At 29.5% G+C, this 230,686-nt stretch carries 185 protein-coding genes and 1 tRNA gene (2 of these 186 only partly in view); 157 read left to right on the top strand and 29 right to left on the bottom strand.

Annotated elements, in window-relative coordinates:
• Positions 1 to 1,168, bottom strand: the start of a protein-coding gene (locus VJY38_RS01175) for a two-component regulator propeller domain-containing protein (RefSeq protein WP_353678840.1). The gene continues 2,168 nt to the left of window position 1, outside the view; the window shows 1,168 of its 3,336 coding nt (coding positions 1-1,168); the start codon lies at positions 1,166 to 1,168; its stop codon lies off the left edge, out of view.
• Between the two features lie 216 nt (positions 1,169 to 1,384).
• Here VJY38_RS01175 and VJY38_RS01170 point away from each other — a divergent pair, with 216 nt between their 5' ends.
• From VJY38_RS01170 to VJY38_RS01160, 3 genes are read left to right on the top strand one after another with little or no spacing between them, the layout of a single operon-like run.
• Entirely contained in the window at positions 1,385 to 2,533 is a 1,149-nt protein-coding gene (locus VJY38_RS01170) for a Re/Si-specific NAD(P)(+) transhydrogenase subunit alpha (RefSeq protein ID WP_353678839.1), read from the top strand.
• A gap of 20 nt (positions 2,534 to 2,553) precedes the next feature.
• Positions 2,554 to 2,838, top strand: a complete 285-nt coding sequence (locus VJY38_RS01165; RefSeq protein WP_353678838.1) for an NAD(P) transhydrogenase subunit alpha part 2 — start codon at positions 2,554 to 2,556, stop codon at positions 2,836 to 2,838.
• 8 nt (positions 2,839 to 2,846) lie between these two features.
• Positions 2,847 to 4,241, top strand: coding sequence for an NAD(P)(+) transhydrogenase (Re/Si-specific) subunit beta (locus VJY38_RS01160; RefSeq protein ID WP_353678837.1), 1,395 nt, complete (start codon positions 2,847 to 2,849; stop codon positions 4,239 to 4,241).
• Positions 4,242 to 4,351: 110 nt separating this feature from the next.
• On the opposite strand, the gene VJY38_RS01155 is transcribed toward VJY38_RS01160, so the two are convergent.
• On the bottom strand, positions 4,352 to 5,152 hold the full coding sequence (locus VJY38_RS01155) for a phosphatase PAP2 family protein (RefSeq protein WP_353678836.1): 801 nt from the start codon (positions 5,150 to 5,152) through the stop codon (positions 4,352 to 4,354).
• A gap of 95 nt (positions 5,153 to 5,247) precedes the next feature.
• Here VJY38_RS01155 and VJY38_RS01150 point away from each other — a divergent pair, with 95 nt between their 5' ends.
• The 10 genes from VJY38_RS01150 to VJY38_RS01105 all read left to right on the top strand — a co-directional run bounded on the left by VJY38_RS01150 (position 5,248) and on the right by VJY38_RS01105 (position 16,240).
• Positions 5,248 to 6,165, top strand: a complete 918-nt coding sequence (locus VJY38_RS01150) for a DUF4097 family beta strand repeat-containing protein (RefSeq protein ID WP_353678835.1) — start codon at positions 5,248 to 5,250, stop codon at positions 6,163 to 6,165.
• Positions 6,166 to 6,299: 134 nt separating this feature from the next.
• Positions 6,300 to 6,539: a hypothetical protein gene (locus VJY38_RS01145; protein WP_353678834.1), complete on the top strand. Its 240-nt coding sequence runs from the start codon at positions 6,300 to 6,302 to the stop codon at positions 6,537 to 6,539.
• Positions 6,521 to 7,765, top strand: a complete 1,245-nt coding sequence (locus VJY38_RS01140; protein WP_353678833.1) for a type IX secretion system plug protein — start codon at positions 6,521 to 6,523, stop codon at positions 7,763 to 7,765. The genes VJY38_RS01145 and VJY38_RS01140 overlap by 19 nt, the downstream gene beginning before the upstream one ends.
• Positions 7,753 to 8,757 carry a Gfo/Idh/MocA family protein gene (locus tag VJY38_RS01135; protein WP_353678832.1) on the top strand — a complete coding sequence of 335 codons (1,005 nt, stop codon included), beginning with the start codon at positions 7,753 to 7,755 and terminating at the stop codon, positions 8,755 to 8,757. Before VJY38_RS01140 ends, VJY38_RS01135 begins: the two co-directional genes overlap by 13 nt.
• Before the next feature lie 65 nt (positions 8,758 to 8,822).
• Positions 8,823 to 11,387 (top strand): putative LPS assembly protein LptD, encoded by a 2,565-nt coding sequence (locus VJY38_RS01130; RefSeq protein ID WP_353678831.1) that lies wholly within the window; start codon positions 8,823 to 8,825, stop codon positions 11,385 to 11,387.
• 416 nt (positions 11,388 to 11,803) lie between these two features.
• Positions 11,804 to 13,096, top strand: a complete 1,293-nt coding sequence (locus VJY38_RS01125) for an ammonium transporter (protein WP_353678830.1) — start codon at positions 11,804 to 11,806, stop codon at positions 13,094 to 13,096.
• Positions 13,097 to 13,119: 23 nt separating this feature from the next.
• A complete protein-coding gene (locus VJY38_RS01120) occupies positions 13,120 to 13,833 on the top strand; it encodes a TorF family putative porin (protein ID WP_353678829.1) in 714 nt (237 codons plus the stop codon).
• Between the two features lie 25 nt (positions 13,834 to 13,858).
• Entirely contained in the window at positions 13,859 to 14,197 is a 339-nt protein-coding gene (locus VJY38_RS01115) for a P-II family nitrogen regulator (RefSeq protein WP_353678828.1), read from the top strand.
• Positions 14,197 to 14,919: a glutamine amidotransferase gene (locus VJY38_RS01110; RefSeq protein ID WP_353678827.1), complete on the top strand. Its 723-nt coding sequence runs from the start codon at positions 14,197 to 14,199 to the stop codon at positions 14,917 to 14,919. Before VJY38_RS01115 ends, VJY38_RS01110 begins: the two co-directional genes overlap by 1 nt.
• 52 nt (positions 14,920 to 14,971) lie before the next feature.
• The gene (locus VJY38_RS01105; protein ID WP_353678826.1) at positions 14,972 to 16,240 is read left to right on the top strand and encodes an NAD(P)/FAD-dependent oxidoreductase; all 1,269 of its coding nucleotides are present in this window, start codon (positions 14,972 to 14,974) and stop codon (positions 16,238 to 16,240) included.
• On the opposite strand, the gene VJY38_RS01100 is transcribed toward VJY38_RS01105, so the two are convergent.
• Entirely contained in the window at positions 16,227 to 16,988 is a 762-nt protein-coding gene (locus VJY38_RS01100) for a carbon-nitrogen family hydrolase (protein WP_353678825.1), read from the bottom strand. The genes VJY38_RS01105 and VJY38_RS01100 overlap by 14 nt on opposite strands.
• A gap of 140 nt (positions 16,989 to 17,128) precedes the next feature.
• Between VJY38_RS01100 and VJY38_RS01095 the strand changes: the two genes are divergently transcribed.
• The 18 genes from VJY38_RS01095 to fucP all read left to right on the top strand — a co-directional run bounded on the left by VJY38_RS01095 (position 17,129) and on the right by fucP (position 47,987).
• On the top strand, positions 17,129 to 18,742 hold the full coding sequence (locus tag VJY38_RS01095; RefSeq protein ID WP_353678824.1) for a nucleoside recognition domain-containing protein: 1,614 nt from the start codon (positions 17,129 to 17,131) through the stop codon (positions 18,740 to 18,742).
• Positions 18,743 to 18,745: 3 nt separating this feature from the next.
• Positions 18,746 to 19,702 carry a 2-hydroxyacid dehydrogenase gene (locus VJY38_RS01090; RefSeq protein ID WP_353678823.1) on the top strand — a complete coding sequence of 319 codons (957 nt, stop codon included), beginning with the start codon at positions 18,746 to 18,748 and terminating at the stop codon, positions 19,700 to 19,702.
• Between the two features lie 87 nt (positions 19,703 to 19,789).
• Positions 19,790 to 20,911 (top strand): alanine dehydrogenase, encoded by a 1,122-nt coding sequence (locus tag VJY38_RS01085; RefSeq protein WP_353678822.1) that lies wholly within the window; start codon positions 19,790 to 19,792, stop codon positions 20,909 to 20,911.
• A gap of 21 nt (positions 20,912 to 20,932) precedes the next feature.
• Positions 20,933 to 22,285, top strand: coding sequence for an acetyl-CoA hydrolase/transferase family protein (locus tag VJY38_RS01080; protein WP_353678821.1), 1,353 nt, complete (start codon positions 20,933 to 20,935; stop codon positions 22,283 to 22,285).
• Positions 22,286 to 22,287: 2 nt separating this feature from the next.
• On the top strand, positions 22,288 to 22,977 hold the full coding sequence (locus VJY38_RS01075) for a metallophosphoesterase (RefSeq protein ID WP_353678820.1): 690 nt from the start codon (positions 22,288 to 22,290) through the stop codon (positions 22,975 to 22,977).
• A gap of 296 nt (positions 22,978 to 23,273) precedes the next feature.
• Positions 23,274 to 25,646, top strand: a complete 2,373-nt coding sequence (locus tag VJY38_RS01070) for a GH36-type glycosyl hydrolase domain-containing protein (protein WP_353678819.1) — start codon at positions 23,274 to 23,276, stop codon at positions 25,644 to 25,646.
• A 12-nt stretch (positions 25,647 to 25,658) separates the two neighbouring features.
• On the top strand, positions 25,659 to 26,621 hold the full coding sequence (locus VJY38_RS01065) for a glycoside hydrolase family 130 protein (RefSeq protein WP_353678818.1): 963 nt from the start codon (positions 25,659 to 25,661) through the stop codon (positions 26,619 to 26,621).
• Positions 26,605 to 27,711 carry a carbohydrate-binding family 9-like protein gene (locus tag VJY38_RS01060; protein ID WP_353678817.1) on the top strand — a complete coding sequence of 369 codons (1,107 nt, stop codon included), beginning with the start codon at positions 26,605 to 26,607 and terminating at the stop codon, positions 27,709 to 27,711. The genes VJY38_RS01065 and VJY38_RS01060 overlap by 17 nt, the downstream gene beginning before the upstream one ends.
• Before the next feature lie 8 nt (positions 27,712 to 27,719).
• On the top strand, positions 27,720 to 29,051 hold the full coding sequence (locus VJY38_RS01055) for a glycoside hydrolase family 125 protein (RefSeq protein WP_353678816.1): 1,332 nt from the start codon (positions 27,720 to 27,722) through the stop codon (positions 29,049 to 29,051).
• Between the two features lie 13 nt (positions 29,052 to 29,064).
• Positions 29,065 to 31,638, top strand: a complete 2,574-nt coding sequence (locus VJY38_RS01050; RefSeq protein ID WP_353678815.1) for a glycoside hydrolase family 3 C-terminal domain-containing protein — start codon at positions 29,065 to 29,067, stop codon at positions 31,636 to 31,638.
• 166 nt (positions 31,639 to 31,804) lie between these two features.
• Complete coding sequence (locus tag VJY38_RS01045) at positions 31,805 to 34,771, top strand: TonB-dependent receptor (protein ID WP_353678814.1); 2,967 nt, start codon at positions 31,805 to 31,807, stop codon at positions 34,769 to 34,771.
• A 92-nt stretch (positions 34,772 to 34,863) separates the two neighbouring features.
• Positions 34,864 to 36,639, top strand: coding sequence for a T9SS type A sorting domain-containing protein (locus VJY38_RS01040; RefSeq protein ID WP_353678813.1), 1,776 nt, complete (start codon positions 34,864 to 34,866; stop codon positions 36,637 to 36,639).
• 115 nt (positions 36,640 to 36,754) lie between these two features.
• Positions 36,755 to 37,930 carry an MFS transporter gene (locus tag VJY38_RS01035; protein WP_353678812.1) on the top strand — a complete coding sequence of 392 codons (1,176 nt, stop codon included), beginning with the start codon at positions 36,755 to 36,757 and terminating at the stop codon, positions 37,928 to 37,930.
• Positions 37,931 to 37,949: 19 nt separating this feature from the next.
• Positions 37,950 to 39,059: an ROK family protein gene (locus tag VJY38_RS01030; RefSeq protein ID WP_353678811.1), complete on the top strand. Its 1,110-nt coding sequence runs from the start codon at positions 37,950 to 37,952 to the stop codon at positions 39,057 to 39,059.
• Positions 39,060 to 39,074: 15 nt separating this feature from the next.
• On the top strand, positions 39,075 to 41,426 hold the full coding sequence (locus VJY38_RS01025; RefSeq protein ID WP_353678810.1) for a glucosamine-6-phosphate deaminase: 2,352 nt from the start codon (positions 39,075 to 39,077) through the stop codon (positions 41,424 to 41,426).
• Positions 41,427 to 41,543: 117 nt separating this feature from the next.
• Complete coding sequence (locus VJY38_RS01020; protein ID WP_353678809.1) at positions 41,544 to 43,334, top strand: L-fucose isomerase; 1,791 nt, start codon at positions 41,544 to 41,546, stop codon at positions 43,332 to 43,334.
• 28 nt (positions 43,335 to 43,362) lie between these two features.
• A complete protein-coding gene (locus VJY38_RS01015) occupies positions 43,363 to 46,692 on the top strand; it encodes a glycoside hydrolase family 38 N-terminal domain-containing protein (RefSeq protein WP_353678808.1) in 3,330 nt (1,109 codons plus the stop codon).
• A gap of 17 nt (positions 46,693 to 46,709) precedes the next feature.
• Positions 46,710 to 47,987, top strand: a complete 1,278-nt coding sequence (gene fucP, locus VJY38_RS01010; protein ID WP_353678807.1) for an L-fucose:H+ symporter permease — start codon at positions 46,710 to 46,712, stop codon at positions 47,985 to 47,987.
• Between the two features lie 3 nt (positions 47,988 to 47,990).
• Here fucP and VJY38_RS01005 read toward each other — a convergent pair whose 3' ends face one another.
• The 4 genes from VJY38_RS01005 to VJY38_RS00990 are packed head-to-tail and all read right to left on the bottom strand — an operon-like array spanning position 47,991 to position 56,194.
• Positions 47,991 to 50,201, bottom strand: coding sequence for an alpha-L-fucosidase (locus VJY38_RS01005; protein ID WP_353678806.1), 2,211 nt, complete (start codon positions 50,199 to 50,201; stop codon positions 47,991 to 47,993).
• 6 nt (positions 50,202 to 50,207) lie between these two features.
• Entirely contained in the window at positions 50,208 to 51,638 is a 1,431-nt protein-coding gene (locus VJY38_RS01000; protein WP_353678805.1) for an alpha-L-fucosidase, read from the bottom strand.
• 18 nt (positions 51,639 to 51,656) lie between these two features.
• On the bottom strand, positions 51,657 to 53,939 hold the full coding sequence (locus tag VJY38_RS00995; protein ID WP_353678804.1) for a glycoside hydrolase family 20 protein: 2,283 nt from the start codon (positions 53,937 to 53,939) through the stop codon (positions 51,657 to 51,659).
• A 14-nt stretch (positions 53,940 to 53,953) separates the two neighbouring features.
• Positions 53,954 to 56,194 carry a glycoside hydrolase family 20 protein gene (locus VJY38_RS00990; protein ID WP_353678803.1) on the bottom strand — a complete coding sequence of 747 codons (2,241 nt, stop codon included), beginning with the start codon at positions 56,192 to 56,194 and terminating at the stop codon, positions 53,954 to 53,956.
• Positions 56,195 to 56,457: 263 nt separating this feature from the next.
• On the opposite strand from VJY38_RS00990, the gene VJY38_RS00985 reads away from it, so the two are divergent.
• The 5 genes from VJY38_RS00985 to VJY38_RS00965 are packed head-to-tail and all read left to right on the top strand — an operon-like array spanning position 56,458 to position 66,992.
• On the top strand, positions 56,458 to 58,392 hold the full coding sequence (locus VJY38_RS00985; RefSeq protein ID WP_353678802.1) for a sodium:solute symporter family protein: 1,935 nt from the start codon (positions 56,458 to 56,460) through the stop codon (positions 58,390 to 58,392).
• 16 nt (positions 58,393 to 58,408) lie between these two features.
• Positions 58,409 to 60,916: a carboxylesterase family protein gene (locus VJY38_RS00980; protein ID WP_353678801.1), complete on the top strand. Its 2,508-nt coding sequence runs from the start codon at positions 58,409 to 58,411 to the stop codon at positions 60,914 to 60,916.
• 1 nt (position 60,917) lies between these two features.
• Entirely contained in the window at positions 60,918 to 63,854 is a 2,937-nt protein-coding gene (locus VJY38_RS00975) for a GH92 family glycosyl hydrolase (RefSeq protein ID WP_353678800.1), read from the top strand.
• An 18-nt stretch (positions 63,855 to 63,872) separates the two neighbouring features.
• Entirely contained in the window at positions 63,873 to 65,054 is a 1,182-nt protein-coding gene (locus VJY38_RS00970; RefSeq protein WP_353678799.1) for an ROK family protein, read from the top strand.
• Positions 65,055 to 65,105: 51 nt separating this feature from the next.
• Positions 65,106 to 66,992, top strand: a complete 1,887-nt coding sequence (locus VJY38_RS00965) for a sodium:solute symporter family protein (RefSeq protein ID WP_353678798.1) — start codon at positions 65,106 to 65,108, stop codon at positions 66,990 to 66,992.
• 134 nt (positions 66,993 to 67,126) lie between these two features.
• Here the strand turns inward: VJY38_RS00965 and VJY38_RS00960 are convergent, their stop codons facing one another.
• From VJY38_RS00960 to VJY38_RS00910, 11 genes are read right to left on the bottom strand one after another with little or no spacing between them, the layout of a single operon-like run.
• A complete protein-coding gene (locus VJY38_RS00960) occupies positions 67,127 to 68,641 on the bottom strand; it encodes an NADH-quinone oxidoreductase subunit N (RefSeq protein WP_353678797.1) in 1,515 nt (504 codons plus the stop codon).
• 23 nt (positions 68,642 to 68,664) lie between these two features.
• Positions 68,665 to 70,248 carry a complex I subunit 4 family protein gene (locus tag VJY38_RS00955; protein ID WP_353678796.1) on the bottom strand — a complete coding sequence of 528 codons (1,584 nt, stop codon included), beginning with the start codon at positions 70,246 to 70,248 and terminating at the stop codon, positions 68,665 to 68,667.
• A gap of 52 nt (positions 70,249 to 70,300) precedes the next feature.
• Entirely contained in the window at positions 70,301 to 72,382 is a 2,082-nt protein-coding gene (gene nuoL, locus VJY38_RS00950; RefSeq protein WP_353678795.1) for an NADH-quinone oxidoreductase subunit L, read from the bottom strand.
• Between the two features lie 4 nt (positions 72,383 to 72,386).
• Positions 72,387 to 72,695, bottom strand: a complete 309-nt coding sequence (nuoK, locus tag VJY38_RS00945; protein WP_353678794.1) for an NADH-quinone oxidoreductase subunit NuoK — start codon at positions 72,693 to 72,695, stop codon at positions 72,387 to 72,389.
• A gap of 21 nt (positions 72,696 to 72,716) precedes the next feature.
• On the bottom strand, positions 72,717 to 73,226 hold the full coding sequence (locus VJY38_RS00940) for an NADH-quinone oxidoreductase subunit J family protein (protein WP_353678793.1): 510 nt from the start codon (positions 73,224 to 73,226) through the stop codon (positions 72,717 to 72,719).
• A 13-nt stretch (positions 73,227 to 73,239) separates the two neighbouring features.
• Entirely contained in the window at positions 73,240 to 73,773 is a 534-nt protein-coding gene (locus VJY38_RS00935; protein WP_353678792.1) for a NuoI/complex I 23 kDa subunit family protein, read from the bottom strand.
• A gap of 8 nt (positions 73,774 to 73,781) precedes the next feature.
• On the bottom strand, positions 73,782 to 74,849 hold the full coding sequence (nuoH, locus tag VJY38_RS00930) for an NADH-quinone oxidoreductase subunit NuoH (RefSeq protein WP_353678791.1): 1,068 nt from the start codon (positions 74,847 to 74,849) through the stop codon (positions 73,782 to 73,784).
• Positions 74,849 to 75,964, bottom strand: coding sequence for an NADH-quinone oxidoreductase subunit D (locus VJY38_RS00925; protein ID WP_353678790.1), 1,116 nt, complete (start codon positions 75,962 to 75,964; stop codon positions 74,849 to 74,851). Before VJY38_RS00925 ends, nuoH begins: the two co-directional genes overlap by 1 nt.
• A 14-nt stretch (positions 75,965 to 75,978) precedes the next feature.
• Positions 75,979 to 76,509, bottom strand: a complete 531-nt coding sequence (locus VJY38_RS00920) for an NADH-quinone oxidoreductase subunit C (protein WP_353678789.1) — start codon at positions 76,507 to 76,509, stop codon at positions 75,979 to 75,981.
• Complete coding sequence (locus tag VJY38_RS00915) at positions 76,506 to 76,997, bottom strand: NADH-quinone oxidoreductase subunit B (RefSeq protein ID WP_353678788.1); 492 nt, start codon at positions 76,995 to 76,997, stop codon at positions 76,506 to 76,508. The genes VJY38_RS00920 and VJY38_RS00915 overlap by 4 nt, the downstream gene beginning before the upstream one ends.
• 2 nt (positions 76,998 to 76,999) lie before the next feature.
• Positions 77,000 to 77,410, bottom strand: a complete 411-nt coding sequence (locus VJY38_RS00910; RefSeq protein ID WP_353678787.1) for an NADH-quinone oxidoreductase subunit A — start codon at positions 77,408 to 77,410, stop codon at positions 77,000 to 77,002.
• A gap of 186 nt (positions 77,411 to 77,596) precedes the next feature.
• On the opposite strand from VJY38_RS00910, the gene VJY38_RS00905 reads away from it, so the two are divergent.
• The 18 genes from VJY38_RS00905 (at position 77,597) to VJY38_RS00820 (ending at position 104,118) form a co-directional block, all read left to right on the top strand.
• Positions 77,597 to 78,406 (top strand): SPOR domain-containing protein, encoded by an 810-nt coding sequence (locus VJY38_RS00905; protein ID WP_353678786.1) that lies wholly within the window; start codon positions 77,597 to 77,599, stop codon positions 78,404 to 78,406.
• Positions 78,407 to 78,871: 465 nt separating this feature from the next.
• Entirely contained in the window at positions 78,872 to 82,258 is a 3,387-nt protein-coding gene (locus VJY38_RS00900) for a helicase-related protein (protein ID WP_353678785.1), read from the top strand.
• 288 nt (positions 82,259 to 82,546) lie between these two features.
• Entirely contained in the window at positions 82,547 to 85,966 is a 3,420-nt protein-coding gene (locus VJY38_RS00895) for an Eco57I restriction-modification methylase domain-containing protein (protein WP_353678784.1), read from the top strand.
• Between the two features lie 11 nt (positions 85,967 to 85,977).
• Entirely contained in the window at positions 85,978 to 86,484 is a 507-nt protein-coding gene (locus tag VJY38_RS00890) for a KwaA family protein (protein WP_353678783.1), read from the top strand.
• Positions 86,485 to 86,599: 115 nt separating this feature from the next.
• Complete coding sequence (locus VJY38_RS00885; RefSeq protein ID WP_353678782.1) at positions 86,600 to 87,337, top strand: Kiwa anti-phage protein KwaB-like domain-containing protein; 738 nt, start codon at positions 86,600 to 86,602, stop codon at positions 87,335 to 87,337.
• A 275-nt stretch (positions 87,338 to 87,612) separates the two neighbouring features.
• Entirely contained in the window at positions 87,613 to 89,673 is a 2,061-nt protein-coding gene (locus VJY38_RS00880) for a hypothetical protein (protein ID WP_353678781.1), read from the top strand.
• 395 nt (positions 89,674 to 90,068) lie between these two features.
• Positions 90,069 to 91,199, top strand: coding sequence for an ImmA/IrrE family metallo-endopeptidase (locus tag VJY38_RS00875; protein ID WP_353678780.1), 1,131 nt, complete (start codon positions 90,069 to 90,071; stop codon positions 91,197 to 91,199).
• On the top strand, positions 91,199 to 91,705 hold the full coding sequence (locus VJY38_RS00870; RefSeq protein ID WP_353678779.1) for a DUF4411 family protein: 507 nt from the start codon (positions 91,199 to 91,201) through the stop codon (positions 91,703 to 91,705). The genes VJY38_RS00875 and VJY38_RS00870 overlap by 1 nt, the downstream gene beginning before the upstream one ends.
• Positions 91,706 to 91,913: 208 nt before the next feature.
• Positions 91,914 to 92,897: an SIR2 family protein gene (locus tag VJY38_RS00865; RefSeq protein ID WP_353678778.1), complete on the top strand. Its 984-nt coding sequence runs from the start codon at positions 91,914 to 91,916 to the stop codon at positions 92,895 to 92,897.
• Entirely contained in the window at positions 92,894 to 95,746 is a 2,853-nt protein-coding gene (locus tag VJY38_RS00860; protein ID WP_353678777.1) for a hypothetical protein, read from the top strand. Before VJY38_RS00865 ends, VJY38_RS00860 begins: the two co-directional genes overlap by 4 nt.
• Positions 95,747 to 96,539: 793 nt before the next feature.
• Positions 96,540 to 97,607 (top strand): porin family protein, encoded by a 1,068-nt coding sequence (locus tag VJY38_RS00855; protein WP_353678776.1) that lies wholly within the window; start codon positions 96,540 to 96,542, stop codon positions 97,605 to 97,607.
• 19 nt (positions 97,608 to 97,626) lie between these two features.
• Positions 97,627 to 98,145: an FMN-binding protein gene (locus tag VJY38_RS00850; protein ID WP_353678775.1), complete on the top strand. Its 519-nt coding sequence runs from the start codon at positions 97,627 to 97,629 to the stop codon at positions 98,143 to 98,145.
• Positions 98,142 to 98,633, top strand: coding sequence for an Aq_1264-related membrane protein (locus VJY38_RS00845; protein ID WP_353678774.1), 492 nt, complete (start codon positions 98,142 to 98,144; stop codon positions 98,631 to 98,633). The genes VJY38_RS00850 and VJY38_RS00845 overlap by 4 nt, the downstream gene beginning before the upstream one ends.
• Before the next feature lie 57 nt (positions 98,634 to 98,690).
• Positions 98,691 to 98,855 (top strand): twin-arginine translocase TatA/TatE family subunit, encoded by a 165-nt coding sequence (locus VJY38_RS00840; RefSeq protein ID WP_353678773.1) that lies wholly within the window; start codon positions 98,691 to 98,693, stop codon positions 98,853 to 98,855.
• Between the two features lie 176 nt (positions 98,856 to 99,031).
• A complete protein-coding gene (gene htpG / locus VJY38_RS00835) occupies positions 99,032 to 100,939 on the top strand; it encodes a molecular chaperone HtpG (RefSeq protein WP_353678772.1) in 1,908 nt (635 codons plus the stop codon).
• A gap of 11 nt (positions 100,940 to 100,950) precedes the next feature.
• On the top strand, positions 100,951 to 101,889 hold the full coding sequence (locus VJY38_RS00830) for an SDR family oxidoreductase (RefSeq protein WP_353678771.1): 939 nt from the start codon (positions 100,951 to 100,953) through the stop codon (positions 101,887 to 101,889).
• A 116-nt stretch (positions 101,890 to 102,005) separates the two neighbouring features.
• Positions 102,006 to 102,710 (top strand): two-component system sensor histidine kinase NtrB, encoded by a 705-nt coding sequence (locus VJY38_RS00825; protein WP_353678770.1) that lies wholly within the window; start codon positions 102,006 to 102,008, stop codon positions 102,708 to 102,710.
• Positions 102,711 to 102,720: 10 nt separating this feature from the next.
• Positions 102,721 to 104,118 carry a sigma-54-dependent transcriptional regulator gene (locus tag VJY38_RS00820; RefSeq protein WP_353678769.1) on the top strand — a complete coding sequence of 466 codons (1,398 nt, stop codon included), beginning with the start codon at positions 102,721 to 102,723 and terminating at the stop codon, positions 104,116 to 104,118.
• A gap of 86 nt (positions 104,119 to 104,204) precedes the next feature.
• On the opposite strand, the gene VJY38_RS00815 is transcribed toward VJY38_RS00820, so the two are convergent.
• Complete coding sequence (locus tag VJY38_RS00815) at positions 104,205 to 106,169, bottom strand: PAS domain S-box protein (protein ID WP_353678768.1); 1,965 nt, start codon at positions 106,167 to 106,169, stop codon at positions 104,205 to 104,207.
• 11 nt (positions 106,170 to 106,180) lie between these two features.
• Positions 106,181 to 107,410, bottom strand: a complete 1,230-nt coding sequence (locus VJY38_RS00810; RefSeq protein WP_353678767.1) for a sensor histidine kinase — start codon at positions 107,408 to 107,410, stop codon at positions 106,181 to 106,183.
• 308 nt (positions 107,411 to 107,718) lie between these two features.
• Here VJY38_RS00810 and VJY38_RS00805 point away from each other — a divergent pair, with 308 nt between their 5' ends.
• From VJY38_RS00805 to VJY38_RS00425, 77 genes are all read left to right on the top strand, one after another.
• On the top strand, positions 107,719 to 109,113 hold the full coding sequence (locus tag VJY38_RS00805) for a HEAT repeat domain-containing protein (RefSeq protein ID WP_353678766.1): 1,395 nt from the start codon (positions 107,719 to 107,721) through the stop codon (positions 109,111 to 109,113).
• Between the two features lie 8 nt (positions 109,114 to 109,121).
• The gene (locus tag VJY38_RS00800; protein ID WP_353678765.1) at positions 109,122 to 110,021 is read left to right on the top strand and encodes a CheR family methyltransferase; all 900 of its coding nucleotides are present in this window, start codon (positions 109,122 to 109,124) and stop codon (positions 110,019 to 110,021) included.
• A 7-nt stretch (positions 110,022 to 110,028) separates the two neighbouring features.
• Entirely contained in the window at positions 110,029 to 110,394 is a 366-nt protein-coding gene (locus tag VJY38_RS00795; protein WP_353678764.1) for a response regulator, read from the top strand.
• A gap of 10 nt (positions 110,395 to 110,404) precedes the next feature.
• A complete protein-coding gene (locus VJY38_RS00790) occupies positions 110,405 to 110,782 on the top strand; it encodes a response regulator (protein WP_353678763.1) in 378 nt (125 codons plus the stop codon).
• 13 nt (positions 110,783 to 110,795) lie between these two features.
• Positions 110,796 to 111,548 carry a protein phosphatase CheZ gene (locus tag VJY38_RS00785; protein ID WP_353678762.1) on the top strand — a complete coding sequence of 251 codons (753 nt, stop codon included), beginning with the start codon at positions 110,796 to 110,798 and terminating at the stop codon, positions 111,546 to 111,548.
• Positions 111,548 to 113,317: a chemotaxis protein CheA gene (locus VJY38_RS00780; protein WP_353678761.1), complete on the top strand. Its 1,770-nt coding sequence runs from the start codon at positions 111,548 to 111,550 to the stop codon at positions 113,315 to 113,317. Before VJY38_RS00785 ends, VJY38_RS00780 begins: the two co-directional genes overlap by 1 nt.
• The gene (locus tag VJY38_RS00775; RefSeq protein ID WP_353678760.1) at positions 113,310 to 114,380 is read left to right on the top strand and encodes a protein-glutamate methylesterase/protein-glutamine glutaminase; all 1,071 of its coding nucleotides are present in this window, start codon (positions 113,310 to 113,312) and stop codon (positions 114,378 to 114,380) included. Before VJY38_RS00780 ends, VJY38_RS00775 begins: the two co-directional genes overlap by 8 nt.
• Complete coding sequence (locus VJY38_RS00770; protein WP_353678759.1) at positions 114,373 to 114,618, top strand: hypothetical protein; 246 nt, start codon at positions 114,373 to 114,375, stop codon at positions 114,616 to 114,618. The genes VJY38_RS00775 and VJY38_RS00770 overlap by 8 nt, the downstream gene beginning before the upstream one ends.
• A gap of 121 nt (positions 114,619 to 114,739) precedes the next feature.
• Positions 114,740 to 115,135 carry a flagellar basal body rod protein FlgB gene (gene flgB / locus VJY38_RS00765; RefSeq protein WP_353678758.1) on the top strand — a complete coding sequence of 132 codons (396 nt, stop codon included), beginning with the start codon at positions 114,740 to 114,742 and terminating at the stop codon, positions 115,133 to 115,135.
• Positions 115,132 to 115,632: a flagellar basal body rod protein FlgC gene (gene flgC / locus VJY38_RS00760; RefSeq protein WP_353678757.1), complete on the top strand. Its 501-nt coding sequence runs from the start codon at positions 115,132 to 115,134 to the stop codon at positions 115,630 to 115,632. Before flgB ends, flgC begins: the two co-directional genes overlap by 4 nt.
• Before the next feature lies 1 nt (position 115,633).
• Entirely contained in the window at positions 115,634 to 115,855 is a 222-nt protein-coding gene (locus VJY38_RS00755; RefSeq protein ID WP_353678756.1) for a hypothetical protein, read from the top strand.
• A 1-nt stretch (position 115,856) separates the two neighbouring features.
• Entirely contained in the window at positions 115,857 to 116,147 is a 291-nt protein-coding gene (gene fliE, locus VJY38_RS00750) for a flagellar hook-basal body complex protein FliE (RefSeq protein WP_353678755.1), read from the top strand.
• A gap of 1 nt (position 116,148) precedes the next feature.
• Positions 116,149 to 117,756, top strand: coding sequence for a flagellar basal-body MS-ring/collar protein FliF (gene fliF / locus VJY38_RS00745; protein ID WP_353678754.1), 1,608 nt, complete (start codon positions 116,149 to 116,151; stop codon positions 117,754 to 117,756).
• Complete coding sequence (fliG, locus tag VJY38_RS00740; protein WP_353678753.1) at positions 117,746 to 118,798, top strand: flagellar motor switch protein FliG; 1,053 nt, start codon at positions 117,746 to 117,748, stop codon at positions 118,796 to 118,798. The genes fliF and fliG overlap by 11 nt, the downstream gene beginning before the upstream one ends.
• Positions 118,791 to 119,414 carry a FliH/SctL family protein gene (locus VJY38_RS00735; protein WP_353678752.1) on the top strand — a complete coding sequence of 208 codons (624 nt, stop codon included), beginning with the start codon at positions 118,791 to 118,793 and terminating at the stop codon, positions 119,412 to 119,414. The genes fliG and VJY38_RS00735 overlap by 8 nt, the downstream gene beginning before the upstream one ends.
• The gene (gene fliI, locus VJY38_RS00730; RefSeq protein ID WP_353678751.1) at positions 119,411 to 120,733 is read left to right on the top strand and encodes a flagellar protein export ATPase FliI; all 1,323 of its coding nucleotides are present in this window, start codon (positions 119,411 to 119,413) and stop codon (positions 120,731 to 120,733) included. The genes VJY38_RS00735 and fliI overlap by 4 nt, the downstream gene beginning before the upstream one ends.
• On the top strand, positions 120,733 to 121,170 hold the full coding sequence (locus tag VJY38_RS00725; RefSeq protein WP_353678750.1) for a flagellar export protein FliJ: 438 nt from the start codon (positions 120,733 to 120,735) through the stop codon (positions 121,168 to 121,170). The genes fliI and VJY38_RS00725 overlap by 1 nt, the downstream gene beginning before the upstream one ends.
• Entirely contained in the window at positions 121,167 to 121,766 is a 600-nt protein-coding gene (locus VJY38_RS00720; protein ID WP_353678749.1) for a MotE family protein, read from the top strand. Before VJY38_RS00725 ends, VJY38_RS00720 begins: the two co-directional genes overlap by 4 nt.
• Complete coding sequence (locus VJY38_RS00715) at positions 121,763 to 124,129, top strand: flagellar hook-length control protein FliK (protein ID WP_353678748.1); 2,367 nt, start codon at positions 121,763 to 121,765, stop codon at positions 124,127 to 124,129. The genes VJY38_RS00720 and VJY38_RS00715 overlap by 4 nt, the downstream gene beginning before the upstream one ends.
• A 10-nt stretch (positions 124,130 to 124,139) precedes the next feature.
• Positions 124,140 to 124,811: a flagellar hook assembly protein FlgD gene (locus VJY38_RS00710; RefSeq protein ID WP_353678747.1), complete on the top strand. Its 672-nt coding sequence runs from the start codon at positions 124,140 to 124,142 to the stop codon at positions 124,809 to 124,811.
• 5 nt (positions 124,812 to 124,816) lie between these two features.
• Positions 124,817 to 125,194, top strand: a complete 378-nt coding sequence (locus tag VJY38_RS00705) for a TIGR02530 family flagellar biosynthesis protein (protein WP_353678746.1) — start codon at positions 124,817 to 124,819, stop codon at positions 125,192 to 125,194.
• Positions 125,195 to 125,293: 99 nt separating this feature from the next.
• Positions 125,294 to 127,411, top strand: a complete 2,118-nt coding sequence (locus tag VJY38_RS00700) for a flagellar hook-basal body complex protein (RefSeq protein ID WP_353678745.1) — start codon at positions 125,294 to 125,296, stop codon at positions 127,409 to 127,411.
• A gap of 178 nt (positions 127,412 to 127,589) precedes the next feature.
• Positions 127,590 to 128,144 (top strand): flagellar basal body-associated FliL family protein, encoded by a 555-nt coding sequence (locus VJY38_RS00695; protein ID WP_353678744.1) that lies wholly within the window; start codon positions 127,590 to 127,592, stop codon positions 128,142 to 128,144.
• A gap of 2 nt (positions 128,145 to 128,146) precedes the next feature.
• The gene (gene fliM, locus VJY38_RS00690) at positions 128,147 to 129,130 is read left to right on the top strand and encodes a flagellar motor switch protein FliM (protein ID WP_353678743.1); all 984 of its coding nucleotides are present in this window, start codon (positions 128,147 to 128,149) and stop codon (positions 129,128 to 129,130) included.
• A 7-nt stretch (positions 129,131 to 129,137) separates the two neighbouring features.
• Positions 129,138 to 129,521: a flagellar motor switch protein FliN gene (gene fliN / locus VJY38_RS00685; RefSeq protein ID WP_434968556.1), complete on the top strand. Its 384-nt coding sequence runs from the start codon at positions 129,138 to 129,140 to the stop codon at positions 129,519 to 129,521.
• Complete coding sequence (locus VJY38_RS00680) at positions 129,521 to 129,862, top strand: flagellar biosynthetic protein FliO (protein ID WP_353678742.1); 342 nt, start codon at positions 129,521 to 129,523, stop codon at positions 129,860 to 129,862. The genes fliN and VJY38_RS00680 overlap by 1 nt, the downstream gene beginning before the upstream one ends.
• Positions 129,859 to 130,617, top strand: coding sequence for a flagellar type III secretion system pore protein FliP (gene fliP, locus VJY38_RS00675; RefSeq protein WP_353678741.1), 759 nt, complete (start codon positions 129,859 to 129,861; stop codon positions 130,615 to 130,617). Before VJY38_RS00680 ends, fliP begins: the two co-directional genes overlap by 4 nt.
• Complete coding sequence (gene fliQ / locus VJY38_RS00670; RefSeq protein ID WP_353678740.1) at positions 130,617 to 130,886, top strand: flagellar biosynthesis protein FliQ; 270 nt, start codon at positions 130,617 to 130,619, stop codon at positions 130,884 to 130,886. The genes fliP and fliQ overlap by 1 nt, the downstream gene beginning before the upstream one ends.
• Positions 130,883 to 131,659: a flagellar biosynthetic protein FliR gene (fliR, locus tag VJY38_RS00665; protein WP_353678739.1), complete on the top strand. Its 777-nt coding sequence runs from the start codon at positions 130,883 to 130,885 to the stop codon at positions 131,657 to 131,659. The genes fliQ and fliR overlap by 4 nt, the downstream gene beginning before the upstream one ends.
• A gap of 1 nt (position 131,660) precedes the next feature.
• Entirely contained in the window at positions 131,661 to 132,746 is a 1,086-nt protein-coding gene (gene flhB, locus VJY38_RS00660) for a flagellar biosynthesis protein FlhB (RefSeq protein WP_353678738.1), read from the top strand.
• Position 132,747: 1 nt separating this feature from the next.
• Complete coding sequence (flhA, locus tag VJY38_RS00655) at positions 132,748 to 134,805, top strand: flagellar biosynthesis protein FlhA (RefSeq protein WP_353678737.1); 2,058 nt, start codon at positions 132,748 to 132,750, stop codon at positions 134,803 to 134,805.
• Entirely contained in the window at positions 134,795 to 135,904 is a 1,110-nt protein-coding gene (gene flhF, locus VJY38_RS00650; protein ID WP_353678736.1) for a flagellar biosynthesis GTPase FlhF, read from the top strand. The genes flhA and flhF overlap by 11 nt, the downstream gene beginning before the upstream one ends.
• Complete coding sequence (locus VJY38_RS00645; RefSeq protein WP_353678735.1) at positions 135,904 to 136,752, top strand: AAA family ATPase; 849 nt, start codon at positions 135,904 to 135,906, stop codon at positions 136,750 to 136,752. Before flhF ends, VJY38_RS00645 begins: the two co-directional genes overlap by 1 nt.
• Positions 136,753 to 136,840: 88 nt before the next feature.
• The gene (locus tag VJY38_RS00640) at positions 136,841 to 137,077 is read left to right on the top strand and encodes a hypothetical protein (protein ID WP_353678734.1); all 237 of its coding nucleotides are present in this window, start codon (positions 136,841 to 136,843) and stop codon (positions 137,075 to 137,077) included.
• Entirely contained in the window at positions 137,070 to 137,696 is a 627-nt protein-coding gene (locus VJY38_RS00635; protein ID WP_353678733.1) for a sigma-70 family RNA polymerase sigma factor, read from the top strand. Before VJY38_RS00640 ends, VJY38_RS00635 begins: the two co-directional genes overlap by 8 nt.
• A complete protein-coding gene (locus VJY38_RS00630) occupies positions 137,689 to 138,558 on the top strand; it encodes an HDOD domain-containing protein (RefSeq protein WP_353678732.1) in 870 nt (289 codons plus the stop codon). The genes VJY38_RS00635 and VJY38_RS00630 overlap by 8 nt, the downstream gene beginning before the upstream one ends.
• Before the next feature lie 9 nt (positions 138,559 to 138,567).
• Entirely contained in the window at positions 138,568 to 139,449 is an 882-nt protein-coding gene (locus VJY38_RS00625; protein ID WP_353678731.1) for an HDOD domain-containing protein, read from the top strand.
• Positions 139,446 to 140,753, top strand: coding sequence for a sensor histidine kinase (locus VJY38_RS00620; RefSeq protein ID WP_353678730.1), 1,308 nt, complete (start codon positions 139,446 to 139,448; stop codon positions 140,751 to 140,753). Before VJY38_RS00625 ends, VJY38_RS00620 begins: the two co-directional genes overlap by 4 nt.
• Positions 140,750 to 141,361, top strand: coding sequence for a hypothetical protein (locus tag VJY38_RS00615; protein ID WP_353678729.1), 612 nt, complete (start codon positions 140,750 to 140,752; stop codon positions 141,359 to 141,361). Before VJY38_RS00620 ends, VJY38_RS00615 begins: the two co-directional genes overlap by 4 nt.
• Before the next feature lie 11 nt (positions 141,362 to 141,372).
• The gene (locus VJY38_RS00610; RefSeq protein WP_353678728.1) at positions 141,373 to 142,083 is read left to right on the top strand and encodes a flagellar hook-basal body protein; all 711 of its coding nucleotides are present in this window, start codon (positions 141,373 to 141,375) and stop codon (positions 142,081 to 142,083) included.
• A gap of 15 nt (positions 142,084 to 142,098) precedes the next feature.
• The gene (gene flgG / locus VJY38_RS00605) at positions 142,099 to 142,899 is read left to right on the top strand and encodes a flagellar basal-body rod protein FlgG (protein ID WP_353678727.1); all 801 of its coding nucleotides are present in this window, start codon (positions 142,099 to 142,101) and stop codon (positions 142,897 to 142,899) included.
• Positions 142,900 to 142,901: 2 nt separating this feature from the next.
• On the top strand, positions 142,902 to 143,552 hold the full coding sequence (gene flgA, locus VJY38_RS00600; RefSeq protein WP_353678726.1) for a flagellar basal body P-ring formation chaperone FlgA: 651 nt from the start codon (positions 142,902 to 142,904) through the stop codon (positions 143,550 to 143,552).
• 4 nt (positions 143,553 to 143,556) lie between these two features.
• On the top strand, positions 143,557 to 144,126 hold the full coding sequence (locus VJY38_RS00595) for a flagellar basal body L-ring protein FlgH (RefSeq protein WP_353678725.1): 570 nt from the start codon (positions 143,557 to 143,559) through the stop codon (positions 144,124 to 144,126).
• A 9-nt stretch (positions 144,127 to 144,135) separates the two neighbouring features.
• Positions 144,136 to 145,239 carry a flagellar basal body P-ring protein FlgI gene (locus tag VJY38_RS00590; protein WP_353678724.1) on the top strand — a complete coding sequence of 368 codons (1,104 nt, stop codon included), beginning with the start codon at positions 144,136 to 144,138 and terminating at the stop codon, positions 145,237 to 145,239.
• Position 145,240: 1 nt separating this feature from the next.
• Positions 145,241 to 146,053: a transglycosylase SLT domain-containing protein gene (locus tag VJY38_RS00585; protein WP_353678723.1), complete on the top strand. Its 813-nt coding sequence runs from the start codon at positions 145,241 to 145,243 to the stop codon at positions 146,051 to 146,053.
• Entirely contained in the window at positions 146,050 to 146,493 is a 444-nt protein-coding gene (locus VJY38_RS00580) for a flagellar protein FlgN (protein ID WP_353678722.1), read from the top strand. Before VJY38_RS00585 ends, VJY38_RS00580 begins: the two co-directional genes overlap by 4 nt.
• A gap of 2 nt (positions 146,494 to 146,495) precedes the next feature.
• Complete coding sequence (gene flgK / locus VJY38_RS00575; RefSeq protein WP_353678721.1) at positions 146,496 to 147,887, top strand: flagellar hook-associated protein FlgK; 1,392 nt, start codon at positions 146,496 to 146,498, stop codon at positions 147,885 to 147,887.
• Between the two features lie 3 nt (positions 147,888 to 147,890).
• Positions 147,891 to 148,766, top strand: a complete 876-nt coding sequence (locus VJY38_RS00570) for a flagellin N-terminal helical domain-containing protein (RefSeq protein ID WP_353678720.1) — start codon at positions 147,891 to 147,893, stop codon at positions 148,764 to 148,766.
• Positions 148,763 to 149,542, top strand: a complete 780-nt coding sequence (locus VJY38_RS00565; protein ID WP_353678719.1) for a motility protein A — start codon at positions 148,763 to 148,765, stop codon at positions 149,540 to 149,542. Before VJY38_RS00570 ends, VJY38_RS00565 begins: the two co-directional genes overlap by 4 nt.
• Positions 149,431 to 150,204: an OmpA/MotB family protein gene (locus VJY38_RS00560; RefSeq protein ID WP_353679926.1), complete on the top strand. Its 774-nt coding sequence runs from the start codon at positions 149,431 to 149,433 to the stop codon at positions 150,202 to 150,204. The genes VJY38_RS00565 and VJY38_RS00560 overlap by 112 nt, the downstream gene beginning before the upstream one ends.
• Positions 150,205 to 150,209: 5 nt before the next feature.
• Positions 150,210 to 150,593: a flagellar assembly protein FliW gene (gene fliW, locus VJY38_RS00555; RefSeq protein ID WP_353678718.1), complete on the top strand. Its 384-nt coding sequence runs from the start codon at positions 150,210 to 150,212 to the stop codon at positions 150,591 to 150,593.
• Position 150,594: 1 nt separating this feature from the next.
• The gene (gene csrA, locus VJY38_RS00550; protein ID WP_353678717.1) at positions 150,595 to 150,831 is read left to right on the top strand and encodes a carbon storage regulator CsrA; all 237 of its coding nucleotides are present in this window, start codon (positions 150,595 to 150,597) and stop codon (positions 150,829 to 150,831) included.
• Positions 150,831 to 151,550 (top strand): Hpt domain-containing response regulator, encoded by a 720-nt coding sequence (locus VJY38_RS00545; protein WP_353678716.1) that lies wholly within the window; start codon positions 150,831 to 150,833, stop codon positions 151,548 to 151,550. Before csrA ends, VJY38_RS00545 begins: the two co-directional genes overlap by 1 nt.
• 10 nt (positions 151,551 to 151,560) lie before the next feature.
• Positions 151,561 to 152,415 (top strand): flagellar motor stator protein MotA, encoded by an 855-nt coding sequence (gene motA / locus VJY38_RS00540; RefSeq protein ID WP_353678715.1) that lies wholly within the window; start codon positions 151,561 to 151,563, stop codon positions 152,413 to 152,415.
• On the top strand, positions 152,415 to 153,233 hold the full coding sequence (locus VJY38_RS00535) for a flagellar motor protein MotB (RefSeq protein WP_353678714.1): 819 nt from the start codon (positions 152,415 to 152,417) through the stop codon (positions 153,231 to 153,233). The genes motA and VJY38_RS00535 overlap by 1 nt, the downstream gene beginning before the upstream one ends.
• A gap of 3 nt (positions 153,234 to 153,236) precedes the next feature.
• A complete protein-coding gene (locus VJY38_RS00530; protein WP_353678713.1) occupies positions 153,237 to 153,641 on the top strand; it encodes a response regulator in 405 nt (134 codons plus the stop codon).
• Complete coding sequence (locus VJY38_RS00525) at positions 153,631 to 154,284, top strand: ATP-binding response regulator (protein WP_353678712.1); 654 nt, start codon at positions 153,631 to 153,633, stop codon at positions 154,282 to 154,284. Before VJY38_RS00530 ends, VJY38_RS00525 begins: the two co-directional genes overlap by 11 nt.
• Before the next feature lie 49 nt (positions 154,285 to 154,333).
• Positions 154,334 to 154,984 carry a hypothetical protein gene (locus VJY38_RS00520; protein ID WP_353678711.1) on the top strand — a complete coding sequence of 217 codons (651 nt, stop codon included), beginning with the start codon at positions 154,334 to 154,336 and terminating at the stop codon, positions 154,982 to 154,984.
• An 8-nt stretch (positions 154,985 to 154,992) separates the two neighbouring features.
• Positions 154,993 to 156,846, top strand: coding sequence for a PAS domain-containing sensor histidine kinase (locus tag VJY38_RS00515; protein ID WP_353678710.1), 1,854 nt, complete (start codon positions 154,993 to 154,995; stop codon positions 156,844 to 156,846).
• A 12-nt stretch (positions 156,847 to 156,858) separates the two neighbouring features.
• Positions 156,859 to 158,691 carry a hypothetical protein gene (locus VJY38_RS00510; RefSeq protein WP_353678709.1) on the top strand — a complete coding sequence of 611 codons (1,833 nt, stop codon included), beginning with the start codon at positions 156,859 to 156,861 and terminating at the stop codon, positions 158,689 to 158,691.
• Between the two features lie 126 nt (positions 158,692 to 158,817).
• Complete coding sequence (gene wecB, locus VJY38_RS00505; RefSeq protein ID WP_353678708.1) at positions 158,818 to 159,897, top strand: non-hydrolyzing UDP-N-acetylglucosamine 2-epimerase; 1,080 nt, start codon at positions 158,818 to 158,820, stop codon at positions 159,895 to 159,897.
• Positions 159,894 to 160,868: an NAD-dependent epimerase/dehydratase family protein gene (locus tag VJY38_RS00500; protein WP_353678707.1), complete on the top strand. Its 975-nt coding sequence runs from the start codon at positions 159,894 to 159,896 to the stop codon at positions 160,866 to 160,868. Before wecB ends, VJY38_RS00500 begins: the two co-directional genes overlap by 4 nt.
• A complete protein-coding gene (locus tag VJY38_RS00495) occupies positions 160,865 to 161,320 on the top strand; it encodes a WxcM-like domain-containing protein (RefSeq protein ID WP_353678706.1) in 456 nt (151 codons plus the stop codon). The genes VJY38_RS00500 and VJY38_RS00495 overlap by 4 nt, the downstream gene beginning before the upstream one ends.
• A complete protein-coding gene (locus tag VJY38_RS00490; RefSeq protein ID WP_353678705.1) occupies positions 161,320 to 162,150 on the top strand; it encodes a dTDP-4-dehydrorhamnose reductase family protein in 831 nt (276 codons plus the stop codon). Before VJY38_RS00495 ends, VJY38_RS00490 begins: the two co-directional genes overlap by 1 nt.
• Complete coding sequence (locus VJY38_RS00485; RefSeq protein WP_353678704.1) at positions 162,143 to 163,390, top strand: FkbM family methyltransferase; 1,248 nt, start codon at positions 162,143 to 162,145, stop codon at positions 163,388 to 163,390. Before VJY38_RS00490 ends, VJY38_RS00485 begins: the two co-directional genes overlap by 8 nt.
• Before the next feature lie 2 nt (positions 163,391 to 163,392).
• A complete protein-coding gene (locus VJY38_RS00480; protein WP_353678703.1) occupies positions 163,393 to 169,731 on the top strand; it encodes a glycosyltransferase in 6,339 nt (2,112 codons plus the stop codon).
• A 2-nt stretch (positions 169,732 to 169,733) separates the two neighbouring features.
• Positions 169,734 to 171,266, top strand: a complete 1,533-nt coding sequence (locus tag VJY38_RS00475; RefSeq protein ID WP_353678702.1) for a TPR domain-containing glycosyltransferase — start codon at positions 169,734 to 169,736, stop codon at positions 171,264 to 171,266.
• 214 nt (positions 171,267 to 171,480) lie between these two features.
• Positions 171,481 to 172,305: a flagellin gene (locus VJY38_RS00470; RefSeq protein ID WP_353678701.1), complete on the top strand. Its 825-nt coding sequence runs from the start codon at positions 171,481 to 171,483 to the stop codon at positions 172,303 to 172,305.
• Positions 172,306 to 172,371: 66 nt separating this feature from the next.
• On the top strand, positions 172,372 to 172,704 hold the full coding sequence (locus VJY38_RS00465; protein WP_353678700.1) for a flagellar export chaperone FliS: 333 nt from the start codon (positions 172,372 to 172,374) through the stop codon (positions 172,702 to 172,704).
• Between the two features lie 4 nt (positions 172,705 to 172,708).
• Positions 172,709 to 174,490, top strand: coding sequence for a flagellar filament capping protein FliD (gene fliD / locus VJY38_RS00460; RefSeq protein WP_353678699.1), 1,782 nt, complete (start codon positions 172,709 to 172,711; stop codon positions 174,488 to 174,490).
• A 2-nt stretch (positions 174,491 to 174,492) separates the two neighbouring features.
• Complete coding sequence (locus VJY38_RS00455; protein WP_353678698.1) at positions 174,493 to 174,828, top strand: hypothetical protein; 336 nt, start codon at positions 174,493 to 174,495, stop codon at positions 174,826 to 174,828.
• Between the two features lie 4 nt (positions 174,829 to 174,832).
• On the top strand, positions 174,833 to 175,096 hold the full coding sequence (locus VJY38_RS00450) for a hypothetical protein (RefSeq protein ID WP_353678697.1): 264 nt from the start codon (positions 174,833 to 174,835) through the stop codon (positions 175,094 to 175,096).
• Positions 175,097 to 175,242: 146 nt separating this feature from the next.
• Positions 175,243 to 175,743, top strand: a complete 501-nt coding sequence (locus VJY38_RS00445; protein ID WP_353678696.1) for a chemotaxis protein CheW — start codon at positions 175,243 to 175,245, stop codon at positions 175,741 to 175,743.
• Between the two features lie 69 nt (positions 175,744 to 175,812).
• Positions 175,813 to 176,220, top strand: a complete 408-nt coding sequence (locus VJY38_RS00440) for a bacteriohemerythrin (RefSeq protein ID WP_353678695.1) — start codon at positions 175,813 to 175,815, stop codon at positions 176,218 to 176,220.
• A 22-nt stretch (positions 176,221 to 176,242) separates the two neighbouring features.
• The gene (locus tag VJY38_RS00435) at positions 176,243 to 176,638 is read left to right on the top strand and encodes an energy transducer TonB (RefSeq protein ID WP_353678694.1); all 396 of its coding nucleotides are present in this window, start codon (positions 176,243 to 176,245) and stop codon (positions 176,636 to 176,638) included.
• Between the two features lie 25 nt (positions 176,639 to 176,663).
• Complete coding sequence (locus VJY38_RS00430; RefSeq protein WP_353678693.1) at positions 176,664 to 178,748, top strand: HAMP domain-containing methyl-accepting chemotaxis protein; 2,085 nt, start codon at positions 176,664 to 176,666, stop codon at positions 178,746 to 178,748.
• Positions 178,749 to 178,830: 82 nt separating this feature from the next.
• A complete protein-coding gene (locus tag VJY38_RS00425) occupies positions 178,831 to 179,820 on the top strand; it encodes a Gfo/Idh/MocA family protein (protein ID WP_353678692.1) in 990 nt (329 codons plus the stop codon).
• A gap of 2 nt (positions 179,821 to 179,822) precedes the next feature.
• Here VJY38_RS00425 and typA read toward each other — a convergent pair whose 3' ends face one another.
• From typA to VJY38_RS00395, 6 genes are all read right to left on the bottom strand, one after another.
• Positions 179,823 to 181,637: a translational GTPase TypA gene (gene typA / locus VJY38_RS00420; RefSeq protein ID WP_353678691.1), complete on the bottom strand. Its 1,815-nt coding sequence runs from the start codon at positions 181,635 to 181,637 to the stop codon at positions 179,823 to 179,825.
• A gap of 170 nt (positions 181,638 to 181,807) precedes the next feature.
• Positions 181,808 to 181,978: a GIY-YIG nuclease family protein gene (locus tag VJY38_RS00415; RefSeq protein ID WP_353678690.1), complete on the bottom strand. Its 171-nt coding sequence runs from the start codon at positions 181,976 to 181,978 to the stop codon at positions 181,808 to 181,810.
• A 120-nt stretch (positions 181,979 to 182,098) separates the two neighbouring features.
• Positions 182,099 to 182,365, bottom strand: coding sequence for a GIY-YIG nuclease family protein (locus VJY38_RS00410; RefSeq protein ID WP_353678689.1), 267 nt, complete (start codon positions 182,363 to 182,365; stop codon positions 182,099 to 182,101).
• A gap of 20 nt (positions 182,366 to 182,385) precedes the next feature.
• Positions 182,386 to 182,476: transfer RNA gene (locus VJY38_RS00405), tRNA-Ser, on the bottom strand.
• A gap of 339 nt (positions 182,477 to 182,815) precedes the next feature.
• Positions 182,816 to 185,038: a TonB-dependent receptor gene (locus VJY38_RS00400; protein WP_353678688.1), complete on the bottom strand. Its 2,223-nt coding sequence runs from the start codon at positions 185,036 to 185,038 to the stop codon at positions 182,816 to 182,818.
• Positions 185,039 to 185,117: 79 nt separating this feature from the next.
• The gene (locus VJY38_RS00395; protein WP_353678687.1) at positions 185,118 to 185,498 is read right to left on the bottom strand and encodes a hypothetical protein; all 381 of its coding nucleotides are present in this window, start codon (positions 185,496 to 185,498) and stop codon (positions 185,118 to 185,120) included.
• Positions 185,499 to 185,555: 57 nt separating this feature from the next.
• Between VJY38_RS00395 and acs the strand changes: the two genes are divergently transcribed.
• The 6 genes from acs (at position 185,556) to VJY38_RS00365 (ending at position 195,835) form a co-directional block, all read left to right on the top strand.
• Positions 185,556 to 187,451 (top strand): acetate--CoA ligase, encoded by a 1,896-nt coding sequence (acs, locus tag VJY38_RS00390; RefSeq protein ID WP_353678686.1) that lies wholly within the window; start codon positions 185,556 to 185,558, stop codon positions 187,449 to 187,451.
• Between the two features lie 366 nt (positions 187,452 to 187,817).
• A complete protein-coding gene (locus VJY38_RS00385) occupies positions 187,818 to 190,049 on the top strand; it encodes a TonB-dependent receptor (RefSeq protein ID WP_353678685.1) in 2,232 nt (743 codons plus the stop codon).
• The gene (locus tag VJY38_RS00380) at positions 190,049 to 191,011 is read left to right on the top strand and encodes a DUF4249 domain-containing protein (RefSeq protein ID WP_353678684.1); all 963 of its coding nucleotides are present in this window, start codon (positions 190,049 to 190,051) and stop codon (positions 191,009 to 191,011) included. The genes VJY38_RS00385 and VJY38_RS00380 overlap by 1 nt, the downstream gene beginning before the upstream one ends.
• Complete coding sequence (locus tag VJY38_RS00375) at positions 191,008 to 192,471, top strand: two-component regulator propeller domain-containing protein (RefSeq protein ID WP_353678683.1); 1,464 nt, start codon at positions 191,008 to 191,010, stop codon at positions 192,469 to 192,471. Before VJY38_RS00380 ends, VJY38_RS00375 begins: the two co-directional genes overlap by 4 nt.
• 89 nt (positions 192,472 to 192,560) lie before the next feature.
• A complete protein-coding gene (locus VJY38_RS00370) occupies positions 192,561 to 194,747 on the top strand; it encodes an ATP-dependent helicase (protein WP_353678682.1) in 2,187 nt (728 codons plus the stop codon).
• 41 nt (positions 194,748 to 194,788) lie between these two features.
• The gene (locus tag VJY38_RS00365; RefSeq protein ID WP_353678681.1) at positions 194,789 to 195,835 is read left to right on the top strand and encodes a 6-phosphofructokinase; all 1,047 of its coding nucleotides are present in this window, start codon (positions 194,789 to 194,791) and stop codon (positions 195,833 to 195,835) included.
• 47 nt (positions 195,836 to 195,882) lie between these two features.
• On the opposite strand, the gene VJY38_RS00360 is transcribed toward VJY38_RS00365, so the two are convergent.
• Positions 195,883 to 197,430: a sodium-dependent transporter gene (locus VJY38_RS00360; RefSeq protein ID WP_353678680.1), complete on the bottom strand. Its 1,548-nt coding sequence runs from the start codon at positions 197,428 to 197,430 to the stop codon at positions 195,883 to 195,885.
• Between the two features lie 365 nt (positions 197,431 to 197,795).
• Between VJY38_RS00360 and VJY38_RS00355 the strand changes: the two genes are divergently transcribed.
• The 13 genes from VJY38_RS00355 to VJY38_RS00295 all read left to right on the top strand — a co-directional run bounded on the left by VJY38_RS00355 (position 197,796) and on the right by VJY38_RS00295 (position 220,015).
• A complete protein-coding gene (locus VJY38_RS00355) occupies positions 197,796 to 199,994 on the top strand; it encodes a glycoside hydrolase family 78 protein (protein WP_353678679.1) in 2,199 nt (732 codons plus the stop codon).
• Between the two features lie 177 nt (positions 199,995 to 200,171).
• Complete coding sequence (locus tag VJY38_RS00350; protein WP_353678678.1) at positions 200,172 to 202,667, top strand: glycoside hydrolase family 78 protein; 2,496 nt, start codon at positions 200,172 to 200,174, stop codon at positions 202,665 to 202,667.
• 157 nt (positions 202,668 to 202,824) lie between these two features.
• Entirely contained in the window at positions 202,825 to 203,457 is a 633-nt protein-coding gene (locus tag VJY38_RS00345) for a sterol desaturase family protein (RefSeq protein WP_353678677.1), read from the top strand.
• An 85-nt stretch (positions 203,458 to 203,542) separates the two neighbouring features.
• Positions 203,543 to 205,201, top strand: coding sequence for a glycoside hydrolase family 9 protein (locus tag VJY38_RS00340; RefSeq protein ID WP_353678676.1), 1,659 nt, complete (start codon positions 203,543 to 203,545; stop codon positions 205,199 to 205,201).
• 133 nt (positions 205,202 to 205,334) lie between these two features.
• Positions 205,335 to 206,594 (top strand): RAD55 family ATPase, encoded by a 1,260-nt coding sequence (locus tag VJY38_RS00335; protein ID WP_353678675.1) that lies wholly within the window; start codon positions 205,335 to 205,337, stop codon positions 206,592 to 206,594.
• A complete protein-coding gene (locus tag VJY38_RS00330; RefSeq protein ID WP_353678674.1) occupies positions 206,594 to 209,689 on the top strand; it encodes a tetratricopeptide repeat protein in 3,096 nt (1,031 codons plus the stop codon). The genes VJY38_RS00335 and VJY38_RS00330 overlap by 1 nt, the downstream gene beginning before the upstream one ends.
• A 36-nt stretch (positions 209,690 to 209,725) precedes the next feature.
• Positions 209,726 to 210,991, top strand: coding sequence for an SGNH/GDSL hydrolase family protein (locus VJY38_RS00325; protein WP_353678673.1), 1,266 nt, complete (start codon positions 209,726 to 209,728; stop codon positions 210,989 to 210,991).
• A 260-nt stretch (positions 210,992 to 211,251) separates the two neighbouring features.
• Entirely contained in the window at positions 211,252 to 212,670 is a 1,419-nt protein-coding gene (locus VJY38_RS00320) for a glycosyltransferase family 2 protein (protein WP_353678672.1), read from the top strand.
• Positions 212,671 to 212,685: 15 nt separating this feature from the next.
• Positions 212,686 to 213,177 carry a hypothetical protein gene (locus VJY38_RS00315; RefSeq protein WP_353678671.1) on the top strand — a complete coding sequence of 164 codons (492 nt, stop codon included), beginning with the start codon at positions 212,686 to 212,688 and terminating at the stop codon, positions 213,175 to 213,177.
• Positions 213,168 to 215,066, top strand: coding sequence for a hypothetical protein (locus tag VJY38_RS00310; RefSeq protein ID WP_353678670.1), 1,899 nt, complete (start codon positions 213,168 to 213,170; stop codon positions 215,064 to 215,066). The genes VJY38_RS00315 and VJY38_RS00310 overlap by 10 nt, the downstream gene beginning before the upstream one ends.
• 35 nt (positions 215,067 to 215,101) lie before the next feature.
• Complete coding sequence (locus VJY38_RS00305) at positions 215,102 to 216,364, top strand: fibronectin type III domain-containing protein (RefSeq protein WP_353678669.1); 1,263 nt, start codon at positions 215,102 to 215,104, stop codon at positions 216,362 to 216,364.
• 9 nt (positions 216,365 to 216,373) lie between these two features.
• Positions 216,374 to 219,463, top strand: a complete 3,090-nt coding sequence (locus tag VJY38_RS00300; protein ID WP_353678668.1) for a PAS domain S-box protein — start codon at positions 216,374 to 216,376, stop codon at positions 219,461 to 219,463.
• Positions 219,464 to 219,511: 48 nt separating this feature from the next.
• The gene (locus tag VJY38_RS00295; protein ID WP_353678667.1) at positions 219,512 to 220,015 is read left to right on the top strand and encodes a methylated-DNA--[protein]-cysteine S-methyltransferase; all 504 of its coding nucleotides are present in this window, start codon (positions 219,512 to 219,514) and stop codon (positions 220,013 to 220,015) included.
• An 11-nt stretch (positions 220,016 to 220,026) separates the two neighbouring features.
• On the opposite strand, the gene VJY38_RS00290 is transcribed toward VJY38_RS00295, so the two are convergent.
• On the bottom strand, positions 220,027 to 221,331 hold the full coding sequence (locus VJY38_RS00290; protein WP_353678666.1) for an MFS transporter: 1,305 nt from the start codon (positions 221,329 to 221,331) through the stop codon (positions 220,027 to 220,029).
• A 164-nt stretch (positions 221,332 to 221,495) separates the two neighbouring features.
• Between VJY38_RS00290 and VJY38_RS00285 the strand changes: the two genes are divergently transcribed.
• Together VJY38_RS00285 and VJY38_RS00280 are read left to right on the top strand one after the other, a co-directional pair.
• On the top strand, positions 221,496 to 222,077 hold the full coding sequence (locus tag VJY38_RS00285; RefSeq protein WP_353678665.1) for an acyltransferase: 582 nt from the start codon (positions 221,496 to 221,498) through the stop codon (positions 222,075 to 222,077).
• Positions 222,074 to 223,246: a DegT/DnrJ/EryC1/StrS family aminotransferase gene (locus VJY38_RS00280; RefSeq protein WP_353678664.1), complete on the top strand. Its 1,173-nt coding sequence runs from the start codon at positions 222,074 to 222,076 to the stop codon at positions 223,244 to 223,246. Before VJY38_RS00285 ends, VJY38_RS00280 begins: the two co-directional genes overlap by 4 nt.
• Positions 223,247 to 223,313: 67 nt before the next feature.
• Here VJY38_RS00280 and glmM read toward each other — a convergent pair whose 3' ends face one another.
• The gene (gene glmM, locus VJY38_RS00275) at positions 223,314 to 224,663 is read right to left on the bottom strand and encodes a phosphoglucosamine mutase (RefSeq protein ID WP_353678663.1); all 1,350 of its coding nucleotides are present in this window, start codon (positions 224,661 to 224,663) and stop codon (positions 223,314 to 223,316) included.
• A gap of 115 nt (positions 224,664 to 224,778) precedes the next feature.
• On the opposite strand from glmM, the gene VJY38_RS00270 reads away from it, so the two are divergent.
• From VJY38_RS00270 to lipA, 5 genes are all read left to right on the top strand, one after another.
• Positions 224,779 to 226,398, top strand: a complete 1,620-nt coding sequence (locus VJY38_RS00270; RefSeq protein ID WP_353678662.1) for a sensor histidine kinase — start codon at positions 224,779 to 224,781, stop codon at positions 226,396 to 226,398.
• Positions 226,399 to 226,527: 129 nt separating this feature from the next.
• Positions 226,528 to 227,223 (top strand): lipoyl(octanoyl) transferase LipB, encoded by a 696-nt coding sequence (gene lipB, locus VJY38_RS00265; protein WP_353678661.1) that lies wholly within the window; start codon positions 226,528 to 226,530, stop codon positions 227,221 to 227,223.
• Positions 227,224 to 227,274: 51 nt separating this feature from the next.
• Positions 227,275 to 229,344, top strand: coding sequence for an alpha-ketoacid dehydrogenase subunit alpha/beta (locus VJY38_RS00260; protein WP_353678660.1), 2,070 nt, complete (start codon positions 227,275 to 227,277; stop codon positions 229,342 to 229,344).
• A 21-nt stretch (positions 229,345 to 229,365) separates the two neighbouring features.
• Positions 229,366 to 230,595, top strand: coding sequence for a dihydrolipoamide acetyltransferase family protein (locus VJY38_RS00255; RefSeq protein WP_353678659.1), 1,230 nt, complete (start codon positions 229,366 to 229,368; stop codon positions 230,593 to 230,595).
• A 74-nt stretch (positions 230,596 to 230,669) separates the two neighbouring features.
• A protein-coding gene (gene lipA / locus VJY38_RS00250) for a lipoyl synthase (protein ID WP_353678658.1) crosses the window boundary here: on the top strand, positions 230,670 to 230,686 show its 5' end (the start). It continues 883 nt past the right edge of the window; the window shows 17 of its 900 coding nt (coding positions 1-17); it begins with the start codon at positions 230,670 to 230,672; the stop codon falls past the right edge of the window.

Genomic DNA, 230,686 nt, shown 5'->3' with positions numbered 1-230,686 from the left:
GTCCACCACCAAATGTACCAATCCATATTATTCCTGATTTATCTTCGATAATAGAATAGACTTTGTTATTACTTAAACTTTCTTTATTGAATGGTATATTGCAGTAATAAATAAATTTAGATCTGTTCCTATTTAATTTATTTACACCAGCTCCTTCAGTTCCTATCCATAATATTCCAGTTCTATCTTCATATAATGAAAATAAAATATTACTGCCAATGCTTTCTGGATTTGATGAATCGTGTTTATAAACAGAAAATTTTTCCTTTTTTCTATCAAATTTTTGTAGCCCGTCTAATAAAGTTGTAATCCATAAATCTCCGTATCTATCTTCAAGAATGTCAGTTATTGTTTTATCTTTGCTATTAATTATTAATGGATTTTCATACCTGATAAATCGATCATTTTTTCTATCGTATTTATGTAAGCAGACAGCAGTACCAACCCATAATGTGTTACTCTTATCAACATAAACTTTACCTATGTAACTTCCACTTATGCTGAAAGGATCGTTGGGAACATTATTATAATATTTATAATTATTTGTTTCTGGATTGAATTTAATTAAACCATTTATAGTACCAATCCATAAAAATCCTGATGAATCTTCACAGATTGATGTTATATATTTTGAGTTACTTAAATTCTCGTTATTAAAAATATCTGTATAAGAGATAAAAATATTTTTTTTGAAATCATATCTACATAAACCTTCTTCTGTTCCTATCCAGAATCTATTTTTTTTATCTATGTGTAAAACTCTTACTCTGTTTGATATAATGGAATTTTTATTTTTAGGATCGTGACGAAAGTTAGTAAAATCGTCTGTTAGTCTATTATATCTATTTAGTCCTTCACCAAGTGATGTAATCCATAAGTTACCATCTCGATCTTCGATAATAGATCGAAAAGATTGTCCTTTTATACTTCTTGGATTATTTTCTATTGGCTTATAAACTTTAAAGGAGTAACCATCGTAACGATTTAATCCATCATATGTGCCAAACCAGAGGAAATCTCTACTATCTTGATAAATAGAAAGTACGGTGTTTTGAGATAGTCCCTTATCTGAATTAATTATTTCAAATCTAAGTTCCTGTGAATAGTTGTTTATAAAAAAACTAAGATATATTATGATTATAAGGTGTGCTCTATTTAAATTTTTCATAATTCTTAGAATAAATTTGTTTAAAAGTAAATTATTTATTAAAAAAATCATACTCAATGTATAATCGTTATAAAAATAGATAATTTTAATATCAGGTGGATAATATTTTAAGTGCTTTATAAAATTATAACTATGTGATTATTAAAATTAATTAGTAAATAAAAATGATAATTCTTAAGTTTTATAACTGAAAATAAAAATTAATAGGAGATAGTAGTGATAATAGCAGTTCCAAAAGAAATTATGGAAGGGGAAAATAGAGTTGCAATTGTCCCCGATGTTGTATCAAAATTAATAAAAAAGGGTTTTGAAGTACGAGTAGAAAAAAATGCTGGTCTTAAAGCAGGTTTCCCAGATGAAAAATATTTAAATGCAGGAGCAAAAATCATAAATGATGTTGAAGAACTGTATCAAAATGCTAATATAGTTTTGAAAGTTCAAAGACCAATAATTCATCCTGCTAAAGGGAAACATGAACTTGAATTAATTGGTAAAGGTAAATTATTAATTTCATTTTTCTATTCACTTCATTATCCCGATGTTGCAAAAAAAGCAGCTGATTTAGGAGTTGATGTTATATCGATGGATGCAATTCCCAGAACTACACTTGCACAAAGAATGGATGCTTTAAGTTCACAGGCAAATATAGCAGGTTATAAAAGTGTAATATTAGCTGCAAATTACCTTCATAAAATTTTCCCGATGATGATGACTGCTGCAGGCACAATTTCGCCAGCTAAAGTTGTCATTATGGGAGCAGGGGTGGCTGGACTTTCTGCACTTGGTACTGCAAAAAGATTAGGGGCTGTTGTTGAAGTATCTGATGTTCGTCCTCAAGTAAAAGAAGAAGTACAAAGTTTGGGTGGTAAATTTATTGAAGTCCCAACTGATGAATCGATGCAGGATGCATCTGGTTATGCTAAAGAACAATCAGAAGAATTTTTAAGAAAACAAAAAGAATTGATTTTCAAACATATTACAGAAGCAGATATTGTAATTACTACTGCTTTAATTCCAGGTAAAAAAGCTCCAATTCTTGTTACTGAAGAAATGGTTAAAAATATGAGACCAGGTTCAGTAATTCTTGATATGGCAGTGGAGTTTGGTGGTAATTGTGAGTTGAGTGAAAAAGGTAAAGTTGTAGAAAAATATAATGTAACAATTATTGGAGAACCTAATTTGCCCAGTTTAGTTCCATATCATGCAAGTGAAATGTATGCAAGAAATTTATTGAATCTGATTGATTATTCAAGTAAAGATGGAAATTTTATTCACAACATGGATGATGAGATAATAGGTGGTGCAACAATAGTGAAAGATGGAAAAGTAGTCCACGAAAAAACAAAAGCACTTTTACAAAATTGAAAAATAAAAAGAGGTAATAAATGGAAGGTATAGGAATCTTAATGTTAATCTATGTATTTGTACTTGCCATTTTTGTTGGTTTTGAATTAATAACAAAAGTACCCCCAACATTACATACTCCATTAATGTCTGGTTCAAATGCAATTTCTGGAATTACTATTGTTGGTGCTATTTTAAGTGCAGGTTTGCACGAATTTACTATAAGCACAATTCTTGGATTAATAGCAATGATTTTTGCTACAATAAATGTTGTCGGTGGTTTTTTAGTTACCGACAGAATGTTAAAAATGTTCAAAAAAAAGTGAGTTGAAAAATGAAGTTTGTAATAGAAATTTCTTATTTAATTTCCTCTGTACTATTCATATTTGGTATTAAAAATTTAGCATCACCAAAAACAGCCAGGAAGGGAAATCTTCTTGCTGCTCTTGGAATGTTTATCGCAATTGTTGTAACATTACTTGATCAACATGTTTTAACTTACGAATGGATTATTATTGGATTTATTATTGGTGCTTTTGTTGGTGCTGTACTGGCATTAAAAGTACCAATGACTGGTATGCCACAAATGGTTGGATTATTAAACGGATTTGGTGGTGGAGCTTCAATGCTCGTTGCATATTCTGAATATTATAAAATAGTTAACTTCCCACAATTTAATTATGATTATCAAACAAGCATTACAATTGTTTTAAGTATCTTGATTGGAGCGGTTACATTTACTGGTTCATTAATTGCTTTTGGTAAACTTCAAGGTATTGTAACTGGTAGAGTAGTGCGTTATCCATTCCAGCATCCAATAAATGCTTTATTGTTGTTAGGAGTTTTATTAGGTGGAATTTATTTTGTACTTAATCCTTCTTTACAGTGGTTAATTATTTCGATAGGAATTATCTCACTTATACTTGGTGTTTTGTTAGTACTTCCAATTGGTGGAGCTGATATGCCAGTTGCAATTTCTCTTTTGAATTCATATTCTGGATTAGCTGCATCGGCAACTGGATTTGTATTACAGAATAATGAATTAATTATTGCAGGTGCATTAGTTGGAGCTTCTGGAATTATTTTAACCAATATTATGTGTAAAGGAATGAATCGTTCTTTAATGAATGTTGTTCTTGGGGGATGGGAATCCGCAGGTTCTACTGGTGTAGCTACTTCAACTACTTCACAAAAAGGACAGGTAAAATCTGTTGATGCAGAAGAACTTGCAATGTTGTTCGATGCTGCAAGCAGTGTAATAATTGTACCAGGCTATGGAATGGCTGTTGCACAGGCTCAACATGCTGTAAGAGATTTAGTAAATGTACTTGAAGCTAAAGGTAAAAAAGTTAGGTTTGCTATTCATCCAGTTGCTGGTAGAATGCCTGGACATATGAATGTTCTTCTTGCAGAAGCTCAAATACCTTATGATAAAATGCTATCTATGGAAGAAATAAATGATGATTTCCCAAATACCGACATTGCTTTTGTTGTTGGTGCAAATGATGTTGTTAATCCAGCAGCAAGACACGATAAAAATAGTCCAATTTATGGAATGCCAATCTTAAATGTTGATTATGCTAAAACAGTTGTAATTAATAAAAGATCTTTAAATGTTGGTTATGCAGGAATTGAGAATGAATTATTCTTCTATCCAAATGCTTTGATGTACTTTGGAGATGCAAAAGATGCAATTACAAAATTGGTACACGAGATAAAGAATTATTAATATAAGTGATTAATAAGTTATCAAAGAAGACTGCCTCTGGCAGTCTTTTTTATTTTAAGAGAATTGTAAATATTATAAACACTTTTTACAAATAGAAATTTCTATCGGGATTAAAAATTTATTTTAATAATTATCCAGTTAGAATTATCACTTCTTAATTCTAAAATTTGATTAGAATTGTTACTCTCTTTATGAATTGAATGAACCCATTCACCTACAAAATATCCAATAGCAGCTCCAAGAAAAACATCTGATGCCCAGTGATTATCCTGATAAACTCTCGAAGTTGCAGTAAGTACTGCAGGAATATAAAAAATTACTTTTAATATTTTTGAATCAGTATTATTTGATAATATTGTTGATAATGAAAAAGCAAGTGTTGCATGACCTGAAGGTAATGAGTGAAAATCATCATTAAATAAAGTAAAAGGTTTATAAAATTTAGAGCCATTATTTGTAAATGGTCTTGCACGTCCCAACGATATCTTTAGTATTTGTGTAATAATTCCTGAATAAAACGCAGATTGAAATATCTCAAATCCAATCCTTTTTGTTGAATTGTTATTTCCTATAATACCGTGTAATCCAAAAGCACTTCCAATTATTGCTGTTGTATAAATTTCTCCCCATTGTTTCCCAAAGTTAATTGGAAAGCTTTTGTTATAACTCCTATCCTTTAAATATTCATTTCTAATCTGTTGATCAATCTGCATAGTTACAAATGTTCCTGCACCTATAATACTGAGTTTTAAAAAATCGTTTTTATCCCAGTTAATAGGTAATTTGAAAAAATTTATTGTTTCATTCTTTAGTTGATATAAATCGTATTTGTTTTGTGAAAACAAAAGTGAGTTTGAAATCAAAATTATGATCAAACTTACTTTAAAGTATTGGCTAAGTTTATTTTTCATATGAATTGATATAAAATTTATTAATTATTCAGGTGTAAATGTAACTTTTATTATTTCATTTAGTCTAAAGATATGAATAAAAAGGAGAATATGAAATGAAAGATTTAAAAATGAAAATTGGATTAATATTTTTATTAATAATTGCTTCTTTATTATTGCTAAGAACCAGTACAGTTGCACAGGAGAAAAAATTAATTTCAGAAAAATCATTTGAAGTTAAATCTGGTGAATCTTTACATGTTGAAACTTCTGGAGCTGATGTAAAAGTTTTATCGTGGGATAAAAACGAAGCACTTATTAAAATATTCGGTAACAAAAAAGCTGAAAACGAGATTTATTTCGAGATCGAAAAAGTTGAAGATGGAATAAAAGTAATCGCAAAAAAGAAAAAGAGATTACTTTTTGATTTCGGAGTTGCATTAAATTTGAGAATTGATGCATACGTACCTAAAAATTATAATTGTGAAATAAATACTTCAGGCGGAGATATAAGATTAAATGATATTCAGGGAGAACATAAATTAAATACTTCGGGAGGCGATATTGAACTTGAAAAATTATCTGGTAATATAAAAGCAAAAACTTCTGGTGGCGATATAAAGTTGAAAAATGTAACTGGTAAACTTGATGTATCAACTTCTGGTGGAGATATTAATTGTAAAGATGTTGTTGGTGAATTATATGCATCAACATCTGGTGGCAATATAGTGGTTGATTATATTTCTGGAATGATAGAAGCTTTTACATCTGGTGGCGATATTAAAATAACAATTCAAGATGAATTTAAAGGATTACAGGCAAAAACCACAGGTGGCGATATATTTATTAACTTACCAGCTTTTGCTAAAGCATCTGTTGAACTTGAAACTACTGGTGGCGAAATTGAATGTGATTTCTCAAATTCAAAAACATATAAGGTAACAAGGAAAAGACTGCTGGCAGAATTTAATGGCGGTGGTAATAAGCTCAGAGCATATACAACAGGAGGTGATATAATATTAAAAGAAAAATAATTTAAAACTGTATATCTGTGGAAATTTAATAGAACTTTTCAGGACAATCTTTTTTAAAGAAGTAATACCTTCCTAATTGGAAAAAAAATCTTTTTTCCATACTTTTTGTTCAAGTAATTTTAAAGGTATTTAATATGAAATTAGATTGGTCACAATTTTTAGGAAAAATTCTGAATATTACCATGTACGAAAATTATGGAGTAGTATATGGTAGATCTGAAAATGAGCATCCAACATTTTATGAAATAGTTTTTAAAACAGGAAAGCTTATAGCAGCATATGATGATGGACTTTTACTCGAAGCTCAAAGGGAAGAACAAGCATACAATATTTTCGTACCATTTACTTCTATAAAATGTGTAGAAATATTTTAATAGTTACTTTCTTATTTTGTTTATTTCTAAATCTATCCGCAGAAGATATATACATTAAAAGCCTACGTGTTTATTCCTCAAATAATCAAACATCATTTCCTGTGATTGATAATTCAGACCAGTCAAAAAAATTTATTACAATTGAATTTGATGTTCAATGTAATTATGCTCCGAATCTAAGTATTGTTTTTAAATTTTGTGATAAAAACTGGGAGCCATATAACACAGCTTTTTTAAAAAATTATGGCTTTGACACAGAGTATAATCTCTGGTTAGAAAAATTACCTCTTCGAATAACTGATGCTCGCTATCATTACACAGGTATATTCCCAAATAAAAATGTAACATTCCCATTTTCTGGCAAATGGAAATTTTACATCGTTGATTCACAAAATCATGACAGAGTTTATGCAGAAGGAAAATTTTTTGTTGTATATCCCGAAGTGGAATTGAAAGTTTTACTCGAAAAAAAAAGATTGGAAAATTTAATACCTGAAATTGCAGCACTCGGTAGAGTATTTTACATAAAAGTTTATTTTAATTTACCTGATACATTATTTAATTCATATATTGATCTTGTTGAGATAATCGAAAATAAAAAAATTGCTTATCCAATTCGTATTGAAAAAGAGAAACCAACAGATAAAACTTATTATGAGTGGAATGGTTCTAATGAATTTTTATTTATTGCCAAAGACATAAAACCAGGGAATGAATATCGGCAAACTGATTTAAGAGATACAAATAGATATTATCTCAAAAATGTCAATGCTCAATACGATGGAATTGAAGTATCTGACTTTTTTAGAAAAAGAAAAAAAGATTTTAATGGTGGCTCTATAATAATTGATTATAAAAACGAATATGCTGAGTATATGAATGTTACTTTCAGATTGCGACCACCTGAAAATATAAAATCTTCTGTTTTTCTTATTGGTGATTTTAATAATTGGGAGTTATTGCCACAATATAAAATGTTAGATATTGATGGATTATTAAACCTCACAATAGAATTAAAAAGAGGTATTTATGACTATCAATATGTTGTTGTAAACAATAGTGACGAAAATATTAATGAAATAGACTGGTACATTCTCGAAGGAAATTTCTGGGAAACAGAAAATGATTATCACATATTTCTTTACTACAAAACCCAGGAAAAAGGTGGATATGATAAAATTATTGGTTATAAAAAAATAAATAGTGGTGAAATATGGAAAAATTAAAAGTTGGAGTAATTGGCACAGGACATCTTGGTAAAGTACATGTGAAATTATTAAAAGGTATTGAAAATTGTGAGTTGATTGGAGTTTATGATAAAGATTTTAAGAAATCAGAAAGTGTCTCAAAAGAATTTAATGTAAAACAATATCTCGAACTTGAAAATCTTTTAAATGATTGTGAAGCTGTAATAATTGTTGCTACAACAAGTGCTCACTATGAACTTGTTAAACAGGCATTTGAATTCAATAAACATGTATTTGTCGAAAAACCAATTACTGTTCACATATGGGAAGCCGAAGAACTTGTTAAAATCTCTAATGAAAAAAATCTGAAATTACAGGTTGGTCATATAGAAAGATTTAATCCAGCTCTTATTGCACTTGAAAAGTATGATTTAAATCCTATGTTTATTCAATCAGATCGACTTTCTCAGTTTAATATGCGTGGAACAGATGTTGCAGTTGTCCTTGATTTAATGATTCATGATATTGATATAATACTCAGCCTTGTTAAAAGTGAAGTTAAAGATATTAAAGCGAGTGGTATTTCTGTTGTATCAAATAATATTGATATCGCAAATGCAAGAATTGAATTTGAAAATTTTGCTGTAGCTAATGTTACTGCAAGTAGAATATCACAAAAACGTATGAGAAAGATGAGACTTTTTCAGCGTGATACTTATTTTTCCATTGATTTTATTGAAGGGAATACTGAAATAATTAGATTATTGTCGCCTCAAAATTTACCAAAAGGAAATTATTTAAATCTTGGTGAAATTGGAGTTGGAGATAAAAAGAGAACAGTAGTTTATGAAAATCCATCTCAAGTAAATATAAACCCATTGCAATATGAACTACAACTTTTTATTAATTCTGTTTTGAACAATACACAACCGCCTATAACAGGAGCAGATGGACTTAAAGCTTTAAAAGTTGCAGACATGATAATTAAAAAGATAGAAAATTCGATTCAGCAAGCAAAGATTGATATTTAATAATCTTTATCTCATCAAAAATAAATAATTTCGTATTCAGTGTATTTTTTATTTATAAAAATTAGATGAAAAAAATATTTTCAATATTGTTTTTAATTAATGTTACCTTAATTGCAAAGGGGATTGATTTTTATTTTAGTAAAGCTGATACAATTAACTCATCTATTGATACAACTTTTAAAGATACTTCAAAAACTAAAAGAAAATTTGATGTTGATGCTGTTGTTTATGCTTCTTCATCTGATTCAATAGTATTCGATATACAAAGTAAAAAAATGTTTATATATGGCAATGGTCAATTAAAATATAAAGATACTGATTTAAAAAGCGGTAAGATTTTTATTGATTACAACTCAAATGAACTCGAAGCTTTTGGTATCCCTGATACATCAGATACAGCAAAAATAAAAATAAAGCAAACCCCTGTTCTTAAAGAGGGAACAGAAACTTACGAAGGGACACAATTAAAATATAATTTCAAAACTCAACGTGGATTTATTTCTCTTGCAAAGAATGAAATGCAAGGTTCACGATATGAAGGAGAAAAGGTTAAAAAGGTAGACAAAAATATTTATTTTATTGAGCATGGTATGTTTACTACATGTGAAAAAGATACTCCACATACATACTTCACAGCAAGTAAAATGAAAGTAATTCAGAAAGATAAAGTTTTTGCAAAATGGATATTGATGCACATAGAAGGAGTTCCACTTCCAGTTCCATTACCTTTTGCTGTTTTTCCAAGCGAAGGAGGAAGAAGAAGTGGTATTATTGTACCAAGTTATGGAAGAGATATTAGAAGAGGACAATATTTTTATAATTTCGGTTATTTCTGGGCAATCAATGATTATTTTGATTTAGCATTTAATGGTGATTATTATACTAAAGGTGGATATGGCTTACGTTCGAGATTGCGTTATGCTAAAAGATATAGCTTTAATGGAAATTTTAATGCAGGTTATTCAAAAATTAAAGTTGGAGAAGAAAACGATCCAGTTGCTTTTAGACAGAATGTTGATGATTGGAATTTATCCTGGTATCATACACAACAAATAAATCCAACCACACAACTAAATATGAATCTCCAATTTTATTCTTCAAGTTATTTGAGAAATAATAGTATTGATTATAATGATATTCTCTCACAAAATATTGTATCAAATGCTACATTTAGTAAAATATGGGATGAATCAGGTAATAATCTTGTAATTAATTATAGTAGAACACAAAATTTAATTAATGGTGATATTTACGAAAGTCTTCCAAATATTACTTTTACAAAAAATATTTCATACCCTTTTAGAAAAGAAAATTCAATTGGAAAACAGAAATGGTATGAACAATTAGGATATTCTTATACTGGACAATTTATAAATAATCGTAATAAAGTTTCTGGTAATCTATCAATTCGTGGAGGCATTCAACATAATTTATCAATTAATGCTTCTCCCAAAATTGGATATTTCAGTATAACTCCAAGAATTAATTACACAGAAAAATGGTATAATAAAAGAATAAAGAAGGAGAATGTTGTAGTTAAAAAAACGAATGTATTTACAGGTGAAATTACAGAAGAAGATTCTATAATCACAAAGGATGTTAATGAAATTAATTTTGTACGTACGTTTGATTTAAGTGTTTCAGCAAACACAAAATTCTATGGAATATTTCAACCAAATATTCTGGGAATAGAAGCTTTCAGACACACAGTTACACCTTCAATATCTTATGTATATAAACCAGATTTTTCTACCGATTTCTGGGGATATTATGATTATTACACTACATCTAAAGGGGAAAGAATTAAGTATGATAAATTTACAAGCGAAGTATTTCGTGGAGCAGAATCAGGTGAACAACAGGCTATAAATTTTTCTATAGGAAATGTATTCGAAATAAAAACTTCCAGACGAAGTAGCGATACTCTGAAAAAAAGTTCTGAGAGTAATAAAATTCAATTATTAAATTTATCTGCAAGTTTAGGTTACAATTTTGCAAGAACAGAATTTAAGCTATCGGATCTAAATCTTTCTTATAGAACACAGGTAGGAAACTTATTAAGTTTTTATGGTTCTTCAAGTTACACATTTTATGATTATGAAAATAAAACAAGAGTTAATAAATATTTAATCTCTGCAGGGAAAGGATTATTTCGTTTAAATAATCTTAATTTTTCAATATCAGCAAACTTAAGTGATGAACTATTCAGTAATAAAAATAAATCTGAATCAAGAAATGAGGAAAGGACTGATATAAAAAGTGGAATTCAACAACAGGATAATTCAACAAGTATATTTAAACCCTGGAGTTTGAGTTTAAATTATAATTTTAATCTGAGTAAAATTGATCCAGCAACTGTATCAAAGTATTCTAATATTGGAATAAATTTGAGTTTTAGTCTTACAAAGAACTGGAAATTTACTGTTCGAGGTAATTACGATTTTGAACTAAAGCAAATTACAACACCACAGATTACTATTTATCGAGATCTACATTGCTGGGAAATGAATTTTATCTGGAATCCACTTGGTTATTATAGAGGCTTTAGATTCGAACTCAGAATGAAAGCTCCTGAACTACAGGATATAAAAATTACAAAATCTCGTGGCTTATATTCTGGAAGAAGATAATATCTAAACAGTCTATATTATTCAATCAATATTCCTGCGCATTTAAAGTCATTCCATTAATATAAACTTACCAGTACAACAAATAACCATATCATATAAAATTCACCATCATTGTATTAACGGCAAATAAATAATAAGGCATACTTGACATTTAACAATACTTTTTAATATATTTAAAATAAAATTCCTAACTTATTTAGGAATTTATAAATATTTGCCATAATTATTATTTATTAATAATCCCTTGTAATTATAAAATAAAAAGGAGGAGGTAAAATGAAGCCAATTAATTGTTACAAAGTCAGGAAGAGAAATAAGGTTTATTACACAGGATTTATATGGCTTAGGTGATAAGTTTAGTTTATTCAATATGCATTAAATAATATTAAATAAAAAAAAATAGGAGGAAAAATTACATGGAGTATAAAATAATACTTGATACAATCTGGGTTTTATTTACTGCCTGTTTGGTATTTTTTATGAATCTTGGTTTTGCTCTTGTGGAATCTGGTTTCACACAAAGTAAAAATACTGTAAATATTTTGTCGAAGAATTTTATAGTATTTGCAATATCATCTTTAGCATTCTGGCTTATTGGTTGGGGTTTAATGTTTGGTGATGGTAATGATTTTATTGGTCTAAAAGGATTGGTAGGATTAAGTGGTGCAGATAATAGTCCTGCAACAGGAGATTCTTATCAAGGTGTTTATTCTGCAATTAGCTGGACTTCAGTTCCATTACTTGCAAAATTTTTCTTCCAATTAGTGTTTGCTGGTACAGCTGCAACAATAGTATCTGGAGCTGTTGCAGAAAGAATTAAATATGTAGACTTTATAATTTTTTCATTTTTCCTTGTTGCAATTATGTATCCAATAACTGGACACTGGATTTGGGGTGGTGGATGGCTTGCTAAACTTGGATTCTGGGACTTTGCTGGTTCAACTGTAGTGCACTCTGTAGGTGGTTGGGCAGCTTTAACAGGTGCAATTATTCTCGGCCCTCGTTTGAATAAGTATCGTGATAATAAAATTTATCCTATACCCGGTCATAATATGACATCTGCAACAATAGGAGTTTTTGTACTATGGCTCGGTTGGTTTGGATTTAATCCCGGTAGCACTATGGCAGCAGATATCGAAAATATATCCAGAATTGTAATAACAACAAATAGTGCCGCCATAGCTGGAATTTTATCTTCAACAATAGTTGCATGGATAGTTCTTGGTAAACCTGATTTAAGTATGACAATAAATGGTTGTCTTGCTGGACTTGTTGCCATCACTGCAGGATGTGCTTACGTGGGTGTTTGGAGTTCACTTATTATAGGAGCAATCGCAGGTATTCTTGTTGTTTATGCTGTAATCTTTTTTGATAAAATTAAAATTGATGATCCTGTTGGAGCTTTAGCAGTTCATTTAGTAAATGGAATATTTGGAACTCTTGCAGTCGGTTTATTCGCAGAGGATAAGTACATGCCAGGAACCACAGGAAATGGTTTATTCTTTGGTGGTGGATTTAAATTATTTTTCAATCAATTAATTGGTGTTGTGGCTGTTGGCATTTTTACTTTTGTTATTTCTTATATCATTTGGATTATACTTAAGAAATTAATCGGATTAAGAGTTTCTCCTACTGAAGAAATCGAAGGTCTTGATATTGGAGAACATGGTATGGAAGCTTATCCGGAATTTGAAAAAGTAGCTAAATAATTTTAATAAATTTTGGAGGGAATATGAAAACCATGAATAAACTACTTTTATGTATTTTATTAATGCTTTTTACATCGAAAAACTTTGCACAAGAATTTTCTTTGAATACTGATTTTGTCAACAGATATATCTGGCGTGGTTTAGATTTAGGAGGAGATGCGCCAAGCATTCAACCAAATATTAAATTAACTATAAGTAACTTTACTATTGGATTCTGGGGAGCGTATCCAATTTTCAAAGATGCCGCATTGAACGAGATTGATATCTATGCTACTTATTCATTTTCTTTATCTAATGCAGGTAGCATTAGTTTTGGTTTAACAGATTATACAAATCCAGATAATGGTGTTAAATTTTTTAACTTTGCTAATCATGATTCGCACAATGGTCCAGGAGCGCACAGTATTGAATTTAATGCGAATTACACTGGACCAGAAAATTTTCCTTTAACATTATCTGCTAATATTTTCGTTCACAATGTTGCAAATAATCCTATTTATCTCCAGTTAGGATATGCTACTAATCTTAATGGTGTTGGAATTAATTTATTTATTGGAGCAACTCCAGGGGATGAAAATAGTTATTACTTAACTAACAAATTTAATATTATCAATGCAGGTTTTACTGTTTCTAAAACATTAAGCATTACAAGTGAATTTAATTTACCTATTTTTGGTTCAATTATTCTGAATCCTTCTCAGGAAAATATTTTTTATGTAATTGGAATAACTTTATAACCTTCAACAATAAGAGGAATAAATTATGAAAAAAATTGAAGCTATTATTCGCCCACATAAATTAGATGAAGTTCAAGAAGCATTAAGTGAGGCCGGATTTATGGGATTAACAGTATCCGAGGTCAGAGGTTATGGGAGACAAAAAGGTCATAAAGAAGTTTATCGTGGTACCGAATATAACATTAACTTTGTACCTAAAGTAAAAATCGAACTTATTTGTACTGATGATCGACTCGAAAAAGCTCTTCAAATTATTATTGATGTAGGAAAAACTGGTCAGGTAGGAGATGGTAAAATTTTTATTTATGATGTTAAAGATGCAATTCGTATTCGAACAGGTGAATCAGGAGAAGCTGCCCTGTAATGTCTTTTAAAAAGATATACATATTCAAACTGGGATCCACTTATCAATCTATTAAAAGAAAATTTGGTGATTTTGATGATTGGATTGTTAAAACAATTGGTATTGATATTAAAAAAGTAAAAGTAATTAAAATAAATGAGGGCGAAGATATAAATGATATAAAGAATTGTGCCGGTGTTATTTTAACAGGGTCTCATTCTATGGTTACTCAAAATAAAGAATGGAGCCTGAAAGTTGAAAAGTGGATCCCTAAACTTATTGAAAAAGAAATTCCTGTACTTGGAATTTGTTATGGACATCAATTAATTGCTAAAGCTTTAAATGGAATTGTTGATTATAATTCTGATGGTGAAAAATCCGGCAGTATAAAAATTAAATTAACTGAGGAATCAAAAAACGATATATTATTTTCTAAATTACCTCAGAAATTTTTTGTGAATGTTTCTCATGCTCAATCAGTATTTTCATTACCACAGGAAGCAAAAATTTTAGCATATGATTCCAGAAACTCAATCTATGCTTTTCGTATCGGAAAGTGTACCTGGGGGGTTCAATTTCATCCAGAATTTGATAAAAATATTATGATGGAATATATGCTTAAATCACATGATAAGAAGAAAAATCTAATCACAAAAAAACTACCTATAGAAAAAATAAAAAATACACCTTATTCAAAAAAAGTATTGAAATTATTTTACGATTTTGTAATTGCTAATATGTGAATTAACCGGGATTTATTTTTGTTATAATAGGAAAGAATTATAGAAAGATACAATGAAGAAAGTTATTATTGTGGGAGCTGGTTTTGGAGGGCTTACATTAGCTCGTGAATTAAGAAATTCTAATTGTGATATTTTATTGATTGATAAAAATAATCATCACTTATTTCAACCATTGTTATATCAGGTTGCAACTGCTGCTTTATCGCCTGGGGACATTGCAGCTCCAATCCGTGAAATTATGAGGAAACAAAAAAATATAAGAGTAATTTTATCCGAAGTTAATAGAATCAATTTAGCTGAAAAAAAAGTTTATGTTAATCCAGACTATAGTAATTATGAATTTCAGAAAGAATTTAGTTATGATTATCTGGTGCTTGCAGTTGGTACAATGAATTCATATTACGGCAATAATCATTGGAAGAAATACGCACCTGGATTAAAAACTATTACAGATGCACTTTACATTAGAGAAAAGATTTTATATTCTTTTGAGAAAGCAGAACTGTTAGAAGATGATACTGAAGTTTCTAAATACTTAACATTCGTAATTATTGGGGGTGGACCAACAGGCGTAGAATTGGCAGGTGCAATTGCAGAAATAGCTAAAAAAACAATGTTGAAAGATTTTAAAAAGATTAATCCTGCAAAAACAAAAATAATTTTGGTTGAAGCATCAAATAGAATATTATCTACATTTGATGAAAACTTAAGTACTTATGCAATAAAATCACTGGAGAAATTAGGTGTAAAAATATTATTGAATACAAAGGTCACAAATATTACACATAATGGTGTAGAGATTAATGGTGAATTTATTTACTCGTATAATGTTATATGGGCAGCAGGTAATTCTGCAGAGTCTTTAACTAAATCACTGATTGTCGAACTCGATAAATATGGAAGGGTTATAGTTGAAAGTGATTGTTCTATAAAAGATTATTCTGATGTTTTTGTTATTGGAGATGCAGCATGCTTTATAGATAATGGAAGAGTATTACCTGCACTTGCACCTGTTGCAATTCAACAGGGGAAATATGTTGCAAATATTATTAAAAATGGAATTCCTAAAAATAAAAGAGAACCATTTAAATATTCTGATAAAGGAATAATGGCTACTATCGGAAAAGCTAAAGCAATAGCACAAATTCATAATGTTAAGTTTACTGGATTTATCGCATGGCTATTATGGGTGTTTATTCATATTCTATATTTAATAGGCTTTAGAAATCGTTACCGTGTATTGACTGAATGGATCTGGTTATATATAACAAATCGAAATGGTGTGAGATTGATAGTTAATAATCTTATTAAATCAACTTAATATCATTTAAAAACTGTAATTTATTTCTTATCTCTTCAACTAAATCTAAATTTATGTCACATAAAATTATTTTTTCTTCATTTTCATTTATTACTAAAATATTCCCTGAGGGATCTACAACTGCACTATTACCATTATAATTAAAGTAAGGATCATTTCCGGTTCTATTAACTCCGATTATAAAACATTGATTTTCGATAGCTCGTGCTTTAAGTAAAGTTTTCCAGTGTTCAATTCTATCGATAGGCCAGTTAGCTATGTTAATTATTAATTCTACTTTTTGCTTGGCATATAGTCTAAAGAGTTCAGGGAATCTTAAGTCGTAACAAATACTTAAACCAATTTTTGCTTGATCAATTTTTGTAATTACAATCTCATTACCGGCAGAATAAAATTTATCCTCTTTAGTGTGAGTAAATGGATGAATTTTTCTGTAATATGCAGTTATTAAACCATTGCGATCCAGATGAATTAGTGAGTTATAAAACTTACTATCATTTTTTTCAATTATACCAAAGAAAATATGAGTTTTTAATTCAGATGCAAGTTTCATAAAATATTTCATACCTGAGCCATCAATTTCTTCAGCAAACTTATTAGAATGCATTGTAAAACCGGTGAGCGTCATTTCAGGGAATATGAGTAAATCAGGTTTTTCATTTAGTTTATCAATTAATGTTTCTATCTTTTTGATACTTTCGTCTTTGTTTTCCCATACTGGAGAAAACTGAACAAGTCCTGCTTTCATATTACCTCTTATTTTATTATGCGTTATGGTTTATTATGATATGTTATTTTAATAATCAGTTAATACGACATAAAAAAATCTGCCTTTTTCATTCTTAATTTTTTAATTTAATGTTAATAATTTCACAATTAAGAGATAAAATGCTCAACTACATCTGGCTTGCTCTTATAACATTAGGAATTTTAACTGCATTCACAGCAGATATAATTGATATTTCTAATAATAAATATAATAATGGTAAACCTTTATATGTTACTGTTAAATTTGATGAAAATGATTTTAATATAAAATCCATTAACTCAAAACTTGAGATTAATTCAAAAGTATTTAATGATTTTTACAAAACTGATTATAAAAATAATGTAGAACAAGAAATAAAACTAAGCAAAACTCAGAATCCAGAGATATTTAATGTTTATTTTAAAGTAAATGATAATTCACCTGAGATATGGAAAAAAATTGCAAATGCATCTGGTAAAGAAGATGATATAACAGGTAAATTATTTATTAAAGGGGAAATTGATTCATTGCATTATCATGCAATGCTTTATTTAGAAGAAATTTCTTTTTTAAAAATTAAAGATGTAACAAATGCTATTATTGAATATGCTGGTAATGCAGTTAAAATTGCTATTGGATTAATTGGGATTATGTCTTTATGGCTGGGTATAATGAAAATAGCTGAAAAATCTGGAATGATAAATTTAATAGCAAAATTTGTTAAACCTGTTACAAAATTTTTATTTCCTGATGTACCTCCGGAGCATCCTGCAATAGCCTCAATTGTAATGAACATATCAGCGAATATGCTGGGATTAGGTAATGCTGCCACACCTTTTGGTCTAAAAGCAATGGAAGAACTTGATAAGTTAAACACTAATAAAGGAACTGCAACTAATGCAATGTGTACTTTTCTTGCAATTAATACAGCAGGTTTAACTTTAATACCTGCTACAGCAATTGCAATTAGAGCTGCAGCTGGAAGTAGCAATCCAACTATTATTATTGGTACCTCTTTTTTTGGTGCTTTATGTGCTACTATTACAGGTATTATCGCAGTTAAAATATTAGAGAAGTATCCTTTCAGATTAAATGAACTAATGTATTATATTAAAAAGAGTTATAAAAAAATTCTAATATTGGTTATCGGCTTTTTATTTTTAATAACTATTCTTAAACAAAAAGTTATTTCGGATATGTTTTATTTAGATGCCGATTTATTGAGAAATATTATTCAAGTCATTTCAATAATTGCAATTCCTTTAATAATATTTTTATTTGTGATTTATGGAGTAATTAAAAAAGTAAAAATTTATGAAGAATTTGTAGATGGAGCAAAGGAAGGATTTAATATTGGGGTTAAAATAATTCCATATCTCGTGGCAATGCTAATGGCAATTGGAATTTTTAGAGCAGGCGGTGGCATGGATATATTGGTTTTAATTCTCTCCCCAATAACAAATCTTATTGGCTTTCCTGCGGAAGCTATTCCTATGGCATTAATGAGACCACTATCTGGTAGTGGTGCACTTGGAATTATGTCTGAAATAATTTCAAAACATGGTCCCGATTCTTTTATTGGAATTTTAGTATCTACAATTATGGGAAGTACAGAAACTACTTTTTATGTATTGGCTTTATACTTTGGTTCTGTCAATATACGTAAAACAAGACATGCAGTGGCTGCGGGAGTTCTTGCAGATATAGCTGGAATAACTGGAGCTTTTTTAATAGTTAAATTTTTATTTGGATGAAAGATGAAACAAAAGATCTTTATTACTCAAAAGTTACCTGGAAATATAGAAAGTTATTTACAAAAAAATGGTTTCATTACAGAAACTTTTGATAAAGAACGATTAATTACTAAAAAAGAATTAATAGAAAGAGCACGGGATGTTGATGCATTAATATGTTTGTTAAGTAATAGAATCGATAAAGAAGTTATTGATAATTTAAATAAGTGTAAAATTATTGCTAATTATGCTGTTGGTTATAACAACATTGATGTTGATTATGCAAAATCAAAAAATATAATCGTTACAAATACTCCTGATGTTCTCACAGATGCAACAGCTGATATTGCAGTGGCTTTAATCTTAGCATGTGCTCGAAGATTACATGAAGGAAATAAATTAATGCGTCAAAAAAAATTTAAAGGATGGAAACCAGATCTCTTACTTGGTTATGATATAAAAGATAAAGTAGTGGGCATAATTGGAGCCGGAAGAATTGGCACAGAAGTAGCAATAAGAATGAAAGCTTTTAAAACAAAAATTTTGTACTACAGCAGAAGTAGAAATTATGAGCTTGAAAAATTAACTGAAGCTAAAAAAGTTTCTCTTAACTACTTGCTTAAAAATTCTGATATTATTTCTATTCATGTTCCACTGACTGAAAGTACATTTCATTTATTAAATAAAGAGAATATGGTTTTGATGAAGAAGAGTGCGATAATAGTTAATACAGCAAGGGGAGAAGTAATTGATGAAAAATTTTTAATAAAAATTTTAAAGCAAAAGAAAATTTTTTCAGCTGGCTTTGATGTTTATGAAAATGAACCGGATGTAAATCCAGATTTATTGAAATTAGATAATGTGTTTTTATTGCCTCACATCGGAAGTGCAACTATAGAAACTCGAACAAGAATGGCTATGTTAGCTGCTAAAAATGTTATAGAAGTTTTGAAAGGGAATAAACCTATTACTCCTGTTTAAAATATTTGTTTGTAGAATGAAGTTAGAATAAGTATTTTTGATTGAAATATAAATATATATAATTTATAAACTAATATTGAAATAAAAATGAGAATAGGAATTCCCAAAGAGACAGTAAGAGAAGAAAAAAGAGTAGCACTTGCACCAGCGGGAGTTAATACATTGGTGAAAGCTGGTCATACGGTTTTTATTGAAACAGGTGCGGGATTAGAAAGCCATTTTACAGATGATGAATATCGAGCTGTTGGAGCTAATATTGTCTATAGTGCAGAAGAAGTTTATCATCGTTCTGAGATGATAGTAAAAGTAGCACCATTAACTGATGAAGAAGCTGATATGCTTCAAGAAGAACAGATCATATTTTCATTTCTTTATCTTGCAGTTGGTAAAAAAACTATAATCGAAAAATTATTAGCAAAAAAAGTTACAGCCATAGCATATGAACTGATTGAAAAGGATGATCAATTACCTGTTCTCCAATCAATGAGCGAAATAGCTGGACAATTAGCAATTTCTGTGGGGGAAAGATTTTTAGGTAGCGATTCTCAGCTCGGGAGAGGAATTTTAATGGGGGGTATTGCAGGGGTAGCTCCAGCTGCTGTGGTAATAATTGGTGCCGGAGTTGTCGGTTTTAATGCTGCTCGAACTGCTCATGCCAGAGGAGCTCATGTTATTGTTCTTGATAAAGATTTAAGAAAATTAAAAAGAATAAATGATTTGATATCCAAGAGTATCACTACAGTTGCTGCTAATCAATATACTATTGCTCGTGGTGTTAAATTTGCCGACCTTCTAATTGGGGCAATACAAATCAAAGCTGGTAAAACTCCTCACATTGTTACAGAAGAAATGGTAAAATCAATGAAGAAAGGTGCAGTGATTATTGATGTTTCAATCGATCAGGGAGGATGCATAGAAACAAGTAGACCTACTACATTATCTGATCCTATATTTATTATGCATAATGTAATACACTACTGTGTACCAAATATGCCTGCATTAGTCTCCAGAACCGCAAGTTATGGATTGACTAATGCATCAATGGAATATATATCAGAAATAGCTGATAGCGGTTTATCTCGAGCTTTATTATCGGATGCTGGTTTAGCTAAAGGCGTTTGCACTTATAATGGATATTGTACGAATGAAATGATTGCAGATGCTTTTTCATTAGAACATAGGAGATTGCACATTTTCCCTACAAATTAAATTTAATTACATGGAATAATTATGACAGTTGAAAAACTTAAAATTGATAAGCATACAAATGCCGCCTGGATAAAAAAATATAATTCAAAAATTACTACGGCAGAAGAAGCAATTAAAGTAGTAAAAAGTGGAGATAAAATTATTATTCAACCAGGTTGTGCAGCTCCATTAGAACTTATAAATGCACTGGTAAAGAGAAAGGACGAACTTTATAATGTAGAAATTTATCATATACTTGTAGTTGGTGATCTTCCATATACTCAACCAGGTATGGAAAAGCATTTTAAGCACAAAGCTTTTTTTATTGGAGCTAATGTTCGTCAAGCAATTAATGAAGGAAGAGCTGAATTTATTCCAATTTTTTTATCAGAAGTTACTTTATTATTCAAAAAAGAAATTATTAAAGCAGATGTAGCATTAATTCATGTTTCGCCACCCGATGAGCATGGATTTTGTAGTTATGGCATTGATGTAGGAAATATTAAAACTCCTGCAGAAAAAGCAAAATGTGTTATTGCTCAGGTTAATAAACAAATGCCTCGTGGTCTTGGAAATAGTTTTATTCATATTAATAAAATTGATTATATAGTTGAAGTTGATACTCCACTTCAAGAACTTCCTCAAGTTGATCCTGATGCTACTCCAGATATGCTTGAAATATATGATAAAATCGGAAAGAATGTTGCAAGTTTAATAGAAGATGGTTCTACACTTCAAATGGGAATTGGTGCAATACCAGATGCTGTTTTAAGATATATGAGAGATAAAAATGATCTTGGTGTTCATACTGAAATGTTTTCTGATGGATTAATAGAATTAATTGAAGAAGGGATTGTAACTGGTGAAAAGAAAACTTTGCATCCAGGAAAAGTAGTAGCAGGATTTGTACTTGGAACTAAAAAATTATACGATTACATAGACAACAATCCAATATTTGAATTTCATCCACAGGAATATGTAAATGATCCATTTCTTATTTCACAGAATTATAAAATGGTTGCAATCAATTCTGCAATCGAAGTGGATTTGACAGGACAGGTGTGTGCAGATAGTATTGGTACTAAATTATTTAGTGGTATAGGTGGACAGGTTGATTTTATTCGCGGAGCTGCACGTTCAGAAGGAGGAAAACCAATAATTGCACTTCCTTCGGCAACTCGTGATTTAAAATATTCTAAAATTGTTCCTATGCTTAAACCTGGAGCTGGTGTTGTTACATCACGAGGTGATGTTCATTATGTTATAACTGAATATGGTATTGCAGATCTTTATGGTAAAAGTATTCAAGAAAGAGCACGAGCACTCATAAACATTGCACATCCTTTATTTAGGGATGAATTAACTGAATTTGCGAAAAAAACCTACCATATCTAATCATGATTGCTATTATTGGAGATATACACGGTTGTTATTATACACTGGAAGAACTTTATAATGAAATTATAAATCGCTATCCTGGAATTCCTGTATATTCAATTGGAGATTTGGTTGATAGAGGTAATTTTAGCTATGAAGTTGTAAAATTTGTGAAAGAAAAGAATATCATACTTACACCGGGAAATCATGATTACATGTTCTATCATTTCTTTAAAGAGCCATCGAGTATTTTTGCTCGCTCCTGGTTTTTTAATGGAAATGAATCTACATTGCTTTCATATGAAAAGCATGAAAAAGAAATGTTTGAACATATCGAATTTATTAAATCAGCACAGTTATTTTATAATCTTGAAGATTGTTTTATTTCTCATGCAGGTATATCTGTTTACTATGAAAAATTTTTGCCTCAAGATTTTAGAAATAATCTTGATTTATTAGAACCATTAATATATAATGATATTTCGAGTGACAGAGGAATAATGTGGACAAGAGACCCGCTACTTAATCTTGGAAAGCTTCAAGTTGTAGGACACACAAAACAACCAGATATTACTTATATTGAAGATTCAAATGCATTGTATATCGATACAGGAGCTTGTGTTGGCAATAAATTAAGTGCAGTAATAATTGAAAAAAATTCAATTATAGATACAATCCAAGTTAAAACACATCTGGAAGATATTATTTAATTGCCAAATCTTAATTATACTGCAAATTTAAATAATATTTAAGTTAAGCTAAATTAAATCTTTATTCCATTATTCTTACACAGATTAAATTTTATAAAATGGCTATGTTATTTCCAATTGAAAACGTAGTCATTTGCCGTTTAATATTTATTGTTATAAAAAATACTCACTTCAAAAATTTGACATATTAATTTTAGTTTTTGTTTATTTTCAAAAATATAATTGATTTTATAAGTTACCGTTTATATTTTAGTGTAAGTTATTTTTTGAAAAAAATATACTTTGGGAGATTTTATATGGATTACGGAGAATTTTCTGAAAGTGGTAAGGAATTTATCATTTATAATGTTGCAACACCTACTCCATGGATAAACTACATATATAATGACGAATATTTTTCTACAATATCGAATAATGCCGGTGGTATTAGTTATATTAAAAATCCCTTGCATGGCAGAATAACAAGATACAGAATCAACGAAGTCCCGCCTGATAGACCTGGTAAATATATATATGTAAAAGATTGGGATAATAATGAGTACTGGAGTTTAAGCTGGCAACCTGTAGGAAAGTACAAAGAATCTTATAGAGTTATACATGGATTCGGCTATACAAAAATCGAATCGAATGTCAAAGATATTAAATCCGAAAGTTTGTTCTTTGTGCCCGTTTCTGATAACCGCGAAATTTGGAGAATAAAATTAAAAAATGAATCAGATAAGATTCGTAAATTATCTTTATATGGTTATGTTGAATTTGCATTGGGGCATGGTTTAATCGATTTAATTAACCAGTGTGATGATCAACATTTTAATCGAGTCTATTTCGATAAAAAACTTAATACATTATTTGCAACAAAAACTTACTGGGTTACTCAATCAAATGGAACACAACAACAAGAGAACAAAGAATGGGACCAATGGGCATTTTTTACTATTAACCTTCCTGTAGTTCAATACGAAACTCTGCGTGAAAGATTTATTGGAAATTATCGTAATGAAAATAATCCTATAAGTATAGAAACAGGTGAATTATCTTCTCAAGATACTGATTATGGGAATGCTGTTGGTGTTCTAAGAATTGATGTAGATTTAAAACCTTTTGAAGAAAAAGAAATAATATTTTCTCTTGGTGTTATACCTAAAAAGGATTTCGATGCAAAGAAAGAAACTATTATAAAATATAATAATCCCGAAGCTGTCCATAATGCATTTGAAGAAGTAAAAAATAAGTGGGAAAAATTTATTAATAATACACATTGTAATACTCCTGATAAAGATATAAATATTTTTATGAATAATTGGATTCCTTATCAGGCTAAGGTTGCTTTTGATATCGGGAGAGTAGCAAGTTTTTATTATTGGGGTATTAGTCGTGGATTTGGATTTAGAGATACTGCTCAAGATACTATAGCTGTTACTATTGCACTCCCTCACAAAGCGAAAGAAAGAATCTTATTATTATCACGACAGATGTTTACTGATGGCAGAGTTTATCACCATTTTTATGATGATGCGAATGGTGAATTAACAAAACATTGCGATGATCCAGTATGGTATATTTTGGCAGTAACAGAGTATATTAAAGAAACTGGAGATGTTAGTATTCTTGATGAAAAAGTTTCTTATGTGGATAATCCCGAAGGTACCGTATTAACTCATTTATATTCTGTTGTGAATTTTATTAAAAATATTTTAACACCTCGATTTCTACCAGTATTTGGTAGAGGAGATTGGAATGATACCCTTGATTACATTGGAGGTGAAGATGGCGGAGAAAGTGTATGGGCTGCAATGTTTTATGTTGCAATGTTAAATCGATTAATTGAATTATTTCAATATGTAAATATTGACAGTAAAGATATCGAAAGTCTCAGAGATAAAATCAAAAATAGTATTGATGAATTATGCTGGGATGGAGAATGGTATATTAGAGCTTTTGGAAATGGGAAGAAAAAAATTGGTTCACATGAAAATAAGTACGGAAAAATATTTATAAATACTCAAAGCTGGTCGGTTATTGCTGACTTATCTAATAAAAAAAGATTATTGAAAGCACTTGATAGTGTAAAAAAATATCTTGATACTGAATATGGTCCTAAAATTTGTGCCCCTGCATTTCGAGAAATTGATCCAAACATTGGTCTTATAACAAGATGTGTAGCGGGTAAGAAAGAAAATGGAGCTATTTTTTGTCACCCTGTTACCTGGTTAATTCAAGCCGAAGCTATTATGAAAAGGGGAAATGTCGCTTATGATTATCTAAAAAAAATATTACCCAATCGTATCGATTCAGATATTTATACTGCTGAACCTTATGTATTTTCTCAATATATTACAAGCAATGAACATTCATCACCTGGTAAAGCAAGTCATTCCTGGCAAACAGGAACAGCAGCATGGATGTATCGAGTGTTTTATGATTATATCTTAGGAGTCAGAGCTTCTTATAATGGTTTGATAATCGACCCCGTAATTCCATCTCACTGGAAATATTTTACAGTAGAAAGAGTATTTAGAGGTACAAGATATATAATTGAAGTAGTAAATGAATCTGGTGTTGAGTCTGGTATTAAAGAAATATATCTGGACGGGAAAAAATTAGAATCATTCATAATTCCTCCTGTACAAAAAGAAATCTGTAATGTAAAAGTTATTATGGGCAAATAAAAAGAGATAAATATGCTATTGAGATACCACAACAATCCAATAATAACAAGAAAAGACATTCCTGAGATAAAACCTCATCTGGTTGATGTCTCTTCGGTTTTTAATCCAGGAGCAATCAAACATAATGGTAAGTATATTTTGTTATTGAGAGTTCAAAATAGAGGAAGGGAAACTTTTATTGTAAAAGCAGAGAGCGAGGATGGGATAAATTTCAAAGTCGATAACAAAATCGTTCACTTTAGTGGAATAGAAAAATTAAAAGAAAAAGTATATCACATTTACGATACAAGAATAACTAAAATTGATAATGTTTACTATATAATGTTTGCAATGGATATGGATGATGGATGTAAACTTGGACTGGCCGTGACTGATGATTTTGAAGACTATAAATTTTTAGGAATAGTATCAAGAGATGATTCAAGAAATGGTGTATTATTTCCAGAAAAATTTAATGGAAAGTTTTTACGATTTGAAAGACCAAATAAAGTAAGTCTTAAAGGTGGACCGAAAACTGGCAATTCAATTTTCTTATCTGAGTCAACAGATTTAATTAAATGGAAGTATGTAAAGGAAGTTATGGCAGGAAGATTTCATTACTGGGATGAATTAATTGGCTCAGGTCCACCTCCAGTAAAAACTCGCGAAGGATGGTTACATATCTATCACGGAGTTGCAACTCATTTTGCAGCTTCAAATATTTATCAAGCAGGTGTTGCACTTCACGATTTAAATGATCCAGGGATTCTAATTCATAGAAGCAGATATAACATTCTGGAACCCCGTGAATTGTATGAACTTGTTGGGCAGGTTCCAAATGTTTGTTTTCCTTCAGGAATTATTGTCGAAGAGTATGATAACGAAGGTTTTGCTTTAAAATCTAGCAAAGTTTTAATTTATTATGGTGCAGCAGATACTTCTGTTTGTCTTGCATACACAACTATTGGAGAACTAATTGATGCAGCTAAACAATAAAAAGTTTTTAATAGTCATCTTATTAATTTTATTTTCCCAAACAATTTTTGCTCAATCTATTCCTGTTCCGCAAATTAAATTTTCACCAAGAAAATATATTTGTTATTTCACTCATGAAAATATAACCATTGATGGGAAACTTGATGAAACTTCATGGAAGAATGTAAAATGGACAGAAGATTTTGTGGATATAGAAGGAGATCTAAAACCAAAACCACGTTTTAATACAAAAGTTAAAATGCTGTGGGATAAAAATTATTTTTATATAGCAGCACAATTAGAAGAACCCCATATCTGGGCAACATTAAAAAATAGAGATGACATTATTTTTTATGATAATGACTTCGAAGTATTCATAGATCCTGATGGCGATACTCATAGATATGTAGAATTTGAAATGAATGCCTTAAACACTGTGTGGGATTTGTTTTTAATAAAACCTTATCGCGATACAGATAAAGCAGCATTACATGGTTTTGATATTAAGAATTTGAAATCAGCTGTTTCAATTTTTGGGTCAATAAATAATCCATCCGATATAGATAGTTGCTGGACATTAGAAATTGCTTTTCCATGGGAAGCCTTTAAAGAAATAACAAGTGCAAATGTACCTCCGCAAGATAATGATCAATGGAGAATAAATTTTTCACGAGTTGAGTGGAGAACAAATGTAGTTAATAGTAAATATGAAAAAGTAATTAATCCTGAAACAAATAAACCTTATCCAGAAGATAACTGGGTCTGGAGTCCACAGGGTGTAATAAACATGCACTATCCTGAAATGTGGGGCTATGTTCAGTTTTCAAAAATTGAAGCAGGTAAAGGTTATATTGATTTTATTGAAAATCAATCCGAACAAATAAAATGGTATTTGAGAAATATCTATTATCAACAAAGAGCATATTTCGATAAGAATAAAAAATATGCAGATAATATTTCTGCTCTGGGCATAGAACCATTACAGATAAATGGAATTTTTTATACGCCTGAAATAAAAGTAATAGATGATATGTATAAATGCACATTTTTAGATGATGAAAATATTTATACACTTTATCATGATGGCTTAATTAATATTAAAAAAAATTAAAGCAATAAATGAACTCTCGGCCAGCACTAAAAGAAAGAAAATTTATCAGTAAACCAATAGAAGAAAAAATTAAAGAAGTTTCTGATTTTATTGCTGATAAAGAACTTGCAAAAATTTTTTCTAATTGCTTTCCTAATACATTAGATACAAGTGTTATATTTACTTTTAATGATGGGATTCCCGATACTTATATTTTAGCAGGCGACATTGATGCAATGTGGTTAAGAGATTCAACTGCACAGATCTGGCCTTATTTAGAATTTGTTAATGAAGATGATAATCTAAAACTTTTAATTATGGGATTAATCAATAGACAAACAAAATGTGTTTTAATCGATCCTTATGCTAATGCATTTAATTATGATAAAAAGAAAAGTATGTGGAGTAATGATTTAACAGAAATGAAACCAGAATTGCATGAAAGAAAATGGGAATTGGACTCTTTATGTTATACAATTAGATTGGCATATAAATTCTGGAAATTAACAGGAGATACTTCATGCTTTAATAATGAATGGATTAGTGCTACTAAATTAATTTACAACACATTTATTGAACAGCAACGTAAGTATGGTTGTGGTTCATATAAATTTGGAAGAGTGACAGCTTGGAGTACAGATACAGTACCTGGTAATGGCTACGGAAATCCAATTAAACCAAATGGATTGATTGTTTCAATATTTAGACCTTCAGACGATGCAACAATTTTTCCATTTTTAATTCCTTCTAATTTTTTTGCTGTTATTTCATTGAAGCAATTATCTGAAATGTATCTTAAGATATATAATGACTTTGAATTCTCTGAAAAATGTATTTCTCTTGCCAATGAAATTGAAAAAGCTATATATGAACATGCTGTAAGTTCACATCTAAATTATCATAAAATTTTTGCATATGAAGTTGATGGCTTTGGAAATAAATTATTTATGGATGATGCAAACATTCCAAGTTTATTATCACTTCCTTACCTTGGTTGTTTAAATAAAGATGACGAGATTTATCAGGAGACAAGAAAATTTATTTTGAGTGATAATAATCCATATTTCTTTAGAGGAAAATTTGCAGAAGGAATTGGTAGTCCACATACGTTATTAAATAACATCTGGCATTTAAGTATAATAATGAGAATTATTACAACTGATAACGAAGATGAAATTATAAATAATATTAGATTCCTTAAGAACACACATGCAGATACATATTTCATGCATGAATCATTTAATAAAGATAATCCATATGATTACACACGAAGCTGGTTCCCTTGGCCTAATTCACTTTTTGGCGAGATGATTCTAAAATTGTACAATGAAAAGCCAGATATATTAAAAAGAATATTTTAGGTAAAGGATTTTTATGCATAATAGATTATTCATCATAATAACAATTTTATTTCTATCAAAAACTATTGTCCCACAAGAAATACCAAAATATTTAGATCATAAATTATCATTTGAAGAACGAGTAGATGATTTAATATCTCGAATGACAATTGAAGAAAAAATTTCTCAAATGGTTCATAAATCACCTGCAATAGAAAGACTGGGAATTCCAGCATACAATTGGTGGAATGAATCTCTTCATGGTATAGCAAGAAATGGTTTGGCTACAGTTTTTCCAATGCCTATTGGTTTGGCAGCTACATGGGATAAAGATTTAATGTATAAGATTGGTGAATTAATATCAACCGAAGCACGAGCAAAATACAATATTGCCGTAAGAAAGAAACAGTTTGGTAGTTGTGGATTAACATTATGGGCTCCGAATATTAATATTTTTAGAGATCCAAGATGGGGAAGAGGAATGGAAACTTATGGTGAAGATCCATTCCTTACAGGTGAACTTGCAGTGCAATATATAAAAGGATTGCATGGTAATGATGAAAAATATTTTAAAACAATTGCTACTCCTAAACATTTTGCTGTTCATAGTGGCCCTGAATCTGAAAGACATCATTTCAATGCAATTGTAAGTGAATATGATTTAAGAAATACTTATTTACCACATTTTAAAAAATGTATTGAAGAAGGAAATGTTCAATCACTAATGTGTGCATATAACCGGGTACTTGGAGAACCATGTTGCGGAAGTAATCTTTTATTAAAAAAGATTTTACGTGATGAATGGAAATTTAATGGTTTGGTAGTATCTGATTGTTGGGCTGTGCATGATATTTTTAATTCTCATCATGTAACAAAAACATTGGAAGATGCAGTTGTTTTATCATTAATTGCAGGTACCGAATTAGAATGTGGTAATTCGTATCATTTATTATATGATTCTTTTAAAAAAGGAATAATTAATGAAGAAATAATTAACGAGGCAGTAAAAAAAATATTTTTAATTCGTTTTAAACTTGGATTGTTTGATCCACCAGAATTAGTTCCATATAGTAATCTAACAGAAAAAGATATTGATACACCACAAAATAAACAACTTGCACTTGAAGCAGCAAGAAAGTCAATTGTTTTACTTAAAAATGATAATAATTTATTGCCACTAAAAAGAAATTATAAAACTATTGCCATTATAGGTCCAAATGCAGATAACCTGGAAAGTTTACTTGGTAATTATTTTGGTTTTCCCTCAAATCCTGTTACACCACTAAAAGCATTTCAAACAAGAATGAGTAATACTAAAATACTTTATGAGAAGGGATGTTATTTTGCCGAAAACATTCCATCATTTGATTTAATAAGCAGTAAGTATTTATATACAACAATTGATAAAAAGCAGAATGGTTTAATAGGGAAATATTATTCAAATACTAAAATGGAAGGCAATCCAGAATTTATAAGAATAGATAATGAAATTAATTTTAGCTGGCTGGATAAATCACCAGTTACTAACTCAGATACTTTTAGTATAGTATGGATAGGTTATATTCTACCTCCTGTTACAGGTAAATATGCATTGGGTGGGTATGGTTATAATGGTTTTAAAATATATTTAAATGATTCGCTATTGGTAAAGTATCATGGAGAATTTGATCCCGAAATAAAATATAATTTTATAGAACTAAAGAAAGATTCGGTTTATAAGATTAAAGTAGAACTATACAAAAAAGAACGCTATTCATTTATGAAATTGTTGTGGTCTTTACCAGAAGATTATATGGAAGAAAATGCACTTAGAATTGCAAAAGAATCGGAATTAATTATAATGTTTATGGGTCTTTCACCTCGTTTAGAAGGTGAAGCTTTACAAACAGAGTCAAAAGAATTTAAAGGAGGAGATCGATTAACATTAAATCTGCCAGAAGTACAATTAAATTTTATTAAAAAGATATATAATACTGGTAAACCTATAGTACTCGTTTTATTTAATGGTGGACCATTAACAATCAACTGGGAAAATGAACATATACCTGCTATTATTGAAGCATGGTATCCAGGTCAAGCAGGTGGAGATGCTATTTATGATATAATAACTGGAATATATAATCCTTCAGGAAAATTACCAGTTACATTTTATTATTCTTTAGATGAGTTACCTGAATTTAGTGATTATAATATGTCTAATAGAACATATCGCTATTATAAAAATAAAATTCTCTATCCATTTGGATATGGATTATCTTACTCATCTTTTACATTAGGAAATCCTGAGATAAAAGTAAAACCTAATTCAAATGATATTAATTTATTTCTAAATGTAAATAATAAAGGTCCTTATGATGGAGAAGAAACAATACAACTATATGTAAAATATCCAGAGGATAGTTACGAAGAAAAAAGTTTAATTGGTTTTAAAAAAGTTTATTTGAAAGCTAAAGAAAAAAAGAAAGTAGAAATAAGTATAGATAAAAAATTATTAACTAGATGGACTGAAAAGGATGGTTATAATTTTCAAAAAGGAGAATATATATTTATGATTGGTACATCTTCGGATAATAAAAAAATAATAGAAAAAAACGTATATATAGACTAAAAACCACCTAGTTTTTTCTATAATAAAATTTATTATGTCAAAAAACACTGTAATTTGTGATTATATGAATGTTTTATAAAAGGTATTGCTTTTTATTTTACATAAGTTTATTTTTATTACAAAAAAACGAAACAACAATTTTTTATAAATCTTTATTGAGGTTTATATGAATAAGAAGTTAAAAATTATTGAGGCTCTTCTGATTTTTATAATTCTCTCCCAAAGTACAATCATTGCACAAAGTGGAACTATTAAAGGAAAAGTACGGGATATTCAAACAAAAGAACCTCTCCCATTTACAAACGTGATTATAGTTGGGACAAGTCTGGGAAGCGCAAGTGATATGGATGGCAATTATGTAATTAAATATGTTCCTGCTGGCAGGTATAAATTGAGAGCCTCATTTCTTGGTTATAAAAATTCAGATGTAACTATAGATGTACAGGCTGGAAAAACTACAGTTCATGATTTTTACCTGAGTCCAGAAACTGTTTATGGTGATACAGTAGTTATTACTGCTCAAGCAGAAGGGCAAGCAAAAGCAATTAATGAACAATTAACCTCAATAGCTATTAAAAATGTTGTTTCATTTGCTAGAATTAGAGAATTACCAGATGCAAACGCAGCAGAATCTGTAGCAAGACTGCCTGGTATTTCTATTATAAGGACAGGCGGAGAAGGAGCTAAAGTTGTTGTTCGTGGTTTGTCTCCACAATATAATCGTGTAACAATTGATGGTGTTGAACTTCCTTCAAATGTAACTTCAAGTGATCCAAATGAACATAAATCTGAATACAGAGCTAATGACGAGTTATCATTTTCTGAAGATAGAGCTACAGATTTAAGTATGATATCATCGAATATGCTAGGTGGAATTGAAGTAGTAAAAGCTATTACACCAGATATGGATGCTACTTTACTTGGTGGTGTAATAAACTTTACTATGAGAAAAGCAATTAAAACTCAATTTGGCAAACCAAGTTTTGAAATCTTTTCTCAGGGTGGTTATAATAATTTAAAAGACACTTATAAAGATTACAAATTTGTAGCCTCATACGAACAGAGATTCTGGAATAATAGCTTTGGTATATTCTTGCAGGGTAGTGCTGAAAAGAGAAACTTGAGTGCTAACGAACTTAATTCTAATTACAACTTTGCAGGTAAATTATTTATCACAGATGTAGGCAATCCTGAATTTCAATCAATGAGTTTAACTGATGTTTTAAGAGATCGTCAGAGATATGGTGCTACTCTTGTTCTGGATTATCAATATGAAAATGGAAGTATAGGTTTCATGAATTTCTTTAGTAGAAGTGATACAAGAACAATTTCAAGAAATGAATCTTATTCTTTACTTGATGATGATTTATTTTATTCTGCAACTAACTCAAAAAATATACTTGATGTTTATAGTAATCTCTTAAGTATAAAACATAATTTAGCTGGTTTTACTATCGATGCAAAATTGTCTCACTCATTTTCAGGAAGTAAGTATCCTGAAGATGTAAGATTTAATTTCTGGCAGAATGCAGCTGGCTTTGCAAATAAGTTTACTCTGCTCAGATATGCACCACCTAATGAAATAGTAAAACATGTAATTCACGACCCTGATAATGCAGTATTTTTCGATATATACAATGTTTCAAATAATACGAAAGATAGAACCTATAATAGTGCTATAGATATTAGTAGAGATATTACAATTAGTGAGTTACTTACAAGCAAAATAAAATTTGGTGGAGCTTATCAGTATAGAAAACGTACTTATGATTATAATGAAAATAGTGGTTCTGTATTTTATGATGATGGTGCTCAGGTTTCTGCTGCAATAATGCGTGCATATCCACAATTTGGAACAAGCATAACATTTGCAGATTTTATTGATTCAAGTTATAGCTATGGAAAATTCTTAAATGGAGATTATACATTAGGCCCACCTTTTAATGTTAATTTGATGCTGGATGTAATTGAAGTGGCTAAAAAAAATTATGGTGTAGGGGCAGGTGGTGGTGGATATAAACCAAGAGAGTTGCAATCAACTTTATATGATTATTCAGGTCACGAAGTAAAAAGTGCTGCATATGTAATGGCAACATTAAATATTGGTCAAATGTTTTCTATTATTCCTGGTGTTAGATATCAAAATTTGACTACCAAGTATAAAGGTATTAGAGGTGAACAAATTCCAGGTGGTATTCAATATACTCATGCAGAAGAAGAACAATCTCATGGTTACTGGTTACCTATGTTTCATTTCCGATTTAAACCTCTTGATTGGTTACAACTGCAAGTAGCTTATACAAATACTTTGAATTATCCTGATTATAATACAATTATTCCAAGATATTTCATTGGTACAAACTTTATTCTTTATAACAATTATAGATTAAAACCTGCAACGTCAGAAAACCTGGATGTGGTTTTAGCAGTTTATACAAATAGTATAGGTTTATTAAGTATAGGTGGTTTTAAAAAACGTATCGAAAATTTAATCTTTCCAGTTAAAACTTATCCACAGAACTTCAGTAAATATCCTGAACTCGAAGAAAAATTAAAGAATAGGAAAGAGAAATTTACATTATATACTTATGATAATAACTCCATTCCTATTGATGTAATTGGAATGGAAACAGAATGGCAAACACATTTCTGGTATTTACCAGGTCCATTATCAGGTTTGGTTCTTAATGTAAACTATACTCATATATTCTCAGAAGCAGATTACCCAAAATCATATTTATATACTTATCTCGATCCCGAAACATATATTCAAAAAACAGTTTCAATAGATACTTTCTATACAACAAGATTATTAAATCAACCAAATGATATTCTTAATATAGCATTGGGTTATGATTATAAAGGATTCTCTTTAAGAATATCAATGCTTTATCAGGATAATATTTTTAAGAAACCAGATTTCTGGCTACAAAATAGAGTTCACTCAGATAAATATATAAGATTTGATCTTTCTGTAAAACAGGAACTCCCTTGGTATGGAATTCAAGCATACTTTAACCTGAATAATTTTACAAGTGAAGACGATGTGGACATTAATCAAAAAACGGGATTTGTTACTCTTAGACAACATTATGGTATGACTGCAGAGCTTGGAGTACGTTTGAAATTATAATATGAAAAAATAAGGAGCATCATTTAATGCTTTTTCTTATAAATAACTGCCTGGTAAGGCTATAATTTAATAACATTATAAGGAGTTATGTTATGAAGGTGAAAAAATTCTACCTCTATTTGTTACTATTAATTGTAACACCACTAATTAATAATCTATTTGCTCAATCAACCACAGATACAGTTTATATCCCTGGTGCTCAGTCATTACAAATTAGTGATATAATAAACGCGGACACAGCAGTTAGTGCACATCGTGTCTATGTTTTAGATCGGGGTGCAATTTACTATATTGAAAAAGCTTTTGAAATTAATCACCCATGTACTTTTATTGCTAAAGGGGATCCTACAAAACGTCCTCCTGTATTAGCTCCTGCAATTCGTGCAGATGGTTCTTCTGAAGAATGGTTCTTTAAACTAATTAAGCAGGGTATTAAAGTTGAATTAAATGATTTATATTTACTTTCTATGCGTGCAGATGGTAAAACTCTTGGTTGGAGTAGAGGAATTCATATTGGTGCAGATAATATTTCTCTAAAATTAAGAAGAGTTGTATTTGATGGTTTCACAGAAGCTGGTATTCGTGTTGATGGAGCTGATTTTGTAAAATTAGATGTACAGGATTGTCATTTTAGAAATATGTTACATTCCACTGCTTACTTTGGTGGTCAACCATTCCTTTCCGGAGGTCTTGATCAACCTGATACAATTAAGTTTATAAACAACACATTCTTTGCATGTAATTCATATATTTTCTCTATTCGTGGGTATGATCCTTATTCACTTTTTGAACATAATACCATGGTTTATGGTGCTGTTAATCCATTTTTAACCCGACAGGCTTCAAATTTATACATGAGAAATAATTTGATGTATGCTATGCATGCATGGGGTGGTGATCCTGAACAAATTATGGGTGGTTGGTTCTTTAACTGGCCAGATACAGTTTCTTCAAGTATATACCAGATTAGAAGAACTGGAACTTATCAAGGTAGAAGTGTAGTTGGTCCAGAAGCATTTGTCGAGCCTGCTAAAGGTATCGATTCTTCGTTTTTTGTACCAAGTAAAAGAGTTCATATTACAGTCAATAATGTATATCATTTCCCGGAAAAACTTGTAAAATTTTATAATGACTGGAACGACACAGTTAAAATTGCTGATAGCGTTGAAATACCATCAGGTGGAAAAAGATTATTTGTGCGTAAAATTACTTTAGCTAGATGGATCAATGATTATGGAAAGGATGCATTGGATTCTCTTACCAATCCTAAATCGTGGGATTATTCACCTAATATTGCTTGCACTAATAATATTGATGCTAATCCAAACTTCACTGATGCAGGTGTATTAGGTCATTTAGATCAATTAATTGATTATGTAAGAAAAATTGCGTCCAGAAAACTTGATAATCCATGGCATTATGAATTAAACTTCCCGCCAAAATGGCCTATTCCAGAAAAATTAGTTTATTCAAATTCAGCTCTTATGACTTTTGGTACAGATGGATATCCAGTTGGTGATTTAAACTGGTTCCCTGAAAAGAAACAACTCTGGTTAACTGGTATCAAAGAAATTGACCATACAATTCCTACAGATTTTTCAATTTCTGATGCTTATCCAAATCCATTTAACCCTGAAACTAAAATTAATTTCAGCATTGCAAAACAGGCTAAAGTAAGATTAACCATTTATAATATTCTTGGACAAAAAGTAAGAACATTAATCAATCAAGAAATGATGCCAGGTAAATATGCAGCTTCCTGGGATGGAAGAGATGATTTAGGTAGACAGGTTTCCAGTGGCGTTTATTTAATTGGTTTTGAATCCGATTCTTTCAAAGCATTTAGAAAAGTTGTATTGATGAAATAATTCCCCCTATTATTAAATCAGCCGGTTTCAAAACCGGCTGATTATTTTTCTCAAAATTAAGTTCTTACAAATTTACATTCACTTAACTTTTCAATTCACAAATAATATTATGCTCATGAAAACAAGAATCTTTCCAATCTATTTAATTTTTTTATGCATGGGTTTTGGTGATGTAGTAGGACCATTGGTTGGTTTAGCTAAAGAATCGTTTACATTATCTTATACTATGGCTCAGTTAATTCCCTTTACAGGTTTTATTATGTTTGGTTTACTTTCAATTCCTGTAGGAATAATTCAGGATAGAGTTGGTAAAAAATTTGTATTAAAAATTGGTTTAATGACAGCATTAACAGGTTTATTTATTGCAATAGCAAGTGGATTGCATGGTAATAATATTTCATTCACAAATAACAATTCTCTTAACTTTTACTTATTATTAATTACAATTCTTTCTTTGTGTGCAGGGGCAACTATTCTTCAAGTAGTTGGTAATCCAGTTGTATATGATGTTTCACCGGAAGGGAAATATTCAAAAAATTTATCATTAGCACAGTTTTATAAGTCAATTGGATCTTCAATAGGATTTTTACTTCCTCCAATTTCTGCAATTTATTTTAATTTAGATTGGAGTATTTTATTCCCGGTTTTTGCAGTCTTAGTTTTATTTACATTCTTTTCAATTCAGCATTTAAATATTGAAACAAAATTTGAAAAAAAACATGCAACATTCAGTTCATGCTTTAGTTTATTAAAAGAAAAATATGTTCTCTTAATGGTAATTTCTATATTTCTATATGTGGGGGCAGAAGTCTCAATGAGTTCTGGTATTCCAATCTATATAAAAGAATATTTTGGGAAGTCAGATTATTCATTATGGCTTAGCTGGTCATTATTCTTTCTTCCATTGGTAATTGGAAGATATTCTGGTGCAAAAATTTTGAATAAGGTTCATGCAAAAAAATTTTTTTTAATTACTACATTACTTTCAGTTATTGGTTTATGTACATTATTTACAGCTAAAGAATATTTAGTTTATTTTGGAATTATTTTGATAGGTTTTGGATTCGCAAATATCTTCCCGCTAATATTTTCACTTGTAATCGAAAAATTTCCAGCAAGGTCAAACGAACTTTCTGGATTGATGATTTCTGCTATTTCTGGTGGAGCAATAGTTCCATTGATAATGGGTAAAATTAGTGACGCAAAAAGTCTATTAATTGGTTTTAATGTGCCTTTAATATGTTTATTATACATATTATTTACTGCAATAATTTCTTATAAAAAATCTTAATTCTAAGAGGAATTAAATTATGAAATCAGATTCACGAATTGTAATGACATTAGATGCTGGAGGAACAAATTTTGTATTTTCAGCAATCCAATCTGGCGAACAAATTGTAGAAGATATCAGATTCGACTCAGAAGCAAATAATCTTGATAAATCATTAAATAACATTATCGAAGGTTTTAAGATTGTTTTAAGTAAAGTAAAAGAAAAACCGGTTGCAATTAGTATCGCTTTCCCTGGTCCAGCAGATTATCCTAATGGAATTATTGGAGATCTTGGAAATTTACCAGCTTATAGAGGCGGAGTTGCTTTAGGTCCTCTCTTAAAAGAAAAATTTAATTTACCTGTCTTTATTAATAATGATGGCGATTTATACTCTTATGGAGAAGCTTTATGGGGATTTCTTCCATGGATAAATAAAAAATTAGAAGAAGCAAATAATCCAAAACGATATAAACACTTAATTGGTGTAACATTAGGAACTGGTTTTGGATTTGGTTTAACAGTTAATGGTCAATTGTATCTTGGTGATAACTCTATGGCTGGTGAAATCTGGTTGATGAGAAATCGAATATCACCAAATGAATATGTTGAAGAACATGCAAGTATACGTGGAGTAAGAAGAGTTTATAGTGAATTGACCGGAATAAATATTTCTGAAGCTCCTACACCTAAAGAAATTTTTGAAATAGGTATGGGTATAAAACAAGGGAATAAAGAAGCAGCAATTCAAGCTTATAAAACTATGGCACAGGTTGTTGGCGATGCTCTTGCAAATGCAATTACACTGCTTGATTGTCTTGTAGTAATTGGTGGAGGACTTGCAGGTGCATATCCTCTTTTTATGCCATTTTTAATTGAAGAAATGAAAAGTGATTACGTTAAATCACTGGATGGCAAAAAAGTAAAAAGATTAATGGCAGAAATTTATGATTTAACAAATGAAAATGATTTAAAAGAATTTTTAGTAAATGAGTATAGAGCTATACCTGTTTATGGAACAAATCTAATAGCTAATTATAATCCATCAAAAAAGATTGGCATAGGAATAACTCAAATAGGAACGAGTAAAGCTATTGCACTTGGTGCATATTCTTTTGCCTTAAATGAATTAAATAAAAAAATTGAGTAATACGAAAGGAGGAAGATGGAAACAAATTCGAAAGTTGAATATTATTTTTTAAAAAAGTCTGGTAAAAAATTTATTTATAAACCAACAGAAAAAATACCTGTAATACAGGTTGAAAATATTCCAGAATTAGGTGAATTAACTGCACTTCGTTTTATTGAATGGTTGCAGCAAAATCCAGAAGGTGTTGTTTCTCTCCCTACAGGAAAAACACCCGAATATTTTATTTACTGGTTTACTTACATAATGAAAAATTGGGATAAACCCGAAGTCATCGAAATATTAAAAAGAGTAGATTTAGATACAAAAAGAAAACCCGATTTAAAAAAATATAAATTTGTTCAGATAGATGAATTTTATCCGATTGATTCATCACAACACAATAGCTTTTATTATTATGTCAAAAAATTCTATATAAAAAAATTTGGCTTTGATATTAATAATGCATTATTGATAAATGTTAATAAAATTCCTACTCCAGAAAATTTACCTCTTTCGACCATTTTTCCTGATAATAAAGTAGATCTTTCTTTAAGAACAAAATTACCAGCCAATAGGCTCGAAAGACTGCAAAAGGAAGCAATAGAAATTGTCGATGAGTTTTGTACTCAATACGAAAAGAAAATTAGAGAGATGGGTGGTATTGGATTTTTTCTTGGTGGAATTGGTCCGGATGGTCACATTGGATTTAATGTTCAGGGAAGTGATCATTATTCATCTACAAGATTGACAACAACCAATTATCAAACACAGGCAGCTGCATCAACAGATTTAGGTGGTTTTGAAATTGCATCAAATAGATTGGTAATAACAATTGGCTTGGATACAATAACTTATAATCCTGATGCAACCGCTATCATTATTGCAGCTGGAGAATCAAAAGCTAATATTGTAAAAGAATCGATAGAAAATTCTCCTACAAATCGTTATCCAGCCACAGTTTTGCAAAGATTGAAAAATTCTCGTTTTTATTTAACTAATGGTTCAGCTTCAAAACTAAGTGAACGAATTTATTTTAATATCGAAAAAGAAAATAAAATTTCTGATTTCTTAATTGAAAAAGCAGTACTCGATTTATCAACAAAAATTAATAAACCAATTCTTTCTTTAAATAAAACAGATTATGAGAGTGATAAGTTAGCTTCGTTAGTATTGAAGAAATCAGGAAAATCAATAAAAGAGATTAATGAAAAAATACATAAAACAATTATAGATAGATTGAACAAAGGGATGGAAACTCCAGTCAATCAGGTTATATTACATACAGGTCCTCATCACGATGATATAATACTTGGTTACCTTGCATTTATAACTCATTTAGTAAGAACACCACTTAATAAACATCATTTTGCAATTTTTACAAGTGGTTTTACTGCTGTTACAAATGGTTATATGTTGAAATTATTAACACAACTAAAAGAACATTTAGCTTCCGGTATATTTAATTCTAAACTTAACGAAGGTTATTTTGATTCAGATAATATCCTGGCAAAAAATAATGATGTTAGTTTGTATCTTGATGGCATAGCAGAAAATAATCCCGCTAAATGTACAGAAGCAATATCAAGAAGATTACTAAGAAATATAATTGAGATATATGAAGAAGATAGCGAAAAGTATTTAGTAGATAGAATTAATGAATTAATTAATTATTTTAAAACACAGTATCCAGGTAAAAAAGATATTTCTTATGTACAAAAACTTAAAGGTCTGGTTAGAGAATGGGAAGAAGAATTAACCTGGGCTCATTATGGTTTCAGCACTAAAGATATTTCTCATTTGAGATTGGGATTTTATCAGGGGAACATTTTTACAGAAAATCCCGAATTGCAAAGAGATGTAATTCCAATTTATAAATTGCTGAAAAAAATTAAACCAACAATTATTACACTTGCTTTCGATCCCGAAGGAAGTGGTCCAGATACTCATTATAAAGTTTTACAGGCAATTAGTGAAGCAATAAAATTGTATGAAAAGGAAGAGGATGTGTCAAATTTGAAAATTTGGGGATACAGAAATGTATGGTATAGATTTCATCCAGCAGAGGCAAATATTTATGTGCCTGTGAGTTTAAACTCAATGGCTATTCTTGAAAGTGTTTTTATGAATTGTTACGGCTCTCAAAAAGATGCAAGTTTTCCAAGCTGGGAATATGATGGACCATTCAGTAAACTGGTTCAACACATTCAAGTTGAGCAATATCAAAAAATTAGGACTTATCTTGGTAAAGAATTTTTCTTAAATCATCCGATACCAAGAGTTCGAGCTGCACACGGTATTTTGTTTTTAAAAGAAATGACTGTCAATGAGTTCTATAAATATTCAATTGAATTAAAGAAGCTTGTTGAATTTGTAAAAGAAGTAATGTGATATAAATTAATTGTTGTTGAATGCAAAGTATAATTTAATAACAGATATTGGATAAAGTTTATTTAAGAAATTAGAGAATTAAAATATTTCATATAAATTAAATACTTGAGGTGCCATATGATTAATTATCATTTTGTAAATAGGTATAAAAGTGAAATGCCAAAAGTTGGTATTCGACCTGTTATTGATGGAAGACGAGAAGGAGTGAGAGAATCTCTTGAAAATCAAACTATGCAAATGGCTAAGAACACAGCAAAATTAATTCAGGAAAATTTACGGCATCCAAATGGATTAAAAGTAGAATGTGTAATCCCCGATTTTTGTATAGGTGGAGTTGCAGAAGCTGCAGAATGTGCCGAATTATTTAAGAAAAATAATGTTGGTGTTTCTATAACAGTTACTCCATGCTGGTGTTATGGTACAGAAGTTATGGACTCTGATCCACTAATTCCAAAAGCAGTGTGGGGATTTAATGGCACCGAAAGACCTGGAGCAGTTTATCTGGCTGCTGCTTTAGCTGGTTATAATCAATATGGAATTCCAGCATTTGGAATTTATGGAAAAGATATTCAAGATAAAGATGATGAATCAATTCCAGAAGATGTTAAACAAAAATTATTGTTATTTACTAAAGCTGCGCTTGCTGTTGCAGAAATGAAAGGGAAATCATATTTGTCAGTTGGTTCTGTTTCAATGGGTATTGCAGGTTCAATTGTAGATACTCACTTTTTTAATGACTATCTGGGAATGCGAACTGAATTTGTAGATATGAGTGAATTGATTCGTAGAATTGATAAAAAAATTTATGATGAAGAAGAATTTCAAATTGCATTAAAATGGGTAGAAAAATATTGTATCGAAGGAAAAGATTATAATTCCGAAAAATCATCACCAGAAAGAAAACGATACGAATGGGAAACAATTATTAAAATGACAATTATTTTACGAGACCTGATGATAGGGAATAAAAAACTTGCTGAATTAGGTTTTATTGAAGAATCAAATGGTCATAATGCTTTAATTGCTGGGTTTCAGGGACAAAGACAATGGACCGATTTTATGCCAAATGGTGATTTCACAGAAGCCATTTTAAATTCTTCTTTTGATTGGAATGGAATCAGACAACCTTTTATTGTTGCTACAGAAAACGATAGCTTAAATGGTGTTGCAATGCTATTTGGTCATTTACTAACCAATACTGCACAAATTTTTTCTGATGTGAGATCGTACTGGAGTCCCGATTCAATCAAACGAGTAACAGGGAAAAAATTAGAAGGTCTGGCAAGTAATGGAATAATTCATTTAATAAATTCAGGTTCTTCAGCTCTTGATGGAACTGGAAAACAACGAATTGATGATAAACCAGCAATAAAACCATTCTGGGAAATTTCCGAAAAAGAAATGGAAGATTGTTTATATGCAACTAAATGGTGTGCTGCAATTAAAGAATATTTTAGAGGTGGAGGATTTTCATCTCAATTCTTAACCGAAGGTAACATGCCTGTTACTATTAGCAGAATTAATTTGATTAAAGGATTGGGACCAGTCTTACAACTTGCAGAAGGTTATACTGTCGAATTACCGGAAGATGTAGATAAAATTTTACAGGAAAGAACAAATCCAACATGGCCAACAACATGGTTTGTTCCAAATTTAAATGGTGAAGGTGTATTTAAAGATGTTTATTCTGTTATGTTAAACTGGGGTGCAAATCATGCTGCTGTATCTTATGGTCATATAGGAGATAAATTAATTACTCTTGCTTCTATGTTAAGAATTCCAGTTTATATGCATAATGTTCCAAGAGAAAGAATTTTTAGACCAAGTGTTTGGAATGCATTTGGTACCTCTGATTTAGAAGGTGCAGATTTTAGAGCTTGTAAAAATTTTGGCCCCCTTTATTCATAAATTTAATTTGATTTGAGGAGATTATTTAATGTTTATAAGAATAATAATCTTGCTTATAATAACTATTCATTTAAGCTACGGACAGAATTTTATTAATGGTTTTAGTAAAGCAATCTCTGGTCCAGAAATAGAATATCATTCACCACATCCATACGCAACAAAAGCTCTCATATCAAGAGCTACTGATGGAAATATGATTATTAGCTGGATGACTGATGAAATACAAAATTCGAAGAGTGATAAAATTACATTCATCTGGTTATCTGGTCTGGGATGCAATTTAGGAGAACAACCATTTACTCTATACTTAAATGATGATTCTCTTTTGACCTTTTTTTCCTGGGATAAAGAATTATGGACGGTAACAGGAAAATATAAAAGTCAATTGAGTTTTCGTTCACTAATGGTTGATAAAAGTAATGATCGATTTGGAATAATGCAGTTATGTGTTGATAGTGATGTAATAAAAAATAATAAGCAGATTAAACTTTCTATTAAAGGACACAAAAGAGAAAGTAGAGCCTGGGTAATGGTTTATGAGTATCAAATTAAAAATGAATTAATTGTAAAACCTTTTCCAGCTCTGGTAAAAATTAATAACGAATTAAAACAACCAGTTAAACTCACATTTGTTTATTTAGGAGATAAGACAAATGTCTCAATAGTTTCTTCAGAAGTGAAGATTGATACATCTGCTACTTATGGCTTTAATCAATTCGATATTTTATTACCAGAAATTAAGGAAACCAGATCAGAACAGTTTAAAATTTATTTTGATAATAAAATTTTAGAAAGTTCCTTTATTAGAAATCCAGTAAAAAAACTGGAAATATTTTTAGTTCAACACTCTCATACAGATATTGGTTATACAAGACCTCAACACGAAATTTTAGCAGAACATTTACGATATATAGATTTAGCACTTGATTATTGTGATTTAACAGATTCATATCCCGAAGAAGCAAAATTTCACTGGACTTGCGAAGTAGCATTTCCTGTGCAAGAATATTTAAATAGCCGCCCTAATGATCGAATTGAAAAATTAAAAAAGCGATTTAAAGAAGGGAGAATAGAATTAACAGCTCTCCCTTTTAATTTGAGTGAAATTTTAGATGAAAATATGCTGGTGGCTTCTCTTGAACCTTTGAAAAATATAGTTGCTGCAGGATTTCCTATTCGCACTGCTATGCAAGATGATGTTAATGGTGTCTCTTGGACTTATGTGGATTATTTAAGTGATATAGGAATAAAGTATTTATCGATGGGAGTAAACACTGCTCGTGCATTAAAACCTTTCAAATATCCAACACCTTTTTATTGGGAATCACGTTCAGGTAAAAAATTATTAGCATTTAGAGCTGATCATTATATGTCCGCAAATTTTGTTTCAAATTCAGCTGGAGATATTCAATATGTTGAAGATGAATTGTTTAAATATATTGAACAATTGTTACAGAGTGGTTATCCATTTAATGAAATTGAAATGCAATTCAGTGGTTATCATACAGATAATTCTCCTCCTTCGATGATGTCAAGTGACATAGTAAAATTATGGAATGAAAAATATGCATGGCCAAAACTAAGATTATCTACAATTTCACAATTTCTAAATGTTATTGAAAAAAAATATTCACATCATTTGAAAGTATACAGGTTAGCATGGTTAGATTGGTGGACTGATGGATTTGCTTCTGCACCAAGAGAAACTGCAATTGCTATCAAAACTCAAAAACAGTTACTTGCAACTCAGGGTCTATTATCTATTGCTAAGCTTTATAATCTTAAAATACCTGATAATTTGTTTGATGAAATTCGAGAAATCCAGGAACAATTACTTTTTTACGGAGAACATACATTTGGAGCTGCTGAAAGTATTTCAGATCCATTTACAAAAAATTCTTTAGAACAATGGTTAACAAAATCATCTTTTGCATGGCAGGCAAACTGGAGAACTTATTTATTAAAACAAAAATCTTTGAGTTTATTTTTGCCTCTAATAAAAAAATCTGAAAATTGTAAAGTCGTAGTTTTTAATACTTCAAATCATACAAGATCTACTGAAGTTGAAGTTTTTATTGATAAACAATTTTTACCATTATCAAAATCTTTTTTGTTTACAGATGATAATGGGAAACAATTAAATGCAGAAATAATAAAACAAATTGCTGAAGGTTCTTATGTAAAAATCTGGGTCGATAATATTCCACCTTATAGCTGGAAAACTTTTAATTTATTATTGAAAGAGTCTTTATTGAAAAATAATTTATTGCCAAAAACTAATATCCTGGAAAATGATTACTATTATATTGAGATTGATGATAAAACAGGTGAAATTAAACACATAATTGATAAAGAATATAATCTCGAGCTTGTTGATAAAAATAATTCATGGGGTTTTGGTACTTTCTTAAAAGAATTTCTATCTGACAGACAAAATCTGGAATTGTATAGACTCGGAGAATTTAAAAGAGAAACTTTGAAGAAAATTAATATAGAATCGATTAATAATAATTCAATCTGGAAAAGCATAACTTTGAGTGGATTTACATCTGATTCAGAAAAAGTATCAATTGATATTAGATTATATAATACCACGAAAAAGATTGATATGGTCTATACAATTAATAAAACCAGAATATTAAAACCAGAATCAATATATATTGCATTTCCATTTAAACTTGATGGTGGAAATATTTATTTCAATTTACAGGGGAATTTTTTAAAAGCATCAACCGATCAATTAGAAGGCACTTCGAATGACTGGAATACAGTACAAAATTATGTTACAGTTCGTAATAATCAGTATCAAATAATTTTATCTTCTCCTGACTGTCCATTAATGCAATTTGGAAATATTAATACAGGTAGATTTAATCCATTAGCAAAACCTGAAACGACACACATTTATGCATGGCCATATAATAATTACTGGGGTACAAATTTTAAAGCCTGGGAAGAAGGAGAACTTAGCTGGCAATTTTCATTTACATCTACGAAAGATACATCTATCAATTATGCTGAATTATTTGGTGAAAATATTCAATTACCTTTGATAGGATTTGTGATACCTCCCTCAAAATCTGATAGTAAAATTAACGATATACTACAGACTAATAGTAAAAATAAAATTGATTTTATCGGCAATATTTCAAATGTAACTGTGCCACATATTTTACCTCTGCGTGAAGAAAATGCTTTATTTATCTTGATAAGAGAGATCGATGGCAAAAATGTTAATATAAAAATTCCAGATAGTTATAAAATTTATTTATCTAATGTAACAGGACATTTAAAAAAGAGAATCTATAATCTAAAATTAAATCCACATGAATCTAAATTTTTGATAATAAAGAAATAATTATAAACTGGATAGATATGAAAGAAAAATATCAACTCGTACCTAAAAAAAATTTAATCCCTTTTATTTTAGTTACAAGCTGTTTTGCATGGTGGGGACTTGCTAATAATATGACCGATACTTTGCTCGCAGCTTTTAAGAAAATTATGAGTATGTCCGACTTTCAAACTTCATGGATTCAAATTGCATTTTATGGTGCTTACTTTTGTTTAGCATTGCCAGCTGCAATTTTTATTAAAAAGTATAGTTACAAATCGGGAGTTTTGCTGGGTCTTGGATTATATATTATTGGAGCTTTAATGTTTTACCCGGCAAGTAAAACAATGAATTATTATCACTTTTTATTTGCATTGTATGTTCTTGCTGGAGGATTATCAATTTTAGAAACTTCTGCTAATCCATATATAATTGCAATGGGACCAGAAGAAACAGGTACTCGAAGATTAAACTTAGCACAATCTTTTAATCCAATTGGTTCAATTTCTGGAATATTAATTAGTCAACTATTTATTTTAAGTAACTTAAATCGTGCGAATGCTTTAGAAAGAAAATTAATGTCACCAGAACAATTAGAAAAAATTCAATCGGAAGAATTAGAAGCTGTAATGGGACCTTATGTTGGTGTTGCTTTAATTCTTATTGTTATCTGGATTTTAATTGCAGTATTAAAAATGCCTGCAGGTTCCGATGAATCAACAAATATAGAAATTGTAAAAACATTTAAACGCCTTCTTAAAAGGAAAAATTATTTAAAGGGAGTTATTGCACAATTTTTTTATGTGGGAGCTCAAATTGGAGTCTGGTCTTTTACAATTAGATATGTTATGAAGGAATTGAATTTAAATGAGAAAGATGCTGCAACTTATTATTTAGCTTCGTTAATTCTATTCGGTGCATTTCGATTTCTTTGCACTGGTTTAATGAAATATCTGCAGCCGAGTAAACTATTATCATTATTGTCGTTTTTAGCTATCTTGTTTACAAGCATTGTAATTTTTTCAGGTGGAATATTTGGTGTTTATTCATTAGTTCTAATATCTGCATGTATGTCTTTAATGTTTCCAACTATATTTGGTCTTGCTATTCAAGAATTAAATGAAGATACAAAAATTGGAAGCTCTGGATTGATTATGGCAATTTTAGGTGGAGCTGTTTTAACTGCAGTTCAAGGATTGGTATCCGATTTAACAGGAAGTATAAATACTTCTTATATAATTCCGCTTATTAGTTTTATAATTATACTTTATTATGGTTTGTCGTTTTTAAACAAATCAGAAGTACCTGATAAGATTTAATAATTATTCAATTGTAATTTCATCAATAAATAACCAAGCTTTATCGCCTTTTCCAGTGTGCCACTCTGGACAGGTGCCTATGTTTTTAGCATAGAGTTTTATGTATTTGCATTTAATGTTTTCAAATTCAGCTTTGTAACTTTTTATTATAGTCTCATTTTCATTCTTCAGTTCTTCTTTAAAGCTATAAACAGTTTCATAATTTTTTCCATCGTTTGAAACAGAAATAATAACTTCCTGGGGAAGAAAAATATAAGCAGGAATATTTCTTAAAAAATTTACAGATACTGATTTCAAATTTTTCACTTCTTCCAGGTCAATAATTATGTCAATGTCATTACCATGATATCCCTGCCATTTACCATCATTAAAATTTGTTGTTCCATAAGCTCCATCAACTAATGCATATAAACCATTTGCACTGTATTTATCATCATATTTTGAATTGTTAATGATATTATATTTTGCTTTATAAAAAGTTTCTTCAAATGGTAAACTCTTTTTACCATTTTTTGAAATAGCATATGCAGTTACTTTTGTTTTTTTATTAACTACAATTTGATTTATGTATTTTTTAAATCTTTTTTCATTATTGAGTTTATAAAAAATTTTTGTGTCTTTCTGGTCTGATGAGATTGTAATTACAGTATGATCTTTGAAAATTTTATTTGTCGATTTTATTGATAATTCAGGTGGAGTTAAGTATAATCCGAAAGATGAAAGTGTAGGATTTGTTCTTGATTGTTCAATTACAATTCTAATTTTGTTGGTGGTAACTTCAGGAAATCTTAATAATCTTTTGTATCCTACTGTAGTTCCTTCAGCAATTTTTTGCCAGGATGAACTACTCCAGCTTTCAATATGAAATTTTTCAATTCGTTGACCTATTAAGATATTTTCCTGTAACATTGCACAATTAAACTTTATCTTTTTAGGGAAGGTTAATTCAATCCATGCTGATTGAATTGTGTCTTCAGTAGTCCAGTAAGTGTTATAGTTATTATCAAGAATATTTTTTGCATTATGATTTTTTAATTCATTCGATGCTTTTATCCTGGCATTTTTAGCTAAGTTAACATCAAAAGTTTTGTCCAGTAAATATCTTAAGCCTTTCAAACTTTTAATGTCATTTTCATGAATCAAACCATTTTTATCTGGTGGAATATTTAATAACAAAACTCCATTCAATCCTACTGAATTAAAGTAGATATCAAATAATTTATATGGCGATTTTACAAATTCATCATCTTCTTTATGATAGAACCATCTTGGTCGTATGGATACATCAATTTCTGCAGGATACCAGATAAGAGTTGAAGCATTAAAAATTTTATCTCTACTTCCCAGATCTTCATCGGTAAGATCTTTAGGAATGAAAGCACCATCAATTGCTTTTTGTTGTGAGTTAGCAGCAATATTATCTAAATTTTGGAATGAGCCAGGCAATACGCTCCATTCTGTTTTTCTTCCATAACCAGATTCTGTCCCAACCCATCTTACATCGGGACCCATAATTGCAATTACAGCATCAGGTTGTAATTCTCTTATTAATTTATAATATGAATTCCAATCATAGATTTCTTTTTTACAATTTGGTTCACCGCATGCACCATCAAACCATACTTCTGAAATTTTACCATAGTTTGTAAGTAATTCTCTCAATTGATTCATAAAGAATTGGTTATAATCTGGTGTTCCATAAGTTTTTTCATGCATATCCCATGGTGAAAGATAAATCCCAAATTTCAATCCAAATCTTCTACAGGCATCAGATAGTTCTTTTACAATATCACCTTTACCATTTTTATAAGGTGTTTTAGAAATATTATAATCTGTGTATTTACTGGGCCATAAACAGAATCCATCATGATGTTTTGCTGTAAGAATGACCATTTTAATACCAGCATCTTTTAATACTTTTACCCATTGATTGCAATCGAGTTTTTCAGGATTAAATTTTGAAATATCAGCATCTCTGATTCCCCATTCCACATCCATAAAAGTGTTGATACCAAAATGAATAAAACCAATAAATTCAAGTTTCTGCCATTCAAACTGTCTTGTTGCTGGTATTACATTGGCAGCTTTTCTTATAATATCTTCTTTTGTATCAGTAGGTAAAATTATTTTAATGTTTTCAGGTAATTCTTTTTTAATTTGTTGTGCATTAATGCACGTTAATAAAAATGATATAAATAAGAATATTTTTTTCATATCTAATTAAGGATTTATGATTTTAAATGTTATTGCAAATTTATGATTCGAATTATATCGTATTTCTTCTGGCAGATAAATTATAGTTTGATTTTTTCTTATTATCCAGCTTGGTTTTTGATGTTCACCAAGAATCGAAATTAACGATGCTTTTTTTGGAATGAACTTATTTAAAATTATTTTTTCGGGTAATACAGATTCATTTTCATCAATAAGATAGAACATATAATTTATTTTATCCGATACTTCTGTAAAGTAGATTTTTCCTTCTTGATATGGATATAGTGGTGATGAATTATAAATAGCTTCGCCATTTATTTTTATCCAATTACCAATTTCCTTTAATCTTTGATAAGCTGAGTCTTCAAAATCACCATCAGGTTTTGCACCTATTCCAAGTAAAAAATTACCACCACGTGCAACAATCTGAATTAATGAATGAATTAATTTTCTTGTCGATTTATATTCTAATCCTGGTTCATAAGACCAGCTTGGTGTCATAGGCATACATGTTTCCCATGGATAGGGAAGATGTTCATCTGGAATTTGGTTTTCCGGTGTAAGATAATTTTGATAAATTCCAGGAACTGCACGATCAACAACAATTAATCCAGGTTGTTTTGTTCTTGCTTTTTTTACCAGCAAAGGCATATTTATATCCTGGTTTTGTATCCTGTAAATATTAAAGTTCGATTTTTTTCTTTCTTCTTCTAATTCTTTTTCTGTGTATTTTCGAACCCAGCATCCATCGAGCCAGAGAATATCTATTCTTCCATAATCAGTCATCAATTCTTCAATTTGATTGTGAGTAAATTCAACAAACTTTTGCCATCTGTCTGGATATTTTGAAATATCATAATTAACATTTCGATCTGGAGTTGCAAATCTTCTCCACCAGTAATAATCTGAGTGCCAGTCAGGTTTGGAAAAATAAACTCCAATCATAAAATCTCTTTTTCTGAATTCTTCAAATAAGACTTTTGTAATATTAGCATTTCTATTTTTGTGAAAAGGGCATCTATTACTTGTAATTTTATAATCAGTAAATTTAGTATCGAACATACAGAATCCATCGTGATGTTTTGTGGTGAATACAAAATATTTCATACCAGCATCTTTAGCAGCTTCTGCCCATTTAGCAGGATCGAATTTTACAGGATTAAAAGTTGTCATTAAATTTTCATATTGCTTTTTGTATTCACAATAGTCTTCAATTTTTCTTTTGCACCATTCTTCATCTTCTGAACATAATGACCATGATTCAACAATTCCCCATTGACTTGAAGGAGCCCAATGAACAAGTAAACCAAATTTTAATTTCTTCCATTCTTCTAATTTTTTTAGAACCAGTGGATCTGTTTCGGGATAATATTCCTTAATTGCTTTTTCAATTTCTACAGCACCAGCATGTAAAGATTCTTTTTTTTCTTCTGCCATAATTAATCCTTAATTATTTTATTCGATTACAATTTCATCTGTAAAAATCCATGCTTTATCAGGATAACCAGGGTGCCATTGTGGACAGGTTTTAATACTTTTTGCAAATATCTTGATATATCTAACATTCATTGGTTCAAATTCAATAACAAAATTTTTTATAAAAGCAAAAATTGGTGATTTTAATTCATCTTTGGTAGCAGGGGTTGTGTTAATTATTTCTTTTACAGGTAGAAAATTTATTCCATCTTCAGAATAACTTACTTCAATTTTTTCTGGAAGAAAAATCCATGAAAAAACATTTTGTAAAAAAGCGATACTTACTTTTTTTACAACTGTAATTTTTTGTAAATCTACTATTACTTCCATATCATTTCCTTCGAAACCAGTCCAGTTGAATTTATGATCTTCATCACCACGAATTCCATCTGTTAATGATTTTTCTCTATTAGCAGGATATTTATCCCAGTCTGGTATTTTTAAAAACTTTACAGGTTTATTTAAAGCAAGTGGATTATACATTGTTTTAGAAACAATTGATTTATAGCTTGAAATATATTTTTCGGGAGTTAAGCCAGATTCATTTAAAAATACATCTTTGAGCGGAGCGGTTGTTTTTTCAAATTGATTTAATAAATTAAAAATGTAAGGATTAGGTTCATATTTATTATTAGCTTTTTTTATTACTAATTTATTTTTTGTGTGTGCAGTTGCCTTTGCTTGTTCAAGTTCTGCATAAATTAATGGGAGTCGAGCAATTTTAATTCTTCTAAGAAAATCTTTTTGATTCATCACAGATTTTTCGGCTCTGTCAAAAATATCTTGATATCGTTTCATTAATTCTGGTGTTAAGAAATATTTCATCTGTTCAACGGGATTACTGTAAATCCAAAGATTATGACCTGATTTAATTAATGCATTCTGCATTAAGTCTATGTATTCTCTTATAAACTTTCCAGCTTTACCATAATATCCATCAAGAAAATCATTCATAACAGAATCGATATTTACATAAGGATTCCACAAAAGTTTAGCGATAAGATATGTTCTAAGTTCGCCAAATTCTGTTGCATTTCGTTTACCAGCTCCTTGTTGAAACATCATTTTGATTTTGTGTTTGGCAAATAATTGAATATTTGGTTGAAGAATATGAAAGTTTGGAAATGGACTAATTAAATTTGAGAATTGAACCACATAATCCCAGAGAAAAATGTTATTGGTTAATCCTGTCCATCCTTTAAAATCTTCTATAAAACTTGAATTTGTTGAATCTGATTTATCATTAAGTGGCTTTGTTCTATAACATTCAATTGTACAGAGCATTATGTTAACATTTTTTTCTGGTTTTATATTTACAGGTGGTTTGCGACTATATTGATATGCCAGAGTTGAAATTATTTTATCTGGAAATTCTTTAGCAATTTTATTTACGAAATTAATAATTGAACCAGATGGAGAATTTTCAATGCTGTCGATTCTACTGCATTCTTTACACTGGCAGAAAGAATAATTATCGTTTTGAGAGACAGACCAGATTTTTGCATCGGGATTTTCTGCCATTCTTTTTTTAAGATTTTCAATAACAATTTTCAATACATCTGGATTGCTCAAACATAATTGTTCTGGTACACGTATATTTCCACGTAATGCAAAATATTCTGGATGCTTTTCAAAATATTGATCGGCTGGTAAAAGTGTCTGAAAAGTGTGTACAAACAATCCCCATATTTTTTTGTCTTCAGAATCAACAAGCTTATGCCATCTACAATATTCATCATTACTGGTTTCATAATAGTAAATATCTCTATATTCAAAAGCTGGATTTTCTAAAATGTTTATTGAAGGCAATGTAATAGTTTTTTGAGAAGGAATTTTTTTAAAAGTAGATGAGTACATTCTACAGCCAAGAAATCTTTCCAGAAATGTATAAATGGCATTTAATGTTCCTTTTCTCTTTCCACCAATAAAATATAATTTTTCATTTTCTGTTTTTATTATGAATCCATCATACTTTATACCTGATGTATCCACATTTGTTGAATGTTTATTTTTTCCGATTATGATTTCTCTTTGTAGAATTGGACTCTCGTCGTTAACAATAGGTATTATAGCTCCTGATATTTCAAAGATATATTTTTTTAATTCAGAAGCTGAGAGTGAATCCCAGTATGATGCTGAACTTGATATAACAATTTTATAATCACTCTTACCATTAGTTACAAGATGAAGTTTATTAGATGCTAAAAGGTTAGTAGATACAAAAATTGAAATGTATAAGAATATTTTAAAATTTGTTTTCATTATCAGATTGCAATTTATTCTACAATAATTTCGTCAATAAAAAGCCAGGTTTTATCTCCAGCACCTGGATGCCAGTCGGGACATTTCTTAATATTTTCAGCAAATACTTTTATATATCTTGCTTTTACTTTATTATAATCTGCAACAAAATCTTTTATTAAAATTTCAGAAGTTTTTTGCGGGATTTCATTTATAATTAACTTCTTATTTTCAAAATTAATCCCATCTTTTGAAAGAGAAATTTCTACTTTACTGGGAAGAAAGATCCATGAGTTTACATTTAAGAAAAATCTTGGTACAACTTTAGTAATTTCTTTTTCTGAATTTAAATCTATAATCACTTCGAAATCTTCTCCTTCAAATCCCTGCCATAGACCATCATGAAAATCAATTGTTCCAACGATGCCATCAGTTAAAGTTTTCTCTTCGTTTGCTCTATATCTTAAGTCATATTTATTAATGTAATTTACTTTTCCTTTCAGTGCTTTATGAAATGCAAATGAGAATTCAATTTTTTTATTGATATAATGACCATCTAAAAATCCACCAACAGTTACTTTAGTTGATTTATTAATAATTATAGGATCTTTATAAAGTGGTGAATTTGAATCCAGAGTATTACCATTAAGTGAGTATCTTATCTGAAGATTTTTTTGATTTGGTTTTAATGTAAGGATAAAATTATTTCTTGAATCATTATAATCAATATTGTATGTAATGATTTTTGATTCTCTTCCGTATTGGATGCCCAGAGCATTTAAATCTGAGTATGTAGTTTGGAGACGATTGTAAAAATTCTCATAATTTTTATTTTCTGGTAAAGTCCAGAAAACTTCTGAAAGTGCTAATATTCTTGGGAATAATTTACTATCGACAGTTTCTTGTGGAGCATATTCAGTCCATAAATTTGCTTCGCCACCGAGTATAAATTTTTTTTCTTCATCATTTAGTTCATCAGGTACAGGTTCAAATGAATAAGCAATTTGCAAATCAAGATTATCTGGATCGTAATTTAAATAAGTATGTGAAGTAGGAGAGCAAATTGTAAAGTGTTTTAATTTAGCTGCATCAATCGCTCCTTTATATCCACGCCATGATTGGACTATAGCACCTTTTGCAAGACCACCTTCGAGAATTTCATCCCAGCCAATTGCTTTTTTATTTTTTGATTGAAGATAATTTACAATTCGTTGAATAAAATAACTTTGAAGTTCATGTTCATCTTTAAGTCCTTCCTGTTTTATTCTTAATTGACATCTCGGGCATTCTTTCCATCTATCTTTTAAAACTTCGTCGCCACCAATATGAATATATTCACCGGGGAATAATTGAATGACTTCATCAAGAATATCCTGTAAAAAATAAAATGTCGAATCTCTTCCTGCACAATAAACATCTTTCATAACGCCCCAAAGATTAGTAACTTCAAAAGGACCACCAGTGCAGGAGTTTTCGGGATACGCAGCTAATGATGCAAGACAATGTCCCGGCATTTCAATTTCAGGAACTATATTAATAAATCTGCTTTTTGCATAATCAATTATTTCTTTTATATCTTCTTGAGTATAATAACCTCCATAAATAGAGCCATCAGCTTCTTTTCTCCATGCACCTATTTCAGTTAGTTTTGGATACTTTTTAATTTCAATTCTCCATCCCTGGTCATCAGTTAAATGCCAGTGTAAGGTATTGAATTTGTAATATGCAAGAATGTCGATATATCTTTTAATAAAGTCTTTTGTCATAAAGTGACGACTGCAATCCAGATTTAATCCTCTCCATTTAAATCTTGGTTCGTCTTCAATTATACATGAAATTAGTTTAACTGGACTTCCATCTTTTCGGATTTTATATTCATAAGGAATTAATTGAAATAAAGTTTGCATCCCTCTAAATATGCCTTCATAATCTGAAGAAATGATTTTAATCTCTTTTTCTGTAATCGATAAAATATATGCTTCTTTATTTTCTGGTTTTATTGAATTATCTAATTCCAGAACAATTTTATTAATTGGATTGGTGTTATCAGGTTTAATTGTGATTCCGGTAAATTCTTGAATTTTCTGGATAAAGTAGTTAGCAAGTGTATTGTTATTGCAAATTAACTTAGTGTTGCTTTCAAGAATGAATTCTCCTTTTTGAATATCAACTTTTTGTGGTAAAGGGATGAGATTAATACTTTTACTATCAGCTTTTACTATATAATTCAGGAAAGATAAAGTTATAAATGTTATGAATGTGATAAACTTATACATATTACATCCCGTGTATATTTTTTAATAAAAATAATTTACTATAAAAATTAATAAATATATATCAAAAAACGAAAAAATATTTTGATTATTTGTTATTAATTAATTAGTATAGTCATAATAAAATTATAGTATTTTTTATTAAAATAAAAACATCGATTAATTAATTAAAGTATTTTGAGTAGTGATTGAAATTTTAATTTCTATTTGATTTCAACTAATTTTGAAATTAAATCTAATTGACCAATTAAATTAGAAGGTTAATAATGGGGATCACATTTCTTGAAGTATTAATCGTTCTACTCTTTTTAAGTGTTTTATTTTATGGAGTTTATATTGGTAAAAAATATCTTCTAAGTGTTGCTGATTTTTTATCTGCTGGACGCTCTGCTGGAAGGTATATGATTACTGTTTCACAGGGGATGGCTGCTATTGGGGCTATTACTATAGTGGGTCAATGGGAAATGAATTATGTCGCTGGTTTTTGTCTTAGATGGTGGGAATTTTCAATGGCTGTTGTTTTATTGATAATTACTGTTACTGGCTGGATAATCTATCGATTTCGCCAGACTCGTGCTTTAACTGTAGCTCAATTTCTTGAAATGCGTTATAGCAGAAAATTTAGAATATTTGCCGGTATTTTAGCTTTTATTTCCGGTCTCCTAAATTTTGGAATATTTCCTTCTGTTAGTGCCAGATTTATTATTTATTATTGTGGTCTTCCTTTATCATTAAATATTGCCGGTTTTGAAATTTCTACATATCCACTCGTAATGATTGGCTTCCTGTCAATTTCACTTTATTTCGTTTTTGCTGGTGGTCAGATATCAATAATTATAACTGAATTTATTCAGGGTGTTCTATCAAATCTTACTTTTATTGCAATTATTGTATTCAGTCTTCTACTTGTAAACTGGGACCAAATATATCAAGCTGTAACTTCGGTGCCCGAAAATGCATCTTTAATAAATCCATACAAAACGAGTGAAGTCCCAGATTTTAATTTCTGGTATTTTTTAATAAATGTAGCTGGAGTAATTTATGCAAAGATGTCCTGGCAGGGTTCTCAAGGATTTTATTCTTCTGCAAAAAGTGCTCACGAAGCTAAAATGGGTGAAGTATTAAGCAACTTGCGAGATATTCCTAAATGGTTATTTCTTGTCTTTATACCTGTAGTAGCTTTTACAATTCTTCATCATGTTGATTTTCAAAATGTTACTAATAATGTAAATCAAACACTTTCTACAATTAATAATGAAGCTGTTAAAAATCAATTAAGGATTCCTTTGGTTCTCTCTAAAGTTTTACCAGTTTATTTAAGGGGTGCTTTGCTTGCTGTAATGATAATGGCTACTATTGGGACTCATAGTTCTTACATGCATTCATGGGGCAGTATTTTTATTCAGGATGTTTTAATGCCTTTTAGAAATAAATCTTTTACACCTGAACAACACTTGAAACTATTGAGATATGCTATTCTGGGTGTTTGCATATTCATTTTTATATTTAGCTTGGTTTTCCCTATGACAGATTATATCTTTTTATATTTTGCAATAACAGCAGCTATTTTCGTTGGTGGTTCTGGTGCTGTAATTATTGGGGGTTTATACTGGAAAAGAGGAACAACTGCTGCAGCATGGTCTGCTTTAATTGTGGGCTCTATTACAGCTGTTACTGGAATAATACTTCAACAAATTTATCCTGATTTCCCGATCAATGGTCAATACTTTTGGGGAATTGCAATGGGTTTGTCTTCTCTTGTATATGTTTTAGTCTCTTTACTCGGTAAAAAAAGTGAATTTAATATGGATAAAATGTTGCATAGAGGTCAATATGCAATTAAAGAAGAAACTGTAATTGTTAATGAGGTACCTCTCAAAGGATGGAGAATTCTGGGTATTGGAAAAGAATTTACAAAAGGGGATAAAATTATTTATGTGATCTCTTATGTATGGACTTTTATCTGGGTAGCTATTTTTATAATTGGCACTATTATTAATCTAACAAATGATGTTCCTGACTCTTCATGGATGGCATTCTGGAGATTCTATGTTATATCTAACCTTATAGTATCATTTATAATTATTATTTGGTTTTTAGTAGGTGGATTAAAAGATTTTAAAGATATGATGAATAGACTTAAAAATATGGTAAGAGATCATCTTGATAATGGAACTGTAAGAAAAAATTATAACGATTAATAATTATGAGGTAAAAATGAGAGTCAAACTAATTTTTATCAATATTATTTTATTATTATTCTTTATTAATTCATTAAGTCAACAAAAAGATACTTTAGTTCTTAAAGAGGGACTTGTAATAAAACTTCCTGCTTCTGTAAGAAATAATATTCTGGCTCCAAATCCAATTGTATCATCTATCGAACTGGATAAATGGAAAACTCCACAGGAAGGAAATTTAGTTCAGTTCGATAAAGGTCTATTAAAAAAATGGGAAGTGATTAAAGCTGATAATTCAGGTTGGTTTAAAAGTGATTCTTTAAGAAATGCTTATGTTTATATCGAATATAATTCAAATAAAAGGCAAATTGTTCTTCTTGAAGCAATGGGAAATGAAATGGTTTATGTGAATGGATCTCCTTATTCAGGAAATCCTTATCGTTACAAAGACACTTATGAATCATGGGAACCAAGATTTGATTATTCATTAATTCCTGTTCTTCTAAATAAAGGGAATAATCAATTTGTTTTTGAATGTAATCGAGGTGTTTTAAAAGCAAAATTACATTTTGAAGTTCCTGAATTAATCTTGAATGAATTTGATTTTACACTTCCAGATATTATAATTAATCAGAAAGTTGAAACTTATGGAGCTGTATCAATAATTAATTCTTCTGAAAAATATTACCAGAATTTGTTTTTTAAAGTTTATTCATCTAATAATACACCAGTCTATACACAGGTAGAAAATCTTAATCCACTATCAATTTATAAAGCTCCATTTAAAATAATTTTACCAGCACAAACTAAAAAAGGTGAAATTGATTTAAATATAGAACTTATTCAAAAAGAGAAGAATGAAGAAAAAATATTAACTTCAATAAAAACAAAATTAAAAGTTGTTGAACCAAACGAAACTCACAAAGAAACCTTCATTAGTAAGCTTGATAATAGTGTTCAATATTATGGTGTAAATCCACCACAAAATTTACAGAGTAAACCAGCTTTATTTTTAAGTTTACATGGTGCTGGTGTTGAAGCTATTAATCAAGCACATTCTTATGGTCATAAAAATTGGGGTTATATTGTTGCTCCAACTAACCGAAGACCTTATGGATTTAATTGGGAAAATTGGGGACGAATAGACGCACTCGAAGTATTAGAACTTGCTATAAAAAAATTTAATATTGATGAAAATAGAATTTATTTAACTGGTCATTCAATGGGTGGACATGGAACATGGCATCTTGCTGTGAATTATCCAGATAAATTTGCTGCTATTGGTCCAAGTGCTGGCTGGATTAGTATCTGGTCGTATCGAATTAGAAGTATGATAGATACAACTAAAGTTAAAGAAATGTTATTGAGATCTGCAAGACAAAGCGATACTTACAAGTTTGCAACAAACCTGAAACAAAATGGAATTTATGTAATTCATGGCGATGCAGATGATAATGTTCCAATTCAGCAAGCTCAATCTATGGTTGATGTACTCTCTAAATTTCATAAAGATTATGAATTTCATATTGAAAAAGGTGCAGGCCACTGGTGGGATAATTCAGATGAAGATGGGGCTGATTGTGTTGATTGGCTTCCAATGTTTGATTTCTTTGCACGGCATTCTATACCAGGAAAAGATAAAATTAAATCGATAAGTTTTATTACAAATAATCCTGCTATATCATATAAAAATAACTGGGTGGAAATAATTAATCAGAAAATACAACAGGAAGAATCTAAGATCGATATCAGATTAGAATACGGTAAAAAGAAATTTGCTGGCTCTACTTCCAATATTGAACTTCTTGCTTTAGATTTATCAATGCTGCCAGATGGTGAAAAATTTTCTATTGAATTAGATAACCAGTTAATTGCAAATATTAAAGTTCCTGATTCAAAGAAGATTTATTTGAAAAATCAAGATGGTAAATGGTTACTTTGTGATAAACCATCAAAAATTAATAAGTATCCACAAAGATTGGGAAATATTAGAGAAGTATTAAATAATGATGTAGTTTTTGTTTATGGTACTCACGGCAATAATGAAGAAAATAAGTGGGCTTTTGAAAAAGCAAGATACGATGCAGAAAAACTCTGGTATCAAGGGAATGCATCTATAGAAGTTATAAAAGATGATGATTTTGATCCAGCAAAATTTAAAGATAGAAATGTAGTTCTCTTTGGAAATAAAAATACTAATTCTGCATGGAAACTTTTACTTGATGAATCACCAATACAGGTTCTTAATGGAAAAATTATTATTGGTAAAAAAGAATATAAAGGAAAAAATATTGCATGTTTAATGATAAGACCAAGAAAAGACAGTGAAATAGCAAGTGTTGCAGTAATATCTGGTACGGGTTACTCAGGAATGAAATTATCAAATTTTTCTCCTTACCATCATCCTTATGTTAGTTTACCTGATGTTGTAATATATGATGATGAAATAACAGTTTCTGACGAAGCTGGGGTTAAGTTTACTGGATATTTTGGAAACGATTGGAGTTTAGAAAAAGGAGAATTCATAAATAATTTCAGGAATTGAAATGAATAGAATAAAATTTATTCTAATTTTTATATCGATTATAACTTTTAATAATTATGGTCAACAAAGATTGACTGATTATGTTAATCCTTTTATTGGGACTGATGCTCATGGACATACATTCCCGGGTGCTTCGTTACCATTTGGTATGGTACAATTAAGTCCAGATACCGATACAGAAGGTTGGGATTGGTGTTCAGGATATCATTATTCTGATAATTCAATTATTGGCTTTTCTCATACACATCTAAGTGGTACAGGATGCGGTGATTATGGCGATATTTTGTTTATGCCTATTACTGGTGAATTAAAAATAGAACCTGGTAAAAAAGAAGATCCGGATTCAGGTTATCGTTCAAGATTTAAACACGAAAATGAAATTGCTAAACCTGGATATTATTCAGTATTTCTTGACGATTACAAAATCAAAGTTGAATTAACAACTACTTTACGAGCTGGATTTCATAAATATATTTTCCCTGAATCAAACAAATCTTACATTCTTGTAGATCTGATTCATGGTATACAGGATAAAACTGTAGAATCGAAAATCGAAATTATTAATAATAATACAATACAGGGATACAGAAAATCATCAGGCTGGGCTAAAGAACACACAGTCTATTTTTATGCTCAATTTTCAAAACCTTTTAAATCATATGGATTGATTAATGATAATAAAATCTATAAGAACTTATTAAAAACAATCGGTAATTCTGTAAAAGCTTTTTTTGAATATGAAACTAAAAATAATGAATCAATTTTGGTTAAAGTTGGAATTTCTCATACAAGTCTTGATGGTGCAAAGAAAAATTTATTTAAAGAAATACCACACTGGAATTTTGAATCAATAAGAAAAAATGCTGATGATGAATGGAATAAACAATTGTCTTCAATTTTAGTTGAAGATAAGGATGCAAGAAAAAAGACAATTTTTTATACTGCACTGTATCATGCCTTCTTAAGTCCAAATATTTTATCCGATGTTGATGGTAGATATATCGGGATGGATGGTAAAATACATAAAGCAAAAAATTTTAATATGTATACAGTTTTTTCTTTGTGGGATACTTTTAGAGCATTGCATCCTTTGTTAACAATTGTTGATAAAAAACGGGATGCAGATATGATTAAATCGCTACTGGCAAAATATGATGAGAGTGGTCTTTTACCTGTGTGGGAATTAGCCTCTAACGAAACTGGAACAATGATTGGCTATCATTCAATTCCGGTTATTGCCGATGCTTATATGAAAGGAATTAGAAATTTTGATATTAATAAAGCTTACAAAGCGATGAAAAAGAGTTCAATGCAAAATATTAATGGACTGGATTCATACAGAGAAATGGGCTACATTCCTTCCGATTTAGAACACGAGAGTGTTTCAAAAACACTTGAATATGCTTATGATGATTGGTGTATAGCTCAAGTAGCTAAAGCTCTTGGATATGAAAAAGATTATAAATATTACATTGAACGCTCAAAGTATTTTATGAATTTATTTGATCCATCAACTAAATTCTTTAGACCAAAGAAAAATGGTAAATGGGTTGAACCTTTTGATCCTTATCAGGTAAGCAGAGATTATACAGAAGCAAATGCCTGGCAATATTGCTTTTTTGTTCCACATGATATAAATGGTTTAATTAAATTGATGAACGGAGACAAAAGTTTTGAACAAAAATTAGATGAACTTTTTTCTGCAGAAAATAAATTATATGGAAAGTATCAACCTGATATTACTGGATTAATCGGTCAATATGCACATGGAAATGAACCAAGTCATCACATTGCTTATCTTTATAATTATGTTGCAAAACCATGGAAAACTCAAAAGCTGGTCAATGAAATTCTTAATAAGTTTTATACAGATAAACCTGATGGCCTAATTGGTAACGAAGATTGTGGTCAGATGTCTGCATGGTATATTTTTAGTTCAATTGGATTTTATCCTGTCTGTCCAGGAGATAATAAATATATTATTGGTACACCAAGCTTTGATAAAGTTACTATAAAAGTTGATGACAATAAATTCTTTACAATAATTGCAAAAAATTTATCCGATAAAAATTATTATATTAGCAAAGTGCACTTAAATAATAATGATTATTCATATTCATATATAAATCATAAAGATTTAGTAAAAGGAGGAAATATCATTTTCGAGATGAATTCTCTTCCTTCAAAGTGGGCTTCAGAAAAACAATATTCTCCCGAATCGTTTGTAAATCTGGAGTTCGTGCCAGTTCCATACCTTGTAACAGGAGAAAAAGTCTTCAAGGATTCTACTATAGTAAAACTATCATCAATTGAAGATTGTGATATTTATTATTCTTTTAATGATAAAGATCCATTAAAATATGGTGTAAAATATACACAGCCTGTTTCAGTCAAAGATAATTCTTCAATTAATTTTGTTTGTTATAAAAATCAAAAATTTAGTAAGCCAGTAAAAAGCCTGTTTTATAAAATTCCAGAAAACTGGTCAATTAAATACAACACAAAATATAGTAATTCTTATACTGGTGGAGGTTTCTGGGGATTAATTGATGGTATTAAAGGTACAGAAAATTTTAATTCAGATGCATGGCAGGGTTATGAGGGGGACGATTTAGATGTTATTATCGATTTAGGAAAAACTACAGAAATTAGTTATATAAGTTCATCCTATCTACAAAAAATAGGTTCATGGATTTTTTATCCAACGAGTGTAGAATATTATATTTCAAATGATGGGAAAAGCTATTCAAAGATTTTTGATGTTGAAGTTGGTGTTGGAAATAAAATTGATGGAATAAAAAATATTGAAACAAAATTAGAAAAAGTTACTACTCGATTTATTCGTGTCTTTGCAAAAAATATTGGAGTTTGTCCAGATTGGCACATCGGTTCAGGCAAGAAAGCCTGGTTATTTATCGATGAAATTACTATTAAATAAATTTTATCAGGTATAAGAATGAAAAGCAAAAAATTACTTTCACTTCATGCCAGAATTGTAAAAGATATAAACGAACAATTGGTTTTAAAACTAATACAGGAACACGATATTATTGCCAGTTCTGAACTTACAAAAATTACAGGGATGCGACCCTCGACAATATTCAATATTCTTAATAGCTTATCTTCAAAATCATTTGTAACATTTTATGGTAAAGGAGATTCTACTGTAAAAGGTGGTAAAAAGCCTTATCTATGGACTTTAAATAAAGATGCTGCTTATGTAATTGGTCTCGATATCGAAGTAGGTGAAATGTCTTTAGTAGTATTGAATTTTAAAGGTGAAGTAATCTCTAAAAAAACTATTAAGAGACATACAGGTAACACTGTTGATGAATTAGCAACTAATATTATAAATGCCGTTAATGAAATTATTAGTGAAAATAATTTAGAACAACAAAAAATTCTTGGATTGGGTATTGCTTTTGCAGGTATAGTTGATTGTTATAATGGAGTGGTTTTAATGTCAAGCATTTTACCAGAACTTAATTTTAATCTATTAGAAAAATTAAAACAATTACCATTCCCAGTACTGATTGAGAATAATGCAAATGCAGTAGCAATAGGATATAAATTGAAAGGTGGTGAAAAATCTAAAAAGAATTATCTTGTAATATTGATTGAAATTGATCAAAATGTTAGTGGACTTGGTATTGGTATTGTAATTAACGGTGAATTATATCGTGGTTCATCATTTTGTGCAGGAGAACTTTATCCACATCTACCAACATTAAGAGAATTCTTAACTACATATAAAAGCAGATTTTCTGAAGGAGAATACTTAAGAAATTATCTCACTTCAATTGATGATATTAATGTTGATTTTCTTCTTTATGCAGCAAAGAATGGAGATAAGATTGCAAGACTCATATTTTCTAAAATTGGAAGTATAATTGGCCAAACAATTGCGCCTGCAGTTGCTCTTCTCAACCCTGATGCACTTATTCTTACTGGTGTAATTTCTGAACTCGAAGATGTTCTTATAGAATCTATACGTAAAGAAATAGAAATGAGAGTTATACCAATAACAAATGATACATTAGAAATCATTGTCGATAATTATCATCAATATTCAGTTGCTGTTGGTGCAGCTGCTTTAATTCTCGAAAATTTCTTTAAGGTAGGAGTAGTTAAACAATAAAATACACTGCTAATTTTTTAAGATCTTTCTTAATCTTCTTGGGAGTATCAGATGTCTCACCTAAATTTTATTGATATACTCATCATTGTTTTGTATTTCATTGTAGTATTTTTAATCGCATTTTACTATTCAAAAAAAGCTGGTCGTTCCACAACAGATTTCTTTTTATCAAACAGAAATCTTCCATGGTATATTGCAGGAACTGCTATGGTTGCAACAACCTTTGCAGCCGATACTCCACTGGCTGTAACCGAGCTTGTAGCTAAAAATGGAATATCTGGTAACTGGTTATGGTGGAATATGGCAATCGGTAGTATGTTAACTGTGTTTTTCTTTGCAAAGCTCTGGCGGCGTGCAGGAATAATGACAGATTTAGAATTTATTGAATTACGATATTCTGGTAAAGCAGCTTCTTTTTTACGAGGTTTCAGAGCATTATATCTCGGTTTATTTATGAATGCAATTGTACTGGGCTGGGTTAATAAAGCTATGGAAAAAATCTTTAGTGTTGTATTTCCTGAGTTCGATGCTTTTACATTAGTTATATTGTGTGCTTTAATTATAGCTATTTATACTTCTGCTTCTGGATTACTTGGTACATCAAGAACAGATAGTTTTCAATTTATATTTGCTATGATTGGTTGTATTATACTTGCAGTTGTTGTAATAAGATTACCAGAAGTAAATGGTTTGAGTGGATTAAAAAGCAAACTTTCCAGTGAAATTATTTCTTTTATTCCCAAAGTTGAAATGAACAATATTACAAATACTGGAACAAATATTCTTACAATTTCTTTATGGGCTTTTTTAGCTTATATAGGTTTACAATGGTGGTCAAGCTGGTACCCCGGTGCCGATCCGGGAGGTGGAGGATATATTGCTCAAAGAATGATGTCTGCAAAAAATGAAAAACACAGTCTATTTGCAACTTTATGGTTTACAATTGCTCATTACACTATAAGACCCTGGCCCTGGATTCTTGTTGCTCTTGCTGCATTAATAATTTTACCACACTCACAAAATTTAGAAACATTAAAAAATGAAAATCCTTTCTTGTTTAATAAATGTGAAGAAGTTTTTCAGAATAAAAAATTACTATCATCCGATGATCCTTTGATTCATTCAAATGAATTCAAACAGTTTTACGATAAATATGAAAATACTGTTGACCCGGGTGTTATGTATCCTAAGTTGATGGTTAGATATTTACCAAATGGATTGCTTGGTTTATTAATCGCAGTTTTTTTAGCTGCTTATATGTCAACAGTAGCTTCTCAATTAAATTGGGGAACATCTTATATCATAAATGATTTTTATCGAAGATTTATAAATAGAAATGCTGAAGAAAAACATTATGTCCTTATTTCAAGAATTGGAATTATTGTTATGACAGTATTTTCTCTCCTGATAACAAAATACTTTCTTACAACAATTTCTGGTGCCTGGATGTTTATATTAAATACAAGTGCAGGATTAGGTGGTGTTTTAATTCTTCGCTGGTACTGGTGGAGAATTAATGCCTGGTCAGAAATTTCTGCTATGATTGCTCCAGTTATTATTTATCCAATTTCAGTTTATTTATTACATTTAGAACCACCTATAACATTGTATCCAATAGTCATTGGAACAACTATAGTATGGTTGTTAGTTACTTATTTGACTAAACCAGTTAATGAAAATAGACTTGTTGAATTTTATAAACTAATAAAGCCAGGTGGAATTGGCTGGAAAAAATTCTCAAATAATGATAGAAATGTTCCTTTCCGAAAATTATTTGTTAACTGGCTGATGGGAATTTTACTTGTTTATTCATTTTTATTTGGTATTGGTAATTTGATATTTCTTGATTATATCAAAGGAATAATTTTATTACTGTTAAGTTTATTTTCTGCATTGATAATTTCATTTAATCTCAAGGAAAATGAACAAAAGATTTAAATCGAGCTCTTTAATAAATAATTAAGAATTTTTTATTTGTTCTCAATATTCTTTATTGATTTGAAGATTTTTTAATAGAAATGATAAGTTTATAGATTACTTGCTTTTATTAAGCAATCCTATAGTTAATTAATTTACATTCCAAGTATTAATAGACAACTCTTTGCTAAATTAACAACTGGTGTAAAATAAATTCCAAAGAATATTATAGCAAAGACCAATAATGAAATTAATATTTTATTTCCAGTCGATGGAATAATTGTAGGTGTGCTTTCTGTTGCTTTAATTAAATACATGTGTCTTAATACACGTACATAATAATAAAGTGATACTACTGTATTTAATAATGCTATCACAGCAACGACAATCATTTTAGCATCTACAAGTGCTATGAATAAATATAATTTACCAATAAATCCAGCTGTTGGTGGTATGCCTGTTAATGAAATTAAAAATATGGATAATGAAACAGCAAGAAGTGGAGATGTATATCCCAGACCATTATAATCATCAATTTCTTCTGAACCAGTTTTATTTGCAATTAACATTACAGTATAAAATGCACCGAGATTCATTATTAAATAAAAAACAAAATATATCAATATAGCAGTTAATCCTTGATTAGAAAGAACAACAAGACCAAGTAAAATATAACCTGCATGAGCAATGCTTGAATATGCAAGCATCCTTTTTAAATTATTTTGCCATAGAGCAGAAAAATTTCCCAATGTCATTGTTAAAATTGATATTACAACTAAAATTGGTTGCCAGTCAAAAGCATTTACTAAATTCCATGTACCATTTGTATTAACAAATGAGACAAATGTAGTTTTAATAAATCTGATAAGTAATGCAAAACCTGCAGCTTTACTTGCAACAGATAAATATGCTGTTATTGTAATGGGAGCTCCTTCATAAACATCTGGAGTCCAGAAATGGAATGGGGCAGAAGAAATTTTATATCCTATTCCAGCAAATATTAAAATTATTGCAAAAGAAAATGTGAACAAATTTATGTTCGGAGCTTGAATAAGAGTATTTATAATGTAAAGATTTGTACTTCCTGTTAAACCATAAATTAATGATATACCAAATAACATTAATCCAGACGATACAGCACCATAAATTAAATATTTGAGTGATGCTTCACTATTTCTTTCTCTTAATTTCAAAAATCCAGCAAGAATGTAAGATGAAAGTGAAAGTAATTCCATTGATAGGTAAATAAGAATTAAATCAACAGAAGAAATCATAAAGAACATACCGAGTATCATTCCAAATATCAAAGCATAATATTCACCAAGACGATTTGTAACACTTTTAATTTCTTCTGAAACAACTGAAAAGAAAACTATTAATAGTGAAGAAATTATTACAATTAACTTAAAGAAAGAACCAAATGAATCTATTGCTACCATTCCATAATTTCTTAATGGATTATTAGAATGAATGAAAGCAAAACCATTTTCATAAAACTGAATTACTAAAAATAATCCTGTTATTAAAATTCCAGCACCAGCTAAATATGGAATGATAGTTTTATTTTTATGAAAAATTAAATCTGATATTATCAATATGACAAGAGAAATTGTTAAAACAATTTCTGGAGTAATTAAATTTAGTGAATTGAATAAATTTGTCTGTTCCATTAAAACTTCAAATCCATTTTTGATTATAATTTATAACCGTTAAATAAAAAGTTAACGAGTGTATTTACAGATGTATTCATAATATTTAACATTGCAGAAGGATAAACTCCAAGGAAAATAATAATTGCAGAAAGTGGAGCAAACATAGCATATTCTCTGAATTCAAGATCTTTAAGAGAAGCCCATTTTTCATTTAGCGGTCCAAAGAAAATTCTTTGCAAAGTCCATAACATATATCCAGCACCCAGTAGAATGCCGAGTGTAGAAATAATAGCCAGAATTCTAATATTAACAACACCAAATGAACCAACAAAAACAAGTGCTTCTGAAATAAAACCACTTAAACTTGGTAATCCAATGGCAGCAAAAAATGCAACTGTTACAAATCCAGTATAAACTGGCATTTGAGATGCAAGTCCACCAAAATCATATAATCCTCTTGTATGAGCTCTATCATAAATTACACCTACTATCAAGAAGAGCATTGCTGTAATTGTACCATGATTAAACATTTGAAAGATTGCACCTGTAACACCTGTTGTTGAAAGAGATGCCATCCCAAGTAATACATAACCCATGTGAGATACAGAAGAATAAGCAATTAACTTCTTAAAATCTTTTTGAGCTAAAGCTACAAGTGCACCATAAATAATATTTATCATTCCAAATAATGCAATCCACCACATTAATTGTTTTGTAATTTCTGGAAAGATTGGATAACTGATTCTAAGAATTCCGTAAGTTCCCATTTTTAATAATACACCTGCAAGAATAACAGAAATTGGTGTTGGAGCTTCTACGTGTGCATCAGGTAACCATGTATGGAAAGGGAACATTGGAATTTTAATAGCAAAACCTACGAATAATGCAATGTATGCAATAAATCTTAAATTGTTTGGATTAAATGGCGATAAAATTCCAGTCTGCGAATAATTACCTGGATTCATTAATTGAAGCATATTAAACGTAAATACTTTTGTGCCATCTGCTAAAGTTTCTGTTGCACTGAAATAAAGACCAATCATAACAAGAAGAATAAATACGCTTCCAAATAATGTATAAATAAAGAACTTAATTGCTGCATATTCTTTTCTTGGACCGCCCCATATTCCAATTAAGAAATACATTGGAAGTAACATTAATTCCCAGAATACATAGAATAAAAAGAAATCAAGTGCAACGAATACTCCCATCATTCCAGTATCGAGTAATAAGAATAATGCAAAATAACCTTTAACTGATTTTTCAATATTCCATGAAGAAATTGTTGCAATAAAAGAAATAATTGCTGTAAGTAATACCATCGGCATACTTATTCCATCAATACCAAGGAAGTAATCAATTTTAACATTACCTAACCATGATAATCCTGTAATATAAATCCATCTAAATTTTTCTATGAACTGAAAAGATTTTTCTTCGTAAACACCAGCAGCAGAATAGTTGTAATTACTTAATAATATAATAGCTAATATTACCTGTATAGCTGTAATTACAAGTGTAGTATATCTAATTGCATTTTTTTGTTCTTTTGGTAATAGCAATACAATTATCATCCCCAGAATTGGGAGAAAAGTAATTAAAGAAAGTATCGGAAAACCAATCATATCTGCAACCTGTTTTTAATTTTTTAACAAAGAGTTTATATCTCTAAATTTTCTAAAATGGTTTAAAGATTAATAATAAAATGATAACCGAGAATACAACAAAAACAACATAAGTTTGAACTTTGCCTGTTTGTAATTTCTTGAAAGAAAAACCAATAAATCCATTGACAAATGCAGTGAAGTTTACTAGTCCATCAACTACATAAGTATCAAATAATCCACTCAAATATGAAAACGATCTTGTTAACCATGCAGAACCATTTACAATGCCATCAATTATATTATTGTCGAACCATGCTAATATTTTACTGAAGTTTAATGTTTGTCCAACTGCTGTAGCATCATAAAGTTCATCGATATACCATTTATTAAGAGAGAAATTATAAACTGGTTTTATTTTTTCTGTTAATTTATCAACATTAATTTTCTTCCATTGATAAAATATGAAGGCAAGTAAAATCCCTAATCCAGCAACTGTAAGAGACATCAACATAGCAGGATAGTGAGCCCAGTGTAAAGTTTCTGTATACAATGGTGAATGAATAATTTCGCCATGAATATTTTCAATATTTTCAGATGGTACAAGAAAATTGAATCTTGTGTGTTCAGGTGTTACCTGTGCGGGAGTTTTAACCCACTTCATAAACCAACCAGCATCAGGTGATAGTGGATTTGGTGTGTAGAAAATAAAAATTGATAAAGTTGCCAGTACAATTAAAGGAGCTATCATCACAAAAGGTGATTCGTGAGCGTGTTCAAATTTATGATGATCACGTGGCTCGCCATGAAATGTTAGAATGACAAGACGGAACATGTAAAATGCAGTTAAAGCTGCTACTGTAAATCCAAAGATTGGAATTAACCAGTGTCCGGTTAATTTACCAAATACCAGAGTTCCAGCAAGTATTCCATCTTTACTTAAAAATCCAGAAGTCAATGGAATTCCAGAAATTGCCAGTGTAGAAATTAGAAATGTAATATAAGTTACTGGCATTTTCTTTCTGAGTCCACCCATATTTCTAATATCCTGTTCATGATGCATTGAATGAATAACAGAACCAGAGCCTAAAAACAAACATGCTTTGAAAAATGCATGTGTAACTAAATGAAAGAAAGCAAATACATATGCACCTACACCGAGTGACATTATCATATAGCCTAATTGAGAGACAGTAGAATAAGCTAAAACTTTTTTAATATCGTTTTGAGTGATTGCAATAGTTGCAGCTACAAACGAAGTGAATGCACCAATGATTGCTATTACGAGCATAGCATCTGCGGTAAGCATTACAAAAATTCTTGTTACTAAATAAACACCTGCAGCAACCATAGTTGCAGCATGTATTAATGCACTAACTGGAGTTGGACCTTCCATTGCATCTGGAAGCCACACATGTAATGGAAATTGAGCAGACTTACCAACTGCACCCATAAAAACCAGGATGCCAGCTGCTGTTAACCATGCTTCGCTTCCAAATGGTAAATTGCCCGCAGATATTTGTTGAAAAATTGTATCGAAAGTAAATGTTTTATAATTAGTAAATAAAATTAAAATACCTAAGAACATTCCTATATCGCCAACACGATTAACTATGAATGCTTTTTTAGATGCATCTGCTGCAGATTTTTTTTCGAACCAGAATCCAATTAATAAATATGAAGATAAACCAACCAGTTCCCAGAAAATATACATCATCAATAAATTGTGTGTAAGAACTATTCCAAGCATCGAGAAAGTAAATAATCCCAGATAAGCAAAGTATCTCGTATATCTTTTATCACCACGCATATATTCAATTGAATAGAGATGAACAAGTGCACTGATTAGATTTACAACAAAAAGCATTATAGCAGTAATGTTATCAATCTTAAAGCCCAGTTCTACATTAATACTTCCTGCTGAAGGTGCATTGCTTAACGAAAACCATATTATCGAAGCAACAATGTCATTCGGGAAATAATTTAGTTTTGAAAAGAGAATAAATATTGAAATGAATAGAGCAGTAAATAAAATTCCTACTTCGAGCAAATATAATTTAGGAAATCTTTTCCCAAAGAAAATTAAAATTGCAAAACCAATTACAGGCAAAAAAAGTGTTAGAATAGATAAGTTTACAAGTAAATGTTCTGTCATAATCCTATTCTTTTAGTTTATCGATTTCATCAACATTAACATTTGCAAAAGTTTTATAGATGTTTAAGACAATTGCAAGAGCAATAGCTGCTTCGGCAGCAGCGAGTATTATTACAAAAAGTGCAATTACTTGTCCACTTAATCCAAAATTTCCATATCTGGCAAAAGCTACAAAATTTATATTAGCCGAGTTAAGTATTAATTCAATTCCCATTAAAACCATTACAGCATTTTTTCTTGTAATAATTCCATAAATTCCCAGTGAGAATAAAATTGCACTTATAATTAGAAAATGATTTAAACCTACTTCCATTATTTTTTACTATAATTTATGTTATTCAATATTTTCTTCTTCTTCTCTTCTTGCAATAGAAGCTGCACCAATTAAAGCTACGAGTAATAAAACAGCAAGTAATTCAAAAATTAAAACATAGTCTGTAATTAAAAGATTACCCAGAGTTCTTGTTGTTGTAATAGGGATTTCATTTGGTTCGGTTTTCCAGTTAGTCCATACCATAATTGCCCAGAGTACACCCAGCAATAATCCCACACCAATTGCAGCTGGTAATAAATGTACTGTTCCAGTTCTAATATCCACACTTGTTATTTTATTAGTAAGCATAACACCAAAAAGTAAAAGTATAAGAATGCCGCCCACATAGATCATAATTTGAACTACAGCAAGAAAATCTGCTCCAAGCAAAACATAAATACCCGAAATTCCAAACAGTGTAAGTAAAAGACTATAAGCTGAATAAACTATGTTTTTTGTTGTTACAACAATAACAGCAGATACAATAGTGATTAAAGCAAAAAGATAAAATATTATATCATAGTATGTCATATTATATCAAAGTTTATTGTTGAGTTTTAGAAGCAGCTGCTTTTTGAGCTTCTTTTTCTGCCAGGAATTTTTCGTAGTTGGCTTTCTTTTCTGCAGCTTCTTCTTCTGTTAAATTAGAAAATTTATATACTAAATTTCTTCTATCATATTCAGAGAATTCATAAATATCTGTCATATAAATGCAATTGGTAGGGCATGGGAATACGCAAAGTTGACAATAACAACATTTAGCAAAATCGATATTAAATTTTGTGACCCATAGAGCTTTCTTTTTACCATTAGAAGTCATTCCCAGATCTTCACCAGGAACTGCTTTTACAGTTTCAATTTCAATGCAATTAACTGGACAGGCTCGTGAACATTGATCACAACCAATGCAATCATCAATATTTACATACAATCTATTTCTTACACGTTCAGGTAATGGTATTTTAACATCTGGATATTGAATAGTTACTGCACGTGTAAATAAATGTTTAAAAGTAACTTTCATTCCTACAAGAACTGTATAAATTGCCTGCCATGTATTTTGCAAATATTTCTTCATTTCAAATTTTATATTAATGAAATAATTCCAACAACAATCAAATTAACAACAGCATATGGGATTAAGTATTTCCAGCAAACAGTCATTAATTGATCAACTCTCAAGCGTGGTAAAGTCCATCTTAACCACATCTGAACAAAAACTAAAATCAAACCTTTTGATAAAAACCAGAAAGTTTGTTCGAAAGGAATTAACCATTGAATATTTAATGTATTTCCTATATAACCAAAAGGAGATTGATAACCACCAAAGAATAAAATTGATACAACTGCAGAAACAGCCAGCATATTAGCATATTCGGCTAACATGAACATACCCCATTTCATTCCAGAATATTCAGTAAAATAACCTGCTACCAGTTCAGATTCAGCTTCAGGTATATCGAATGGTGTACGATTTACTTCTGCTAATGTACTTATAAACATAATTATTGCTGCTACAATCATAAAAGGAATTAATAAGAACTTTGTTATTCCAAATTCAGGACCACCAAATATATTCCAGTTCCAGAAATATGCAGTTTGCATTTCACTAATTTTAGTTAAGCTTAATGTACCGGTATACATTGCCATTGTTAATACAATTAAAGCAGTAGGGATTTCGTAGCTTACAATTTGAGCAGCAGAACGCATTGCACCAAGTAAAGAATATTTATTATTTGATGCCCAGCCCGCCATCAAAATTCCAGCAACAACAAGTGATGATATTGCAATTATATAAAACAGTCCTACTTCAATTTCGCTACCAATAAGTGCACTTGAAAATGGAATTGCAGCATAAGCAGCAAATGAGCCTGTGAAAACTAATACAGGAGCAACATTAAATAATTTTTTATCAGCATCTGCAGCAATTGTATCTTCCTTTTGAATCATCTTGAGCATATCTGCAATTGTTTGAAGCCATCCATGCCATCCAGTTCTCATTGGTCCCAATCTATCCTGCATATGTGCAGATACTTTTCTTTCGAGCCATATAGCAAAAAGAGCATAAATTAAAATTACTGTTAGTGGAATTAAAGCAACCACTATTGTCGATATAATTACATTACCTGTGATATTATAGAGTAATTGATACATTATCGATCTACCTCGCCTAATACTATATCAATACTTCCAAGAATTGCAACAACATCTGCAACAAGATGACCTTTGCAGAGTTCTCCTAATACTTCAAGATTTACAAATGATGGAGCTCTTACTTTTACTCTAAATGGATTTGGACTTCCATCGCTGATAATAAAGTATCCTAATTCACCTCTTGGATTTTCAACTCTAAAGTAGACAGTTCCTTTTGGTGGTTTAATTCTTTTAGGAATAGCAGCATGAACATCACCATCAGGGATTTGATCGATTGCCTGTTCAATTATTCTTAAACTTTGTTCCATTTCCTGAACTCTTACATAGTATCTATCCCAGCAATCGCCAACAGTTCCCATTAATCCCTGTCCAACAGGAATATCAAACTCAAATCTATCATAAATTGAATAAGGTTCAGCTTTCCTTAAATCGAATGCAAGTCCACTACCTCTTAGATTAGGTCCAGTTACTCCATAATTAATAGCAGTTTCAAGCGGTAAAACACCAATGTTTGCAGTTCTCTCTATAAAAATTTTATTGTATGAAAGCAGATCATTTAATTCTTTGATAGTTGGTCTAAAAGATTGAATGAATTCTTTTGTTAATCGAACAAAATCTGGATGAATATCGTGAGATAAGCCACCAACCCACATATAATTATAGAGTAATCTTGCACCACATGTCATTTCGAATAGAGATAAAATTTTTTCTCTATCTCTAAAGCAATAAAGGAATGGAGTGAATGCACCAATATCCAATCCATAAGTTCCAATTGCAACAAGATGCGAAGCAATTCTTTGAAGTTCACCCATTATTACACGAATATATTCTACACGTTCTGGTACCTGAATTCCCAGCAATTTTTCTACTGCCAGGACATATCCAAAATTATTATACATCGAAGCTAAATAATCCATTCTATCTGTGTAGGGAATTACTTGTGGATAAGTCATTGCTTCGGCATGTTTTTCAAAACATCTATGTAAATATCCGATGTGGGGTTTTACATTTTTAATTAGTTCACCTTCAAGTTCGAGTTCGAGTCTCAACACACCATGAGTTGAAGGGTGTTGAGGACCCATATTTAATATCATTGTTTCAGTTTTAAGTGCCATCTCAAAATTTTTAATTAGTAAGGAACTCTCATTCCCTGATAGAATTCAGGATTTTTATAATCTTTTCTTAACGGATATCCAGCTTCCCAGTCATAAGGCATTAAGATTCTTCTTAAATCTGGATGATTCAAAAAAATAATTCCAAACATGTCATATGCTTCGCGTTCATGCCAGTCTGCACATTTCCATACAGATTCAACAGATTCTACCTGTGGATTTTCTCTTGGTGTTGATACTTTTAATGTTATTTTATGTTTAAGTGGTATTGAATAAAGGTGATAATAAACACTGAGCGTTCCACCTTTTATAATTTCTGTACCATCTTCATCTTTAATTTTTTCACCATTTGCATCGTCGACACCTGAAAGTACCATTAAGCTATCGAATTTTAATTCTTCATTGTCTCTTAAAAATAAACATACATCTTTTATTTTAAATGGATCGACAGAAATAATTGGTTCGGTTGGAGTATCTTTATCAATTGATAATATTGAATCATTAAATTCTTTTTTTAATAGATCAAAAATTTCTTCAGCTGTTTTCATGCTTTCTTGGTCATTATTGATTCGTTTCTAATTTTTTCTTGTAACTTAAGTAATCCTTCTAATAATGCTTCGGGTCTTGGTGGGCAACCGGGTACATAAACATCAACTGGTATAACTCTATCAACTCCTTTTAAAACATGATAACCATGTTCCCAGTAAGGTCCACCACAATTAGCACAACTTCCCATTGAAATAATATATTTTGGTTCTGGCATCTGTTCATATAGTCTTTTAATTCTTAATGCCATTTTTAATGTAACAGTTCCAGAAATTATAATTGCATCTGCTTGGCGGGGAGTATTTCTTGGTATTACACCAAATCTATCAAAGTCGTAATGCGAAGCACTTGTAGCCATCATTTCAATAGCACAACAAGCTAAACCGAAACCAAGTTGCCAAATTGAAGATAAGCGTGCCCAGTTAAATAAATCTTCTACTTTTGTTACGACAATATTGCCATCAGAAAATTCTTTATCTAATAGACCCATGATTAGACTTCTTTGTTGTTCAATAATTCATTTAAGACAGGTGGCTTAGGTTTTGGGCGAGCCCATTCTAAATCACCTTTTCGCCATTCATAAAACATTCCAAGAACTAACAGCAATAAGAAAATTATTCCAACAATAAAACCATATACTCCATAGTCTTTATAAATAAGAGCCCATGGAAATAATAAAACAACTTCAACATCAAAGATTAAAAATATAAGAGCAACTACATAAAATCTAATATTAAATTTTATCCATGGAGAACCTTCGGGATTTTCTCCACATTCATAAACTTTTAGTTTTTCAAATGTAGGGCGATTAGGTCTAATTATTCTTGCTACAAAGAGAGTGATTATTACAAATATTGCAGCAAATAGTATGAATATGAGAATTTTACCGAATTCCGTAAGCATTAATCACAAAAAAAATTTGTGCCAAAATTAATACATCAATGTATGATTGTCAAGAAATCCTAATTTCAAGATACGATTTATAATTGATATTCATAAAAAGCATAATATTTATTTTGGTTGAGTAATATTAAAATTTTGTTTTTATTCAAATTAGTTTATTTTATTTTTGACATTCAAAATACAATTATGATAAAAAATTTCTTTTATATTGTTTTGTTTCTATTCCTTTACTTCAATACTGATGCACAGGTTCTTTCTAAGAAATGGATGAAAGTTATAAACTTTGATGATAGAGAAATTTTTATTGACACATCAAATTTAAGTCAAGAAAAAAATATAATATCCGCATTAATAATTACCTGCTACAAAAAACCAACAATACTTACTCCACTTAATAAAGAAATAATTTACATTAAAACACAATCACTTTTTGATATTGATTCAAAAAAAGTTACAATAATTGGAAATCTTTATTATGATAAAGAATTAAAAATAATAAGTGAACCATTCAAACCACTGCAGATAGTAAGTGAAAACAATACTCACCTGATTGATACGAGTAAAATCTATTCTACAATTTTTGATAGCTGTTTAAGTTATATAAAAAGAAATCCAGAAAGAATTAATAATGTAAATATTCAGAAAACTCAAATAACAGAACAAGCTAACAAAATAGAAAACAAAACTGATGTAAGTACTCAGGAGAATGAGCAAAGCAGTGGAAAACCTGAAATAGAATCCGAAGAGTATAATTTTGAAAATGAGCGAGTTGTATATAAAACAATTTTTACAGATGGTAATAAATATTGCATACAGATATCTTCATGGAAAGAAGAATACAAAGCACAGAATGAAGTTGATAAATTAAAATCAAAAGGTCACAATGCATTTTATATAAAAGTAAATATACCTGGAAAAGGGGACTGGTATAGAGTAAGAATTGGATATTTTTCAACTCTGAGGGAAGCAGAAGAGTATTTGAAAGAGATGAGATAAATTTCATGAATTTATTTCATGCAGAAATATAAAGGCATGTTTAGTATAAAATTATGTGAATAGTATGTTCTGAAACTAAAAGATAAAATTTTAGAACAGGTATTAAACAGTTTATAGAAAATGTTAAATTATCTGATAAAAATTTACATCAGTTAAATAGGGATAGTCTAAATGGAATAATAATAAATATGAATTTTATATTTCTTTTTGGTGATTTAAAAGTAATAAAGATATATTTTGAAAATATTGGATACAAAATTCATATTTAAAATTATCATATATTATCTTAAAAATAAGGTATGATTCAAGTTGGTTTTAATAGATTTTAGTAATCGTGATAAAACATGGATAATTTTAGAACTTATCTTTACTGAGGATTTAAAAATTTACACAACATTTAAAAATATATAGTTTAATCAAGTTTTATGATATTATATTTTTGATTTTACAAGGGATGTAGTATTTATGAGTAATTTTATAACTAATAGCCAGACAAAAATCCTTAGAAATAGGCTTCTTGAATTACTTTCAAAGAGTAAAGAGCTTAAATTTCTTGTAGGTTTTTTCTATTTCTCCGGTATAAGAGAATTGTATGAAGGTCTTAAAGCAAATCAGAGTTTTATTCTAAAGATACTCGTTGGTTTGGATGTGGATAAATATAACTTTAAATTAATTGAATATTCTGAAGACGATAGAATAAGCGATGATGAAAAAATAAATAACTTCCTTAAATCAGTTAAAAAATCAATTAACACTGATCAGTTTGATGTGCAGGACTTTTATGAACAGGTTAAATATTTTCTGCAGCTGATTAAAGACGATAGAATCATTATAAGAAAAACATTCAAACCAAATCATTCCAAAGTTTACATAGTTAAATTGGAAGAAGAACAGGTTGGGAAAAATAGATTATTTATAACTGGCAGCAGTAATCTTACTAAAGCCGGACTTACCACACAAAATGAATTCAATGTTGAAATTTCTGATTACGGATTTGAAGAAGCTGAGAAATACTTCGATGATCTATGGGAAAATGCTGTCAAGATTACTGAAACATCAGATATAAAAAAACGACTTATTGAATTGGTTGAAAATGAAACACTTATTAAAAAAATAACACCTTTCGAAGCTTATGTATTGGTTTTAAAGACTTATCTTGAATCATTTCGGCACAAAAATATTTCAAGTGCATTAAAGCAACTCCTTATTGAAAGAGGTTATAAATTATTTAAATACCAAATTGATGCTGTTGAAATGGCGATTAATGTAATTGAAAATCATAATGGTGTTTTGATTGCTGATGTAGTTGGTTTAGGTAAAACGATTATTGCCTGTATGGTGGCAAAGCATTTAAGAGCCAGAGGAGTTGTAATTTGTCCACCAGGATTGATTGGCGATGAGAATATGACTGGAGGTTGGAAAAAATATCTTAATGAATTTCAATTGTATGATTGGGAAGTCCGTTCTCTTGGCGACCTAGAGAGAACATTAGACTTTGTTAAGGCGAATGACGATATAGAAGTAATAATTATAGATGAAGCTCACAGATTCAGGAATCAAGGTACTAAAGGATATGAATTACTAAAAAATATTTGTAGAAATAAAAAAGTAATTTTATTAACAGCCACTCCATTTAATAATAAACCAGAAGATGTACTCGCTTTATTAAACTTGTTTGTTACACCAAAAAAATCTAATATAACACTGGATAGTGATCTTATTTCAGTTTTCAGATCAATTGGCTATATTTTCGATAAACTTGCATATATAAGAAAAAATTATAATTCCAGAGACAGAAAAAAATTAAAAACTGCGAAACAACTTTACCGAACATTTTTCGATGAAGATGAGATTGATTTAAAGAAAGTAAAACGAAAATCTCATCAACTCGCAAGGCAAATCAGAGATGTTATAGAACCTATAACAATAAGACGAAATAGATTGGATTTACTAAAGAATCCAAATTATAAAAATGAAGTGAAAGAATTATCCACAGTTGATGATCCTAAAGAGTGGTTTTATGAATTGACAAAAGAACAATCGGCTTTTTATGATGAAATAATTACGAAATATTTTGAAGATCCGGATGAAGGTGGAAAATTCTTAGGCGCTATTTACAGACCTTTTCAGTATGAGACAGGACACGGTTCAAAACTTTTTGATGAGGAAGAAAAAAATTCAGAAACGAACCGTGAATTATTGCAGCAGAGAAACTTGTTCGATATTATGAGAAGATTAATAGTAAAACGATTTGAAAGTTCATTTGGTGCGTTTGAACAGAGTTTGAAAAACTTTAAACATATCAATGAGACTGTGTTAAAATTTATTGAGAAAACAGGCAAAGGTGATCCACTAAAAGGAGAGTATATTCTCGACAGAGATTTACTTGAAAGTATTGTTGAATTGTCTCCAGACGAAATTGAAGATGCTCTGAAAAATTATGAAAAACAAATTACTGCTGGGGTCTATCCTAAAAAACATAAAAGATATAAAATAGAAAAATTCAAAAATGCTCAAGGATTTATTAATGATATTAAATCTGATATAAATTTATTTGATGAAGTTCTGGAAAAACTTAATAAGTTCAAATTGATTGATAATGATCCTAAAACTAATTGTCTATTACAACACTTACAGGAAGAATTAGATAAACCCGCTAATAATAATGAACCAAAAAGAAAAATTATAATATTTTCTGAGTATACTGATACAGTTAATTATGTAAAAAAGAAATTAGAAACATTAAAACCAGATATTGCTAATAGAACACTTGTTGTAACAGGTTCAATACCTGATTCAAAAATTTCTGAAATAAATAGAAACTTTGATGCTACTGCAAAAGTGCAGTCAGATGATTATGATGTGCTTTTAACAACGGATAAACTTAGTGAAGGATTTAATCTTAATCGTGCCGGAATGGTTATTAATTATGATATCCCATGGAATCCTGTAAGAGTGATTCAAAGATTAGGAAGAATTAATCGTATCAGTAAAAAAGTTTTTGAAAAACTTTATATAGTTAATTTCTTCCCTACAGAACAGGGTGCTCAGCTTGTTAAGTCAAGAGAAATAGCACAAAACAAAATGTTTATGATTCATAATACACTAGGAGAAGATTCAAAAATCTTTGACCCTGAAGAAGAACCATCGCCTGCAAAGCTTTATCAGAAGTTATTACAAAATCCGGACGAAAGCGAAGAAGAAAGTTTTTATACAAAGGTTTTAAATCTTTACACTGAAATAAAAACCAAGTATCCCGACCTAGAAAAAAAACTTAAAGATATACCTAAACGAATAAAGGTAACAAAAAAATTTAATGAAAATGAAATGATTGTATGTTTTATGAAGCACCGAATGTACATAAAGACTGTAAAAATGATTGATGGGAAACCTGATGTCAATGATTCGTCACTTGAACTAGTTTTAGATAAAATCAGGTGTGAAGCAGAAGAAAGTGGATTAGAAATAGATGATGATTTCTGGAAAATGTATCAAGAAGTTAAGAAGTCAAAGGAGAAAAATTATTTACCTGCATCTGCTCAGAGTAATGAAAAGAAAGCATTAAATATTTTAGATTACCTTCTTCGTGTTAATCAAAATGAAAAATTGATTGATTTGAAAAAATTTATTAGAACATTAAGAGAAGATATTATTGATTATGGAACATTACCAGAATATACAATAAGAAGGATTGCTAATCTTAAATTGAATGACAATGATTTAAACAAAACAATTGAAGAAATAAATTCAATTAAAGAAGAATTAGGTGAAGATTATCTTGAGAAGGAAAAGAAAAGATTTGCAGAGCAGGAAAAAGAAATAATAATTGCAATTAGAAATTGTAATAAATGAGGCTAAAGCCTTGATTCTTTCTTAGAATTATTTTTTATCAAATTAATATTATGGCTTTAGCCACTTAAAATAATGATGATGCTGAAGCCTGATATATTTTAGAATTATTTTTTAATCAGTCAGCTAAAGCTGACTGTAATAAATGGGAATAATTTTTTTTGATTAATCAATTGCAGTTAACTTTAGTGAACTGATAGAAAAGAAATAAAAACTAAATTGGCTTTAGCCGAATTTAAACAAATAAGTTTGAAACCAGATGATATTAAAAACAAATAAGCTGGTATCAAGATGGAAATAAAACAAATTCTTGAAAATCTTATTCAACAATTCAATCACGATAATTTGCTTTCAGTCCTGAGAGCAAAAACCAGAACTTTCAAACAACTTGATGAAAAACTCTCGCATCTTGATGAAGATCAATTTTCTGATTGCACCTTATTAGGTGAATTCAAAGTAGACGATGAACTAATGGCTGTCTTTACTGCAAAAGTAAACAAACCTCTTTCAGAAAAATCTGGGAAAAAAGCTCAATATATACTTGGGAAAAAATTCCTTAAAAACTCACTTAAATACATTGGTGGTTTTTTTGTTTTTTACGATGATAAAGGTGATTTTCGCTTTTCTTTAATTTATGATATTCCACTTGCAACAGGCAAAAAAGATTGGAGTAACTTCAGGAGATATACTTACTTTGTTAGTAAGGAACAGACAAATAAAACTTTTATCAAACAATTTTCCGAAGCTGAATTTACATCTCTGAATAATATTATTGAAGCATTTAGTGTTGAAAAAGTTACAAAACAATTCTATCAGGAAATTGCTAACTGGTATTTCTGGGCATTGAAAAATGTGAAATTTCCGGATGATGCTGAAGCAGAAAAGAACGGAAGAGAAATTTCCGTAATCCGTCTTATTACCCGGCTTATTTTTATTTGGTTTATGAAAGTTCGCAAGTTGGTACCAGATGAGTTGTTCAATGAAAGCGCACTTAAAGAAATACTTACTGATTTAAAACCAAAAAATGATAATTATTATAAAGCCATTCTTCAGAATCTTTTCTTTGCTACATTAAACACTAAGCAAGACGAAAGAAGATTTACTTCCAAGAAAAAAGGTTATAAAGGTTTTAGTAAGGATTTTGGCAATCACAATGTTTACAGGTATGAGGAATTATTCAAAAACAGTGAAGAAGTAATCGAAAAGTATTTTATGCCTATTCCTTTTCTAAATGGTGGATTGTTTGAATGTCTGGATTATAAAACTAAAACTAGGAATGAAAGAAAATACATTGATGGTTTTACTTCAACAAAATCACAGCAGCCATCTGTACCTAACTTTTTATTTTTCAGTGAAGATAAAGCTATTGACCTTAATAAAGATTACGGTACAACGAATAAAAAATATTATGTTCGTGGAATAATAAATACTTTATCTTTGTATAACTTTACGATTGATGAAAGCGATCCAAATGATGCTGATGTTGCATTAGACCCTGAACTTCTCGGAAAAGTATTTGAAAATCTTCTTGCAAGCTATAACCCGGAAACTGCAAAGACTGCAAGAAAATCAACCGGCAGTTATTACACACCGCGTCCAATTGTTGATTATATGGTTGATGAAAGTTTGAAAGAATATTTCAAAACTCATATGCAATTAGATGATATTGAAAGTAAGCTAAACATTTTATTTTCTAGTGAAGATCATTCAAATCCTTTTGATACTGAACAGACCAAAAAACTTGTCAACTTGATTGATTCTCTTAGAGTTGTAGATCCGGCTGTTGGTTCGGGTGCTTTCCCAATGCGTATTCTTAATCGTTTGGTTTTTCTTCTTCATAAATTAGATCCCGATAACTTACTTTGGAAACAATCACAGATTGATGGTATAAAGAAAAGTGTAAAAGATGTAACTCTGCAAAGAAAGTTTATAGAAGAAACTGAAAGAAAGTTCAAAGAAAAAAATCCCGACTATGGCAGAAAATTATATCTAATTGAAAAGTGTATTTATGGAGTTGATATACAGCAGATTGCAGTTGAAATAGCTAAATTACGATTTTTTATCTCACTGCTTGTGGATGAAAAAATTGAAAACGGTGAAATAGAACCATTGCCAAATCTTGACTTTAAGCTTATGCAGGGCAACTCGCTTATCTCTTCTTTTGCGGGTATTGATTTTTCCTCTAAACAAAAAAACGATGATAACCTTTTTGATTTTGATGAAAGATACAGACAGCTGATTAATGAATTTGAAGAACTGAAGAGCCAATACCAGAATGAACCCGATGTTCACAAAAAAAGAAAACTGCGTGATGATATTGATGCCAAGCTGCTGGAAATTTTTGATGAGAAGCTAAAACAACACTATCCACAATTACAGGAATTAGAAAGAAAATATGCCGGTAGAAAAGATATTATTGAAGCAGAAAAGAAAAAACTTTTTAAGAAAATAGGAATTAATATTGACCAGGCACTACAGGATTTAATTGCTTACACCGAAGGCAGAAAACAAAAAGATTTCTTTTTATGGGATGTTTACTTTGCTGAAGTCTTTGCCGAGAAAGGCGGTTTTGATATTGTGATTGGAAATCCGCCATATGGGAATAATTTAAATACTACAGAAATATTAGTATTAGAAAAAAAATTTTCTAAATACAAATTCCCAAATAAAAATTCTGCAATTTATTTTATTTTCATTGCAGATACAATTTTGAAAAATCAAGGTATTAATTCTTTTATTGTACCAAAGTCATTATCTTATTCACAAGGTTGGGATGTTTGCGCTAGATTTTTATTGTCTAATCTTTTTGGTTTTTATGATGCCGGGAAATCATTTGATAATGTTCTACTTGAGATGGTAGTTTTATTTAAAAAGAAGGGTGCTTTTTTTTCTGATTACACAACAGGTTTTTTTGATAATGAAAAATTTAGAATTTATGGTTTAATCAATAAAAGAGTTTATCATAATTATAAAATTCTTTTAACTGCTCAATCAAAAGAGGAAATAGACTTATTACTAAAAATCCTTAATAATAATACAAGCTATTGGGGTCATTATGTCAGTATTGAAAGAGGTCTTAATTGGCAAAGTAAAGTAGAATCTAATAAAGGAAAAACACCAATATTTAGAGGTGCTCAGTTAAAAAAATATTATTTAGAAAATGCAAGTGATTACATTTCGCTATCTAAGTTTAATAAATCTGAATATCTTTACCAGTTGAAACCTAAAATATTAAATCAACTTGCAATCGCACACGTAAAAAATCCATATCCTCATTTTTACTTACAAGCATATCTAGATCTAGATAACAAACTGGTATTTGAGACAATATCTTGTACATTCTTAAAAAGTGAAAAGATTAATGTATTTTTTTTACTTGCACTAAATAATTCAAAACTATTTGCTTGGCTGCTTTATAAATTTGTTTATAATAATGCTATTAGAAGCACAAGATATGATGAGCAATACGTATCAAAAATTCCATGTCCAAACTTAAATAATGTTAATCAAAAACCATTTATTTATTATGCTGAAAAGATTCTTGCTGCTAAAAAACAAAACCCTTCAGCCGATACTAAACACTTAGAAGATCAGATAGACATAATGGTTTACAAACTCTACAACCTCACATACGAAGAAGTAAAAATAATAGATCCGGAGATAGAAAAAATAATTTCAGAAAAAGATTATGAGAAGTTTGAGATAAAATAGAGGACAAATCAATGTTAAGTAAATTTTTAGAATTATTGATGGTATTTACATCACTCTCTCCCGTTTTGCTTACGCTATGGTTTAAAGAGTTTTCTCAAAACTGGGATTATAATGATGGATTAGTTTATCTAATAGTTGCGGTTGTTCTTTGGACTATAGCTTTTGTAATATTGCGGACCGGTCGTAAAAAACTGCAATTGCTTCCTGTGAAAATCGAATCCATCTCTACAGCAGATAAAGAAATGATCTCATTTATTTTTGCGTATTTAATACCATTGTTAGAAATTTCTTACCCGCTATTGTTTTTTTTATTGGGTTTATTCGTATTTATAGTTTTGACAACCCATTCTTATCACTTTAATCCAGTATTTGGTTTGTTTGGTTATCATTACTATGAAGTTTCTATCGAAGGTGGAACCACTTTTATCCTTATGACTAAAAAAACTTTAATGAACACAAAACAAATAAATAGCGTCGTTCAATTAACAGATTATATTTTATTAGAAAAGGAAGTCTAAAATGAGTATAAACATTTTTGCTATTTTGAAAAGTGAAAATCTAATCAAGTTAATCAATATATCCAGTAACATTCAAAATGAGCTAACTCCACTAAAAAATAATGCTGAAGAATTTTTGCGAAAAGAAAAAATATTATTTGACGGACAATATAAACCGGAAGGCGATCAAATTTTAGAGATAGAAAACTTTTCACTTCCTTTCGAAATTGATTTTAATAATCCACTAAATCTTGAGAAGATCGAAATAGACGATATTGATTTAATAAAAGGTCTCATTATAAGCGACCAAGATATTATCGGATTCCAATGTTTTGATAGAAGGAGAATAATTGAACCCAGCCGGTTGAATATTATTTTTAAAGGGAATACTTTCTCCAAATTAGAAGAAAAAGGAATTACAATAGATGATAAATTAGATGTTGTCTTTTCAAAACAAAATAAATCCTTATTATTTTACTCATACCACAACGCCTCAAAAATATTTGATTTATCTGAATATTATCGTGAAGCTACAGAACAAGAAATAAACTCTTTCTTTGAACAAAAAATTTTCTCTAATATTCCTGAAAATTTATATGAAATAATTGACACCAGAATGAAGAAAAAGATATTCCTAATTAAAAAGAATAAAATAATAGAAAAATTAACAGATTCTGATATTTTTAAAGAAGTTGCAAAGTATTCTAAAGCGTTTGGGCTTAAAAATTATTTTGACACGACTTCTAATAAAATTAAAATTCCGGATGATAAAAAAGAGTTCAAGAAAATTATCAGCTTTTTGAATGAGGATTTATATAAATCACCAATCTCCGAAATAATTTATGAAACTAATTCTAAGAGAGAATTCAGATGAAATATTTAAAAGCCACAAACTCCATAACCTGTATTGAAATAGTGGAAATAGCAAGATAGAACATAGAAAATATGTCAAGCCATAAAATAAAAATAGAATTAATTAAGAAAAGAACTTTTGAATGGCTTTTAAAATTATCTTTCATTGTTTTTAGAACTTCCTATCAATTCTATAATCGTTTTAAAAGAGTACTAAAATTCCTATCTGAATTTTTAATTACTTTATTTGCAATGGCAATCTGTTATTACATTTTTATTTCTGAATATAAGGTGAGATTGAAAGAAGAATTCCAATACTCACCTTTTTTTATTGCCATAGGAAGCACACTCATAACAATTCTAATACTTACATATTCGTTAGCATTATTACCTGTACAAAGGTCAATTGAGTCGTTCTCTAAATCAATATCTTTTATCTACAGAAATGACAAAACAACAACTTTAGTTTTTATTATTATTTCGACTTTTGCAATTGTTGCATTTTTATTTGGCTTAAATATAAAATTATTCTGTATATCAACATTTCATTATTTACTTTTATCAATTCTTTTAACAGGGATTACACTTGATTTATTACGATGGTATCATCAGAGGATAACAAAACTGTTAGAACCAGAAAATGCAATTAAAAGCTTGGTACAAAAAACTTTTTCCTTTATTAATAAATACCATTCAAGGATTTCTTTTATAAGTAAATGGAATTCAAAAATATTGCAAAGAATTAAGGAAGAAGAAATTACACCTCAAGATCTTGAGAAAGTATTTTACTCGTCATCAAATCATATAGATTTTAATATTATTAATAAATTTTCTGAGTTAACCGAAATAGCTATAAAAGCTTTAGCTAAAAATGAAGTTAATACTGTATCAATTTGTTTAGACGCTTTAGCAAAAACCGGGGATTATTTTGTTAAATCTAGAAAGGGTAATATTATTTATTATCCATCAAAAACGTCTTTTCTTGTTAGTGAAAGTAACATTAATAATGTACTAAATAATTTGTATGAAAATATCTTAGCAATTGCTCAAAAATCAAATTTAATTTCGAATCAATATTCAAGTATAAACTGTTTAAGAGCTCTTAAAAAAGTTACTGATTCTATTTCAAAAAATCTTTTGTCTGATGAAATTCAACAATCTAAAGATATGCTTTTTATTCCTATTAGTTATATGGCAAATATTATTGAAGAAGCTCAAAATCATAGTCTTGATGATGTAGTTTTACAAGGTTGTTCTATCTTATCCCAGACTCTATCGGACATCTATATTAAGCAACACGTAATAGAGCTTGATTATAAAGCAAATGAACTTTATATCGAATTGCTAATGAAATATATCACATTAAATAAACAAGCTTATGGAAATAAAGTATTAGAAATTATGATGAAAAGATTGTTTTTATTGATACCTAATCATCAATATAGTTTAACTCATACTTTAAAGGATATAATTGAAAAACTTGATTCAATTTTTCCTTTTGCGTTATATGCATCAAAACAAAAACAGAAAAATCTAATGAATTTTGATTTATCTGTGCCTTATAATGCTGCAAATGAAAATTCCTTCCTTAATTTTATTCGATCTTCCCAGATACTAAATAAAGTCGATGATAAAAGATGGCACGTAAACCCATATCATTACTTCAGTAAGTATAACGCTGAAATAAGTATGCACTTCTGTTCTTTAGGTGAACAAAATGATTTAGGAGAAAGTGTTTTCCTCTGGCACATTACTTATTCAATAAAGGAAATTATTAGGATTCATCTTCAGCTACTACAAAATCCATTAACTGATATACATAATCATATAGAAGATTTATTTGACCAAATCACCCGGTATTTATCCTTTTTCTGGGTTGCAACTAAAAGAGCAGAGAAGATCAACAAGTACTATGCAGAAGAAATTTGTGATGTAATTTGCTGGACTGCATTCCATTGTTATCAAGAAGATTTTTATAAGAAACATATTATTGATGTCCATAAGGTTATTGATATTTGTATAAGTAATTTATTAGCTGTAATTCGAGATTATATTCAGAAAGGGACTTCCAAAAGTCCGTTTGATATTGCAGATTTAATTCTATACCTATGGATGATTAGGATAGCTGCTGCGAGTAAAAATGATAGCTTAAGAATTAAAAAAATTGATAAAGCATTAAATAAACTAGAGTTACATACAAATAATGAAAATTATTTATATGAAGCTTTGATGCTAAAATATAAAGAATTCCTTGAAAGAGTTTTTGAGGAAAAACGCTTACACATATATGATTTTGATAAAAGCATTTGTTTACTTAGAGAATTAGTGAAAGATGAATCTTTCTTCTTTACAATTTAATAACAAAGCTAATAAAAAATCCCCAAGCTAGGACAAATCAATTAGAAGATTAAATAGAACATAATGGTTTCTCAACTCAATAACCTTACATACGAAAAAGTAAAAATAATAGACCCTGAAATTGATAAAATAATTTTAATAGAAGAATATGATAACTCTAAAATCGAATAATGTTATAATTTTCTTCAAGAGGGTAATATACATAAATGCAATTGGCTTTCAATCAAAAGCTAATTTACCTCTGTTAGAAATATTAGCAGAATACGAAGAAATTTATTACGCCTTGTATGAACTTTCTCAATTTGTACGCCAATTGCGAAAAAGATTAAATAAATGCAAAGAATGAATAAAGGATGGATTCTATATTAAAAAACAATTTTGTATTTTTTAGCTAAATGAAAACAGAAATAAAGATAAATAACAACATTCTTATTTGGGCAATAGAGCGAGCTGGCTCCAATATAAATGAAATTTCTGAAAAAATCCCAGCTTTCACTAATTGGTTATCTGGTAAGAAAAATCCCACACTTAAACAATTAAAAACTTTTGCTCAAAAGTTACATCTTCCATTTGGATATTTATTTTTAGAAAATCCACCAGAAGAAAAACTGCCTATTCCATTTTTCAGAACAATCAAAACTGATCAAGAAAGAGTTAATCTTAATGTTTATGAAACTATACTTATAATACAACAAAGGCAAAAATGGTTATCTGATTATCTAAGAGATAGCGAGTATGACAAACTTGATTTTGTAGGAAAATTTAAAAACGAAAATAATATTGAAGAAATAGTAAGAAGTATAAGAACAACACTTAACCTTTCTGAAAATTGGGCAAATGAATTTTCGAACTGGGAAAAAGCAAAAGAACATTTTACTCAAAGAATAGAAGATTCTGGAATTATTGTTAATTTTAGCAGCATAGTAGGTAATAATACTCATAGAAAAATTAATGTCGAAGAATGCCGTGGATTTGTTCTTGTTGATGAATATGTTCCGTTTATGTTTATTAACTCCGCAGATAGCAAATCTGCACAAATCTTTACTCTTGCTCACGAATTAGCTCATATATGGATTGGACAAAGTGCAGGTTTTGATTTTCGTCAATTACAACCCGCAGATAATCCAACAGAAATATTATGTGATAAAATTGCTGCTGAATTTTTAGTTCCGGAAAAATTATTAACAAGTATATTAAAAGACGAACAAAACATTGAAAACATTGCAAGAAAATTCAAAGTTAGTCAAATAGTTATTGCTAGAAGATTACTTGATATCGGGAAATTAAGCCGTAGAGAATTTTTTGAATTTTATAATGACTATATAAATCGTGATATTCAAAGGAAAGAGAAGAGGGAAGATGGTGGTGATTTTTATAAGACTCAGCGAAAACGTCTAAGTGTTCGATTTTTAAGTTTTGTAAATCAAGCTGTTTCAGAAAATAAATTGTTAATTAGGGATGCGTATGTACTAACTTCAATGAAAGGTAGCACTTACCACAAATTAATGAAGGAGCATCTCTACTAATGTCAACTTTTATTGTTGATTCAAATTTTTTTATTCAATCGCATCGCGTTACTTATCCATTAGATGTTGCTACAACATTTTGGGAAAAAGTAAAAAAATTATTTAATGAAGGAAAAGTAATTAGTATAGATAAAGTAAAAGATGAAATATTTAATAATGATGATGAATTAAAACGATGGATCGAAATTAATTTAGCTAACGAACATTTCAAAACCACCGAAACTCAGGAAGTGGTAAATAAATATACAGAAGTAGTTAATTGGGCTAACTCAAAAAGTAATCATTATGTCCTAAATGCAATAAATGAATTTTTACAATTTGAAAAAGCTGATGCATGGTTAATTGCCTATGCAATTGCTATTAATGAAGGTTGTCAAATAGTTACTCAAGAAAAAAGCGAACCCAATCGTAAATCAAAAATAAAAATTCCCGATGTATGTAATGATTTTAATATTCGGTACAAAAATATAATTGAGATGTTCAGAGAATTGGGTGAGAAATTTTAATTTTTTGATAAAATTCTTTAAAAACTAAGATGAGCACAAAATCTAAATCCACTTCAGGACAGAAAAGCACCCGACTATATAATCTTCTCCATAAGGGATGCATTTGCAGATGCACTAAGCTTAACTAAAGAAGAACGCGAAGAAGTTTACTACGCAGTCAGCGAACTTGTCCAAAACAGACTGAATAAAGCAAGGAGTAAAGTGAATAGTGAAAGAAAAAAATGAAATTCAAGATATTCCAGATGTACCTGATGAAATAATATCTGCTGCACAACATGGTAGATTAGTTTTATTTATTGGAGCCGGGCTTTCTCGTATTATTGGATGTCCTTCTTGGGATGAATTTGCTTGCTTATTTTTAAAGGTTTTATATGAGAAAAAAATAATCAATTATCATGAATATGAAAAATTGCAACATTTAGATGCAAGAAAATTACTATCGATTTGTAGAAAATTATATGAGAAAAAGTTAGGAAAAAAATCTTTAGATTTTATTAAATCTTTTTTAACTGCCAAAGATGATTTAAATGAAAAATTTAATATATATGACAATTTATATTCTTTTAATGCTATTTATGTGACTACAAACTATGATGATTATTTAGACAAGGTCGCTCAAAGATCAATAAAAAATACAACATATATTAATTCATCAAATTCAATTGAAAATCCTATTGAAAAAGATAGTTCAAAAAATAATATTATTTATAAAAAAGAAGAACTTTTAATTTCAAATTTAATTAATGGATATGTTATTCATCTTCACGGATCTATTTTGGATGAAAGTAATCTAATCTTAACAGTTACTGATTATATAAAACACTATAAACCTGATTCAAAATCTGTAATTTTACTTGAGGAAATTTTTAAAAATTACACCGTTCTTTTTGTTGGTTATGGATTAGAAGAATTTGAGATATTAGAATTACTTGTTAGTAAATCTAATCCATCAAAACAAGAAGTGAAGCATTTTATGCTTTATCCTATTTTTAAAAATGAAATTAATTTGTTAAAATTTTATGAAGAGTACTATAAAGAATTAGGAATTCAATTAGTCCCTTATCCGATTGATGAAAATGGATACGAACATCTTGCTGAAGTAATTAGTACATGGGCAAAAATAATTGGTCCTCAATCTCGACCACAAGATTTTCTTGAGAAGATTAAATTAATTGATGAGGTATTGAAATGAGTTTAACTCCAAAAGAAGAAGCGGTTTTAGATCTAATAAGAAAAGATTTAACATATGAAAATTATTTTTTTAAAAAAGTTACGGATATAAAATGGTTTTACCCCTTAAAGGAAAAAGGATTCTTTTCTCTATCTAAATTAGCTGGACTGAAACCTGCTAAAAAAGAAGATTATTTTATAGTACCCTTCTGGAATATACTCCCTTATTTAGAGCAAGTATCTCAGCAAATAAATATACCAGGGAATGAGAAATATATTGATGAGTTATTAACTATAATCAAAGAGGTGTCAAATTATAGAGATGAAAATAATCAACATATAGACAACTATTATATATGGTATTATTTTGTAAAAATTCTTTGTAATATTCCAAATAATAAAATACCTATCGATATTATTAAACTCATCCCTATCTGGCTTGATTCAAAATTTAACAATATGCTACAGGGGGCAGAAATTGCTACAAAGTTATTACCAAAATTCTTAACTGATAATTCTGAGGATATTCAGAAAGCTGAAAGTATTATAAAAAGTATTACTGCAATTATATTCTTCCCTTTATCTGAAGAACAAGCAAAATTTCTTGGTAAAAAAGAAGATGTACGACTTGTAATTAATTCATACTGGTTGAAGGAAGCTTTTGATAAGTATTCTGAAATTATCGGTCAAAAGTGCTCCAAGAGTGTCGTAGAAGATTTAATAAGTAAAATAAAAAATCTACTTACGAGTGAAATAGATTTAGCATATTACTCTCTCTTTGACAAATTAGCTGATGAACTTGAGTTTTGTATAGATGAGCCTAAAAGTATACTTAACTATATCTTAAAAAGAGTGCTTCTATCAATGGCTAAAAATAATATCAATGATGTAAAAGACTTACTAAATAAATTTCTAATTGATAAATATCTCTATTTTCCTAAAATGGCACTCTACATTATCTCGCAAAATGTTGATTCTTATGAAGATCTTTTTTGGGAAGTATTGAATACAGAAGCAGGTAACTTTATTTTGGAAAATACTTTATATCTTGGAGATGAATTGAAACACCTGCTTAAAAATTTAAGAGACCTTTCTGATGAACAGAAAGAAATGCTTAATCTAAAAATTGAAAGAGCAGCAGAAAAAATTCAAATAAAAGAACAACGAGAAAAATATATTGCCCGTTATAAACAAGAAATATATCAAGCTCTTTCTCATGATTCATACTTTAAAAATCGTTATGATGAGATAAAAAAAATATCAGGTGTGGATGCAGAACTACAACCTGCTATCAAAATGGAAGAACCGAGTTGGGTTATTAAAACCTCACCATTAACAAAAGAAGAAATAATTAAAATCCCTAATGATAAGCTTTCGGAATTCCTTGTGGAATTTAGAACCAGGGATGAATGGGAAGGACCATCAATTGATGGACTTTCTGATGTTATATATGAGGTTGCTAAGGAAATGCCAGATAAATTCATAGATGACCTTAATTCATTTAAGAATACTGGTTTCATATATGTTTATGAGATTTTAAGGGGGGTAAAAGATGCATTGAATGAAAAGAAAATAATAGAATGGAATAAAGTACTTGAGTTTATAGAATTTTATATAGGAAGAAAAGAATTCTGGGAAGATAAATTTATTGTAGAAAAGGGTAACTTATTAGGAGGTGCTGATCATCATTGGATTGTTGGAATAGTTGCTGAACTTATACAGTATGGTACAAGAGGTGATGAGCGGGCAATCCCTGAACAACTTTTTGAGAAAGCGAAAAAACTTATTTTCTTGATATTGGATAATTTAAAAGTTGAAGAGGACAAGGAAATAACTGACTATGTTACATATACTATTAATACTTCTTCTGGGAAAGTAATATCAGCGCTAATTTTACTTGCACTGCGTATAGCTCTTTTTAGTGAAAAGAAGGGCATTTTGAGAGACATAAAATGGGAGCCTGAGTTTAAGAAAAGATATGATGAATTGTTAAACATTAAAATTATAGAGGGTTTCTTTTGTTTAGGTCGTTATTTATCTGAACTTTATTATTTAGACAGAGAATGGGTAAAAGAAAAAATCAAAAACCTTGAAAATGAAAAAGGTAACAAATACTGGGAAGCCTTTATGCAAGGCTATCTTTCTACCGGAAAGGTTTATGGATATCTTTATAATCTTATGAATTCACATTATGAATACGGTCTTTCTTATAATTTTAAAACGCGTCGTAATATAGAATTTCTGATACAACATATCTGTTTAGGATATCTACATCATAATGAGACACTCGATGATTCATCAAGTCTTTTTAAAAAATTGATTGATTTATGGAATCCTGCACAGATAAAAGAAATTATTAGATTTTTCTGGATGCAGAGAAACAACATCTTAAAAGAAATAGCCGGAGACAAAATTGTTATAGAAAGAATATTGCAGTTCTGGAATATGATTTATGAAAAATACAAAGACAAAAATGAAAACCTTTTAAATGAAGATAAACAAATACTATCAGCTATTTCAGAATTAGCTTTATTTTTACCACAGATAGACGAAAAATCTTTCAAATGGCTTAAGTTATCAGCTCGCTATGTAAATGAAAGTTATGTTTCTCCTTTCTTTATCGAGTATTTGGAAAAATTAAAGGACAAAGGTGATAATAAACAAACAGCTAAATACATAGGGGAAATTTTTTTAGAAATGCTTAAAAACTTTACTCCTTGGTATAAAGAGGAACATATTCTCTCAATAGTTGAATTTTTATATAGTTCTAATGAATCAAAGTATGCAAATGAAATATGCAATGAATATGCTAAAAAAGGTCATGAATTCTTAAAAGAAATTTACAATAAATATAATTTAATTAGTGAATAAAAATATTTGTAATCAGCAAAGATTTATTGAAATTCTAAACTTATTAGAAAGATTAAATTTTATTTAATAGAAAATATTAGATAAAAATCATTGAAAGAGAGGATTATCTCATAGTGCTCTAACTGTCCTAAGTGGTTAATAAAATAACCATTAAGAACACTCAGGAACACAAAAAACGTAAAAAAATAGAGGTTAATAAAAATTAAGTAATCCAGCTCAGACAAATTAAACTAAATAGTTTTTAGCTTACTAACTAAAAAAGTATAAAAATAACCTAATATTTAAATGATTGAAATTTTAGAGTAAATTCTTTACTAACCCGCTACAAACTCGTTACAAATTCGTTACAAATTCGTTACTGATTCGCTACAAACTCGCTACAAATTCGTTACTTTCTCGCTCATTTCTCGCTCATTCTCGTTTATTTCTCGATCCCGATCGCATATTTCTCGATTGTTATAATTAATTACCATCTTACAAACATATGGATAGTATATTAAAGTTATATTGCCAGCCTTAAAAAATATTTTATAGTTAGTTACTTAATAAGGGAAAACTAAAATCCATTTTGAATAATACTTAAATTCCCATTTAATAATAAATTTACTTAAAATCCCAGTTAATTTGGTCGCTTAATTGGAACACCTCATCTAAATCTATGAAACTTAATAATTGAAATTCTTATTTACTCACAAAAAAATTAAATAAAATTTATAAAAAATATTTGCTATTTTATAATTATTATTTATATTTAGTCTAAATAAATTATTCTTTTAAAAAAATAGGAGCAGTTATGAATAAGTTATTTTTACATTTTGTCCTTTTTATAATTATAATTCAAATTAAAACTTTTTCTCAGAGTGAAAACTATAACTTTGAAACTTATGTTCATGGTTATGGGGAATTGCATTATAATTATGAAAAAGTTGGAAATAAACCATTAAAGAGTTTACTTGATTTCCATCGATTTGTAACATTTATTGGTTATACCTGGAATGATAAATGGTCTTTCCACTCAGAACTGGAATTAGAACATAATTACGTAGAAGAAGGTCAGGGGGAACTGGAATTAGAACAGGCTTATGTAAATTTTCATTTTAAAGATTGGTTGGGATTTCAGGCTGGAGTTGTGTTACCTTCAGTCGGATTAATTAATGAAATCCACGAACCACCACTTTTCTTTGGTGTCGAAAGACCAGACTATAATACAAGAATAATCCCTACTACATGGGCTGGTAATGGAATAGCTTTTTATGGCAGAATAAATTCTTTTGATTATAAAGTAACTATAATGGAAGGCTTAAATAGCGAAAAATTCAGTGAATCAAATGCAATCAGAGATGCAAGAAGAAAAGGATTTAAAGCTGATGCCAGAAATCTCCTTTATAATTTTCGAATTGATTATTTAGGAGTATCAAGCTTAAAGATAGGTGGTTCATTCACTTATAACAAAGCAAATGGTGATACTTCATCAAATAAAATCTATATTTATGAATTTCACGGAAGATATCAAACAAATCGAGTAGATGCTATATTTGAATATGGCACAATTGACTATGAGAAATATAATCTTCAAAAGTCACAAGGTTTTTATTTTGACTTTGGATATAATATCTCCGCAGATCTTGACTGGGAAACTAAAATAATCCCATTTATTAGATATTCAGATTATAATACTGCTGCCAAAACTTTAGCGGGTGGAGATTCTGAAAAGAAAAATCATTTTAAATACTGGATGATTGGGTTATCAGTTAAACCAGTTGATAATGTTGTTTTAAAAATTGATTATGGAATTCGTACAAGAGAACTGGGTAATGAAAAAACTAAACTATTTAATCTTGGTATAGGTTATATGTTTTAATTAATATAGGTTATTGTTTATGCGAATCATTTTCATTTTATTAATTTTATTATTGAATCCCGATATTAAAGAAGATGCAGAAAATTCAATCCGTAGTTTTTTTAATAAAGAGATTAAACTGGAATTTTATAAATATGATTTGCCAGATTCTTTGAAAACCAGAATAGAAAGAGAATGCAGACAAAGATTTTTGTCAAACTATATTTACGTCTGGAAGATATTTTACAATAATAAAAGAATAGCAACAGCAATGATGGACAATGTTCTGGGAAAATCTTTGCCAATTACATTCATTGTTATTTTTGATTTAGATGGGAAAATATTAGATACAGAAATTATTAAATACAGAGAATCTTATGGCGGTGCTGTTCAGGAAAAACACTGGTTAAATCAATTTAAAGGTAAAGACGAGAGCTCACAATTTAAAGTTGGAAAAGATGTTAGTTCAATAAGTGGAGCGACAATTTCTGCTAATTCTGTGACAACAGGTATTAAAAAACTTTCTATACTTTATTCAATAATTAAAAATAATATATGAATATTTCTCTTAGAACATTAGATAAATCATTGAAATTATTTTTAATAACTTACATCTCTGTTGTCACTATTGGTGTTTCAACTGGATTAGTATTTTTAAGACATACAACTTCTTTTACTCCAAAAGGTGCAATTGAAAGATTTCGTGGCAATATAGAAAATTCGGATAACAATTTTGATATGGTTGAAAATTATCCAAAGCCAATTTCAGAAATGTTGATTACTACTCATAATCACATTCTGGGATTGGCTTTTATTTTCTTTTCTATTGGATTAATTTTTTATTTTAATTCTATAGTTAACTTAAAGTGGAAATTATTTTTAATGATAGAACCATTAATTTCTCTAATAATTTCTTTTGGTTCTATATGGCTAATGAGATTTGTTAGTGAATATTTTGTTTATATTACAGTTATATCTGCTATTTTAATGTATTTATCATTTTATATAATGGTTGTTATATCGCTCTATGATTTAAAGAAAGAATAATTTTTTGGTTAAGGAAATTATATTTTTTAATTTTGAGTAAGAATATATGAGGTAGTTATGGGTAACTTAGGGGCTACAGAAATAATATTAATATTATTAGTGCTGGTTTTACTTTTTGGAGCAAAAAAAATTCCAGAATTGATGAGAGGTCTTGGACAGGGAATCAGGTCTTTCAAGAAAGCACTTAATGAAGATGATAATTCTAAAAAAGACCAGTCTTAACAAGACAAGTCTTAACAAGTCAATTCTTTATTAAGACCAGTCTTAACAAGACAATTCTAAAGACAAGTATTAAGATAAGTCTTAACTGGATAAATCTAAAAAATCCATTCTAAGATTGAAGCGATTCATTAACCTGTTTATTTTTGCGGTATTGAATTGAATTTTCTGGAGGTGTTATGAGTGAAAATATTACCGCAACAAAATATGAATTCAAAGCAGAGGTTAAGAAACTATTAGATATTCTGGTTCACTCACTTTATACCAGCAGAGAAATATTTTTAAGAGAACTTATATCAAATGCATCCGATGCTCTCGATAAACTTCGTTTTGAATTAAATCGTGGAACAGAAGTAATTGATAGAGAACTTCCCCTTGAAATAAAAATTCTAAATGATGAAAAGAAAAAACTTCTAATTGTTTCTGATACTGGTATTGGAATGAACAGGGATGAAGTAGTTACTAACATTGGTACAATTGCAAAATCTGGTACAGAAGAATTTTTAAAATTGCTATCAGAAGCTCAATCTGAAGTAAATAATCTTATTGGAAAATTTGGAATTGGTTTCTATTCTGTTTTTATGGTTGCAAAAGAAGTAATTATTAAAACAAGATCATATCGACCAGAAGATAAAGCAGTTCAATGGCGTTCGGATGGAATGGGTGAATATGAAATCTCTGAACTGGATGAGAAAATTCCAAGAGGAACAAGAATTGAAATTTATTTAAAAGATGATGCTAACGAATTTGCAGAAAAATGGCGTATTGAATCTATAATTAAAAAACATTCTAATTTTATTTCCTATCCAATTTTTATTGATAAAGAAAGAATTAATACTGTAAGTGCAATCTGGCGTGAACCTAAAAGTTCAATTAAAAAAGAACAATACGACGAGTTCTATAAGTTTTTAACTTACGATTCAGAAGAGCCAGCCGATGTTATTCACAAATCAATTGATGCTCCTATTCAATTCAATGCATTATTATTTATTCCTAAAAAAAGTAATGAATTTTTCTGGCTCGATAGAGAAAATTATGGACTGGATTTATATGTAAGAAGAGTTTTAATTCAACATAAGAACAAAGATTTATTACCAGAATATTTGAGTTTTGTAAAAGGAGTTGTAGATTCAGAAGATTTGCCACTTAATATTTCGAGAGAAACTCTTCAAGAAAATATTATCTTTACTAAAATTGCTTCGAGTGTGACTACAACAGTTTTATCGTATTTACAGGAAAAAGCAAAAAATGATAAAGATGGTTACAATAATTTCTGGAAAGAACACGGGAAAATTTTCAAATTAGGTTATACAGATTTTGCTAATCGTGATAAATATATTGAACTTTTACGCTTTAATTCATCTAAATGTAAAGATGAAAATGAATTAATATCACTTGAAGATTATGTTAATCGAAAATTAGAGAATCAAAAAGAAATTTATTATGCAACAGGTGTAAATAGAGATGCAATAGAATCTTCGCCACATATGGAGATTTTCAAGAAAAAATCAATTGAAGTTTTATATCTATACGATACAGTTGACGAAATTATTCTTACTTCTTTAAGAAAATACAAAGATTATGAGTTTAAATCTGTTGAAACAATAGATCCCAAAAAGCTTGAAGAATTTAAAACTGTTTCTGAAGAGAAGATTGAAAAAGAAGAATTGAGTAAAGAAGATAGAATGCATTTCAGTAGTTTACTATCAAAGATGAAAAAGATACTTGGTGATAAAGTTGTTGATGTTGTTGAATCAAATAGATTGGTTGATAGTGCAGCATGTCTGGTTTCGAAGGATAGTGAAATGACAAGTGCAATGCAAAAGATATTAAGAATGACAAATAAAAATGTTGCACCACAGAAAAAGATTCTGGAAGTAAATCCAAATAACACTTTAATTAAAAATCTTATTAAAGTATTTAAGAATAATTCTGATGATGATTTTATTGTTACTGCAACACAACAATTATTTGATTTAGCAGTACTTGGCGAAAGTGAATTAGATGATATTCATTCATTTATAAAAAGAACAAATAAAATATTGGAAGATGCAAGTAATTTATATGTAAATGCTAAAAAGTTATAAAAGGTATTTGAATGAAAAAATTAAAAGTGGTAATAACAGGTGGAGCTGGTTTTATTGGCAGTCATATTGTAGAATACTGGGTGAATAATGGTGCAGAAGTTTGTGTGATTGATAATCTTCGTTCAGGTTTTTTATCGAATATAGAAAAATTTCCAGATGTAAAATTTTATAATGGAAGTGTTACAGATAAAGAACTTGTTTTAGATGTTTTAAAAAATACGGATTATGTTCATCACCTTGCAGCATTGGTTTCTGTACCAGAATCAATCGAAAAACCTTATGAATGTATTGAAATAAATATTATTGGTTTAATAAATGTTCTTGAAGCTGCTAAATTTCATAAAGTTAAAAAAGTTGTTTTTAGTAGCTCTGCAGCTGTATATGGCGATAATAAAGAATTGCCTAAAACAATAAAGACAATTCCCGATCCTAAATCACCTTATGGTATAACAAAACTTGATGGTGAATATTATTTGAAAATGTATAATGATGAATACGGATTGGGAACTGTATCGTTAAGATATTTCAATGTATTTGGTCCACGTCAGAATCCTAAAAGTCAATATGCAGCTGCAATCCCTATTTTCATAAATAAAGCATTAAAAAATGAACCAATAATAATTTATGGAGATGGAACTCAAACGAGAGATTTTATTTATGTGAAAGATGTGGTGCTGGCTAATGTTTTAGCAGCAACATCAAATATAAATGGAGTTTTTAATGTAGCTCTTGGTAAATCAATTTCAATTAATGAGATTGCAAAAGAGATAATTAAACTAACTAATAGTCAAAGTAAGATTATTTATGAAAAAGAACGGAAAGGTGATATTAAATATAGTCAGGCTTCTATAAAAGAGACTGTGGAACAATTAAATTTTATTCCACAATACACATTACAACAGGGACTTGAAGAAACAATAAAATATTTTAAAGATAATTCCATTAAATAATTTTAGTTAAGAAAAGTTTGAATTACTAAAAAGTAGCATTTAATTAATAAAAATCTTTTCGTATCTTTATAAAAAATTTATTTCTTTTTATTAACAAATAAAAACAATTAATCGATTTGGAAGATTTTGTTCAGAATAATAAGCTTACAATTTTGGGCAAGTTAACGGCTGGATTATTGCATGAAATAAGAAATCCTTTGTCTGTAATCAAGTTAAATCTTGATTACATGAAGATGTTTGAAAATGAACTTTCCGATGAAATAAACGAATCAATTTCTTCATCTATTAAAGCGTTCGAAAGAATTAATTTTATAATAAGCGATGTATTGGATTTCACACGAAAATCGAGTGAAAATTTAAAACCTGTTTCTGTAAATGAAGTTACTCATAGAACAATAGAAATTATAAATATAACAGCATCCAAAAAAAGAATAAACATAATTAAAGAACTTGATGAATCGATATCTCCAATTTTAGCAAGCGAAAATAAATTGCTTCAGGTATTTATTAATCTGGTAAACAATGCAATTGAAGCTTCAAATGAAAATAGTAATATTATAATAAAAACAAAGAACCTTAATTTAGATAATAGAAAAAAAGTTCTATGGGAAGTTCAGGATTTTGGTTGTGGTATAAAACCAGAAGATAAAGAAAAAATATTAAATGGATTTTTTACAAATAAAACACAGGGCACAGGAATTGGACTTACAGTATGTAAAAGATTGCTTGATGAAATAAATGCAGAATTCAATTTTGAATCTGAATACGGCAAAGGCTCAAGATTTTATGTAATATTTAATCCTATGACAGAAATTAAGTAGTGAAAGGAATATGAATCCAAAAGTATTAATTATTGATGATGACGATTTAGTCTCTTCTTCTTTAAAGAAAGTATTGACAAAGCAAAATTTTGAAGTACAAACCTGTCTCAATGCAAACGAATCAAAAAATTACATTTCAAATTTTCAACCAGATATAATTCTGCTCGATATATATCTTACAACACACAATGGATTGGAACTATTAAAAGTAATTAAAAAAGAACATCCAGATATTCCTGTTGTTATGATTACAGGTTATGCTGATATAAAGATGGCAGTTACTTCAATAAAATCTGGAGCTTTTGATTTTCTATTGAAACCAATAGATCTTGATCAGTTATTGATTGTATTGAACAAAGCTATAGAAAATTTAAGATTAAAAACTGAAGTCGATAGACTTCATACATTATTAATACAGGATGAATTAACACCAGACTTTTTTGGAAGAAGTGCAAAAATTCAAAAGCTTGTTCATTCAGTAGAAAAATTAGCTAAAAGTCCAGATACTACTATTTTACTTGAAGGAGAAAGTGGAACTGGTAAAGAAGTATTTGCAAAATATATTCATCAGAAAAGTCCACGTAATAATGCACCGTTTATAACGATCAATTGTGCCACTATACCAAAGGAATTAGCAGAGAGTGAATTATTTGGTCACGAAAAAGGAGCATTTACAGGAGCTTCTCAAAAAACTAAACTCGGTAAGTTTGAATTAGCTAATAATGGCACTTTATTACTCGATGAGATTGGCGAATTAAGTCTTGATATGCAGGTAAAATTACTTCGAGTTTTGCAGGAACGTAAATTTTATAGACTTGGTGGTGAAAAAGAGATTAGTGTTAATGTAAGAGTACTTGCAGCTACCAATAGAAATCTTGAAGAAGAAGTTAATAAAGGTAATTTTAGAGAAGATTTATTTTATAGACTTAATGTTGTTAAGATTAATATTCCACCACTTCGTGAAAGAAAAGAAGATATTCCATATATAGCTTATTCATTCTTAAAAGAATTTAATCAAAAATTTAATAAAGAAATTACAGGTATCGACTCCAGTGCATTAGAATTATTAAAATCTTATCACTGGAAAGGGAATATTAGAGAATTAAGAAATGTTATGGAAAGAGTTGTTTTACTATGTGAAGACAATGTATTGAGTGAACATCATTTTAGTTTTTTAAGTGATAGTAAGAGTGGAAATATCAGTAATGAAGATCAATTTATATTACAGATACCTTCTAAAGGTATAAAAATGGATTATGTTGTAAAAGAATTAATTCAAAAGACATTAAATATTACAAATGGTAATCAGGTAAAAGCTGCTAAAATATTAGGATTATCTCGTTCAAAACTTCGTTATAGAATGGAACAACTTGGTATTCAGGTAACAAAACAAATTAATCAGAAATAATCTTATCTTTTAATTAATAACATCAAATTTTACAAACTGTGTAAATTAACTTATCGAACTGTTAAGTAATAGAATGTTTTTTAAAATTACTTTTTAGATATTATTGAAAGTATTATATCAATAAGATCTTCTTTGTCGTAAGGTTTAGCGAGATAATAATCAAAGCCTTCGTTAAGTAATTTTTTTTCGTCTCTTAGAAGTGCATAACCAGTAATAGCGATAAGAGGAGTATTTTTGTACTCGTTATATTTTTTTATCTCTTTAGCAAAATCAATACCGCTTGGTCCATTTCCTAAGTTAATATCAACAAGAATGGCTTCATATTTTTTATTCTTGATTTTCTCAATTGCCTGCTCATAGTTAAATGCACTATCCACTTCACATATATCTTTTAAGAAAAGGGATACCAATTCTGCGTTTAATAAATTATCTTCAATACTCAATACATATAGTTTATTATTTCCCTTAATTTCTCTGGTTTTGTTTTGTGTTGGAATTTTAATTTTAGAAGATTTTCTGTTTTTGTTCTCAGAAGTAGATTTAATTCCTGGCAAAATTATACTGAATGTAGAGCCTTTTCCCAATTCGCTTTCAACTGTTATGTCTCCGTTCATTAGCTTAGCCATTTTTTTTGCAACAGCCAATCCTAATCCACTCCCTTCAAAGTTTCTGCGAATGCCTTCACTGAGTTGTCTGAACTCTCTGAATATTTTTGATTGATCTTGTTTGGCTATACCAATTCCAGTATCAATAATTTTAACAATAGCTTTTAGTTGATTTGATGAATCGTATGAAGAAGTAACAACAACTTTTACACTGCCTTTCTGTGTAAATTTAATTGCATTATCCACAATATGTAAAAGAATTTGTTTGTAAAGATTTTCGTCGCCTACAGCACATATATCTTCGTCTAAAACTTCGATACTGAAGGAAAGTGACTTTTCTGCAGCTGTTTTATCATAATTTGTAAGGAAATATTTTGTATAAGAAGGTATGCTGAATTCGGTAATATTAATTGGAAAAGTACCGGATTCGATTTCGGAAAGGTTTAAAATGGAATTTAGTGTAATTAATAATCTCTTTCCAGATTTTAGAATTTTATCTACTATATCAATATGCTCGATATTTGTTAACTCATCTCTCAATAAACTTGCAAAACCGATAATACCTGTAAGTGGTGTTCGAAGTTCGTGACTCATATTAGAAAGAAGTGTTGATTTTAATCGATTAGCTTCTTCTGAACTATCGAGTGCTCTCTTTAATTCAAACTCCATCTCTTTCTTTTCTGTAATATCTTCTTTTATTGCAAGAAAATGTGTTATTATACCTTCATCGTTTTTGATTGGAGAGATTGTTGCAGATTCCCAGTAATATTCACCATTCTTTTTTCTATTCTTTAATTCGCCACGCCAATCTTTACCAGATAAAAGTTGTTTCCATAAATTATTGCATTCTTCATCTGTAATTAAGCCAAAGATTAAAGAATCAAGTTTTCTATTATGAACTTCTTCAAAGAAATATCCAGTAACTTCAGTAAACTTTGGATTTGTGTATTCAATTTTACCTTCTAAATCTGTAATTATAATTATTGAAGAACTCTGGTTTACAATTCTTGATAATTTATTAACCTGTTCAAGTAATTTCTTTTTCTCTGTAAGATTATGAAATGATATTATGAGATATTTTATTGTGTCAATCTGAATGGGGAGTAGATTTAATTTTAGCTCGAGTTCATAACCATCATTTCTTTTGCATTTAAGATTATTAATTTCTGTAATATGATTATTTTTTAATGATGAAAGTATTTCATTAAAATTATTCTGATTTGAACTGTTTAATAAATCAAAAATACTTTTATTGTAGAACGAATGACCTTCATCCAGGTTGAATAATTTCTTAAATGCTTTGTTAAAAATAATAAACTTATCATCTTTCAAAACAGCAAAAGCTTCGTTAGAATTTTCAAAAATGATTCGATAAAAATCAATATTTTCATCGAAAGGTAAATTAATTTCGTATTTTTTTGCTTTTACTGTTTGTCCACGTTCCATAAGAACCTGTTCTATTTTGCTTTAGGTAAAGTGATATAAAAAGTAGAGCCTTTATCGAGCTCGCTTTCGAACCAGATTTTTCCACCATTCATTTCTACCATTGTCTTACATAAAATAAGTCCTAATCCACTTCCCATCTCGTTATCTGTACCTGGCATAATTTTTTGTTCGCCAATCTTGAATAATTTTTCTTGTGTTTCTTTATCCATACCAATACCCTGATCTGCAATAGAAACTTGAATATAACCTTCTGAGCTTTGAGAATCTATTACAATTGTTCCACCACGCTTTGAATATTTTATTGCATTTGAAATCAAAATCCTGAAAATAGAACTGACCATTGTTTCGTCTGCATATGCTACTAAATTTTCTTTGAGATAGTTTATTATGGTCAATTTTTTATTTTCAATTAGATTTTTATTGATATTGATAACATTTATCATTTCATTATATAGATTGCAATTGGATGGATTATGTTTAACCTGTCCAGTAATAAATCTTGACCATTGCAATAATTCATCAATCAATTGATAAAGATTTTTTACAGAAGATTTTGCGTAACCCAGATATTTTTTTAGTTCTTCAGTAGTTAACTCATCAAATGTTTCTGTTATGATATCAAAAATGCCAAGTAATCCCTGGAATGGACTTTTTAAGTCGTGAGCAATTATAGAAATAAATTTCTCTTTTGAGGTTTTGTCTTTAGTTAATTCTTCGATTTGTTTTTCGAGTTGTAAATTCTTTTCCTGTAGAGTCTTAAATAATTCTTCAAAATCAGTTTCTTTTGGTTCAAATGGTGTGTCAAATTTAATTGTAAGACCGCCAGATATTTTATCTGAGTAATCTGAAAATACCCAGATTCTATAAGGTAGATTAAATGATTTCAAAGAATAGGAAGAAAATTTTATAAAATGATTTCCTTTACAATTTAGAATTAAACTTAGATTACGCTCATCATCTTTAATGAGACTTTTAATGATATCAATATTACTTAATTCGTTCAAACAGTTCTTTTGAACAAGATCCCAGAATTCATTTATGTTTTTTGTAGAAATATCTTCGTAATTAAATCCCAGAATTTTAAGTAAAGAACTATTTGAATAAATAATATCTGACTTATTGCTAACAATAAAACCAATATCAAATGAATTTAATAATAAGTATAATAGGTGAAGACCTTTAATATTAGGATTGTTGCTTCCAGAGTAAAAATGTTGATTGTGTGTTATGTTATTCTGCATTATTAATAGAATTTAATTTTTAAAATAAGTATTACTTTCCATAAAAACATTATTCCCTTATGTATTATCGGAGTGAATTCAATTTTATTTAATAAAAATATCATTATCTTAAATTTTTTGAGTGAAATATAATCAATCAAAGCTAAATGTTTTTAATAACTTTTCGATAATCAAAGTGGATGATTATTATCATCTGGCTAATATTATTCATTACAGTGCTTTGAGATATTATTTTATTAATTCATTTTTCAAAATAATTAAAAGGCATACATCTTGAAAGTTAAAATAAAACATAAATAGTGGTGTTTATGAATGAACAGATAATTGAAAATTTCTTTCAAGAAATTGAAAAATACTCTGGAGATCAAATAATAGATTTTTTATATGCATTAAATGAAAAAGAGAATATTGATAAATATGCATCACAAATTTGTTCTTTAGTATCTCACGAAGATAAAGGTGTAAGAAATGCTGCAACTTTATTAATATTAAATCACCGTCCAATTGATGCACCAACTTATCTCGTGCCATTTATTTCTTCTCCAGATATTGCTATAAGAAATCTTGCAGGCGAAATTTTAGCAAAGCTTGGTGATTTATCGATTGATGCGTTAATTGAGTATAATCACGATAGGAATGATGATGATAAAAAATTTATAATTGATTTACTTGGAATTATAGCCAGTCCTAAAGCAATAAATCACATTATAGAAATCTTAAGCACTACAGATAATGATAATGTTATACTTGCCTGTATCGAAGCATTGGGGAATATCAGATATGAAGATTCAATAGATATTCTTTTACTTTTTTATGAAAGAAATGAACTTTATAGACCTACAGTTGTAGAGGCACTTGGTAAAATTGGTTCTCAAAAGGCTCTGGACTTTCTGATTTCTAAATTCAATACAGAAGATGAATTAACTAAATATTCAATACTGGAAAGTCTGGGATACATAGGAGATGTAAATACATACTTCTTTTTATTAGAACAGGTAATGAATATTCACGGACCTTTAGTATGGCCATTAATTACATCATTATTTTTATTAAAAGAAAAGTATAATCTCGATATTCCTTTCGACGATAAAATGAAAAGTCTGCTGATGTATACATTAAAAGAAGGAACTGCTGAACATAAAAAAATTGCACTTTCATTAATTAATGTATTTAGCGATAAAGATATTTTAATAGCAAGTCTCAAGTATTTAGGTGAAGATTACGAACTGGATGAAATAATCAGATCGAAAGCTATTAACAATATAAATTTTGTTTTTGATGAAATTCCTAAGTTATTGAATGAAAAACCTGAGAATGTTTTACATATTTTGAATCTATTGTTATCTGCTATCGAGCATCTTGTTAATACAAATTACCTTCGTCAGATTTCTTTAATGTCAATAAGAAACATTATTCACTCAGTAAGTGAATACCTAAATCATCCTGACGAAGAAGTAAGAAGAGCGAGTATGGAAATAATATTTAATCTTGATTCTGATAGTGCCTTCCTGTTTATAGATTCAATGATAAATGATGAAAATATCTGGAATAAGTTAAGATTGATTGAACTACTTGGAAATATTGATAAACCAGAATCGACTAATGCATTAATTCGATTATCAAATGATGAAGATGAAATGGTAAAAGAAAGAGCATTACAAATTGTTGAATTTAGAAATAAAATTAATTCTACTACAAAATAGAAAAAATCATGAGTCAATATACAGAATTAAAGATTCAAGATTTAACAAAAAATTTGAATAGTATTTTGCCAAAACAGGAGAGTATGTCTCTCCAGTTATTTCAGGAAATAAGAAAATATATTTATGATTCAACCGGAATATATTTTCAGGATAATAAGAAATATTTACTTGAAAGTCGTCTTCAAAGGAGAATTTCATTTCTCGGACTAAAAAGTTATGAAGAATATTTTAAATTATTAAAGAGCAACAAAAACACAGAAGAGAAGAAATATTTTTACGAAGCTATAACAATAAATGAAACTTTTTTCTTTAGAAATCAGCCCCAGTTAGATGCATTAGCATCAAAGGTATTGCCAGAAATTATTCAGAAAAAACTGGAGCAGAAAAAGAATAAAATTAGAATCTGGAGTGCTGCATGTTCATCAGGTGAAGAAGCATATTCAATTGCAATGGTTATTGATGATCTTGTAAAACCAAAATATCCAGATATTGAAGTTGAGATAATTGGAACAGATATAAGTGTTGCAGTAATAGAAACTGCAAAGAGTGGTGTATATAAGGAATATTCTGTTAGAAATATACCACCATACTATTTGAAAAAATATTTTGTAATAAATGGAAATACTTTTGAAGTGAAACCAGAAATTAAAAAGCTTGTTTCTTTCAGTATCTTAAATTTATATGATGATATAATGATGAAAACCATGTTCAATTTTGATGTAATATTTTGTGCTAATGTATTGATTTACTTCGATAATGCATCGAAAATAAAAGTAGTATCAAATTTATATAATTCATTAAACAGAGGGGGCTATTTGTTTATAGGTTATTCAGAGACGCTGCAAGGGATATCGAAGGCTTTTAGCTTAGTGAGTTTTCCTAAAACGATTGGATATAAGAAGGAGTAATATAATTATGAAAAGGGTAATATTAGTTGCAGATGATTCTCCAACAATTCGAAAATTTGTTTCTGTAGCCTTAAGTGTCAAAGGTTACGAGATCATAACTTGTGCAGATGGAATGGAAGCTCTTGAAAAGTTACCAAATTATAAAATTGATTTGCTCATTACAGATTTGAATATGCCAAATGTAGATGGCTTCGAGTTAATCCGTTCCATCAGAAATAATGAAGAATATAAAGACTTACCAATAATTGTATTGACTTCTTTAGGTAATAGCGAAGATATTCATAAAGGTTTAGAATGTGGGGCTAACTCATATTTAATAAAACCTTTTGATCCCAAAAGAGTTTTATACGAAGTTTCAAAATATTTGAATTAGGAGAAAAACTATGGCACTAAAATTCTTAGTCGTAGACGACTCAGTAACAATGAGGAGAATTGTAGCCAATTCTCTCAAATCAATTGGTTATGATAACTTCGTAGAGGCAGCTGATGGTAAAGAAGCCCTTTCCAAGCTGAACTCTGACGAAGGTATTAATTTCGTCATAACAGACTGGAATATGCCTGAAGTTTCGGGCTTAGAGCTTGTAAAAGCTATTAGATCAAACGAAAAAACAAAATCGTTACCAATTTTAATGGTAACTACCAGAGGTCTTAAAGAAGATATTCTGGAAGCACTTCAGGCAAAAGTAAATAACTACATTGTTAAGCCATTTACACCTCAGATTTTGAGAGAAAAAATAGAACAAATATTAGCAAGTTCATAAAACGGAGTTAATCATGGAAAATCAATTAAGTATGGAACAGGTATTTCAAAAATTAGGGGACTTGAAACAATTTTTCATCTTCGGTCAGAAAATTGTCCCTCTTTTCAAAAAGATCATAGATTTTATGACAGATATAGTTCCACTTCTTGAAAATGTAAATAATTCAATTCAAGATACAACGAGTAAAATGCCAAAAGCAGCTCATCAAATTAATAGTGTTACTAATGCAACAGAAATTGCAACCAGTGAAATTCTTGATATTGTTGATTCAATGTCGGCAGATATGTCAAAAATAAAAAGTGAACTTGATGATATGAAGAATGGATTTTTTAATCAAAGAGTTGCTCTCGATAAACTTATTAATGAATATCCTTCTTTAAATGGTAGACTCGAAGAACTTAAAACTGCTCTGGTAATAGATGAACTTGAAAGTAAAGTTCTTGGACTGGAAAATACTATACAGAAAATAGAAAATGATATTACAAATATTACAATTTCGCTTCAGGTACAGGATATTACAGCACAACAATTAGCATCTGTAAATCATCTTATTCATTCAGTTCAAAAACGTCTTTCATCATTATTATTTGATTTTAATAAACAGGAAGTTAGTATTCCTCATTTTGAAACTGATTTGGATGACGAAAAGAAACCTTACAATCCAAATGCAAAATATGATCGTAATCATGAAATGCAAAAGGTAGCAGATGAGTTAATTAATAATAAAACATCTCAAGAAGAAATTGATAAATTATTTGGTAAGTGATGGAAGGTGTAACTCAAAATCCAATGCTGATTGATCCGGAGATGAAAGAAATTGTCGACAGCTTTTTGCTGGAGACAAAAGAAATTCTCGAAAATCTCAATGTCGATTTAATGGAGCTCGAAAAACGTCCGGACGATCTCGATTTATTAAATCAAATATTTCGTTCATTCCATACAATTAAAGGTACTTCAGGTTTTCTTGGCTTGGAAAAGTTACCAGAAGTTACTCATAAGTGCGAAGATATTTTAAATAAATTAAGAAGAGGCGAAGCTAAACTTAATTCCAATATAATGGATGGAATTCTCTTGGGATATGATGTTATAAAGGAATTAATGTTTAAGATTGAAAACGATAAGAATGAAGATGTTGATGTGGAGAATGTGATTAATGTTTTAACAGGATTATTAAAAAATTTAGGCGAAGCAAATTTACCTGAAGAACAAATTCAACAATCAAATCAAATAGAAAATAAAGAACAAAAAGAAATAAAAACTGATGCAACAACAGTTGTATCGAATGAAAAAAATAATGCTACAAAATTAGCTTCATCACCTGATACAAGAAAAACAGATAATACAATTAGAGTTGATGTTGAAAGACTGGATGCTCTCTTGAATATTGCATCAGAACTGGTATTAGGTAGAAATAGGCTTACTCAGGTTAATAGCCAGTTCGCACTTGAATATGAAAATACGAACATTGCAAAAGACTTAGCAGATGCAACCAAGCAAATCGATTTGATGACTACCGAACTTCAACTTGTTGTAATGAAATTAAGAATGATAAAGATAGGGAAAGTGTTTAATCGTTTCCCTCGTGTTGTTCGTGATATGTGTAAAGAACTCGAAAAAGAAGTTGAATTGAAAATTTATGGCGAAGATACAGAAGTAGATAAAAATTTAATTGAAGAAATTAACGATCCACTTGTTCATCTTATTCGTAATGCAATTGATCATGGTATTGAAAAACCTGATGTTAGAGAATCTAAAGGTAAAAATAGAAAAGGAACTGTTATACTATCAGCAGAACATGAAGGGAATAATATAGTTATTAAAATAGAAGACGATGGTAAAGGTATTGATCCAGAAGTTATTAAAGAGAAAGCAATAAGCAAAGGATTTATTACAGCAGAAAAAGCAAAAGAATTAACAAAACAGGAAGCATATAATTTAATTTTTCATCCTGGTTTTTCTACTGCCGAGGTTGTTACCAATGTTTCGGGACGTGGAGTTGGAATGGATGTGGTTAAAACTAATGTTGCTAAATTAAGAGGTACTATTTCTATCGAATCCGAAGTTGACAAAGGAACAAGAATAATTTTAAGACTTCCTCTAACTTTAGCAATTATATCTGGTATGATTGTTAAAGCTTGCAACCAGACGCTTGTGATTCCTTTACATTCTGTAATTGAAGTAATTAGAGTAAATAAGAATCAGATTGAAACTGTTCGAGGAAGAGAAGTAATTAATTTAAGAGATTCTATACTTCCAATTGTTGGACTTGAAGAACTTCTCGATAATGCAGAAAATGGTCATAAAAAAGATTCTGATTGGCAATATATTGTTGAAGTTGGCATCGCAGAAAAAAGATTTGGTATTAAAGTAGATAATTTAATTGGTCAACAGGAAGTTGTTATAAAATCATTAGGAAATTATTTAGGCAAAATTGATGGTATTGCAGGTTCTACTATTATGGGCGATGGAACAGTTGTTATAATTCTTGATATAAACGAATTATTTAACAAACTGGAAAAGAAGCTTAATGCATAAAATATCTGTACTTGTAGTTGATGATTCAGCTTTCATGCGTAAAGCAATTTCCTTAATGCTTGAAAGTGATGAAAAAATTCAAGTAATAGGTACTGCAAGAAATGGGCAGGAAGGTGTTGAATTAGCAAAAAAGTTAAGACCTGATATAATTACACTCGATATCGAAATGCCAGTAATGGATGGATTGACAGCTCTAAAAAAGATTATGGCAGAAGCTCCTACTGCTGTTCTTATGGTAAGTTCACTTACAACTGAAGGAGCAGAAGCTACTTTGACAGCATTGGAACTTGGAGCTGTAGATTTTATTCCTAAAGAATTATCCTATGTTAATATTAATATCGCAAAAATAAAAGATGATTTGATTTCAAAAGTTAAGGAAATCTATCGCCAGAAATTTCTTAAAGAAAGAATCGATAGAATTTCCCGAACTCCATTAACAATTAAAACTCCCATTAAAATTCCTGCAAAGGAATTTTCTGATAATGATTATCGTGCTGTATCAATTGGTATTTCAACCGGAGGACCTCTTACTCTACAAAAAATATTGCCAATGTTATCATCTCAAATTCAAATACCAATCTTTATTGTTCAACATATGCCACCAAGATTTACAAAATCTCTTGCAGATAGATTAAATGCAATTTGTGGTCTAAATGTAAAAGAAGCCGAGAATGGAGAAAAAGTTCAAGGAGGTACTATTTACATTGCTCCTGGTGGATATCATATGAAAATAAAAAAACTTAGTATATCAAATGCAGCAATTGAAATTACAGATGAACCAGCAGATTCACTTCATAAACCTTCTGTAGATGTGATGATGAGTTCGGTTGTTGATTATTATGGCAAACATACGCTTGGTGTAATTATGACTGGAATGGGAAAAGATGGTCTCGAAGCTATAAGATATTTAAAAAGTGTTGGTGGATTCTCAATAGCTCAGGATGAAGAAACATGTGTAGTATACGGAATGCCAAAAGCTGTAGTTGATGCGGGACTTGCTGATATTGTTTTACCATTAGAAAAAATACCCGAAATAATAAATAAGGTGGTGTGCCATGCCTAATAATAAATTTGAAGATGCATTAATGAAGGACATTTTTACTAAACACAAAACTCATACTGGAAATTTAATTAAAGCTTCTGATGTTGAATTCAAAGGATATACAAAAATTTCTGTTGAAGAAGATGAAATGGAAGGAGTAAAAATTTATTTAAAGAAAGATGCAAATGATGTGATTAAAGAAATTAAATTTGTATGCTCCTGTGGTCAATCCAAAAGTATAATACTGGATTATGAATAATAATTTACAAGTGTTTATATTTAGCCAACCTGACCAATAGTCAATTAATCATTCCTTCAAAAATCAAATCGTTTTTGTGGCATTTCTTTTGGATTATATAAAAATAAAAATCCAGAAGATTATGTCGTCAACTGTAAAGCTACTTGAAAATTTACTTAATTATTGTGCAATTAAAAACAAAGTTATTGCTAATAATATTGCAAACATCCAAACAGAAAATTATAAAAGAGAAGATGTTTCGTTCAAAAATCTCTTGAAAGAAAATACAGATTCAATTCTAAAAACTACTAATAACAAACATTTGCCAGCAATTAATACTACACAGGATTCAAATCCAGTATTCGAAATAATTTATGATGAAAGTAGTGATAATACATCCGGAATAAATAATGTTAATATTGAAAAAGAAATGGCAGAATTAGCAGAGAATACTCTTCGTTTCAAATTTGCTTCGAAAAAAATTGGTGATTATTACAGAACACTTCAAAATGTAATAAGAGGAGGAGGCAGGAGTTGAAAATTTTAGGAAGTTTATTTGGTTTTGAAATAAGTGCTCGAGGTATGGGTATACAGAGAAAGAAAATGGAACTCATAGCTCAGAACATTGCAAATGCAGATACAATTAGAACAGAAAATGGTGAACCATATCAAAGAAAATATCTAAAAGTTCAGGAAGAAAAAACAAGTTTTGCTTCGAGTTTAGCTGTTGAAGGTCAAATCCTTAAATTAAATACTACTAATGAAAATCATTTCAGGGGAGTTAAAACACAGAGTCCATCTTTACCTTCTGCAAAAGATAATATAGAAATAAATGAATTAACCGATGAAAAACCAGGCGAGACTGTATATATGCCAGATCATCCCGATGCAGATGAAAATGGATATGTTCAGATGTCGAATGTTAATATAATTAATGAAATGGTAGATATGATTGCAGCAACACGTGCATACGAAGCAAATCTTACAGCATTGAACTCTTCAAAACAAATGGTAAAAGATTCATTGGAGATATAATATGAAGATTACAACTAATTCATTTGGTAATTATTCTGTAAATAATCATGGTACATTTAATACAAATAAAATTAAAAAAGCAGAAGTAACTCCAGACGAAAAAAAATTCTTTGCAAATATGTATCCAGAAAAACAAAAAGAAATAATGACGTATGAGTTTTATAATTCTAAAGGGAAAGTTACTGGTGTAACAATAGGTTCAATAATAGATAGGAGAGGATAAAATGAAAATCGAAGGATTGACTAATCCTTTTGCTAAGGCAATCAATACAGAAGTAACTAAACCAAAAGAAGAAAATGGCTTAACAAATACTTTTGCAGAATTGATTAACAATGTTAATCAAGCACAAAAAGAATCTGCAAAAGCAATAGAAGATTTTGTTGCAGGCAATGGTGTAGAACTTCACGAAGTTATGATTGCTGGCGAAAAAGCAAAGACAAGTCTTGAACTTTTAATGGAAATTAGAAATAAAGCAATTGATATGTATAAAGAACTAACAAGGATACCGGTCTAATATGAACTCAAATCCTTTGCAAGCTTTAATGGGAATAATCAACAAATTAAATCCCAAACAGAAGTTTATGTTGTTTGGGGGAATATTAGTAACAATTATTCTTCTCTCAATAATGTTTTTTGTATTAAATGAGCCAACTTATACAACATTATATAGTGGATTATCGGCAGAAGATGCATCAAAAGTTGTTGATTATTTAACAAGTCAAAAAGTAGTATATAAAATTGATGATGGTGGACAGACAATAAAAGTTCCTCGAGAAAAAGTTTATGAAATAAGATTGGCATTAGCAGGTCGTGGTATTCCAAGCTCTGGTGTAATAGGCTATGAAATTTTTGATAAAACAACAATGGGTATGTCTGAATTTATGCAGAAATTAAATTATAAAAGAGCATTAGAAGGAGAACTTGCAAGAACAATTACTCAACTGGATGGAGTTGAAGGAGCAAGAGTTCATATAGTAATTCCACAAAAAACAATATTTAAGGATGAAGAAAAATTACCATCTGCTTCGGTTGTTTTGAAATTAAGAAATGGTGCATTAATCAGTAAAGAAAATATACTTTCAATTGTGAATTTAATATGCGGAAGTGTTGAGGGATTACAACCTGGTAAAGTATCGATTATAGATACAAAGGGAAGAATACTTTCAGATGAATATGAAGAAGGACCGCTTGCTTTTGCTTCGACAAAGCAATATGAAATAAAACAATCAGTTGAAAATTATTTAGCGAAAAAAGCTCAGGCAATTCTTGATAATGTACTTGGATATGGAAATTCTGTTGTTCAGGTTAATGCAGAATTAAATTTTGATCAGGTAGAAAAAACAATGGAACAATATGATCCTGAGTCGCAAGTTGCTATAAGTGAACAAACAATTAAATCGAACAATGCTGGAGTAAGTTCAAAAGATTCATCAGCTCAGAATAGTGAAAATACTTTAACTAATTATGAAATAAGCAAAACTATTCAGAAAGTTATTGAAGAAAGTGGTAACATAAAAAGATTAAGTGTTGCAGCAGTAATCAATGATATTCCGAAAGAAGTAAAAAAAGGAGATAAAACAGAAATTGTTTATGAACCTCGACCAGCTGAACAATTGAAAAAACTTGAAGATCTTGTAAAGAATGCAGTAGGAATCGATCCACTTAGAAATGATCAATTTTCTCTTGTAAGTATTCCTTTCGAAGTAAAAATGCAAGAAGATATGAATGTTGATGAATCTGGCTCTTTTATTCCTGCAACAGATGAATTGACGAATGTGATATTTATGCTTATTGCTATTGTTGCTTCGATATTTGTATTAAAGAGTTTGATGAAAAAATTAAAAACCGAAAAAATTATTATTGGGACAGTGAATACTGGAGATTTTGCAACTGTACCAGCCACTCCAGCATTTATGCATCAAAGAGCAGAATCAAATTTAACGAATCAAATTGCACAGGCTAAAAAGCGTCCTTTGATTCCAGTAGGTGATATAGAAGATGAAATTTCGGATGAAGCTTTACTTAAGAAAAATCAACAGGAGAAAATAATTAATTATGTAACTAAAAATCCTGCAGAAGCTGCAAAATTAATAAACGCATGGATGCACGAAGATGAAATCTAATGCAAATATAACAACAACACAGCAAAGACAAGAGCAACTTTCAGAAATTAGCGGATTACAAAAAGCAGCAATGTTAATGGTAGCTCTCAATGTAGAAGCTGCTTCGGCTGTACTTAAACATTTAGACCAGAATGATATCGAAGCTATCTCAGCCGAAATTACAAGAGTTAAAAATATTCCTTCAAAAGTAGCGGATGGAGTTATCGAAGAATTTTATAATATGGTTACTGCACGCGAGTATGTTCTCGAAGGTGGTATTGATTATGCCGAAGCTGTTCTCGAAAAAACTTTCGGTAAACCAAAAGCTCAGGAAATTATTGAAAAAGTAAAAAGACTTACTACACTTAAAGGATTTGACGTTCTCAAAAGAGCAGAGCCAGCTCAATTAATCAATTTTCTTAACAAAGAACATCCTCAAACAATGGCTTTAATACTTTCTCAGCTAAGTCCAGATCAAACTGCAGCTGCATTAAAAGAATTGCCAGAAGATTTAAGAACAGATGTAGCATATAGAATTGCAACACTTGGTAAGATTGCTCCTCAAACTCTCAAACAAATTGAACACGTTGTTGATGAAATTGCTGGTTTGTCTATGAGTCAATCTGTTGGAAAACTGGGTGGAGCAAAATGTCTTGCTGGTATTCTAAATAGACTCAATGTATCTCTCACAAAAGAAATATTAACCAAACTCGAGGAAAAAGATCCAGAAACTGCTTATGAAGTTAAAAGACTTATGTTCATATTTGATGAAATTATAAATATAGCAGACCGTGATATACAAAAGATTTTAAGAGAAGTAGATAGAAAAGATTTAGCTCTGGCTCTTAAAATTGCAGACGATAGATTGAAAGAGAAAATATTTAAAAATATGTCTGAACGTGCAGCTGATTTATTGAAAGAAGAATTGCAATATATGGGTAAAGTAAAACTAAAAGAAGTTGAAGCTGCACAGGCAAGAATAATTGATGTAATTAAAGCACTCGAAGAAGCTGGAGAAATTTCTTTGAACATAAGAGGAGGTCCAGAAGAAATTTATGTCTAATGTTCTTAAAGTCAATGCAGGTAAATCAAAACCACTTGTTAAAATTTTGTCGAATAATGAAGCTATAATCGAAGAAAAAGAAGTTGAATCGATACAGAAAAGAATTGAAGATGCTTATAAAAAAGGATTTCAGGATGGTCAGCAGAAATTAAGAAGGGATTTAGAAAAAGATTTTACAGATAAATTATACAAGAAATATGAAGAAGTATATAATATTCTTTCATCTTATGATCGAAAAATGGAAGAATTTGAAGTAGCTTTTGAAAATCTTGTTATTCAGGTGGCTTATGAAATATCAAAAAAAATTGTACAGCGAGAAATTGAAATAGAAACTTTAATAAACGAAAATCTTAAAGCAGCTATTTCAAAAATAATTGGAGCAAACGAAGTTAAAATAAGATTAAATCCAGAAGATGTTGAAAAATTAAATGAGTTCAGTAAGAATCTTCTAAATAATAGTTCATTTAACAAAATTAAATTTGAACCCGATAATAGAATCGAAAAAGGTGGATGCTTAATTGAAACTGAAATTGGAAATGTTGATGCAAGAATATCAAGTCAACTTGATGAATTAAGAAAAAAATTGGAAGAAAGTATACCTAAGATAGACAAATGAACTTAGCAGAGAAAATATTAGAAAGATATCAAAGAGTATTGGTAACAACTGATCCTCTTAAGGTTAACGGGAAGGTTATAGATGTTGTAGGATTGATAATAGTATCTGTTGGACCTAATGCAGTTATGGGTGAAATTTGTACGATTGTTGATCAAAATGGAAATGAAATTTGTAAGTCAGAGGTGGTTGGATTTAAAAACGGTAAAGTATTATCAATTGCACTTGGAGAGGTTCATAATATTTCTCCAGCCTGTGAAATAAAAGCTACTGGTAAAGGATTTTTAGTTGGTGTTGGCAAAGAATTACTTGGTCGTGTAATAGATGGTCTCGGAAATCCAATAGATGGAAAAGGTGAAATTAATTACTCATCTTTTAGAGAAGCTCATCGAGAACCTCCAAATCCTCTCGAAAGAAAAAGAATTACAACTCCAATTCAAACTGGTATACGTGCAATTGATGGATTGCTTACAATCGGGAAAGGACAGCGAATTGGAATTTTTGCAGGTAGCGGTGTAGGCAAGAGTGTAACACTCGGTATGATAGCTCGTAATACAAGTGCAGATATAAATGTAATTACTCTCATAGGCGAAAGGGGAAGAGAAGTTCGTGAATTTATTGAAAAAGATTTAGGTGAAGAAGGTTTGAAACGATCTGTTGTGGTAGTTGCAACAAGTGATAAATCTCCTTTAATCAGAATGAAAGGTGCATATGTTGGAACAACAATAGCAGAATATTTTAGAGATCTTGGCCTTGATGTAATGTTAATGATGGATTCAGTAACTCGTTTTGCAATGGCACAAAGAGAAATTGGATTAACAATTGGTGAACCTCCTACAACAAAAGGTTATACTCCATCTGTATTTGCTTTATTACCAAAATTACTTGAACGTGCAGGTAATTCTGAACGTGGCTCTATTACAGGAATTTATACTGTCCTTGTCGATGGAGATGATATGGTTGAACCAATTGCAGATGCAGTTCGATCAATCCTTGATGGTCATATTGTTCTTTCAAGAAAACTTGCTAATAAAGGTCATTATCCTGCAATCGATACTTTACAAAGTGTAAGCAGAGTTATGCCAGATATTATTGATCAGGATCATTATAAAAAAGTTATGGCTTTTAATGAACTACTTGCAACTTATCGAGAAGCAGAAGACTTAATTAATATTGGTGCTTATGTAAAAGGTAGTAACGTTCAAATTGATAGAGCAATAAGTAAAATAAATCAATTAAGAAGTTTTTTACGTCAGGATATTTTTGAAAAAGCTAATTATCCAGATACAATTGAACGACTATATCAAATTATGGATAGCTGATGTCAAAATTCATTTACAGGTATGATACTGTTTTAAGGATTAAAGAAGTATTTGAGAAAAAAATTTTAAAAGAAATTTCGGATATAGAAAAGACAATTGAAAAACTGGAAATCGATAAGAAAAAATTAATTACTAAGAAAGAAGACCTTGCTCAAAAAATTACAGAAGGTAAAATAAAAGTAGTTGATTATAAAAGTGCTAAATCTTTATGTAAAACACTGGAGAAAGAAATCGCAGGTGTTGAAAAGAAAATTTATGAATGGCAATTAAAAAGAAAAAGTAAACTTGATGAGTTAATTGAAAGAAAAAAAGAAATTCAGATACTGGAAGCTCTAAAAGAAAAACAATACGAAGAATTTTTAATTAATTCTAATAGAGAAGAACTAAAACAATTAAATGAAATAGCAATAAACAATTTTAACAGGAAGGAGCAGTGAAAGAGAAAATTATTTATGGATTTTCTTTTGTAGCAGCTTTTTTAATTGTTACACTTTTAATGATTTATGCATCTTCAGCATACAGGAATATATTTAAATTTGATTTTACACCTGTAGATAATAAAAGTGGAATAAAACCAGAAAATCTTTCTAAAGCTTCTTTTGATAATAAAAGTATTCTGAATTTAAGAAAAGAATTGCTGGATTCACTTAATGCTTTGAAAGAAAAAAGTGCTTACGATACTTTGACAATGAATTTAAAAGACTCAACACTTATTGATAGTATACAATATTATTTATCAGAACTAAAAAAATTAAAAACAGAAAAAGGATTGTTATCAAATCAAACTCAAGTGCCAGTGACTGTTTCAAAAGTGAATGAAGTGTCTAAAAAAGATAGTGCATATAAGATTTGGATTAAAAATACAGTAAAATTATACGAAGCTATGGATTCTAAAAAAGCTGCTAAAATTATTCAAAATTATTCCGATAATATTGCAAGAGATATAATCTTTGCAATGAAAAAGAAAAAAGCTGCAGAAATTATTGCAGAACTTAAACCAGAAGTAGCAAATAGAATAATTAGCGTGCAATGATGAACTTAAATCCTTTATTTTTTGATAAATTATTTTTTGTTGATAACAAGAACTCGAAAAGTTTAACAGAAAGTTCTGTTAAAAACTATTTATTCTCAGATATAATTAAATTTTGTGAAGAAGAATTAAAAACAGAACAAACAGCTAATAGTCCTTTTGATAAAGAAATTCTTCTTGATATTAATGATCTCGAAAATTTAATAATTACTAAATCAAATAAAGAAACTGTAGAAGGTATTCAACAAGCTATTGAATTACTCGAAAATATTTCTCTTGTCTCGAATACTAACTCGGTAAATCTTAATTCTGCAAAAATTACTTCAAAGGTATTTGTAATTGACAGCGATAGTTTAAGTCTATTTTTTGATAAGATTAATGAATCATTACAGGAGCATAATTTATCTACAAATAGTCAATCAGAAAATCCTAAATTAATTTTTCTAAATAAGAAAGAAGATCAGAAAAAAGAAGATAAATATAGTTTTGCTGGCTTTAATCCTTCTGAAATAATTAAATCGATTGATAATAAAAATTTATTTAGCATAACTCTCAAAACCGATGGAGAAAAATTAGCTTTATCCATTTCAAATTTAGGGACTGAAAATAAACTTCAGAGTAAAGTTGAAACTCAAGAATCTTTAGATAATAATACTTTCTCGCCAAGTGAACTAAGTAACTCCGAAAATATCAATAATAAAAATATTGATAATGAAGTTTCAGGAAAGAAGTCTACTAACAAATTAGACGAACTCATTTCAAATAACGAAACAGACAAAAATGAAAATTATCTGTTTGATATTAAAAAATTAGAAGAAGTATCGGATGAAAAATATTATAAAATTGAAGTCATTCACACATCATATGATAATAATTACTTTATTTATCAACCTAAAGAAGAAACTATAAACAATAATAATGTTGAAGTTGATTCTAAAATAGCTGGTGTAATTAATCCAGTAAAAATAGAAAGACAGGAAAATGAGATTCTTCAGAACTCTAATTCTATTAATAATCAGAAATTAAATAATAATCTTAACCAAACGGATCAGAATTTAATTGAAAATAAATTTATTAAAACACCTGAAACTGTAAAACCACAATTAAATTATGAAAGTGCTGATGAATTTACTAAAGGCGAGCTAATTAATTTTAATCAACTGGTAGGTGGAAAGTTTGTAAAAGCAAATGTAATAAAGGATACAAAAGATAAAGTTGTTATTCCGTTTGAAAGTAATGAAAACAGGGAAACAGAAAAATCTTCTAATGTATCAAATGAATTAAAAAGTGAAGTTGAAAATAAACTTAACGAACTTAATTTAATTGACTTTAAAGTTGAAAAGACAGTAAAGAAAAATCCTTTTGAAGAAAAGATAATTACTGATGAGTTACATAAATCAACAAAATCTTTACAAGCTTCTGTTGAAGCTGGCAAAAATGAAAACGCCGAACAATTACCTGCACAAAATATTCTTCAAAGTTTATCGAAGCCAGATCTCAAAAATGCATTAAATAATTATAAACAAAATTCTTCAGCTGTAGAAAAAATAACACCTGCTAATCTCACTGAACCATCTGAAAAGAAAAAAGAAACAACAAAACAAGTTCAGCAAGATAGTATTGAAATAAAAATAGAACCAGAAAAAATTGATTTTACAAAAGCAACAGTTTCTCAAAAAAATGAATTTTTTGCTGGAGAGTTTACAGAGTCAAAAAACTTTAATCAGAATAGTAATGAACACGAAAAAAATGAGAAAAAGATTACAGCAAAAAGTGATTTGAATGAATTTGAAAAAGCAATAAATACAGAACAATCATTTTCAAAAGTAATATTAAAACACGAACAGGTTAATTCACAACACAATTTAAATCAGAAAGTTGAAACTGGTGAATTACAATCTCAATATATCAAAGATAAAGTTCAGAGTGAATTCAATAATCTTAAAGAATCTTTGAAAATTATAAATGCTGATCAGGTAGTTAAAGAACTTGCAAGTTATATAAATTCTGGAGATAAACAATCAATTACATTCCAGTTAAATCCAGAAAGTCTTGGTAAACTTACATTATCTATAGACTTTATCGAAAATCAGTTGCACGCACGTTTCGAAGTAGAGAATGAACAGGCAAAACAATTAATCCAGAACAATATTGAACAATTAAAAAATTCATTACAATCATCTGGAATTCAATTAAATGATGTAAATGTTAGTCTGGGCAGTTATGAACAAAAATCATTAAGAAATGCTTATGCAAAGAAAAAGTCATATTCAAAAAGTTATGGTAAAGAGATAAAAGTAGAAAATACAAAAACATCATCAACAAAAAAGATGATGGGTTACAATACATATGATTATTTAATTTAAGAGGTGAGTTATGGTAAGTCAGGTAAGTAATTCAACAAATTCAGCTAATGTTTCTAAAAATAAAAGTGTACTGGGTAAAGATGATTTTTTAAAGTTAATGATTACACAATTAAAAAATCAGGATCCTTTAAATCCGATGGATGGAACTGAGTATGCAGCACAACTTGCTCAGTTCAGTTCACTCGAGCAAATTACTAATCTCAATGAATACTTAAAGCAAAGCATTGATGCAAATTATATGTTAACTCAATCAATTAATAATACAATGCTTGCTAATTTGATAGGGAAAGAAGTAAAAGTTAACAGTAATGAAATAAAAGTAAATGGACAGGAGAATTTTACAATTGGGTACGAATTACCTGATGGTGTTAGAAATGTAAAAGTCAATATTTATAATGAATATGGGACTTTAATTAAATCAATTGAAGCACCAAATACAAAAGGTAGCAATAAACTTTTGTGGGATTTAAACGATAATAATGGTGAAAAAGTAGCAAATGGGAATTATAAATTCGAAGTGATAGCAACAGATTTCAGTGAAAAAGCAGTTAGTGTAACTTCGTATGTTACAGGCTTGATTGATGGAGTTAAATATACTGAAGATGGCACAATGTTATTAATTAATGGAGTTCAATACTCAGCTGGTGATATTCTTGAAATTATTAACAAACAGGGAGGTTAATATTAATGCCGGAAATTAATGGAATATCAGTTCCATTTGTTCCGATTGTAGGTAACAACGATTCGGTTAAGAATCATCGAGATCCTGTAAAAGCATCTTTTGATTCGATATTTAAGGAAGAGTTAGAGAAAATAAAATTTTCAAATCACGCAATGAAGAGATTGGAATCACGAAAGATTCAATTAAGTGAAGATGAAATAGCAAAGATACAGGATGCAGTCGAAAAAGCAGAAGCAAAAGGTTCTCGTGATTCATTAATATTAATGAACAATACTGCTTTTATTGTAAATATTCCCAATAGAACAGTTGTTACTGCAATCGAGGTAGAAAATTCAAACGAAAATGTTTTTACAAATATTGATAGTGTAGTTTTTGCATTTTAATTAATTAACAAATTAGTAATAACGGAGCGGGACCTTCCGAGGACGCTCCAGATTCGGTGGACTGACTGAAGCCGAATCAAAAATCAAAGGAGGTTAACTATGGCACTTCTAAATTCACTCTTTGCCGGAGTGTCCGGTCTTCGTAATCATCAATCAATGATGGATGTAATTGGTAACAACATCTCTAATGTTAACACAATTGGTTACAAAGGTTCTCGTGTTACATTTAGTGATACTTTCAATCAATTCGTAAAAGCTGGTACAAATCCAACTGCTTCATCTGGTGGAACAAATTCATTTCAAATTGGATTGGGTACCAAGATCAATTCAATTGATCGTAACTGGAATCAGGGCACATTTGAAAGAACTGGAATTACAACAGATTTAGCATTGCAGGGTCCTGGTTTATTTATTTTGAAAAGTAATGGTCAGCAGCTTTATTCTCGTGCAGGTGCTTTTATTTTTGATGCAGATGGTAAACTTGTAAATCCACAGAATGGCGCAGTTGTTCAGGGTAAAATTGCAAATGGATTGGGCGAAATTCCTCCAGGAACTACATTGCAGGATATTGTAATTGATAAAAATATGAGACTGCCAGCAGTTAAAACAACAAATGTATCCTGGGGTGGCAACCTTCAGAGTAGTTCTCCTACAATTAGGACTGATGTTGTAGATCTGGTTGGTAATTTAAGTAATACTGCTCCAACAGGTTCAAAATATCCTGAGGATGGTTATACATATAATTTGAAAATGTTTGGTAACTTAAGTAGTTCAGATACCACAACACCTTATCCAAATCCGAGTTCCGGGGATCCAGATATTGTTGATGGTTATAAAGAAATGGTAGTTTATGATAATAAAAATCAACCTTATTATTTGTATTATAAATATGAATTCAATACAGTTTCTAGTAAATGGGAGTTGAAATATCAAGTTTATAACTCTTCGCAGAGTTCAATATCATCAGCTAATGATAAAACTGAAACTATAGATTTTGACGGTACTGACATAGTTGACATTGGTTTGTATGATGGTAGTGATGCAGATACAAACCCAGATTTTCCTGATTTAAAATTTAAAATAGACTTAACAGAAATAACAAACTTAGCTGGAAGTTCTAATATTGATAGAACAATTCAACCAATTACAGGAAATAAAATTTACAGTAAGGATGGGAAAGATTTTTATTTAGTAAACTACTATGAATTTGATGGTTCTGATTGGTATTATTATTATAAGGTATTTGATAATGATGGAATTTTAGTTAATAATGAAAATACTGCAAGTAATGATGCAGACAGTAATGATGGAAAAATAAAATTATCTTTTGATAATATTACAGGTTTATTAACCGGAATTGAAGGTACTTCAGCAATTAATATTAATTTCTCAAATTCAGCTAATAAACTTGATTTTAAGATTAATCTAAATTCTTTAACAAATCTCAATGCAACCACCAATCCAATCAGTCGTGTAGATAAAGGAGAAATTCCTGAGCCAGTATTAGGTGCAGTAACAATATTCGATTCATTAGGTAACTCACATACTCTTTCTATTAAATTCGAACATATTGACAATAACAGATGGAGCTGGACTGTATCGGTTCCAACAACAAGTGGTACATTAAGTCCAAATGCATTTGGTGAAATTTATTTCGATGCTAATGGACAGATTCAAAGTATATGGCAAGCAGGAAATCAGGTAACAACTACACCACCAACTCCACAGATTACATTCACTCCTGCTACTGGTGCAGAAGTACAGGTAATTGATTTAGATTTTGGTAAGGGCACAGCAGGTGTTACACAAACTAACTTATCATCACAAATAGCTGCATTATCGCAAAATGGATCTGCATCTGCAGCATTATCTAATTTAAATATTGATCAATATGGAAATATAATTGGAATTTTCTCCAATGGTAATTCTCTTAAACTTGCTCAAATTATGGTTGCTACTTTCAAAAACTTAAATGCACTGGTTAGTGTAGGTGATAATATGTATAACGTAGCTGCAAACAGTGGCGATCCAAGAATTGATGCTCCTGGAGAAAATTCTGTTACTACAATTCAATCCGGTGCACTTGAGCAATCAAATGTAGATTTATCAGAAGAATTTACAAGAATGATTATTTCTCAGAGAGGATTCCAGGCTAATGCAAGAGTAATTACAACTGCAGATACAATGTTGCAGGAGATTACTAATTTGATAAGATAAGTAAACTAAACAATTATAGTTAAGATTTTTCCTTGCCGTTGACTAAAGTCAACGGCAAGGATTTTAATTTTTTTATCCAAGTGAATAATATTAGCCATTAAAATTTATCCTTCCTCAAGCAAAATTTCGCTTTTCTAAGTGTTTCTGGTGGCATTATAATTGAAAAATTAATGTCACTATGGAACAGGAAAAAAATCAAAATATTGCTGAACAGGCAGAAGAGAGAGTCAAAGAATCCGGTTCAAAAGGATTCAATGCAAAAATACTTTTAATCGGATTACCTCTTTTTATAATCCAGTTAATTGCTGTTTATTTTATTACAGCAAACATTCTATTGCCAAAAATTCAATCACATACCTCTTCTGTGGCTGTAGATTCCGTAGAGAATGGCGAAGCCAATGCGAACGATTCAATTAAACATCTTGAACTCGGTAAGTATGTGTATGTTGTTGAAGATTTAATAATAAACCCAGCCGGAACAGATGGTAAACGACTTTTACTTACTTCCATTGGCTTCGACCTTCTCACAGATCAAAATCAAAAAGAGCTAAAAGAAAAAGAAGTGCTCGTTAAAGATGCTGTAATTTCAGTATTGAGTAGTAAGGATATGACACACCTTAGCGATGCATTATATCGTGATACTTTACGAATGGAAATTTCTCAAAAGATTACTCAATTAATTCCAGATGTAAAAATTAATAACGTTTATTTCAGTAAGTATATTTTACAATAATTATGGCAGAGATATTATCGCAACAAGAAATTGACCAACTGCTCAATAACCTAAAAAGTGGTCAAACTCAAAAAGTAGAAACCACTCCTGAAAAAGAAGCAGTACTTTTTGACTTCAGACTTCCAAACAGGATTTCGAAGAATCAACTTCGAATCATCAGGAGCATTTGCGATAACTTTGCCGAAAGTTTTACTTCTTTCCTTGTAACTAAACTTCAAACAACTGTAAGTATTAATGTTGCCACTGTAGATCAAATCTACTATTCAGAATATGTTCTCTCGGTTTCAAATCCAGCCTGTTTGTTTACTTTCGAAATTAAAAATACTGATATTAAAGGTATACTGGAGATTAATAATGACCTCGCCTTTTTATTTGTCGATAAACTACTTGGTGGAAGTGGAACAGGAACAAAGCAAGTAAAAGTAATTACTCCAATTGAACAAAAAGTACTTCGTGTAATAGTTGATAGAGTAATGTATGATCTAAACAAAGCCTGGCAGATGATTGATAATCTTGAATTTGTAGTTGAAAGATTTGAACCTGATATTGATTTTGCTCAAATAACATCACAAAGCGAATCCGTTTTATTAATTTCCTTTGAACTTGTGATAGGTGATCAATCATATTTAATGAATTTATGCTTTGCTACTTTTGCTTTTGATGCAATTTTATCGAAGATGACTACTCAAAAGTTGTCTTCAATTCGTACTACGAAATATTTTGGAGTTACATCTCGCGAAGTTCTTACAAAACATTTAACAAAAACATTAATTCCAATAAAGGTAGAATTTGGTACAACAAAAATTTCTCTTAAAGAATTAATGGAACTTGAAGTTGGAGATATTATTAAACTGAAAAACAAAATTGACGAAGAAGTTAAAGTTAAAACAGGTGATAGAATTTTGTTTTTAGGAAGAGCTGGTATCTCAAATAATCATAAAGCAGTTAAAGTAACTGAAAAAATATTCGAAAAAAAATCCAGATGAGGCTGTTATGAGTGAAAATAATATTAACAATACTACTTTAGATAATTTAGAAAATCAGGAAGATTCCTTTCAGGCATCGTTAGCACAATTTGATGAATTTGATGATTCTACCCGTACTTTAGGTGGTGCCGAAGAAAAATTGAATCTTCTTAAGGATTTGCCTCTAAATGTCTATATCGAATTAGGTAGAACTCAAATGCAAATTAAAGATATTCTCGAACTTGAAAGAGGTTATGTTATTGAACTTGAAAAATTAGCAAGTGAACCTGTTGATGTTTTTGTTAATAATAAAAAGATTGCAGAAGGTGAAGTGGTAGTAATCGATAAACATTTTGGTATAAGAATTACTGCTCTTGTAGACCCTGCACAAAGATTAAAGGATATTTATTAATGACATTCTTTGATATTATAAAAGCTTTATTACCATTAATACTTATTCTTGGTCTTCTCTTATTTGCTCTTATTATGGTACGAAGATATTCTTTTTCGATTAATGGTAAAAAATCAAAATTACTGAAAATCGAGGTTTTGAATAATCATTTAATAATGCCAAAAAAATATTTGTCAGTAATACGAGTACAGGATAAAATTCTATTACTTGGAATAAGCGAAAACAATATTACACTACTTAAAGAATATGATTATAACCAGTCTTTAGAAACAGATATAGAACAAGGCGAAATTAAAAAGACATTTCTGGAATTATTGAAGCAGAATTTAGGAATAAGATGAAAAGGAAATTTTTTTTAATAACTATTCTTGGATTTTTAATTTTCACTGCTGGAAATTTATTAGCTCAGGGACAAACAATTCCATTCCCTAAAATTAATCTTGATGTTGGAACAGCTACAAAAGGGGAAGATGTATCTGTAACTTTACAGATTCTTCTTTTAATGACAATACTTTCTCTTGCACCTTCAATTATAATAATGACAACATCTTATCTAAGAATTATAATTGTATTTCATTTCTTAAAAAGTGCAATGGGCACTCAACAAATGCCACCTTCTCAACTTCTGGCTGGAATTGCTTTGTTCATAACATTTTTTATAATGGCTCCAACCTGGTCAAAAGTAAATGATATTGCATTACAACCTTTAATGGATAATAAAATTACAGTTAAAGAAGCTTATGATAAAGGTATCGAACCTATTCGTGAATTTATGTTTAGAAATACTCGAGATGAAGATTTGGAATTGTTTGTAAGTTTATCTCAAATGCCAAGACCTAAAAATAGAAGTGAACTACCAACTTATATATTAATTCCATCATTTGTTTTAAGTGAACTTAGAGCAGGATTTATAATTGGATTTTTTCTGTTTGTCCCATTTTTAATGATTGATATGATTGTATCAAGTATTTTAATGTCAATGGGAATGATGATGATGCCACCAATGATGATTTCTTTACCTTTCAAAATTTTGCTTTTTATTCTGGTTGATGGCTGGAATTTAATTATCGGATCACTTGTAAGGAGTTTTTCATAATGACAGAAGAAGTAATTATAGAAGTTCTTAAAGATGCATTCTTTACTGCTTTTATTGTATTGCTTCCAATTCTTGGTGTATCATTACTTGTAGGAATATTTATTTCAATATTTCAGGCTGCAACTTCAATCCAGGAGATGACTCTTACTTTTGTTCCTAAATTAGTAGCAACAGTTGTTGTTATAATTTTTCTATTACCCTGGATAGTTGATAAATTGACATCACTTACAAATAAAATGTTTACAATGTTTCTAACAGTGATAAAATGACAAATATATTAATAGCTGATTTTATAATTCTGTTATTAGTTTTTATGAGAATTGTAGGAATGATTTTCTCAGCACCAATATTTGCACATAATTCAGTACCTATTTTAGCAAAAATATTTCTTGCTCTCATTATTGCTTATATCACTTTTTTAACAATTAATAAAACCAGTATTAATGTTGATTTGAATCTTGTAAGTCTGGTTGTTTATTCCATAAGGGAATTAATTACGGGACTTATAATTGGTTATGTTATAAATTTTATTTTCTGGGGCGTTTCTTATGCAGGAACTTACATTGGTTTTGATATGGGATTAATGCTGGCAGAAGTTATGAATCCAATGGAAGAAATTCAAAATAATATCATTGGCGAAATTTTATATTACACTACAATTCTTGTTTTCTTATTGATTAATGGACATCATTATGTTATAAGTGGTGTTGTTGCTTCTTTTAATGTAATTCCAATCGGAAAATATGTAATCAATTCAGCAGTATATCTGCTTTTAATTAAATATTCGTTTGTTGTTTTTATTGTTGCAATTAAAATTGCTTCGCCAATTATAGTTTCGTTTTTCTTAATTCATATTGCAGAAAGTATTATTGCCAGAGTGATACCACAAATACAAATTATTTTTGTTTCTCAACCATTAAAAAGTGGAATTGGAATTCTTTTGTTAACAACACTGATTCCATTTTATATCTATGCAATTAGAAATTTACTCGAAAGATACGAAACAAATTTATTACAGTTGATTAGAGCAATGGGTTCATAATATGGCAGAATTCGAAGGACAGGAAAAAACTGAGCAACCGACTGGTAAGAAATTATCAGATGCAAGAGAGCGTGGTCAGGTTGCTAAAAGTATGGAAATCAATTCACTGGCTGTATTTGGATCGGGATTAATTTTAATTTATTTAACAAAAAACTATATAGGCGATAAATTTTATTACTTTGCTCGAGAGTCATTTAATTCTCTTAATAATATTGAGTTAACAAAAGCAGTTGTTCAAACCTATGCAATTAAGTGGGTAATTTTCTTTTTTACTTTGTCTTTGCCAGTATTAATAGGCGTAACTGTAGTTGCTCTAATAAGTAACATTGCACAGGTAGGTTTTAAATTTACTCCTAAAGCTCTTGAAATAAAATTTAGCAGATTCAATCCAGTAAATGGTATTAAGAGATTATTTTTCTCAGCTTATTCATTTGTTGAATTATCAAAATCATTAGTTAAACTATTTGTAATTAGTCTTTTCACATATTTTATAATTTCAAAGTTAATTGAAGATACTACAAAGCTTGTAGATTTGAGCATCGAAGATACAGTAAGTTTTATGCTGGATTCGTTCTTCTCATTAACCTGGAAGATAGTTTTGTTTTTTACAATCATAGCTGGTGTCGATTTTATATGGCAGAAATATAAATTCAAAAAAGATATGATGATGACTAAAGAAGAAGTTAAAGAAGAATTAAAACAGACCGAAGGAGATCCATTAATTAAATCCAGAATTAGAAAACAGATGGTTCTGGCAGCAAGAAGGAGAATGATGAAAGAAATTCCAACTGCAGATGTTGTAATAACAAACCCAACACACGTTGCAGTTGCTCTTAAGTATGAAATGGAAAAAGATAATGCTCCTAAAGTAGTTGCCAAAGGTCTTGATGAATTAGCTCAGAGAATTAAGAAAATTGCTGCAGAAAATAATGTTCCTCTTTATGAAGATGTTGAATTAGCACGAGCTTTATATAAATCCTGTGAAATTGGAGATGAAATTCCAGCTAAATTATTCAAAGCTGTTGCTCAGATTTTGGCTTACATCTATCAAATGAAGAAATTAAGAAAACAAAGAAGCATAATTTAATATGAACTTCCTGGGTAAGAATACAGATATAGTTTTGGCTTTTGGTTTGATATTAATGCTTGGATTAATGTTAATTCCATTACCACCAGCTATACTGGATTTTCTTTTAGCTGTAAATATATCGACTGCTGTTCTTGTATTAATTGTTGCACTTTATATTTCATCACCACTTGATATTTCTGTATTCCCTGGTTTATTGTTGATATTAACTTTGTATCGATTGGGTTTGAATATCAGTTCAACAAGATTGATTTTAATTGATGGTTATGCAGGAAAAATTATTGAATCTTTTGGTTCATTTGTTGTTGGTGGTAATTATGTAGTTGGATTCATAGTATTCATAATCCTGGTTGTAATACAATTTGTTGTAATAGTAAAAGGTTCAGGTAGAATTTCAGAAGTTGCTGCACGATTTACTCTTGATGCAATGCCAGGTAAACAAATGGCAATTGATGCTGATTTAAATACTGGTTTGATAACAGAAGCAGAAGCAAGAAAAAGAAGAGATTTAATTGCACGTGAAGCTGAATTTTATGGTGCTATGGATGGTGCAAGTAAATTTGTTAAAGGTGATGCTATAGCTGGCTTAGTAATAAATGGTATAAATATTATTGGTGGTTTTATTATTGGCGTTGCTCAAAAAGGAATGAGTTTTCAGGATGCACTTCATACTTATACAATTTTAACAATTGGTGATGGACTTGTATCTCAAGTTCCAGCTTTATTAATTTCTACAGCAGCTGGACTCGTTGTTACACGAAGTGCATCGGGTACGGCATTAGATTTACAAATGAAATCTCAATTACTTGCCAATCCTCGTGTTCTTGGAACAGTTTCTGGAGCTGTATTTTTATTTGCTCTGATTCCAGGTATGCCAACTATTCCTTTTCTAATTTTAAGTGCAGTACTTGGCACATCTTCTTTCATTAATAGAAAAAATAAAATTCAACCATCATCTTCAACCGAGCAAGAACAGGAAGTTCAGACAGCAGAACAACCAGTCGAAGAAAAAGTTGAGCAATATCTTCAGGTTGATCCAATTGAAATTGAAATTGGGTATGGTCTCATAAGTTTAGTTGATGAAAAGCAGGGTGGTAATTTATTTCAGAAAATTTCTTCTACAAGAAAAATAATTGCACTTGAATTTGGAGTTCTTATTCCACCAGTACGAGTGAGAGATAATTTACAACTTTCTCCAAATGAATATGTAATTAAAATCAAAGGGAATGTTGCAGCAAATTATGAAATGTATCCAGATAGATATCTTGCAATGAATCCAGGAACAACCGAAGAAGAATTATCTGGAATTCCAACAACAGATCCTGCATTTGGATTGAAAAGCTACTGGATTACTTATGAAGAAAAAGAAAAAGCTGAAATGCTTGGTTATACTGTAGTTGATGCTATTTCTGTTCTGGCAACTCATTTACAGGAAACTTTAAAGAAAAATTTTGATAAAATTTTATCTCGTCAGGATGTTAAACAATTACTTGAAAATATTAAAAAAGATTATCCTGCTGTGGTCGAAGATATCAATCCAGAAATACTTAATCTTGGAATGATTCAAAAGGTTTTACAAAACCTATTAAGGGAAGGAATTCCAATTAAAGATCTTGTTAGAATACTCGAAGCATTAATTGATTATTCTAAAACAACTAAGAATATTGATGTATTAACTGAATACGTTCGCCATACTATTGGTGATACAATTGCTAATATTTATAAAGATTCGAATGGAATTATCCACGCAGTAGCACTTGGCGAAAATCTTGAAGGAATGATAACAAAATCTTTACAATCTCAAAAAGATAGCATTGTTACTCTCGGTTTATCTCCCGAAGTTTTGAGACAATTAAATACAAAACTTCAGGAACAGTTAGGAACATTCAATAAACTGGGATATCCGCCAGTTATTATTACTTCTGCAGCTATAAGACCATATTTCTTCAGACTGATTAATTCAAGTTTTCCAGATTACGCATTGTTATCGTATAGTGAATTACCTTCAAATGTTGAAATAGAATTTATTGGTAAGCTCGAGGTGGAAAATGCAGATTAAAAAATTTATTGCACCAACATTGAAAGAAGCAACTGAAAAAATGAAAAATGAACTCGGTGGCGAAGCAATTATTCTTGGTACAAGAGTAATTGAAGGCGATAGAAGATTCAATAATAAAAAAATGTATGAAATTACTGCTGGAATTGATAATGATGTAAAAGTTGCTTCAGATATCAAAGAAGAATATGATTTAAATCAGAATAAATCACTTATAGAATCTGAAATTGAAAAGTTAACGAAGAAAATTTTTTCTCATAATAATTTTGAACCAGATACTAAATCGCAGTTTAAAAAAAGTACTTCTACGAATTTAAAAATTGATAAGGAACTTGATGATTTATATGATTTACTTATTGAAAGGGAAGTTCAAAAGAACATTGCAAATACATTAATTAATCAACTTAAAAATTATGATGGATTACTTGGCGAAGTTAATCTTGAAAGCTATTTAATTGCTGGAATGTCTTCTTTAATTCATACAAAAGAATTTAAAGTAAAGAAAAATAAAACTACTAAAGTTGCTCTCGTAGGACCAACTGGCGTAGGAAAAACTACTTGTATTGCCAAGCTTGCAGTGATTTCAAAAATAATTCACAAACTCAAAGTTGGTCTGATATCAATTGATACATATCGTCTGGGGGCTATAGATCAATTAAGAATTTTTTCTGAAATAAGTGATATTGAAATGGCTGTTGCATATGAGCCTGGTGATATGCAAAAACTTATAAAAAAATTTAAGAACAAGGATTTGATTTTTATAGATACTGTAGGAAGAAGTCAAAGGAATGCAGATAATTTGAATAAAATAAAAGAATATCTTGATGAAGCAGAAGTTGACGAAACAATCCTTGTTTTAAGTTCAACCAGTTCTTATAAAACATTATACGATGTTGCACAGAAATTTAAAGTGCTTAACTATAGCTCTGTTATATTTTCAAAAATTGACGAAGCTGTTACTTATGGTAACCTATTAAATCTTTCACATAACTTTAATCTTCCTATAACATTTTTAACTAATGGTCAGGTAATACCTGATGATATTATATCTGTTAATTCAGAATATTTAGCAAACCTTATTTATAAAGGGAAGCTATATTAATGAATGAGCAAATATCACGATTAATTGAACTTAAGCGACTCGAAAGAAAGAGTGTAAAAAAAAGCGGGACAAAAATTATATCCGTTTGTTCTGGGAAAGGGGGAACTGGTAAAACATTTTTTGCACTTAACTTCGGTTATAAACTTTCGAGGTTGAATAAGAAAGTTCTTTTAGTTGACTTTGATTTTAATTTTTCCAATCTGCATTTATTAATAAATGAAATATCCGATAACCCGATTTCAAATTTATTTTTACAAAAATCTTCTATAGACGAATTAATATTTAAATATTCTGAAAATCTTAATTTTATTTTTGGCGATTCTGGTTCAACAAATTTTCCGAAGTTAAACAACGATTTACTTGAATATTTCTTCATCAACCTGGATTATATCTCACATAATTATGATTACATAATTCTTGATAGCTCAGCTGGAGCTGATGATAACATAATCTATCAGCTCAGTCGTTCTGATATTAATTTAATAGTTGCATCACCTGAACCTACTGCAGTAATGGATGCATATGTTTTGATAAAAATTATTACAGAGAATCTTGAACAGGCAAATAATTTTATTGTAATAAACAAAGCAGACAATAAAGAAGAAGGGGAGAGAGCATTTGTAAATTTGAGTACTGCAGTAAATCATTTTTTGAAAAAAGAAATATTTCTCTTAGGAGTAATTGATTATGATAGAGCTGTATACAAATCGATAGTAGAACAGGAATTATTTGCAGAGGTATATCCAAATTCTGTAGCTGCACTTGAGATAGATGAAATTGTGCAGAGATTTTTTAAAATCGAACATTTGGCTAATAATAACCAATCTTATCTGTCACATCGTTTATAATCATATCATTTTTGGTTCTTTTTAATGGTTTTCAAAATCTTTTCGATGGTATAGTGTTTGAAATTATAATAACAAAAAAGGATTTAAGATGAACAAAATAATTCTTCAGATTGGTCTTTTAGTATTCTTTTTCTCGGTAATTTATTTTGTTCAAAGAGGTGCAGAGTTAGAAAAAATTATCATCAATTCATTAGCTATTTTCATTATTCTCACAGTAATGCTTAGCATTATAACACTGGGCTTAATAAAAGCTATTAACAAAAATACTATTGATAAAATAAATAATTACTCAAACGATTTTACAGGAACAAGCGAGCATGAATAATCAAGAACTTTGGGCAAAATTTAAAGCCAAACCCACGCCTGAACTAAAAAAGCAGATCATACTTAATTACATTAATCTTGTGCATTATGTAATTCATAAAACAAATTTTAATCAGAATGAAATTTTTGATAGAAGAGATTTTTTTCAGTTCGGGATTGAAGGGCTAAGCGAAGCAATAGATAGATTTGATCCTGATTATGGAACAAAGTTCGAAACATATGCTATTCAGAGAATTCGTGGTAAAATTTATGATGAAATAAGAAAATATACACATAGATATGAAATGGCATGTGAAGATGGTAATTCATCTATAGGAACAACAATTTCACTTAACAACACTTTTATCGAAGAAGAAGGTATGCAAATGTATGAGATGATTTCCGATGAAAGTGCTAATCCCAATGAAATTCTGGAGAATAATGAAATCAAAGAAAAATTAATTCAACTAATTAAAGAATTGAATGATCGAGATAGAACATTATTAAGTCTTTACTATTATGAAGAACTAAACTATCAGGAAATTGCTAAAGTTTTGAATATAACTGTATCTCGTGTTTCTCAGCTTCATTCTAAAATAATTAAAACATTAAAACAAAAGCTGGCTTTGTATAATGTTTGATCAGACGACTTTAGATATTAAAGAAAAAATCAGGAAACAACTTTCGGGTATTGGTAATCTTCCAGCTATTCCACATATTGTTGCCGAAGTAACTCAATTACTCGATGACGAAAAAACCAGTGCTTCAGATTTGTGCAAAGTTATTTCAAAAGACCAGGCACTGGCAACAAAAATATTAGCAGTTGCAAATTCACCACTTTATGGTTTACCAAGAAGAGTGGCTACAATCGAATTTGCAATTGTAATAATAGGCTTTGAACACATACGTAATATCTTACTTGCTATTTCACTTTTAGATGCACTTAAAGTTAGAAAATCTCCAGATTGGAATCATAATGAATACTGGGCTCATTCATTAATGGTTGCAACTGCAGCTAAGAGAATTGCTGATGACCTTAAATATCCAAGATCTGGTGAAGTTTTTACGGTTGGATTATTACATGATCTTGGTCTGGTAATTTTATATAAATACTTAAACTATGATTTTAAAAAAATAGTTAAACTTGTTAAGAACGAAGGCATATCATATTACGAAGCAGAAAAAATTGTACTTGGATATAATCATGGAGATATAGCAGAATATTTACTTGAAAAATGGAACTTTCCACCTTACATAGTTGAAGCTATTGTAAAACATCATAAACCATCTCTTGCTGAAAAAAATCCTGTACTTGCTTCACTAATTCATCTTGTTGATTATATGACCAATAAATTAGGTTATGGAAATTTTTCGTGGGATACAGGTTACGAGCTTGATGAAAATATCATTGATATTCTTGGATTTGGCAGTTTTGAATATCTTGAAGAATTTATTTCAAGTTATGAAGATTTATTTAAATGGCATTTTGAATCACTAAATTGATCAGGTTATATGCATACAATATCATTTGAACAGTCACAAAAAAGGGACAGAACACAATTAGTTTTGAAAAGAGTAACTTCTCTTTCACCAGTCCCTAAAATATTATCCGAAGTTCTTGAACTTCTAAAAGATTTAAATACAAGTCCCCACACACTTGCTAAAGCAATTTCTAAAGATCAAAGCATAGTGGTAAAAATTCTTACTATTGCCAATTCTCCATTTTATGGTCTGGCAAAAAGAGTATCATCAATAGAATATGCAATAATGATTTTAGGGTTCAATGAAATCAGAAATATTGTTACTGCTCTATCTCTAATGGAGTCGATGAAAAACAAAAGTGATGAGTATATGGACCAGAAGGGTTTCTGGTTACATTCATATATAACTGCAACAACTGCAAAAAAGATTGCAGACGATTTTGGAATTCGTGAAAGTAATGATGTTTTTATTGGGGGTTTGTTACACGATCTTGGAATTTCTGTTATCCATCGTTATATGCATAGCGATTTTATTTCAATTGTAGAGAATGTAAAAAATGGTGCTAAATATTCTGATGCAGAAAATAATCAACTCGGTATGGACCATCAAAATGTGGGTTATACTCTTTTGAAAAGCTGGAATATTCCAGATTCAATATGTGAAATTGTAAAATATCATCATAATCCTAATCTTGCTTCTAATACAAAAATACTTACTTCCATCATCCATTTTGCAGATTATATGACACAAAAATTACAACTTGCAAATTTTAGCTGGGATGATGATCTGGAATTAAAAAGAGAAGCTACTGAAATTCTTCAATTTAAAGAACCAGAAGAAGTAGAAAAATTTATTTCAATGTATCGTGAACCAATTATTCTTCAAATAGATTCATTGAGGTATTTAATTTGAGACTGATAAAAGAAAATACTCTTAAGTACGAACCGTTTTCAAAAACTCTTCAGTACTTTACAAAAGGGGATGCTGAAGATTATAAGAAAATTACTATTGAAACTTATCAATCCAAAACTAATCTTTTTGAAAAGTATAATTATATTTTTCACCATCTATACAATTTTCAAAAGGCAATTGGTGATTTAAAAACTTCTGAAGAAATTCACGAACTCTTTGGTCAGTATATAAAAAGAATTATAACTTCTAAAGAAGTAGATTTATTTCTGTTTGATGCATCAAAACGAAATCTTGTTGCAGTAAGTCCAAAAGCATCTTCAATGCAAATTAATTTAGTTAATAAAGCTTATAAGAATGGAATTCTTGACTGGATCTTTGATACTAAAAAGCCAACTGTAATTCCAGACTTAAATTCTTACACAAGTGAAGGAGCTAAGTTATATCAAACTATTTTTCCTATAAGCTATATAAATAATAACATTGGAGTGCTTTCTGTTTTGGGACCTGCAAATAAGATTTCAGAAAGTTCTCTTGAAAATCAAGCTGTATCAATTTTACTCGGTATTGTTGTTCCACAAATTATTTCATTAAATCAAAAGAAAACAATTAATAAACTTTATGACGAAGTCCAGCTTTATGAATCAAAGTTAAATAATGATTTTAAACTTTATGCTGTTGGCGAATTTGCAGAAGGTATTATTCAGGATATGTTAAATTCTCTTCAGGTTATTCAAAGTGGTGTAGATTATATAGAAAGTATGAATAAAGAAATTGATTCTGATATAGTTGAAAAAATTAGGGAAAGAATAAGTCGATTAAGTGGGCTATCTCAGAAATTACTGAAATTTAATGATGTTAACTCGAATAACTCAAAACAAAACCTGCCTTGTGAATTGAATAATGTAATCAAAGAGTTTTATGGAATAATTAATTCTACACTTACAAATCTGGGATTGGAATGTGCACTGGATCTTGAAGAGCATTTACCACCAATCTTAACAAGTCCAAAAGAAATTAAACAGATTTTAACAAACATTTTTTCGATGATTAAAAAGAAATCGAAGAGTGGTTGTGGAATTGTAATTCAAACAAGATATATAAACGAAGTAGTTGTTCTTTCTGTATTCATAACAGATTATTGGGAAAATTTTGGTAATTCTTCTGATTATATATCTAATCTCACAATAAAAATTATCAAAGAATTAATGAAGAAGAGTGAAGGAAAAGCAGAGTTTGATTCTCTTCCACTAAAAGGAACAAGCATTCATTTATTATTTCCACTAAAAAGGAAATTAAAAGAATGAGGAAAGTTATTTTTTACATATTCTTTTCTTGTGCAGTAATTAATGCACAAGTAAATATAGATAGCTTGTTGACAAAAACATCAGGTAATTTAGCTTTGAAATCTACAGATACTATTACTGGTGATTCGATTAATGTTAAAAGTATTGTAGAACAACAGATTTTAGCTGCAAAATTAAAAATGGAGCAGGAGAAACTTGAAAAGAATAACATAAATAATTCTTATGAAGTTAATGTATCGAATGTACCAGCTTTTAAACCAAAAAAGACTTTAGTGCAATTGTTTTTGAATCTTTCATTTGAAGTAAAGTTGCTTTTAATATTTTCTTTTTTTCTCTTCTTATTAATAGCTATTAGAAGAATAATTCTTAAAGTTCAGAAGAAAGCAAAACAGGGACTAAAAAATAAAATTAAGTTATTGAGAGAAGAAAAAGTTATATCAAAGGTTGAAGATAAAAAATCAAAATCGAGACGAACATTAATACACGATTTACCTTTAAATAGATTAACTGAAAAAAATATTACAAAGAAAGCAAAAGAGTTGAAAATATCTAAAGGTGAATTAATGCTTGCTGCACGTTTGAAATATCTTGAATATGAAAGAATGTAAAGGAGGATAGAATGATAAAAGGAATTTATACAGTTGCAAGAAGTATGGATCAAAGAGCAAAAAATATTGATGTTATAGCAAACAATATTGCAAACATCAATACAACAGCATATAAAAGAGAAATACCATTTGCAGAATATATTAACGAAGCTGGAGAATCACAGATAAAAAAATTAACAAGCCATCAACAGGGAGATTTAATCCAAACTTCAAATCCCCTTGATATGGCAATAAGTGGTCAGGGCTTTTTTGTAGTAAAAAATGAAGATGGGAGAATTGAATTGACCAGAAATGGGAGATTTCAAATTTCTAATGAAGGTTATCTCGTTGATTCTGAAGGAAGAAAAGTATTGGGAAAAAATGGCGGAATATTTCTCGAAGATACATTGCGACAGAAAGGTTCTTCAATTCTAATTTCTTCTTCTGGCGAAATAAAAATTGATGAACATTATATTGATTCATTACTAATTGTTAAGGTAGATGATCCAGAACAACTAACAAGAAGTGGTGAATCTAATTTCTTAGTCAACGAAGAAAACTTTAAAGAAGCTAATCCAGATGATTATAAAATTTCTCAAGGTTATCTCGAAGAATCAAATACAAATCCTATTCTTGAAATGGAAGCTATGATTCAATTAAACAAAGCATATGAAAGGTCTCAAAAAGTTATCAATTCACTTGATCAATCTCTGGATTATGCAAATCAAATTGGTAAAATTTAATTAGAGAGGTGATAGATGCCAACAAGAGCTTTAAGAACTGCAGCTTCTGGAATGTATGCTCAGCAGATAAATATCGAGGTTATTTCTAACAACATTGCCAATATTAATACGACTGGCTTTAAGAAGAACAAAGCTGATTTTCAGGATTTAATGTATCAGGAAGTAAATATTAATCCATTATCGACTACAACGCCAGGAGTATTTGAAAATACAAATAATAAAATTCAGGTTGGCAATGGTGTTAAGCCAGCATCAACACAAAAAATCTTTAAACAGGGAGATTTAGTTGCAACAAACAATCAGCTTGACCTTGCAATTTATGGTGAAGGATTTTTTCAGGTTAGAAAAAGTGATGGCACATTTGCATACACTCGTGATGGCTCATTTAAATTAAATGCTGATGGTAAAATTGTTACAGCAAGTGGTTATGAACTTGAACCTGGAATAACTTTAACAGATAACATCGTTGATATTGAAATAGCAAAAGATGGAACTGTTAATGGAAGACAAACCGATGGAACAGTAGTAACATTAGGCACTATTGAGTTAGCAAGGTTTATTAATAATGGAGGTTTACTTGCTCTTGGAGATAATCTTTATGCCGAAACTCCAGCTTCAGGTCAACCTATTTTAGGAACCCCAGGTAGTGAAGGATTTGGAGAAATTCATCAGGGATATCTTGAATCTTCAAATGTTGATATTGTAGAAGAAATGATTGCAATGATTACAGCACAGAGAGCTTATGAAATTAATTCTAAAACAGTTAAAACAGTTGAAGATATGATGACAATTGCAAATAATCTAAAGAGAAGTTAATAATGATATCTCTATTAATCATATTGTTACAAATATTTTCTCAAAGTAATAAACAATTTGAAACTCAATTAAAAAATTATCTCGATGAAAAATTATCTACCTGCGATTCTTATGAATATGAAATTACTGGAATGCCAAAAAATTATTTTCGATTAGAATTGGATTATGATAGAGAATTTATAATCAATAAAAATAATGCAACTGTTCCTGTTAAATTATATGATAAAAGAAATAATGTAAGCTTATCAATAGTAACATTAAAGATAAAATTGTACAAAAAAGTTTTGGTGACTATTCAAGAAATTAATAGAAATGAGCAATTGTCGGGTACATATTTTGAACGTAAGGTTATTGATATAACAAACATTCGTGGGAAACCGATTTCGGATTTGAATTTTACAGAAGGATATAGAGCTAAAACCAAAATAAAACGTGGTTCGGTTTTAATAGAAGAATTAATCGAGCAGATACCTGATATTTTTTATAATGATAAAATAATTCTACACGCTGGTAGAAATGGAGTAGATATTTCAACAGAAGTTATTGCTAAAGAAGAAGGAAAAATTGGTGATGTAATTAGAGTGGTAACAAATGATAATAAAATATTCAAAGCAAAAATTATTGATAAATACAATGTATCATTAATTGAGTGAAACTATGAAAAGATTAATATTAATTGTATGGTTTATTTCTGCTATGATTTATGCTCAGAATATGAGACAAAGTTCCCTGTATTCATTGTTCTCGGATAATAAAGCATTTCAGGTTGGTGATGCAATAACAATAATTGTATTAGAATCTTCTCAAGCTTCTAATAATGCAGAAACATCAGCCGGAAGAAATAGCTCATTGAGTGCAAATTTAGCTGGTGGTATAGATAAAACAAGTTTACCAAAAACAGATATAACTCTTGGTACAGATAATTCATTTACTGGTTCTGGTTCAACTAAAACAACCGGTGTAGTTAAAACGAAAATAAGTGCTATTGTAGATTCTGTTTATGAAAATGGGAATATGCGAATTCGTGGCAGTAGAAAAATTGTAATTAATGGAGAAGAACAGTTGATAAAAATTACAGGCATAGTGCGACCAAGTGATATTTCTTCAGATAATTCTGTTTATTCATATAATATCTCTGATGCTGAAATTACATTTGAAGGGAGTGGATTAATTGATTCTTCACAAAAACCAGGAATACTTACAAGATTATTTCACTGGTTATTTTAGGTGAAAGTTATGAAAAAGAAAAAATTAACATTGATTCTAATTCTACTATTAACAATCCATTTAAGTGATATTTATGCTCAAAGGATTAAAGATGTTGCATATTTAAGTGGTTATGGTTCTGAACAGTTAATTGGTTATGGACTTGTTGTTGGTTTAGCTGGTACAGGTGATAGTTATCGCTCTTCGTTTACTATTCAATCTATTTCAAGTATGTTAAAAAAATTTGGTATAACTGTTCCTCAGACCGATGTAAGAACAAAAAATGTTGCAGCTGTAATGGTTACTGCATCTTTAAATAAAAATTTAAAGCCAGGAGCTGAATTTGATGTCACAGTTTCTTCGCTTGGGGATGCAACAAGTTTACAGGGAGGAACATTAATTTTGACACCACTTTCAAGCATGAATGGAAAAGTTTATGGTTTTGCTCAGGGACCAGTTTCTGTTGGTGGATATGACATAAATACAATAACTGGAAATAGAATATCGAAAAATCATTCACTTGCTGGTAGAGTTCCTCGTGGTGGCACATTAAAAGAACAAATTAATTTTAATGAAAACACAAATTCAGAAATATCAGTCTATTTGAAAGAACCAGATATAACTACAGCAAATAATATCTGCAATGCAATTAATTCAAAATTTGGTGGAGAAATAGCTAAAGCTTTGGATGCTGCAGAAGTAATTGTCAATGTCCCTCAGGAAAGGCAGAATAATTTAATCTCATTTCTGGCAGAACTTGAAAGCATTAATATTCAAGTTGATGAAATTGCAAAAGTTGTTTTAAATGAAAGAACCGGGACTGTAATTGCTGGTAACAATGTAAGAATTCTTCCAGTCTCAATAACTCATGGTGGATTAAATATTCAAATTCGTTCATATCCAATTATTTCTCAACCGAATGCTTTTTCGAGAGGTTCTACTGTTGTGTTTAATAATTTAGTTCCGTATGTAACTCAGGATTCAACAAAAACTATTGCAATTGAAGGGGCAACTAATGTTCAGGAAGTTGCAGCTGCTCTTAATTCACTTAAAGTTTCTCCAAGAGATATAATTGCAATCTTTCAAGCATTAAAAGAAGCAGGTGCATTAATAGCAGAATTGGTGATAATGTAATATGGAAAAGTTATCATTAAAAATAACTGATATGAATAAACACATCTCTCAGATAAAGGAGAGTAATGCTGCTCAAAATCAAAAGCAAAAAGAAAAAATTGCAAAAGCAGCAAAAGATTTTGAAAGTATTTTCACAGCCATGTTGCTACAATCAATGACTAAAACAACTAATGGCTTGTTTGGAGAAGAAGGTTATGGTAATGATATTTTTGATACATTATTCGAACAGGAGATTGCATCTTATATATCTCAGGGAAAAAGTCTGGGAATTGCAGAAGCACTTTATAAAAAGATTACTGGCGAAGATATGAGTCCTGAATTAAAGGTAAAATTAAAATCCACAGAAAAAATAGAAGTAAAAGTAAATGAGAATACTGATATCCCTAAAATACAACCAAGCACAGAGTCTTTAAATCGCCTGAAAAGATTTGAGGACATAATTGAAGATGCATCAAAAGAATTTGGAATTGATAAAAATGTAATTAAGTCTATTATCTTAGCTGAATCAGCTGCAAATCATCGAGCAGTCTCACCAGTAAAAGCAAAAGGTTTAATGCAATTAATGGATTCAACGGCAGCCGAGATGGGAGTAAGAAATGTTTTTGATCCGAAAGAAAATATTTATGGTGGAACTAAATATCTTGCTAAAATGCTTCGACAATATAATGGTGATTTGAAATTAGCTCTGGCAGCATATAATGCAGGTCCACAAAATGTAGAAAAATATAAAGGTGTTCCTCCTTTTGAAGAAACACAAAATTACATTACAAAAGTAATGAGTTATTTAAATCATTTTAGTGAGAATGAATCATGAAACTGGAAGAATTAACAAATTCAATTGAAAGGCAGAAAAAAAATTTTGATGATCTTTTTGAAGTTGTAAAACTAAAAAAAGATGCACTGCTTAAAAATGATATGAGTTTACTCGATAAAGCAGTAGACGACGAACAAAAATTACTATCTGCCATAAGTAGAGAAGAAAAACAAAGAAAGAAATTAACTTTTGAGTTTGCAGCTGAAAATTCAATACAGCTTAAAACTGGTTCTATTGAAGAATTAATTAATGCTCTGCCTGATAAAAACTTTGGAAAGATTAAAGAAAGCAGAGATGCAATTAAAAACAAAGCAGCAGAAATTATTAAACTTAATTCTCATATCACTGTGCTGGTAAATGTTTCAAGAAATATTATTCGGGATACAATTTATACTGTTTTCGGAAAAGGGGAAAATAATTTTGTTAACAAAAGAGTTTGATTATGGGTATTGGAAGGATATTTGACATATCGGTTAGAACTATGGCTACATACCAGCGTGCACTGGATGTAACTTCACAAAATATTTCTAATGCAGGGAATGCAGATTATACACGACAGAAAGTTGTCTTTGGTACAGAACAGACTCAAGCTGGTATGGGAATGGGTGTTAAGATTCAGGATGTGGTTAGAGTAAAAAATGATTTAATTGAAAATCAGATTCGACAATTTAAATCTTCTTACTCAGATGCAAATAAACGTTCTGAACTTCTTCAACAAATTGAAACAATTTTAGCAGAACCAACAGATTATGGCCTATCTTCTTATTTTAATGATTTTTTTAATTCATGGGATCAATTAACTACAAATCCCACTTCAATTCAATTTAGAAGTCAAATTATTGAAAAAGCACAAAGATTAAGTGAAAGATTTAAAGATGTATATGATAGCATCGATTCTATTCATTATCTACTTCAAAGAGATGCTGTTGATAAGGTTAATCAACTTAATAGTTATCTTAAAGAAATTTATGATCTTAATAGAAAAATTTATGAAAACGAAGCTGTTGGTATTAAAGCAAGCGAATTAATGGATAGACGAGATGCTTTGCTTTTGAAGGTAAGTGAATTAGCTAATATTTCTGTTCAACATAATGAGTTTGGAACTGTATCTGTAAGTGTGGGTGGAATTCAGGGTGCTGATAAAAATGTGTATACAGAATTTGAAGTAAGATTTGAAGGGACAAAAATGAAAATTGTTCCAAAAACCGATCCTTCTACTTCTATAGTTTTAAATAGCGGTGAACTTTATGCAATTACTGATTTATATTCAAATAAAATTCCAAAATATAAAAGTGATTTAGAAAATCTTGCTAATACTTTTATTCAAAAAGTAAACGAACTTCATCTTCAGGGTTATACTTTAGTACAAAATGGCAATTCATATACTAATATACCATTCTTTGGTACATGGAGTAGTGGAGTTGTTGAAGATGCATTTGTAAATGGTAAGATTCAAATAAATCCTGATATATTGAATAATCCAGGAAATATTGCAGCATCGAGTGTAGCGGGTAATGATGGCAACGGTGATATTGCGAATAGCATAGCTCACCTGGCTGATCAAAAATTTGCTGAGTTAGGTGATAAAACTATACTTGAAACTTATTCTTCTTTTTTAAATGATTTTGGTCTCGAAAAAGTTACAAGTGATAGTAGAATAGAAACAAGTGAAATGGTATTACAGCAATTAGAATTACAAAAAGGTTCTTATTCAGGTGTTTCAATTGATGAAGAGATGACAAATGTAATTCGTTTTCAAAGAGTTTATGAAGCTGCTGCAAGATTAATACGAGCTTCGGATGAAATGCTAAAAACAGTAATTGAAATGGTGTAATAAATGAGAATTTCAGATAACATATTAACTCAAAAATATCTTTATAATCAAAACAAGATTAACGAACGCAAAGTTAAAGTTCAGAATCAGCTTATAACTAATAGTAAAATAGATAAGCTAAGTGATGATTTATTTAATTCACTTGAAATAATAAAAATTGATTCTCAAATAAGAAAAATAGAGACATATCAAAAAAATATAGACTATGCGAAAGAATTTGTAAATACAACAATAAATGCACTTGAGAATATTGGGAATGAAACTCAAAAAATAATTACTCAGGTAGTCAATATTGATAATCCAATTAACTCGAATTTTAAAACAGTTGCACAATCTGTACGTGCTTCGCTCGAAGCAATAGTGCAGAATTTAAATACAAAGTATAATGATATGTACATTTTTGGTGGAACAAATTATTCTAATGAACCATGGTTAATTGATTCAAATGGAAAAGTGATTAATAATTCAACTGACTTGACTGGAGAAGTGAAAGTTCAGATAGCAAATGGTATTAAAGATACAATTAATGTTACTGGCGATAAAATTTTAAACTCCGATTTACTCGATACAATTAATGATATAATCGATAGTCTCGATGCAGGAATAGCACCTGATAAAACACTAAAAGATCGATTGAATGCTGCTTATAAAGAAATTCTTTCTATTCAATCATTAACTGGCGAAAAATATAATCGTCTTGAAGATATTAATACAATTTTAACAAAACAGCTTCAGGATTCACAGGGATTTTTATCAAAAAGAAAAGAAATTGATCCTGCACAATTAGCTATTGATTTACAATATCAGGATTATTTACTACAACTATCGTATAAATTAGCTTCATCAATTTTACCAAAATCAATTCTGGATTATTTATGATGAAGAAATCTGGATCATTATTAGGTTTAGCTTTAGGCATATTTTCTATTTTCGGTGCATTTATAATCGAAGGTGGTTCGATAAGAGCTTTATTTATTTTTTCATCTTTATTAATAGTTCTTGGCGGAACTTTCTCGGCAATAATAATTGGTTTTGGTCTTGATAATTTCAAGAAAATGTTTTCGCTTATAAAATTAGCTTACTTCCCCCCTGAATTCGATACAAAAAAAGTTGTAAATATTTTTATTGAACTTGCTATAAAGGCAAGAAGAGAAGGTTTATTATCAATAGAAAAAGATTTGCATAAATTTCCATATAAATTTCCACAGAAGATGACCAAGTATGCAATAGATGGACTTGATCCTGAATCGCTTTATAATTTAGCTCAACTTGAAATAAGAACAATGCAAGAACGTCATAATTCAAATATTTTCATATTTACAAAAATGGGTGGATATGCTCCTACAATGGGAATTATTGGGACAGTAATGGGTTTAATAATGACACTTGCAAATGCAGGTGCAGATCCAAATTCTTTGATAAGAAATATTGCTTCTGCTTTTATAGCTACTTTATGGGGAATTTTTACAGCAAATATTATCTGGCTTCCAATTGGAGATAGATTGAAAAAATGTCACCTAGAAGAAAAACATATGATGGAAATATCGCTGGAAGGAGTGATAACTCTGCTGAGTGGAGAAATACCATCAGTAATGAAAGCACGTTTGATAGGTATGCTTCCACAAAGCGAACAATTAGAAAGGAAGAGCGCTTAGATACTGATGAATCTTTCTTTCGTGAAGAAAGCGATAAAGATAGATACTTAATTACATATGCAGATTTAATTACTCTTTTACTCGGGTTGTTTATTATTTTATATACAATGTCGAGTATTGATACTGGTAAGTATAAAGGTGTTGTTGCTGCATTAGGGAGTATCTTCGGGAGTGATTCTAAAATTGCAGTCACAGGCACCGATCAAATAATCCCTACTCCAAAAGATAAATTAGCAGAAGATTTAAATAAACTTATTACAATGTATAATTATAATAATTCTATTCGTCTGGAACAGAATGAAAGAGGAGTTACAATTCATATATTGGAAGATATATTATTTCCACCGGGCAAAGCAACTTTAAGTGAAAATTCGAAGTTGGTTTTAAGTAGATTAGCAAAGATATTGCGAAATCTTCCAAATGATATTCGTGTCGAAGGTCATACAGATAATGTACCAATTAATACTCCGCAATATCCGTCTAACTGGCATCTTTCTGTTGATAGAGCATTAAGTACAGCATATTATTTAATTAAATATGAAAATTTATCGCCCGATAAAGTTTCAATTGTTGGTTATTCAGAATATAGACCTATTGCATCTAATGATCTTCCAGAAACAAGAGCATTAAATAGAAGAGTAGACATAGTAATATTAAAGTGAGTAATATGAAAATAATAACAAAACAATTTGGTGAAATCGAATTTCCTGATGACCTTGTCATCAAGTTCGAAAATGGTTTAATTGGTTTTGAAGAACTTAAAAAGTTTGTCTTCATTAAACCAGAAGATACTATTTTTTACTGGCTTAATTCTATTGAAAAACCTGAGATAGCTTTTCCGCTATTTGGTCTAAGACTTATAGACGAAGACTATCCTCAGGAAGAAAATCATGAAGCTTTTGGAATTGTAATTCTAAATCCAGATCCATTAAAAATTACAATCAACTTGAAAGCTCCTGTATATATAAATCAGGATGAGAAAACAGGTTTTCAAAAAATCTTAGATTCAGAAAAATATTCTCTTTATTACAATTTATTTACAGAGAAATAAAATGCTAATACTAACAAGAAAAATTGATGAAGAAATAAAAATTGGTCCAGATATAACTATAAAAATATTATCGTTATCTGAGAATCAGGTAAAAATTGGAATTACTGCACCAAACTCTGTTCAGATTTATCGTGGCGAAGTTTATGAAAAAGTAATTCAATATTCTCTGGATGCATCGAAAGTTAATATATCAGATAAAGTTGATTTATCGAAATATAAAATTAAAAAGGTAAAGTAATGGTGTTACCATTTGATGATAGGGTAAGAATACTTGTTATTGACGATTCGGAAGTGATTCAATCACTCTTTAAAAGTTTTTTGTCTGATTACAATATAGAAGTTATAACTTGTAATGATGGACTTGAAGGCATTCAGAAAGCGATTGAATATAAACCAAAATTAATTTTTGTAGATATAATGATGCCAAATCTTGATGGTTTGAGAATGATTAAGATTATTAAAATCCTGGATGACTTGAAAAATATTCCAGTCATTGTAGTAAGTGGTCATACAGATAGAAAAAATGTAATTGAAGCTATAGAATCTGGAGCTGTGCATGTTATATCTAAACCACTAAATAAAAAAACTTTATTGAAAGCATTGAATGAAGCTCTTGGTAAAGATTTTTTAATGAAAATTAAGAAAGATAAATCGATGCTTGATTTTGATAAAAAAGAAATTCTTGAAAGCATGAAAAAATTTTTCCTGGCAAATGTACAGCAAAAATTAAAAGATATGGAAGATGCGATAAGAATAAAAAATGTGAATCTACTAAAAACAATTGCTCACGAGTTAAAGGGTTCGAGTGGGACTTTAGGATTTAACAACATATCAAATATTTGTAATTCGATCGAGAAAATTTTAAATGAAGAAATTACAGACTGGATTGAAGTTTACAGCAAATATCAAGAATTAATTCATGAAATAGAAGTAATTGAAATCCTGAACTCAAAATAAGGAATAAGTAATGTTCGTTATTATCGGTATTGCAGTAGTAATAGTTTCCGTAGTAACTGGATTCTTAATTGCTGGAGGTAATTTAGTTCTTCTTTTGCAAATATCGGAATTCCTTATAATTGGTGGAGCAGCAATAGGCAGCATTTTAATTTCGTCACCTCCAGTATTATTAAAAAAAATATTAGCACAACTTCCCTTATTGTTTAAAGGTCATTCAGCATCTAAAGAAGATTATATAGAAATGTTGAGAGCTTTCAGTACTTTATTTTTAACAGCACAACGAGAAGGATTACTTGCTATCGAAAAGCATATTGAAGCTCCAGAAAAAAGTGATATACTTTCTAAAAGTAAAAGTTTTATCGAAGATCCTGTTAAACGAGATTTCTTTTGTGATACAATGAAAGTAATGCTCGCTGGTTCAGTTCCTCCTCACGAATTAGAAGCAATGATGGATGCAGAAATTGAAACATATGAAATTGAAAATAAGCCTGTCTCTGAAACAATTGGAAGAGTAGGAGATTCTCTACCTGGATTAGGAATTGTTGCAGCGGTGCTTGGCGTGATAGTAACAATGGCTTCGATTAACGAGGGAGCAGAAGCAGTCGGTCACCATGTTGCTGCAGCTCTCGTTGGAACTTTTTTAGGTGTGCTTTTTTGTTATGGATTTGTAAGTCCAATTGCAGCTAATCTTCATCATTTAGTTAGTGATAAAGTTCAAGAACTTATAATTATTAAAACATTTATACTGGCATATGTGAAAGGAAATCCACCATTTGTTGCAGCTGAAATGGCAAGAAGAACAATCTTTTCTGATCATAGACCAACATTTCAGGAATTAGAAAATGCATTGAGAGGGAAGAAATAATGCAGGAGGTTGCAAATAAAAGACCAACAACTAAACAGGAAAGTCCACCTCCACAAGAAGTTCATTATGATGAACCTCCAATAATAAAAAAAGTTAAGAAAGTACATGGTGGTCATCATGGCGGAGCATGGAAAGTTGCTTATGCAGATTTTGTTACTGCTATGATGGCTCTTTTTATTGTTCTCTGGGTACTTAGCCAGAGTGAAGAAGTTAAACAGGCAGTGGCAGCTTACTTTTCTGATCCAATTGGATTTTCTGATAAAAGTAAAAATTTATTTGATGGTAGTTCTTCTCAAATGCTCGATTTAAAACTTCAAGAAGAAATGAAACAAAAAGAAATGGAGAAACAAGAACTCGAAAAAATGGGAGAAAAATTAAAAGAAGAATTATCACAAGATACTGAACTAATGGAATTATCCGATCAGGTAAAAATTGAAGTTGTTAAAGAAGGTTTGAGAATCGAATTGATTGATTCGGCAAATGATATTTTTTTTGAAATTGGTACTGCAGAATTAAAACCTTCAGCCCGTAAACTTTTATTGAAAATTGGTTCTGAGATTTCAAAGTTGAAAAATAAAATTATAATTGAAGGACACACAGATTCCAGACAATATAAAAATGATGGTACAGGATATACTAATTTCGAATTAAGTGCCGATAGAGCAAATTCTGCAAAAAGAGCTCTTGTTGCTGGTGGTGTTTCAGAAAAACAAATAGATGAAATAAGAGGTTATGCAGATACAAGACTTCGTGACCCAAATGATCCTTATAGCTATGTAAATCGAAGAATTAGCATAACACTTAAATATACAAAATAAGTTATGAACAATAATCATAAAATATTAATAATCGAAGACGATAATATATTACAGGAATTTTATCGTATACTATTTCGGAAGCTTGGTATGGATATAATTATACTTGAAGACGGAGAAGAAATTATTTCTACAATTAAAAATGAAAATATTTCACTTATTATTATGGATATAAATTTAAGAAACACTTACTTAAATTCAGAAAAAATTGATGGTATAAAACTTTCCAGATATATAAAAGAAAATTTTAATAATTTGATTTTACCTATTATATTAGTAACAGCATATTCTCCAAATTATTGTGGAGAAGATCTTCTAAGGGACAGTTTAGCAGACGATATAATTCTAAAACCGATTGTTAGTTTTGAAAAACTCATTCAAAAAGTAAACAGGTTTATTTATGAAAGATAAAATATTAGTTGTTGAAGATGAAAAAGATACAAGGTTCATCCTCGAAAAATTACTAACAAGAAATAATTATGAAGTAGTAACCGCTATTAACGGAGAGGATGCACTCGAAATATTGAAAACTTTTTCACCAAAAGTAATTCTTGCAGATTGGACTATGCCAGTTCTCGATGGATTGGCTCTTTGCAATATTTTAAAGAGCGATGAAAAATATAAAGGAATTTATTTTATTATTCTTACAGCACGTTCTTCATTGAAAGATAGAATAATGGGATTGGATATTGGAGCAGATGATTTCCTTGTTAAGCCTGTAGAAAATCAAGAACTTCTTGCAAGAATTCGTTCAGGTATTCGCATTTTTAACCTTCAAAACGAACTTAAAAATGCAGAACATAATAAAGCAGTCATAGAAATGGCTTGTACAATTGGTCATAAAATTAATAATCCGTTAAGCAGTCTTGTATTATCTCTAAAAACTATCGAAAATGAATTAAGTGAAGAAGAAAGAGCAAAACTTTCCGAAGAACTTAAAACTATTAATGAATCTGTTGACCGTATAAATAAATTTGTGCAACAATTAATTTATTTGCAAAATCCTCAGCTAATTGATTATGTTGATGAAAACCGTATGATTAAAACCGATTAAAAATTAAAAAAAATGCCTTTTCCTTCGATAATAAATCGGAGGAGAAGGCATGTTGGAAAAAATTGTAAATATTAGCCCAAATTCAGACTATAAAAAGTCTACCGGGAATACAAAATATTACAAAAAAGTAAATTCATATACTTACGCCTCGAATTCAATTAACGATTCAATCTTAATTTCTCCTGCCACTGCACTTCTATCAACTTATGGATGGAAATTAAAAAAATTTAATCAACAGTCTGACAAAATACACATCATTTTTGAATTAGATGATTTTGAATTTGATACTACAATTCATATAAATGAATTAAGCAAGAATAAAATTATTGAATATAAGATTAAGAAAGATATTCAAGGTTATGCTGCAGAAATAGTTGTTATTGTAACTCTTTCTGCTCCAATTAAATTGGATTTAGAAAATAATTTAGAAAAAGATTTAAATGCACTGAAAGAGTTTTTCGAACAGTTTAAATCTCTTAGTGTAAAAAAACCTAATGTTATAACAGATCAGCATACGATTGATTCATTATCCAGAGAGTTTGTTGGCACAATAGAAAAAGAAATTAATTACATCAATAATTGCATGATTAAATTTTTAGATAAGTACATTTCTATAAAACTGAATTTTCATCATATACAGGATGGAGAATTCAGAGGTGAACAAGATGGTTTAATAATAAAAAGTATACATATAAGTTGAAATTGATTATGTCTAGCTGGATAAATTTTCATAATACACTAAAAAATTCCGACGAGGAATTTTTTAATTATAAAGAACTGCCCAACATCAGAGCTCTGGCAATCGTATCTCCTTCATTAGATATTATATTTTGCAATAATACATTCACAGATATTTTTAAGCTAAAGGTTAAAGATAATTTAAATAGACTAAACCCCGGTTCAGAATTTTTAGTTTTTGTGAAAGGATTTATTGAAAGTAAATACAAAAATCTTTTAGCTGATCTTTCTATTTCATCGAATTATACATCCACCGATACTTTATATCAGATAGGTATTGAGAGAATCATTATATCATATAATCAGTATTTATTAATTACTGTTGAATCTCTTGAGCAAAGAAAAATTATCGAGAAAAAAATTGATTCACTACATCATGCACTTGATTATGGTCGTGTGCCAATAATTATAATAAATAATCAAAGAAAGATTGTTTATGCAACCAGCTCATTTGAAGAAATATTTTCTCGTGGATTAGAAAAATTGTTTAATGCTGAAATTTTAGAAGTCATGAAAGAATATCTTAATCAAAATGATCTGGATAATTTTAGTTTTTCTTTAAATAATGGGAAAGTATGGAAGCAACTTGTAGAAATAAAAAAGAGGGGAGAATATCAATATTGGGATTTTAATCTACAGCCATTTTATCCAATAAATTCAAATGAAATTAATTTTGTTCTCAGTGCTAATAATTTAACCGAACATGTTTTTCAGAAAAAAGTAATTGAAGAATCAGAAAAGAAACAAAAATTAATCATAGAAAATATTTCTGACCTGTTATTAATATTAAAATCTTTCGACAACAAAATATATTTTGAAAATGCAAACGATAATTTTTGTAAACTATTTAATCTGGAAAAATCTAAAATTTATCTGCAACTGGTTAATGATTTTTTGCCACCACAATTATATGACCTGATCGAACAAAATATTAAAATTCTTGAGAATAATGACGAGTCATTTCAACAATTTTTTTATCATCATTCATCTGGCCAACATTTTAATTGTAAGATTACATCCGCAAATTTAAATGGGAATAACAGTAAAATATTCATTATAACATTAAAAGATGTAACAGACGAAACTAAATACAGAGAACAACTTGAAAAAAATTATTTGAAAGAGATTCAACTTAATAAAATGAAATCTGCTTTTATTGCCAACATATCACACGAAATTAGAACACCTTTTAATGGAATTATTGGTTATTCAGAAATTATAGATGATTGTCTTGCAGCAAAAGATTATGTGGCATTAAAAGAAATTATGGATTCTGTAAAAGAAGTTCTTGGAAGAGTATTGAATGCTTTTACTAATATTGTTGAGTTGTCGCAGATTGAATCCGACGAAGTTGAACTTGAAATGGTTGTTCTAAATTGTAATCAGGTTATTAGACAGGTATTCGAAAAAAGATTAAACGAAGCAGAGAAAAAGAATCTAACTTTCAAATTAGAACTTTATGAAGAAGAAGCATTTATTGAAATCGATTGGATTAAATTAGAAAAAATAATTGATGTGTTAATTGATAATGCAATTAAATATACTAAATCTGGTTTTGTCTATCTTGGTTCAAGAATTAACAAAGATAAAGTAGAAATTATTGTTGCAGATTCTGGAATTGGAATAGAAAGTTCACAAATAGATAGAATTTTACTCCCATTCAGTCAAGAAATTGAAGGATATACTCGACCATATGAAGGTATTGGTCTTGGTTTAACAATAGCATATAAATTAACAAAGCTGATGGGTGGAGATTTTAGAATTCAAAGTGAAAAAAATAAAGGGACAGAAATTATTATCTCTTTCCCAAGATTTAAAATGTAAAGCTATATTAAAATGATTGGTCAATACATAAATAATAATCTAACAGTTAAAGGAAGTGAAAATGCTTTAACCAATTTTTATAAATTGGGGAAAGAGCATTTCGACTTAAACATACCTGGAGAGTTTGATTATATAACAAATATAAAAGAGAATATAAAAATTCTTTCATTCGATTTGCCAGAAGAACTAAAAGAAATTTTTATTCCTTTTGCAAATGCACCTGTCTACTGGATTTATGATTCATGGCTTTTAAGTCAAATTGAAGAATTTATGAAAGTAAATTTTTCAAAAGTAAAATATCTTGATCTTCATAAATCAATCAAAGAAAATTATGCTAAATGGGTAACAACAAAATTAAGAAGTGAAAAAGAATATTATGCTAATCTTACTATAAATTTTATTGAAAGAGATGTTTACAAGCATAATTTCTTCAAGCATTTAATACATGCTATTTTGCTTACATATCATAATAGTTTTTATAATCCAGCAAAGGCAATTAGTCTATATGAAAATGTCAAAGAATTAGTTAATACTCTAAGATTATCTGATAGCGTTAAGAAAGAATTGAATTACATCGTAAATTTATTTACTGGTTTTGTTTATTTAAAAGAGAAAGATTATATAAAAGCAAATCAAAGTTTCAAAGAAGCAGTTGATATAAAATCCAGTGGGACTACTGCAAAATTTTATATTGCATTAACTGAATTTAAAATGGGGAATGATGAAGTAGCATCTTATTTTATAAAAGAAATTATGGCTTATGATCTGCATAGATTATTAGTAGCACTCGATTTAAATAATTTTGGAATGTTCAATTACTTTTTATTAAATGCATTTGTAAATAATATATTTTATGAAAAAGATTTTGCACCTGCATATTACTTAATCGGGAATGTTTTAAAACCATATAGATTGGCTGAAGAAAATTTTCTCAGTAAAATTGCTCATAAAATTACTTTATTAAAAGAAAAACCTGTTAAGAATTATTTTACTGATGATGTAACTAAAAGCATCAACTTACTTGAGAAACTAACAGAAGGATACCTGAATTCTTCAAATACACTAATAATTGCGATGTATCCTGAATTTGAAAGAAAATATAATTTTACTATTGATTTAATTATCGAACAAATGAAAAAATTGGTATATGAAGAAATAGAAGCAAAATTAGTACAATATGATCAATACATAAATGAATATTCTGCAGAAATAGAGAAGTTAAGAACTGAGTTAGATAGTTATAAAATTAATGCACAGGAAAATCTTGAAAAATCAATTAAGAATATTAAAGAAAGTTATGAGAACGAAATAAAAAGTTTGGAAGAGCGAATTGCTCAATTACCATATCTTGAAAAATTTAGTCCTGCAAAATCATTTTCAGTAAATATGATGAATAACACGATTATAGCTATGTTTGTTTTTTTAATAGGTGGACTTGCAAGTTATTCAAATAAATTAGTTACCGATACTTCTGAATTTAATTCAATATTGGGATTTGTGCTTTTAGCTGGATTAAAATGGGGATTTATAAGTTTTCTTGTAGGACTAATTATCTCAGTAATTATTGCTGGTCTTGTATTAATAGACAGAGCGGATGAAAAAAATAAACTTATTAAAAGAATTAATTCATTAAAAAATCAAAAAGAACAGGCAATAAAAGATACAGAAGAATACTGGAGAGAAAAAGAAAAAGCGGTAGTAAGTAATATTAATGCCAATATAATGCAACATCAAAAAAGGATAGAAAAATTGAAGGAAGAAAAAGAAACCGAGAAAGCCAAATTAAGTATTGAAGCCGAAGAACAAATCAAGAAATTCACCGAAGATTTAGAAACCGTTCGATAATACTCACCTGCATAATATTAGCCAGAAGTGTAAATAAAAAATAAAAATTTTCACAGATTTTTATTTAAATCATCCTAAAAACTTTTGGAATAAGAATTGATTTTACAAATAAAACAAAAATTATTTATGATGAAAAAAATAGTGACCATTACTGGTATAAGGCCAGATTTTATTCGGATGAGTAAAGTATTTGAGAAGTTGGATAATAATTTTGAACATATTATGATTCATACGGGACAGCATTTCGATGATGAACTAAGTAAAATTTTTTTTAAAGAACTTAAAATTAGAAAACCCGATTTTATTCTTGAAACAGGTAGGAATAGTAATACTCATTATGAACAACTTTCGTATTTATCAAAAGAAGTGATAAATCTTCTTAAAAAGAAAAAGATTGATCCAGAGCTTATAATATTTTTAGGAGATTCTAATTCGGTATTAGTAAGTGCTCCATTATTTAAAGAAGGTTATAAAATTGCTCATATAGAAGGAGGCATGAGATCATATGATAGAAGAATGCCTGAGGAAGTAAATAGAGTAATATGTGATTATGTCTCAGATTTAATTTTTGTTTATACACCACTATATAAAAAAAGATTAATGCTTGAGAATAAAAATCCTGAACAAATTTATGTTGTTGGAAATACAATTGTAGAAGTTGTTAAGCAGTTTATGCCCACTGGAAATAGAAGTAAAGATTATATTGTTGCCGATATTCACAGAAATGAAAATTTAAAAACCCCTGAACAGTATAATTACATACTGAGTTACCTGGATGAACTTGGTAGGAAAACAGGTTTAGAAGTTAGACTTGTAAAATTTAATAGAGCTGTGAAATTAATTAATAAATATAATTTGTTAGATGATAAAAGAGCTATCAGATTAGTAGGTCCATATGGTTTTGTGGACTACTTAAAACTACAATATAATGCATTTGGTGTTGTGTCAGATTCTGGAACAAGTCAAGAAGAATGTCCTCTTTTAGGTGTTCCTGTTGCAGTACCAAGAAATTATACTGAAAGACCTGAATCTGTTGAAAATGGTAATAGTATTTTAGTTGGAGAGAATAGACCAATTACAAAAATGGTAAAAGATACTATTAATTTTTTTGAATCATATTCAATATCAAAAGAAAAAATTAAATGGTTAGGGGATGGTAGAACTTCTCAAAAAATTATTAAAATATTAAAAAGGGAACTAACATGAAAAATGTACTTGTTGTTGGGGGTGCCGGTTATGTAGGTGGTGCAATTACAGACTTATTGATGAATTCGAATTATAATGTTCGTGTCTATGATGTGTTACTTTATGAAGATTCTTTTCGTAAACCGGTTGATTTTGTTTATGGAGATGTTCGTGATTTAGAAAAATTAAAACCACAATTAAAATGGGCAGATGCAGTTGTTTGGTTAGCTGCAATAGTTGGTGATGGTGCTTGCCAAATTAATCCTAATTTAACTAAATCTATTAATCAAGATTCTGTTGCATGGCTTGCTGATAATTATGATGGAAGAATTATTTTCACATCCACTTGTTCAGTATATGGTGCTCAAGATAAAGAATTAGATGAAACCTCACCTACAAATCCTTTATCACTTTATGCTCAAACAAAACTTGAAGCAGAGAAGTATCTTAAACATAAAAATGCTATCATATTCAGGTTAGGTACACTTTTTGGAGTTGGTGATCTTTATTCAAGAATTCGATTGGATCTTGTTGTTAATATTTTAACTGTTCGTGCATATCTTGAAGGGAAAATAAGTGTATTTGGTGGAGATCAATTTAGACCATTACTACATGTTAAAGATGTTGCAAGAGCTGTTCTTATGAACATTGAAACAGAGCATAAAGGAATTTTTAATCTTGCTCGTCAAAATGTTAGAATAAGTGATCTTGCTTATCAAGTAAGAATGCATTTCCCTGATGTCTTAATAGAAAAAACAGATATGCCTTTTCAAGATACAAGGAATTATCGTGTATCTTCAAAAAAAGCTCATGAAGTGTTTGGCTTTAAATCAGTCCATTCAATTGATGAGGGGATTGAAGAATTAAAATATCTTGTTGAAACAAAACGCATTAAAGACTTAAAAAGTCCACGTTATTCAAATCAAGCTTATTTAAAAGAACATTATTTTGAAATCTTAAGTGAAAAATTCAAAGAGGTAGAAGCAGCATGAGTAATGAAAAAATTCCAGTGCTAATTAAAGGCGGTTTATCTGTAGACGATAGAGGTCGTGTTGGTTTTGTTAATGAATTTAATTTTATGAATGAAGGAATCAAAAGATTTTATTTTATTGAAAATCATAGAAAAGGTTTTATTCGAGCATGGCATGGACACAAAGTTGAAGCTAAGTATGTCATAGCTGTAAAAGGTGCATCATTAGTTTGTTGTGTAAAAATTGATGATTGGGATAAACCATCGAAAGATGCAAAAGTTTGGAGATTTGTATTAAGCGATACTCAACCTTCAATACTTTATATTCCTGAAGGTTATGCCAATGGTCATATGTCTCTAAACGATGATACATTAATAATGGTTTTTTCTAATCAAACAATTGATGTAGGATTAAAAGATGATTTCAGATACGAATCTCATTACTGGGATCCTTGGCAAGTGGAGGAAAGATAATGGAAAAAATTTTAGTCATTGGTTCGACAGGAATGCTTGGTTATGCTGTTTCAGAATATTTTTCTAGTAAAGGGTATGATGTAATTAAACTTACAAGAAATGATTTCGATATTGGGATAGAACCACATGAAAAGTTTGAAAAATATTTAGATGGAATTGATATCGTAATTAATTGTGCAGGATTAATCAAACCAACAATTGGTAAATATCCAATAGAACAGGCAATAAGAGTAAACTCAATTTTTCCAAGAAACTTAGCATTAATGACAAAAGCTCGAGGAATTAAATGCTTTCATATTACAACAGATTGTGTTTACTCTGGTAAAAAAGGGAACTACAATGAATTAGATTTATTCGATGCAGAAGATTTATACGGGATGACAAAAAATGCTGGCGAAAATAAAGATTGTATGGTATTAAGAACTTCGATAATAGGTGAAGAGAAAAATAATAGCAGATCACTTTTAGAATGGGCAAAAAGTCAAGCTGGTAAAGAAGTTAATGGCTTTACGAACCATTTATGGAATGGTGTAACAACTTTGTACTTATCAGAAATAATTGAAAATATTTTGAAGCAGAATTTATATCAAAATGGAATCTTTCACATTCATTCTCCAAATAAAGTAAATAAATATGAACTGCTTAAAATCTTTAATGAAGTTTATGAACTAAATTTTGCCAGGATTAATCCGATAGAAGCTAAAGATGCTGTTGATAGAACATTGAGTAGTATCTATGATTTAACTAAAATTCTTTGTTCTAAAAGTTTACAAGAACAGATAATCGAAATGAGAAATTTTTTTAATGAAATAAAAATAAAAGATGATTAATCATATTGAAAAAAAAGAAAACTGGCACGAAGGTTTTATTGTAAATTTAGCAGCTCAGTTAAGACCTCAAATTTATGTTGAACTTGGTTTATACCATTGTGAACTTTTCAACGCTATGATCCCTTACTCAGAAACATTAATAGGAGTAGATATTTCACCTGAAGCTGGGAAGTATATGTATCCTTCTGAAAAAGTTATGTTTATGAATATGTCCACAGATGAATTTGCAGAATTACTTAGAAAATATCCTGTGCCTATAGATTTATTATTTATTGATGCTGATCATAGTAAAGAATCAGTTTTAAAAGATTTTTGGAATTATTTTCCTTTTGTAAAAGAACAAGGTTTGATTTTATTACATGATACTTACCCTAAAAATCGTCATTATACAAATAAAGGCTATTGTGGTGATGCATACCTTGTAGTTGAAGAATTAAAAAATCACCTTGATGAATTTGAATTTGTAACAATTCCAGTTCATCCAGGTTTAACAATAGTAAGAAAAAGAAAAACCCAGTTGGCATGGGAAGATTCCGATGAAATTAATCATGTCTGCACAAGTCGCTATTTTGAAAGGAACTTAAGTAAATCTTTAACAATGCCATCTCTTGTCAGTAAATTTAAACAAATGATAGATGATGAAAAAGAAATTAATACAATTGTTGAAATAGGTTCTCCAGACCCAAATGACTTGCAGTATATTAAAAAATTTTTCCCTGATGCTAGAATTATTGCCATCGAAGCTCTGCCAGAAAATTATGAAAAATACTTGAAGCCATTGAATAATATTGAAACAATAAATGCAGTTGTATCTCACATAGATGGAGAAATTACCTTTTATAAAAAAGAAGTAAATGGAATACACAACATTTATAACAGAGTCAACGAGTATGGGGATGAAGAATTAAAACTTCCTTCATATAGATTCGAAACCTTAGCTAGAATTTATAACATAAACAAAGTAGATATTTTAAAACTGGATGCTGAAGGTGCCACATTTGAAGTCTTAGAAAGTATGGGCAGTTTGCTATCTACTGTTAAAGTTATGCATATAGAAATTGAGTCATATCCTTTTTATAAAGGACAAAACCTACATTCTGATGTTGTTAGTTTTTTAGAGCAAAAAGGTTTCACACTTGTAGAATTAACCAGTTTTCCAATTCAGCCAGGTAAACTACAGTATGATTCTATCTGGATTAATAATAATTATCTTAATGAAAAATTAACAATGGGTGAATAAAAGTGAATAAATTAGATTGTAGCGAAAAAAAATACAAAATAGTTTGTATAACGCAAATTTATAATGAAATCAGAAAACAAAATCTTGAAAGATTTTGGAAACATATTAATTCAGTTTGTGATGCACTCGTTGTTTATGACGATGGCAGTACAGATGGAAGTTATGAGTATATGCTTGATAAAGCTACATTTATTATTAGAGCAGGGGAAAATGATTTCAAAAATGAAATTAATCATAAAAAAATATTACTCCAATATGCACTTAAACTCCAACCAGATTTTATTTTATGGTTGGATGCAGACGAAGTTTTAACTGCTAATGCTAAAGAAGAACTTCAAAAGTTATGTAAATATGCTGACGAAAACAATATTGATGGTATTAGTTTTCATGAAATTAATTTATGGAGAAGTTATTCATGGAAACGAATCGATAATTCTTACGATCTTGGATGGTTTGTTCGTTTGTGGAGAGTAACACCTAATTTAATGTTCAAAGAAACAACTCCTGGGTTGCACCAGCAACAATACCCCCATTCAATTAAGAAAATAGAAAAAACGGATCGTGTAAGTGTTATACATTATGGCTTTGCTTCTGAAAGGTCTTTAGCATTTAAATATTTAACCTATCGTTCACATGGTCAAAGTGGTTGGGCTTTAGAAAGACTTTTAGATGAAAGTACATTAACATTAGAAAAGGTCGATAAAAACTTATTCCCTGATGGTTTATATATAGATGATGAAAAACCAATTCCTAGAAGTTTTATTCAAGCAATTTCGAGTTTAGATGTTTATAAAGAAGAGGTATTTAAACCAAGAATTTCAATTATATGCCTAATATATAAAAGTATTGAATGGTTACAATTTGTATATGAACAAGTTCTAAAATACACAAATCTAAATGACAAAGAATTTTATTTCGTTGCCAACGACGCTAACGAATCTGTTCTTCAATATTTAAAAAATAATTATATCCCGCATTATATCTGGAATAATTCTGAAGAGCAGAAGAAAGAATGGTATATTAACAATGTTTATCGTGCCTGGAATTTTGCTGCTCAAAAAGCAAAAGGTGATTATTTATTATTTATTAATAGTGATATGGCTTTTTCGCATGGCTGGGTTGAGAATTTGTTTAATAAACTCAATGGGAAAAATTGTGTTGTATCCCGCTTGGTTGAATCAGGAAAATTGTTATCTGGTGAACATGCAATAAGTAAAAACTTTGGAAGACATATAGAAGACTATGATGAAGAAGCATTTAATAAATTTGCAGATGAAATTAGAGTTAACGAATTGAAAGATGGAGGCTTATTCATGCCTCTTCTCATTAGGAAAGATGATTTTTTGAGTGTTGGTGGATACCCTGAAGGCAATATAGTTCCTGGAACAGATATATTTAATCCAAAAATTGCAGTTAAAGGAACACCATGTATTAGTGGAGACGTAGTACTGATGCAAAAACTTAAAGAGAAGGGAATAAGTCATACTACTTCTTATGATTCGATTGTTTATCATTTTCAATGTGGAGAAATGGATTCCCATTCGACCTTACCAAATAATGTAAATGAAAAAGTTAGAGTAATTATTTGCAACGATTATTTGTCAGGGAGAATGGGAGAAAAAACAATGTGGAACTTTTTACTTTCTAATTTACCCAATTCTGTAGGTGTTGATAAAGACTCTTTAAATGTTGATAAAGATTTTGAAAAAGAAGCAAAACTTTTTATTAAAAAAAATTATCCTGAAAGTGCTATTGTTATACAAAATGCCTCATTCATGGATATTATTGATAAAGATCGATTTAATATATTGTATTTACAAGATAATCTGCGAGCTATGGGTCGTAAATCATTGCAGCAGGAAGCTAATCTAAAACATGCTGATATTTTAGTAACGAATTCTAAAATAACAGCTGCTTCGTATCCAGAATATAATTTTGAAATTATTCCGATCGGCATTGATGGTGATTTATTTAAACCTATGGATAAAAAAAATGTAAGAAAGGAATTTAATATCCCAGATCAAACAGTAGGAATTTTTGTAGGTGATTTTAGTGAGGTAAAAGGATGGTCTAAGGTAAAAAGCTTGATAGAAAATCATGATGAAATTTTCTGGATTATTGTTACAAAAGATGAAAATACTTACGAACGAAAAAACGTGAAAGTATTTAATAGAATAAGTCAGGAAAAATTAGTGAAGCTTTTAAACTGTGCTAATTTTTTTATTCTTGGGTCGCCAGTTGAAACTCAATGTTTTTCTGCATTGGAAGCATGTTTTTGTAATTTGCCTATTATAATGAGGAATACTGGAATTTTTGCAGATTTTTCTGAAGAAGAGAAAGAAAGAATTGGTTATTTCGGAGAAGATTTTGAGGTGGGTTTAAAGAAAGTACTTAACCAACAATTTTCGCCACGTGAAATAATGTATCAAAAAAATCTTACGATTTATGGCATGGTTGAAAAATGGAATGAATTAATCTCAAAAGCTAGATTATATTCTGAACAAAAATTTTTAAGACCTGATGAAGTAAGACCTCCATTTTTTTCTGTTATTGTGCCGACTTTTAATCAAGCAGAATATTTAGGAGAAGCATTAGATTCTTTGCTAAATCAAACATTTACAAACTGGGAAGCAATAATTGTAAATGATGGAAGCACCGATAACACAAAAGATGTAATTGATAAATATTTATCAATGGATAAAAGATTTAAAGCTTTTCATAAAGAAAATGGTGGTGTTGCTTCTGCTTTAAATCTTGGAATAAAAAATGCACGTGGTGAATGGATTTGCTGGCTTTCTTCAGACGATCTTTTCGAACCCAAAAAACTTGAAATTCATTTTAATGCAATTAAACAAAATCCAGCTATAAAATTTTTTCATTCACATTGGTATCTCTTAGAAGATAAAACCAAACAAAAAATTGCTCCAGGCTTATGGCTTAATATTCCACCAAAGGAATATCAAGTCTTACACTTTTTTTGGGCTAATTATGTTCACGGAAATTCTGTAGCTATTCATAAATCAGTTTTTGATAATGTTGGTCTATTTGATGAAAATTTGCGTCAGGGACAGGATTTTGATATGTGGCTTAGAATTTCTTCTAAATATGAAAGCTTTTTTATTAACAAGAGAACTTGTATTACACGTTTACATAAAGGACAAACAACTAATACATTTTCCGAAGGTGGTATTTATGATTCTACTTATTCATTAATTAAGTTTTTGAATGAAAGACCTTTTGAAGATTTGTTCCCTCAGTTAAATCTGAATAATCTGAATAATATACTACAAGCACTAAGTGAAATTATTTTCATTTCATCTAAAATAGATGCTTTTATTTATAAATGTGGATTTACCAGTGTATTGATTGACAAAACATTAGATTGGATAAATAAACTACCAGCCAGTTACCGAAATAAAGTCTATGAGTTTTTGAATATTTTGGTTAAAGAATATTTGAAAAATATTTCAAGTGAAGAAATAAGAATAATCATAAGTAAATTATTAAGCCGAGATAAACATTACTTTAAGGAATTCAACTTTATTGAAAATGTTTCTTGTTATATAAAAGATTTTATTTATAAAGGTTATCAAAAGAAAGCCTTATCTCTCGAAAAGTATTTGTCACGATTTTCAAAATTATTACATGAAAAAAATTTTAGTATTAAAATTTATGAACCAATTTTCGAAAGACAACGTGATAATAATTATCTGAAATTGAAAATAGAAAATGTAAATGAATGGTTTATAGAACCAATTAATATGACATCAATTAGACATAGTTTTATTATAAAATGCGAGAATTGTAAACATGATTTTAAGTTAATTGAAGAGTATAAGTTAATAGAAAACACAACAACTTTTGATTTTATCTGTCCAGAATGTAAATCACATTATCAATACTCAGATACCAAATTATCCGAAGATTTAATTTCATTCAATAATTCTAAAGTTAAAGAAAATAATTTGCCATTAAATGCCAATCCAACAATTGCCTTTTTTATTAAAGATGCATCTGTTATTTCTGGTGGTGTTAAAATATTTTTCAAGCATGCAAGCACTTTATTAAAACTGGGTGCGAATGTTGTTATATATTCTTTTTCAGATAAACCTGGATGGATAGATAGTAATTTATACTATTATAAGATTAACGATATAAAACAAATTAATCATGACACTGCCAGTCTATTTATATTTTTTAGCATTTTTGATTTGACATTGTTGATAAATAGCATTCCATTATCTAAGGTCGTTCATTTATGTCAGGGCTACGAAGGTTTTCATTATGGTGAAAATTATCATAATGTTATTCATGAAAAACATCTTCTTAAGGAACTTCATACTATACCAGTTAAAGCAATATCGGTATCAACTCATTTATTAAAATTATTTAAAGAAAGTTTGAATAGAGAATCTCAATACATTCCAAATTCAATTAATCATAATATTTTCAAGCCAAATAGTATTGCCAGTAAGCCGAACAATATAAAATCAATTTTATTTATAGGTAATCCCCTTCATTCTTTGAAAGGATTTGACTTCTTAGCAGCTGCAATAACGACCATTCAAAATTCTAATCATAGAATAGAAAATCTGGAATTAAGAATAGTAGTGGGCAATACTATCCCTGATTCTACAAAATTTAAAGAAGGTCTGGAAAAAGATTTAAAATGTAAAGTAGTAATTAAAATAAAACTGAATGAAAGTGAAATTGCAAATTTAATTAAAACTTCTTCTGTACTTGTTTGTACATCCTGGTACGAAGGATTTTCTTTGCCAGTTTTAGAAGCTATGGCATGTGGCACACCTGTAATTACCACTAATAATATGGGTGTAGAAAGCTATGCAATTCACAATTATAATTCGTTTATTGTCAAATATAATGATTATCAAAGCATGTTAAGTTATTTATTAGATGTGCTGAATAATAGAATAAAACTTGAGCCAGTTTTGAGAAATGGTTATCGAACATCATTGCAATTTAATGAGTTTAATTTTGCTAAATCACTTATAAATGCATATGAGAATTTACTTGGTTATTCTTTCGATAAAGTTAAGAAGGAAATTATTTTAAGTGAAGCTCAAAAGGTTAGTGAAGTAGAAAAAAATAATAATGTATTATTTAAGGACTTGTTAACTGTAATAATGCCAGTCTATAACAATGTTGATTATACGAAACAATCCGTAGAATCGTTATTAAAAACAACTCCACAGCTAAAACAATTAATAATTATAGATAATAATAGCACAGATTCAACAGAAAGTTACCTGAGAGAGTTAGAGTTATCTAATAAAAATGTTAAAGTAATTAGAAATTCAATGAATATTGGTTTTCCAGCAGCAGTAAATCAGGGAATGAAGATAGCTGATACAGAATTTGTTATTGTCGCAAATAATGATATAATATTTACCGAACATTGGGCAGAAAGAATAATTGAAATTGCAGACTCAGATAATAAAATTGGAATGGTAGGACCAATAAGTAATATTGTAAGTGGAGTTCAAATTGATATCAATGCTAAATATAATTCAATCGAAGAAATGCATAGATATGCAGCTGAAGTTAGAGAAAAAAATAAAGGTCAGGTACTACAGTTTCCAAGAATTGCATTTTTATGTAGTTTAATTAAGAAAGAAGTAATTGATAAAATTGGTGGACTTGATGAAAGATTTTCGCCAGGCAATTACGAGGATGATGATTTCTGTTTACGTGCTCAGCTTGCTGGTTATAAAACTGTAATTGCAAAGGATGTTTTTATTCATCATTATGGTTCCAAGAGTTTCAAAGCAGATGGTAACGAAGCATATCGTAAGAGACTGGAAAAAAACAGACAGATTTTTGTTGATAAATGGGGTGCTGATCCGGATGAAATATGGCTCAAAAATAAAACAATTAAGAATCGTCAGTTTTATTATCCTATCAATAGAGATTTATTTAAACAATATTTTGAGAGAACAAAAGTTCATATAGCAGATAATGAATTATATTTAGCTCAAGATACAATAGTAAGTGCAATAGAAAATTTTAAAGAAAGTGATGCTCAACATATAGAATATGACGATTTACTTGATTTAGCTGGAAATATTTTTTTGGCAAATAATAATATTGATAAAGCACGTGAATATTTTGAAAAAGAGTTGAACTTAAATCCAGCATCTTCCCCTGCTTGTTACGGTTTAGGACGGATATTTTTTGCTCAACAAAATTATGAAGCAGCAAAAATAATGTTTGAATGGGCAGTCAAAAATAATCCTCAAAATATTGCAGCTAAAAATGCTCTTGAGAAGGTGAATGAATTGCTCGGATATGAATTGTCTCATTCTTCACTCGAAGGAGGTTAGTCATGGGAACATTAACTCTCTCAATGATAGTTAAGAATGAAGAAAAATATCTTAAAGAATGTCTTGAATCTGTTAAAGGTGTAGTTGATGATATTGTTATTGTAGATACAGGTTCTACAGATAATACACTTGAAATAGCGAAAGAATATAAAGCTAAAATATATCACTTCGATTGGATAAATGACTTTTCTGCTGCAAGAAATTATGCACTTCAATATTCACCAGGCGATTGGATTTTATATCTTGATGCAGATGAAAGACTCGATCCTGCCTCAAAAAGTGAAATTAAAAAAATAATAAATACTAACGAAAGAGCAGGATACTATTGTACAGTTAAAAGTATAGATGATGATTCTAAATTTGAACACTCGATAAGATATATAAGATTATTTAAAAAAAGTCCTGAAATAAAATTTACAGGTAAAGTTCATGAACAAATAATACATTCTTTAAAAGAAAATAAGTACAAATTGTATCATTCATCAATATTAATAAATCACGTTGGTTATAATATTTCATATGATGGAAAGAAAGCAAAGGCAGAACGTAATCTATCGATTTTAATTGAAGAGTATAATTATAATCATTCAGCTTACACAGCCTTTAAACTTGGTCAAACTTATTTTTTAATTGGTAAGTACGATGATTGTCAAAAGTACATTAATATAGCTCTTGAACAAAAAGACATAGCTCAAGAATTAAAAGCAGATTGTTACTTTTATTTAAGTCAAATTGAATTATTAAAAAGCGATTTTGTTAATGCACAGAAATTAATTGATAAAGCAATTGAATTAAATCCAAAACAAACATTTTATTATTTAATGAATTCAAAAATATACGAATTTTTGAATGATAATTATAAAGCAAAGTTGTATGCTCAAAAAGCAATGGAATGCTATAAGAATATGTATAAATACGAAAAAACTAATTTTCAAAATTTTTATGTTGATCCTAAAGTTATTTCATACCATGGCTTAAAACTATCTTATCAATCAAATGATGCTGACTCAATAGAATATTTTATTACGGAACTATATAAACTTATAAGAGAAGAAAATGTTGCAGAAAAAATTCAATTAATAAAACTAATGGAAAGTATATTTCAAGGGAGGGAAATTACAGAGGATATATCACAAGTTCTTTTAAAATATATAGATAAAAATAATCTTGAATTATTTTTACTTGGGATAAGTCGCCAAAAGAATAATTCAATCAAGTATAATTTATTATCGAAATTGATTGAAAAGTTTCCCAGGAATGTTGAGGTTATAAAAAATCTTGCGACGCTTTACGATGATATGAATAATACTAAAGCTGCAATTAATTTGTTAGAAAGTAATAGAGAATTAATCAAAGATGATCCAGCGGCTTTATTTTATTTAGCTTCATTTTATTTAAAAATTCAAGATGTACAAAAATCATATGAATTATTTGTTATGATCGAAAATAAATTTTCTTATCTCACCGAAATGCTACCTAAAGTTAAAGTTATAAGAACAAAACTTGAAAATGTTATAAAAAAAATATCTAATTAATTCTTATCACCAGATATTAAATAACACACCACAATTCTGTTCACTTCTAATAAAATTTTGGAGTATCAAAAATTGTTGTCAAGTATTTATAGAGCTAAATCTCTAAACTTTTTAATTACACTTACGATAATGAATTGAGAAATAAATCTCATTAATTAACAAATCTGAGCAAGGATGCTCGGAGTAATTAAAAACAAAATACAAGGAGGTATTTATGGCATTCTCAATTAACACAAACGTTGGTGCATTACAGGCTTATAATGCATTAGCAAAAGTAAATGCTCAAACAGAAAAAGCTCAGCTGCGTTTATCAACATTAAAGAAAATTAATAGTGTAGCAGACGACACATCTGGATACAACGTTGGTAAACAGCTCGAAGCACAGACCTTAGTTCAAAAAGCTCAATTAAACAACATCGCATCAGCTAAGAACTACTTAGCAACAGCAGAATCAGCGTTGCAGCAGATAGCAGACAAGTTGAATCAAATCAAAGCTAAACAAGTCGACGCTGATGATCCATTAAAGGATTCCGCAGCCATTGCAGATGATATTAGAACTCTTGCAAGCGAAATTGATTCAATACTCAAGAGCACAAATATTAATGGTACTCAATTGTTAGCAAGCACCGATGGATCAACCGCTTTGAGTGCAGCTGTCTTTGATGTTGGTGGCAGTTCATTTTCAGTAGATTTTGCTGATAATACATATTTGAATGTAAGTGCATTAGCAACAGCTACATCTAATTTACAAAGTGCAACAGATTCCACAGTGCTTGACTATGATACAGATACAGTAGCAACTAATGTTCGTAATGCACTCTTGAGAATTGGTAACTTACGTCAAACACTCGATTCACGTGAAGAATACTTAACTGCTGCAATCGCAAACAATACAGCTACAATAAGCAATATCTTTGATGCCGATGTTGCAATGGAGCAATTAAATGCAACTAAAGGTCAAATTGGAGCACAAATAGCAACTGCAATGCTTGCTCAGATGAACACAGCTCCACAGCAGGTTCTCAGCCTCTTCCGTTAATTGAGAATTAGTTTCTAAGCCCCCCTTATTAAGGGGGGTCTTTTTTAATAAACAATGGGAAGAAATATGTATACTGCAAATGCATTAAGAAATAAAAGTAATCCATATATTTTTAACCAGATAAATAATGCAACTCCTCAAGAATTAATTTTGAAAGTTTATGATTTTGCAATTCTAAACTGTCAGAAAAATGATTTATTTAAAACAAATGATGCAATACAGGTATTAATTAATGCTCTGAATTTTGATGATCCAGCTGCAAGAGAAATATCTGTAGGGTTATTAAAATTGTATCAGTTTTGCCAGGAACAAATGAGAAAAAAGAATAACCAGATTGTTCTGAAAATTTTGACTGAGTTACGAGATACATGGGTCAATGCATTAAAAAATATGAGATAATAAAATGGCTTACGATGCACTTACAACATCGGGCATAAATAATCTTATTGATACATACAAAACTAATGAACAAAATAAACGCATAAATCCACTTAACACTCGAAAAACATATTATCAAAATCTTACATCAGCCTATTCTACTTTAAGTAGTAAACTTGAAAGTCTTAAATCAATTTTAAATGAATTAAAAACAAACTCATCTTCATCAATTTTTTATTCAAAAGCAGCAACATCTTCCAATACAAATTTTGTAGATGTTACAGCTGCTTCAAGTGCAATAGAAGGGACTTATTCAATTAGAATAAATCAACTTGCAAAGTATGATACTTTACTCTCTAAAGATCTTAGTTCTTCTGCTGCTTCTTCTGTAATTACAGTACCTGGCACTCATGAATTTACTATTAAAACCGCTGATGGTTCAGGTGGTGAATTTGTAAGCAAAGTATCAGTCACATTTGTTGATTCCGATTTTACAAGTGGGCAGATTTCTAATAGCACTTTAATGCAAAAAATTCAGAACGCTATAAATACAGATAAAGCTGTGGTACTTTCATCATCTGTAACAGGCTCTACCACATCATCTGGTTCATTTGTTATTGATTTGAATGGAACAGAAACTGTAATTAATTATTCAGCAGGAAACTATAGTGATGTGATTGATAGTATTGTAACTCAGATAAATTCAATTAGTGGCTTAACAGCAGAAAAAGTTGTTAATGGCTCAAATTATCAACTTAAAATAACAGTTAATGATTCTTCGAAATATATAACAATAAAAAATGATACCAGCAATTTATTAAGTGAGCTTGGGATAAATGTTACAAAAGAAAAAGGGGCATCGGGATTAGTTACTGCTTCTGTTTTTTCTCCAGTGAGTGGATATTCACAGTTATCAATAAAATCAAAATCCTCTGGCTATGATTACAGAATTACAGAAATTTCTGAATCGGGAGCAAATTCTGCATTATCATCAGTAGGATTAAATCTGGGAACAACCCGACAGACATTTGTTCAAAATTCCGGTGAAGATACACCTGGTTATATTTATACTACTGACCAGCTTAATGCAAAATTAACTCTAAATGGAGTTAATGTTGAAAGAAATTCTAATGTCATTACTGATTTGATCACAGGAACAACTCTATCATTAAAATCTGTTATGCAAGCTTCAGACACCGATGTAGAAATAAATGTTAATAACGATGTTACTAAAGTAAAAGAAAAGATTAATGATTTTATTACAAAATTTAATGATGTATATAAGTTCATAAAAGATAAATCAAAAACTACTGATTCAACACGTGGTTTATTTGTTAGTGATACCACTGCTTCTTCTTTACTCAATATACTTAGTACTATTGCTTATTCTCCAGTTACTGGTATACCAGCAAATGAAATAAATACATTATCTAAGATCGGAATCTCATTTAATGTAGATTCTGGTCTTGTGCTTTCAGATTCATCACAATTAGAAGATGCAATAGAAAATAATTTAGATCAATTAATAAATTTATTTACTTATAGTACTGAAGGGATTGCTGTTAAATTATATAATAGAATTGATCCTTATCTTGGTACGAATGGCTACATTGCAAAAGCAAAATCAAATTACGATAGCACAATTTCATCATTAAATGATAGTATAAGTGCTGCACAAAAAAGTATAGATAAAAGTGCAGAAATATTAAGAGCAAAGTATCAAAAGATGCAAATGCAACTTTCTGAACTATTGTATTATCAGAATTATTTCTCATTATTTAATACATCAACTTACACAAGCTATTAAGAATGGAAACAGATTTAAAATCAAAAACTAAAGTTTTACTTAACCTGCTGGATAATCTTGCATCTATATTAGATAAAATTAATCCAGAAAACTTTGATGAAAAATTTCAAAGTGCACTTGAAACCATGATGGTTATCCAGAAAATTAAAGAAGATTTAATTAAATCTTATGGTAAAGAGACATTATTAGAAAGTGTACCAGAATTGTGTGAAAGGGCTAAACTTATTGAGGGAAAATACGATAATATAATAGAAAGTTTTAAAAGTACTCTGGTTAAACTTGAAAAAGAAATTTCAAGTTTAAATAGCCAGAAAAAAATTATTAATTATCTAAGGTGAAATTGTGCAAATTAAAGGTATAACAAATAATAGTCCTTTTACAGAAAATCCGAATCAGGTTCGGAAAACTGATGTTAAATCTTCTTCAGATGTAAAGGATAAAGACAAAATTGAAATCTCCTCTGCTGCTAGAGATTTAGCAAAGAGTGAAATGGCTTCCAAAAAGCTGGAAGAAATTAAGCAAAAAATTGCTAATAAATTTTATGATTCAGAAGAAGTTATAAACAAAATAGCAGAAGCTATTTTAAAAGAACTTAAAGAAAAGTAACTGGTAAAAATTGTATTTGGTTAACATACATACTCCTATAAAGGCAGGCAGAGATTAAAATTTTTGTCTGCCTTTTTTATTAATAGACTGAAAACTTTACCAATAATTCCGATAATAATAATGATATATAACTTTTGAGGTGATAGATGAAAGAAAAAGTAAACGTAAAGACAGATGCTTCTGAAATTTTACAACTCGTTGGTTTTAAGATTGGTGATGAAGAATATGCTGTAGATATTTTGATGGTTCAGGAAATTATAAGAATGATGCAGGTAACTAAAGTTCCTAATGCTCCAGATTTTGTAGATGGAGTAATAAATTTACGTGGAAGAATAATTCCTGTTATTGATCTGCGAACCAAATTAGGATTAAAAAGAAAAGAAATAGATAAAGATAAAAGAATAATTGTAGTCGAGGTCTCAGGTAAAACAGTAGGTTTTATAGTTGATGCAGTTACCGAAGTACTGCGTATCCCATCTTCAATTACAGAACCACCACCAGATATAATTACAAGTGTTAGATCAGAATTTATAAAAGCTGTAGGAAAACTTGACGATAGATTATTAATTCTTATTGATTTAGAAAAAATATTATCAAGTGATGAGAAAGCTGAACTCAATACAATAGAACAAGAAGAAAATAATTAAAATATTATTTCAGTCACTTAATATTTTGATTTTATTATCGATAATAACATGAAAAATAAAAGGTAAAAAATGGCACTTATAACCTGGAATGATAATTTAAGTGTTAATATAAGAGGCTTAGATAATCAACATAAGCAGCTTGTAAATACTATTAATGAACTTCACGATGCTATGAAACAGGGACAATCAAATCAAATAATATCAAAAGTTTTATTTAATCTTTCTGTTTATACCAAAACTCATTTTAAATCAGAAGAAGAATTATTTGATAAATATAATTATCCTGAAAAAATTAACCATAAAAAAGAACATGATGCATTCGTTGATAAAGTTGAGAATTTTATATCTGAATATAAAAGCGGGAAATCAAACTTATCGTTTGAAATAATGAATTTTCTTACTCAATGGTTAATAAATCACATCCAAAAATCTGACAAAGCCTATTCAAGTTTTCTTAATAATAATGGTGTCCATTAAAATTTATAATAGGAGTAACATTATGAGAGTAATATCAGTTAAAATGTTTTTAATATTAGTAATTATGTTATCCTCAAAAACAATTGCTGGAAAAAATATAATATTACCTGGAGACGAAGATTATTTGCCAATTGCAGAAGTAATGCCAGAACCGGTTGAAGGTTTAGCAGGTCTGATGAAAAAAATAAATTATCCGAGTATTGCAAGATCTGCTGGCATTGAAGGAAGAGTTATTGCAATGGCATACATAAATGAGAATGGAGGCGTGGATGATGTTAAAATTATTAAAGGAATTGGTGGAGGATGTAATGAAGAAGTAGAAAAAGTATTAAGAGCAAGTAAATTTAAACCTGGACAAAAAGAAGGTAAGCCAGTTAAAGTTAAGCTAACGATGTCATTTGTATTCAAATTAAATTAGTATGAACAAACGGAAGATAAAAGCCATGGTATCTTTAAAAAATCTTAAATTCAAAGCTAAGCTGCGTGTTTCATATTTTATACTTGGTGCAATCTGTACAATTGTTATATTAAATGACCTTGTACAGATGTATAAGATTAATAATTACAAAAATCAAATTTATATAGATTATATATCACCTTCTAATGACATTGATTTGATATTTAGAGAATTTGAAGGCATTCAAAATACATTATTAAAGTTCTCAATCCCGAGTTTCGAATCGCAACTTGATAAAAATTTATCTACTCTTAATCAAACAAAAACTTTAATAGATTCATCTTTGTCAGAACTTTTAAATAAGTATAAAGGAACTGATGTAGAAAGGGATTTAAATGAAGTTAAAAAATCATGGAATGAGTATAAAAGCTTGGTAATTGATGGAACTATCAGCGCAGCGGCAATAAAAGATTATGAAATTGCAGCGGAAATTGCTACTACTTCTGGAGAAGAAACTGGCAAAAAGATGCTAAGCAATTTTAATACTTTAAAACAAAATTTACAGTCTAAAGGTGAATCTCTGAATACCAAACTTTCAGATGCTGTTATTTCTTCTAGAATTGTAATATTTGGTGGAATGATAGCTGGTTTACTGTTCTTCCTTTATGCATTTACAAAATTAGTATCTTCACTTATTAAACCAATTGAATATCTTAAAACCGTAATAGAAAAGTTTTCTGTTGGAAACTTTAAAGAGTCTGTTCAATATGAATCTAAAGATGAATTTGGTGAGTTATCAGAAAAGCTTGAACAATTAAGACACGCTCAACACGAAAAGATTAAAGCTGCAATAGAAATATCTAAAGGAAATCTTGATGTAGATATAAAAGTATTATCTGAAGATGATGAACTCTCTCAAAGTTTTGAACTTATGGTTGGCAATCTTAAAAATTTAATTGCAGAAATGAAGAACTTGACGAATGAAATTATCGAAGGTGATATTACAAAAAGAGGTGATGCTGATAAATTCTATGGTGCTTATCAGGAAATAATTATTGGTGTAAATTCAACTCTTGATGCTTTATTTATGCCAATTAAAGCTGGTATAGAAGTTCTTGAAGAAATGTCAAAAGGTAATTTTAATGCAAGAGTAACAGGTGAATTCAAAGGCGATCATAAACTTATTGTTAATAGTATAAATTCACTTGGTGAATCTTTGACAAATATTTTATCTAACATTGCCGAAATGATTAATTTAACAGCATCAATTAGCGAACAAATTTCATCTTCTACTGAACAGATGGCTGCTGGAGCTCAGGAACAAAGTTCTCAGGCACTCGAAGTTGTAACGCAAGTTGAAGAAATGACAAGGACAATTTTGAGTACATCAAAGAATGCAACATTGGCATCCGATGCTTCCAAGAAAGCTGGTCAGGTTGCTCGTGAAGGTGGCGTTGTTGTTGAAAAGACTGTCGAAGGTATGAATCGTATTGCAGAATTTGTTGAAAAAGCTGTAGAAAAAATTCAGGTTCTCGGAAAGAACAGTGAACAGATAGGTGAAATTGTTCAGGTAATCGATGATATTGCTAATCAAACTAATTTACTTGCTTTGAATGCTGCAATTGAAGCCGCACGTGCCGGTGAACAGGGGAGAGGTTTTGCTGTAGTTGCAGATGAAGTTAGAAAATTAGCTGAAAGAACTACTAAAGCAACTAAAGAAATTTCTGATATGATAAAGAGAATTCAAGAAGTAACTGAAAATGTTGTTGTATCGATGAGCGAAGGAAGTTCAGAGGTTAAATCAGGTAAATCATTGGCACAGAAAGCAGGTGAATCTTTGAAAGAAATTATTTATGCTTCTGATGCCGTGCTTGATGTAATTAACCAGGTTGCAGCTGCAAGCGAAGAACAAAGTGTTACAAGTGAACAAATAAATAGAAATGTTGAAACTATAAGCAAAGTAACAAATGAAAGTGCTGCAGGTATTCAACAAATTGCATCAGCTGCTGATGAACTTAATAGAATGACAACCAATCTTAAAGAATTAATAAGCCATTTCAAATTTGATGGTAAAAATATTAGTCAAACAAAATCTCTAAACTTCAAAAAAGAAAAACTCCTGACGAACTAACTACCCCCTAATAAAAAAGACTCCCTCCAAAAGAGGGAGTTTTTTTATATTAGTAATATAAAATCATTATTTAAGGTGTATAATGAAAAAAATAAAATTAGGAATTATTGGCTGCGGCATAGCTGCAAGAGAACTTCATTATCCAGCAATAAAAAAATTATCTAATAAATTTGAAATTGCTGCAGTTTGTAATCATACAGAAAAGAAAGCAATAGAATTTTCCAAATTAGTTGGTAATGTACCTTATTATATTGATTATAAAGATTTATTGAAAAATTCTGATATAGAAGCAGTCGATATAACTTTACCAATAGAATTAAATTATAAAGTTGCACGTGATTCAATAAATGCAGGTAAACATATTTTTTTAGAGAAACCATTAGCAGCAAATCTTAATGATGCAAAAAAATTAATTGAAGTATCAAAAAAGACTGGAGTTGTATGTTTCCTGGCAGAAAATTACAGGTATGATGAATTATATCTAAAGATAAAAAGTATAATTGAAAAAAATATTATTGGAAAAGTTTATTCGGTAATCTGGAATGTTTTTAATAATCTTACATTGAAAGATAAATATGCACAAACAAAGTGGCGTCAAAAAAATAAATATCCTGGAGGATTTATTTTCGATGGAGGAGTTCATAATGTTGCAGCATTAAGATTTTTATTTGGAGAATTCAAATCAGGATACGCAATTAAAAAATCAGTTAATCCTGCTATAGGTTCAGATGATACTTTCTCTTTTAATTTTGAGTTCGAAAATGGAATTAATGGTGTTTTGAATATTTATTTTTCTGTTAGAGGTTTTTATAAAAATGAATTGTATGTTTTTGGAGATAAAGGAAGTTTAATAATAAGCAATAACACAATACAAATTATTAATCAAGATGGTAAAATAAAAACTGTAAAAGTTATTACTGATGGTGGCTTTATTAATGAGTTTAATGATTTTTATCAAGCAATCGTTAATGGTAAAAAATTCATCAATACATTTGAAGAAGGTTATAATGATATAAAAGTACTTTTGAAAGCACTAAAAAATTCTGAAAAAAGAAATTTGATTAAGTATTAATTTTAAACAGCTTTCCCTAATGCATATCTTTTTCTTTCATTAGGATCTAAGTAAATTTTTCTTAATCTGATTGATTTTGGTGTGACTTCAACCATTTCATCTTCTTCAATGTATTCGAGTGCTTCTTCAAGTGTAAATTTGATGGATGGGACAATTTTAATTGCTTTATCTGAACCAGATGCTCTCATATTAGTCAGTTTTTTCCCTCTTTGAATATTAACTTCAATATCATTTTCTTTGTTGTGTTCGCCTATAATTTGTCCTTGATAAACAATTTCTCCTGGTTCAATAAAAAATCTTCCTCTATCCTGTAAAGAATCAATCGCATATGCTGTGGCTGGACCTGTATCCATAGAAATGATTACACCATTTTTAGATTTATTAATTGCTCCTTTGAAATATTCATATTGATAAAAACGATGATGCATTGTAGCTTCGCCAGAAGTAGCTGTTAGAATTTTAGTCCTTAATCCCATTAATCCTCTTGAAGGTATGTGGAATTCAAGTTTTTGATAATTACCTTTGGTTTCCATTTTTATTAATTCACCTCTTCTCTGACCTACAAGTTCGATTACTTTACCAGCATATTCAGAAGGAACATCAACTACAAGTATTTCAATTGGTTCAGCTTTTTTGCCATTAATTTCTTTGTAAATAACTTTTGGTTCTCTAATTTGAAGTTCAAAACCTTCACGTCTCATATTTTCAATTAGAATTGATAAATGTAAAATTCCCCTTCCAGAAACTTTAAATGCATCTGGAGAATTTGTTTCTTCAACTCGTAAAGCTACATTGTGTTCTAATTCTTTATATAATCTATCTCTAAGTTGTCGTGATGTAATAAATTTACCTTCTTTACCATAGAAAGGAGAATTATTAACAGTAAATGTCATGCTTATTGTTGGTTCATCAATTGATATTAATGGTAATGGTTCTGGATTATCTGTATCAGAAATTGTATCGCCAATATCAATATTTTCTATTCCAACGATAGCACAAATATCTCCGCATGTTACTTCATCTACTTCTGTTCTGCTAAGACCATCAAAAACAAACAATTGTTTTGGTTGAACTTTATGAACTGAACCATCTCTTTTAATAATACATAAGTTATCATTCTTTTTTAGTGTTCCTCTAAAAACTCTACCAATTCCAATTCGTCCAACATAATCATTATAATCGAGTGTTGTAATTTGGATTTGAGTAGTACCTTGATTGTTTTCAGGTGCAGGTATAAAATCTATAATTGAATCCAATAAAGGGGATAAATCTTTTCTTTCGTCATCTAAATTAAAAACTGCCCAACCATCTCTACCACTTGCATATAAAACAGGGAAGTTTAATTGTTCGTCATCAGCATCTAGTTCAATGAATAAATCATAAATTTCATTTAATACTTCTTGAGGTCTATTATCCGATCTATCAATTTTATTAATAATTACAATTGGTTTAAGGTGAAGACTTAATGCTTTTTCGAGAACAAATCTGGTTTGTGGCATTGGTCCTTCAAAAGAATCAACAAGCAAAAGAACACCATCAGCCATTTTTAATACTCTTTCGACTTCACCACCAAAATCAGCATGTCCAGGTGTATCAATTACATTTATTTTATATCCATTGTATGGAATGCTTATGTTTTTAGAAAAAATAGTTATGCCGCGTTCACGTTCTAGGTCATTCGAATCTAAAAATCGTTCTTGGATTATCTGATTTTTTCTAAAAACATGGCATTGTTTTAGAATTTGATCGACAAGTGTTGTTTTACCATGATCAACATGAGCGATTATAGCAATATTTCTGATTTTTATATTATCCATAATATTTTTTCTTTTTTCATTAAAATAGAATAACAAAGATAGGTATAATTTGAGAATTAACCTTGAATTAATTAAAAGATTTTTTGGATTAATGAGGGCTTTGTTATATCCGATGCATAATATTTTACATCTAAAATTAAAGGCAATTAAAATTTAGTTTGATATTAACATTAATGAGAATAAAAATATTTGTGATAAATCAAAATCCATGGACGAAAAGCTTTAGTAGATTTAACTTTACCTTTGTTGTGATAATCAAGACGAGTGGAGATATTATTAGTTTGACCAACGTAAGTTCGATTATGAGAAGGAGAGTAAAGGATGTAGACATAAAAAAGCATAATGAAAAAAATATAAACTTGCGGAGAGGGCGAGATTTCCGTCTGACGAAGTCAGGACGGGATCTCGTTCAGTCGCAAGCGACTGAACGGACGAACTCGCGATAGAGGTTTTGAAAAAATTTAAGAAAAATGGTTAAGTAGATATGAGTTTAAAAATTCAGAGATTTTCTTTCTCCCTGAATGAGATTTAAACCATAATTCTTTTTTCATAGCATCAGCTCTCGAAGAGAAAGATCCGAAGTAAATTAAAATCCATGGACGAAAAGCTTTAGTAGATTTAACTTTACCTTTGTTGTGATAATCAAGACGAGTGGAGATATTATTAGTTTGACCAACATAAGTACGATTATGAGAAGGGGAATAAAGGATGTAGACATAAAAAAGCATAATGAAAAAATAAAAACTTGCGGAGAGGGCGAGATTCGAACTCGCGATAGAGGTTTAAGCCCCTATGGCGGTTTAGCAAACCGCTGCCTTCAGCCACTCGGCCACCTCTCCAAAATTAAATGAAACAAATAAAGAACAAAAATGAATGGCGGTTTAGTCCGTCATGCTTTTGCATGACGAGACTGCCTTCAGCCACTCGGCCACCTCTCCAAAATTAAATGAAACAAATAAAGAACAAAAATGAATGGCGATTTAGTCCATCATGCTTTTGCATGACGAGACTGCCTTCAGCAATATTTCAAAAATTAAGTAAATCAATTAAAGAACAAAGTAAATGGTATTACAGGATTGCTGAAAGTTATAGAAATAACCATCAGCAACTTGTTTAAGTCATAACATAATGTAAAGAAAAAATTAAAATCTTGTAATGCCAATATAATAATCACTTACTTAAAATAAAAATCTATAACTCAATTGAATATTCCTTCCAGGCATATAAGCAAAATTTTTTATTGATGATAGATGCTCTTTATATGACTTATTAAAAATATTTTCAATCTTTAAACTAAAGATGTGATAAAATTTATTTTTTAAAATTTTTATTCCACCATAAATGTCTACAATACCATAACCTTTAGTTGGTAATTCTTCTGCTGCTACTTTATTTTGTGAAGCAACTAATTTTAATTGATAACCAATCCAGTAATTATCTGTAAAGTATCTTTGCTCGATTGAAAATCTAAATGGAGGTATTTTTGGCAGATTTTCTTTTGTATCTTTCATATTTCCTCTTGTATAATCCATCATTAATATTAATGATAAATTTCTGTTCAGTTCATATTGTGTTAAAAATTCAAATCCATAAATTATAGCATTAGCTTGAGAATAAATGTAAACTGGATAACCAGAAGAATCACTAATGGTTCCAGAATTTACGTCCCAAAATAAACTTGTTGGCTTTCGATAAATATAATTATTAATGATATTGTAATAAGAGTTGAGCTCAATTGTATAATTAAATTTATTTGTTCGTAATCCTAAATCAAGACCAATATTATTTTCTTTCTTTAGATTGCGATTACCAATATCAAATGTTCCTGTAGCTTCGTGAATTGCATAAGAAGAAAGTTCTTCGATTGTAGGAGCTCTGAAAGCATTTGCAATGTTTGAAAAAAAGGAAATATCATTCGTTATGTTATATGAAATACCAAGTGAACCGCTGAATGATAAATAATTTTTTTCTTCTGGAGGGAAATAAGTACTGGATATAATTGATTCTGGTATTTTTATTTTATTGTTTTCAACTCTAACTCCTAATTGAAAATTTATTTTATCAGTTTTTACTTGCTCGTAAATGTAAGTAGCCAATCCTTGATAATCTGCATTGGGAGTAAAAGCTTCTTCGCCAGTTATGTTATAATTTTGTTTTTGATACCATAATCCAATTACACCATTAATATTTTTGATAATTGGTCTGTGTTTGAAAGATAAATCTAAACCAAAGGATTTTAATCCAAATGATGTTCCTATTTCTCCAGTTGTTCTAATCACTTCTTGATGTTCATAATTTTGATAACCAGCTTTAAGACTAAATTCATTTATAAAAAAATTTATTTTATTACTTTCGATTAATAAACGATATTCTTTTTTCTTCATATTAATTTTTACAGGTTCATCATCATTATCAGCTATCGGAATTCCATAACTATTGTAATAATCTTTGTAACTCACTCCACTTCTTAAGAATGAAGGAATGAATGCAAATCCAAATTGATATCCTCTTGTAAATTGATCTGAGTTTAATACTTCTAAACCATTGCCATCAAAATAATTTTTACTACCTCGATTGAAATAATTTGTATGAAAAGAAAATTTATCAAAGCCAAAATGTAAATCACTATTGATATTATATTCTTTATTTACAGATGATCTTCCTGAATTGATTTCTCCATGTATTCCATTTGAAATATAGTTTGGAATTTCTTCTGTTATTATATTGATAACTCCTCCTATTGCATTACTTCCATAAAGTAAACTTGATGGTCCACGTAGAATTTCTATTTTTTCTGGTGTATTTCCATCCGATGAAACAGCATGGTCATCTGATGTATTTGATAAATCTCCCATCCTCAAGCCATTTTCTAAAATAAGAACTCTATTATTGCTGAAACCTCTAATCACTGGTCTTGAAGTAGCAATTCCATTGGATCGCATTGAAATTCCAGGTTGAAAATTTAGTGTTTGTGCTATTGTAGAATTCTTTTTAATTAGTAATTCCAGATTTGCTATCGATAAAGAACTCTGTGATAAATTTTTTGGATCAATAGAAATAGGATTTCCTGTAACTATAACTTCCTCTAAATTTATTATTCCTTCTTGAAGTTTAACTTCAATTATGCTATCTGCTGGTACATTTATTTTTTTAAAAGTTGTTTTGTGACCTATATAAGAAAATTTCAAAGAATAATTTCCACTTTTAAGATTATGAAATTCAAATTTTCCTTCTTTATCTGTTGTTGTACCAATTTTTAATTCTTCTATTAAGACATTTACACCAATTAGTGGTGAATTATCTTTTTCGTCTTTAACATAACCAATCAATGAAAATGTTTGAGCACTGATTAATGAGGTAAGTAGAAATATATATGATAATAAGAAATTTATAGTCTTCATAATAAACCTCCCTGTATAGTTTTATTAAGTAAAAGGAGAATCGGTTATTTAATATTTCTTAATGATTTTAAGAATGGTGTTAGAACAAATGGGGAGGTGAACGTAATGTTGCTGAAGTAAGAAATTTTTTAAGTGGATTAAAAATAAAATTAAGTTTAATTATTGTAAGGGTCTGGTACAGGTAAGAAACAAAAGAAGATTTTAATTGTGCATTAAATGTATTATTGAAGAAATGCTCAACTCTGCAAATTCCAGATTCATCCTGATATGGATCTATAAAATATTCTTGATTTGATAGTTCTTGCTGGCTGCTAATTTTGAAATTATAATGATGAACATGGAAAACATTTACAAATAAAAGTAAAAGGTATAAAATTAATACGAGCCAGCTTACATTATATTTAGATTTACCCTTCACAAAATTTTTATTGATTATATAAACATCATCCTTTATTTTCAATTGCAAATCTAAGGACATTTGGTCTAATTTTCAAAGCATTATAAAATTGGAGGATTTATGATTAATAATAAAAAATTTGCCGGGGAAGTTTTTTACCCTGATCAAGAAGTAATAAATAAAGCACATATAAAAAATTGGGAAGAATTAAATGAATTTGCTACTAAAAATTATAAAGAATTCTGGTCTAAAATGGCTGATGAATTGCAATGGTTTAATAAATGGGAAAAAGTAATAGATGATTCTAATAAACCTTTTTATAAATGGTTTACCGGAGCTAAAACAAATATTGTTTATAATTGTCTTGATGTTCATATTAAAACTTACCGCAGAAACAAGCTAGCTTTAATATGGGAAGGAGAAAATGGTGATTTACGAACTTTTTCATATTATGCATTGCATCGTGAAGTATGTAAGTTTTCAAATGTTTTGAAAAGTATGGGTGTACAAAGAGGTGATAGAGTAACAATTTATATGGGAAGAATTCCTGAAATTATTATTGCAATGTTAGCATGTGCAAGAATTGGTGCTATTCATTCCGTTGTTTATGGAGGATTTTCAGTAGAATCTCTTGCAGAAAGAATTGAAGACAGTAATTCTAATGTGCTAATTGTTGCTGATGGAGCTTATCAAAGAGGGAAAATTGTACCATTAAAACAAATTGCAGACGAAGCATTACAAAGATGTGGTACTGTTGAACATGTATTGGTTGTTAAGAGAACTAATCAAGATGTTAATATGGAATACGGAAGAGACATGTGGTATCATGAATTAATGAGTTTACCAATTGCCACTCAGAATTCTACATTAGAAATTATGGATTCAGAGGATCCACTTTTTATATTGTATACATCTGGTACTACAGGAAAACCAAAAGCAATTTTGCACACACATGGTGGTTATATGGTGGGGGTTTATACAACTTTAAAATATGTTTTTGATATACACGAAGAAGATCGATATTGGTGTGCTGCAGATCCAGGATGGATTACCGGTCATAGTTATATAGTCTATGGACCATTATTAAATGGAGCAACATCATTTATGTATGAAGGAGCTCCAAATTATCCATATCCAAATCGCTGGTGGCAAATGATTGAAAAATATGGTATAAATATTTTGTATACTGCTCCAACTGCAATTCGTGGATTAATGAGATTTGGAGAAGCGTGGGTCAAACGTCATGACTTATCTTCTCTTAGATTATTAGGTTCAGTAGGAGAACCAATTAATCCTGAAGCATGGAAATGGTATTATAAAGTAGTAGGTAGAGAAAAATGTCCTATCATGGATACTTGGTGGCAAACAGAAACTGGAATGTTTATGATAACTCCAATGCCATGCGTTCCATTAAAACCTGGATCGGGAACAAGACCATTTCCCGGAATTGAAATGGATGTTGTTGACGAAAATGGAAATTCTGTAAAACCAAATGAAGAAGGCTATCTTGTAATTAAAACTCCATGGCCAGCAATGCTGAGAACAGTTTATAAAGACCCTGAACGTTATGTTCAACAATATTGGAGTAAATTTCCTGGTATGTATTTAACAGGTGATAGTGCACGTAAAGATGAAGATGGATATTACTGGATTATTGGAAGAGTAGATGATGTAATTAAAGTGTCTGGCTATCGATTAGGTACAGCAGAAATTGAAAGTGCACTGGTAAGTCATCCAGCAGTAGCAGAAGCTGCTGCAATTGGTCTACCTCATGAAGTAAAAGGAAATGCAATTTATGCTTATGTAATTCTTCGTAATGGTTATGAAAAATCAACTGCATTAATTGAAGAACTAAGGCAACATGTTAGTCACGAAGTAGGTCCAATTGCAAAACCAGAACATATTGAATTTGTAGATTCTTTACCCAAAACACGAAGCGGAAAAATTATGAGAAGAGTATTAAAAGCAAAAGTACTTGGTCATGACCCGGGAAATATTTCAACTATGGAAGATTAATTATGATTTTTAATAATAATTAATTTCTAAATATACTTTTTAGATTACTCAATCTTTTCTAAAGAGTACTAAGATTCTTTATAATAATTGATTTGATAGAAGTGTGAATTTTTGTACTTAGCTAATCAAGCTTAACTATTTAGGAGTTTCTATTTTTACCAGCTTCTATCAAAAATTAATTTATACTACTATCACATTTTATTTTTTATTGTATACAGGAATGTTTAATTTAATCGAGGGTAATATTTTTTTTCATTACTATTTGAACTGTATAATAATTTTAAAATACATACGTTGATTAAATAGTTTGCTTCACTTGAAATTACAATTGATATAATAAATTTTTCTCATTTTATTATTTATTTTATGAAATATAGAATTATCCTGCTTTGTTATTTATCATTAATTTTTGTTAGTAATGTTAATGGTCAATCATTAGGTACTTTAAGAGGACTTGTAACTGATTCAACAAATTCTGAACCTTTAGCTTTCGGCAATGTTTATATAAAAGAACTTGCAATCGGAACTTCTACTGACTCCAAAGGTTATTTTATTATCCCATCAATTCCTGCAGAAAAAAATTTTACTCTCATAGTATCTTATGTTGGTTATCGAACAAAAGTTATTAATATATTTTTGGTAAAAAATAAAATTACTCATCTTGATATTAAATTAATTCCTGCAAGCGTTGAATTAAAAACAATTGAAAAGATTGGTGAAAGAATAAATAAAGAAAATGAACTTGATATAAGTCTACAAAAATTAATTGCCAGAGATATTGAAACTCTACCTAAAGGTGTTGAGTCAGATTTATTTAGAGCCATTCAATATTTACCTGGAGTTCAATCAACTGGAGATATATCAGCAAGATTTTATGTTAGAGGGAGTGCAGGTAATCAAAATTTAGTATTATTAGATGGAATTACTTTGTATAATCCATTTCATGCTCTTGGAATTTTTGGTGCTATCGATCCTGATATAATAAATAATGTTGAATTTTATAAAGGTGGTTTTAATTCCGAAATTGGTAATCGTCTATCTTCTGTTATAAAAATTATTACAAAAGATGGGAATAAAAATAATTTTTCTGCAAAAGCATCAGCAAGTTATCTTACAGGTAAGTTTATGTTAGAAGGACCAATCCCTGATGGTTCTTTTTATCTCGCTGGAAGAAAGAGTTATTCAACATCCATACTTAAAAAATTCCTTAACAATAAAAATGTCCCTGCAGATTTTTATGATTTTTCTTTTAAGATGAATTATTCCAATCCTGAATTTATTAAAGGAGCTAAATTTTCTATAAATGGATTTTTTAGTGGTGATAAAGTAATTAATGATGATCCCCGCTTTGAAGATTTTAATTGGACAAATAACTTGTTTGGTTTTAAATGGTTTCAAATTAGTGATAGCCCTTTATTTTTTGAGCTTGGTATTTCTGTAAGTAATTTCAAAGGAGAAATAATACCAAAACTTAGCAGTGTTCTTCAAAGCAAAAATGAAATTCAGGATGTAACTCTTCAAATGGATTTTTCTTATGTATTTAATAGCAAAGATGAACTTGATATTGGATTTCATATCAAACAGATTAAAACTAATCTTATGAAAGAAAACATTACTGGCAACGAAAATAATTTTTTTACATCAGGAGCTAATATTATTTTTTATGGCAAATACAAATTGTTAAGATGGAAATTTCTTGGCATTGATATTGGTTCTCGAATTAATCTTGCTTCGTTATCTGGTAATAAAAAATTAAAAGTGTTTGAACCCCGATTTAATTTTACTTTAAAACCATTTTCTTTTATAGCATTTAAAGGTGCAATTGGTTTATATCAACAAGAACTAATTACAATTACAGACGAAAACGAAGTTATAAATTTGTATGAGCCCTGGATAATTTTGCCTTCTTATTTAATTCCACCAAATGCTTTTCATTACATTGGTGGACTTGAAATTTTCATCATGAATAATTTTAGTTTGGATATAGAAGCTTATTATAAACGTATAGAAAATTTACCATTACTTAATGATAAAAAAGTTTTATTCAAAGATCCCGATTTTATATCGGGCACTGGTGAATCTTCTGGTATTGAATTTCTTTTGAAGTATAGTAATGATTTATATAATATTTCTTCTTCATATACATTTGCTTATGCTTATAAAGAAATAAATGGATTAAGATATTATCCCAAGTACGATATTCGTCACGCAGCAAATTTTATATTTGAAATTAAGCTGGGGAAAGACTGGTCTACAAGCATTACATGGTTATATAATTCTGGCTTACCTTTTACTCAAATTCTTGGATACTACGATAAATTATATCTTGATAACATTTTTGTTCCCTGGTATCAATACGATCCAAGAAAACCTTACACAATTCTTGGCATACAAAATTTAGGAAGATTACCTGATTATCATAGACTTGATTTTTCGATATCAAAAAAATTTAGAATCAGATTTTTTAAAGCTACTTTAAATGTGAATTTGATTAATGTTTATAACAGGAAAAATATTTTTTATTTCAGTAGAGATACTGGCGAACGTGTGAATATGTTACCATTTTTACCAACCGCAACAATTAAGGTTGAATTATAATGAAATTAAAAATATTCCTGCTATTAAATTTGATATTGATAATTTCCTGTAACGAAAATTTAGATCCGTTTGGTGATTTTAAAGAAAAGTATGTTCTCAATTGTATAGTAGGAGCAGATACAACTTTTCAAGTTGCTTTACTTTCAAAAAGTTATTCGTCAAATAATTATGATCCTTATTCAGATTCAACTAACCATTCTGTAGATAATTCATTGATAAGACTTTGGAATGGAAATGAGATTGTATCTATTCTTAAAGATACTATAATTGAAAGATCGGAATATGATAATTATAAAAATCCATATAAAGTTTATTACACTAACAATTTTCAACCTTTACCAAATTCTTTTGTTGAAATTGAAGCAATACTACCAGATGGCAAAAAATTAAGATCAAGTTCAGTTGTTCCAGATAAAATTATTTTTAAAAAAGAATTGTGCGATACTATTATTCCAGCAAAGGATAGAGATTATATAAAAATTGTCTGGAATGGTAATCAGCAAGATCAGGTATTTGTTACAAGACTTGGAATTTATTATTTCAAATATGAAAATGGTAAAAAAATTAGAAAGATAGCTTTAGTCCCACAAAGTTATATCTTTTATAATGATGAATATATTCCAGACTATCCAGAACCAACTAATATTTCTGCATTTTCAGTAAACTTAGAAGTTATTAATAAAACAATGGAACTAATTTCAAAAGGTGATCCAGAAAAAGGTAATTATGAAATTCTCAGTTGTATTCTCGAAGTTCTTTCACTCGATGAAAACTTGAGTTACTATTATAATTCTACTGCAAGGGGTCGAGATTTATATTCAGTAAAATTAGACGAAACAGATTATTCAAACATTCAAGGGGGATATGGAGTTTTTGGAATTTACAATAAGAGTAATTATGTGTTAAGATTTACACATGATTATATTCGATCGTTTGGATATAAGCCAGGTTTGAAATTATGAGCAATAGAATTTTAATAAAAATTTTATTTATTGGTTTACTATCATTTATTTCTTGTGAAAGAGAAGTTTATAATAGTGAACCAGAAGAATTGCCTGTAAAAAATGTTAGTATATATATAGACAGTAAACCTGCTGGTGCTTTGATATATGTTAATAATAAGAATACTGGTCTTAAAACACCTGCAAAATTAAATTGGCTCGAAGAAGGCGAAAATAAATTTACTTTAAAACTCGACCTGTTCAAAGATACAACTTTATATATTTTTCTTAAGTCTGACGAAGTAGATTCTGTACTGGTTAATTACTATTTAAATCCAGGACATTACGGGAAAGTCTATTGTACATCATTTCCTTCAGGTGCTGATATTTATCTAAACGATAGTTTATTAAACTTAAAAACTCCTGCTACTGTATATAATTTGTTCCCTGGATTATATAAAATAAAATACACAAAAAGATTACACAGAGCTGATAGCAACAATATTCTTATTAAAGGAAGTATCCTATCATTTTTTCACTTATCACTTGAAGATACAAGTGTTTGGGTAAGTTATCGAACAAATAACTCAGGTATCAATTCAAATCTTTTAGCTGATATAGTTGTCGATAGTAATAATATTAAATGGATTGGAACAAGAGATAAAGGTTTATGTAAGTTCGATGGGAAAAATTGGTCATATTTTAATAATGAAAATTCACCTTTATTGAATAATAATATCAATGATTTAGCCATTGATAGGTTTAATAGATTATGGATAGCAACTGCAACAGGATTGCAGGTTTATAATGGTATTAATTGGATAGATTATACTTCGTATCTTCCAGATAATTATGTAACATCTATTGCTTTTGATAAAAATGGGAATACATGGATTGGCACTCAAAATGGACTTGTGAAGTATAATGGTAGTAATTGGGTAATATATAATACCAAAAATGGAGTACCAGGAAATTTTATTACTGCTATTGCAATAGATGAAGATAATAAAATATGGATTGGAACAAGTACGAATGGAATTGGTATATTTAATGGTATCAGCTGGACACATTATAATATGAATAATATGGGATTACCGATTAATGTGGGTAACATAATTAAAGAAATTAAATGTGATAGAAGGGGAAATGTTTATGTAGCTCATGCACCAAGTAAGAATAATGGGTATACAGGTGGTTTTACTAAATTTAATGGAAGTTTCTGGGAAGTTCTTACTCTAAATGTAATATCGTCGCATTTGATTGAAACAATTTATGTTGATAAAAATGACATGATCTGGGTTGGTACTAAAGATGGACTTACAAAATTTTATGATAATCCTGGGAACGCAATATTTTATAACACGTATAATTCACAAATCCCAGGTAAAGAAGTTTCAGGAATTGTGATAGACAAAAATGATGACTTATGGGTGACTACTTTCGGTGGTGGTTTAGGCAAATTAAAAAAAGGAAATTTTTAAATTTCTTAGCTAACAAATCTTTTTTACTTCAATTAATTGATAATACCTGATGTTTTATTTAAATTTACTAACTAAAAATTACATTTCTTATGAAATTTCTAAATGATTTAAATGAAGAACAGCGTAAGGCTGTAGAATATAATGCAGGTCCACATATGGTAGTAGCGGGGGCTGGCTCAGGTAAAACCCGTGTTCTAACCTATAAAATTGCTTATCTAATAGAAAAAGGAATGGAACCTGAGTCAATTTTAGCTCTTACGTTTACTAATAAAGCCGCCCGCGAAATGAAAGAGCGTATCAAAGCCTTGATTGGTAAAAAGGCAGAACAACTGTGGATGGGGACTTTTCATTCTATTTTAGCTAAAATTTTAAGAGCTGAATCTAAATATTTGAATTATAAACCTAACTATTCGATATATGATAGAGAAGATTCTGTTTCTCTTGTTTCAAACGTAATGCAGAATCTAAATATCAACCTTGAAAGCTTAACTCCAAATGGCGTGCAACATCGAATTAGTCATCTTAAAAATCAGTTGATTTTACCTGAAGATTTTGAAAAGATAATGACTAATTCTTTAACCGATAGAAAATTCCTGGAAATTTATAAAGAATACAATAAACGACTTTTTGAAAATAACGCAATGGATTTTGATGATTTACTGATCAAACCTATTGAGTTATTTAGAAAAGAACCAAAAGTTCTTCAGAAATACAAAAAAATGTTTAAATATATTCTGGTTGATGAATATCAGGATACCAATAAAGCTCAATATGAATTATTGAAATTATTAAGTCCACCTAAAGACAGAATTTGTGTGGTTGGAGATGATGCACAAAGTATTTATAGCTGGCGTGGTGCAGATATTAAAAATATGCTCAACTTTAAAAAAGATTTCAAGGATGCTAAAATATTCCGACTTGAACAAAATTATCGCTCCACAAAAATTATTCTTGCAGCTGCAGATTCAATTATAAAGAATAATACTGAACAGATTGCAAAAACTCTGTGGACAGAAAATGATAACGGTGAAGAAATTACTTTAATACGAGCAACAGACGAAAAAGATGAAGCATTCCAAATTGCAAAAAGAATTAAAAAAGAAGTTTCAACAAGAAAAATATCATTAAGTGATATTGCTATTTTTTACAGATTAAATTCACAATCACGTGTTTTTGAAGATATTTTCAGAAGAGAAGGTATACCATATAAAATTGTTGGTGGAATTGAATTCTACAGAAGGAAAGAAATTAAAGATATTATTGCTTATCTAAGAGTCTTATCTAATCCTAATGACGAAGAGAGTTTATTGCGAATAATGAATTTCCCGCAGAGAGGAATTGGTAATACTTCGATTACGAAGATGATAGCTTTTGCACGTAAACTAAACATATCATTATTTACAACAATGGCTCGTGTTTTTGAAGTTATTGAGGTTAAAGAAAGAATTCAGAAAAATGTAAAACAATTCAAATTATTTCTGGATAAATATATTGACTTAAAAAATAAACTTTCTCTTGGAGAATTAACATCTGCTTTAATAGACGAATTAGGCATCTTAAAAATTTATAAAGAAGAAAATACTCCTGAGTCGCTTGCTCATTATGAAAATGTTCAAGAATTAATATCTGCAATTCATGATTATTGTAGAGAACATCCCAACGCAACTTTAGACGATTTCCTTGCAGAAGTATCGCTTGTAACAAGTGTAGATCAATATGATGAAAAATCTAATGCAGTAACTTTGATGACAGTTCATAGTGCAAAAGGACTGGAATTCCCGATTGTCTTTATAACTGGTCTCGAAGAAGATATATTCCCGCTTAATCCAAAATTCGATTCCGATTCAAAATTAGAAGAAGAAAGAAGATTATTCTATGTTGCTCTAACTCGAGCTAAACAAAAAGTATTTTTAACTTATGCACGATCTCGTTATCGTTTTGGAGAAGTTGCTTATCAAAGTCGTTCAAGATTTATTGATGAATTAGATAAATCTACATACACTGAACTTTATGGTCCTGGTAGTAGAAGAGCAGGAAGAAGAAAAGCAGGAGCAAATGTTGAATACGATGAATATTATCAGGGAAGTTATGACGATTATTACGAACAGGAAAGAAGATCTTTGAGAGTCGGAAGTAGAGTTTCTCATGCTGTATTTGGTATTGGAAAAATATTAGCTATAAATGGAACTGGTGATATGCAGAAAGTTACTATTGCATTTGAAGAACATGGTACAAAACAATTACTTACTAAATTTGCAAATCTGAAATTAATCTAAAATTTTAAATTACTTTCAATTCATAATTAGTGGAGTAAAAAATGAAAATAGGAATTCTTACTGGCGGGGGTGATTGCCCGGGACTTAATGCTGTAATTAGAGCTGTTGTAAGAAAATCAATTCAGAATGGTCACGAAACAATTGGAATTAGAGAAGGTTGGCGTGGTATTCTCCAGAATAATTTTATGCCACTGGATCTCGATGCTATATCGGGAATTTTACCACGTGGTGGAACAATTTTAGGAACATCAAGAACAAATGTTTACAAAGAAAAAGATGGCGAAGCAAGAGTAATTAACAATATGAAACAAGCTGGTATTGATTGCTTGGTTGCAATTGGTGGCGAAGATACTCTTGGTGTTGCATCAAAACTTTTTAAAGCAGGTGTTAAAGTAGTTGGCGTTCCTAAAACTATTGATAACGATCTTAATGCTACAGATTATACCTTTGGTTTTGATACAGCAGTTAATATAGCTACAGAAGCAATTGATAGATTGCATACAACAGCAGAATCACATAACCGTGTAATGGTTGTTGAAGTAATGGGTCGTCATGCAGGCTGGATTGCAGTTCATGCTGGCATTGCTGGTGGAGCAGATGTAATTTTAATTCCAGAAAAACCATTTGATTTAAACGAAGTTTGTGAGATTATTACAAAAAGACATCAAAGAGGAAAAACATTTAGCATTGTAGTAATTGCTGAAGGCGCAAAAATTAAAACTGAAGAAACTGTTGATAAAGATGGTTCTTTAATTTTAAGTGATGTAGAAGTAGATGCATTCGGTCATGTTAAATTAGGTGGCATTGGTAATGTAATTGCAAAAGAAATTGAAAAACGAACTGGTTTTGAAACAAGAGCAACTGTTTTAGGTTACATTCAAAGAGGTGGTAGCCCAACTGCATTTGATAGAGTATTGGGAACAAGACTCGGAGTATTTGCTGCTGAATTGGTTCATAAAGGTCAATGGGGATACATGGCTGCTTTAAGAGGTAAAGATATTGTTGCAGTAAAATTAGAAGAAGCAGTTGGTGAATTAAAAACTGTTGATATGGAACTCTATAAAGTTGCCGAAACATTTTTTGGTTGATACAAAAATTCAGGGTTGCCAATTTTTTGGCAACCCTTCTAATTATTTTATTTCCTTTCTTTAGACCACGCTGTTTTAACCATCCAGCATAATATGCTAAATAATAATATCATAAAAATTCTTGCACCCCAGATGTATATATGATTTGATGGGTCAACATTTTTTAATAATAAAATTGGTATTGCATCATTAATAAACCACCATAACATAATAATAAGTAATAATGTTGGAGTAATATATTTCATTACATAAAAGAATAATTTTGGAATTTGAATATCACCACCTTCATTCATTTCTTTCCATGCTTTTTCTGCACCAAATACCCACATGAATAAAATTGATTCGGCTAAAGCAAACACTACCAGACCAAAAGTACCAGCCCAGTAATCTAATTCATTAAGATATCCAAATTGAAGAAAGAAAACTACAAATTGAATTGAGATAAATACTCCCACACCTAAAGTTGTAACTGCTTTTTTTCTATCCATTCCAAATTCATCTTCAAGGAAAGCTATAATGGGTTGACCCATTGCTACAGAAGAAGTAATACCAGCAAAGAATAATAAAATAAACCATAAGAAACCAAATATTTCACCAAATGGAATTCGTTCGAATACAAGAGGCATTGATGCAAACCCTAAATCGAAAGCTCCACCTTTAGCCATATCCATTGTTGTTGGAATACCAAAAAATGCAACAGCAATTGGAATTGCAATTGAACCACCGAGTATTACTTCTGCAAATTCATTTGTGGCAGATGTTGCTAAACCAGAAAGAACTATATCATCTTTAGGTTTAAGATAGCTTGCATAAGCTTGAATTGTTCCCATACCGAGTGATAGGGTAAAAAATATTTGACCTGCAGCAGCTAACCAGATTTTTGGATCACCTAATTTTGTAAAGTCTGGATTCCATATAAAACCAAATCCATTGCTAACAGAATTTTCTGGATGAGAGGGATCTGGAGTTCCAAGTGTTATAACTCTTATTGCAATTATTACTGCAAATAGAAAAAGAGCTGGCATAGCAATTTTTGCTAATTTTTCTATTCCTTTTGAAATCCCTTTATATAAAACCCATAGGTTTAATGAAAAAGTAATTAGCATAAAGAAATAAGCAGTCGCTACACTGGTGAAATATTGGTTTGATAATCTACCTTGATATGCATAAAGAAATGATTTCATTTCAGCAAAGTTTTCGAGGCCAAAATAACTTTTTGTAATAGAAAAGAAACTATAGCCAAGCGTCCAGGATTCAATATATGTATAATAAATTAAAATAACAGTTGATTGAAATAATCCTAATGCACCAATGTATTTTGCAATTTTATTTTTCCATAAAACATCGAACATGCCTGGGGCACTACCATGTTTGAATTTACCACCATATCTTCCAATTCCCCATTCCATCCACATTAAAGGAATTCCTAATAATAAAAAAGAAACAAAATAAGGAATCATAAAAGCACCACCACCATTTTGTGCTGCCTGAACTGGAAATCTTAAGAAGTTTCCTAAACCAATAGCATTACCGGCAACTGCTAATATTAATCCAATGCGACTGCCCCATTGTTCTCTTGGTTTTTCATTATTCATTTGCTTATCCTGAAAATTAGAGTAAAATTTTTTGCAATTTAAAAATTGCCTGTAATTTTTGCTAATAAAAAATGATTGGTTTATAAAAATAGGGTATTAATTTATTTTTTCTTGGATAAGATTTTGAACTTTTATTTTTTGATATATGTTAAGGCAACATATTTATTATGATACTATGATATAAATATATCATACTATTCTTATTAGCTATTGACAAAGTAAAAAATATAAGTTAACTTTAAGATGTCCCAGCCATAATTAATAACTTTTAGAAAGATTTTATATTTGATAAAAACAATCACACACAAAATAAAACTCCAGCCATAGAAATTATCAATTAATAAATTACCCGGAAGGAGGGTGCAATGAGAAAATTAATATTACTTTATTTATTATTAACCATAGTGATTTATGCTCAACCATCTGGTCCAAATCCTGCTAATGGTGCAGTTGGCGTAGGTGTTATCCATAATTTTTCATGGACATGGGGCTCAACTGCAAATAGAATTCGTTTTGATACAGATGCTGGAATGGGCTCGGCAACAGTATATACAATTTCAGCTAATTCATTTACAAATACTACCCCATTAACAAATGCTGTAACATATTACTGGCAGGTTAGTGCTGATGGAGGCACAACATGGGAACCATCAACTCCAACTCCATGGAGCTTTACAACAATATCTCCAGCAGTACCATATCTTCAAACACCATCAAATAATTCAGTAACCGGAGCTCCACAGATTACATTTTCCTGGTTTACAGGATTTAGCGGTTTACAATACACCTTAGAAGTATCAACAACATCTGACATGCTAAATCTTGTTCCTGCAGCAACTACCACGACTACAGATGCATATGTTACATTAAATACATCAATATTTAATACTGGAACAGATTATTGGTGGAGAGTAACTTCTAAAACATCTAGTGGTGTAATTATTAATTATTCTCAAGTCTGGAAATTTTCAATTGCAGGATTACCTAAACCAGTAGCTTCTTATCCTATAAGTGGTTTGAGTATTTATAATAATCCACCAAATTTATATTGGTATTTACTTTCTTACAATTCGAAAGTAACTAGTTTTAGAGTTAAGTATAGTACAACATCAGGAAGTTATACAGTTTCCTTAGGAACTACAAATGCAACCGAAGGATATTTTGATACTGGTACACCAAATTGGTTTACTACAATACCAGTGGCTCTAACACCTGGACAAACATATTACTGGAAAGTTGCATCAAGTGATGGAACAAGTGAATCCACGTACTCAGATGAAGAAAGTTTTGTTGTATATGGTAGTTTAACATTCTTAATTTGTTATCCGAGTTATCCAATACTGGGAGCTGTAGTTGATGCACAACCAACTTTTTACTGGTATACAAATGTTTATTCTCCTGTTTTATATTTCAGGTTAGAGATTGATGATGATCCGGGTTTTGGTTCTGTAAATTTAACTGTAAATAATATACCAGGTACTTCATATACAATTACTTCTTCTGATCTTTCTACCTGGAATCCAACATTAGGTGGAACGTATTACTGGCGTGTTAGCGGTGGTTTTTCTATGAGTACATTTGGAACACCTTCTACTCCTGCAAGTTTTGTTTATCCAACCAGTATAAGTACTGCAGCAAGTGTACCAGTGCCAACTTTAACAAGTCCTGTATTAGGTCAGGTAATTTATGTCACAAATCCAACATTATCATGGATAGATTATCATACAAATCCTTTACAATTTCAGGTAATTTATTCAACAAATCCTTCTACAACAGCAGGTGTTCTTGATAATCCTATTGTATCTATTGCATCTACACCATGGGTTAATTCAACATCATATGTATTAACAGGGTTAACACCAGGTGCTACATATTACTGGCAGGTAAGAGCAAAAGATGTAATAACTACTAATACATCTGCCTGGTCTTCTTTAGGATTCTTTACAGTTTCACCTGGTGCATCAAGTGTAGTCCCAATTGCAGGAAGTCCAATTAATGGATATCCAATTAATTCTACATTAGCAAGAGTATCATGGGTAATACCGGCACCAAGTTCAAGCAAATTAACTTATGATTTTGAATATGCTGATAATAAAGAATTCAATAATTCAGTTAAGATTACTGGGTTAACTACCAATAGTGTAGTTCTTGAAGGATTGGAGAAAAATAAATCTTACTACTGGAAAGTTGCATCAAGAACAGATAAAGGAGAAGTTTCTGACTATTCAGCTCCTGCTGTATTCAGTACAGGAAATGTTGTAGGTGTTAAAGAAACTTCTATACCTGCTGAATTTACATTATATCAGAATTATCCTAATCCATTTAATCCAGCAACAGTAATAAAATATTCACTTCCAAAAAATTCTTATGTGAATCTAAAAATTTATGATATGCTTGGTAGAGAAATAAAAACCCTGATTAGCAAAGAACATCAAGCAGGAACATATTCTGTAGAATGGAATGGAGATGATAATTTTGGGAATAAGGTTTCAAGTGGAATCTATTTATATAAAATTATGGCAGATAATTTTGTAGCAACAAAGAAAATGTTGTTAATTAAATAAGGCAGAATAGAGAGCGGAGGTAAATATGAAAAAATTAACAGCATCTTTAATGATTTTATTTTTCCTGGCAGTAATTGGTTTAGCTCTCTATGCCTGCCATGTAACTTATTTTTCTTAAAGAAATGATTATAAAGGGTCATTGAAAAAATGACCCTTTTAATAAACTGAGGGGGCATAATGAGAAATATTTTATTAATCATATTTATTTTTAGTTTTATAACAGATGTATTACCCGAAACACCAGCAAATTCTTCTACAAATGTTTCAGTTACACCAAATTTTACATTTAATCCGGTTGCAGTTCCACCCACTACCCACTTACAGGTTTCAACAACAAATTCTTTTAATCCTGGAGATTTAGTTTTAGATGTGAACCTTTCTAATGGTACATCAAACTATACTTTTAATGCTGCTGATTTAATAGAATTATTATCAGGGAAATCAAATCTAAATTATAATACAACTTATTACTGGAGAATTTATGATACTGATGGTCCAAACGTAGTTGAACCATCAGGTGCACCTTTTTATTATTCTTTTACAACAATAGCTCGACCTACTTTAAATAGTCCTGCAAATTATTCATCGGGTATATCAATTACACCAACTTTTACATGGAGCTGGTCTGGGACTGGTTCTCCTTCTTATCAAATTGAAATTGCTAAAGATCAATCATTTACAGATGTAGTATATGGTCCTGTTGCAGTAACTTCACCACATACTTTAATTGATGCCGATGCTCTTGAAAATGGAACTATTTATTACTGGAGAATTACTGTAACTGTAGGTTCCGTTTCATCAAGTAGTACAGCAAGATTTAGTACGATTTCACAGGGAAAAGCTTTATTACAAAATCCTGTTAATGGTACAACTATATCAGGCAATGTTATTGGATTTCAATGGCAAGCTCCATATCAAGGACTAAAATATTCAATTGAACTTGATGACGATCCAAACTTTACAAGTCAAGTATCTGGATTTCCAACAACGCCAAGCACACTTACAAATTATAATTTTCAATTTACTATTTCTTCTCTACCAGCAGGTACTTATTACTGGAGAATAAAATCATACACTAATGATGGAACACTTGTAAGCATATCTTCGAGCTGGTCTTTTATAATTCCAGGTCCTCCAACAGCAATACCTCTTTATCCAACCAATGGAACTATTATTTATACTGTTTATCCTACAATTTACTGGACTTTAAATAATAATTTTAATAATGCACCAAATTATTGTAGAATTAGATGGGGTACTACTTCAGGAGGTCCTTATCCAAACACAAGTGTTGTGACATTAAATAACAATATTGTATTATCGGGATTTAATTTAGCTACAACATATTATTATGTAATAGATGTTTCACAGAATCAATCTTTTACGACTTATACTACAAGTAGTGAGGAAAGTTTTGCAATTTATTATGCATCATTAGCAACTGTTCCGATTTATCAAACTTATCCAACAACAGGTACAGTAGTTTATACATTAACTCCAACTTTATACTGGTTTTTACCAATCCATTTAATTGGTGTAACCTTTGATTTGCAGGTAGATAATAGTGGATCAACATTTCCATCACCTGAGATTAATGTAGTTGGTATAAGTGGATATGAATATACAACAAGTCCATTAACTGCTGGAACATCTTATTGGTGGCGTGTAAGGATTAATGGTGGAGGTACATGGTATACACAATCATTTGATGTTGATGCAAGTGCAGTTATTACTTCTTCTGATTATCCTGTAATTCCAACACCAACTTATCCAACAGCATCAACTGTTATATATACACAAAGTCCAACATTACAATGGATTGCAAGTTCGATGAGTGTTCTGGAATATCAGGTTATCTGGTCGTCTGATCCTACATTAAGCTCTGGAGTTCTGGTTAATACTTCTCCACCATTAGGTGGTCAGTCTGGATGGCTTGTAACTAATCAGTATTCATTATCTGGTTTAACACCTGGAAACACTTACTACTGGCAGGTACGTTCAAGATTAGCATCAAATCCATCGAGTATGTCGAACTTTTCTTCAGTTGCTCAGTTTACAGTTTCTCCTGGTGCAATGCCTGTAGTTGTATTACCTGCTAATCCAATTATTGGTTCTACATTAAATACAACTTCAGTTTGTTTATCTTGGATTGTTCCTGCACAAAGTACTTCTCCATTAAAATATGATCTTGAAATAGCTGACAATAATAATTTTGAAAATTCCATAGTGATAAGGAATATTCATTCTACCAGTTATGTAATTGATGGATTAAAATCAAATTCAAAATATTACTGGAGAGTTCAATCCAAAAATGCTGATGGTGAGAAATCTAATTATTCTTATTCAAGTGAATTTGTTACAGGAAATATTACAGATGTACAAAATGAAAAGATTGTGGATTATTCATTAAAGCAAAATTATCCAAATCCATTTAATCCAAGTACAATTATTGAATATACAATTCCTGAGAAGTCGTTTGTTAGCTTGAAAATTTATGATATTCTTGGTAGAGAAATAAAAACACTGGTAAGCAGTGAAAAATTGTCTGGTATTCATAGAATTCAATGGAATGGAGATGATAATACTGGCAATAAAGTTTCTACAGGAATTTATATTTATAAATTAGTAGCAGGAAAATATTCTTCTACTAAAAAGATGATGCTGATGAAGTAAAAGATTCAATATAGTTGCAGAAGATTATTATTCAATACTGATTTTTACTTGCTTTATGAAGGGTCACAATTTAGTGACCCTTTTCTTTTATGAATTAACTTTAGTTGAATTTTTTACTTATAGAGTTTGTTTATAGTGTAAAGTTTCTGGAGGGTATATGGCAAAGAATTTTGTTACAAATGAAGATGTAACTGTAAGATTATTCGAAAATAATTTCCTTGAAATGTTTACAAGAGTTCATTGGTCTGTACCTTTGTGGATTTATTTGCCAGTTATTTTTTATTTAATTTATAATGCATTTTTAGTCTACCATATTAGTGTTTTGAAATTTATTTTCCTGTTCATTTCTGGTATTATAATCTGGACAATTACAGAATATACATTGCATAGATTTGTTTTTCATTATGAACCTAAAAGTAAGACTGGTAAACGAATTCATTTTTTAGTTCATGGAGTTCACCATGCATATCCAAAAGATTCTAAAAGATTGGTTATGCCGCCAGCTGTAAGTATACCACTTGCAATATTATTTTTTATTCTATATAAATCGATATTTGGAGAAGTAAACATTTTACCATTTTATAGTGGTTTTTTAGTTGGGTATTTAATATATGATATGACTCATTATGCTGTTCATCATTTTAATATTCATAATAAATTCTGGTTAGCTATAAAAAAGCATCATATGAAACATCACTATCAAGATTCATTAAAAGGATTTGGTGTTAGTCAACCTTTGTGGGATTATGTTTTTGATACAGATTTCAAATACGAAAAAATTACCAAGTAATTATATATCCCAGATATTTTCACATTAATTCATGCTCTTCTCATTTAAAAAAAGTATTTTAAAGAAGACAATTATAAAATTATAAATGTATCTAAAACAATTAATTATCCTGATTATTTTTTTACTGGAATTTATTCCTGATTGCTCACAAAATATTAATGCGGAATCTGATTTTTATATAAGATTAAATCAGGTTGGCTTCTTGCCTGATGATATAAAAACTGCATTAGTCATATCAAAAGTTAAGCTTAATTCTATTGATGCTTTAATAAAAAATGTAAAAACAAATAAAATTGTTTTTCAAACTGCACTTAAATCATTATCAAATGGATATGGTAATTTTCAATATAATTATTTGATTGATTTTACTGATTTGAAACAAGAAGGAGAGTATGAAATTTTAGTAAACAAGGTGAAGTCTTACACATTTAAGATTGGTAAGGATATTTATAAAGATGTCACTCTTTCTTTACTTGAGTTCTTCAAGGTTCAAAGATGTGGTTATACAAATCCTCTTTTACATGATGTTTGTCATATAGCTGATGCTACAAGTATAATTGATGGTAAGAATGTAATAAATAAAAACATAGATGTAACTGGTGGCTGGCACGATGCAGGGGATTATATTAAATTTTTAAATACTACTGCATTTGCAACATACATGCTTTTGTTTTCTTACGAATTTAATCCAGAAAAATTCAGTTTTGATAATAACAGAAATAATTTACCTGATATTTTAGAAGAAGCAAAAGTAGGTTTAGATTGGTTATTAAGATGTAATTATGAAGGTAAAAAATTTGTTACTCAGGTTCAGGATTTAAAAGATCACGAATCTGAATGGAGATTACCAGAAAATGATAAATATGGTTTTGATCGTCCTGCAACTTTAGGAATTGGTAAAAATTTAATAGGTATTTATAGTGCTACACTTGCATTAGCTTCGAGAATATGGCGTGATAAATTTCAGTATTATGAGTTTGCAGATAAATGCTTAAATACTGCCAGACATTTTTATTCAATTAGAAACAATGTGCCGGATGTTGATAGTAGTGGAAGTGGTATGTATCTCGATAAAGAATTCAAAGGTAAACTGGCACTTGCTGCTATAGAATTATTTATTACAACTAAGAATAAAAAATATTATGAAGATGCAATTTCTTATATAGATTCTGCTTCAAATAATTTCTGGTGGAGCTGGGGAGATATAAATCCAATTGTACATTATAAACTATCGATTTATGATAAACGTTATTCGGAATTGCTTAAAAATAATCTTGAAGAATTTAATAGATATAAAAATTCTAATACTTTTGGTTTGGGTACTGTATTAAATTGGGGTAGTAATAATACTTTGCTTGGTATTACTCTTCAAAATATATTATGGAAGAAATTAACAGGTGATTCATATTATGATACACTGGCTTGCTTACAGAAAGATTTTATTCTTGGTAGAAATCCATGGGGTATAAGTTTTATATATGGATTCGGGAAAAATTATTCTCAAAATTTTCACCATCAAATTTCATATTTTAAAAAGAAATTGCCAGGAGGTTTTGCTGCTGGACCTGTACCTCGAAAGTTATTAAATGATTTTAAAATTCAATTTGAAAATGAAGATAAGTATTCGCAATTTCAAACTAATGAAATTTATTATCGTGATGATAGATGGGATTATATAACAAACGAGCCAACTATTTCTGCAAATGCCACAGCAATTTTTGTTTTTGGTAACTTAATGAATTAGAATTTATGTACTAAAATGAATCAAGGTTATCATTTTTAGATATATTTTTTGTCAGGGTTGTTTATTATTGAATGAAAACGAATTATTTTTTGGCATATAAATTGGCATAAATATAAAAAATTGGGATTAATAAATGGTCGGTTCTGTTAAAAAGGTATTGTCTGGTTTTGCATTTATAGATAAGAATTGGGGTGGTGTCTATAGAGGTGGAAGCTACTTATTAATTGGACCAAGAAAATCTGGTAGAACATTAATAGGTTTACAATTTGCACTGGAGTCTGCAAGAACAGGCGAGACGTGTGTGTATTTTACAATTATGCGTCCAAAAGATTTAATGATTCAAGCTGCCTCACTTAATTTCGATATTCAATATTATATGAATCAAAATTTAATAATCGTTGTTCGTGTAGCTCCTCCAAATGAAATTTATGATATGTATAATCCAGATGATTATCTGGTTGAATATTTTAATGATATATTAACTGTTATTAATCAATATCATCCTACAAGAATAATTTTTGATGAAATTACTCCTTTTGTTGGTTTCAGGAATCTTGATTATTTGCGAAATACTTTCCTTCATACAATTGAAGCAATTGAAGAGAGAGATATTACAAGTCTTTTTATTATAAGTGAACCAGCAACACAAAAAGCATATTCGATAGTTGAAGGAATATCACAATTTGTTACAGGTATAATTCATCTTAAAAAAGAAACTGGCAAAGAGCGATTACAGGGTGGTATTGTTACTATTACACCAAACGTTGGTCATACAGAAGGTGAATTCAGTTCTGAATATAGAATAGTTCCAAATAAAGGTGTAACTACAGAATTTATAAAAGAACCTTTACCAACCGAAGAGTACGATAATAGTTTTACAAAAACAAAAACAAGAAATTTTACTACACCTACCAGAGTAGAAATGCCTTCTGAACCCTATGCTTTTTCTAATGTTTATAACTATCAGGATTTTTTGTTAATACTTAATAACCAGATAGCACTTTATAAAAGTACAGGACAATCATTTAATCTTGTAGCCTTCAGATTAGATCCAGTTGCTCAGGTAAGGGGACTTTTAACTATCAATCAGTTACAAAATGCAATAAGATTATCAACCAGTAAAAGAGACAAAATTTGTGTAATTGAAAATAAAGTTTTAGTACTTTTAGTAAAAGGAAGTTTAAAAGGAGTTGTAGATTTAATAACCAATGTACAAAATAATTTACCGAGCAAAGATCCTGCTTATTTAAATGCAGTAATTGATTATATATCAATATTCAATTTAACTGTAGATGAATCAATTGAAAATGCAGAATCGATGATGGAATTTGTTTTATCCGCAGAAACCTCTTCCACAAAAGCTTATCAGCCCTTAAATAAGTTTATTGGGTGATGAGTCGTTGTTTTAAAATAATTTTTACACTTTTAATATTCCTCTCATCAATTTTATATTCACAGGCAAAGACAGATGGTTTAAAACGACAGGCACTTTTTTTAATGAATGCAGGCAGGTATAGTGAAGCTATTGAACAACTTCATAAATTTATTTCTGCACATCCTCAACTTGCTGAAGGTTACCATTTACGTGGATTGTGTTATGAAAAAACAAATCAGTATCAATTTGCTGTACTCGACTTAAGAAGAGCAGTTCGTTTTGATCCTGCGAATGAACAAATAAAAAAAGATTTAAATAGAGTAATTTCAGTTTGGCATCAACAACTGTATCAAAAAATTGAAGGACATAAAAGAGATATTGCAATTAATCCCAAAAATCCATTTAACTATCTTGAAATTGGAAAATCTTATAGATGGTTAGAAGAATGGAATAATGCAGAACAATGGTATGATGAATATTTGAAAAGAGATGATAATGCTTCGCCAGATGAAATTATAAGATATACAGAAATACTGGCTAAAACAGGTTCGATTGCTAAAGGTGAAAGAATATTAAAAATTTATGTTGAACGATATCCTGATGATTGGAGATTATGGAGCAGATATGGATATTTTACTTTGTGGCTTGGTAAATATAAAATTGCAGAAAATGCTTTTAAAAAAGCACTTGAAATTAAACCATATTTTAAAGAAGCTCAGGATGGATTGGATATAACTCGCAATCAAGCATATTTATTACAATATCAACCAAGATCTTTTGAATATGTATATCCAATCGATAGATACTATGCTCAATTAAAAAGAAATCCAGATGATGATAAAACAAGATTTGCACTTGTAAAAGAATTAATCAATGCTAATCGTTATGAAGAAGCATATCAACAACTTCAGTATCTACAAAATAAATATTCAGAAGATGTAGAGTTTAAAACACTCTATCAAAAAGTTACTGCATACAGAGATAGCACTTATAATTCAACCATTGAATATTACACAGGTATATTGAAAGAAAATCCTGCAAATAAAGAAGCTGTTATTAAACTTGCAGAAGCTTATGGCAATTTACTTTATTATGATAATGCAATAGAAGTTTTAGAAGAATATCTTAAAGATAAACCAGAAAATGAAGAACTTGATGTTCGCTTTTTATATGCAAAATTTTGTGCCTGGAATTATGATTGGGAAAAAGCAATTTCGCAGTTAAATATACTTCTTAAAATTGATCCAGATAATTTAGATTATCAATTATTGCGAGCTCAAATTGCTGTATGGACAGTTCTTGATTTAGATCTTGCAGAAAATTATTTATTAAATGTTATTAAAAATCGACCAAGAGAATTACCTGCATATTTATCATTAGTGTCATTGTATAGTTGGAAAAAGAATTTTCCAGAAGCAAAGAAATATTTAGATATTGCTAAAGAAATTGATCCTAATAATCCAGAAGTAATTAGTTCAGAAAGTAATTATGAATTACATCTTTCTGCATACGAAGAAATAAAAGTCTTTGAAATTCGAGCTGAAGCTGAAAAACTTTTTATGGAAGGAAATTGTCAGGATGCACGAACTAAATATGAAGAATATTTCTCTAAGAGAACTGGACCTACAAGAGATGAACTAATAGAATATGCCAATATAGTTTCTTGTGCAGAAGATTATCTTAAAGCACTCGAAATTTATGATAAGATTTTATCAGAAGAATTTGATTTTAAGGTTGCACTTCAGAGAATAAATGTTTTGTATCTAAATAAAGATAGTATTAAAGCAGTTGAAGAACTTGAACAGCTAAGCAATCGTGATACACTTGATATAGAATCAAAAATGGATTTGGCTAATGCTTTCAGTATGATTGGACTTCCATTAAAAGCAGATTCAATTTATAATGCAATTAAAGATAGCTTAAAAACACCAGAAGAATTAAGTCTACTTAACGAAAAATTAATTACTCTGGGAAATTCTTATGTAAGAACAAAACAATTGGAAAGAGCAGAAAAAATTTTTAATGAACTATTAAAAGTTGCCGAAGATGAAGAATTAAAAAGAAAAATTAATAATCAAAGATTATATCTTGCAGATGCCTACGCTTTACAGAATAGATGGGGTAAAGCAGAAGATATTTATGATGAATTACTTGAACAGGCTAAAGACACTAATGAAATTAATTTGTTGAAACAAAGATTAAGCTGGATTCCACCTTATGGTTTCAAAAAAGGAATTTATGTTTTGAAGAGTATTATTTTTCCAACAAATATTGGTATATCTCCTTATTCCAGTTTTTATGGTGATAATCAAAATTTTAGATTGTGGAATTATGGTTTAAGTGTAGATGGCGGGTTTATTGGTTATCTTGGTATAGGTGCTTCTTATAATAATGCAAGAATAAATAATAAAATAATCTCAAGAGATTTTACTTCAATTAGAGCTAATCTTTCTCTTTATATTATGAAAGAATTATCTTTATCTGGAAGTTATGGAATATTAAATATTCTGGGTGAAAGCAATAGAAAGATTGGAACAGCTTCTGCAAGATTTGAAAAACAGGATGAATTACTTTTAAATGCATACTATGAAAATAATGATGCAAGATTAATTCTTTATTCACCTTACTTAATGAACACGAGATTGAAAGCAGAATTGTACAGGATTTACGGAAGTTATTTCTATAATAATCAATTGAAGTTAATAATCAATTATAGTTATTATAATGTTTCTGATAAAAATGAAGGGAACGATTTCCTGTTTAGAGTAGGTAGACAGTTTTTTAAAAATGGCATTATTGGTTATGAATATTATTTTTCTGATTTTGCATATGTATCTTCACTTTATTATTCTCCACAAAACTTTATTTCGCATAGTATCTGGGGAGAATATAAATGGTATAATAAAAGTGGGATTAATATTAATTTTACTGGAAAAGTAGGTTATGTTCCTGCAATTGATTTTTTTGTTAGTGAATATTTTATTGATGCAAATTACAAACCAGTTCCAAATTTGAATCTTAATGGTAGAGCTGGTTTTTCAAACAGCTACAGGTTTGATTCTGTTTATCAATCTTTTTCAATATCTTTTTCTTTGTACTGGAATATATTTTAATTTGGAACTATTTGGAAATTAAAAATCTGGGGAAATATGAATTCAAAAAATATATTGTTTTTTTTACTGCTTATATTATTGTTTACAATTAATAATTATGCAAAAGTTATTAATAGCAATTCTATTCCATTAATTATAAATGATGTAATTGTATGTAGTGATAACACGAATGTCTCTTCTCAAAAAACACTGGGAAAATTTGTACCATTAACAGGCGATATAGAACAATTAAAAAATTTTTTTAATGCACTAAAAAATTCTAAAAATAGAATAATTAAAATAGCACACTATGGCGATTCTTTAATTCAGGGAGATGTGATTACAGAATATTTAAGAGAGTTTTTTCAAGAAAAATTTGGAGGTAAGGGAATAGGATTTTTATCAATTGTTTCGAATGATATAAAAATGAAAACCAGTATCAGGCATTCATATTCAGATGATTGGAAATATGTCTCTATAGTTACACGTAATCCAGAAAATTTACCACTTGGTATTAGTGGAGCAGTTGCAATACCTAAAATTAATAGCTGGGTAAAATACGAAACAACAGAAAACTTAAAATCTACAAGCAGTTTCAATTTAGTAAAAATTTATTATAGCAATGCAGATAATAATTCTGTAATTCAATATAAGATAAATAATGGGAATGCAACTAATATAAATTTAGAGTCTGGACAGTCCTTAAAAGAATTGAAAATTAATTTAAATGTTCCAGGAAAATCATTTGAAATGAAATTTATTTCAGGGAAAGCTCCATATATTTATGGTGTTAGTCTTGAAAGTGGTAATGGTGTATATGTAGATAATTTTCCAATGCCAGGAAATTCTGGAGTTTCGTTATTACAAATTTCTGAATCGGTTTTACAGGATTTCAAGAAGTATTCTGATTATTCATTAATCATTTTAACTTATGGTGCAAATGTTAATGCACCTAAAAAAGAGATATTTAATTACTACGAAAGTAAAATGATTAATGTCATCGAATTTTTAAGACGTGCTTTTCCCAATGCAGGTATTATTCTGGTAGGAGTTGGAGATAAAACAATGAAGGTAGGAAACAAATTTATTACAAATCCCGATGTACCATTATTGCTTGCTGCACAAAAGAAAATAACTGAAAAATCTAAAGTTGCTTTCTGGAATTTATGGGAAGCTATGGGAGGAGAAAATTCTATGATTGAATGGGTTAGTGCAAATCCACCAATGGCACTAAAGGATTTTTCGCATTTTACACAAATTGGGGGGAAAAGAATAGCCCAATTACTTTTTGATGCTATTATGGATGCATATAAAAAAATGTAAAAAATATGTTCATTAAACAAATCACTTTGACAATTCACTTATACCTATCTTTTAGATTATTTTAATAACTCTTTATCTTGCAATAATTTAAATAATACTTTATATTCCTTAAGCAGATGTATAAATATGAGTCATTATTTGGGTTTTGTTTTTTAATGGGACTTTTTATTTTATGAAATTATTAAAAATAATGACAGAATTGAATTTTTCATCCTGGCATTTATTTTGAACTTATACTTAAGCTAATAATAGATATGTAAATGGATAAATTAAAATATCAAATAGTATTAGATAATAGAGAATTAAAACCACCAAAACGAAATGAGGCAAAAGAAAAGTTACGCACAATTCTCATTTCTGGTTTCTTATCAATTTTATTGATTTTGACAATAATTTTTACAATGCCGCTTACAATTCTTACTTGGAGTGGTTTATTCGTTTATTCATCAATAGTATCTTTAGTAATCTTTTTGTTTATTTTATTATTCAGGTACTTTGGAATTTTATTTATGGCATATTTTTATAATACCAAATACACTGTACAAACCAAACCAGGTTATTATCCATTTGTTTCAATTATTGTTCCTGTTTATAATGAAGGGAAAATTTTGAAAAACTCAATTGATTCTCTTCTTAATTTGGATTATCCAAATTATGAAATAATAATAGTTAATGATGGTTCGACAGACAACACTGCTGAGATAGGAGAATCTCTTGTGGGTTATCATAAGGGTAGAACAAGTATGGTAAAAATTTCTCTTATTAATAAACCAAATGGAGGTAAAGCTAAAGCACTTAATGCTGGGATTCAATATTCCGAAGCACAATTTGTATTGTGTATGGATGGCGATTCTCAATTAACACCAGATACATTAAAAGCTGCGATGAGACATTTTGTTGATCCAAGTGTTGGAGCAGTTGCGGGAAATGTAAAAGTTCAAAATAGAAAAAAAATAATTACTGATCTTCAAGCCTTAGAATATCTGGAAGGCTTAAATTTAGCACGCAGTGCCCAGGGATTTTTACAAATGGTAAATATCATTCCTGGTCCTATTGGTGTATTCCGTAAAACTACTTTAAGAGATGCTGGATTTTATTCAAGCGATACTTATGCAGAAGATGCTGATATTACATTAAAAATATTAGCTAAAGGATGGAAGATTATTTATGAACCAAATGCGATAGCATATACAGAAGCACCTGCTACTATACACCAGCTTCTAAAACAAAGATATCGCTGGACAAGAGGCATTTTGCAAGCAATTAGAAAACATAAAAGATATTTGATTAATCCCACATTGAATTTTGGTAATAGCTTTATAATGTGGTCAATGTTTTACGAAGCACTTATCTGGCCTGCTATGAATATATTTGTCAACCTTTACTTTATAATAGTAGCTTTGTTATATGGTATTCATATAACTTTATTTTTATGGTGGGTAGGAATTGCAGTTTTAGATTTAATGTCTGCAGTTTACTGTGTGGCTGCAGAAAGAGAAGAATTTCGTTTAGTTCCATATGCAATTATTTATAGAATATTTTTTATTTTACTTATAGATGTAACAAAAGCAATGGCAACTATTGAGGAGTTTATTGGATTTAGAATGACCTGGGGTAAATTAGAAAGAATTGGTAATGCAGACATGCTGGCAACTCAGGGATTGAAAGCGTTTAAATAAAAATTTGAGGTAGAAATGGAATTAATTCCAATATTATCATTAATAATACTTGTTGCAACAATTTCGACTTTTATTCTTGCAGTTGGAGCATATATTTTATATAAAGTTAGAGAACGCAAAGGGATTGCAGAAAAAGCTCCACAACCTGCAGCAATTCCTGCTGAATTAATTGCACCAGCTCCTTTACAAGCCGAACAAAGAGTTGCAGCACAAGAACGAAAGACATTTGAAGTGGTTCAACCTCCACAGTATGGTTATGAATATCAACGAGCTGCTCCTTATGAACAGGAAGAATCAAAAGGTCCAGAATTGAGACCTACTTTTGTAGGTGGTGCACCAAGACAATATCAGGGAAGTGAATATCAACGTAGAACCGATGAACAAGTTTCAGGCTCAGTTGCAGAACGATATTCACCTAAAAGAAAATTTGTTAGATATACAGGTGAAGGCTACGAAGAACCTGTGAAGCAAGAAAAAAAACAAGAGGAAAACCTTAGGTGGCGATAATTGAAAACAGAGGTTTAAGAGTTAATTATTTGATTATTTTTCTGAGTGGACTTGTTCTTGTCATTACAGGTATTCTTGTTTTTTTACTAATAGTAAAAAATATTTATGGAAATTATGATCTAAAAGAAATTTTACCTACCAGAGATAATATTAAATCTATTAGTAGCAACCTCAAATCAAAAAAAGTAGCCATACTCTACTCCCAGTATACCGAAAATATGCTACCTGCTGGAAGTACCTGGTTGAAAGATAATATCGATACTTGGAAAAGATTTCTAAGAAATTTTAAAATAAATTATGATATAATTTCAGACCAAACTATAGAATTAGGCGAGCACTTCGAATATAAACTTATTGTATTGCCAGGAACAAAATCTTTAAGCGATAAAGAACTTGTGCAATTAAAAAAATATCTTGAAAATGGTGGAAGTTTATTTGTAACTGGTGGACCTGCAACTTATTCTGATGAAGGGAAATGGCGTGGGTGGGATTTTTTCACAGAAGTTTTTGGACTAAAATTCAATAAAGAAATTAAACCAGAAGAAACATATAAAGTACATACTTTAAGAGGTAACCTGCCTATTACTGCTGGAATTCCAACAGGTTATGCACTCAAAATTGCTACATGGGATAGACCTATCTATGCAGAGGTACTCGAGCCAAGAACTGTACAGGTAAGTTTCTGGTATGATTTCAGACGAGAAGCTGGTTTAGTTCGCGAAGAAATTCAAAAAAGTGCAGGTATTGCTTATGGTACTTATGGTAAAGGTAGATTTATCTGGTATGGCTTTGAATTAAATTCTGTATTGGGTGTACAAAAAGATTTTGTCTACTTTGAAAAATTATTTAATAATTCTATCAACTGGTTAACGTATCAACCAACAGCTTTTGTAAAAGAATGGCCTTCTAATTATAAAGCAGCATTAATTTTACTTCCAACATTAACAACAAATGTGAATAATATTAATCTTCTTAAAAATGTTGTTGACCTTAAACAATATCCAGCTACTTTTTTTGTTGATGTTACTACTGCAAGTAAAAATAGAAATTTAATAAAATCATTGGCAAAGTTAGGAGAAATTGGTGCAATTGTAGATATAGGTTATATTGAATCTCCAGAAGATACAGTGAACGAACTTTTTAATAAAGAAACTCAATTTTTAAATATAAGTCACGCAGTAGATACTTTAAGAAAATTAACAGGGAAAGAAATTAAAGCTATAATGCCTCTGTATGGCTATTATAATGACAATACTCTTCAAGTAATGGCAGCAAAAAATATTGAATATCTCGTTACAGATTCTCTTACAGATCGCTCAGTACCAGAAATGCGCATGCGAAATAATAAATTGATCATGATTATTACTAAAACTGCGAGAGATGATTATGAAGTTGTAAAAAAATATGGACTAACGAATATCGATTTTCAAAGATATACTTATGAAGAAGATATAGATAGAATTTTATTTGAAGGAGGATTGTATGTTTTCAAAGTACATACAGAGTTTCAATTGCAACCTGATTATGTATCTGTAATCAGAGATGTGCTGCGTTATGCTAAAAGTAAGAATTTCTGGATTACTACATTAACTGATTTACAGGCTTGGTGGAAGAAAAAACAACAAATAGAAATTCGTTATGAAGCAAGAAGTAAAAGAAGAATTTCAATTGAGTTTACTAATCCAAGTGATCTAATTGCAGAAAATTTAGTTATTCAGGTTAATCTAAATAAAAAATTTAAAAATGTTGAAATAACATCTGATATTATAAATACTCCAATTCCTAAATATCAAATAAATCCAGATGAGCAGTTAATTAACTTTTATTTAGATAAACTCGAACCTCATGAAACTCGTTCAATGTTAATCGATTTTGAAAATGTAGAATAAAAATTAATGATAATTTTAGCTAAGTTTAAAGTGCTATGAAAAATATTTTTAATAATATTATTACACCTGTTGATTTAAAATCCTGTTATTTTCTTATATCAATAATATTTTTATTTATTAGTTGTGTAGAACCATTGACTGATTCCCAGCAAAGCACAACTCCTAATATCGAAATTATTAAACCAGTTACTGGTGATTCAATCATGGTCGGAAAAAATCGAGTAGAATATAAAGCAAGTGATGGAACTGGTGGACAGGGTTTATCTTTTTATGAAGTATTTATTAATAATAGATTTGTAAAAAGATATGCTCAGAATGAAGATGGAACAAATCCAGATATATATCTTGAAATAGATTCTACACTTCTTGGCAGTTCAATTAATTATTACATAAAAGTTTATAACAAATCAGGCAAATCAAAAGAAAGCAAACTACAGGAAAATATTTTTATTAAGGATAAACCTCCTGCAGCTCCATCGAATTTAATAATTAAAAAGACAAGTGATTATTCTGCAATACTACTTTGGAATGATAATTCAAATAATGAAAAGGGATTTGAACTCTGGAGAAAAGATGGTGGTGGTGGAGTGTACAGAAAAATTAAGACTCTTCCTGTAAATACAATAAGCACAACGGATGATGGACTATCTCCTTTTATTGATTATTTTTATAAAGTCAGAGCATTTAATGATTCTGGACAATCTGAATTTAGTAATGAAGCCAGTACCTCTAATTTACCAGGTGGACAATGGAATCTTCAAGCAGAAGCTATTGGTGCAAGTCTTATCATCCTAAAATGGAATGATTTTGCAGTTAATGAACTCGGCTTCAAAATTGAACGTGCGAATTCTTATACAAACACCTGGGAAGTAATTGATATTGTATCTCCAAATCAGACAGAGTATGAAGATAATAATGTTCAACCAAGTACAGCTTATAAATATAGAGTAGCATATTTTACTTCTAATTCAGTAAGTGGTTATTCCAACGAAGTTTCAATTTCTACTTTTTATACTGATGTAGATGGTCCAAGTAATCTTACGGCTTATTATTCTTCGGGTGTAATTTTACAATGGACTAATAATGATAAATTACAATTAACCAGGGGAACAATTATCGAAAAAAGAGCTGGGAGTTATGGTAAATTTGTAGAAATTGGTAATGTGGAATCTGATTCAACAAGCTTTGTTGATTATAATATTGAATCGGGTAAAACTTATTATTATAGAGTAAGACAGAAATTATCTAATAGAATTTATACACCTTACTCTAATACTGTATCTATTACAATACCATGATTTTGACTTATGACAGAAGAAATTAGAAATAGTAAAACAAATTCTAAAACACAGGTAGAGTTGTTTAATCTGATAATAGATAAGAGTGGAAAAATTGTAGCTATTAGTCCTGCTGTTAAAAAGATAATTCCTGAAGCAGCTCCACAGAAAAATTTATTCGAACTTTTTAATGAAGATGAAATCATTTCACTTCAAAGAATTTTTCTGGATGCAAGAAAATATGAAACAACAGGAAGAGATTATGTAGAATTAAAATTTGAAAACGAAAAGAAAACTTATGAATTTGTTATTTCACCATTGAGAAGTGAAAATAATGTTTATTTTTATATTGATATTTTACCAGTAGAAATTGCAGAGTCTAAACAGAGAGTAGAAAAATTCATCATTGCTACTTCTGAAATTGAAAAATTAAGTAGTAATAAAAAAATACATTCAATTATTGATAAAATTAAAATTACATTTCCCTTTACCTTTATTGAAAAAGCTAAAATTCAAAAAGAAATTAATGAACTTGATGAATTTTTCTGGATTAAAGAACCATCTGGCAAATTTATTTTGGTTAATGAGACTTATGCTTCGGCACTGGGATTTACATCATCTCAATTAGAAAATAAAAAAGAAGAAGATTTTCTTCCTAAATATTTGATACCACTTTATCAAACAATCAATAACTATATTAAAGAAACTTCTAATGCAGTAATAGTTGAAGGGAATGTTACACCAATAGCAGGTCGATTAGAAAAAAATATAAACATAATTCAATTTCCGATTTGCGACTTAGATAATAAAGTGGTTGCAATCATAGGTTTTTCTCAAAGAGAAGAAAGAAAAGTAGCTGAAGGTGAAAGTTTAATTAATAATATTGCATTAAAAAATTTACCTGTTCCATTTTTATTTTTAAGTCCAGAGAATATCATATTAGCATATAGTAACAAACTTCTACCTCTATTGAATATAACTGATGTAATAAATAAGTCTATAATTCAAGTATTGCCTAAAAATATTGTTGAAATTATCAATAAGTATACTTTTGATATAAATCAGAGAGATACCATAAAATTCAATTTTGATCTTTCAAAAGATATTGTTTTTGAGATTACTGCACAAAAAGTATATGATCAAAGTAAGTTTTTAGGTACAATTATTCTTTTCATGAAGAAAGAGTTGAACGAATCTTTACTCAATCAACAAAATAATTTTTATGACCAGATTATTCAAAATATTCCAGAAGCTATATACATATATGACCTTGAGAATTTAAAATTCCTTGAAGTTAATGATGCTGCTTTGAAGTTATATGGTTATAAAAGAAATGAATTTCTTAACATGGATCTTACAGATTTATTTTCTCCTGAAGATATTCAAACTCTGATTCAAAGTAGTGATAGCAAATCTTTTATAAATTTAAATGGACCATGGAGACATAAAAGAAGTGATGGTTCTTTTATTATTGTAAATACAAACAGAATTTCAATTGAATATAAAAATAAGAAAGCACACTTAAATATAATTACTGATATTACAAAGGAAGCAGAAGAAAAAGTAAAATTACAACTCTATCAGAATGCTTATGAAAACACGAGTGATTTGATAATTATAACTGATAAAGATGGTTTTATTATTGATATTAATGATAATGTTTCTAAAAAGTTAGGATTTTCGAAGAAAGATTTGGGAGCACGTCCTTTAATCAGCCTTGTTTCTGATGAAGAGAGAGCAAAGGTAAATAAAAATGTTTTCCATTCTAATACTTTTAAAAAAGTAACGTTAGAAGTAAATCTTAAGAAACAAACTGGGGATTATCAAAAAGCCATTTTAATTTCAACACCAATAAAAAATTATCAAGGTGAAATAGAATCATATCTGGTGATTTTAAAATTACAAGAAGAAAAATTAAGTCATGAACAATTAGATGATATAAAAAAAGAAGTTACAGGTATCGATTCAACTTTTTTATCCAGCATGTTTCATGAATTACTCACCCCATTAAATGTAATATTAGGATTTACTCAAGATTTATGGGAAAGTATTGAAAATCCTACTTCTGAACAAAAAGAAGCTGTTGAAATTATAAAAGAAAATCAAAAACTGTTGATGCAAATAATGGATAATGCTGTTGATTATGCTTCCTTATTACAAAAATCGGTAAAATTAAAACCGGAGCATGTGAAGATAGATGATATACTGGATCAAATTAAGAATAATATTTACAAAGAAATAGAAATTGCTAAAAAAGAAATTATTTATGATAAAATAGATTCAAACATAATATTTGAAACTGATAAACAGAAATTTATCACATTATTGGGATTAATATTAAAATTTGTAATAAGTATTACTAAAGAAAATTCATTATATCTATCAGCTTATCAAAGAAGTTCTGATAATATAATAATTTCTTTCAGAGATAATAAAAATTCTATTTCACCTTTATTATTAAAAGGGATAAACGAAATATTTTCTGAAGAAGAAAGTGTAAGCAGAAGAAATTATGGTTTTTCAAAATTTTCTGTTAGATTGACAAAAAAATTAATTGAGTTATTATCGATTAAAAAGGAAACAATAAAGAAAGATAATTTAGATTATGAGTTCGCTCTGGTAATACCAATAAAATATGTTATGCAAAAGGATTTAAATATTGAAATAGAAGAAGTTAAGAAAGAAGAATTAAAGCAACAAAAAGCACAAGTAGAAGAGCAGGCTGATAAATTTAAAGAAAAAGAATTAGATCTAACACAACTATCATGCTTATACCTTGAAGATCAAATCGATTCTCAGATTTTATTTAAAAGTCAGATGAAAGAATTAAAATCTGTTGAAGTTGCTCCAAGTTTAGAAGCTGCACTACCATTATTAAAAACAAAAAGATTTGATTTTCTTGTAATCGATATCAATTTGCAGGGAGAATATAATGGTCTGGATGCATTAAGAATTATTCAAAAAATTCCTGGTTATAAAAATGTACCAATGATTGCATCTACGGCATATATGCAACCGGGAGCAAGAGAGGATTTTATTGCTGCAGGATTTACAGATTTCATTTCAAAACCACTCCTTAAAGAAAAAATTGTTGAAATTTTAAAAAGAATTTATAAGTAATCACTCTTTTTATTATTTTACGACAAGAATAATTCTATAAAAATAATAATGATTAATAAATACTTAGCCTACTATGAATCTCCCATTGGAACTATAAGAATTACTGCTGATGATGATTCAATAACAACTCTTCATTTCATGATTGAAATGGATGGTGTAGAATTAGAGCCAATCAATATGAATGAAACTCTTGAGAAATGTATTGAACAATTAGATTTATATTTTAAAGGAGAGTTAAGAGAGTTTGATTTGAAATTAAATCCATCCGGGACAGACTTTCAAAAGAAAGTATGGAATGAAATTTTAAAAATCCCGTATGGTAAAACTAGGTCATATCTTGATTTATCACGGTTATTGGGAAATGAAAAATCGATAAGAGCAATTGCTCGTGCAAATGGTGAAAATAAAATTGCTATAATTATTCCATGTCACAGAGTGATAGGTTCAGATAAATCGCTTACGGGTTATACATGGGGGTTATGGCGTAAAAAGTGGTTATTGAATCACGAAGCTGCAGTTGTAAGTAATGAATGTCAGCTAAGTTTATTTTAGCTTAAATAGAATCAACTTCTTTTAATAATAAACTTATTATACAAAAGCATTAATATAGTTGCCAGTAAACCCAGTCCTGCAATAATAAGAAAAATATATTGAGGCTCATGTTTAGATGTTGAGAATGTTTGATAAATCCATCCACCAAAAGTTCCACCAAAGCCCCATGCAATAGCAATTGGTAGGAATGCATATCCCTGAAACAATGCTGCCTGTCCTTTTGGAGCTAAATCAGCTACATATTCATAAAATCTTGGTGCTTGTATTTGTTCTCCAATTGAAAAGATAAAAATACCAAGTACAATCATAATAATAGAAAGAGGAATATTTGTTCCAGTTATATTAATTCCTTTTGTTATCGGGAGAATGAAAAACCACAATAGCCAGGCTGAAGTTGCTAGAATAAAACCAATGATAATTGCCTTTTGTGTAGAAATATTTTTTGTAAGTCTATTTACTGGAATTTGAAATAATATAATTGTCCATGCACCAGTTGATAAAATTAATTCAATGGGAGTATCTGGTGATATATAATCCATCACATAAAAAGGAATTATTATAAAGAATTGCCAGAACAATACCCAGTATATCCCAAATATTAATAAGAATGTTATGAATCTTAAATTCCCTAATACTTTGAATAAGTTTACAACAACAGTTTTTAATTCCTGTGAATTATTATCTAATTGACCTGATGGATTTTTATAAAAAAATCTGGTTGTTAAAAACATCAATGCACAACTTATTGCTGAGACTAAATAAACAAATTCAATCCCAAATATATCTCTAACAAAAAATGCTAAAAGTGGACCAAGTGCTGCACCAGTATTTACAAGCCAGTAATAAATAGCATATCCAAAAGATTTGGTTTCATGTGTTGTACTTAGTGCAACTGTTCCTAAAACACTCGGTTTAATGAATGAGCCACCAATAGCAGTAAAAATTAAAATAATTGTTAATATCCAGTAAAGATCAAAGTTTGAATATAAAGACGAAAAATATTTCATTCCCGTTGAACCAATCAAAAAATAACCAATTGCAAGAACTCCAAATGCGAAAGAAAATGATTTCTTAAAACCAAATTTATCTGCCAGTGCCCCAGCAAAGATAGGGAGTAAGTAAATTAATCCTCCAAAGATTGATGATAATTGTCCAGCTTGAATTTCATTGAATTTTAGATGATCTCGTAAAAAAATACTCAGGATTGTTGCCTGTCCATAATAAGCTAACCTTTCAAATAATTCCATACCATTAGCAATCCAGAAAGATGATGTAAAACTATTTTTAATTTTTTTTAATGAAGAAATTATGTTCATATTATTCCTCTGGATTAATCAAAATTAAAATACAATATAAAAGCAAATTAATATTAATTTATAAAAATATCATAAAGAATTTTTGCTAAATAAACTATTAAATTTGCGAATAGATTAAAAGCTCATTATGTTTAATAAATCCATAAATTAAATCTTTGGTAACAATGAATTATTTCAAGCATGAATCCGCATACATTGATGATAATGTAGAAATTGGAGAAGGTACAAAAATCTGGCATTTTACACATATTCAATCTGGAGCTAAAATTGGTAAATTTTGTGTACTTGGTCAAAATGTGAATATTGGAAATAATGTAGTGATCGGAAATTATGTTAAAATTCAGAATAATGTTTCTGTATATGAAGGAGTAACGTTAGAAGATTATGTCTTTTGTGGTCCATCAATGGTTTTTACTAATATAATTAATCCCAGAAGTAAATACCCTCAAAAAGGAAGTGATTATTATGTAAAAACTCTTGTTAAATATGGAGCAACACTTGGAGCTAATTGCACTATAGTATGCGGAATAACAATTGGAAAATTTGCTTTTGTGGGAGCTGGTGCAGTTGTTACTAAAGATGTTCCAGATTATGGACTGGTAGTGGGAAATCCTGCTAAATTAATTGGCTGGATGAGCGAAGCAGGTGAAAGATTAATTTTTGATGATAATGGTATAGCATTCTGTAAAAAATCAAATAAAAAATATCAACTTAAAAATGGTATTGTTACGGAGATTGAAATATGAAAGTTCCATTACTGGATTTAAAACCACAATATCTATCAATTAAAAATGAAATTGATGAGGCAATTAAACGAGTAGTTGATTCACAATATTTCATAATGGGTCCTGATGTTTCACTACTCGAAGAAGAAATATGTAATTATCTTAATTGTAAATTTGCTATAGGTGTATCCTCTGGAACAGATGCTCTCTTACTCGCATTAATGGCATTGGATATAAAACCAGATGACGAAGTTATAGTTCCTACTTATTCTTTTTTTGCAACTGCAGGAGTTGTAGCTCGATTAAATGCTATACCTGTATTTGTTGATATCGATCCAGTAACATTTAATATCAATCCAGAAGATTTAAAAAGAAAAATCACTTCTAAAACAAAAGCTATTATTCCAGTTCATCTTTATGGACAAAGTGCAGATATGGAAGTAATTATGAAGATAGCTAAAGAATATAATCTAAAAGTAGTAGAAGATGCTGCTCAAGCAATTGGCACTCAATATAAAGATGGAAAATTTGTTGGTACAATTGGTGATGCTGGTTGTTTTTCTTTTTTCCCGAGCAAAAATTTAGGTGGTTTTGGTGATGGTGGAATTATTACTACAAATGATGAAGAATATTATCATAAAATGAAGATAATGAGAGTTCACGGAATGGAACCTAAATATTATCATAAATTTGTAGGTGGAAATTTTCGATTGGATTCAATTCAAGCTGCAATTCTTAGAGTGAAATTACCTCATCTGGATTCATGGTCAGAAAAAAGAAGAAAAAATGCAGAACTATATAATCGATTGTTTATAGAAGCTAATCTTGCTGAAGAAGCAGGAAGGATTAACTTTGATGAAAAAAATAAAGTTTTACTTCCAGAAGCTATATATAAAAATTCAGGTGTGAAGAACTATCACATTTTTAATCAATATGTAATTAGAGTAAAAAATAGAGACAAGCTTATAAACTACTTAAAAAGTAAAGAAATAGGTTGTGAAATTTATTATCCTGTTCCATTCCATCGACAGGAATGTTTTAGTTATTTAGGTTATAAAGATGATGAATTTCCAGTTTCGAATAATGCAGCAGAAACTTCTTTGGCTCTACCAATTTATCCAGAACTTTCTGAAGAACAAATTAAGTATGTTGTTAATACAATTAAAGAGTTTTTTGAAAATAGTAATTAAGAGTAGTTATTTAAACAAAGTTATTAATTAAATTTATTCTCGATTTTTTTAGAGAGATATTTTATAATTAGAACTCTGTTATTTCTTTAAAATAAAATTCTGATAATCTTTCGGCTTCTTCTTTAGTTTTTGCTTCAACTATACACCTTATGATTGGTTCAGTATTCGATTTTCTTAAGTGTACCCAGTGATCATCAAAATCAATTCTTAATCCATCTTCAAGATTAATGTTGTAACCTGAATATTTTTTAGCAAGTGTTGAGATAATATAATCTGGATTTTTTTCTGATATTTCTATTTTCTTCTTTGTTATGAAATATTGTGGTAATGAGTTTTTTAATTCACTCATTTTGCCACCAAATTCTGTTAAATGTTGAAGTACAATTGCTATTCCAACGAGAGCATCGCGTCCAAAATTTACTTCTGGTAAAATTACACCTCCACTTCCTTCGCCACCTATTATTGCCTGGACTTCTTTCATTTTTTTAACAACATTCGCTTCTCCAACTGGGGAACGAAATACTTTACATCCATATTCTTTTGCAATATCTTCTACAGCTCTTGTTGTCGATAAATTTACAACAACATTCCCTTTCTTTTTTGATAAATAAAATTTAACAGCCTGTGTAATAGTGTTTTCTTCTATAAATGGTTCTCCTTTTTCTGTAATTAACACTAATCTATCAACGTCTGGATCGACAACTATACCTAAATCGGCTTTATGTTTTTTTACAGCATTCATTGTTTTTTTTAAATTCTCTGGTACTGGTTCTGGTAGTCGTGGGAAAATTCCTGTCTTTTCACAATTCATTTCAATAACTTCGCAACCAAGTTTTTTTAATAAAATAGGAACTGAATATGCTCCAGCACCATTTACACAATCAAGCAATATTCTAAATTTTCTTCTTCTTACTTTAGGAATATTTAAGAATTTCATATTCAACACAGCGTTAATATGATTTATTAAACCATTATCATACTTTATTACTTTTCCTAATTTGTTCCAGGGAGAAAAATTTTTTTGAGCACCATCTATTTTACTTAACATTTCAGCATTTTCTTCGGGACTCATAAATTCCCCTTTGCGATTGATTAATTTTAATGCATTCCATTCATTCGGATTATGACTTGCCGAAATTTGAATTCCACCAGCAGCTTTTAATTTCTTTACATTGAATAAAACAGTTGGTGTAGGACAAATTCCAATATCAATAACATCTAATCCTTTAGCTAATAAAGTACCAATAACTATACTTTTTACCATCTCTCCAGAAATTCTTCCATCACTGCCCAGAATAATTTTTCCCTTACCACAAAATTCTGCAAATGCTGATGTATATTTAATAATTGTTTGCGGATCTAAACCATCACCAATAATACCACGAATTCCAGATACACTTACCATTAGTGTAGGCATACTTACTCCTTATATTTTTTAACAAATTTAATTAATTATTTTAAATCGGTAAAATTAAGCTATAAAAAAAATAAAATTTTTCGATAATACAATGTAAAAGTAGGCAAGACTAAGTATGATTGGTTCAATAGTAACAAACAAAAAGCAAAATAAAGAACAATATGATATTATTGAATCCGAAAATTTGCTCGAATCATTAATGGATAATACCGACGATTATATATGGTTTGTTGATAGCAATTTTCACTTAACAGCATTCAACAAGAATTTTTACTACTTCATTTTTATGCGATATTCAAAAAAAATTAATATTGGAGATGATTTTTTAGCAATTTTTAAAGACGATGAAGTTAACTTCTGGAAGAATTGCTTGGAAAAAGCATTAAAGGGAGAAAAATTTAAAGATGAAATTTCATTTGATAATTATGAAAATGGTTACTATAGAGTTTATTTCAATCCAGTAAAAAATAAATTAAATGAGATTGTAGCTGTATCAGTTTATGCACAAAACATTTCTGAAAGCAAACTTGCCGAAGAAAAAATGCTAAAAAGTGAATTGCTTTCGCAATCAATCTTATCAACATCACCTGATGGAATAGTTACTACAGAACTTGATGGTACAATCTCTTTTGCTTCAGATAAATTTATAGAAATGGTAGGGAATATTAACATAGAAGAATTATTTGGTAAAAAATTATGTGATTTCGTTTATTATGATGATCAGGAAAAATTTAATGAAAACCTGAATGAATTATCGAAAGGGAAGCATTGTAACTCTTATATTTTTAGATTAAAAAAGGGAAATGACTCATTCTTTTATGTTGAATCCAAAATTGATGTAATTAGAAATGAAGAGAACTTGCCAATTCAAATTCTATTTATTATTCGTGATATTACAGATCGCATAGAAGCAGAATTAGAAAGAGAAAAATTACTTCAGGATATTGCTTATTCTCGAGATCAGATTGAGCAAGAAGCAGCTCGTTATGTTGAATTAAATAATCAACTTTATGAATCTGAGAAAAAACTCGAAGAATTAAATAATGCCAAAGATAAATTGTTCTCAATTATTGGTCACGACCTTAAGAATCCTTTTATTACCTTACTCGGTTTTTCTGAAATATTAGTTGAAGATTATGATGAATTATCTGATGATGAGAAGAAAGAATATATAAAAATTATTTATGATACTGCTCGTAATACACAAAAGTTATTAGAAAATCTTTTAAGCTGGTCAAGAGCACAATCTGGTAGACTTCAAATTAATTTAGAAGCTTTATCAATTAAAAATGTTATAAAAGAAAATGTAGAATTAGTGAAATCTCAAGCAGAAAAAAAGAGCATAAAAATAAATACATTTATAAATTCTTCTTTAATGGTTTATGCAGATAAAAATTTACTTGATACAATTATTCGTAACTTACTCACCAATGCAATTAAATTTACTGGTGAAAATGGAATGGTTACTGTCAGGACAGAAGATGAAGATGGATTTGTGAAAGTTTCTGTAGAAGATACTGGCATTGGACTTAGCGACGAAGATCTAAAAAAACTTTTTAGAATAGATGTTAACAATAAAGAAATTGGTAATTCAGAAGAAAAAGGGACTGGACTTGGACTTATTTTATGTAAAGAATTTTGTGAAAAGCAGGGTGGAAAAATTTGGGTTGAAAGTCAATTAGGAAAAGGAAGCAAATTTTATTTTACAATTCCCATCTACAAACCAACTATATAATCGGATAGATTTTTAGTTTCCCCATTTTAGTAATATTTTTTACTTTAATGAACAATTTTCAATCTCATCTTGTTATTAATGAATAAATTATTTTTTTCTTTAATAAAATATTTCTGGATAAACCAAATTATGAATGGCAGGAAATTACAATATTACAATCTTGGATTTATCGATTATAAAGAAGCCTGGGATCTACAAAATATTATCTTTCAAAAAAGATTATTAAAAGAAATTGATGATACACTCCTTTTACTTGAACATAATCATACCTATACATTAGGCAAAACTGCAAATCCTGATAATCTTTTAGCAAATGATAGACAATTAAAAGAATTGGGTATCAAAGTATATGAAATTGATAGGGGTGGAGATATTACTTATCATGGACCAGGTCAGATTGTAGGATATCCAATTATTAATTTATCGAACTGGAAAGAAGATACTCACGAATATCTTCGTGCTCTGGAAGAAGTTATTATAAAAGTATGTTCGTATTATGGATTAAAAGCTGGTAGAAATCAAAAATATACTGGTGTTTGGATAGCAAACAGAAAAGTTGCTGCAATTGGTATTAAAGTTAGTAGATGGATTACAATGCATGGATTTGCATTCAATGTTAATACTGATTTGAATTACTTTGGTGGAATAATACCTTGTGGTATAAGAGATTATTATGTTACATCATTAGAAAAAGAACTTGGAAGAAAACTTAATATTGAAGAAACAAAAGAATTAATCCTTGAAGAATTCATGAAGGTATTTAATTACTCCGAAGTAATACATCAGAATGAAAATGACTTCAAAACAAATATAAAAATTAAATAGCGATTTAATTAATCTGCAATAATCCACTTCTTAAATAATATAGGAAAATAAATGAATAAATATCATAATCAATACCTTTTAAATCATTCTCAGGCTTTAAAAAGCATTGATGGTTCTTTCTCAAAAGAAGAACTTCTGGAAGTATTTAAATTAATGTTATTATCTCGCGAAATTGACAATAAACAAATGACATTAATAAAGCAAGGTAAAGCCTTTTTCCATATAGCAGGAGCTGGACATGAAGCAGTACAAATCGCATTTGGTAAATTGATGAATAAAGGAGTTGATTGGGCTTATCCTTATTATAGAGATCTGGCTTTTGTTCTTGCTATTGGAATAACTCCAAAAGAAATCTTTCTTAATTTTCTTGCAAAAGCTAATGACGAAATGAGTGGTGGTAGACAAATGCCATCACATTGGGCTTCAAAAAAACTAAATATTCCTTCACAATCGAGTCCTACTGGTACTCAATATCTACAAGCAGTTGGAACTGCACTGGGTTTAAAAAAGCAAAATAAAGATGGAGTTGTTTTGGTTAGCAGTGGCGAAGGAGCTACAAGTGAAGGTGAATTTCATGAAGCTGTTAATTGGGCTTGTCGTGATAAACTTCCAGTTATCTTTTTAATTGAAAATAATAAATGGGCAATTTCTGTACCTGTCGAAAATCAAACTTCTGGGAAAGATGGCTCTATTTCCGAAATGATGAAAGGTTATGAAAATTTATATCGAATCAAAATTGATGGAACAAATTTTTTTCAATCATATTCTGCAGCACTTAAATCATTTGATTATGCAAGAAATAAAATGGGACCTGTTCTTGTTGAAGCGGATGTTGTAAGAATTTTTTCACATTCTTCTTCGGACGATCAGAAAAAATATATTCCAAAAGAAATACTCGATGAAGCTTTCGAGAGAGATCCAATAAAAATATTTTCAAAATATTTAATAAAAGAAGGTTTGGTTTCTGAAGAATTTGTTGAAAATATGAAAGAAAGTATTCATCAGGAAATAAATCAAGCTGCTGATGAAGCTTTAAAGTATCCAGAACCTGAACCAGAGACTGCAATTAAATATGTTTATGATGAATCTAATAGAAAAAATGAACTTGATTATGAAAAGTCTTTTAAGACTGGTAAATCAATTGTAATGGTTGATGCAATAAATCATGCATTAAAAGAAGAAATGGAAATAAATGAAAAAATTTTTGTCTTTGGCGAAGATGTTGCTGATCCAAAAGGTGGTGTATTTACAGCTACAAAAGGATTATCTACCAGATTTGGAAATAATAGAGTTTTTAACTCTCCATTAGCCGAAGCAAGTATAGTTGGTGTTGCAATTGGTATGTCGCTAACAGGCATTAAACCATGCGTAGAAATTCAATTTGGTGATTACATCTGGCCTGCGTTTATGCAAATACGTAACGAACTTGTTATGTATCGTTATCGATCGAATAATTTATTTGAAACTCCTGTAGTTATACGAGTTCCTGTTGGAGGCTATATTCATGGTGGAATTTATCATAGTCAAAATATTGAAAGTTTTTTTACTCATATGCCTGGATTACTTATTGCTTATCCTTCAAATGCTGCAGATGCAAAAGGTTTATTAAAAACAGCCCTTAGATTAAACGATCCTGTTTTATTCCTTGAGCATAAAGGTTTGTATAGACAGAGTTATGCATCTTCTCCTGAACCAGATTCTAATTATCTATTACCATTTGGAAAAGCTAAAATAATAAAAGAAGGGAATGACTTAACAGTTGTAACTTATGGAGCAATGGTGCACGAGACAAATTTTGCTGCTAAAAAATTAGAAGAAGATGGTTACTCAATTGAAATAATTGACTTACGAACATTGCAACCTCTTGATGTTGAAACTATTTATCAATCAGTTAAAAAAACAGGTAAAGTTGCCATAGTACACGAAGATACATTAACTGCTGGATTTGGTGCAGAAATAGCTGCTTTAATCTCTGATAGTTGTTTTGAATATCTTGATGGTCCTATTAAAAGAATTGCTGCTAAAGATTCACCTATCCCTTATTCTAATTATTTAGAAAAATTTATATTACCAGATAAATTCAAAATATATAATGGTTTATTAGAGTTATTAAATTATTAACAGTTATTTATTGGAGCATAAATGAAAACAGAAATTATAATGCCTCAAATGGGGGAATCCATTACAGAAGGAACAATAATTAAATGGCATAAGAAAGTAGGTGATAAAGTCAAAAAAGATGAGATTATTTATGAAATTACAACAGATAAGGTTGATACAGAAATTCCTTCGCCATGCGATGGAACTTTAGTTGAAATTAGAGTAAAAGAAAACGAAGTTGCTAAAGTAGGAACAGTTGTAGCTATAATTGATAGCGAAGAAAATATAAATTCAGAAATAATAGAAGAGATGGTCGAACAGGAAAAAGAAAATGTGAATGATTTAATTACAGATGATAATAAGCAATCAATTCGTTTTTATTCACCAGCAGTTTTAAATATTGCTCGTCAAGAAGATATTTCATTAGAAGAACTGGATAAGATTACTGGAACCGGAATCAAAGGCAGGGTTACTAAAAAAGATCTTCTTGATTATATCGAAAAGAAAAAGTCAATTAAAGAAATGCCAGCAGAAAAGATAGAACGAAAAACTACTTTTGAATCTTCACCTTCGTCAAGAGTTGAAGTTATTCCTGTAGATCATATTCGTGAAAGAATTATTCATAACATGATTAAAAGCAGAGATACTTCTGTTCATGTTACTTCCATTATCGAAGTTGATGTAACAAGAATTTACAATTTTATAAATAACAACAAAGAACATTATGCAAAGAATGGTATTAAATTAACTTATCTTCCATTTATCGCATATGCAGCAATCAAAGCATTAAAAGAATATCCATTAATGAATGCAACAATTGAAGAAGATAAAATTATTTTTAAAAAATTTATAAATCTTGGAATAGCAGTAGCAATTGAACCAGATGGTCTGATTGTTCCTAATATAAAAAATGCAGATGAAATGAATATTATTGGACTTGCAAAAGCTATTGCAGACTTAAGTAATAAAGCAAGAACAAAAAAATTGTTACTGGATGATATTACCAATGGAACATTTACTATTACTAATTATGGAGTATTTGGTACTTTGATTGGAACTCCAATAATTAATCAACCAGAAGTTGGAATTCTTGGAGTTGGTAGTGTAACGAAGAAACCAGTTGTTATTGAAAACAATGGTGTCGATAGTATTGCAATAAGATCAATGATGTATTTATCGTTGAGTCACGATCATCGATTAATTGATGGAATGCTTGGCGGTAAATTTCTTTCATTCATAAAAAATTATTTAGAAAATTTTGAAGATATATAGAATAAATTAATTTATTTTTGTAAAAGTATTATAAGCGATTTCAATATTTTATTTATAAATCAAGATAAACAATTATGAAGATTAATCAACA

It is taken from the genome of Rosettibacter firmus, from assembly GCF_036860695.1.
Classification (GTDB): Bacteria; Bacteroidota; Ignavibacteria; order Ignavibacteriales; family Melioribacteraceae; genus Rosettibacter; species Rosettibacter firmus.
Note: the sequence above shows the minus strand (reverse complement) of the source record. Positions and strands in the feature narration are given on the sequence as shown.

Coding starts and splice junctions, on each gene's coding strand:
- VJY38_RS01165 (WP_353678838.1), top strand. CDS start 2,554: ATGGAAGGTATAGGAATCTTAATGTTAATCTATGTATTTGTACTTGCC.
- VJY38_RS01160 (WP_353678837.1), top strand. CDS start 2,847: ATGAAGTTTGTAATAGAAATTTCTTATTTAATTTCCTCTGTACTATTC.
- VJY38_RS01155 (WP_353678836.1), bottom strand. CDS start 5,152: ATGAAAAATAAACTTAGCCAATACTTTAAAGTAAGTTTGATCATAATT.
- VJY38_RS01150 (WP_353678835.1), top strand. CDS start 5,248: ATGAAAGATTTAAAAATGAAAATTGGATTAATATTTTTATTAATAATT.
- VJY38_RS01145 (WP_353678834.1), top strand. CDS start 6,300: ATGAAATTAGATTGGTCACAATTTTTAGGAAAAATTCTGAATATTACC.
- VJY38_RS01140 (WP_353678833.1), top strand. CDS start 6,521: ATGTGTAGAAATATTTTAATAGTTACTTTCTTATTTTGTTTATTTCTA.
- VJY38_RS01135 (WP_353678832.1), top strand. CDS start 7,753: ATGGAAAAATTAAAAGTTGGAGTAATTGGCACAGGACATCTTGGTAAA.
- VJY38_RS01130 (WP_353678831.1), top strand. CDS start 8,823: ATGAAAAAAATATTTTCAATATTGTTTTTAATTAATGTTACCTTAATT.
- VJY38_RS01125 (WP_353678830.1), top strand. CDS start 11,804: ATGGAGTATAAAATAATACTTGATACAATCTGGGTTTTATTTACTGCC.
- VJY38_RS01120 (WP_353678829.1), top strand. CDS start 13,120: ATGAAAACCATGAATAAACTACTTTTATGTATTTTATTAATGCTTTTT.
- VJY38_RS01115 (WP_353678828.1), top strand. CDS start 13,859: ATGAAAAAAATTGAAGCTATTATTCGCCCACATAAATTAGATGAAGTT.
- VJY38_RS01110 (WP_353678827.1), top strand. CDS start 14,197: ATGTCTTTTAAAAAGATATACATATTCAAACTGGGATCCACTTATCAA.
- VJY38_RS01105 (WP_353678826.1), top strand. CDS start 14,972: ATGAAGAAAGTTATTATTGTGGGAGCTGGTTTTGGAGGGCTTACATTA.
- VJY38_RS01100 (WP_353678825.1), bottom strand. CDS start 16,988: ATGAAAGCAGGACTTGTTCAGTTTTCTCCAGTATGGGAAAACAAAGAC.
- VJY38_RS01095 (WP_353678824.1), top strand. CDS start 17,129: ATGCTCAACTACATCTGGCTTGCTCTTATAACATTAGGAATTTTAACT.
- VJY38_RS01090 (WP_353678823.1), top strand. CDS start 18,746: ATGAAACAAAAGATCTTTATTACTCAAAAGTTACCTGGAAATATAGAA.
- VJY38_RS01085 (WP_353678822.1), top strand. CDS start 19,790: ATGAGAATAGGAATTCCCAAAGAGACAGTAAGAGAAGAAAAAAGAGTA.
- VJY38_RS01080 (WP_353678821.1), top strand. CDS start 20,933: ATGACAGTTGAAAAACTTAAAATTGATAAGCATACAAATGCCGCCTGG.
- VJY38_RS01075 (WP_353678820.1), top strand. CDS start 22,288: ATGATTGCTATTATTGGAGATATACACGGTTGTTATTATACACTGGAA.
- VJY38_RS01070 (WP_353678819.1), top strand. CDS start 23,274: ATGGATTACGGAGAATTTTCTGAAAGTGGTAAGGAATTTATCATTTAT.
- VJY38_RS01065 (WP_353678818.1), top strand. CDS start 25,659: ATGCTATTGAGATACCACAACAATCCAATAATAACAAGAAAAGACATT.
- VJY38_RS01060 (WP_353678817.1), top strand. CDS start 26,605: ATGCAGCTAAACAATAAAAAGTTTTTAATAGTCATCTTATTAATTTTA.
- VJY38_RS01055 (WP_353678816.1), top strand. CDS start 27,720: ATGAACTCTCGGCCAGCACTAAAAGAAAGAAAATTTATCAGTAAACCA.
- VJY38_RS01050 (WP_353678815.1), top strand. CDS start 29,065: ATGCATAATAGATTATTCATCATAATAACAATTTTATTTCTATCAAAA.
- VJY38_RS01045 (WP_353678814.1), top strand. CDS start 31,805: ATGAATAAGAAGTTAAAAATTATTGAGGCTCTTCTGATTTTTATAATT.
- VJY38_RS01040 (WP_353678813.1), top strand. CDS start 34,864: ATGAAGGTGAAAAAATTCTACCTCTATTTGTTACTATTAATTGTAACA.
- VJY38_RS01035 (WP_353678812.1), top strand. CDS start 36,755: ATGAAAACAAGAATCTTTCCAATCTATTTAATTTTTTTATGCATGGGT.
- VJY38_RS01030 (WP_353678811.1), top strand. CDS start 37,950: ATGAAATCAGATTCACGAATTGTAATGACATTAGATGCTGGAGGAACA.
- VJY38_RS01025 (WP_353678810.1), top strand. CDS start 39,075: ATGGAAACAAATTCGAAAGTTGAATATTATTTTTTAAAAAAGTCTGGT.
- VJY38_RS01020 (WP_353678809.1), top strand. CDS start 41,544: ATGATTAATTATCATTTTGTAAATAGGTATAAAAGTGAAATGCCAAAA.
- VJY38_RS01015 (WP_353678808.1), top strand. CDS start 43,363: ATGTTTATAAGAATAATAATCTTGCTTATAATAACTATTCATTTAAGC.
- fucP (WP_353678807.1), top strand. CDS start 46,710: ATGAAAGAAAAATATCAACTCGTACCTAAAAAAAATTTAATCCCTTTT.
- VJY38_RS01005 (WP_353678806.1), bottom strand. CDS start 50,201: ATGAAAAAAATATTCTTATTTATATCATTTTTATTAACGTGCATTAAT.
- VJY38_RS01000 (WP_353678805.1), bottom strand. CDS start 51,638: ATGGCAGAAGAAAAAAAAGAATCTTTACATGCTGGTGCTGTAGAAATT.
- VJY38_RS00995 (WP_353678804.1), bottom strand. CDS start 53,939: ATGAAAACAAATTTTAAAATATTCTTATACATTTCAATTTTTGTATCT.
- VJY38_RS00990 (WP_353678803.1), bottom strand. CDS start 56,194: ATGTATAAGTTTATCACATTCATAACATTTATAACTTTATCTTTCCTG.
- VJY38_RS00985 (WP_353678802.1), top strand. CDS start 56,458: ATGGGGATCACATTTCTTGAAGTATTAATCGTTCTACTCTTTTTAAGT.
- VJY38_RS00980 (WP_353678801.1), top strand. CDS start 58,409: ATGAGAGTCAAACTAATTTTTATCAATATTATTTTATTATTATTCTTT.
- VJY38_RS00975 (WP_353678800.1), top strand. CDS start 60,918: ATGAATAGAATAAAATTTATTCTAATTTTTATATCGATTATAACTTTT.
- VJY38_RS00970 (WP_353678799.1), top strand. CDS start 63,873: ATGAAAAGCAAAAAATTACTTTCACTTCATGCCAGAATTGTAAAAGAT.
- VJY38_RS00965 (WP_353678798.1), top strand. CDS start 65,106: ATGTCTCACCTAAATTTTATTGATATACTCATCATTGTTTTGTATTTC.
- VJY38_RS00960 (WP_353678797.1), bottom strand. CDS start 68,641: ATGGAACAGACAAATTTATTCAATTCACTAAATTTAATTACTCCAGAA.
- VJY38_RS00955 (WP_353678796.1), bottom strand. CDS start 70,248: ATGATTGGTTTTCCGATACTTTCTTTAATTACTTTTCTCCCAATTCTG.
- nuoL (WP_353678795.1), bottom strand. CDS start 72,382: ATGACAGAACATTTACTTGTAAACTTATCTATTCTAACACTTTTTTTG.
- nuoK (WP_353678794.1), bottom strand. CDS start 72,695: ATGGAAGTAGGTTTAAATCATTTTCTAATTATAAGTGCAATTTTATTC.
- VJY38_RS00940 (WP_353678793.1), bottom strand. CDS start 73,226: ATGACATACTATGATATAATATTTTATCTTTTTGCTTTAATCACTATT.
- VJY38_RS00935 (WP_353678792.1), bottom strand. CDS start 73,773: ATGAAGAAATATTTGCAAAATACATGGCAGGCAATTTATACAGTTCTT.
- nuoH (WP_353678791.1), bottom strand. CDS start 74,849: ATGTATCAATTACTCTATAATATCACAGGTAATGTAATTATATCGACA.
- VJY38_RS00925 (WP_353678790.1), bottom strand. CDS start 75,964: ATGGCACTTAAAACTGAAACAATGATATTAAATATGGGTCCTCAACAC.
- VJY38_RS00920 (WP_353678789.1), bottom strand. CDS start 76,509: ATGAAAACAGCTGAAGAAATTTTTGATCTATTAAAAAAAGAATTTAAT.
- VJY38_RS00915 (WP_353678788.1), bottom strand. CDS start 76,997: ATGGGTCTATTAGATAAAGAATTTTCTGATGGCAATATTGTCGTAACA.
- VJY38_RS00910 (WP_353678787.1), bottom strand. CDS start 77,410: ATGCTTACGGAATTCGGTAAAATTCTCATATTCATACTATTTGCTGCA.
- VJY38_RS00905 (WP_353678786.1), top strand. CDS start 77,597: ATGATAAAAAATTTCTTTTATATTGTTTTGTTTCTATTCCTTTACTTC.
- VJY38_RS00900 (WP_353678785.1), top strand. CDS start 78,872: ATGAGTAATTTTATAACTAATAGCCAGACAAAAATCCTTAGAAATAGG.
- VJY38_RS00895 (WP_353678784.1), top strand. CDS start 82,547: ATGGAAATAAAACAAATTCTTGAAAATCTTATTCAACAATTCAATCAC.
- VJY38_RS00890 (WP_353678783.1), top strand. CDS start 85,978: ATGTTAAGTAAATTTTTAGAATTATTGATGGTATTTACATCACTCTCT.
- VJY38_RS00875 (WP_353678780.1), top strand. CDS start 90,069: ATGAAAACAGAAATAAAGATAAATAACAACATTCTTATTTGGGCAATA.
- VJY38_RS00870 (WP_353678779.1), top strand. CDS start 91,199: ATGTCAACTTTTATTGTTGATTCAAATTTTTTTATTCAATCGCATCGC.
- VJY38_RS00860 (WP_353678777.1), top strand. CDS start 92,894: ATGAGTTTAACTCCAAAAGAAGAAGCGGTTTTAGATCTAATAAGAAAA.
- VJY38_RS00855 (WP_353678776.1), top strand. CDS start 96,540: ATGAATAAGTTATTTTTACATTTTGTCCTTTTTATAATTATAATTCAA.
- VJY38_RS00850 (WP_353678775.1), top strand. CDS start 97,627: ATGCGAATCATTTTCATTTTATTAATTTTATTATTGAATCCCGATATT.
- VJY38_RS00845 (WP_353678774.1), top strand. CDS start 98,142: ATGAATATTTCTCTTAGAACATTAGATAAATCATTGAAATTATTTTTA.
- VJY38_RS00840 (WP_353678773.1), top strand. CDS start 98,691: ATGGGTAACTTAGGGGCTACAGAAATAATATTAATATTATTAGTGCTG.
- htpG (WP_353678772.1), top strand. CDS start 99,032: ATGAGTGAAAATATTACCGCAACAAAATATGAATTCAAAGCAGAGGTT.
- VJY38_RS00830 (WP_353678771.1), top strand. CDS start 100,951: ATGAAAAAATTAAAAGTGGTAATAACAGGTGGAGCTGGTTTTATTGGC.
- VJY38_RS00820 (WP_353678769.1), top strand. CDS start 102,721: ATGAATCCAAAAGTATTAATTATTGATGATGACGATTTAGTCTCTTCT.
- VJY38_RS00815 (WP_353678768.1), bottom strand. CDS start 106,169: ATGGAACGTGGACAAACAGTAAAAGCAAAAAAATACGAAATTAATTTA.
- VJY38_RS00810 (WP_353678767.1), bottom strand. CDS start 107,410: ATGCAGAATAACATAACACACAATCAACATTTTTACTCTGGAAGCAAC.
- VJY38_RS00805 (WP_353678766.1), top strand. CDS start 107,719: ATGAATGAACAGATAATTGAAAATTTCTTTCAAGAAATTGAAAAATAC.
- VJY38_RS00800 (WP_353678765.1), top strand. CDS start 109,122: ATGAGTCAATATACAGAATTAAAGATTCAAGATTTAACAAAAAATTTG.
- VJY38_RS00795 (WP_353678764.1), top strand. CDS start 110,029: ATGAAAAGGGTAATATTAGTTGCAGATGATTCTCCAACAATTCGAAAA.
- VJY38_RS00790 (WP_353678763.1), top strand. CDS start 110,405: ATGGCACTAAAATTCTTAGTCGTAGACGACTCAGTAACAATGAGGAGA.
- VJY38_RS00785 (WP_353678762.1), top strand. CDS start 110,796: ATGGAAAATCAATTAAGTATGGAACAGGTATTTCAAAAATTAGGGGAC.
- VJY38_RS00780 (WP_353678761.1), top strand. CDS start 111,548: ATGGAAGGTGTAACTCAAAATCCAATGCTGATTGATCCGGAGATGAAA.
- VJY38_RS00775 (WP_353678760.1), top strand. CDS start 113,310: ATGCATAAAATATCTGTACTTGTAGTTGATGATTCAGCTTTCATGCGT.
- VJY38_RS00770 (WP_353678759.1), top strand. CDS start 114,373: ATGCCTAATAATAAATTTGAAGATGCATTAATGAAGGACATTTTTACT.
- flgB (WP_353678758.1), top strand. CDS start 114,740: ATGTCGTCAACTGTAAAGCTACTTGAAAATTTACTTAATTATTGTGCA.
- VJY38_RS00755 (WP_353678756.1), top strand. CDS start 115,634: ATGAAGATTACAACTAATTCATTTGGTAATTATTCTGTAAATAATCAT.
- fliE (WP_353678755.1), top strand. CDS start 115,857: ATGAAAATCGAAGGATTGACTAATCCTTTTGCTAAGGCAATCAATACA.
- fliF (WP_353678754.1), top strand. CDS start 116,149: ATGAACTCAAATCCTTTGCAAGCTTTAATGGGAATAATCAACAAATTA.
- fliG (WP_353678753.1), top strand. CDS start 117,746: ATGAAATCTAATGCAAATATAACAACAACACAGCAAAGACAAGAGCAA.
- VJY38_RS00735 (WP_353678752.1), top strand. CDS start 118,791: ATGTCTAATGTTCTTAAAGTCAATGCAGGTAAATCAAAACCACTTGTT.
- fliI (WP_353678751.1), top strand. CDS start 119,411: ATGAACTTAGCAGAGAAAATATTAGAAAGATATCAAAGAGTATTGGTA.
- VJY38_RS00725 (WP_353678750.1), top strand. CDS start 120,733: ATGTCAAAATTCATTTACAGGTATGATACTGTTTTAAGGATTAAAGAA.
- VJY38_RS00715 (WP_353678748.1), top strand. CDS start 121,763: ATGATGAACTTAAATCCTTTATTTTTTGATAAATTATTTTTTGTTGAT.
- VJY38_RS00710 (WP_353678747.1), top strand. CDS start 124,140: ATGGTAAGTCAGGTAAGTAATTCAACAAATTCAGCTAATGTTTCTAAA.
- VJY38_RS00705 (WP_353678746.1), top strand. CDS start 124,817: ATGCCGGAAATTAATGGAATATCAGTTCCATTTGTTCCGATTGTAGGT.
- VJY38_RS00700 (WP_353678745.1), top strand. CDS start 125,294: ATGGCACTTCTAAATTCACTCTTTGCCGGAGTGTCCGGTCTTCGTAAT.
- VJY38_RS00695 (WP_353678744.1), top strand. CDS start 127,590: ATGGAACAGGAAAAAAATCAAAATATTGCTGAACAGGCAGAAGAGAGA.
- fliM (WP_353678743.1), top strand. CDS start 128,147: ATGGCAGAGATATTATCGCAACAAGAAATTGACCAACTGCTCAATAAC.
- fliN (WP_434968556.1), top strand. CDS start 129,138: ATGAGTGAAAATAATATTAACAATACTACTTTAGATAATTTAGAAAAT.
- VJY38_RS00680 (WP_353678742.1), top strand. CDS start 129,521: ATGACATTCTTTGATATTATAAAAGCTTTATTACCATTAATACTTATT.
- fliP (WP_353678741.1), top strand. CDS start 129,859: ATGAAAAGGAAATTTTTTTTAATAACTATTCTTGGATTTTTAATTTTC.
- fliQ (WP_353678740.1), top strand. CDS start 130,617: ATGACAGAAGAAGTAATTATAGAAGTTCTTAAAGATGCATTCTTTACT.
- fliR (WP_353678739.1), top strand. CDS start 130,883: ATGACAAATATATTAATAGCTGATTTTATAATTCTGTTATTAGTTTTT.
- flhB (WP_353678738.1), top strand. CDS start 131,661: ATGGCAGAATTCGAAGGACAGGAAAAAACTGAGCAACCGACTGGTAAG.
- flhA (WP_353678737.1), top strand. CDS start 132,748: ATGAACTTCCTGGGTAAGAATACAGATATAGTTTTGGCTTTTGGTTTG.
- flhF (WP_353678736.1), top strand. CDS start 134,795: ATGCAGATTAAAAAATTTATTGCACCAACATTGAAAGAAGCAACTGAA.
- VJY38_RS00645 (WP_353678735.1), top strand. CDS start 135,904: ATGAATGAGCAAATATCACGATTAATTGAACTTAAGCGACTCGAAAGA.
- VJY38_RS00640 (WP_353678734.1), top strand. CDS start 136,841: ATGAACAAAATAATTCTTCAGATTGGTCTTTTAGTATTCTTTTTCTCG.
- VJY38_RS00635 (WP_353678733.1), top strand. CDS start 137,070: ATGAATAATCAAGAACTTTGGGCAAAATTTAAAGCCAAACCCACGCCT.
- VJY38_RS00630 (WP_353678732.1), top strand. CDS start 137,689: ATGTTTGATCAGACGACTTTAGATATTAAAGAAAAAATCAGGAAACAA.
- VJY38_RS00625 (WP_353678731.1), top strand. CDS start 138,568: ATGCATACAATATCATTTGAACAGTCACAAAAAAGGGACAGAACACAA.
- VJY38_RS00615 (WP_353678729.1), top strand. CDS start 140,750: ATGAGGAAAGTTATTTTTTACATATTCTTTTCTTGTGCAGTAATTAAT.
- VJY38_RS00610 (WP_353678728.1), top strand. CDS start 141,373: ATGATAAAAGGAATTTATACAGTTGCAAGAAGTATGGATCAAAGAGCA.
- flgG (WP_353678727.1), top strand. CDS start 142,099: ATGCCAACAAGAGCTTTAAGAACTGCAGCTTCTGGAATGTATGCTCAG.
- flgA (WP_353678726.1), top strand. CDS start 142,902: ATGATATCTCTATTAATCATATTGTTACAAATATTTTCTCAAAGTAAT.
- VJY38_RS00595 (WP_353678725.1), top strand. CDS start 143,557: ATGAAAAGATTAATATTAATTGTATGGTTTATTTCTGCTATGATTTAT.
- VJY38_RS00590 (WP_353678724.1), top strand. CDS start 144,136: ATGAAAAAGAAAAAATTAACATTGATTCTAATTCTACTATTAACAATC.
- VJY38_RS00585 (WP_353678723.1), top strand. CDS start 145,241: ATGGAAAAGTTATCATTAAAAATAACTGATATGAATAAACACATCTCT.
- VJY38_RS00580 (WP_353678722.1), top strand. CDS start 146,050: ATGAAACTGGAAGAATTAACAAATTCAATTGAAAGGCAGAAAAAAAAT.
- flgK (WP_353678721.1), top strand. CDS start 146,496: ATGGGTATTGGAAGGATATTTGACATATCGGTTAGAACTATGGCTACA.
- VJY38_RS00570 (WP_353678720.1), top strand. CDS start 147,891: ATGAGAATTTCAGATAACATATTAACTCAAAAATATCTTTATAATCAA.
- VJY38_RS00565 (WP_353678719.1), top strand. CDS start 148,763: ATGATGAAGAAATCTGGATCATTATTAGGTTTAGCTTTAGGCATATTT.
- fliW (WP_353678718.1), top strand. CDS start 150,210: ATGAAAATAATAACAAAACAATTTGGTGAAATCGAATTTCCTGATGAC.
- csrA (WP_353678717.1), top strand. CDS start 150,595: ATGCTAATACTAACAAGAAAAATTGATGAAGAAATAAAAATTGGTCCA.
- VJY38_RS00545 (WP_353678716.1), top strand. CDS start 150,831: ATGGTGTTACCATTTGATGATAGGGTAAGAATACTTGTTATTGACGAT.
- motA (WP_353678715.1), top strand. CDS start 151,561: ATGTTCGTTATTATCGGTATTGCAGTAGTAATAGTTTCCGTAGTAACT.
- VJY38_RS00535 (WP_353678714.1), top strand. CDS start 152,415: ATGCAGGAGGTTGCAAATAAAAGACCAACAACTAAACAGGAAAGTCCA.
- VJY38_RS00530 (WP_353678713.1), top strand. CDS start 153,237: ATGAACAATAATCATAAAATATTAATAATCGAAGACGATAATATATTA.
- VJY38_RS00525 (WP_353678712.1), top strand. CDS start 153,631: ATGAAAGATAAAATATTAGTTGTTGAAGATGAAAAAGATACAAGGTTC.
- VJY38_RS00520 (WP_353678711.1), top strand. CDS start 154,334: ATGTTGGAAAAAATTGTAAATATTAGCCCAAATTCAGACTATAAAAAG.
- VJY38_RS00515 (WP_353678710.1), top strand. CDS start 154,993: ATGTCTAGCTGGATAAATTTTCATAATACACTAAAAAATTCCGACGAG.
- VJY38_RS00510 (WP_353678709.1), top strand. CDS start 156,859: ATGATTGGTCAATACATAAATAATAATCTAACAGTTAAAGGAAGTGAA.
- wecB (WP_353678708.1), top strand. CDS start 158,818: ATGATGAAAAAAATAGTGACCATTACTGGTATAAGGCCAGATTTTATT.
- VJY38_RS00500 (WP_353678707.1), top strand. CDS start 159,894: ATGAAAAATGTACTTGTTGTTGGGGGTGCCGGTTATGTAGGTGGTGCA.
- VJY38_RS00495 (WP_353678706.1), top strand. CDS start 160,865: ATGAGTAATGAAAAAATTCCAGTGCTAATTAAAGGCGGTTTATCTGTA.
- VJY38_RS00490 (WP_353678705.1), top strand. CDS start 161,320: ATGGAAAAAATTTTAGTCATTGGTTCGACAGGAATGCTTGGTTATGCT.
- VJY38_RS00485 (WP_353678704.1), top strand. CDS start 162,143: ATGATTAATCATATTGAAAAAAAAGAAAACTGGCACGAAGGTTTTATT.
- VJY38_RS00475 (WP_353678702.1), top strand. CDS start 169,734: ATGGGAACATTAACTCTCTCAATGATAGTTAAGAATGAAGAAAAATAT.
- VJY38_RS00470 (WP_353678701.1), top strand. CDS start 171,481: ATGGCATTCTCAATTAACACAAACGTTGGTGCATTACAGGCTTATAAT.
- VJY38_RS00465 (WP_353678700.1), top strand. CDS start 172,372: ATGTATACTGCAAATGCATTAAGAAATAAAAGTAATCCATATATTTTT.
- fliD (WP_353678699.1), top strand. CDS start 172,709: ATGGCTTACGATGCACTTACAACATCGGGCATAAATAATCTTATTGAT.
- VJY38_RS00455 (WP_353678698.1), top strand. CDS start 174,493: ATGGAAACAGATTTAAAATCAAAAACTAAAGTTTTACTTAACCTGCTG.
- VJY38_RS00445 (WP_353678696.1), top strand. CDS start 175,243: ATGAAAGAAAAAGTAAACGTAAAGACAGATGCTTCTGAAATTTTACAA.
- VJY38_RS00440 (WP_353678695.1), top strand. CDS start 175,813: ATGGCACTTATAACCTGGAATGATAATTTAAGTGTTAATATAAGAGGC.
- VJY38_RS00435 (WP_353678694.1), top strand. CDS start 176,243: ATGAGAGTAATATCAGTTAAAATGTTTTTAATATTAGTAATTATGTTA.
- VJY38_RS00430 (WP_353678693.1), top strand. CDS start 176,664: ATGGTATCTTTAAAAAATCTTAAATTCAAAGCTAAGCTGCGTGTTTCA.
- VJY38_RS00425 (WP_353678692.1), top strand. CDS start 178,831: ATGAAAAAAATAAAATTAGGAATTATTGGCTGCGGCATAGCTGCAAGA.
- typA (WP_353678691.1), bottom strand. CDS start 181,637: ATGGATAATATAAAAATCAGAAATATTGCTATAATCGCTCATGTTGAT.
- VJY38_RS00415 (WP_353678690.1), bottom strand. CDS start 181,978: ATGCTTTTTTATGTCTACATCCTTTACTCTCCTTCTCATAATCGAACT.
- VJY38_RS00410 (WP_353678689.1), bottom strand. CDS start 182,365: ATGCTTTTTTATGTCTACATCCTTTATTCCCCTTCTCATAATCGTACT.
- VJY38_RS00400 (WP_353678688.1), bottom strand. CDS start 185,038: ATGAAGACTATAAATTTCTTATTATCATATATATTTCTACTTACCTCA.
- acs (WP_353678686.1), top strand. CDS start 185,556: ATGATTAATAATAAAAAATTTGCCGGGGAAGTTTTTTACCCTGATCAA.
- VJY38_RS00385 (WP_353678685.1), top strand. CDS start 187,818: ATGAAATATAGAATTATCCTGCTTTGTTATTTATCATTAATTTTTGTT.
- VJY38_RS00380 (WP_353678684.1), top strand. CDS start 190,049: ATGAAATTAAAAATATTCCTGCTATTAAATTTGATATTGATAATTTCC.
- VJY38_RS00375 (WP_353678683.1), top strand. CDS start 191,008: ATGAGCAATAGAATTTTAATAAAAATTTTATTTATTGGTTTACTATCA.
- VJY38_RS00370 (WP_353678682.1), top strand. CDS start 192,561: ATGAAATTTCTAAATGATTTAAATGAAGAACAGCGTAAGGCTGTAGAA.
- VJY38_RS00365 (WP_353678681.1), top strand. CDS start 194,789: ATGAAAATAGGAATTCTTACTGGCGGGGGTGATTGCCCGGGACTTAAT.
- VJY38_RS00360 (WP_353678680.1), bottom strand. CDS start 197,430: ATGAATAATGAAAAACCAAGAGAACAATGGGGCAGTCGCATTGGATTA.
- VJY38_RS00355 (WP_353678679.1), top strand. CDS start 197,796: ATGAGAAAATTAATATTACTTTATTTATTATTAACCATAGTGATTTAT.
- VJY38_RS00350 (WP_353678678.1), top strand. CDS start 200,172: ATGAGAAATATTTTATTAATCATATTTATTTTTAGTTTTATAACAGAT.
- VJY38_RS00345 (WP_353678677.1), top strand. CDS start 202,825: ATGGCAAAGAATTTTGTTACAAATGAAGATGTAACTGTAAGATTATTC.
- VJY38_RS00340 (WP_353678676.1), top strand. CDS start 203,543: ATGTATCTAAAACAATTAATTATCCTGATTATTTTTTTACTGGAATTT.
- VJY38_RS00335 (WP_353678675.1), top strand. CDS start 205,335: ATGGTCGGTTCTGTTAAAAAGGTATTGTCTGGTTTTGCATTTATAGAT.
- VJY38_RS00330 (WP_353678674.1), top strand. CDS start 206,594: ATGAGTCGTTGTTTTAAAATAATTTTTACACTTTTAATATTCCTCTCA.
- VJY38_RS00325 (WP_353678673.1), top strand. CDS start 209,726: ATGAATTCAAAAAATATATTGTTTTTTTTACTGCTTATATTATTGTTT.
- VJY38_RS00320 (WP_353678672.1), top strand. CDS start 211,252: ATGGATAAATTAAAATATCAAATAGTATTAGATAATAGAGAATTAAAA.
- VJY38_RS00315 (WP_353678671.1), top strand. CDS start 212,686: ATGGAATTAATTCCAATATTATCATTAATAATACTTGTTGCAACAATT.
- VJY38_RS00305 (WP_353678669.1), top strand. CDS start 215,102: ATGAAAAATATTTTTAATAATATTATTACACCTGTTGATTTAAAATCC.
- VJY38_RS00300 (WP_353678668.1), top strand. CDS start 216,374: ATGACAGAAGAAATTAGAAATAGTAAAACAAATTCTAAAACACAGGTA.
- VJY38_RS00295 (WP_353678667.1), top strand. CDS start 219,512: ATGATTAATAAATACTTAGCCTACTATGAATCTCCCATTGGAACTATA.
- VJY38_RS00290 (WP_353678666.1), bottom strand. CDS start 221,331: ATGAACATAATTTCTTCATTAAAAAAAATTAAAAATAGTTTTACATCA.
- VJY38_RS00285 (WP_353678665.1), top strand. CDS start 221,496: ATGAATTATTTCAAGCATGAATCCGCATACATTGATGATAATGTAGAA.
- VJY38_RS00280 (WP_353678664.1), top strand. CDS start 222,074: ATGAAAGTTCCATTACTGGATTTAAAACCACAATATCTATCAATTAAA.
- glmM (WP_353678663.1), bottom strand. CDS start 224,663: ATGCCTACACTAATGGTAAGTGTATCTGGAATTCGTGGTATTATTGGT.
- VJY38_RS00270 (WP_353678662.1), top strand. CDS start 224,779: ATGATTGGTTCAATAGTAACAAACAAAAAGCAAAATAAAGAACAATAT.
- lipB (WP_353678661.1), top strand. CDS start 226,528: ATGAATGGCAGGAAATTACAATATTACAATCTTGGATTTATCGATTAT.
- VJY38_RS00260 (WP_353678660.1), top strand. CDS start 227,275: ATGAATAAATATCATAATCAATACCTTTTAAATCATTCTCAGGCTTTA.
- VJY38_RS00255 (WP_353678659.1), top strand. CDS start 229,366: ATGAAAACAGAAATTATAATGCCTCAAATGGGGGAATCCATTACAGAA.